This is a genomic window from Teredinibacter sp. KSP-S5-2, assembly GCF_032773895.1.
Taxonomy (GTDB): domain Bacteria; phylum Pseudomonadota; class Gammaproteobacteria; order Pseudomonadales; family Cellvibrionaceae.
The window spans coordinates 3,430,344-3,661,029 of sequence record NZ_CP120416.1 but is presented as its reverse complement, the minus strand read 5'-3'; the positions used below and the strand labels follow the sequence as shown (position 1 = coordinate 3,661,029).

The window sequence follows — 230,686 nt, the reverse complement described above, 5'->3', positions numbered from 1 at the left end:
ATTGCCATCCTCATTAAGTGGTGTGTTAAGTGACTTTATGGGATATAAGTACTTCTTTATCTGGGTAATGGTCGCAACTATTCCTTCATTTCTTATTTCGTGGTTGGTGCCCTTCCGGGATACGGCTGAAGATGAAGCGCTTGCGAACGCCTAAGCTTTTCCTCGTTTTGATTATTGACGGCCCCTTTTGGGGCCGTTTTCGTTTATTGTGACTGATTTTCTAAAAGCATCGCCTTTGCCATGTAACTTCATATCTTGATCCTCCTCGTAAGGTCTTCGTTCTATATTTTTCCCACATGGAACATGCTGAAACCCTGGACTACTATGATGATGTAGAGGGGGTAATTCGATTTGAGTGATTCCACAGTGTTTGCCAAAGGCTCTGATATCAGGAGTGTTCTGGTCGTTAGCCATAACCGTAACGTACAGGCTAAAGTGAAGGCTTGTTTGAAGGGGCAGGTGGGGGTTGACCTGTTATTCGCGGATACCGCAAAAGGCGCATTACAGACTCTACGTCACACCGATATTGATATTCTGGTTGGCGATGTTGAAACCCCGGATATTGATGGTTGGCGTCTTTCACGCCTAATTCGTTCCGGGATTTTAAAATGTCGGGACGATATCCCTATTTTGATGATATCCAGTACATGGTGTGAACGCATTGCAGAGGTCACGGCAAGGGAATACGGCATAAACGATATGATTCCCCTGGATCATATCGACAGAATTCCGGGGATTATCGAGGAGTATCGCTCCACCAAAACTCGTCAGGAAAACAAACCTCACTTGCTGGTCATTGAAGACCAACCCGACACATCAGATCTTATTGTTCGAGTGCTCCAGAGTGTGTTCGATATTGAAGTTGCCGCTGACGGTGAGGCTGGGTTGGCGGCCTGGCGACATGGCAGACATGATCTGGTGTTATTAGACCTCATGCTTCCCAAACTGTACGGTACGGACGTATTAAAAGAGATTATTCGCGAGCATCCGCGACAGGCAGTGGTGATTATGACTGCTCATGCCAATATTGATCAGGCTGAAGAACTGATGCAAATTGGTGCGGCTGACTTTTTAGCAAAGCCTTTTCGGCCAGAACAGTTACGTAAAGTGTGTAATATCGCTTCCCTGCGTGACGATTATTTGGTGAGCAATGAGCAGTTTGCCGCTCGGGTTCGTTCGATTCGTGAAAGTGAAACTGCTTTTAAAAGGCTTTATCAAACGCATCATCGTTTGTTGGATGACTTACTTTCCGTTGTCATTGAAATCGATGAAAATTTGACAATTCACTATTTAAATAAACGTTGGCAAGTTGTTACGGGTTTTGATCTGACATATTCGATCGGCAAGCCTTTGGAGAAATTTATTTCGCCGAGGGATCATGGGCTGATCCCCGTTTTAAAGAATAAACTTCAACAGGTATTGGATCACTCGTCGGAAAAGGTGGATTTCGACCTGTGTTTATTGACGCATTCCCAAAAAGAAATCTGGACGCAACTTATGGTTAGCGGTTCCACTGGCGAAGGGGATGCTCGACGATTTACAGTTTGCTTAAATGACGTTACAGAACAGCGACGAACTCGAGTAGAGCTGGAATATTTGGCAACACACGATTCCTTAACTAGCCTTTTTAACCGCCACTACTTCGAAAAATCCCTGTCAGAACTCGCTATTGATGCGCGACGTAGCCCTCATAATCATTTCCTTATATATATTGATCTGGACCACTTCAAGGTCATTAACGATTCATTTGGGCATCAGCAAGGTGATGAATTGATTCAGGAAATCGCCAAAGTTTTGCGTAAGCAGCTTAGAGAAGGCGATATGCTGGCGAGATTAGGTGGTGATGAGTTTGCGGTGTTAGTCAAAACCGCGACAGATGATGAAGCGAAACAAGTTGCCATCAAACTTAAAGACGCTATCGGGCAGTGTAAATTTCAACTCCAGGATCAAGCCATTCAGCTTGGGTCCTGTATGGGACTTGCGAGGATTGATGGCAGTGCAACCAGCCCTGAAGAATATCTAAAACAAGCCGATATTGCGCTCTATGTGGCAAAGGGGCGAGGCAGGAATCTGGTTCATCTTTATAATCCTTGTGATCAGGAAAGCGAGCTAATGCGCTCTAATATAAACTGGTCACAAAAAATACGGGAAGCCATTGCCGAAAACAGAATTATTTTATACTTCCAACCTATTTTTAATGTGAGTCAAAACAAAGTTGCCTACTACGAGGCATTGGTTCGATGTCGAGAGCGAAATGGCGATATAGCCGGACCTCACCTGTTTATTCCTGCATTGGAAAACACCGGAGAGATGAATCTTCTGGATCGTAAAATAATTGATGTGGCTATTTCAACCCTGCGTTCGGAACCAAAGTTAGGACATGTGGCAATCAACTTATCCGCTCAAGCATTTAAAGACGAAGATTTGGTACCCTATATTATTACTTGCTTAAAAGAGTATCAGGTTGACCCAAAACGAATTACCTTTGAACTCACAGAAAGTGACAGCCTATTTAATTTGAATGTTACGCGCTCTGTTATCGAACGACTTCATGAACTTGGATGTTGTTTTTCTGTTGACGATTTCGGATCGGGGTTCAGCAGCTTCTCCTACCTCAAACAACTTCCTGCCGATTACATAAAAATTGATGGTTCATTTATCCAGAACATGCATGCGGATGATGTAGATCGATCCCTGGTGAAACCTATTATTCAGGTTATTCAGGCTTTGGGTAAAAAAGCCGTCGCCGAGTTTGTTGAAAACGAAGAGATTTTTGACATTCTCAAAGAAATGGGCGTGGATTATGTTCAGGGCTACCATATTGGTAAGCCAATGCCGGTAGAAAAAATATTTGGCTAGAGCGTCAAGCACTTATGGGTGCCAGACGTTTAACCGCGGATTTTAATGCTTCTCGACCAATCGGTTTGGTCAGGTATTCGTCAGCCTGATGAGTTTTCTGTTTCTTTCTATCGTCAATAATTGAGATGATGATAATTGGAATTCCAGACAGTTTTGGATTTTTCTTTAACTTTTCAAATAGTACCCAGCCGTGTTCGTCTGGCAGCATCAGGTCGAGGGTGATGAGTTGGGGTGTTTCTTGGACTGCAGTCTTATAACCCTGTTCGGCATTGGATGCGGTAATCACTCGGTAGCCATCGCGGAGCATGGTTCTGGACATGATATCCAGGTAGGCAGGGTCATCGTCAATCATCAGGATAGTCGGCCCCTGGGGAAGTTCTTCATCGCTTAGTTGTTTCGCCGCTTGATATGCCGTAAAGGGCGCAGGCTCTTCTTCGGAATACGGAATGGGTAACGGAATGGTGACAGTAAATTCAGAGCCTTTTCCTTCTTCGCTGGTAACGCTTATTTCTCCCCCCATCAGTCTACAGAACTGTTGTGAAATACTCAGCCCTAGTCCGGTGCCTTGAAATTTTCGGGTGCTGGATGCATCGAGTTGTTTAAAAGACTCAAAGATTTTGTCCAGCTGGCCTTTGTTCATGCCAATTCCTGTGTCTTGAACTGAAATACTTATTTTCTCTTGAGAGTGTTTCGCTGTAACAGTGATCAAACCGTTGTCTGTGAATTTATTGGCATTGCTTATTAAATTGATAATGACTTGCAGCAGTTTTTCGGGGTCAATAAGTGGAAGTTCTTTGCTTTCTTCTACTTCGATTTTTATTTCGTTGTTGTTGTCTTTTAATTGTGGAGTCACATTTTGAATGGCTTCGTTGATTAAACTGCTTAATTTTACTTCAGTAAGATCCAGGCTCATTTTTCCTGCTTCGACTTTGGCAAGATCCAGAACACTGTTGATTAATTTAAGTAACCGTTCACTATTGGTGATAACGCGATTTAAATCCTCTGCATGGGTTTCATCTCCGTTTACCTTCAGCTCTTCCAATACAACATCGGTATAGCCAATAATGGCTTGCAATGGTGTCCTCAATTCGTGGCTCATCAAAGAGAGGAAGCCGCTTTTTGCTTTAGCCGCTTCCTCTGCTTTGCGTTTGGCTATGGCAAGTCTATCCCTTGCCATTTGCAGTTCCATACTTCTGGCAGCAAGTTTGCGGTTGTCTTTCAGCTTGATGAAAAATGCTATGAGAATCGTGATGACCAGAAGTGAGCCAAGAGTGACTGTAATCTTAAAGTAGCTTAAGACCATTTCCTGGCTGGTAACAACTTCATCAAGTTCTGTGATGGTTACGTTCTGTTCATCAATAGTCGTATCCTGGCTTATGATGGTTTTATTAAGTTGTTCCAACTTGTTTTCTTGAGATTCGATTTCTTTTTTGATCTGGAGAAGTTTGAGTTCCTGGCTATCCAACTCTTTCTTTAAAAGAATGTTCTCTTCCCGGTTTTTTTCAATCTCATTTTTCTGATTATTTAGAAGGATGTTTTTTTCGTATATGTCTGTATTTAAGTTGGCAAGGTCTTGATTTAAGTTAGCAAGATCTTGTTTAAGTTTTTTGTTTTGAGCTTCCTGTTGGCTAATACTATTAGAAAGAACTTTAAGTGTTTGTTCCCGCTTCATGAGTTTCTGTTGCAATTGTACAAGGGAAGCCTGACCTTCCCGAAATAGTTTGGCAACATCAATCTCGCTACCACCGTTTAATATCAGTTCTGGGAGCGGGCTTAGTCCTTGATTAATAATATTGGATTTGTTCACTTCAAAAGCGATACGTTTTTCTGGCTTATCCAATAAGTTGATCATAACCCATTGGGGTTTTTTAATATTTCGGGTGACAATTAAGACTGGCTTGTTGTTAATGAGTGAGTAGATCTTTTCCAAAGGTACAGATGTTGATTCGCCAAAATAGACCATATCCATTGGTGAGATTTGTTTGATTGTATCTATATAGTGAATCGATATAGCCTTTCCTCGTAAGGTCATGTTCTGCTCAAGATAAGACAGTGCTTGATGTAACTCGGCGTTGTTGCTTTGGTATAAAGCTAATTTAAAGCTTTCCTGCCTTTCTTCATTTGGCCAGCGAACGTTCTTGGCGAAATTGTACAGGTAGGAAGCGGTAATTTGATGTGCGCTAAGTTGCTGTTCCTGAGCTGATGTTTTGCTGACGGGCGATAGGTTTGCGATGACAAAAAAAATCACTGCAATAACTAGGCTGCGAGAAATGGGGGAGTATCGCACCATCATAGTGTTTGGAAACTTTTACTTGCGACTGTCCTTCGAGTATAGGTTCTGACACATTTTTCGGCCAACTCTGGAGCGAAATCAATGTTATTTGTGTGGACAATTCCGATAAGGGCGCTGTGAGTTTGGTCAAGTGTCTCGATTGTTTAGTTTTTGTTCTATAGCTTTGCTCTTTTGATGAGCGTCTTATTTAAGCAGTGTAGGTCGTAAGCTGTTCAGTGTGCCAATTTGTGGGGCTTGGGCAAAAAATGCCAAAAATTACATGGCGAGGAAAATGTACGGTCAGCCCATCAACTATTATCTTCTACGGCCAAAATGTTTTTTTTAACATACAAATATTATGGGTATAACCTGGCTATTGTCTGAATTTGGGCCTCATTTTTACTAATGTGCCTTCACTTGATTTAGACCATTCAGTGGTAGTGGCAATGTCCTTTACCATTGGTTTACAGGCCTTAGATGCGAGTTTTTTGCGCAGCCCGGATAGATATTTTGTAATTAAATCCGGTATTTAAGGCGAAATGAGAATTATTCGTGCTTACATGCACTAGCCAAAATAATGATGAGGATTTCTTGGTATGGGTGAACAGCGTATTTCTGGGGTACGAGATTTAACCACTCCTCCAGATCTGACCAAGAGCGATGGCACTGGCCCCTCGGCACGCAGGCAGCCGGTATATCAAAACTATATTCCACCATGCAATAACGCTTGTCCGGCAGGCGAAAATATTCAAGGTTGGTTAGATAAGGTTTACAAGCAAGAGTTTGAAGAAGCTTGGCAGGTTATTCTTGAAAACAACGCTATGCCAGCGGTACATGGGCGAGTGTGTTATCACCCCTGTGAGTCTTCATGTAACCGGGAGAACGTGGACAACGCTGTGAGTATTCACCAGGTTGAGCGCTTCCTGGGCGACCTGGCAATTGAGAAAGGCTGGAAACCCAAGTTTCAGGCAAGAGAGTCCGGCAAGCGAGTCCTTGTCGTGGGTGCTGGGCCAAGTGGTTTGTCTGCTGCTTATCATCTTCGTCGTTTGGGCCATCAGGTTGAAATTCGTGATGCTGGACCAATTGCGGGCGGCATGATGCATTTTGGTATTCCTGCTTATCGTTTACCTCGCGATATATTGGCGGCAGAAATCAAACGTATCGAAGATATGGGAGTCAAGATTACCCTTGATCATAAAGTTGATGATCTTCGTGCGGAAAAAGACAATGGTGGTTTTGACGCAGTGTTTGTTGCGGTCGGGGCACACATCAGTAAAAAAATTGATATCCCTGCTCGTGAAGCGGGCAAAATTATGGATGCAGTCGATTACCTCCGGGATGTGGGCAAAGGCAAAGATTTAAAATTGGGGCGAAAGGTTGCAGTGTACGGCGGGGGAAATACTGCGATGGATGCGGCGCGAACCGCCAAACGATTGGGCGCAGAGGAAGCGCTGATTATTTATCGTCGAGATATGGAGAACATGCCTGCCCATAAATTCGAAGCGGAAGAAGCTTTGGAAGAAGGGGTGAAAATTAACTGGCTGCGTACCATTAAAGAAATCGACGTTGACCAGATCAAAGTTGAAAAAATGGAACTGGACGAAAATGGACGCCCTCAGCCAACTGGAGAATTTGAGTTACTTGAAGCGGATGCTTTGATTCTGGCGTTGGGGCAAAACATTGACTCTGATCTTCTTAAGAGCTTTCCCGAAATTGATTTCAAAGACGATGGCACCGTCATGGTTGACCATCAGATGATGACCGCTGCTGCCGGTATTTTTGCTGGTGGAGACATGGTTCCGAGTGATCGCACTGTGACGATTGCAACAGGGCATGGCAAAAAAGCAGCTCGCCATATTCATGCGTTTTTATCCGGTTCTGTTCATCAGCCTGCGGAAAAATCTCCGGTTGTACCGTTTAATGAATTGCACCTCTGGTATCACACCGATGCCCAGGTATCGCAGCAGCCGACGTTATCGCCTGAAGAACGAAATACCTCTTTTAAAGAAGTACTGGGCAGCCTTACAGAAAAAGAAGCGGTTTATGAAGCTTCTCGCTGTTATTCCTGTGGTAACTGTTTTGAGTGTGATGGCTGTTATGGTGCGTGCCCTGAAGATGCCATTATTAAGCTCGGGCCAGGGCGGTACTATCAAGTCGACTATTCGAAATGTACCGGGTGTAGCGCGTGTACTTTGCAGTGTCCAACTGCCGCGATTCATATGGAGGAGCGAAAATAAGCAGGGTTTGGGTGAGAAAGCAATTAAGACCTTGTGAATTACGCACTACACAGAAAACGATTTTAATCAGCTAACAAGCTAATTAGAGAATTAAGCATGTCAGAGAAGATAATAGAAAAAGCAATTGATGGTGGTGAAGCTACCGCTCACGTCGCCTATAGAACCAACGAAGTCTGTGCGATTTACCCCATCACTCCATCAACGCCCATGGCGGAGCTTTCAGATCAGTGGTCAAGCGGCGGCGTTAGAAACCTATGGGACAATGTTCCTCTGGTTGCGGAAATGCAAAGTGAAGGGGGCGCTGCTGGTGCCTTGCACGGTGCATTACAAACTGGTGCCCTAACTACGACGTTTACTGCGTCGCAGGGTTTGATGTTAATGATCCCCAATATGTACAAAGTAGCGGGTGAGTTGACTCCAACCGTTTTCCATGTGGCTGCACGGTCGTTGGCCACGCAAGGCTTGTCGATTTTTGGTGACCACCAGGATGTGATGGCAGTGCGGATGACGGGTTTTGCCATGCTGGCTTCAGCCTCAGTGCAAGAATGTCATGACATGTCATTGGTTGCACAATCAGCTACCTTAAAATCCCGTGTTCCATTTATTCATTTCTTCGATGGCTTCAGAACTTCCCACGAAATCAACAAAATTAAAATTCTGTCAGACGAGCAAATTCGTGCATTGATTGACGATGAGTTGGTCTTTGCTCATCGTAATCGTGCGCTTAATCCTGACAATCCGATTATGCGTGGTACGGCTCAGAACCCGGATACTTATTTCCAATCTCGGGAGTCTGCCAGTAAGTACTATCCAAAAGCGATTCAGGATATTGAAGCAACGTTTAAAGAATTCGAACGTGAAACGGGGCGTAAATATGATTTGTTTGAATACTATGGTGACCCTAACGCTGAGCGAGTAATGATTATTATGGGCTCTGGTTCAGAAACTGCGGTCACTACTGCGGATTATCTTAACCAGCAAGGCGAAGGCGTCGGTGTTCTAAGAATTCGTTTATATCGTCCATTTAGTGCGGAGCACTTCCTGGCTGCGTTACCTAAGTCTGCGAAGAAAATTGCGGTAATGGATAGAACCAAGGAGCCTGGAAACTCCGGTGAGCCCATGTATAAAGATGTGGTGACCGAGTTGGGGCAAGCACTTGCTCGCGGTGATATCGCGCAGATGCCAACGGTTATTGGTGGCCGTTACGGTCTAAGTAGTAAAGAATTTACTCCGTCCATGGTTGCCCGCGTATTCGAAGAATTAAGCGAAGCTAAACCTAAAAATAACTTCACTATTGGTATTAATGATGATGTTTGTCATACCAGCCTGGAAGTAACCAAACGCATTGACATTGAATCTGACAATGTGGTTCGCGCGATGTTTTTTGGTTTGGGTTCTGACGGAACGGTTGGGGCAAATAAAAACAGCATCAAAATTATTGGTGATGAAGACGGCTTTTATGCTCAGGGTTATTTTGTTTATGACTCGAAAAAAGCGGGTTCGCAAACCACTTCTCACTTGCGTTTTGGCCCAGACCCAATTCGCGCACCGTATTTAATTGAGTCCGCCAACTTTATTGCCTGTCACCAATATAACTTTGTCCAATATGTTGAAATGCTGGATCGAGCCAAGCAAGGTGCGACGTTCTTATTGAATAGCCCTTATCCTGTAGACGAAATCTGGGACAAGCTTCCTGGCCATGTTCAGCAGGAAATTATCGACAAAGATATTCAGTTTTACGTAATTGACGCGGCCAAAGTAGCTCGTGCTGTTGGTATGGGGCGTCGTATTAACACCGTTATGCAAACCTGTTTCTTTGCTTTGTCTGGCGTCATGCCAAAAGATGTGGCGATTGAAAAAATTAAAGCTGCGGCGAAAAAATCCTACGCCAAAAAAGGTGAGGAAGTGGTTCGTCGTAACTATGCCGCAATTGATCAGGCATTAGAGCACCTGCACCAAGTGACTGTACCTGGCGTAGTGTCTGCAGAAAATGAAGCGACTGGCTACGGCTATTTTGATCAGGCTGATGGTTTTGCCAAAGAAGTTACGGCGAAAATGTTTGCCGGTAAGGGCGACCTTATTCCCGTTAGTGAAATTCCTGATGACGGTACTTATCCAACCGGAACCAGTCGTTGGGAAAAACGTAATATTGCGCACGAAATTCCCATCTGGGAGCCTGAGCTTTGTATTCAGTGTGGTAACTGCTCGATTGTGTGTCCTCATGCTGCTATTCGAGCTAAATTCTACGATCAGGATGCATTGGAAGGTGCGCCAGAAACGTTCCGTTCAACCAATGTAACATCCAGAGGTTTCCCTGAAACCCGTTACACCATTCAGGTGTTCCCTGAAGACTGTACTGGTTGTCAATTGTGTGTCAAAGCCTGTCCTGCTCAGGATCCAAATGATGAGCATCATTTCGCGATTAATATGGCGGAAAAAACTCAACATCTGGAGGCGGAAAAAGATAATTTAATTCACTTTGAAAAAATTCCGTATCAGGATCGTGCTCGGGTGGATTTCTCGAATGTACGTGGAGCCCAGTTCCTTGAACCTCTCTTTGAATTTTCTGGTGCCTGCTCCGGTTGTGGTGAAACCCCATACTTGAAGTTAATAAGTCAGCTATTTGGTGACCGACTCATGGTTGCGAATGCGACAGGCTGTTCTTCTATTTATGGTGGTAACTTGCCGACAACGCCCTGGACTAAAAACGCCGAAGGTCGAGGTCCGGTTTGGTGTAACTCGTTATTCGAAGATAATGCTGAATTTGGTTTTGGTTATCGTTTGACTGCTGATAAGCACTTGGATTTGGCGCAAACACGATTGCAGCAAATGGCGGATGTTGTTGGCGAAGATCTGGTGAAAGCAACCGTCAATGCGCCACAGCAATTAGAGTCCGATATTCGTAAGCAGCGTTCACGTGTTGCACAGATTAAAGCGCAGCTTGAGCAATCCAGTCATCCAAAAGCAAAAGAGCTGCTTTCTGTTGTTGATCATTTGGTTCGTCGATCAATCTGGATTGTTGGTGGGGATGGTTGGGCCTACGATATTGGTTACGGTGGTGTTGACCATGTTCTCGCTAGCGGCCGTGATGTCAATATTCTGGTCATGGATACAGAAGTTTATTCCAATACCGGTGGACAGGCTTCGAAAGCAACACCAATTGGTGCTGTAGCCAAGTTCGCGGCTGGTGGTAAAGTGGTACCGCAAAAAGATCTTGCTCTACAAGCGATTGCTTATGGCAACGTATATGTTGCAAAAATCGCAATGGGTGCCAGCCCACAACAAACACTGCAAGCTTTCCGTGAAGCTGAAGCCTATAACGGCCCAAGCTTGATCATCGCATACAGTCACTGTATTGAGCACGGCATTAATATGGAAGATGGTATGAAGCAGCAGGAGATGGCTGTGAAGTCTGGTTACTGGCCTCTTTACCGCTATAACCCTGAATTGCGTACTGCACATCGCAATCCATTTATGCTGGATTCACTACGACCAAAAGTCAGCGTGAAAGATTACGCTTATGCTGAAAACCGTTACCGAGCATTGGCGAAGTCTAATCCTGAAGAGGCAAGCCGCTTAATGGAAATGGCACAAATTGTGGTAAACCAGAAATGGTCGGTGTATGAGGAAATGGCGACGCGCGATGCCTCCGAGTTTATTCCTGATACGCGAGCATAGGTCACTAAATTACAGTTATGGACGATTAAGTTAAAAATCACAAAGGCTACAAAGATGTAGCCTTTGTCACGAATGGAGCATCGTTTAAATCGTTATCTAAACGAGCTGATTCATTGAATGCATTTAAGAGGTAAATCGAATGTCTTTCTGTATCAGCGTACAGCATAGTTCGTAACTATTGATTTCATACGCTAGTTAATAAAACGTAATGGAAGTTTTTGTTACTAGTCGTATCGGTTATTATTGTAGTGCTAGCATTAATAAGATTATTAAACGGAGTATTAATAGTATGAAATGGTTAAGTTTAGTTGTTTTTCTAGCTGTGTCACAAACGGCAGCTGCTGCAGTCGGTTGGGGAGCCGATAGACAAGTTACAAGAATTATTCATTATGATACTGGTGATGTGTTTATTGTTCTTGAACCTTTAGCTCCTGATATTACTGACAAGGCTCCGGTTTGTGGTAATAACTCTTGGCTTCTGTTAAAACGATCCCATCCAGCTTTTGAACAGATGTATTCTGCTTCCTTGGCTGCCCTTCATTCTGGGAAGAAACTATATGGCTATCTGGATCCGTGTGAAAATGTTGGTGGTACAACTTTTCGTGTGGTAAGACGTCTTGATTCAGTAATTTAAGAATGCTTTTTGTATGCTTTGAGTTATAGATCTTAGTATCCTTGGGTATGATTTTTGAACTTTTAGAATGAAAGAAATGAGGGATATAATGCGTCATAATTTAAGAAAGTTATGACGCTTTTTCGCTATGGCCATTTCTTAGTTTAACTAGACAATAATCCTTACCCGCTCATGACTGTCGCGCAAACAGATATTTGAATTTATTTTGGCAAGCTTGCTAACTAACTGATCTGTAATATTCTTATTCTGAATATTCTTCACCGAAATGCTTCCTTCCGTTTGTGCTTCCAGTAGATAGTGAATGTAGAAATGTAAGCAATGATTCGCTGTGTTTGGGAAAATAGAGTCAATAAATGATAAAGACTTATTCAAGCTTGTTGATAAACTATTTCCGCATATGCTGCTATTTAGAAACTCTGGAACGTCTCGCATTAGATTAATGACTATGTATCCTATCGTTCGACAGCATTTATCAAACTCTCTTTCGCCACTGTTGACAAAATCCTGTGATGCAAATTTGACTAGGCCACTCTTACTAATGCTTTTAATGACCTTGTCATGGGTATTTAAGTCAAAATAGCTTACCAAGCTGTCTATCAGATAATGGGCTATAGAATAAAGAAATAGACGATCCAAGGTGTGGTCTTTATTTAAGTTTGGATAAACGGATTTGGTTAAACTCCAGGGGATCTGTTCATCTCCAGAGAGATTGTGATAAGCGGTGTTATAGAGAATAAGAGCGTTTGCCAGATCCTCATCCTTAATGATCGACAGGTCTTCTCTTTTATTTCTTCTGTGTTCTTCGGCTTTTTTAAACAGTAAATAGAAACAATAGTTTGCCGACCACAGTAGAGATAAATAGTTTTTGTCCAGAGTGACGATTTTATCGCGGCTATAAATAATTGAATAACCGTCATTGCCCAGTTTTTTGATTCTGGGCTTGCCTACGATATTGACGGCTTTCTCTTTTAAAAAGCCGGGAATCGCTTTTGTAGCAAGGTGTAGATACCTGAACTCATATTCATCGATCGGTGAATCAAACATACCTGAATGCTCTTGAGTAGAATTCTTAAACCTGTAAACAAAAAAAGTTTATCGCTTCTGTATTGTTGCTAATAATCATGTGCCAGGGATGCTGGCTTATACGGGAGTAAACAGGGGGAGGCAATGGCTCCTTTTATTTGTTTGCTTTCCATATTTTTAAAGCATGACTTTTTGTTTTTAACTTTACTGTGTAAGAGTCTGTGAACCTTGTGGCTTCTTCGGTCATTTTCTTGGGATGCAAAAACCCTTTTTTAACTAAGTGTATTTGCTGAAGTCTTACTGTCAGGTTCCCTCATTGGTCACTTACCTAATAGTAAAAAACACCTACATTTTGAACTACTACAAATAAATGATGTTTCCATCATTATCAGTTGCTGGAGGTAAACCGAGTGTAAACCGCTGCTTTACATATGTAAAGTATATTGCCCTATTTTGACAAGTAACGGTTTACATTTAATCCCGCTAATGCTTTGGTGTAATTTCTGTGTAACAGGCTGGTTGGGGGGGGATTTCAGGGAAAAACGTCAATTGTCTTGTGGGATTAAAGTGTTTATGATTGCCAGCCTATGGTGAATGACAATAGTGAAACTTTCGAATTACCTCGTGAGAAAGGCTATGATCCTGAGCGAGGGAAGCGTATAAAGCATGCGCTTATTGACGCTGGGGTGTCGAACTCTGAGGTTACTTCACGCCTGGAAGTTTCGAGAACGACGTTAAATAACTGGTTAGCCGGTGCGCCGATGAATTCAGCGAACCTCTATAATTTGTGTGCGTTGTTGAACGCGGAAGTGAAATTTATATTGGAAGGAATCTCTCACTTCCCTAATGAGAGTCGTGAGCTTCATACCAAAATTGATCTTATGGATGAGGAGCAGCGCAAGCAGCTTTCAATGCTGGCAGACCTCCTTTTGTCTACTAAAGGTTGTGTCAATATCTCTGTCAATGTCGACATTCAAGACAAGAAAACAGATTAACCTTTGTTTAATTTCTTAATTACTGTAATCCGATGTGAATGTTCCTGTTGTTTCTTCGCGTATACCCAGCACGTTTAACAGTTCCTCGTAAGGATTGAAGTTGCACAGGCAGTATGTGTAATCGTGAAAGTTTGCCAGTGTATTGATGTATCTGTAGCAGACATCTGCACCTTCGGAATAGTTTCGTATCTGGCTTGCCGAAAGGGTATATAAATTTACTTGGCGAGTAATATCGTTTTCGGAAACCCCTTTTTTTAATAAAACAGACTTCAGGCGTTTATATCGGCCTATTACAAAGTCCTTCATATCCATTTCAAGTTTTCTGAACGAAAATGCGTTGGCGTAAGCCCTGGTTTCATGACGAAGTATATTGTCGAGTTCATGGGGTGAGACGCGCTTGGAATAGGCTGTGGTTTTCATGTCGTCACATAATTCTTCTGCCAGGTAGTCCGTTGGACTCGTTTTGTCATTGACGGTTTTCAGCAACTCTTCCGCAGGGTCAAAGTTTGTAAGGTAATATTCTGTATCCAGAGCATTGGCTATGGTGTTGGTATAGCGAAAGCATATTGGCTGGCCGTTAGCGAAGTTATCCAGATAAGCTCGGGAAGGTGTGTGTTTTAGCTTGTGGCTGTCTAATTGTTGCTGGCTTATCGTTCCCTTGGCAACCAGCACTTGAGCATGGTTGTATTGTTGTTCCACATAATCAACAAGGTAGGCGTGTAGTTGTCGCCTGGAACTCTGTTCATTTATTTGTTTTTGCAGTAACTTGTCCAGCTCATATGGCGTAGAGAAATCGATAGCGCTTAGCTGTTTCGCGCTTGATGATGTTGAATGTATGGCAGAAATTGTCATTTTAAATTTCTCTAAGTCGTCCTGTACAACCTGAGTTTTCTTTAATTTGTCTGAAATCAAAGAGCGAAAATAAGGTGGGTGTAAAGTACCTTGCCCAAATTTTTGAGCAAGGTTACGCAACGGGCTTTTTATTTGTCAAGAGTCTTTGTGAAAAAGAGGAATGGGGTGACATTATGGCTGTTTTTAAAGCCTAGTTGTTGTATCTCATGCCTGGGAAATTCTGCTGTTCCGAAGACGGTGTCCCACAAAAAAGGGGCGTAGTTCGCTCTGTGCTTACCATATTCATGGTGTACCAAATGCATTTCCGGTGTTTGAATAAAGAAACGTATCCAGAGTAGTTTTTCCGGTGTTTTAATATTCGAGTGGTGGAAACATTCCAAACTACCTTCAATTAACAAAACAACTCCGACGACTTCATAGGGCAAGTTAAACAGTAGTTTGCCAAATATAAATATCACAAGCGTATTGAATAGAATTTCGAACGGATGCCGATAAAAAGCAAGTTTACTGACCATATTGCTTGGGGAGTGGTGGAGCTTGTGTATCGTATTCCAAAGAAACCGGTTCGAGTGTTTTATTCTGTGAGCCCAATAATTAATAAAAGAATAAACCACGTAAAGTGCCATGCCTAATAGAGCTGGATGCCCATCTGGCCCGTATCCGATGGCGTCTATATCTATCCAGGCATAAAGTGCCAGCTGAGTCCAGAAGATGGAGAAAATATTTAATGCGGCCCACCAGTAATTGAAATGCTTTGGTGCTGGGCGATGTGTTGCGGGATAAGATATCTCTAAAAAATAGAATAAAGCAAAGATACCAATTTGGCAGCAAGCGATAGTGTAAAGCATATTTATAACCCTTTTTTCGTTAGTTTGATGTGGCGCTTAAGTGTCCTGACCGCATTTATCATCGTTATTTAGCATGCGGCGAACGAATTGTTGGCGCTCGCCTATCTTAGATCAAAGGGGCGAATATACGTTGCTCTTGTCAATAGTAGGTTGTTTTGTGGAATGTCGCCTGGCGCTGTTTTTTTTGTTTTTTATCGTGCCATTTTTTGCGTTTCGGCTTAGTAGCTTGGCGTATTGTGGTATGTGGAGGGGGAGTGATTTACGGTTTTTAAAATACCCAAATTTTTATAGGGGAATATTTGTGTTGGGGAAGTTTTTTTGTGCGTGTTGTGGTTGTTAAGCGGGTTGTGCCGAGTTCGTGTGAATGGACTTACAGATTTGTTTAACGTTCTTGATGTGTTATTTTTTTAGAATTAAAAGCTGCACTCATTCATTTGCTTTTTTTGAATACAGCTTTGCTATGAGTCGGTAGTTATCGAATTCTATCTCAGATGGTTAAAACGCATTTGCGATAAGCTCTTCTGAGCGATCCATTGTCTGTGAGTTGAATTGCTCGGCTTTACTTTCTTTTTGCGAATTTTTTGACGAATCTTCACAGGAAAAGAAAGCTATGGCTGAAATAATTAAAACGAATCTCGATAGTATATATAAATGCGACATGGGAGCATTCCCTCGTTTAGAGCGTGAGTGAAAGCGTGGAAGTAAATAGGTATTTACTAGAGATGAGTATTATATATAAACCCAAAAAATAGTATTTGATCTAGATTCGGTTAAGGCTTTGGTATTAAAGGAATAAATGAAGTTAAGGTTTTATGGTCTTATATTTGAGTGTTTTGTTGCGTCTAATGGGTGTTTTTCTGTTTTTTAATGAGAACGTTTTTCGCTTGAGGTTACGGTTTTTAGATGTTTTGTCTAAATGCCTTTTTTGGTTTTAGAAAACAAAAAAACATGGGTTTGTGCTATTCATTCAGTATCTAATACTTTTCTATTTGATGATGTTTTTCCTGTTGGCGTTCTTTGGTTTTGCTTGCCTTGGGAGAATTAAAAAGGCCGCTTTATTTTCGGCGGCCTTTTTTTTGCTGCTACGGTTGTTCTTTGTGGGATTTAACCCAGTCCCAAGTTCTAATTGCATTTGATCTGTGTTGCCAGTTAAAGAGCCTTGGTGTTGAGCTGATTTTGGCACACTTGGGGTTTACCCAGCCGTAGATGAGCTTATCAATACGGGCTTGTAACTTTTCCTTACGTTGAGCGTCATTCTCAAAGTAGTATGCGGCGGAGAGGGGCAGCACAATCTCAATGTTGTGCGTGTCTGTATACCAGGGCCACCAGTCGTCTTGTGCGCGGGCTTTTGCGTCTGCATAGGCGCTGGCAAAATAGAGCTGCTCAGAGCTTTCTTTTTCTCTGTTACAGGATTTGGTTCGATACATGCCGGTAAAAGCCGGGTCCCGGATATGTTGTTTTGTGTTGGGGTCGTAGTTGCTCGTAAAACCGTAGTTTTCAATCGCATTTCCCAATTGCCTAAGCATTTCCGGAATATCCTCTCGGCCCGTAATCCAATAGGTCTGCCATAAAAAGTCGGCGATGTTTTCGCTCATCCAGGGCGAAAAACCTTGCGCATTGGTATCACCCTTGGGCGCGGATGATGCGCGCTCGTCTCCTTCGTGGACTTCAACATCATGGGTAAATGCACCGCTTTTGGGAAGCCAGCCATAAGCTTTGTCCCATTCAAAGGTATTTTGCTGAACCATTTTCAGGTAGTGGATAATATTATTCAGCGTTTTTAGTACGCCTTTATCGCCGGTCATCTCATATACCGCAATATGGCTTAGACCGGTCAACCCACAGCTGCGCTCGGTGAAGCCAAAGCTTTCGTTGCGGATAGAATCTGCAGAGCAGGTATATTGGTTCCATCCCAGATCTGCCTGTTTGGCCATGTTCACCAGCATTTTCTCTGTCCATTGGCTGTTATCGCCAGCCAGCGCCCAGGCCAATTTGGCTTGTTGAGGGGCGATGTATTTTCCGTCTGCGCAGGCGACGCCCTTACGCTGCCAGCAGCCGTCGCCCCCTGCTTGCTTGGGGCGGGTGCCGTCATTACGTACAAACTGAAAATAATACTGCTTGGATAGAATGGCCTCTTTCAAAAATTCTACCCGGCCAGATGACATGTACAGTTTGAAGTACGAAGATGAACGATCAAATAACCAGTTGGCACTGGCGGATTCGGAAAAATTCAGGTTGCCGCTCCAGAGCTGGTGTTGGTCGAAGGCATATTGATCGTAGTCATCGCCCATGTGGGCAGCTAAATAGGGCGGCACCAAATGGCTTTCTGCCAGGTACGTTGGATTATGCAGTGCAAATATGCGAGGGTACTGCATATCGGCTTTGTCTTTTCCCGCACTAACCCAGCCGTCAAGATGCGGGCGTTTTGCCTGTTGCTCGTATAGTTTTTGCCCGGTATTGGTGATGGTCACTATCACTGGGCCTTGAGTCATATCGATTTTGTCTAGCTGAATGGTCACCGAACGGAGTGAGTTATCTGCCCAATGCCAGCGTAAGCCGGGTTCAACATAGGCGGGCATTTCTATTTCACCGTTCATTATTTGTATGTCTTGGGTGTTCCAGACCACTCCTTGTTTTAGAGGTAAACCAAAAGTAACCAGCTCTTCTTTTTGCGGGATAATGTCTTTGTCTGCAACCAGTGTTACCTGTGTAGATAGCGGCAGTTTTTCTTTGGGCGTAGTGGGGTTAAACGTTTTTTCGCCTGTTTTTGGACTATTTCCTGAATAGGCAGCGTCTCCCTGGCCGCAGGAGAACAATAGTGTGGAAAGCAGGATAACGAATAGTTTGACAGTGAGTCGTTTGCAAATCATGGGATCAAAATCCTCCGTGAGCGGCCGTAAATACGACCGATTTGTTCAAGCGCATCGATATGTGGCGTCCATTGTAACCGGGAATAACGAAAAAACGGTGACTGGATAGGGGTGACAGAAATGGTGTGCCACTTTAGCTGGCGCCATCACGTCCTTTTCGAGCCTGCCCTGGTGTTAAACCAAAAAACTGTTTGAAGGCTTTGCTGAAAGCGGCCTCCGAGCTGTAGCCCGCCAACTCGGCAATTTCGATAGTGGTAAGCAGAGTCGATGTTAGGTGGTGCTTGGCTTTCATCATTCGGTTATTGATCAGGTAGCTTTTGGGGGCGTTACCCACTAAGCGGGTAAACTTTTCTGTGAAAGAGGTGCGTGACATCGCCACGGCTTCACTGAGTTTTTCGACTGATAAATAGGCCTGCTCCTCGCCGTGAATCAGGTTGAGGGCCGCCCCGATTTGTTTATCTGCCAGGGCCATCATGTAGCAGAGTTTATCTGGAGACTGGCTAATATAGGCTCGGATCAGTTGAATAAACAGCATTTCGGTTAACCGGCTAACCATAACCGATGAGCCTGGGGACGGCGTTCGTGATTCGTATGCTAACTCCCCTATCAGGCACTTCAGCCAGTGGTGTTTATCTGTTTCTGCCGCTTTGATGTGAATAAAGCAGGGTAAATCCTTCAAAAATGGATGTTTAACCGAGGTATCGTAGTTAAAAGAACCACAGAGCAGCCGCGTTGCCGGTAAGTCGGATTCTTCATCAAAGGGCGTTTCGCCTTTTAGAACCTGTTCAACTACTTCATTGCCCGGTAAGTGCTGGCTGTCTTTCTTGTCGCTTATCCAGTGGGGGCCGCCGGTCGGAAAGGCGACAATATCGCCGGTATCGAGATGAATAAATGGATCTGACGGACTCTGTCTCAACCAGGCCTGGCCTTCTATTACTATGTGGAAAACCCCGTTATGGCTACCGGCAATTTCCATTCCCCAGGGGGGGTGAAAGTCCGTACAGAAATATGTCGTGGCATTCAGTTTGATGGTGTTCAGAACATCTGCCAAAGCATCCTGGGTGATAGATGAGTTATCGGAATGGGGCATGACTAAACCTGCTGTTGTGAAGAAGGAAACTAATTCCTTGAACAAAATGACAATAAAACCGGGTGAAATATCATTTTTTGTTCGCCAATGATCTGGATAATAGTCGCTATACGATTACTTGAATAGGTTTAGATCCATGAGCAAACACAACCCCATCACATCACTGTCTCTATACCACTACCAAGCTTGTCCCTACTGTTCTATCACTCGCAAGGCGATTCGAGAGTCTGGAGTTGCCGTTGAGCTTCGGGATATCCGTCAAACTAGCGAACACCGAGTGACCCTGATTCAGGAAGGTGGTAAGCAGCAGGTTCCTTGTTTGCGTATTGAACGTGCAAATGGACAAGCACGGTGGTTGTACGAATCCGCAGACATTATTGCCTATATCCGCCAGTTGGAATCCACCCCTGCGCAAAGCGCCTAAAGTCGAGTAAGGAGAACACCGTGAAATACGCTGACGTTGATGTCGCCATTATTGGAACAGGCACTGCTGGTATGGTTGCATACCGCGAAGTGAAAAAGCACACCAATCGCATCGCGCTGATTGAAGGTGGAAATTACGGAACGACATGCGCCAGAGTGGGGTGTATGCCCAGCAAGTTGTTGATCGCAGCTGCGGAGTCGGCACATAACGCTAACCATGCTGATGGCTTTGGTATTGCTGTCAGCGGTGTTAAGGTCAAAGGTGCAGAAATCATGGCGCGAGTACAGAGGGAGCGAGACCGCTTTGTCGGCTTCGTTTTGCAATCTGTTGAAGAGTTTGATGAGGCACACAAGATCTGGGGGATGGCAAAATTCAAAGATAACCACACCTTAATGGTTGGCGACCACACAGAAGTTAAGGCAAAACGTATTATTATCGCTACTGGTTCCCGCCCTGTTTTTCCTGCAATCCTGGCGGAAGCGGGTGAACGATTGCTAACTAATGATTCTATTTTTGAACTCCCTGACTTGCCTAAATCTATCGCGGTGTTCGGGCCGGGTGTTATCGGTTTGGAGTTGGGGCAGGCGTTAAGTCGTTTAGGTGTACAGGTTAAAGTGTTTGGCCGTAGCGGCTCATTGGCAACAATACACGACTCGGAAATTCGTGCTTACGCTGAAAAAACCTTTAATCAGGAGTTCTATCTGGATACCCAGGCACAGGTATCAGCCGTGCGCAAATTAGAGGGTGCAGTTGAAATAGCTTACAGAGGGAAACAAGGAGAGGAAAAAACAGAAATATTTGATTACCTGTTGGCCGCCACAGGAAGAAAGGCGAATGTGGATGGTCTTGGCTTGGAAAATACGGATCTCAAATGGGGTGAGCGTGGTGGTTTGGTTTATGACACAGGGACTTTGGAAACCAGCCTTCCCCACATATTTCTGGCTGGTGATGCCAATAGTGATATGACGTTGTTACATGAGGCGGCCGATGATGGCCGAATTGCCGGTCAAAATGCTGCAGCTTCGTTATCCGACCCTTCGGCTGTTGTTGCGGGTATGCGCCGGGCTCCGCTGGCGGTGGTTTTTACTGATCCTCAGATCGCTAACATTGGTTTGAGCCTGCCTGATATCGAGAAGCAATATGGTAATGGGTATGCTGTCGGTACGGTGAGTTTTGAAGGCCAGGGAAGAAGCCGGGTAATGCTAAAAAACAAGGGTATATTGAAGGTTTATGCTGAGCGTCAGTCCGGAAAGTTTTTGGGAGCCGAAATGTTCGGTCCGTCGGCTGAACATATCGCTCACCTCCTGGCTTGGTCGGTGCAATCCGGGCTCACTGTTAAAGATATGCTGGCAATGCCTTTTTACCATCCGGTTGTTGAAGAAGGCGTGCGTACAGCCTTGTCTGATTTGAATCGGAATTTACAAAACTAATGCACGTTGCGAGTATGCCCTAATGATAAGTCAATACGAGACGTTATTCGGAAGCGATGAGGCTCGATGTTTTCAGTAGGGCAGACATATTGTGTCCCGTTTGTTGTTTTTATGTATGGAAAGTATTTCTCAGTAAAAAAATTAAAGATGTGGTTCTCCCTCGTGTGTCTGCGCTGCGCCGAGGCGACAGTAAGCCCGATAAATGTGTTTTGTAAATGCTATCCTGCGTTTTACCGGTAGACCTTTGTGTAGAATCAATACTTGGACACTGGTCTACACTTTACACTGGATATCAACTTTTTCATTATTACAGGCACGTGCATGAAAAAAATAAAAAACGAAAAAGAGTTGATCAAAAAGGCAATCACGCTAGGCACAAAATATGGTGAAGTAAGAGGTGCTGTACAGTTCGAGGCAACGGATTCTGCGAGCGAAAAAATTGAGTATATCTATCGACTTCTGGTGCACGATAAGCTTATTCAACCTTTGCCAGAAGAGCAGGTCTCTCAGCAGTCAATGCGGCATAAGTTGGCAATTTGGGCCTCAAAACAACCGTAGTACAGTTACTTGCACTTAGTCTTCCTGGCTGTTTGTATAGAAATGTAAAGTCGCTCGCGAAAAGCCCCTTTGTTTTATAAGATTAAAAGACACCCTAAGCGGTTCGATGCACGGGGAGGGGGCTATGAACAAATCGCAGTTAATCAAATTTACCGATCTCATTTTATTCCTAGGCTTTTTGCTGCTTATTTCCACTGGTCTGTTAATGAAATACGTCTTGCCGCCCGGCAGTGGTCAAGACATGATATGGAGTCTAAGTCGTCACGGTTGGGGTGATGTGCACTTTTACATTGCCGCGATCTTTCTTGCGGTCTTGTGTCTCCATTTGTTTTTACACACTAAATTTATTCGCTCCGCCCTGGTTGGTAAAAATGGCGGTACTGCACGTAGAACATGGTTGTTGGCTATCGTCGCGATTATTATTCTATTGCTGGTATTTGCGCCGCTGTTTTCGGTTGTTGAATATGGTGTAGGTGGTGGCCAAGGCGGTGGGCGTGGAGGCGGGGGAGGAACGCATTGGGAACAACGCCATCATCGTTAAATGGCGTTGCTCGCTATGATTAGTGACTAGTCGTTATCACCGTCATAGTGCCAATTATGCGGCCACGCCTGGTTTGCCAGCGCATCTATGGTTGATTGGCTTAATGCTGGTTGTGCCGCGACGGCGGCATTACGTTGAACATGCTCAATTCTTCTCGCGCCAGCGATGGTGCAAGAAACTGCTGGATCTGCAAGGCAGAACTTGATGGCCAGATCCGAGAGGTTGGGCGTATCCTGATCGAGCAGTTTTTTCAGCTCCTCTATTCTCGGTGCGGCCTCTTGTAGCCTCTCTTCCGTTAACCAGTTTTTGCGCCAGTCGTTATCGGCAAATATGTGGCCGGGTAAGTAATTTCCCGTCAGCAGACCTTCGTCGAAAGGAACCCGGGTTATCAGTCCAACATTATGTTCTAGTGCTGCAGGAAATAGTTTTTCCGCTGGCCGTTGTTCGAAGATGTTGTACAGCACTTGAATGACCTCAAGCATACCGTTTGCCATACCAGCAATGCCCTGGTCAAACTCCCAGCTTTTAATCGAAACGCCTAAGTGGCGAATTTTGCCATCTTGCTTGAGTTGCTCAACCGCCGTATACCATTCATCTTGCTCGACAAAAATATCGTTCCAGGTATGGAGCATTTGCACATCAATATATTCCACTCCAAAGTTTTTTAAACTGCGTTCAGTGGCTTCAATAATCCATTTTTTGTCGTAGAAGTCGCTGACCTTGTGATGAGCTTTGACATCCCACCTGAAGTTTTTTGGCGGGATTTTACTGGTGATGATTACGTTATCTCGGTGCGGTTTTAAGGCTTTGCCTAGGGCGCGTTCGCTCTCGCCGTCCCCGTATACATAAGCGGAATCAAAAAGGTTGATGCCCGCATCAATTGCGGCTTCGACGACTTGAGTGCTGTCGTCGTGAATATTTCCCCAGTCGCCGGAAATTTGCCAACCGCCAAATCCTATTTCGCTGACCTTTAGGTTGGTTTTCCCAAGAGTTCGATAACGCATAGTTGTATCTCTTTATTGTTGTTTTGAGTCTTAGTTCAGAATGTAAGAAAACAATAAGTCTTCATGTGAGAATTATTACTAAATGGCATTTGTTCTTATTGTTTAATGAGTTTTCCTGTCCAAGTTTACCCAATTTCGGGCTAACGCTAGGTGAGAGTATGTTTGAAATGTCGTGCCACAGAAGTTTTAGTTATTTTTGAATTGTTTGAATATTGTGGCTCAATTGTAATTATTTTGGCGCACAGTTCTTTGTTTGTGATTTTAGCTCTCTTTTGCGCCGGTTTTTTTTGAATTCTTTTTTTACTTACTAGTAGTCAAGCGAATACCACCAAATGGGTATTGCAAAAAAATAGGCTGTATTTTTAAAAAAAACACTGATTTTTAAGGGATATTTTTTTGATCCAGGTCGGGAATTGAACTAGAAATTAAAATTGGTTCTGCTTTAATTCTCCAGATGTCGAAGAAGCATTTCTCTCGTTCTTCTTTCCTTGGGATAGGATGTTGCATATGAAAACAATAAAAATTTTCGTCAAGTTGTTTCTGCCTGCTCTCGCGCTGCTACTCATTTCGAACGTTGGATATAGTGAATCCAAAGCGTTGATGTTAAAACCGTTCAAAAACTTGAGTGAGCAAAGTCAGGAGTGTGCGGCTTGTCATAAGAAAGAGCACCCGAGCTTGTATAACCAATGGGGGCGCTCCAAACACTTTGGGGCTAATGTCGGTTGTTACGAGTGTCACGCTGCGGAAAAAACGGATCCTGACGCGATTCAGCATGAAGGGCATACTATTGCCGTGATCGTCTCGCCAAAAGATTGTGCGAACTGCCATAAGGCAGAGGTAGACGAATTTACCAAATCCCACCATGCAAAAGGTGGCGAGATTATCGGTTCACTGGACAATATGTTAGCTGAGGTTGTGCAGGGAGCACTTACATTGAATGGTGAATCACCTGCTGCGGTTAATGGTTGTTGGCAGTGCCACGGCTCTGAAGTCAAAGTACTTGAGAATGGTGACCTCGACCCAACTACCTGGCCGAACACCGGTATTGGGCGTATTAACCCGGATGGTTCTCGTGGTGCGTGTACTGCGTGTCACCAACGTCATGAGTTTTCTATGGTTCAGGCGCGTCGTCCTGAAGCTTGTGGTAAATGTCACCTTGGCCCTGACCATCCGCAAAAAGAAATTTATGAAGAATCCAAACACGGCATTAACTTCTACGCCAATGTAGATCGTATGAATCTGGATTCATCTAAATGGGTTGTAGGCGAGGATTATGACGAAGCGCCTACCTGCGCGACATGTCATATGTCTGCCACAGATACCTTACCGATTACTCATGATGTGGGCGACCGTATTTCCTGGACTTTGCGTCCGGCTATTTCTGAAAAAATCGATGCGAAAGCGTTGAAACAGGGCAAGAAAGTGAAAAGCTGGGAAGATCGTCGTAAGGATATGGAAGCGGTATGTCAGGCGTGCCATAGCAGCTCTATGGTTGAAAGCTTTTACATGCAGTTCGATAGCTTGGTTGAGCTTTACAACAATAAGTTTGCCAAACCTGGCAAACTGATGATGGATACGTTGAAAGCGCAGGGCTTGATGACGGATATCGCCTTTGATGAAAAAATTGAATGGACCTGGTTCTACTTGTGGCATCACGAAGGTCGTCGTGCGCGTCATGGTGCGGCGATGATGGCTCCGGATTATGTTCAGTGGCATGGTTTGTATGAAGTGGCTGAACGCTTCTACATGGAACTCATTCCTGAATATAACGAGTACATCGAGAAAGCTGAGCACAATGGTAAAACCAAAGAAGCCGAAACCTTGAAGAAAGTACTTGCGGGAATATTGGAAAGCCCAGAGCATCAGTGGTTTAGCGGGAAGGAGCCGGCAGAAGTAAAAGCCGCGCGGAAAAAAGCGCAAGCTGAGTTCCAAAAACGTTATGCCAATGAATCTAAGTAAACCTGCCATTAGGCTAAAGAGGCTGTTTATCCAGCCTCTAAGCCCCTGACAAAGAGGCTTCATATGGAAAAAGAAAAAACGTTCTGGCGAAAGCTGTGGCTTCCAAGCAAAAAGAAATGGTTGTTTGGTATTCCTTTAGGTGGCTTTTTGGCTGTTGGTGTCGGTGTTTTGGCGTTAGGCGGTTTTCAAGTCAGCATGCATGCGACGAATGCCAACGAGTTTTGTTACAGCTGTCATGTTGGTATGGACACTATTGTCGAAGAGTATCAGCAGTCAATTCACTTCAGTAATGCAACGGGTGTTCAGGCCGATTGTGCAGACTGCCATGTGCCAAAAGAATTTTTGCCAAAAATGTGGACCAAAATTCGCGCTACAAAAGATGTTTATCACATGCTTATGGGTAAAGTGAATCTGGAAAACTTTGAGGAGTTACGAGTACATCAGGCTGAGGTAACGCACGAAATCATGAAAGCGCGCGATTCGCAGGAGTGTAAGAATTGCCATAACCCAGAGGGGTGGGATACCGAGCGTCAAAGCGCCAGAGCGCGAAATCATCATGACCCTGAACAATGGAAAAAAGACGATGAAACCTGTGTCGATTGCCATATGGGGGTCGCACACAAAAAACCAGCTATTCGCTAGCGGTTACTCTCTTCTATTTTTATACACCAAAAAGCCACCTGAATAACAGGTGGCTTTTTTCTTATCTATATCTGATTTTTAAGTTTCAAGTTTGTCATTGTTGGTTCGAAGGGGAACTCTATCTAGAGTAGAACGTATGCCATTTTCGATAGGCTGATAGATTAGTAGGTCGTGAACATGCTTTCTTTGTTTATAAAGTAAGTACAATTTTTTTATCTGCTTTTTCAGCGGCTTTTCTATAACGATATAGGTTAAGACCGAAAAAACGGTAAGTAATGAGAGATATATGCTTAATCTGTAGCTGCTTAATGCTGGCCATTTTGCACAGATATATGTGCAGATGATTAAAATGGTGATCTGATTTAAGTATACAGAATATGATATTTTCCCGAGAAAATTTAATGGTTTCAGCATGGCGGAAAATAAACCACCTTCCAGCGAGAAGATAAGAATAGATAAAGCAAATATATAAGGTGAAAAGAAATCCGCCTCGTTGAGTTTGTCTTCACGATAAAAAATTACCAAAAATATTAACCCCAGACAGATTAGCTCTAATAGCGTTATCCAGAGCTTACTTTGTAGAAACCCCATTTCTTTATGTGCGCGATATATTAATATCCCAAGTAAAAACGATGCCAGGCAGCGGATAACTCCAGAATTGACGAAGGCATAAAAATTCTGTGCGTGTATGTCAAGGTGCTTGGTATGGTTATATATAACAATTAATAAAAATAGAGAGGCAAAAAAGAGATGACTGCTTTTGGTGCTCTTTTTTACGAGGATAAAAAATAATATTCCTGTCCAAAATTCAACGGAGATGGACCAGCTTGGATAATTCCAGGTTAAACCACTGGGATTGAAACCAATATTTTGAGTTAATGTGGCTTGCTGGAATAGTGTGAATAAATGGTCCTTGCCGTAAGATGGCCAGCTATCTTGAGTGATATAAATTGCCAACGCAAAAGTTATTGTCGTGAAAATATGCAATGGATACAGGCGAGCAACACGATTTACGATAAAGCCAAAAATACTATTGTCGTGACGAGTTTGATGTAAATAACTATGAGTTAAGATAAAACCACTTAACACAAAGAAGAAATCCACTGCCAGATAGCCGGCCCAGTTGGAGTTGTAATGAAAGTAGGCAACAGCAACTGCCGCAATGCCTCTGAGAGAATCAAGAACAACAAACTGAGCGCTATCTAAAGATAATTTAGAAGGCGTATTGGTATTCATTTTCGTTATTTTTATAATTAAGTTTGTCGCTATATTATTTATTTCTAATATAAAAAGCAAGCTATCAATTTATTAACGGGTAGCTTGAGGTGACAATTCCATTTTTTTTGCCAACTCGAACAAAAAGCTTATTCAATCTGTTGGGTTGTCTGGTGTATCTAATATGTGATTTATACACTCTACTAATTGGGATGGCATCTATGAGGTTGATTTGTCATATCATTTCCGTGAAATCTTCACCTATGCTTGTTGAAATTGATCTATATCCTGTTCTGGTGAGGGGCTGTATTGGCACGTTTGAGAATGTCACTGTGACCATTCTCAAAGGTCGATTAAAACGGTATTCTGTTTGAGATATTCAGCTAGGGTGTAACAGCATGCATTTTCACAGCATAAATAAGTGGCAACACAGCCATAATTTTTCTCTGTTAAATAAAGAAGGCGAAAAACGTACCTTTTGGGTGTTGTGTCTGACCGCGGTCACTATGGTTGCAGAAATTGTCGCGGGCACTGTATACGGCTCTATGGCGTTGTTGGCAGATGGCTGGCATATGGGAACCCACGTAGCGGCTTTTCTGATTGCCCTGTTTGCTTATCGCTATGCGAGAAACCATGCCAATGACCCCATGTACACCTTTGGTACCGGTAAAGTGAATATGCTGGGTGGATTTGCCAGTGCTGTGGCCTTATCCATTGTGGCGTTGATGATGTTGGTCGAGTCTATACAGCGACTGCTTTCACCGCAGGATATTCAGTTTGATCAAGCGATTGTGGTTGCGGTCGTCGGGTTAGTGATCAATCTGGTCAGCGCACTATTACTAAAAGACAGCGATCATCATGATCACGACCACGGTGACAATCATCATCACGACCATAATCTTAAAGCAGCCTACATACATGTTTTGGCCGATGCTTTGACATCCGTTCTGGCCATCGCCGCTTTGATCGTAGGGAAAATGCTGGGGTGGTTGTGGTTTGATGCGGTGATGGGGATTGTTGGTGGTTTAATTATTATCCGTTGGTCCGTCACGTTGGTGAAGCAAACCAGCCCAGTTTTACTGGATGCCAGTATCGAAAAAGAGTATGAGGCGAATATCATTAAAACGATTGAGTCTGATGAAGACAATAAAATCAGTGATATTCATGTATGGAAAGTGGGGGCGGATGATTATGCTGCCATCATCGCCGTGGTAACCCATCATCCTCATACTGCAGACCACTACAAAATGTTGCTGAGAAATTTCGCCAAGCTCTCTCATATTACAGTGGAAGTCAATGTCTGTAGCGAGCCTTAGGGAAGCTCCAGATGCAACGGGGTGTGAAAGCCGTTTTATTTTTTTTGTTTATCTGGGCTTTGCTTTCATGCTCCACTTTTTCCCCGGAATACAAAAAAAAATCTTCTCGCTATGGTTTTACTGAGCACGATGTAAATGGGGCTCAATTCGAGCACCGTATCTATCGTAATCACGTGCCAGTGGATAACTGGTTGAACGTGTATATTGAAGGTGACGGGCAACCCATCCTTCAGAAAAAATACATCGCTCATGACCCCACATCCAGAACCCTGCTGATGATGGATATGATGGCTCTGGACAAATCTGCAGCCCTATATCTTGGCCGCCCTTGTTACATGGGAAAGGCCTACGCCGAGGAATGCACCAACCAATACTGGACGATCCATCGTTACTCTCCCGCAGTCGTTGATTCAATGGTCGCTGCTGTTCGACAATTTACTACTCCCGGCTTAAAACTGAGGCTAATTGGCCATAGCGGAGGTGGTGTGCTGGCGGTGCTAATGGCTGAACAGCTTCCTGAAGTACAAGCAGTGGTGACCATTGCCGCGCCACTGGATATCGCTGCCTGGACCAGGCTCCATCACTATACGCCTCTAGTCGGTTCACTAAACCCTAGCTTACGTGAGCCATTATTATCTTCTATCACACAACTGCATTTGTCCGGCGGTATGGATAAAAATGTTCCCGCCTGGATTGTGGACTCCTTCACTCGTCGGCAAAAGAATGCGGTTCATAATTCCTACCCTGACAATAGCCACATTTGCTGCTGGGCGTCTGTTTGGCTGCAAATTCTGGATAATCTGCCACAATAACGGCACTATTACGCCAAATATCGAGAGATTAAAGGAAAGAATCTAAGCCCGAGATTAGACGAGGGGTTTATATTCTCTGGAAGGTTGCATGAGTGAACATGATAACGACGGACTAACCCGCGTACAGTCCAAGCCTATGGCCACTGATCCTGGTGAAGAGCCCACACGAATTGCGGGGCATGAGCCGAGTGTCAATGCATCGCAGGTTGAAACCTTGATGAACCCGGAGATGGCAGTAGAAACCCAGCTTTCGGTCAATGCGTTGGTTAACGAGGCGGGGCAACCTCTAGTGGTAACCGGAGAAGGCTATCAGATACTTAACCGGCGCTTTATTCTGGAGAAGCTTCTCGGCTCCGGCGGCATGGGGGAAGTCTACGCGGCCAAAGACATGCGTCGTGTTGAGATGCGGGATGAAGATGCATACATTGCCATTAAACTTCTGCGCGAAGAGTTCCGTCATCAAGAACGCTTTATGGTGGCCTTACAGCGCGAATCCAAAAAAGTGCAGCAACTTTCCCATCCGAACATTGTTACCGTTTATGACTTTGACCGGGACGGGGATTCAGCATACATCAGCATGGAGTTCCTGAAAGGGGATTCTTTAGACCGGCGTATTTTCCCCAATAGTTTTTCTGTGGAGGAAGCCACCCGCATCATCGATCGTATGGCCAGAGGTTTGGCCTACGCGCATCAGGAAGGATATGTTCACGCAGACTTCAAACCGGCAAACGTTTTTTTAACCGAAGAAAATCAGGTAAAGATTCTGGACTTTGGTATCGCGCAAGCGGTGATCAAAGATAAGCAAGGTTACCGAAATGCCGCGCATATGGATGCGCACGATCCCAACCTATATGCCTTAACACCCAACTATGCCAGCCTGGAAATGTTGCGCGGTGAAAACCCATTGCCGAGTGATGATGTTTTTTCCCTGTGCTGTGTTGCTTACGAACTGTTCACCGGTAAGCACCCTTTCCTTGATAACGATGGTAATAAAATTACTGCCGAGGAAGCATTTAATGCGGGCATGACCGTCGAACGTATTGATGGTATTCCCAAGCCGATGGAGCGGGCTATTCGGCGGGGTCTTTCTTTTGAACGGGCACAAAGGTTTGATAATGCCGGTGCTTTTATCGATGCAACCAAGCCACTCATTACCCGCAAGCAGGTTTTCCTGATCACCTTCTTCAGTTTGCTTTCGGTGTTTTCCTATTTCGCCTTCGATCAATGGCAGGCAAACAAGGTTCCTATGCTCAGCAGCTTGTCGGAATCACTGGCGCCGTCTAAATCCATGATTTTAGAGGCAGATGAACTTTTTCAAGCAGAAGATATTGATCTGGCTCACCGCTTGTATGCCCAGGCATGGGATGTGGCCAGTGACCGGAAAGATGATTCTCTCGATTTGAAAAATCTGCGACGAATCATTGATCATCGAATGAACCAAATTGCAGAGAAGCTAATCGAAGAAACCAAGGCGGATGATATTGATGAGTTTCGTATGCAGCAAATACTGATCGCGTTGGAATTTATGAAGAACGATGAGTTAGGCAGTATGGATAAAAAAATAGAATCGGTTTTAGCTGAACATAAAAAACAACAACAGCAATAAAATATCTGGAGAACGCAATAATGGAAAAGAAAATACAACTCACCTTCGCTTTGTTTGCTTTTCTGGTGTTGGCATGTTCAACAACAACTGTTGTTGCCAAAGAGAAAAAACAAAAGCTAAAAAAGGCGGAAGACCTTTATATCGTTGATTGTCTGCTGCCAGCCAAGGTACGCAAACTTGGCAAAATGACCTATTTGGGCCCCAAGCGTCCCATTAAAACCACTGCGTCTGACTGTTCTATTCGTGGTGGTGACTATGTTGCCTATGACCGTGCGGACTATCGTACAGCCTTAAATGTCTGGTTGGCCCAGGCAAAAGAGGGCGACGCGGAAGCACAGAACTACGTTGGTGAGATTTTCGAAAAAGGCTTGGGAACGGAGCCCGACTATCAGGCGGCAGTAACCTGGTATCAAAAAGCGGCGGATCAGGGGTTGGATCGGGCAATGATCAACCTGGGTTATCTTTACGAGAAAGGTTTGGGGGTAGAAAAAGATGTGGTGGTTGCACTGAATCTCTATCGCAAAGCTTCCGGTTTGGAAAGCGACTCCCTGGTGTTGGACTCACAGGCAAAAGAAGAGTTGGCGGTTGTTGAAAAACAGTTAAATAAGCAGATAAAAGCGGCGAATGTTCAGCTTAAGTTCCTTAACGCACAGCTATCAGAGCTGGAGCAAAATAAAGTAACTTTGGAAAAGACCGGCGATCAAACGGCTGAACTGGAAGAAGCGGTTCAGGAGATTGCCGCCCTACAGGATTTATACAACAAGGCGCAATTAGAGAAAAAAGAACTGTCAGAACGTTTATCGGGTGTGGACTTGGCGTATCGCAGTGTTCAGGAATCGCCATTGTTATCGCCGGAAGGCATGCAGGATATCGACGAGCGTATATATGAAGATGTTAATTTCGGTCGTTATTTTGCATTAATTATCGGCAACCAGGATTACCAATATCTGGATGACCTGCGTTCACCACTGCGCGATGCACAAAATATTAAGCAAGTGCTGGAAAACAAATATGGTTTCAGTACCTTGGTTATCCCCAATGCCGATGAAAAGATTATCTTAAACACCTTAAATGATTTAAATGAGCAGCTTACCGAAAACGATAATCTACTTGTGTACTACGCCGGTCACGGCAATATTGCAGAAAGCAATGAAAGTAGTCGTGAGCGGGGATATTGGTTGCCGGTAGACGCGAAATTAGAAAGCATCAGCCACTGGATTAATAACGCGGTAATCAGTGACCATTTGGATCGATTAAAAGCCCGTTCGGTATTGGTTGTGGCGGATTCATGTTACGCAGGGCAACTCGGTGCAGAAGCCAGCTCGTTCCTTTTTGGTAGTGGTTCAAAACCCAGTAAAAAATCCCTGGAAACAGGGTTGTCCCGTCGCTCCCGTATCGTAATTTCTTCCGGTGGTGAAAAACCTGTACTGGATGGTACAAACGAAGATAATTCTGTTTTTGCCAAATCCTTGGTTGAGGTGTTGGAATCAAACGATCAAATTTTACGGGACAGTGTAGTGTTTTCTCACTTAGCCGTGAATGTCAAAAAACGTAATGAGATGATTCGTGTTGCCTCTGTGCCCGAAATGAAACCGATTCGTTCCGCGGGACACGAAGGCGGCGTATTTTATTTTGTTCCCAAAAAATAAATAGTCGGGTTATATCATACCGTGTAGATAGTCTAGCGTTTCAGCTAGACTATCTCGTCCTTGATATTTCTTCTTCATGGTTTGACATTGGTTTGCAATCTTTTCTGAGCTAATTACCTGATGAAGCCTTTCCTGCATTTTTTCTACCGAGTCATACGGGTTTATCCCGTAGCCTAAATAGTTGTCAATGAGCTTTTGTGCAGTAAAAAACTGTTCTTGATGCATTGGCACGGCAATACAGGGAACTCCCTGGGTTATGGCATGCACAATTGTACTGTGCCCACCATTACTGATAAATAATGAAGCATTAGCCATCTCCTTTTCCAGTTGCAGAGGGTGATGGTAGATATGTAACGCGTGGTAAGCTGCAATATGGGATGTCAGGTGCTCACCACGATAAAGATAAATATGCACATCCGCCTTCATTTCATTTAGTGCTTCTAGGATGTTTTCAATATTGGGTTGGCTGCCATCGAGATAAGCAAGAATTTTATGTTTGCTCTCAGGTTTCCAGGTAATATCGACACAGAAGGGGGATGCTGGGGTTGGGATTCGTCCAAAGTAATCCGTATTTCCGCGTGAGTGTTGATAAATGTCCAGTTCTTCTATGGTCAATAAAAGGTTATTTGATTTACTGAATATTTCGCTTACGCCACTTATTTCCGGGTAACCTGCGTTGTATAAAGAACTGTTTAGCTGGGTGGTTAACGCGTGTTCTGATTGTGACAGTACCTCAAGGGTAATCTGATTCTGGTTTGGGAATGCCGGTAGAGGAGAATAAGGGGGCGGGGCAAAAAAACCATCGCCCATATTTACTGTGGCAATGCCTGCCTGTGTAGTAATCAGTTGAGTGATCGGCGCTGCATCGCATACAACCAAATCTGGAAAAAGTGTTCGGCAAAGGTTCTGTGTGTCCGAAATCTGCAATGCCAAATTTGCACTATCGACTACACCCGAAAGTAATAAAAGTTCAGAAAAGTTTGCAGGCTTTCTGGGAAAATGTTTAGGTTTTAAATCTCGTTGGGACAGAAGTTGAGTTTTATACGGGAGAGTAAACTGTTGCTGAATATGTTGCAGTGCGTACTTGTGTGGTGTGGCAATTGTGACGTTGTGGCCCAGTTGATTGAGTGCGCTGGCGAGTGTGTGCAGGCGCAAAATGTGACCGAGTTTTCCGCCCATTTCCCAGACAAATAAAACTTTAGCCATATGTGCGAGCCCTGAATTCCCGGCAAAGCAATGGCTTTGCCGGGAGATGGGTTAGAACTGCCAACGAGCACCGAGGGTGTAGTTATTGGAGCTCAAATCGTCTCGTGAAATAAACGTGTCATAAGTAATAAAGGCAGAAAATCCGTTGGGCAACGCTGCGGTGAGGCCCAGTTGACCACTGTAGTAACTGGAATCAATTTTTTGTCCGCTAAACTCGAATTCGCCCGGTGTACTGCCACCAATGAAATTACCGTTTACATCAATAGGGTCATTTTCAAACTGGTGTTCTGCTGCAATGGAAAATTGTGGAATAAATACGCCTACATCAGTATTAATATTCCAGGAAAAATCCAGGCCGATGGTTGCGATTAATGATTTCAAATCAATATCATTCACTTCAGCCGCAGAAGCGTTTCCGGTTGTGGTCTCGGTATATTTGTCGACGCCGGAATCCATGTATAAAACAGAACCCACCAAACCAATGTCCAGGCTGCTAACATTGAAGGTATAACCGCCGCCAAGCGAAACGCCTAATTCATCACCTTCGGTTTCTGCCTTGGCATTATCCTGTACAACCGTTCGACTCAAGTCATAATCACTGAGGGCGTAGGTCAGGATTAAATCCACATAATATTTGTCTTCACCGTAGTAGCTTAAGAAGCCTGAAAAACCGTTACGGGAAAACTCTGTTTCCGCATCTTTACTGCCTGACTCTGCATCTAGTTGTGTCTGACTGAAGGCTGCACCCAAAACCAGATTATTATTTACCTGATAATCGATGCCGGCGATAAGCATGGAAGCGTCATAGTCGATGTTGGATGCGTTTTTATTTTTACGCTCACCAATATCGATAGATCCACTTAAGAAAAAGCCCCATTTACCTAAATCATTCACGGCCTCGTCACCTGCTGCTCCGCCGTTCATTTGTTCTTTACCTTCCATGAGCATGGCTTGCCATGCCGCTTTGGGGATGGCTTCTCCGTTAACGCTGATTTCCAGGTCGTCAGAACGGAAACCAGTAAGGCCTTTGCGCGCTTTACGTAATTCTTTACCCAGGTTTCTATTGCGTCTGTCTGCGGTGTGTAAGGTCAAACGAGTGAAACTGTTAACTTGTGTTTCAATGGATTTCTGTTCTGTTGGCACGGTTTTGTCGACGGTTGTGGGTGGTTCTACTGGTGGCTCAACCGGCGGTTCTACTGGTGGTTCATTGAAGGTATCTAATATTGTGATGGTTGCACCATAGACAGATGCATCAAAGAAATTCACATCCTGAGTTGCATCAACCTCACCACCACATAAGGCTGAAACATTGGTTGCCCGAATGGTCACGATTTCATTTTCTTCGACTTCGTAATCTTCCAGCACCTCAAGTGAAATGGCTTGCTGAACGGGGTCGAAGGAGGACGTTTCTCCAGTTATAACTGGCGTCGTGGTCAAGCTAAAAGCTTGCTCACCAACAATGCGGTAGTCTGTACCTTCTGTCGCTGTTTGACTTTCAACCAATAGCGTTCCGGTAACCGTACAGGAGCTAAACCAGGCTTCACCTGAGGACGTCAGTATTGCACCGATATCGATTGTGCTTGGGGATGCTGGTGGTTCGCTTACTTGAGTAACCCGGTTTGCTGTTGGAGCAAGTGTTAGGGTTGCTGCGTTTGCCTGAGGAGCCAAAGCGCCAGCAAGGGTTAGCATTGCTGCCAAAGGTAAAGTGCCGGTACGTGAAAGCTTTCGGGTATGTTCAATGATACTTGATGACAGTTTGTGCTTCGCGTTTGCCGAACTTGAGGTGGATCTCCGCATGGTAACTCTCCTTAATCGTGTTTCCTGTGTATTTTTATAAAATTTGGCGCATTCTAACATAACCCATAAGCTCAACTGTGACGGAGGTTTCAGTCTATCTATCAGGCAAAATAACTCGTACCTTGGTATGGGTTAAACCGATAGGAACGAGGGTTTTAACCCTGTTTATGAAGGCTCAAAGCCATAATCCTTGTGTTTACGGATGCAGCATAAATGGCATTATTTTTTTGTCCCTGAACAACGACTGGCCGGGATTCAGTTGACTTTGTTGCAAAACACGCTAAGGTGCTCGTCGCTTGATCGAACAAGGAGCCAAAGGCTCTTTCTGGGAAGATTGGTGAAAGTCCAACGCTGCCCCCGCAACGGTAAGTAGAATCTCTACCAGCCCGATACCAGACTTCAAGCGCAATCGTTGATGGAGCGGAGGGCTACCATCCTGGATTTCCTCTACACGCGGCACTTTGTCCGTGTCTATGTTTTCCGAGAGATGCCTCCCTCAATTGCTGATATTTTGCTTTTGGGGTTTTTAATGAAAAAATCATTTATATCTATTGCACTCATCAGTGCATGTTCACCTGTTTCAATTTGTGCCGAAGAAATACTGGAAGAAGTGTTTGTGACATCTTCCAGAACTGCGATGCCTCTTCGTCAAGTCGGCACATCTGTGACTGTTATAGACGCAGAAAAAATCGCGTTACGTGGGGCTCCCCAACTAGCGGAAATCTTGCGCGCTGAGCCGGGAATCAGTGTTTCAAATTCTGGCGGTCCAGGAAAAAACACATCGTTAAGTATTCGCGGTGAAGAAGGATATCGCACCTTATTATTAATTGATGGCGTAGATGTGTCTGATCCATCTGCACCACAAGTTTCACCGCGCATTGAGCATATGACGGCTGGTGGCGAAATTGAGCGAGTGGAAATTTTACGTGGACCACAAGGTTTTGCTTACGGTGCAGATGCCGGTGGTGTGATCAACATTATTACCCGGACGGGTAAGCAAGAAGAAGCGGGTGGTTTGTTTCTTGAAAAAGGCAGCTATGGTACAACCGAGCTATCCGGTTATGCCGCTTTAGGTAATGATGAATCGGATATGTTTATTTCTGTATCCGATTTTGATACCAAAGGATTTAATGCTACGAAGAACGATCTTACGGATGAGGAAGATGGTTATGCCAATACCACGATTCATTCCCGTTTTGGTTGGCGTCTGACAGAAAATACTCGTCTGCAACTTGTTGCGCGTGATACTGAGACAAACAGTGAATACGATAATTGTGGTTCACCGACTCAGGATTGCACTTCCGATTTTGAACAAACTGTTGCCAAAGTGAGTGTGGACTATCAAGTTGAACAATATTGGTTAAGCTCGGGTTATTCCTACAGTGAGGTTGATCGTGTTATTCAAACCGATGGCAACGAAACCTATGCAACCGGTGGCAGCATTGAAAAAGCCGAGGTGCTTGGTGGTGTGAGTCTGGCAAAAAACTGGGATGTAATTTTGGGGGGAGACTATGAAACAGAAACTGTCACGCCCAATGGTTCGCCAGAGCGGGATCGCAATCAACTGGGTATTTTTTCCGAGTTGCAGACAGAAGCCGCGGAAGACTTTTTTGTCACGGCGGGCGCGCGGTTTGATGATAATGATGATTTTGGTCAGCATGTCAGCTTTCGTTTAAGCAGTGCGTATATTTTTGATGTGTCTGCTCAGTCGCAATTAAAACTCCGTGCCAGTTATGGTACAGGTTTCAGAGCGCCAAGCTTGTCGGAAATTTCATACAATGAAAGCGAAGGCTTGAATAGCAACCTGTCGGAAGAGCAGAGTGCCGGTTATGACCTAGGGGTCGATTTTACTCACAGCAGCGGAACCGAAATTAGCCTTGGCTATTTTAATCAGGAAATTACCGACGCAATCGAATACGACTTTACACTGGGCGGAAATTCGGGTTGGGGTGGCTACGGCCAATCTGAAGGGGAATCCACTTCGGAAGGGTTCGAAATGACGATAACCTATCCGATTCTGCAACAGCTTGCTGCTTCACTAAACTATACCTATAACGATGCGTTGGATGCAGATGGCAATCAGCGGATGAGAAAGCCCAGACATATGGCGAATATGGAAATAAACTGGTCGCTTGAAAAGCTCACCTTAAGTGCAAATTATCGTGTGACCAAAGACCGGGAAGATCGTGGTGGCGTGGAACTTGAAGATTATTCTGTATTGAACCTGAGTGCGCGATACCAAGTGAATGAGGCCTTGAGTCTCGTGGCGCGAGGGGAAAACATTCTGGATGAGTCCTATCAGGAAGTGCCCGGCTACAATACGCTCGAAGCTTCGGTGTACTTGGGTGTTCGCTACCAATTTTAATGGCTGAGAATCGAATTCATGACGGAAGACGAAAAGCGTAATCAAAAACATAAAGCGGCAATGGAAAAACAAAAAGCCAAAGTCGACAGTAACATTGCCAGCGCCTCTCAGGAGAGAGGCGTTGCTATTTTATTGACTGGCAACGGCAAGGGAAAATCCAGTTCCGCGTTTGGTATGGTGATGCGTGCTTTGGGTTACGGCCACAAAGTTGGTGTCGTGCAATTTATTAAAGGGCAACAGCTTTCCGGCGAGGAAATCTATTTGCGGGATAAATGCCCAGAGGTGGATTTTTATCAAATGGGCACCGGCTTTACCTGGAATACGCAAGATCGCAGCGGGGATATCGATGCAGCTGAAACAACTTGGCAAAAAGCGTTGCCAATGCTGCAAAGTGATGAATATCAGCTTGTGGTGTTGGACGAGCTCACTTACATGCTGGCCTACGATTATCTCGATCAAAACAATGTTATTCATGCTATTCAACAGCGTCCTGTGGAGCAGAGTGTCATTGTTACCGGGCGAGGCGGTGGCAGTGAGTTACGCGAAATTATGGATACGGTATCGGAAGTGAAAGACATTAAGCATGCTTTTAAAGCCGGGATAAAAGCACGTAAAGGGGTGGATTACTAAACATGAGCCCATTGTTTTTCGGGAGCGTTCGCGATAAGTGAAGACCTTTAACTTGATGGTTCAGGGAACAACCAGTGACGCAGGAAAAAGCGTGTTGGTCGCAGGCATCTGTCGGGTGCTCAGTAACCGTGGAAACAAGGTCGCACCATTTAAACCGCAGAATATGGCGTTGAACAGTGCTGTCACCGAAGGCGCAGGGGAAATTGGGCGCGCGCAATACGTGCAGGCACAGGCTTGTCGTGTTGAGGCGCATACCGATATGAACCCGGTATTAATTAAACCCTCCAGCGATGTAGGTGCGCAAATCATTATTCATGGCCGCGCATTAAAAAATATGGATGCAGTGGGCTTTCATCACTATAAAACCACGGCAATGGAAGCGGTAATGGCTTCCTATACACGATTAACGAAGCAGTTTTCCTCAGTCATTATTGAGGGAGCGGGCAGCCCGGCGGAAATTAATTTGCGTCAGGGCGATATCGCCAATATGGGGTTTGCCGAAAAAGCGGATTGCCCCGTTATTATTGTTGCCGATATTGATAAGGGTGGTGTTTTTGCTCATTTAATGGGGACATTATCGTTACTGTCTTCATCAGAGCAAAACCGTGTTCTGGGATTTGTGATCAATAAATTTCGCGGCGATATTGCTTTATTAGAACCGGGGTTAAAGTGGTTGGAAGAACGCACGGGCAAACCGGTGTTTGGCGTTCTGCCCTATCTAAAAGATTTTTATCTCGAAGCCGAAGATTCGATTGATAGTGCGCAGCATCTGGATGAAAGTAAAGCAACGATAAATGTTGTGGTGCCGGTGCTTTCCCGCATTAGTAACCACACGGATTTTGATGTACTGCGTTTACACCCTCAAGTATCCCTTACCTACATTAGCCCTAAGGCCCCACTGCAGGATTGCGATTTGGTTATTTTGCCGGGCTCGAAAAATGTTCGACAGGATTTCGAAGAATTACAGGCACATAACTGGCAGGCAAAACTTGCCCGGCACTTACGTTACGGCGGTAAGTTATTAGGGATTTGTGGTGGCTACCAAATGTTGGGTGAGGTAATGCACGACCCCCATGGTATTGAAGGTAATGTTGGCAGTACTCATGGTTTTGGCTGGTTGCCAGTAGAGAGTGAACTTGCCACAGAAAAAACCTTAACTCGTGTGCAAGGTAAGTTAACATTGGGCGAAAAAAGTGTTGTGGTCAAAGGTTATGAAATTCACAACGGAAAAAGTCAGCTTGTTTCTGCCAAAAAAAATACACAACCCGTACAGCTCGACAATGGCCAGTTGGATGGTTGTATCAGCGAAGATAATCAGGTTGTTGGAACCTATCTACACGGATTATTTGACTCACCGGAAGCTTGCGAACACCTTTTAACATGGGCTGGTTTATCCCGCCCTCAGTCAATGGATATTCATGCCTTGCGTGACGAACAAATTGAGCGTTTAGCTGTAACGATTGAACAAAATTTGGATTTGGAAGCGTTGTTTAACGCGGCATGTCAATTTTGCCAAAACAGGGAAGCGATAAATATATGAGGCTATGGCATATCGCCCCCCACTGGAATTGGTTACGCCTGGTTGTTTTACTCGGTGTGGTTCTGGTGATTCTGGTTTCGCTTTTTTTTGGTGCGGTGCCGATACGTTTAAGTGATTTGTTCTACGATCAAAGTCAGGCAAGAGTTATTATCGAAAGTTTACGTTTGCCCCGCGCAATATTGGCCGCGTTAGTGGGAGCTGTACTTGCCAGTTCTGGTGCAGTAACTCAAGGGCTTTTTCGCAACCCACTTGCCGACCCTTCTTTAATCGGTGTCACGGCGGGCGCTTCGGCAGGTGCTGGGGCTGTAATAGTACTGCTAAATTATATGGAATGGAGTTTTGCCGGTTTATCTCTGGTGACACTCGGTGCGTTTGCCGGTGGTATGGTCGCGGTATTTTTAGTGTATAAAATCGCAACCCGAACAACGGGCACTTCTGTTTCAACCATGCTGTTAGCTGGCATTGCAATTACATTTATTGCCGGCAGTATTTCCAATATTTTTGAATTTGTTGCGGACAATGAAATGCTGCGACGAATAACCCTATGGCGTATGGGCGGGCTGGATGCTGCCGATTATTCCAAGGTGACGATTACTGCAATGGTGGCGATCGCTATCTGGTGTGTTTTGCCCCGTTATTATTCCGCGTTGAATGCATTGCTGCTGGGGGAATCCGAAGCTAGGCATTTGGGGATTGATGTCGATCGAATGAAAAAGATTGTTATTGTCTGTGTTGCAGCGGGTGTCGGAACCGCTGTCGCCATGGCGGGTACGATTTCATTTATTGGTTTGGTCGTACCTCATGTAGTACGCATGATGATTGGGCCGAATCATCGCTTTTTAATTCCGTTAAGTGGTTTTTTGGGGGCAATACTGTTGGTCTGTGCCGATGCGTTTGCTCGCACAATTATTGCGCCTTCGGAAATTCCAGTCGGTTTGGTTACGTCAATAATTGGTGCACCGATATTTATATCTTTGCTGCGTAAACGCCATCACTATGGGATGCAGCCATGAGCAATGGGTTGAGTTTAAAACAGCTTTCGGTTGCCATACGCGGTGTGGATTTATTACACGATATTACTGCCGATGTGGGGCAAGGAGAAATTCTGGCGGTGGTTGGCCCCAACGGTGCAGGTAAAACGACCTTGTTTCGTGCTATCTCCGGGGATCTTCACGTTGGTGTCACACGTGGTGACATTGTTGTGGGTTCGGAGCCGTTGTTGCGCAAGCCACTATTATGGCGGGCTAAAAATATCGCAGTATTACCCCAACTGAGTTTGCTGAATTTTCCTTATTTAGTGGAAGAAGTTGTCGCTTTAGGGCGAACCCCACACAGCACCGGTATTGATCTCGACAAAGAAATTGTTGAGCAGGCCATGGCGGCAATGGATATTACCTATTTAACCGGCCGTGCCTATACCGAATTATCTGGAGGAGAAAAACAGCGTACACAGATTGCGCGAGTGATGACCCAGATATGGCGGGCTGAGGATTCAGATTGTCGTGTTTTATTATTGGACGAGCCGACAACCGCATTGGATCTCGGTCATCAACAACAGTTAATGAAAGCGATCAGCGATTTTGCTGCACAGGGGGTGGCGGTGTTGATGATCGTGCACGATATAAATCTGGCAACGAAATACGCCGATAAGATTCTGGCGTTACGTTGTGGGCGTTCGCTTGCACAGGGGGCGATTACTGATGTGGTTGATGAACAATTGTTGGAGCAATTATTTCACGCCAAAGTACAGTTGATCCGCGACCCCGAAACACAAAAAATTTCTGTGATTTCCTAGACGGTTGATCTTAATGAAGCAATTAATTCTAGGTGGTGCGCGCAGTGGTAAAAGCCGGTTTGGTGAAAGCCAGGCAACTGCGAGTGGCAAACAAAAAATATATCTGGCAACAGGCCAGGCTCGTGATGCTGAAATGAATCAACGTATTCAACAGCATCAAGCTCGTCGCGATGGCAGTTGGATATTGGTTGAAGAACCGCTCGAACTGGCGTCGACCATACTGAATCACAACCTGGATACACACTGCATTCTGGTTGATTGCTTAACTCTATGGTTAAGTAATTGTTTACATGTTGGTTGTTATCAACAACAAAAAGACAAATTACTCTCGGTACTGCCGACGCTTAGTTGTGATGTCATTTTTATTGGTAACGAAGTTGGTGCGGGTGTTGTACCACTTGGTGAACTCACTCGTGAGTTTGTTGACCAAAACGGCTGGCTACACCAGTCGTTAGCAACAGAATGTGATGCCGTTTATTTTGTAACGGCAGGTCTTCCCATGCAATTAAAGTAGAAGTAAAGCTATGTTAAGTCACTCCCTTGATTGGTTAAAACAACCTGTTCAACCTTTAAATACACAGGCAAAGGAAGCTGCAATAGCAAGGCAAAATATTTTGACCAAACCGCGCGGTTCGCTGGGCCTGCTAGAGGAGGTGGCCACCCAGTTTGCTGCCTGGCAGGGGCAGGAGTGTCCACAATTGGATCGTATTATTGTTCGAGTATTTGCCGGAGACCACGGTGTCTGCCAGCAGGGAGTTTCGGCCTTCCCTCAGATAGTGACAGTGCAGATGATCGAAAATTTTGTTCAGGGCGGTGCAGCGATCAGTGTACTGAGCCGTGATGCCAAAGCGGACTTTGCTGTGGTGAATATGGGTGTGGCCAATCCATTGCTCAATGATGCCGGTGTCATTAATACGCCGGTTGGGGATGGTACCCATGATTTTTCAGAGCAGCCAGCGATGTCGCAGGAGCAATGTGCTCAGGCAATTAATTTAGGTCGAGAGTCGTTGGGCTCGCTGGAAGGTATTACACTGTATGTGGCGGGCGAGATGGGCATTGGTAATACCACATCCGCATCGGCTATTTATGCCGCGTTACTCGGGTTGTCTGCTGAAGAGGTCAGTGGACCTGGCACGGGGGTGGACCTGCAAGGAATACAACGTAAAATCAAGGCTATTAAAACCGCATTGGATTTACACAGAGAGCAATTAACCGAACCTCTGGATATACTTCGTTGCGTGGGCGGTTTTGAAATTGCTGCTATGGTTGGCAGTTATATCGCTTGTGCTCAACAGGGCGTGCCTTCCGTGGTGGATGGCTTTATTTCTACTGCAGCGGCATTACTTGCGGTAAAAATTAACCCTGGCGTGTCGGACTGGTTACTCTTTTCGCACCAGTCGGCCGAGCCGGCTCATGTCAAAGCCCTAGAATATATGCAGGCCAAAGCACTGTTAAATTTGGGCATGCGCCTTGGGGAAGGCAGCGGCGCGGCAACAGCCATTCCACTGTTACGTACAGCATTACTACTTCATAATCAAATGGCAACGTTTGATCAGGCCGGTGTGAACAGTCCCTAATAGGGGGCACAATAAATAAAGGAAAGATGATGAACGAATTTGATTTACACACGCAAATTGATCTACTTCGCCACGGTGAATGTGAAGGCGGGCAGATTTTTCGGGGTAAAACTGATGTTCGTTTATCCGAGGTCGGCCAGGCCAAAATGCAAAAAGTGTGTTTTTCAATTGATCCGGGTTGGGATGTCATTGTGTCGTCGCCACTTAAACGTTGCGCGTTATTTGCCGAGCAAATCAGTCAGGACCTGGGTATTCCCTGTGAAGTAGATGAACGTCTGCAGGAAATTTCGTTCGGTGACTGGGACGGCCAGGAAATTGAACGAGTCATGGATCGATATCAGGAGGAATTGACCACCTGGCGTCATGATCCCACTTCGTATACACCGCCTAATGGCGAACCGATCAGGCAATTTGCATTACGTATCAGTGAAGTTTATGACCACCTACTCACGAGCCATCAAGGAAAAAAAATATTATTGATTGCTCACGGTGGAGTGATTCGAATGCTGATCTCCCAGGTGTTAGCTATGCCACTATCGACAGTCAATCGTATTGATATGCCCTATGCCGGGGTGTCGAGAGTGGCCGTTTATCACCTGGAACATGAAGACGTGACCAAACTGCTTGCACATAACTTTTTCCCGCATAGCTAATACAAAAATTAATCATGCCGAGAACTGCACCACATCAGCATTGGAATGGGTTTCTCAGCGCCATTGGCCTGTTAACCATTTTGCCAGTGCCCGCGTCTTTCTTTACTCGTGACTATGATGTTAAAACGCAATCCTTAGCGACTTTGTATTACCCGGTAGTCGGCGCAATTATTGGTGCAATTTTATTTTCTGTAGTTTGGTTAAGCTCAGATGTATTTCCTATTGCTGTGCAGGCGGCACTCGTGCTTTTTTTGTGGTCGCTATTAACCGGAGGTTTACATTTAGATGGCTTGGCGGATTCTATTGATGCTTTTTCTGCCGGGCATAAAGATAAAAGTCGCATACTCACTATTTTTAAAGACCCTCAATCCGGCCCTATGGCGGTAACCGGTTTGATTTTGGTTTTATTAATAAAGTTTACGGCGATTCAGACTTTATTACAGGGTAAACACTTTGTTTTTGTCATAGTTTTTATTCCGACTTTGGCCCGTATTCTGGCATCGTACTATATGGCTTCAACCGCCTATGTTCGAAAACAAGGAATTGCCAGTGGTATTAATAGCGAAGCGTATAAGGCCAATTTTCTTATCGCGTTAAGTCTTTGCTTTTGCGTCTGGACGATACATTTTTCCTTTGTTCATGCACTTGTATCTGCTTTTGTTTTATCTGCTGTTTATTACGCGTGGCGTCAGGTCTGGTTAACACGTATTGGTGGGTATACCGGGGACTGTGTTGGTGGCCTGATAGAAATTATTGAAGTAATAACCTGCCTGGCACTGGTAACGGTTCATTAAATGTTTGTGTTGTCGTTACTATTAGGTGTGTTATTCGATTGGTTACTCGGTGAACCCAAAAAATTTCACCCACTTGTGGGTTTTGGTCATTGGGTGAAACGTGTGGAGCGTTTTTTTGTTAAAAAACTTCCAGACTCCTCAACTAAACACATTCTGTTAGGTGGTATGGCATGGGCGATGTTAGTCATTCCTCCGGTTACCTTGGTGAGTTGCTTGGTGTGGTATATGCCGCAACAGCAGTGGTTACTGGACGCGGTGGTCGTGTACTTTGGCATTGCCTACCGCAGTTTAGCTGATCATGTTAAGCCTATTTATTCTCAACTGTGCCGGGGCAATTTAGCAAAGGCAAGAGATCTGGTGGCACGTATTGTCAGTCGAGATATGGACAATGCCGATGAACAGGGCGTAAGAAATGCAGCGATAGAATCCTGTTTGGAAAATGGTTCTGATGCGATATTTGCGCCTATCTTCTGGTTTCTTTGTCTAGGTGCTCCTGGAGTAGTTCTTTATCGGTTGGCCAATACTCTGGATGCAATGTGGGGGTACAAGCATGGCCATTATCTGTATTTTGGTCGGGTCGCGGCAAGAATTGATGATGTTCTGAATTATGTGCCTGCACGGCTTACCGCTATGAGCTATGCGCTATTAGGCAGTACTTATAACGCACTTCGTTGTTGGCGTACACAAACAAAACGTTGTGCCAGCCCTAATGCTGGGCCGGTTATGTGCAGTGGTGCTGGTGCACTTAACGTTATTCTGGGCGGCCGGGTTTGTTATCACGGAAAAGAATACGATAAACCGGTTATGGGTGCGGGGCGTCAGGCAGAGGATAACGACATTCTCCGCGCTTTGTCCCTGGTCTGGCATACACTGATTCTCTGGCTTTTTTCTGCGGCATTAATTGGATGGACGTATGTCTTTTGACTGGACGCAATTACCCGAACACGGTGGTGATACCCGTTGGGCCAGCAATTTTTTTTCGATTCCTGAAAAGGATTTATTGGATTTGTCCACGGGCATCAGTCCATGGCCCTGGCCAATACCGGATATCCCCCAAACACTTTTTACCAAGCTGTCGCGACCGGATGGACCATTACTCCTTGCTGCCGCAGCGTATTACGGTTGCAACGAAGAACAACTTATTGCGATGCCGGGGTCGCAGTATGCAATAGAAGAGTTGCCGAAATATTTTTCAGTGGGGCGAGTTGCCATTCCCAAGGTGGGCTATAGCGAGCACAAGCGGGCGTGGCTTTCTTATCGTCATGCAATCATCGAGTATGAGCGTCTTTCTGAGCTGGAATCTTTAGTGCTTGGCAATGATGTCGATTATGCCGTGGTGATAAACCCCAATAATCCAACTACAGAGCATATAAACGAACATAAATTAAATGGCTTAGTAGAGCAAAGTTCATGCGTGTTTATTGTGGATGAAGCTTTTATGGATGCCACGCCGGAGAATTCAATTATTCGTCGGGATATGCCTAGCAATATAATTGTGCTGCGTTCAATGGGAAAATTTTTTGGTCTACCCGGTTTACGTGTGGGGTTTGTTATCGCCAATGTTGAGCGATTAAAACAATTCAAAGGGTTGCGGCGATTATGGTCTCTATCGCCGGTCAGCATCTGGTTGGCAGAACAGGCCTTGGCCGATAAAAACTGGATCAATCAGCATGTTGAAAAACTAAATTATCAAAGCACCGCCTTCGCTAAATTGTTGCAAGAAAACCTGGCGCATTTTGAATTTTATTACAGTGCTTTTTTTGCCACGACTTTTGACAGTAAGCAAAATATCTTCGCACTTTTTCAGATGTTGGGCAAACAGGGGCTTTATACCCGAATTGGTTTGAGTGAACCGGATGTCGCCTGGTTGAGAATTGGGCTGCCGCACGATCTCCCAATATTTTCTGCGAGATTAATACAAAGTGAGTGAACTATGAAAAAACTATTCCTGGGCTGGCTCGTTGCCCTATGTTGCATGAATGTCTTTGCAGAAATATCCGTTACAGATTTTTCTGGTCGGGAGGTGACATTAGCCAAACCCGCACACCGGATTATTGCTTTAGCACCACATATTGTTGAAAACCTGTATTCGGCAGGTGTTGGCGACCGTATTGTCGGTGCGGTGGATTATTGCGATTACCCTGAGGCGGCAAAAGATATTCCACGAGTGGGTGCAATCAGTTCTTTTAGCCTTGAAGCAATATTGGCTTTGAAGCCGGATCTGGTTGTGGTTTGGCGATCAGGCCGTGGCGGCAAGATCATGGAAAAGCTCATTCGTATGGGGATAAATGTTTATGCCAGTGACCCGCGAAGCTTAAGTGATATCCCAAAATCTATTCGAGATTATGGCGTATTAACGGGGAATCAGTCTGTTGCAGAAGAGGCGGCAAAACAGTTTGAAGCTCAATACACCGAATTAAAACATCAATACGCTGAAAAATCTCAGGTGACCGTGTTTTATCAGGTGTGGAATGACCCGATACAAACGTTAAATGGCAAGCACATTATTAGTGATGTGATTACTCTATGCGGCGGAAAAAATGTCTTTTCTGATGAGCCCGCGTTAGCGCCGAAAGTGAGTGTTGAGTCAATTTTACAAACCGATCCCAAAGCAATTATTGCCAGCGGCATGGGCGAGGAAAGACCTGAATGGCTGGATATGTGGAAAAAATGGAAACAGTTGCAAAGCGTTCAGTGCGATAATTTATTTTATGTCCACCCGGATTTAATTCAACGCCACACTATGCGAATTTTACAGGGAGCGGAAACCATTTGCAGAAGTTTGGATATCGCGAGAAAGAGAACTGATTGTCTGTAGCAGTACACCTCAGTCAACTTTCGCCGGATTTAAAAACCCTCAATTCAAGGATGAATTGAGGAAGTTATAAACAAGTATGCATGCGTTTTTTTATGTTTGGCTCGGATCTCTACCCCACCAATCACTCAAAATAATTTGGTTCTAGAGTATTACTTCTTTAAGGGCGGCTGACTAAAATTGTCCGATTTTGCACGTAATAAATGTGCCAGCCGTTCATTGTGATTAAACGCCAGAGTGAGCTCACTCGCATCTTGTAGTGAAAACCAGCCAAGGTCATCCACTTCGTCTGGCTCGCAGTTTTGGTTCGAAAGCTCCGGTAAGGCATCTCCATCCCAGGAGAAAAACAACGCATAATGAAAACTGATGTTTTGCTTGGTGGAGCGGGGAATATCCGCGATATGCCAGGGTTGCTCGTCCTCCACCGAGTGCTCAAAGAACGCTGGGTTGTCTGAATGAACAAAATTATCATGGGTTGCCAGGTGTGGCAGATAGACACCGCATTCCTCCCATACTTCGCGCAACATGGCTTTTGCTAAGGTCTCATCCCAATCCAGATATCCGCAGGGGAAACACCAATGCCCCTGGAAGTCCGGCACGCCGCTGCCGCGTTTGCCTAATAATACATACCACGTCTGGTTCGACTGGCGGTATAGACACACTTGAGCAACGACCGCGCAGGCACGAGAAAGCCAGACCCGTCGTCCATCCTGAGTCTCAACGCACTCGTTCTGTCTATTTGCAAAAGTGATGGTCATGGATGAGTTTCCTATCGTTTGGTGGCACAAAAATGCTGCTTATGTGTTCGATCGATGGGGTAAGCGGCCTTGGATGAATAGTGGGGCATTCTATCACTGCTAACCTCCAAGGTGAGAGAATTCGCTTGTCTGGAGCATACAGGAGCCTAGTATCTGACGTTTACGGATACGTTTTTTTTATCACCCGGCCTAGATATGAGCTGCAATTTTGCCCGGAGGCCAGAAGGGGTTTTTGATCAAAAAAATTTATTGAAACTACAAAAAATCGTCATTGTACAAGGAAAACAGGCCTTACCATAATCCCAAAATTGAATATAGGTAAGTTCAATTAGGTATTTGAATCAATGACAGCAAAAGATTTTGACCAGAATGGCCGCCACTTTTGGGGAGGAAGCTACTTCCCTTACGGATTATCTCGCAGTGGCGAATTTACTTTTGAGCAAGTTCGGTTGTTGGAAAATCACTTTTACGCTTATGAAGCTTTAGCCAAAGGCGAAAGAAGTCCGGAAACCCCGGTGGAATCTGATTTCGTCAGCTTCTGTAAAGGTAATAAAGATGCCGAATCAAATCACGAGAAGGCCTGGAAGCTATTTTGCGAAAAAACTTCCAGAAGTCAGATGTCGTTTACTCTGGGGGCCCCTGCGGTGTCTTCGGACGATTCGGATGATGATTCCAGCCTTGACGATGTGAGTGACGATATAGAAGTGGACTCCAGAAAAGCGAGTTAACCGGTTAATCCGGGTACTTTTTCTGGTGATACCTTCTTTTCAATACTCTCCAGTACATACGCATTTGCGAAGTCCCTCGGAAAATTATTTTCCGAGGCGAGTTCTGTAGAATGCCCGAATCTTAAAACATCTTCACTGTTTCATTCAAAGGCACATCCTCAATGTAGATAGTTTCGTTTTGTATCCGTTCGATTCTATTCTTACATGCGCATTTTTATAGCAAAAATAAATATCCCTTGTTCTACGTCTTTGGCGCAGCATATTTTGTGCATAATATACGACACGCTATTTTTTTATGAAAAATTATATTTAAGTGTCATAGTCAATATCCTCCCGCCAAATCAGCGATTTCTTTCATTCCCTTTTAGGCCATTCCAAGAAAGATGAATTAATATGAAATGGTTTTGTCTTGTTTGATTTTCCTATATCAGGAGATCGCGATTTGACCATGCCTATGACGTACTCCCGTGAAAGTGGCCATTTAGATCAAATACATACACAGTTATTGGGTAAAGGGTATCGAGTTCTCGGTATGTTGTCGTTCGGAATTGAATGTTGTGTATATGAGGCATTGGATATTGATTCAGGAAATAAAGTCGCTATTAAAGTATGGCCCTCTGAAAAATCAATTGTTGACATCTCTTGTCCGGTTTTTCGGAGCGAGTGTGAAAAAGAGTTTGAGATAGTAAAGTCTCTAAATCATTCTAATATTGTTCGTGTGTTGCAGTCTGATATAAATGATGGAGAGTTTCGATATCTGGTATTTGAATATGTTTCTGGTGCTTCGTTAAAAGATTGGCTGTTTGAACACGGTGCGTTCTCACTTGCGGAGACTGTCCATGTTATGACTAAAGTGCTGGAAGTGCTGGTGTATCTGGAAAAAAATAATGTAATTCATAATGATTTAAAACCTGCAAATATACTGGTGTATAACAATAATAATTCATTGGGGGTTAAGTTGATTGATTTCGGTAACGCAGTAGTCGAACGTTGTCAGCAATATAATGAACAACGAAAATGCTCTCCAGCATACTGTGCACCGGAAGTGTTAAGAGGTGAAATGCCCACGATAAAATCAGATATCTATGCATGGGGTTTGATATTCATAGAATGCCTTATTGGCCGAGCTGTTGTATATGGTGAAAGTTACTCGATGATGGTGAATAGGCAGCTTGATAGTTTTTTTGTTGCGATGCCTGAATGCATAAAAAAATCTGGGTTGGATTTTATTTTGTCGAAAGCGGTGCAAAAGGAACAAGAAATGCGTTGGCAAGATGCCTTGTCTATATACCGTGAGTTACGTTGCTGGAGTAGTGTATTAGGAGAATCTGTGGTTGAATGATGAGGTATGTGATGTGTTATTCGAAAAAATAAGATCAATTCATTTTCTTTTCGCGGTAAATTTTTCGATTAAAAAACAGTTTTATCGTGGTGTTTGATATGGCTACTATTCGTCGAGAGTTGGATGGACAACAAAGATTGCTAAGGCCTTATCATTCTTTTGGTCGCAGTGTAGATACAAACCATACTCTGATAGAGGGCGTCGGGTGCTCTCGTAATCATGCTATTGTTGCCTGGGATGGTGAACACTGGAAGATAAAAGATCTCAGTACCAACGGAACTTGGCTGAATAAAAAGAAACTTGTGCCTGGTGTTTTTTCTCTATTGACCGGTGGAGATAGAATTCAATTTGGCGAAAATGGTAATCAAGAAACATGGAGAATGGTTGATCTGGATGCGCCTGTTTCCTGTCTGATGCCCGTGGTTGAAGGTTTGCCAACGATTTCACTTTTTGATGTCGAGGTACTTCCCATACAAAGCCACTCTATTGTGGTTTATTTGTCTGATAATGGGGAGTGGATGTGTGAGTCGGATGACGAAATACGGGCTCTGCGAACTGGGGATCAGGTTGGTGTTCATGATACCTTATGGGAGTTTGTCGAGGGATGCCCAAGTTCAGCGACTATCGACATGAAAACTATTCATTCAAGTAAAAACATACAATGTATTTTTGATGTTAACCGGAATGAAGAACATGTCTCTCTAACATTAATTGTTAATGGAAAACAGTTTGATATGGGAGAGCGAGCCCACCATTATCTGTTACTGCTATTGGCGCGACAGAGGCTCGATGATCGGCGTAGAGGTTTGTGTGAGTTAGATCAGGGCTGGATGAAAAAGGATATATTGATACAAAGCTTGAGAATGAAAGAGCAACATATCAATATTCATATCTATCGATTCAGAAAACAGGTTGCAGAGAAACTGCCGAAAGAAGCTTCGCTTCGTCCTCTTATTGAGCGTCGGCCTGGAGAAATACGTTTAGCGTACTCTGAACTTGTTATTCAGGGAGGATTTTCCTTTCATCAGGTTCCAGCGTAATAAATGTGAATTAAGTAATAAATTAGGTTTACGCTCTGTTCTTAATTCTGATGGTGTTGTTGTACAGATTCCATTTTGCGTTGAATATAAAGTCAAACATGAGCAACAACCTGGATCTGAATTTCGGAATAGACTGATATTCTTTTTTCGCAATTTTGCTGAGTTTGGGTAAGCGATTCCAGGGGATACCCGGGAAATCATGATGTTCGGCATGTAGACCGAAGTTGCATTCAAATAGTTTACTTAACCCGGTGTAGTTGTTCGTTTCCTGGTCTTCCTGTACGACAAAGTGTTCCTGTACCACTCGTGTACCCAGAGGATGGAGGCCAAAAGACCAGGTAATACAAAGAAACAGATAGATGAAACTCCATATTCCAAGAAAATAAATAACCGCCGCGTTAGCCAGTGTTTGAGTAAAAATATTCACTAGCATCCACTTGTCTATGCCGGATTTGGCCAGCGGATGCTTGGCTGTTCTTCGCCATTGAAATAAAGGAAAAAATGCAAGCCAAATAATTTTTCGTAAAGGATTGTTACCTACCCATTTGGCTTCCTGATGTGTCGGAACACCAACATCCTTTCTGTAGTCGTTAAAGCTCAGGTGATGTGATTTATGGAATTTAAAAAAAGGCATAGCGCCAACGGTTACCAGTGGTAAGTTGGCTAGTAGGGCGGTTATTTTGTTCGCTGTTGCTCGTTTGAAAACCAGTTTATGGCTTGCTTCGTGAATAAGGGCGTAGAGTGCAGCAGAAATGTATGCACCTATCACGTATGAAACAATAAGAATAATCAATAGAGATTGATTCTTTAACTGCCACGCGATAGTAAACTGTAATACGACTAGAAAGAAAATGAGTAAAGAGGAATAAGGGTTTGGACCAATTAATTGTTTTATTTCCGGGTATCGTTTTCTTATTGCTCTTCTACGTGCAATATGTGGGTCCTGTGCCTGGGTTAAATAAAATTCGTCTCTAATCATTGCTTTACCTACGCTAAGGCGTGTTCATTTTTTGTTTCACGATACAGAAAATGCGTTATGCTCTCGGTCAGTTTAATATCTTTTATCGCGTCTTCTGGCGGGTTTAAGCACTGTGATATTGAATGCATATCATTTTGTCGCTCGAGGCAGGACTCAACGAAAACAGCTGCCTGGCCATCAAATGCGTTGATGGCATGATCAAATGACTCCTCTCTGGAGTCCCCTTGTCCTTGATGGATGATTAATGATCCTTCGTCCAGATCACCTGGGTGAATTTCTATAATTCCCTTTGTACCAACTACGTCTAAGTGCCAACGTTTAGCCGGGAGGGCACTGACAAAACCTGCGGTCAGTGAAGCCAGTAACTCGCCGGGGAATTTTAGTTGCGTAATGCATAGGTTTTCCTTTAGCGAATCATTTCCGTAGTCTTCCAAGGCATTGGCTTGTGTAGATATATGTACACCATGACCAAATAGCCAGCGTAAGGGGTTTATGAATGCATAAGTCATGTGGGTAACTGGCATGCCGCCGCTGGTGGTTTGTTGGGTGTACCAACTATTGGGTGGTGGTTGCCAAAGGGCAATTGCGTTGACCGTTAACGGGAGGCCAATCTCTTTATCCCTGAGGTACTGTTTGACTTTTTGCCAGCAGGCTTTGTATCTCGCTTCATAACCACATTCCACAATGGAGTGGTATTTGTTCGCTAAATGAATAATTTGTTTGCCCACTGCCGAAGATGTTGCCAAACAGCCGCCGATAAGCAGGTGACATTTCTGTTGCAATGTCCAGATTGCAGCTTCGTCCTGAATTTGATGAGGTACTTCCAATAAAAAGGCGTCTGGTTTGGTATTGCTGAGTTCTTTGTAGTTATCTGTGGCAAAGGGGATGGAAAAATCCCGAGCAAATTTTTCTGCAGAAGTTTGTCGATGTGCGGCAACGCCACACAGTTCAATCTGCCCGGTTTTTAGTAGTGCCCGCGCCCGAATCCGGGCAATATTTCCTGCTCCAATAATAGCGAGTTTAAGCATTTTTATTCTTATCCTTGCGCAGGGGCATACTGATATTGCTGAAAATAAAAATGAGTACGGCAATTGTCAAAGACAGTTCTGCCCAAATGAAATTTTCTGTCGGGTAGTTGATGATTGTCATTAAGGTGGAGGCGGCCCATATTCCAGCGAGCATAATCGCATATATATTCGATTTGAACATGCGACTTAAGTAGATGACTTTTATCGGAATAAAATGGAGGGTTGATATGATAACAATAACAATACTGTTCCAAAATGAAGATAATTCCGTTATGAATAAATAAAACGCGATCAGATTCCAGAATGCAGGAAAGCCAACAAAGTATTGGTCTTTATAAACGGCTTTTAGATTGGCGTAGTGATAGCAGGATGCTAGAAAAATAAGGCAGATTAGGCCGTTTTTGTACTGCTCAGGCAAATCAATGGCAGAATAGATGAAAAACGCTGGCAGAAAGACAAAGTTAACAAAGTCGATAACGTAATCGAGCATTTTGCCGTCGATATTTGGGATACGATCTTTTACCCGAAATAGTCGAGCAAATGTTCCGTCTACGGCATCAATTATCAGGGCGAGCAATAACCAGAATAAGCTGGTCATCCATTGCGCTTGTGCAATCGCAACGCAGGCTTGAAAGCCGCACAGTATGCCCAATGCGGAAAAGAGATGAACGAACCATGCTGCAAGGTATAAACTTTTTTCTTTTATTTTTGTGCTGTTCATTTAACGTTGTGCGGCGGTGAGTTCAACAGATTGTTCAATCCATTGGCGTTTATGTTGAGGCCAAAATTCCTTGGGAGCATAACATCCGTTATTGCCATCAAAAATCCAGTTGTGGGCTTCAATTTGTTTATTTTGATTAAAATAAAAAATTGCTTCGTTTGGATCACCCGGAAAGTTTTGGACAAAAAGTTTTTTGCATTCTACCAAGTCCTGCTCTTTCGGCCAGTGATGTATTGTGGGATGTTGAATTATGGTATGTGCATTCTGCCATAATCCCCGCGCAATTTCGGCGTCACACTCTCTGTCGATATAAGACAGCTTTACCGTATTGAGTTTGATATCCAGAGCAGTGACGGCAGCATTAAAAGGTAGTTCGTCACCGATATCATTGGGCCAATATATATAGGCATCGTTTTTTAATGCATTCATGCCCCAGTTATCAATTAGGTGAATCCAGGTTTCCAGCCAACCAATGCAACTCACATCGGCCATAACCGTGCCGGTGTTATATTTAATCCAAAAATCCTGCTCAGGTTCTCTGACAGAAACCAGAGGTGCCTGCCAGTGATCCGGTATGGGTTGGACGATACGGCATTCGATATCAACAAATAGAACCGTTCCAAAGTCTTCTACGCCCTGGCGAATAATTTTAGGGTGATTGCACCAGGCTGCCGCCAGGTTGGGGAATTCTTTGTCCAGTTCATATATATGGTATGGATACCCCCACTTCTCACAATCACTGGTCAAACCTTCAGCCAGTTTCTTGTATTCGCTGGTGCACCAAGCAATGACGGTAAAAGCATTTTTGTTCATGGTTATACGGGCTCAGCTATTCGTTTTTGTCTTACGGTGTTTAAATGGTGGGCCACTATTTTATTAATGGACTCTTCTAAAGTTACCTTTGGCGACCAACCTAGGCATTGTTCAATTTCACTGACGTCGGGAATACGTTGTTGAACATCCTGATAGCCGTTGCCGTAAAACTCTTTTTCTGTGACCGCTTTAACTTGGGCTTGTTCTGCCAGTTTTGCAAAATCCGGATAGTGTTTTAGTGATTGGATAATGATGTCGGCAATTTCGCGTATGGCGTAATTATTGGTTTTGTTGCCGATATTAAAAATCTTACCGTGGGCTTTTCCGTCCTTATTTTCGATGATTTTCATCAATGCATCGATTCCGTCTTCAATGTCGGTAAAGGAGCGGCGTTGTTCTCCTCCTCCCACCAGATAAATGGGTTCGGAGCGCAGTATGTTGCCAATAAACTGAGGTAATACCCGGACATTGCCTGCCGTCTGAAAGTCAACACTGTCCTGGCTGGCGCCGATCCAGTTAAATGGACGGAAGAGCGTAAATGGTAAACCTTTATGTCCGTATGCCCAGATCACACGATCCAGTAACTGTTTTGAGCAGGAGTATATCCAGCGTTCTTTTTCTATAGGGCCGAGCACGCAATTGCTTTCCGTTTCCTTGAACTCGTCATCTGTGCACATGCCGTAGACTTCAGAGGTTGAGGGAAAAATTAAACGTTTTTTCAGTCTGGCACATTCTTTTATCAGCCAGATATTGGTTTCAAATACGCTTTGGTATACGCCGAGCGGATTTTCAACATAGCTTTTCGGTGTGGCAATTGCAGCAAGGGGAATGATGATGTCCGCTTCGGATATTTTTTGATAAACCCAGTTCTTTTCCTGGTTTATGTCGCCGAGTTTAAAGGTAAAGTTTGTGTGTTTCAGCAGCGACTCAATTTTATTTTGGTGAATATCAATGCCGCATACCCGCCAGTCTGTTGTATTGAGAATTCTGTCTGTAAGTTCGTTGCCGATAAACCCGTTAATGCCCAGTATAAATATATTCATGCTGTATACCATTTATAAAGTTGTTGCTAATCACTATTCCGCAATGTTTTTCAGTGCATTGATCACGGTGTCCTGCTCGTCTAAAGTCATGGTCGGGAATAGCGGTAGGGAAATTAAACTCGACCCGAGTTGGGTCGCATTCGGTAAGTCTTTTTCGGTATATTGATATTTTTCTCGATAGAAACGTAATAAGTGCACGGATTCAAAATGCACACCGACGCCAACGTTTTGTTTTTTTAGGGCATCGATTAGTTGATTACGAGTCAAACCAATACGTTCGATATCAATTTTTACCGGATATATATGCCAGGCATGTCTTTGATTTTCGTTATCTGCCTTTAATGGCGTGATGTAGTTAATATCAGCGAGCTTCTGGTGGTAGCGCTCAGCCAGGAGTGTCCGTTTTGATATAAACTCGGTAATTTTGGTCAGCTGATGTATACCTAATGCGGCCTGAATATCCAGCATATTAAATTTGTATCCAGGCTCATGCAGTTCGTAATGTGCTTCTTTTTGATTGATTCTTTCCCAGGCGGTTTTTCCTATCCCGTTTAAGCTTAGAGTTCTGGCCCGGTTTAATCGGTCCTGATCTTTACAAATGAGTGCGCCGCCTTCACCCGTGGTGATATTTTTGGTTGGGTGAAAGCTGAATATGGCGGCATCAGACTGACTGCCAATAAGTTGGCCTTTGTCAGTTGTACCAAGAGCGTGGGCACAGTCTTCGGCGATTAATATATTTCTGTTGCCAATAATGGTTTTGTAGCTGTCTATATCTGCTGCTGCTCCGGCATAGTGCACGGGAAGAATGGCTTTGGTGTTTGGTGTTAATAGCCGTTCAACCTCTTCAGCAAGCATGATTGCCGTGTCTGGGTCAACATCTGCAAAAACGGGTTTTGCGCCAAGTAATTCCACAACGTTTGCCATGGATGGCCAGGTGATAGAAGGAATAATGACTTCGTCTCCCGGGCCAATATCGTAGCAGTGCGCAAGCACTTGCCATGCTGCCGTACCGGAGTTGACGGTGAGACATTGCTCGACGTTAAAGTATTGACATAATTGATGTTCGAATTGCGCTACTTTCGGGCCGGTCGTGATCCAGCCAGATTTCAGAGAATCGATTACTTCGTTTATTTCTTCTTGATTTATCGTGGGGCGTGATAAGGGAATAAAGGAGTTGGTCCGCATCAAGTCTAGGGTCCTGTGTAATTATTATTGACTACTAGATGCTGCCTAGGAACGTGTTCCATTCATAGGCAGCGTAAACTTGATGTTAGCTGCAACCGTTAGGTGCCCACTTTAATTCGCCGTTACAGTTGGCGATATCGTATTTCAATTCACTTTGAATCCATGAACCATCCGCCTTTTGGCATTCAGCAGAAAGGATCAGTTCGGTTGAACCTGGCGTGCCAGTAAATTTGATATTGCGAGAAGTTTGTTCGTAAGACCCTGGAGGTATATCGGCCATGTGCTCTCTCCTATTGAGAAGGAATGTATAGGTTGTATTTTTATGTGGCCTTGTCTTGAAACTTGATTTGCAAGGCACCCAATCAGCGTAGGAGAGCTTTTATTAAATAAATATTACATATTATTACACGGCTGTTTTATCGGTATTAATGGAGATTTAGGTGTGATGATGGAATGATTGACGTCATATTTTACAGAGGTTCAGTTTGTCCTGAATGTTTCGAAATATTTTATTGAGTTATTTTTAGTGATAAGTAATCCGGTTTCTTATCTTCTATTATTCTTTCCCGTTTTATATTAAAAAATTATTTGTAATAGTACGTACATGCATTCGCCTCCATTAAATGGTTTTTTAAGAGCTCGGTTTTCTATAAATAGTTTGGTTTCATAGCTGTATGTGTTAAGCACTGTTAACCGTCTTTGGCGCCTATATATTCCTGTTGTTTTTCTGGGCTATACCTTTTTTAAGGTGTTGTGTTGGAGGCTCCGGGAATGCGGTTTTATTCTAGAATAGGTTTTCTCTCTCTTTGGTTGCTGGTTTTGCTTTCCCCTTTTGTGGTTGCCCAAACGGATAAGGCGCGAGCTGCAGTTAATGTGTGGACGCCACAGGCAATACGAGAAGCAGTCCCCCGTGACTATCTGATTGGTGATAATCATAAGGGGTATATACGTGATACTAATGGTCAACTATTTTTATTGGGCAGTAAGCCCCAAACGCTGAAAGCGGTTCCTTTAAATGCTATAAAAAAACCTTTGGCCAAGCCAATAATTTTCAGTGATTCTGAACCGCCAATTGTTAGTAACCATGATCCATCAGAAAGTATGGTAATTGGTAATAATTATATTTTTTCGGCTCAAGTAACCGATACCTCCGGTGTAAAATCGGTTGTTTTTCATATTCGTTATCCGGACAGTGTGACAGAACAAAGCTTTACCGCATCGTATATCGGCGATGATCGCTGGGCGGTAAGTTTGCAAGGGTTTTATGATGGTGACTGGCAGTGGTGGGTAATCGCAAAAGACGGGAGCGGTCGGGGAGGGAACACCACTGACGTACCTGAAGTGATTAATTTCTCTGTTGCGGTGGGCAATGTGGTCATTCCTCCTGTGACGTCAGAGGATACTGTGGTTAACGATGAATGGGATAAAGGTGGAGTGAGCCAATCTGTTCTTGGTCGCATTTATTTTCAAATGCCGAGCAATAGTAAACGCAAAGGCCCTTGGTCTGGATATGTGTGTTCCGGAAGCGTGGTAAGCGATAGCGTAACTGGCCGTTCACTGATTCTAACTGCTGCGCATTGTATCTATGATGATGTTAACAAGGCGTTTGCGCGCAATGTGTTGTTTATTCCAAACCAATCTGCAACCACCGCAAGCGGCACGGATCTGGATTGCGACAATGATCCGGTTGGCTGTTGGGTACCGGATTTTGGAGTAGTAGATCGACAATGGACATTGCGTACCTTTCCTGACAATGTTGCCTGGGACTATGGTTTTTATGTAGTCGGTGATATCGGTGCTCACATAGGGAGTACGGCCTCTTCTGAATCCTTGGATATGGCTGTTGGATCCTTGGCAATGTCTTTTCTCACTCCGTCATATGACGATGGGGATCCGGGGAAAGCCAGCCTGGATTTCACCTATGCGTTGGGTTACTCCTACGCCTATGACCCCAAATTGATGTATTGCGCTGAAGACCTGACACAAAACACCGGAGTTAATTGGTGGATCCCCTCATGCGAATTGTCTGGTGGTGCATCTGGCGGCGCATGGTTGCAACCTCTGGATGAAAACAGCGGTGGTGGAACGATTATTTCCCTTAACTCGTGGGGCTATACCTCTGCTCCGGGGATGGCAGGGCCAAGGCTTGATGTGTCTTCAGCAGCCTGCTTGTTCAGCGTTGCTCAATATACGTTCTTCAATGCAGTCAGTAATCTCGATGGTGATCAGGGGGTTGTGCAAAGCTGCCCTTAGCCTGATTTTGTTCAGTGGTTCGGTGCTCGTGCCGAACCATATTTCTCTTAACGACATTTTTTCCTGCCAATTCTTTGTCTATGGATTCGTGCCGAAACGGATTTTCTATCAGCTTAAAACCTTTATAAATGTCTGGATAAGTTGGCGAAATATCGGGCATGATCGTTAGAACTGAGTCCTGTTGCTGGCTCAAGCATAAAAAATGATATAAATTGACATAGATAGATAAAGAAAAGGTCTAATTTACTGTTTGCTACGTAACAAGGCCATGTCATTAGGAAAGAAGCATATGTTAGCCAATATCCAAAGTTCGCAACAGCAGCGTAGTGCGGTACAAAGTACGAAAGCAATCATTGAGATTACAAATTTACGGTTGCGTACTTTTATTGGCTTTAACCCGGAAGAACGTGAAAAGCAGCAGGATATTATTATTAATGCTGAAATTCATTACCAATTGTCTCCCCTATGTTTGGAAGATCAAGTAGATCAAGCCCTGAATTATAAGACGATTGCCAAATCAATTATTAAACTGGTTGAGGAAGGGCGATTTTTACTATTGGAAAAACTGGTTGCTGAAGTGTTGGATATTTGCAGTCGCGATGAAAGTGTCTTTTATGCCAAGGTTAAAATAGATAAACCTCATGCATTGCGTTTTGCAGATTCCGTTTCGTTAACGTTGGAATACGGCAACAAATAAATTTACCTCAGTATTTTAAGTATTCTTTTTAAAAGGTTTCAGTGAATGTCAAGTAAAGCGGCAGCGCTCAGTGTTGCAAGGAATAGTCATACCATTAAGCAAAATTGGTCTCAAGAGGCCCAGTTGGTTCATGAAGCACTTATTGCTCACGGCGTAGAAACACCAATAACGGAAAACGGTTTAGACGCACAGACACGTTACGACAAAATAAAGCATCACATGACGGAAATTGTGAAGTGTCTGGGGTTGGATTTGAATGACGATAGCCTGGAAGAGACTCCACATAGAATTGCCAAGATGTATGTCAAAGAAATATTCTCCGGATTGGATTACGAAAATTTTCCAAAAATTACCGTGATTGAGAATAAGATGCGTGTGGATGAAATGGTAAAGGTTCGGGATATTAGCCTTACCAGTACCTGTGAGCACCACTTTGTCACGATCGATGGTTCGGCTAAGGTTGCTTATATTCCAAAAGAGAAAATTATTGGTTTATCCAAAATAAATCGTATCGTACGTTTTTTCTCTCAACGTCCCCAGGTTCAGGAGAGATTAACACAGCAGGTTTTAGTTGCTTTGCAAACCCTATTGGAAACAAAAGATGTGGCGGTATCCATTGATGCAGTCCACTACTGTGTTAAATCCAGAGGAGTAATGGATGCCACTTCGGAAACATCGACGACATCTTTGGGCGGCGTGTTTAAGCAGGATCCTACGGCGCGGGCGGCTTTTTTTTCATGAAAAAGTTGAAGAATTGACGTCTCTTGTCAGTCAATTTTTTGTCAATCGTAATATTTTTCCCATATGTGTTTTAGGCGACATTATCTAATCTATATGCCGCCTTATGTATATCCTGCAAGGTTATGATATTTAAGTTATTTTTGCTTCCTACCATCTGCTGACGCGCACTTATATTCAGGTATTAGCCTGTTAATACCTTATTTAATGCTTTGTTACCAGGCCCTAAAAAAGTTTGTGGATGAATCCACTATTTGACAGGCGGAAGGATAATTTCCTGGCCATATCTTTTTTCAGTTTTTATACTTTAGTCTAAGTTTTTCTGTTTCTTTACAAGTTTGTGATATCTGTTTCATATAATTATTTATGCGCCACTCTTTTCGCCAGTATAGTCAGTGACATAAGGTTTAAACATTTACGCCATATATTAGCCGGATTTTTTTGTGGGTTGTAACAGCCTTAACAGAATCAGTACGGACTTTTTATTCATACGAAGTTACTCAAAACACCGGGTATTTGTGACGAAAGAAAAAATATTCATGTTATTAAAGCTTATCTATCCGTTCCTCCTAATCCTTCTAGCTTGTAGTCAGTGTTTTGGTGGAACCTTAAGATTTCAGCATATCAAGATAGAGGAAAGCTATGGTTTCGGGCCTTTTAATGGTTCTGGAATTGGTGCAACGCGCTCGATTGCCCAGGATAAAGAAGGATTTCTTTGGTTTGGTGGTGAAAATGGACTGGCAAAGTATGATGGGAGAAAATTTAAGATCTTCACTCATGATCCTGGTTCTCTTCGCAGTTTAAGTAACAACTACATCAGCGATCTTCATGTTGACTCAGATGGTGATATGTGGATCGCCACTCACTCTGGTATTAATCTGTACAACCCGGTTTTGGATGAATTTATCCGTTTTCCCGATGACCATGCTCTGGGTGTATTGAATTCCGTAAGCATTATCTGCTTCGTTGAAGATAAACAAGGGAAGCTTTTTATTGCTTCCAACGAAGGCATTAGTATTTATGACCCCGACCGGGAACTGTTAACCCATTTCTCTCCTTCCGATGAAATTGAAGAAGCGTTAAAAAATAATGGTGTCTTCACTATCTTTATTGATAGCAAGGATAATCTCTGGGTTGGTACTCAGGGGTGGGGGTTGCTGAAGTTTAATCTGCAAACCAATGAAATCGTTAAGTATGTACACCAGCCGGATGATATTACTTCCATCAGTAGTAATACGGTGACCGCGATAGAAGAGGATAGATCTGGTGCGTTATGGTTTGGCACCCAGGGCGGTGGGCTTAATCGTTTTGATCCGAAAGCCGAGTTATTTAAGCGCTATTATGGTAAATGGGATGCAAGCCTTGGGAGTTCGGGTTTATCTATTCCAAATATTTATGTCGATAGTCATGATCTTCTCTGGATTTCTATTGTCGGTGTCGGCGTAGCCTATTACAACTCGGAAACCGATGAGTTTTCTATCCAGAAGTATTCTAAGTTCGACCCTTATAGTATCGGTGGTTTTACTGTCTTAGGCATATATGAAGATGGAAACTCCGATATGTGGTTTGGTACGTTTCCCTCTGGGGTAGAGTACTGGGATCGTTCCTCTAGCCACATAGATGCTTATTATTGGAAGGCAAATAAAGATAATTGGTTAAATAACAGCGCTATTTTGGCATTTTATGATGCTGAGCCCAATAAGATCTGGGTTGGAACTGAGCAGGGGTTAAATCTATTTGATATAAAGTTGAAAAAATTCGACAACTCTCACCCGATTTTCAGTAAAGGGGATCGACTTAATCATGATCCTGTTTTAACGCTTGAAGAAGATGACCGGAATAATCTATGGATTGGTACCTGGGCTGATGGTTTATATAAATATAATAAAACATCAGGTGAGCTTTCTCATTATCACCCTGATCCGAAAGCCCCCGATAGTTTGAATAGCGAATACATCTGGAAAATATTATTTGATTCACAAAAACGTCTATGGGTGGCAACCGAGACTGGTGGATTAAGTCTCTACGATTACGATAATGACAGTTTTGTTCGTGTAAAAACCGTTGCTTCCAATAATCTAAAAAACCGGGCGGAGTTTGCCTGGCCTATTTTTGAGGATCGACATGGACGTATCTGGTTAAGCAGTGAAAGAAAAATTGAATACTTGGATAAGGACGCGACGGATTTTAAATCCTTTACGCGATTTGAAGTTGAATTGGGTGTTGATACGCGTGTTCTTAAGATATATGAAGACAGTCATGGCAATTTGTGGTTTGGTACCCATGACAATGGCATCATAGTTTTGGATGGCCTGTCCCGCAGACTTATTCAGTTGACTATGGATAATGGCCTTCCCAGTAATAGTGTTGCCAGTATTATTGAGGCGAATAATGGAAGTATCTGGGCAACAACATCCAATGGGTTTGCTCAAATTGACCATAGAAATTTCTCCATTCGATCCTATGGTAAAGATGACGGTTTTGTCGGTTCTCAATCTATAAGAGATGCGGCCTACAAAGATAGTAGCGGTCGTTTATATTTGGGAACAACAGAAGGTTTTAATGTTTTCTATCCAGACACCCTAAAATATAACTCATTTGTTCCACCCGTCGTTTTCACGGATTTTAAAATATTTAACCGATCTGTTGATATCGGTGTGAATGGCTCGCCGCTGAAAGCACATATTAATCATGTAAACAAAGTTGTTTTGAGCGATCAGCAATCCTCGTTTTCTATCGATTTTTCTGCTTTGAGTTACACTTATCCGCTTCTGAATCAGTACGCTTATATGCTTGAGGGGTTTGATAATGATTGGATCTTTACTCAAGGTGAATCTTCCGTTACCTATACCAATCTGGATCCAGGTACGTATACTTTTTATTTGAAAGGTTCCAATAATGACAGTGTTTGGAACGAAAAAATTAAGAAGTTAAAAATCGAGATCAGGCCACCCCTATGGTCTACCTGGTGGGCTTATTTAATATATTTTATCGTTATTGGCGGTTTCCTTTATGCCATACTTAATGCTCGCACAAGACGTATCGAGCTGGAACAACAGAAAAAAATTAATAATGAATTAATTCATTTTGACCAGGTTAAAGCGGATTTTATTGCCAATGCTTCCCATGAACTGAGAACCCCATTGAACGGTATTATTGGTTTAACCGAAGCTTTAACTCATGAAAATGTCAACCCTCATGCGAGTCGTGAAAAGCTGTTGTCCATATCCAAGAGTGGTAAGCGGCTGTCGAATCTTATATCCGAATTGATCGATTTTTCTGTGCTGACCATGGAAAATTCAGAACTTAATCGTGCTGCACTGGATTTGAATGATGTGATTCAAAACGTTGTGGACTCAATGCAGTTCTTGGTGGAGGGTAAGTCCGTTGTCTTGGAAAGTCGTCTGACAAAGCCTCTGCCACCGGTATACGCCGATAAAGAGCGTGTTGCAAAACTGCTCACCAGCTTAGTTGATAATTCGATAAAGTTTTCTGATCGCGGTGTTGTGACGGTTTCCTCTACCTTTGATGATGATCATGTGTCCGTTACTGTGTCGGATGATGGTCGGGGAATTTCTCGTCAACAACAAAAGACCTTATACGATCTGTTTTATCACTCTGACAACGTAAGCTTTCGTCATGAACAGGGTATAGGAATTGGTCTGGCATTGGCGGTCAAGATTGTTAAGTTACATAAGGGTGAGCTTCTTGTTGTGCCGAGAGATTCTGGCGGTACCGAGTTTACCTTTACGTTACCCGTATATAAAAATGTGAAACATGATAGCGTGAAACCTGAAACACCGAAGAAAGAAAAGAAATCGAATATTAATGCCGGGGAAGACTGTGGTGATACTCACAAGATTTTAATTGTCGATGACGATCCGGTAAATCGAATGGTTTTACGTGGATTGTTAGAAATTCGTGGCTATCTGGTGGTTGAGGCGGAAGATGGTTTTTCTGCGTTGGATGCTTTAACTAATGAAGAAGGTATCGAATTAATCATTCTCGATATTATGATGCCACAAATGAGTGGTTATGAAGTGGCCGTGCGTATTCGAGATCAGTACTCCAAAGAAGAACTGCCTATTATCTTTTTATCTGCTTTGGATCAGTCCCGCGATATTGAAGAGGGAATGAACTCCGGCGGAAATGCTTATCTCACAAAACCGTTATCAAAAGTGGAACTGTTTTCCTGCGTCGATGAGTATTTGAATGTGTAAAGCATTAAGCGAGCATGAATGTCCACAATGGCCTGGCGAGTTATCCATTTTTCTCGATAGGGCTGCGGCATAATTTTATTCTTTTTTAGCTTCTCCTCACTTTCTGGTCAGACTTGTGTCTGGCAATTTATATTGCCTTTTCGACAGTCGAGTCCATTCTCCCTGGGTAAATAGGAAGGCCTGATACTCTGTAATCAGAAGTTCTGATGAGTCCCCTTGTTCGCCAACCTGGAGTGCTTAGGGAGATATCGTTTCTATATCGTTTGATTTCGTTGGTTAGGGGAGATGACTCTGACAGGAGCATTGCCTGCGGCAATCTGCTGTACCAGTCTTATATAACGATCACAGTCTTAGCAGAGTAGCGATTTGTCTGCTTGTGTGTCGGTTTCTCTACCTCCGGCCGCAACCTGCGGTGGCCTGAGCGATATTCTGTGCCAAGTTTATAGAAATCAATGGCAATTCTACGTATAAGTTGATCGAGCCTCGCTGCCGGTTCGACGAAAGCGGCTACACTAGAGCCTGTTCTTACTCATTGAATTCTCTCTGCTGGAGGTTATCCGGCAAGGCAGAGCAGGTCGTGAGTGTCGGACATACATGAGTAGGATAGAAAGGTACGGGGCAAAAGCTCAGGCCCTGCGGGTTGTGGCATAAAATACACGATTTATCCTAACTTGCCGTTTATTTGGTTCATCAAGCTACCTAAACTAGAGCTATCTCTGTTTGAACGGTGACAGTTAAATGAGTGTAGGCCCTAATCGTATTTTGTCGGGGGGACAGTGTAATGCAGCATAAAATTGTTTTTCTGGATAGGGCCACCGTTGCCAAAGAAGTTACCTTTAATTCCCTCTCTTTTCCCCATTCCTGGCTTGAATATGCTTCTACCTCCCCTGAGCAAACCCTGGATCGCTTGTGGGGGGCAACCATATGCATCACTAATAAGGTGGTGATCGATCAACGGCTTATTGATCAGTTGCCTGATCTGCGATTGATTGTGGTCGCGGCAACCGGGACTAATGCTGTCGATTTGGAAGCCTGTAAACAAAGGGGGATAAGCGTTTGTAATGTCCGCGGTTACGCTAAAACAACGGTGTGTGAGCATGTTTTTGCCATGATTCTGGGGTTGCGAAAACAGCTAGCACTCTACCGTGATGAGCTAAATCGAGGGCGTTGGCAGGAAGAAAACCAGTTTTGCTATTTTAATCAGCCAATACATGAGTTGGCGGGAAATCAGCTTGGAATAATCGGTTCCGGTACCATTGCCCAGTCCGTTGCTCAGGTTGCAAAAGTATTTGGTATGAATGTCTGTTACCACAGTTTGAGCGGTAGAGATCAGTTGCCTTTTGCCCGGTCAGTACCTCTGGATGCCTTGCTTGCTCAGTCAGATATTGTCAGTTTGCATTGCCCGCTAACCGAGCAAACCCAGCATCTTATTCATCTCGATAATTTAAAACAAATGAAAAAAAACGCGTTATTAATTAATACCGCCCGTGGTGGTGTCGTTGATCTTGAAGCGTTAAAACAGGCTTTAGATGAGCAGTGGATAGCCGGTGCGGGGCTGGATGTGGTACCACAGGAACCACCGGAGAAAAATAGTACGGCTATGGCATTAGCGGCATATCCCAACGTCATTCTTACTCCTCACGTTGCCTGGGCAAGTCAGGAAGCAATGCAGGTTCTGGCTGATCAGGTTATGAATAATATTGAACAATTTGTTCACAATAAACCAACCAACCTTGTGGTTTAGCATGGCCATACAAAACTTTATTTCTCAACACAAATTGCCTTCGGTATTTGAGTCTGTTGCCGTACAGTTTTATTCCCGTCTGGGAGAATGGATTCGACAAAAAAAAGGTGAAGGGCCGATTGTAATAGGGGTTAACGGTGCACAGGGTTCGGGTAAATCAACACTGGCTGATTATTTAAAGCATTATTTACAGGAAAACTATCAGTGGAATACAGCAATTTTATCAATTGATGATTTATACCTTACTCAGCATGAGCGAAAAATAAAGTCGGAAAGTGTTCATCCTCTTTTTGCTACTCGAGGTGTGCCGGGAACACATGATGTTAAGCTTGGTTTGGATGTTCTTCACCGATTAAAAAAACTTGATGCTGATGAGGTGGTGGCCGTACCCAAGTTTAGCAAATTGATTGATGATCGATTGCCGGATTCGAAATGGGAAAGAGTTAAAGGTCCGGTAGACCTCATTTTGTTTGAAGGCTGGTGTGTTGGCAGTGTGCCGCAGTATCAAAGTGAATTAACTGAACCAATAAATGATTTGGAAAAAGAGAAAGATATCGATGGGCGTTGGCGGCAGACAGTAAATGATTATTTGACAGCGGAATATGCCGAGTTATTTGAGTTGCTGGATATGCTTGTTTTTATCCAGGTGCCTTGTATTCAGTCTGTATATAAATGGCGTCTTGAGCAAGAAATTAAAACGATATCAAAAGAAAAAAAACAACTGGATAAAACTGCGTATTTCTCTGCGAAAGAAAAGATTAATAATTTTGTCCCATATTTTGAACGTATTACCCAACATAATTTATCTGTTATGCCACTTCTGTGTGATGTGTATATACAGTTGGATTTAGACCATACCGTTACACAGCTTATTATCAAGGATGATAGCGGTTAATATTTTTACACAAAAATAAGCTTATATACGTTAGAAAATGTGTGCTAAATTTTTAGCATGTATATGTGTCTGTGTTTGACATCGAGATTGAATATATGAATTTTCTCGCTGTTTTTTTGCTAAAAATCAAAGGTAATAAAACCTGCACTATACATACAATATTTGTATTACATATTTATTACAGAGTAGAAAATTCTTTTTTTAATATTTGTGCAAAAAAACTGCAAAAAAGCTGTACAAGCTCGATAATTTTTCTATACTGCCCGTCGTCTGAAATTGGGAGATAATTTTCATGGCTATAATCAATCCTCTGGAGAATTTGTTCGGAAAATCTCCAATTAAACCTATGCAGGAGCACATGGTTGTTGCTACTCAGGCTGCAGCCAAACTCACGGCTTTTTTTGAAGCCACCTGTGCGAATGATTGGGACAAGGCAGAAGCCATTCAGCAGGAAATCTCAGAGCTAGAACATCAGGCAGATGTACTTAAGAAGCAATTGCGTTTGGACTTGCCCAAAAGCTTGTTTCTGCCTGTGCCTCGCACAGACCTACTTCAGCTATTGGCTGTTCAGGACAAAATTGCAAACAGAGCGAAAGATATCGCTGGCATTATGCTGGGGCGGAAGATGGTCTTCCCGGAAGTCTTGCGCGCTCCAATGAAAGAATATGTTGCCTCTGCTGTAGATACCTCTACGCACGCGCTGAAAGCGATTGAAGAATTGGATGAGCTGCTTGAAACCGGTTTCAGTGGCAAAGAACTGGATATCGTAGGTCGGCTTATTCATGAGTTGGATCTTGTTGAGCATAAAACTGACGAATTACAGATTGCTATTCGCTCAACGCTATTTGGGTTGGAGGATGAGCTTCCTCCAGTGGGTGTTATGTTTATGTACCGCGTTATTGAGTGGGTAGGTGATCTGGCCGATCGAGCTCAGCAGGTAGGTAGTCGTTTACAATTGTTGCTCGCAAAATAATGAGCTGATCTGTCATTACTAGGGTTTAACTATCATGTCTCTTATCGCAGAGAATTATCAAATCTTTCTTATACTCGCCTGTATATTTGGCGTTTTTATGGCTTGGGGGATTGGTGCTAATGACGTAGCGAACGCTATGGGCACCTCAGTAGGATCAAAAGCGCTCACTATTCGACAAGCGATCATTGTCGCCATGCTTTTTGAATTTGCCGGCGCATACCTGGCTGGTGGTGAAGTGACCTCAACAATCCGTAAAGGGATTATCGATCCCTCGTTGCTGGTTGATGCTCCTGAATATCTCATCTACGGTATGCTTTCCGCTCTGCTCGCGGCAGGTACCTGGCTGCTTATCGCCAGTATTATGGGGTGGCCGGTATCGACCACACACTCCATTGTTGGTGCGATTGTTGGTTTTGCTGCTGTTGGTATCTCCGTGGAAGCGGTGGCCTGGGCTAAAGTGGGCAAAATCGTGGCCAGTTGGGTTGTTTCCCCGCTGCTCGCCGGGTCGATATCATTCCTGCTGTTCCGTAGCGTGCAAGTCCTTATTCTTGATACCGAAAACCCCTTCCAGAGAGCGAAGCGTTATATCCCTATCTACATGTTTGCTGTCGGTTTCCTGATTACGATGGTGACTCTGATTAAGGGTCTAAAACATGTCTTTAAAGATATTGGTATTAGTTTCAGCTTTATAGAACAGGCAGGCATCGCCGTTGTTATCGGCTTATTAGTCTCAGGTATTGGTATTTTCTTCCTGGCAAAAATCAAAGAAGAATCCTTGCCGGTTAAAGAGGGTGGCCACGGTAGTCGTTTCGCCAATGTGGAAAAGGTGTTTGCCGTTCTTATGGTGTTTACCGCTTGTGCTATGGCCTTTGCTCATGGTTCGAACGATGTGGCCAATGCGGTGGGTCCATTGGCCGCGATCTACGGCGTTCTAAAAACAGAAACCATTGCTGCTAAAACAGCCATGCCAGGTTGGATTCTGCTGGTTGGTGGTGTGGGTATCATCCTTGGTCTGGCAACATACGGTTGGAAGGTGATTGCCACTATCGGTAAAAAAATCACAGAGCTTACCCCAAGCCGTGGTTTTGCCGCTGAGTTAGGTGCTGCAGGTACAGTGGTATTGGCTTCTGGCTTTGGTTTGCCGGTATCGACCACTCATACATTGGTTGGTGCGGTACTCGGAGTTGGCCTGGCTCGTGGTATTGGTGCACTTAACCTGCGTGTGATTGGAACCATTTTCCTGTCCTGGATCGTAACTCTTCCGGCAGGTGCAGGTTTGGCAATTCTGTTCTTCTTTTTCTTTAAAGGCTTATTCTCTTAAGTCCATTTAAAGTCTATATGTTTCTATGGCGGGTAAGGTAACCCGCCTTTTTTTTGCCCTGCAAAAAATATAAGCACGAAAATTCACACGTGCCTTTCTCCTATAGGCTAGCTTAATTGCCATACCCATTGAGACCATCCCTCTGGAGGTTTGGCATGAATACACGGTTAGTCACTTATTACAACAACGGCTCACAATCTCTCGATCAGGCGATATCTCTCCCATACACCGATGTGATACTCGCATTCATATTTTCTCGGCCGGAAGCACCATTAAACTGGCAGCTTGGTGGTGGGATCGCAGCCACATCGACCTCGCTTACCTCGACTACCCGGCAGGCGATACAAGAGTTACATGAAGCGGGAAAGAAAGTGTTGATTTCGTTTGGCGGCGGCGAAATGTCTTCTGCGGCATATCAGGCTCTGGTCGGGCATGAAGACGAGTTGGCCAAATCGATTGCCGACTTTGTGCAAGAGAATCAGTTGGACGGCGTTGATATCGATTGGGAGGATACCGGGGCATTCACTGGTGTCGCAGGTTACAGTGGTGTGAATTTTCTGATCAGTCTGACCAAGAATCTTCGAGAATCCCTTCCTGCCGAAAAGTTTGTGATCAGTCATGCGCCGCAGCCACCCTATTTACAGCAGGGCAGTGGTATGGATGGGTACATACAAGTGATGGCCGAAGTTGGCTTGCTGATTGATTGGTTGAATGTGCAGTTTTATAACAACCACCCTTGGAGTAGTAACCCTGAACAAATTATTGCCGCTTGTAAGGCTTTCTCGGCCTTGCCAGGTATCACCGCTGAGAAAATACTGGTTGGCTTACCAGTAACCGAGCATGATGCCGGTTCCGGGTATTTGCCCATTGCAACTATTGTGGAGCAGGTAATAACACCGCTGAAAGCTCAGGGGGATTTTGGCGGTATGATGAACTGGCAGTTTTCCAGTGATCAGCAATATTTCTGGGCCAGAGAAGTTGGTAGAGCTCTGGGGCTGAAATAACACGTCTTTACACCACTGTTTAGATTGGGCGGTGGGGCATGGCGTTGCGGGGTATACCACCCTTTGGCGCCATTCTCTTTGCGTTATTTGATCTAACAAAATGGTTTTTGCCAAGCGGTTAACTAAACTTCTAGTACTGGGATCTACTTCAAAACGAGAGGCTCAAGTCCATTTGGACGCTATGTGCCCCAAACATCGCCGAAACTGGCTCTAACAGGCGTCTGCTCGCGCGTTTTGCTACAGCAGGTGTGCTGTCTCGTCTTGAATCCGACCCCGTGAATCACGCGTCGTGGATATATCTTCGAGGTTATTGGATGAGCTATGCGCAAGTTTCGGACTTGAGAAAGTTTGTATCGCCAGAAATCGTATTCGGTGTGGGTGCGAGAAGGTCAGTCGCGAATTTTGCACGCAACTTTGGTGCCCGGCGGGTTTTTGTTGTTTCGGATCCTGGGGTTCAGGCTGCAGGTTGGCTGGAGGATGTCACGGAAAGCCTGGCTGAGGCCGGGTTGGAATGGGTCGAATTTACCGGTGTTTCGTCTAATCCACGCACCCACGAGGTGATGGCAGGCGCAGAGCTATATCGAGAATCCCAGTGCGATGTCATCGTTGCCGTTGGCGGGGGTAGCCCGATGGACTGCGCGAAGGGCATTGGCATCGTGTCCGCCAATAACAAACCCATTATCGATTTTAAAGGTGTCGATACTATTCCTGTCGCCATTCCTCCGTTGGTTTTTATTCCCACTACCGCAGGTTCATCTGCTGACGTCTCTCAGTTTGCCATTATTTCCAATCCGGAAGAACGAACCAAGTTTGCCATCATCAGCAAAACCGTGGTGCCTGATGTGGCACTCATTGACCCGGAAACGGCCACCACTATGCCCTCGTTTTTGACCGCGTGTACCGGGGTTGATGCATTAGTGCACGCCATTGAAGCCTTTGTTTCCACGGGTGCCGGGCCGTTAACTGATATGAACGCGCTGGATGCGATAAAACTGATTAATAATAGTTTGCCCAGACTCATTCAAACGCCGGACGATCTCAAGCTGCGTGAAGATATTATGCTCGGCTCATTGAAAGCGGGCTTAGCGTTTTCCAATGCTATTCTGGGTGCGGTACATGCGATGTCCCATAGCCTCGGTGGCTACTTGGATTTACCTCATGGTTTGTGTAATGCCATGTTGTTAGAGCATGTGGTTGCCTACAATTATGAGCGGGCACAAGAGCGCTTTAAAGTGATTGCCGAAACAATGGGTATTGATACCAGAGGATTAACTGCAAACGAAATCAAACCTCGCTTGCTACAACAGCTTGTGCAATTGAAAGCCGAGGTGGGAATATGCCAAACGTTATCTGTAAGCGGTGTGCATAAAGCTGATATACCTTTCCTGTCTGCGAATGCCATTTTGGACCCATGCTTAATCACGAACCCAAGGCCGTCTAACCGACGGGATATTGCAACGGTTTATGAAGAAGCACTCTAAAGACAATCAGGACGAGCTGACAAAGCTGATCGGGCTGGGCACCCTGTCCGCACGCAAGACCTATTACCCCCAGCTTATTAAAAAACTGGATGAGCTTGAAGTTGAAAAAAATCGCTACAAGTGGCTATTCGAAAATGCACTACATGGCATAGTGCACGCCGAGTTAGATGGCAAGCTGCTACAGGTAAACCCTGCATTTGCCCGCATATGTGGTTATGCTGACAAAAGTGCTGCGCTTAGCAAAGTAAAAAACATCACCACGCAACTTTTCTATTTTCCCCATGAGTACCAGGAATTCAAACAACGGCTACTCAAAGAAAAAAGAATAGAAGATTTTCAGGCCTGTTTACGTAAATTTCCCAAAGAACCCATTGTGGTGTCCATCAATGCGTTATTGAAACCCTTGGAAGGAAAAGGCTTTACCTTCGAAGCATTTTTGCAAGATATAACGCTACAAAAACGATACGAAGAAGAAGTACATCGGCTTGCTTATTTTGATTCTCTCACTGGATTACCCAATCGACGAACGCTCATAAAAAAAATCGATATCGCCATTAAGCAGGCAAAGGAAAGCGAGCTTATGGGAGCTCTGCTCTTTATTGACCTGGATAATTTTAAAAATCTGAATGATACGCGGGGGCATACAATTGGTGATGCCATGTTGAAGGAGGTGGCAAATCGATTAAGTGGTTCTGTTTTGGATTGTCAATCGGTTTATCGCATCGGTGGTGACGACTTTATAGTTATGTTGGAAGGTTTGGGAAACAATAAAAAACAGGTGCTTGATAAGGCCACCGTTGTGGCAAAAAAAATACAGTCTGCATTTGAGAAAACCTTCTCTATATGTGAAGTGAATTTTCGCTCGTCCTGTAGTATCGGTATCACACCCTTTGATGGAAATGACTTGAGTGATGATGTAATGACCCGCTCTGATATGGCAATGTATCAAGCGAAATGGTCTGGTAAAAATACGTTTAAATTCTTTGACTCTGGTGAACTTGCGCCACAGTTTAATATGGCAGAGTTGGAAGTTGAGCTGAGAAACGCGTTAACGCAGAATCAATTTCAACTTTATTATCAAGCACAGTACTGTTCTGGAAAACTGTGTGGTGCCGAAGTCCTGTTACGCTGGATGCACCCGGAACGAGGTGTTATCTCACCAATGCAGTTTATTCCCTTGGCGGAGGAAACCGGTTTAATGGCATCTATCGGACACTGGGTCATTGAGCAAGCCTGCCATCAGTTAGGGAAATGGGCGGCTGACGAAAACACTGCTGGGTTAAAGCTGGCGGTTAATGTCAGTGCGCGACAGTTCAGTGAGGTGGATTTTGTCAGTAATATTCAACATGTGTTGGATATGGAAAACGTGCCCCCCAATAAACTCAAGTTGGAAATCACGGAAAGCCTGCTATTGGTGGATATCGAATCCGCGATAGAAAAAATTGAACAGCTGCACACAATGGGAGTGCGTTTTTCCCTGGATGACTTTGGTACAGGTTACTCTTCATTAGTGAATTTAAAGCGATTACCTCTGGATCAAATAAAAATCGATCGAGCATTCGTTAAAGATATTATCAGTGACAAGAGCAACAGCAAAATTGTTCAAACTATTATTGCTCTGGCGAATAACCTCGGTCTGAATGTGATTGCAGAAGGCGTCGAAAATGAACCTCAAAGAGAGATATTGACGTCTCTGGGCTGCTCCGACTTCCAGGGTTTTTTGTTTGGTAAACCTGTGTGTTTGGATCAATTTGAACTGGAACATGTAAACAGGCAATAAGTAGCGGTTTTCTCCAGCCTCGCACAGTTTAGTGCTGGATCTTCTATCATTCCCAATTTTTATGGGCTATGCCTTTTGTGCCGGCTATCCGGTATATAAAGACATGTACCTGTAGGTATTGAATATTATAAAAAATACGTAGCGGTATTGTCGTGTTCGGTAAAGTGTGTGCGAGGTGGCGTCAATAACAGAATTTATGTTTTTGATGACGTTTTTTGGCAAAAAAAAGTTTATTTTTTATTAATCAAACAAGGTCGAAAAGCATTCTGTTTTTCCCCACTATAGCGCCTCTAAACTGATCTACCGTGATACTTTATTACAAGGATGTCGTTATGATTCGTCTACCGATCTTTATACTTATTCTTTTTGTAAGTATTGGCATTTCTGCCAACACTTATGACTTGTCTACACCAATTAATAAATCCGAACTCACTTTGGATAAAGTGCTTTACATTCTGCCGAAAGAAAGCAACGCGCATAAACGTGATTGTGTTGATCAGTCCTCCTACCACACAGGTCAACTTACTCTGGATAATACCAATGAAATTGATCAGTACCGGTGTGTTCGTTGGGTTCAATCTTCGGGACGAAATATCGGTCACTATAAATTCCGCGCGATAGATAATCGTTTCTTTCAGGTGTCTGTGCCCTATCTGACTTGGGTGTCGGGGGATTTTCATGTTATCGGGGAAGACCCATTGGATGAAGTGTATTTTCCCCGGCTTTCCTGGGTTGGTGGTGATGTGATTCTGGATATGCGTAATAACCTGGAATATGTTGATACGCCATACCTTAAAAAAGCCAAAAAGCTCAAAGTGCATTTTCGAACCAATAATGTGGATTTGAATGGGCAGAATGCATTAACTGAACTGACAACGCTAGAGTTGCAAAATGAAACTCAGGATAACAATATTTTATTAAATGGCCTGGCGAACTTGAGCTTGTTGCAAAACTACCATATCTACGGTGGTAGCGTGCAAAATACCGAATCCAATACAGATCCCTCCGATGGCGGCTTTCTGGAAAAGCTCCTAACTGTAAGTGGTAACCTGTTTATTTCTGCTTACTATATGCCAAGGTTGTATGGTTTGGGCAGTATTTCAGAAGTGGTGGGGAACTTGACTATCACTAATACCACAGCAATCAGTAGCGGATTAAATGATCTTAACGGGTTGGAAAAAATCGAACGTGTCGGTGGCGTTTTTTCGTTAAATAAGTTGGATGACTTACAAAATACATCTGGCGTGGGTAAGCCTCAGGTTGGAGGTTTAACGATTGAAGATAACCCAATGCTCACCAGTTTGCAGGGCTTGTACGATGTCTACATTGTTGGTGCTGGAAGCTTAAAAATACACAATAATGACCAGTTAAGTTGTAATGAAATAACCAGCTTTGTGCAACACATGCAGAGCAAAAACCCCAATATTGTCGTTTCTATATCCGGTTGCTAAAGGAGAAGCAAACATGAAAAAGGTATTCATACTTCTGAGTTTACTCTGTTCTATAACAACCGGTGCTTCTGCTTATAGTGAGATTGTTCAGCTAAATCCGCAGGTTATCCTGTTTCCAATACTGGACCTGGATTACCTCAAGGAATGTAATGTTCGTAGAAGCGTGCACAATGCTGTTCACACAGGTAACCTTACTTTAAATACCGCGGCGGACGTTGAAAAGTATCGATGCGTTAAAGAGGTAACGGGTAATTTGACAATTGACCTGGATAATAAAATTACGATTTTCTATTTACCCTGGTTGGAAAAAGTAGGTGGAAAACTATCATTAGAAGCCGGTGCGTATTTTAATGTCGGTAAGTTTTCCAAGTTGCATACGGTATCCGGCTCAATTGTTATCAACAATCGTCCACGTTCTGCGCATTGGTGGTTTCCTGCCCTAAAAAAACATAACGGCACTCTTGAGGTAGTCGCTGGCGTGCTGAATGATTTAACCGGTTTTGAATCGTTAGAGTACCTCGGCAAGCTGTATTTAAGAACTCATCCGAATGATATCTGGGGGCCGTTTAAATTTTTCGGCCTGGATGTGTTAACAAAAATGGGGCGCCTGGAATACAGTTTAAGGGAGGGCGAGGTAAGTGGTAGTTTTCTCAGCCAGCTCGTTCAAGTTGAAAGTAATGTCGACATTCAGTTACGGAACTCTTCCTTGTTTGGTCTGGGTAGTATTCAATCTATTGGTGGTCGTCTGAAAATAACGCAATCAGACTGGGTTTATAATCTTAATAATCTCGCAAGTTTGCAGGAAATTGGCAGCCTTTATCTGGATGATAACCCAAGCTTGAATAATGTGAATGCGTTAAATAACGTTGACTTCCCTGCGAACGGGTATCTCAAAATTACCAATAATGGTTCGCTTGCTAATTGTGATGCTAAAACACTGGTGCGTAATTTAAGGCAAAGCCCGAACTGGAATAGTTTTAACGGTAGCAATACCTATGTTTATGGTAATGGTTATCCCGACTGTAATTAGTGCCATCGGTTATCACCACCTCTAACTGAGGTGGTGATGGCAATATAAACTACACATCATCGACACGAATATATTCGTACTTCCATGTTTCGCCTGTCCATTTAACAAAAATTAAAATGGCCTGATTCACAAATGGGCCGGGAAACGTAAACTGCGGGACTAAGTCAATGAGAAATACCCGAGTGGCTGGCATAAATGGATAGTGCTTTAAAGAAATGTTCGTTGTATATGCTCGGTCCCCCTGGGTAGTGATCTCACAGATGTCATCCACCGGTGTGGCATCAGGATGCATAATCACTTCTCGTAACTTGATCTCTTTTATTCGATCTACTCCAGTTAAATAAGGTAGGAGATTCGGATGTGCCTCATTGGCAGGCTTGTCTTCAAACGATGTAATCGGAGTAGTGCCAAGTGAACAGAAATTTCGTTGATATACCCCTTGAATTTGGAAAATAATTTTATCCTTCTTGTTGTAGAGTGCTTTAATACTGTCGAATTCTTTGAGGGAGTGAATATGATCTTCTCTGCCGATGGTGGCGGTGATTTTATCTGGAACCAGATTTACGGTAGGTTCTATTGCGACTAAGTCCTCTCCAGATACCGGTTGCGAAATAGCATGAGCAGAAAAACAAAATAATATAGACGTAAATAATGTGAGTATTTTTTTGTTCATTGTCGGTTCCTTTCTTGTAGATGGTAGGTTGGCCAAGTTGATAGACAAAAGGAGTCCGCTAAACCATTTTGTGATTTAGTGTTTGTCTAAAAATAATTGGCTGAGTGCTTAACGACGTTGAATAAAAAATCTTTAAAATAAAATGACGTGGAAATCTAACTGTTTTCGTCAAAATAAAAAAATGATTAAAATCATCTAAAAATAAATATATTGGGCAAAAATGGTGCTAACAGAATTGTTCGTGTGAGTAGATCAGAACTAATCGCACACTTAGTGTGCGATAATTCTTTAAGGTTCCCAGTAGGGGGCGTCTGAAAAATACTGAGCAAGAAAATCAATAAATAAACGCACTTTGGCGGATAAGTATTGCCGATGAGCATATACGGCATACAGGTTGAGTTGCTTTGGTGAATAGTCGGTCAGTACTGCTTTTAGCTTTCCAGCTTGAATGTCTTTTCCCACAATAAATGTGGGTTGTAATATCAAGCCTCCACCGGCAACGGCGGCATGCCTCAAGGCGTCACCGTTATTTGCATTAAAATGTCCATTTACTTTGACCGTAAAGTCTTTTCCGTCTTTGGTAAACGACCACGTATTTTTCTCTTCTTGATAGGTGTAATGCAGGCAGCGATGATCCGCCAGTTCTTCTGGGCTTTGGGGCACGCCAAATTGTTCAAGGTACATGGGAGAGGCACACACCAATAAGCGAATAGGGCACAGTTTTTTGGCGACCAGATTGGAATCTTTTAATTGGGATATACGTAACGCCAGGTCGTAACCCTCAGCAACAATATCCACTTCGCGGTCATTTAAGGTTAAGTCCACGGTAATGCCCGGTTGAGCATACTGAAAGGCGGCAATCGCCGGAGTCAGGTGGGTGATGCCGAAGGACATAGGGGCATTGATTTTTAATCTCCCTTTGGCCTGTTGTGTGGCGTGACTCATGGCCGCTTCCATATCGTCAATATCCCACAAAATCTGTTGGCAGCGGTTGAAATAGGCTGCGCCGGCCTCGGTCAGGCTCAGGTTTCGTGTTGTCCGTGTGAGCAGGCGGGTATCCAGCCGTGCTTCAAGATGGGCCACATATTTACTGATCAGTTGGGGGGATTTGCCAAGTTGATCGGCGGCCAGGCTGAAAGAGCCTTGGTTTACGACGGTCACAAAAGCGCGCATGTTGTCTAACGTATCCATATTATCAACATAGCATGGATATAAATTAAATAAAAACGGTATTTAACAACATTGAGTTGATAGATAGTCTATAGCGACTGAATGATTTCACTGAGAAACAGGAGAAAGAGATGAATAAGTTCTATCAACCGGATTTAGCGGCTTTGTTGTTACGTGTGGGCTTGGGCGTTATGGCGTTGGCACATGGTTTATTAAAAGTGTTGGTCTTTACCCCGGAAGGCACCGTGGGCTTTTTTGCGTCGATGGGGTTGCCCGCGATACTGGCTTATCTCACCATTTTTATTGAGGTCGTAGGCGGTATTGCGCTGATTATTGGTGCTTGCTCCCGCTGGGTTTCTGCCAGTATGGTTCCGATTTTATTGGGTGCGACCTTCCTCGCTCACTGGCAAGCTGGCTGGCTTTTTTCCAATCAAGGTGGCGGTTGGGAATTTCCAATGTTCTGGACCCTGGCATTGGTTGTGCAGTTTTTCCTGGGCAATGGCCGGTATGCAGCTCCACTTCCCGGAAATAAATAAGGCGATGCCCATGATGAATAAGACAGCGAAGACAATGCCAGCCCTGTTTATTTCTCATGGGGCGCCGAACTTACCCACAGAGGACATCCCAGCAAAACACTTTTTGGCTGAGCTTGGTTCTACTTTGAATTCCCCTCGGGCGGTGTTGGTTGTTTCCGCCCATTTTCACTCTGAAAGAGTCTGTGTGCTGAGTTCTGAACAACCTGACACCGTGCATGATTTTTATGGTTTTGCCCCGGAATTACATGCTATGCAGTATCCGGCGCCGGGTGATAAATCGCTTGCTCTGGAAATTTATTCCCTGCTTCAGCAGGCGGGCATGGATGTGGTTTTGAATGAACGCCGGGGGCTGGATCACGGTGCCTGGGTTCCGTTATCCATCATCTACCCCAAGGCAGATATTCCTGTGGTTCAGGTATCCATCAATACGCATCTTACTCCAGAGCATCACTACCGGCTGGGGCAAATACTGAAACCCTTAAGGCAATCCGGTGTGCTTATTATCGGATCGGGTGGAGCGAGCCATAATCTGAGTGAATTGGATTTACACAGCAATACGCCACCAGTGTGGGCGCGCGAATTTATAGATTGGTTACATCACGCTATATTGGCAAAGAATATTGATGCGTTATTGGATTACCGACGGCTTGCACCGCATGCCGTTCGTAACCATCCGACAGAAGAGCATTTGTTGCCGCTATTTGCTGTGTTGGGTGCGATGGAGTTGGATGAACAGGTTGAACGCATTCATCATAGCTATATCTATGGCGCATTAAATATGGATGCGTACCGGATTAGCGCCTAATTTGATACGCAGTGCGGGAAAGCACTGCCATGCGCGAAGGTTTATGCGAACCCTTAAGATTCAGGGGGCTTACACAGCCCCGCTAAATTGGTTTTTCTACTTATTTTTCTTTGCTTCAAAAGCCTTCATTTGCTCTTCGGTCGCAGGTAGCTGATATTTATCTTTCCATTCGCTGTATGGCATACCGTAAATACGTTGCCGTGCGTCTTCATAATCCAGTTCTATTCCCCGTTCTTCCGCTGCCGCTTTGTACCATTTACCCAGACAGTTACGACAAAAGTTGGCAAGAATCATCAAGTCGATGTTTTGTACATCCTTATTCTCGTCCAGGTGTTTAAGTAGGCGGCGAAAGGTCGCGGCTTCAATTTCCGTTTGTTGTGTTTTATCCAGTTCTTGTAGTTGGCTCATTTTTTTCTCGAAATATTTTTTTGTGTTAGATAGAAAATTCGATTCTGGGTTTGGCTTTTTTGCTGCGATCAATTTCCGGTGAGCAAAGTAACAATCGACCACTGCTGATTTCGCTATTACTTAGTATGTATTGCTTAAATTTTTCCTGTCTTTGTTGGGCAAGTGTTAATACTGCACTTAAGTGTTGTTCGTCGTTCAGATCCGTTTTTTCCACTTCCGACGCAATACCCAAACCACAGACTTTAAGTTGTAGCTTGGGTTTGTCTTGCATGAGCTGAATAAATTGTTTGGCGAATATCTGCTGGGCTTCGGTTTGAATCTCTGTTTCACCCGGTGCATAGTTGAGGTCTTCCACTCTGACCTTAAGCGCATATTCGCCAGCCATTTGCACAACCGACACCACATTGGCATAGGGCACAAAGGTTTTCATTAAATAAGATTTAGAGGTAGAAAGTACTGCTTTCCTTACTGCAAGTTGGACAAAACTTCGAACCCCAAAGCTCGGGTCATCCACACTACCGGTCATGGGTACGGAAAGCTTAATATTGCCATGCTTATCTTTTAACATACCCAATGCAACGTTCAGCGGAATGGTGGTTTGGTCTTTCAAGGACGATTTCTCATACTCGTCTGCGCCACTGAAGTCTGCCCCTCTCAGGTTAAAAACCATGTTGCCTTTTATCTGGTTTTTTTCGATTTTACTGTTTACATCAATGTCCAGTTGGCCGGCCTTGATATCGATACCAAGTTGGTTGGTCATGTAAGGCGAATAAATGGGCAGCGACACCTCTTGCGTTTTCAGGTTAATGTTGCCATTTTTTTGTTCCGCAAAAAGCGTGAATTCAGATTTGCTGACCAGTTTGGTGTATTGATCTACATGGATACTGAGGTCCAGTTTGGTCAGCATATCAGTATCGCGACTGTTGACATCGTTAATGGTCAAACGGTCAATTTTGTATTGCTGTTTGAATCTGGGTTTAACGCTTCGATCTTCAACATCAAGGAAGCTATTTCCGGTAATGCGAATTTCCTTAATATGGAAGGTGGTAGCGGGCGTTTTTTCCTCATCACTATCTGTTGTGGTTTCACTGGTTTCTGATGGTTCCTTTTCCTCTCCTGTGGGGGAGTCAAAAGAAAGGTCGACCAGGTTAGCCAGTTGTTTTTGCTGGTTGATGAATAACGCATTCTCCAGAGAATCAATAACAATTGCATCGGCGGTCAGGTGGTTTTCCTGTAGCTGAACTTTTTCCAAGGCCAGGTTTTTAATTTTGGCGAGTGGTGAACCTGAGGTTTTTGTTTCACCTTCAACCAGTTTGGAAAATTGGAAGTCTGTCAGCTCTGCAGTATCAATCGATACGGCGGTGTCTTTCCAGTTGACCTGACTTTGGGGTAATTTAAGTCCCGCGAATGCAAGCACCGTATTACCCGTTGCTTTCTCCTCTATATTCAATTTTTCCAGCTGAGTCGTTATGCTGAGATTCTGGTTCGCGTTATCCAGAATAAGTTGCTCAATGGTGATTTCATCCAGAGCTAAATGGCGTTGTTTCTCGGACGCTTTTTCCCCAATTTCCAACCCTTGAATCACACTGGCGAGTGTCAGTTGTTGTTTACCTATGTCGTATGCTAACTGGTTGAGTTTAATTTCGTTTATATTCAGAAGCGGTTTGTAGCCGGTTGCTTCTTCTAAATGTAACTGGTTCAGTTGACTGGTTAAATGGATTTGCTGGTTTATGCCATCGACATGCAAGTCATTCACATCCAGCTTTTTCAATGCAAATTGTAAATTACGCTCGTCCAGTGTTTGGATCTCAAGTTCACGTAATAGGAAATCCAGGGTAAAGCTTTGGTTGCTGATATCCAGTGTGGTTTTGCTCAGGTCAAAGCGATTGAGTTTGGTTTGAACTTTTTGCCCGTCAATATTGAGTTCAACCAAACTGTTTGTGGCAACAAAATATGGAAGGCGTAGCGGGCGCATATCCCTCGGTTGATCGGAGACAGCTGGTTGCGGTTCGCTCTCTGGTAACTCAATTCCAGTTAGGGAAAACTTGCCCTGGTTAATCTCGCCATTGACATAGATGCCGTCGAGTTCAATTTTATCCACCACCAAGGTATTGCCAAAAATTGAGCGTAAGCTGAAATCCACCACAATATTTTTGGCCGCCAGTATTGGCTCTTGTTCTTCCGTCAATAATGTTACGTTTTTTAACTCGAGCTTGGCTCGGAAGGGGTTTAGCCTCAAATAGGGTTTCTCTGCAAAGGTTAGGCGGTATTGCTCAAGAATCGGCTCGGCCAGTATCGGTGCCAGGTTGGGTGATTGCCACCAGACAACAAAAGGAAAGGCGATGAGTATGGCTGCCAGAACAGCAAATAAAATTGAGAGTGCTTTCTTCATGTAACTTCTATCCAGAAATTGGACTGATGACAAATTAACCAATGTGTGGGTGCAGAATGCTGCTTTAAGCTCAGCGTGTTAAACCATGTTAGTTCGTCACGGTGTCAGTTTGCAGACATGCCTGAATACAGCCCGACAGTATATTGAATGGGGCATCGTTTGACTAACCGCAGCTTGGTGAGTCACAGAATTAAACAGTTTGTGTCCGCCTGGCCGACTGTTTATTGCATGCTGATTTTTACGAATAAATGACGTTTTAACTGACTTGTCGTGACACTTTTTTGAATGTTGTATTCATAGACAAATGGATAAAGTTCCCGCTGTTTAATTTTGAAAAGTGATTTGTCGTCATTGGGGGACGTGTATGGATATGCTTTTTGCATGGAAAAAACTGGTGTTTGTCACACTAATGACCGGGGCTTTGGCGGCCTGTGGTGGTGGAGGCGGTGGTGCCGGAGGGGGCGATCCAATGGGTTCTTCTTCATCGTCATCATCGAGCAGCTCCAGCTCTTCTGGTGGTGACTCAAACTCATCCAGCTCAAGCTCTTCCAGTAGTTCAAGTAGCAGTTCCAGTTCATCAGGAGGCGGAATTCCAGGTTCTTCAAGCTCATCCAGCTCGAGTTCTTCAAGTAGTTCCACTTCGTCCAGCAGCAGTTCCAGTTCCTCTGGTGGTGACTCTAATTCGTCCAGTTCAAGCAGCAGCTCCAGCTCATCGAGTTCAAGTTCTTCCAGCAGTTCAAGCAGCAGCTCTAGCTCGTCGAGTTCGAGTTCGTCCAGCAGTTCAAGCAGCAGCTCCAGCTCGTCGAGTTCGAGTTCGTCCAGCAGTTCAAGCAGCAGCTCCAGCTCGTCGAGTTCAAGTTCATCCAGCAGTTCAAGTAGCAGCTCCAGCTCGTCGAGTTCAAGTTCTTCCAGCAGTTCAAGTAGTAGCTCCAGTTCGTCTGGTGGCGCGGCTTTTGCGGTGGATGCCGGGGAAAACCAGCAGTACTTCGTGAATGAAAAAGTAAGTCTTTACTGCGGTCTTAACCCTAGTGATCATGCTGGTGTAACCTATGTGTGGGAGCAGACAGCAGGTGCTGAAACTGCTAGTTTGTCTGAGACCAGCACAAATAGCTGTACTTTTACGCCTCGCTTGACCGGCAATGCCGCCAGCTACACCTTTAAGGTCACAGCCACCGATGGCGTGGACACCGCCTCAGATACGGTTACCGTAACGGCGGCGGAATACGCCGGGTCAACGGTAGACGCTGCAATCGGCTCGTTCGGTAGCGCGCTGTCATTGGCGACTGTGGCGGAAGGCTATGTGATTTACGATTACATTCTCGATGGCGATCGAGCCTACGTCTTCCAGACCATGGACAGTACTGAAGAGCCTTCCATCATTCGTGGTGGCATTGTGACCTATGACGTGAGCGACCTGAGCAACCCGGTGGAGACCGGCCGGGTCTGGTTTAGCCACTTTAACCCGGCGAATAGTTCACAGTACGGTAAGTCCGTTAAGAAATATGGCAATACGCTCTATGCCGACACGGATTACTATCTGTTTGTTGTGGATGTGAGCACTGACCAACCTTCTGTGACTCATGGTATAAGCCTTAGTCGTTGGGTGGACTATGAGGTCGTGGGAACCTACATGATTGGTTACGGCTACGAAAGTGCTGCTGATCAAGCGGCGGGTATTGTGTCTGCAAGGGTCGCTAACCTGGACCCAAGTAACCTCTCCGGTACGGCTGACACTTACATGCGCAGCTTTTTAACCAGTTATACCTTTGATATCCAATTTCTAAGTGCCCCCTATGGTGTGACCAGCATGGCCATCGATGGCGACTACGTTTACTTCGGCGGTTGGAGTGGCACTAACCCCAGATTTGAAGTCTTTAAAGGTGTGACCAGTTCCCCGGAAGCGCTGCTATCCCGCGGCGCCAAAACATTGCTCGGATTCTCCACGGCAGATTACACGGTATCGCTTTTTGCCCGTAACGATTATGTCTATACCGTCAGTAGTGCAAAACGCAAAGCCTATTCATTGTGGCAAGCCAACACCAACTGGCCAACCGTTGAGGAACTTACCGGGCCGTTAAACTATATTGGTGACTTTATTGGCAGCGAAGGCGACGCGCTTTACGCCGTGCGTGGGCAAACCCTGCAAAAACTGGATTTGACCAACCCCCTGCTGCCACAGGTGTCGATGATGAATATCTGGCTGGAGGGGAACAACCTGTTACAGAAGTGCCGAGTGAACTTATCGCGCTTGTCCTGTGTTGTGGATAGTGGCCAGCGTGCGATTGTGGTGCCCAGCTTGTCATTTTCATCACCGGTGGCGGAAAGAGCATACGAGCCTGCAGTTGAAGGGCGGGCACCTATGTACGATTTCCACTTTTACACCAACGGAGCGACAGAGGTTCTTGCGGTTCTGGGTGACGTAGGGATCGAGTTTGTTAACTGGGCGGATACCAGTGAAGTTTACTACGACGGTTTTGGCGGCAGCAGAAGCAGCTATGTGTCTATGCTGGTGGACCCGGTAGATGAACTATTGTATGTCAGCAAAAGCCAGACTGGCCCAAGCGTCTTACCCAAACTTCGCCGCTATGACCTGTCCCGCAGTTTGACCGGTGGAGCAACCGATGCAACGGTCAGGGAGTTAACCGACGATTTCTATGATCTGGCCAGGGCACATTCTTCTACACCACTCAGCCACCTCTATGGCAAAGGGTTCAGCAGCACGGAATACGCTATTTTGGACACTGACCTGGCCACCTTTGGCGATGAAACCCTGATTACTGAACCGGGGTGGTCACGGGGCATGGGCGGTGTGCAAAACGAGAACCGTTTGTATCAGGCAAGAACAACCGGCCCCGGCGAATATGCTCTGTATGTACTGGATATCACCTCCCCGGAAGCGCCGCTCACCCTGAGCAGCAGCACCGTCATTCCGAGAGTGGTGGACATCAATATCGCCAATGACCGCCAGGACACCGACTATCTGGCATTGGCTGCGGCAGATGAAGGGGTGAGTATACGTACCGCTGCGGATGGCTCTGGTTACCAGCAGATCTGGCAAAATCAGGGTATAAACAGTTTTGCGGCTAAAGTGTATACCGCAGGTACCCGCCTGTATGTGGTCGATACCTATCACGGGGTTAAAGTGTTTGACACGTCCGACCCCCAGGCGACCTATTTGATTCAGTCCTATGCCACACCGGATTTCCCAAAAAGCGTGGCGTTTAACAATGGCGATGTGTACGTGAATGGCAAATTTGCCATTGAGCGTTTACCGGCAATGGAAGTCATGAGCGATCAGCAGTATGCGTCTGTGGTGAGTGGGACTGTGCTGACCTACGACCTGACCTGGGTGGGCGTGGACGCTGCTCAAGCCAAGTGTTTTGTGTCTCAGGGATCCTGCTCGGTCACCTTTAACCTGGCCAGCCAATCTGCTCAGGTTCAGTGGAACACTACCGGGTTATCGACGGCGGCGGAGATTCAGGTCATGGTGGGCAACAGTGCAGACTTTGCGGTATTCCGCGATCGTATCCACAGCTTCTAATTCAGTTCGAGCCCATTTGTATAAATGGGCTCTCTTTTCCTTTCTGTAGCCACAGAATCTAAGCAGGGATGCTTTTTTTAAGTGTTTCCGTTTTGTTTTGCCATTCATTTTTTCCATCTGGATTTTTGTCTACGTTCTATCTTTAACTGTTTAAAAATAAACAACGAAAACGTTTGATTCTACAACCGCTGAGATAAATTCAAGCAAGACGAAAACGCTGAGTTGGATAATGGAGAGCGTTTAATGGATAGAACTGAGGATAAGTTATTTTATCAATGACATCGCCCGACAACCAATGTTGCCGGGTGAGTAAAATGGGGTTACCAGTTATATGGTTTCTCTTCTATAAAATGCAGTTCAACATTTTTTACGGTTCCTTTAAAGCTATCCCTGCTATTACATTCTATGGAAAGCCAAGAAACTTTATCTGCACGGGTAAACTCAATAATTTTTTGGTCTGTTTGGTATCTTGGGCTGTGGTATCTCGTACCATAATGTGGGTTATATAGGCTTCCTCCATCAGAAGGTTCCTGTACAGAAAGGGTCGTCGGATTTATTGAGCAATCAAATTGTTCATTTGCGACATCTGGTTCGTAAGCGATAACCACTTTGTATAAATACTGAGACAAAATAGCGGGAAAGCGGCAATTGAACCGGCCATAGAGGTCGTAATTTACGCTAACATCCGCTTTGCTTTTTTGGTCGGCGCTGAAATACGAACAATAGGTTCCTGGTGGGTAAGACAATATGTCAGCAAGTGCTGAGTTTGAGGCGAAAAGAAGAAAAATAGAAGCTACAATAAATTTTTTCATATCGTTTCCTTTTGAATTAAAAAATATGGCGCATATTTCATTCTCAATATTAAAAAAAGAGAAGAAAAATGCGCGGAAACAATATCAACATCAATGGATATTGAGTTACGCAAAAACGTGGTGGAGTAGGACGGTTAAATCGTTACCTATTTTCAAATCCATAGGGTTAAATTTGCGTTGAACATGTTTCGTTTAATGTGGGGGGGTAGAGATGATCCAGTTTGGTTTATTTATACGGATTCTTTGCTGGTTTTCAGTCCTCAATTTTTTAAAAGCAAAAACGAAAACACCAGGTTAGATAAACGCTGACTTTTTAATGGGAAAGAATGACGGTGTGTTTTTGCTACAGCGGCTAGGCTGTAAGCGCATGGTGAGTGGGGTTTTTGCCCCGCTAGGCAAGGGCAGGCTTATTGTGTATCGTAGCCGGCTCTGAATACTCCAACTTCACCGGACTACTATGCTTTCCCTCGCGTTTGATAACAGCTATTGGCAAGAGCTAACGGGCTTCTATTCTGAGTGCTCGCCCGAACAGGTTCCTGATGCTCAATTGGTGTATTTCAACCATACCCTCGCCGAGGAGATCGGCGTGGACGCTGCGGACAGTGATCCCGCTGAGCTGGCGAGTATTTTTTCCGGTAATCATCTGCCCGACGGTGCGCAACCCATTGCACAGGTATACGCGGGCCATCAATTTGGCAGTTTTAACCCGCAACTGGGGGATGGTCGTGCCCACCTGTTAGGTGAAGTGCTTTCACCAACGGGCGAGCGTTGGGATATCGCGTTAAAAGGCTCAGGCAAAACCCCTTATTCCAGAGGTGGAGATGGCAAGGCGGCCATTGGCCCCATGCTGCGTGAAGTGCTTATTAGTGAGGCTATGCATTCCCTTGGTATTCCCACAACCCGTTCCCTGGCTGTGGTATTAACGGGTGAGGCCGTATATCGCGAAACCGCATTACCCGGTGCCGTATTAACTCGGGTTGCGGCCAGTCATTTACGCATTGGCACTTTTCAGTTTTACGCATCGCGCGGTCAGCAGGAGGCAGTGAAAAAACTGGCGGATTACACCATTACTCGCCATTACCCGGAAGCCAAAAATGCCACTAACCCCTATTTAGCAATGTTAAATGGCGTTGTTGAACAACAAGCGAATTTGATTGCGCAGTGGATGGGGGGGGGGTTTATTCATGGTGTGATGAATACCGACAACATGAGTCTGGCAGGAGAAACCATCGACTATGGCCCTTGTGCGTTTATGGACGCCTACTACCCCCACACGGTATTCAGCTCCATCGATCATCACGGCCGTTATGCTTATCGCAATCAACCGGCAATTGCCCAGTGGAATCTCGCGCGTTTTGCCGAAGCGCTGATTTCATTAATTGATGACGACACCGATAAAGCGATTGAATTGGCGACCGAGTCCGTGCTGCGTTTTGATACGCTTTATCAAAATAGCTGGCAGCGTGTCATGGCGACCAAGTTGGGTTTCTCGGAATCGCTGTTAACGGAGCAGCAATCGCTTATTGATGACTGGCTGGCATTGCTGAAAAATACACAAACCGATTTTACCCTGGCACATTATTATTTAATTTTTGCCGCTCAAGGTGATTCGACCCGTTTAATGGAACTGATCGGTGACCCGCAACAACTTGATGTTTGGTTGGCACAATGGCAACAGCTTCGGCAAGAAAACAATGTGGATACAACCGCAATAATTGAACGGATGCAAAAACAGAATCCGCGAATTATTCCACGTAATCACCATGTCGAATATGTGTTAAAAGAAGCCAGCGAAAATGGCAACTACCAACCCTTTAAACAATTTTTAACGGCGTTACATAACCCCTACAGTCAGGATGTTCTATTTGACGAGTGGCAACATCCTGCCGACCCGGAATTTACCCGCGACTATCAAACTTTTTGTGGTACGTGATACACCCTATATCTTTTTTCTCCCACAATGAAGCGTTAACTACATTGTGGGGTTTATTAACAACCTGCATGCGCGTGCGTGCAGGTTTTTTGAGTAATGAGTTATGTTGAGCTACCAACACCAATACCACGCAGGCAATCATGGTGATGTACTAAAACACTGGTTATTGATTGAAACCATTCTGTACATGCAGAAAAAAGAAAAACCTTTCGACTATATTGATACCCATGCCGGCGCGGGTTTTTATGCGTTGCACTCACACTTCTCACGTAAAACCGGCGAGGCGGAACAGGGCGTCTTAAAATTGGATTGGACACAGCTTCCTGGTTTAAAAAACTACTACCAACAAATACAGGTCGACCTGGGAGCTTGGAATTATCCTGGCTCGCCAGCGTTGGTGAATCAAATGTTGCGCAGGGACGATCGTTCCTGGTTGTTTGAAATGCATCCGCAAACCTTTGATGATTTGAAAAAACATTGCCAAAAACGTAAACGTACTTTTATCGAACAGCAAGATGGTTTTCAGGGCGTGATTCGTTTATTGCCTACGACATCACGTCGGGCTCTGGTATTAATGGACCCGTCCTACGAAGTGAAAACCGATTATCAAACAGTATTGGATGTGATCAATAAAGCCAGTAAAAAAATGCCGCAGACGGTTTTTTTACTGTGGTATCCGGTTGTCGATCGCAGCACCATTGATCAGATGGAAAAAAAAATCATCAATAAAACCGAACTGAGTAATGTGCATTTGTTTGAAATGGGCATTGATGACGATGAAAAACCGGGTATGACCGCTTCCGGTATCATCGCGGTGAATCCACCCTGGACACTAAAAGATACTTTCGCTGCCCAGATCGAAAACCTGTCGGCTCAGCTTGCTGTTGACGGTAAAAGTCGCTGGCGTTACCAATGCCTGGTGGAAGAAAAATAATGAACCTTACGCTGGTATGAGGGAGGAATACTTCCATTCGTATGATGCTGGTATTTTTCCGGCATCAAATGTGGTTCTTCTCTGCGTAAAGCGTCTATTGTTGTTCGCATTAAAAAAAGTATTGAGGTTTTGTTGAGGGTCTTCGTCCTTAGGAATAGCCCGGCGTGGAGGTGTGTCGCTGGAGTGCTATCTAACAATAACGAGGATCTTCAACGTGAAAAGCTCAACTCCATTACAAACCCTGAAACGGTTTGGCTTGGCCGCAGCCATTGCGGCGGTAACATGGCAGGCAAACACAGCATATTCCAGTGATGAGGTACAGGTACTGCGTAACGCTGAGTTAACAGCGCGTGCATTGACTGAAGCCACCCCGGCGGCCACAAGTGAAATTCGTTTAATCGGCCAATCAACCTATCAAATTCGTTTTGGTGAAGAAGAATTTTCCCGCGCTTTACCGCAACGCCACGAAATTAAATTGCGCCAGCAACGCTTTGATCCTTTAGAGGAAAACCTGAGCCGCAGCGAGAGCCGGTACAGTCATTTACTTAAAGCAGATAGCCAGGACAATTTGCATATTGTGCAATTGCATACCCAAGCCTTTGCTGAATACCAACAAGCAATTCGTGATGCCGGGGGCGAGATTGTTGGCCACCTTGCAGACCACGCGCTGATTGTGCGCATGTCCGAGCAAGAAAAAAACACCATCGAAAAACAACACTATGTGCGTTGGGTAGGGGTGTACCAACCGCTGTATAAAATGGCGGACTCTGTGGTTGCACAAACTGAATCCCGGTCAGCCAATACAGAAAAATATTCCGTGTTGGTCTTCCAGCCCGGCATGCAACATACCCTTGCTGAAAAATTAAAAGACTGGGGTGTGGAAATTAATTACCTTGGTGAAAGCACGCGCTTGGAAGTGTCATTAACACCAGAGCAATTAACGCAATTGGCGCAACAAAATGAAGTGTCTTTTATTGACTCCTGGACCGATTCACAAACCTACGATGATATTGCAGAGCAAAGCAGCGGCTCGGCGCATTTACAACAGGTAGCCAATTACTATGGCCAGGGTGTTCGTGGTCAGGTAATGGATGACGGAATCTATACCGCCCATGGCGATTTTCAAAAACGTCCGCCGTTGTACCAAGGTGTGTATGGTTCCGCCAGCCCGGAACGACACGGTACCGGAACCTACGGCATTGTTTTTGGTGATGGCACTGGCGACCCGAAAGCACGTTCACCGCTTTCCGAAGGCCAGGGTATTTTCGCTTCCTATCGCAGTTTGGAAGTGGCCGATCGTATGAGCCTCGCCAAAGATTTGGTTGACCCACAAAAAGGCTATCGAGGTGTATTTCAATCCAATAGCTGGGGTAAAGGCGTTATCGATACCGCGGACTACGATAGTTATGCCGCAGAATTGGATAACATTGCATTTGAAACCGGATTATTAATTTTAAATGCGGCAGGTAACCACGGTAATTTTGGCCCGGAAGGAAAAATGGAACGTTTAGCCTTTGCCAAAAATATTATTTCCGTAGGTGGCGTGCATCACTTTAATACCTTAACCCGTGCAGATGATAAATGGGCCGACGGTAATATATATCCGAGCGGTCGTTTTGCGGCAGACGGTCGTATCAAGCCGGATCTGCTCCACTTCTTCGATGAAATTAATGCACCCCATAATTCCGGCCCAGATAAATACAATAGTTTTGGTGGCACCAGTGGTGCAACACCGTTAACTGCTGGCCATGCCGGGTTGGTTTTCCAAATGTGGGCCGATGGTGTATTTGATGGCGGCCCCGGTAAAGGCCGTGATGTGTTTGATAGCCGCCCTAAAATGGCGACGGTTAAAGCGCTAATGATTAATACAGCCAACCAATATGACTTCAGTGGTTTGGATGCCGACCTGCGTCGCAGCCATCAGGGTTGGGGTATGGTGGATGTGAAAAGCTTGTACGAAGAAGCGAAAAAGAATAGCTGGTCATTACCGATTCTGGTGAACGAAACAGAAATTCTGAAACCGCTGCAAGTGCATCGCTATACTTTGCAAAGCTCCGGTACTTCGCCAATTAAAGCCACTTTAGTGTATACCGACCCAGCGGGCTTACCCAGTTCGGCGCAACACCGCATTAACGACCTTACCCTTAAAGTCACCAGTCCCAACGGCACGGTTTACTGGGGGAATAATGGCTTAAAAGAAAATATGTGGTCGGTGCCCGGTGGTAGCCCCAACATTGTCGACACAGTGGAAAATGTGTTTGTACAAAACCCACAAGCCGGTGTGTGGACATTGGAAGTGCGTGGCGATGAAATTGTGCAGGACTCCCATTTGGAAACCGCAGAATTGGATGCCGACTATGCGCTCGTCGTGAGTGCGGGCAGTGCCGGTGGTTCGTCTACCTCTTCAAGCTCCAGCTCAAGCTCAAGCAGCAGTAGCTCCTCGTCGTCTTCCAGTTCATCGTCGAGCAGCTCTTCTTCGTCCAGTTCAAGCAGCAGCTCAAGTAGCTCGTCGTCATCCAGTAGTTCGAGCAGCTCGTCCTCTTCATCCAGCTCCAGCAGCTCATCCGGTGGCAATGTGTGTACTTCACCGCAGTATGTGGCGGGTACCAGTTATAGCCAGGGTGCAAAAGTGCAAAACCTTGGGCAAGAGTTCAACTGTAAAGTAGCGGGATGGTGTTCGTCTGCGGCAGCCTGGGCTTATGAACCCGGTAAAGGTTTGTATTGGACATCTGCCTGGGACAGCGCTGGCCAGTGTGGCGGGTCGTCAAGCAGCTCATCGTCATCCAGTTCCAGCAGCAGTTCTTCTTCCAGTTCATCGTCGAGCAGTTCTTCCAGTAGTTCCAGTTCAAGCAGCAGTAGTTCGTCTTCGTCCAGTTCGTCATCCAGTAGCTCCAGCTCTTCCTCGAGCAGTAGTTCATCGGGTGGTGCGGCGTGTAATGGCATTCCTGTATGGGATACCGGCGCAACCTACGTTGGCGGTGATCAAGTGCAGTACAACAATAATAAATACGAAGCACGTTGGTGGACGCAAGGTGCCAACCCTGAGTCCAACTCCAGTGAGTGGGCTGTTTGGAAACCTCTGGGAGGTTGTTAATCTTTTTAATTCCTTAAGTCTTTCCTTCTTTGAACCCCGTTGGTGAAAATCAATGGGGTTTTTATTTCTCTCTTGAGTCTGCTAAACCCTATCTTTCCGAATTAGATATTTAAAGAGGGGTCAAGCAACCTATATGTTGTTATCAGTAAATCAAACACTACGCGCTCGACATGCCGTAAATCCATCCACGGAGGCTCGTCGACAGCCTCCATGCTGTCGACGGTCGCGCGCATAGAATCTGATTTACCTCCTCGTGTCTACAAGGGGAAAGGTTTACCGGTTCTAACTGATAGTTAATCACGACTAATTCTGTTCGATATAAATGGTCGACTTGGATGCTTTCTTTCTGTCAACATAACTTTGTTATTTCATCGCGATAATATCTAATTACAAGAAATACACTATCGTGTCATACAATATGCATATATTCAGTCATGCTTGACGGAGAACACATGGAAATAAAACATCTGGAATCTTTTACGTTAAAAGGGTTAAAAGCGAGAACACAAAATAGCAAGGAGATGGACGCCACAACGGCTAAAATTGGTGACCTATGGGCACTTTTTTATCAGGATTTAGGGCCGAAGCTGGAAGATGGTGCGAATATTTATGGTGTTTATACCAATTATCAATCTGATATGAATGGTGAATACGACATTATCGCCTGCACAAATGGATTGCCAAATTATGAATCTGCCGAACTGGTAGAAATAAAAGTCGAAACAGGAAAATATTTATTATTCAAAGGTAAAGGCGAAATGCCGGAGGCGGTCATCAGTCTGTGGGGCGAAATATGGCATTATTTTTCTTCAGAGCATTGTGTTCATACGCGAACATACACTACCGACTTTGAATACTATAAAAGCGATTCAGAAATCGAGATATATATTGCGATTCAATAGTCGCAAATCAATCTCACTCGGGCATTGCTTGGGTGAGTACTAACATCCGTAAAACGGAATTCACTGAATAGGAGAAGTAATAAATGGACGTAATCCAATACCCTGATGGAACAAAACTCATTCCGGATTTTTTATCTGCACAAGAATGTCACGCACTAATTCTTCGTGGCGAAGAAATGGGCTACGAAGAAGCGGCGATTAACACTGGTTACGGTCAGGAAATATTCAAAGATATTCGAAATAACGACAGAGTCTTTTTTGATGATGTTGATTTAGCTGAAAGGCTATTCGGTAAAATAAAACCCTACGTGCCAAAAGGTTTTAATGGGTGGAAAGTGCATGGACTTAATGAGCGTTTCCGGTTTTATCGTTATCAACCAGGCCAATACTTTAAATGGCACCGGGATGGTTCTTACCAAAGGAACTTCCGTGAAGAAAGCAAAATCACATTTATGGTGTATTTAAACGACGACTATGTTGGCGGAAAAACTGAATTTCGGCATTATCAGGTTTCCCCGAAAACTGGCGCTGCATTGGTTTTCCCTCATCCGTTAATGCATCAGGGAGCCCCGATTGAACAGGGAGAAAAATACATATTGCGCACAGATGTAATGTATCGGATTGTTTTTTGATCAGCAGGGGTATGTCGGCAAAAATTTTCTGATACAGTTCCAGTAAAAAATAAGAACAGATATTCAGGCATAGCATATGAAAAACCTAATAATATGTGTCCTACTTATTGCCGCTGGATGGTATTGGTATACAGGAAAACTACCGGGGCTACCCGGTGCCGGTGCTTATGACGAGGCCGGGAACCCAACAGTATTAATTTTTACTATTGACGATTGCAATGGCTACTGCGAGAAAGGTGTATCTGAACTGCGTAGTCGTCAGGTTCCTTTTGAGGAGCTGCGAATCAACCCGAATAACCTGGACGATAAAAATGTGAAATTGTGGCGGAAACTCGGGCGAGGCAATTTCCCTTTTTTCGCCTCGGGGGAAGACACCGTTATCGGCTATGAAAAATGGCAAATCGCCGCGATGCTGGGTAAAAATTTTGGTGATGCTTATTTAACCTCCACAGAAAAAAACTATTTTGCCAAACATTTTTATGATGATGGTACGCCACGCATTGTTATGTACGGTGCGGATTGGTGCCCTTACTGCCGTAAACTACGAAATGAAATGAATGAAGACAATGTCGATTTTCTGGAGATTGACGTTGAAAAACGTGGCGATAAACAACAGATTATCGACACCTTAGGCGTTTATGGTTATCCGGTTGTATGGGTCGGCCACAAACGCGTAAGAAAAGCCGAACTGAGCAGTATTTATGAAACCATAAGGCAATATTGACAAACAGTGCAGCCAAACAGGTTTGTTTCTAGTGTTTATTCAAAAAAACTATGACTTATTTTTGAGGAAAGAGCCCGGTTCGTATTCTTCTAGATTTCTGGTCTAGTGAAGTTGAACCGGGTATATGAAGCTAGCTACATTAGTGCAAAATACTCAATACAGGGATAAGCCAGGAAACTATGCACGATTGATCTTGTTCTCCATCTGGAAATGGATTGCTTTCACAAGGGCGGTATGGATAACTACTGGGGATTACTGGTTTCAATCCATAGCGATAAGGAACTTGAATCGCGGCAACATTCGGACCAATAAATATTCTGTTAAATACATTCTTTCTGGCTAGGTCATCTTGATACAAGCGGAACCCTTTTCCTTGTTCAAGTCTGGGCGAGTAACTCAGATTGCCCAGATGCATCGGGTCTTTTCCATCCTTTCTAATATGACGTGGTGGTTCCTCCAACCATTGGTGATCGCCATCTAACGTTCTTACACTGCCGAAGAGAATATTAAAAGGATCTGCGATTCTCTCGTTATCATTGTATGCTGCAGGATCGTAATATTCAGAGATGAAATTTAGTCCATCGCTAACCCATGAATCTTCATCATATATTTCATATGCATCAGCAATAAACTGAAGGAGTTTATCGAGATTCTTTTCATCTTTATGGATCTGATTTACGGGGCTTTGCAAATAAGCTTTGTATGCAGAATCATCAAATAGGGTCGAGCCGTATTTGCCAGAATGTCCACCGGCTATTGAGACAAGACGGTTTAATTCACTAGCATCTAAAAGAGATAGTTTAGCTAGAACTATAGCGTTATATGCAGGGGCGAATTTATTTTTATCAAAATAGCCATTTTGAACATGCATCTCCTGAATCATTCGATTGGAAAACGGATCAGTAATTTGATTAAAAGTTAAATAATTATTTTGTTGCAGGGTCGTAGAAAATTGATCGTCCATGTCAATGGTGCCATCATAGAGAGAGACTAAAACTTTAAACTCTTCGATCTCTTTGAGTTGCTGTATTGCGAAATCTTTCGCCGCGTCCTTCATTACAGTATCGATTTTGGTTTTGGTTATAACCATGTCCTCTGGAATGCCTATTGACGTTGAAAATTCCGTAGCAAATTGATCGATTTCTTCAGTCCATTTATGAATCCCTTTTTGAATATTGTCGATATTGATTTTTCCTGCACACAATAGTTCGGATGTGAATGGGGTAACCCCGGCCATTTTAACGCCTTCACATATTAGCCATTCTTCCAATATATCTGTCGCATCTTTAACCTTTCCTCCTTCCAAAAGTGCGTCTACGATTTTTCTTTGCGTTTCTACATACGCTGGTATAGCTTGATTTACTCCTCGCTGCCAATCTAATACAGCATCATATATCCATTCGGCAGCAAACCCGTCCCAGTCTTCTGTGAAATAGGCGTATAGGAACGCGACGACATAGGGGCCGCTCTCTACCGCTCCCACATTCCCAGTTTGCATAATTTCGTCTATATTTTTGCACCTGTTTGCATTGATTTTGTCTATCTCATTCATAAAATCAATGATTAGATCTCTAGAGATATTTTGATTAGCTTTGGCTCTGGCGACGATGCTATGTCCAGATACAAGCATTTGGTTAAAACTTATGGTTACGTCAATTTGGAATGCCCCCGCAATTCTGTGAACTTCAGTTGCGGCTTGTATTAAGCTTTGTTTTAGTTTAAGTAACTCAGAATCTATGTTTTGTTTTATATTTAGTAAATCCCGTTCTAAACTGGATACTTCATTTCTTAAACTGCTAACAAGCGAGTCAATCAACCTGTTGGCTCTTTTACATCCTGGATCTTCGTTACCAAAGATATCCTCAGGGCATCTGATTTTCTTTCTAAGTTCTCTTTCGATATCAAAAAATTTATTGTCAATGCTTTGTTTTGTTGAAAGCATTTGATTTTCTAGCGAATGCAACTTGTCTAAACTGGATTTGGCTACTTCAAATCCCATATTTTCGTATTTTATCGCATAGGCGTCTAAAGATGAGTTTGTGGCATTCAGGCCGTTGTCAACTCTTGTTGATGCTTGATCAATTTCGTGTGTGATATTAATTATCTGCTGGTCTAGCTTTTCTACTTCCTCTTTGTTTACGCTGATTGTTTCTGCTTGACAGCTTTCTCTTACAATATCCTTTTCCGCGTTGTGAAGTTCTTCTCGTTCGTCGTGAACACTTTGGACTAAATCGCCAAGCGCTGCTTGGTTCTGTGACCGGAACGTTTTTACTGCGGCAATGATTAAGGGTAAACCTTCTCGAAGGTAACTCGCTAATGCAAGGTGAGGGGCAACTAATGTGTACTTGTCTCTAACTCGGGGAGTATAGATGAGTTCTTCAGCTATAAAATCATACATGTTCTGAATCGAGCCTTGATGATAGGCTTTGATATCTACATAAGGCGTATGGTCACCGATGAAATCTTCTACTAGAAAGTGTCGGTATTCGCCCTCTTGTCCGTCACCGTCAAATATGTTGTAGATCGATCCTGAATAGGTGTTGACATAACTATGAGACCAAAAGTCAGAAGCCCCGTGAGCAAGGAACCCCATTGTGAAAGCGAGAGCTTCGTCGTCCATATACTTTCGTTTTCGTATAAGGTGCGCAAACCACTGATCTGAGTTCCATCCGGATGAAAGCTTTCCTTCTTGGTGTTCCGTTTTCCCCGGATGGGTTGTTAATTGGCCTGCAAGTATGTCGGGGAAAAAATCCGGGCCAACGTTTCCGTATAAGTATGCCTGTGGATTATTTTTTATTGCGCTCAGTATGTCCTGATTAACCGAAAATTCGCCAAAAGGCTCAATAGTGACTTTATCATCATATAAGTCTTCCAGAACTTCAGAGCCAACCCATACATGAGTATTGATTTTAAATGCTAATACTTTGGCAGGAATTAGGAGTGCAAGAAATAGGAATAATATTGCTCTGTACATATAAGTGTTTCCCTGTTAAAAACTTTTTTTCCAAAATACTTAAAGATCAGAAAGTTTTCTTTTTGTAATGAAGAAATGCTATATCTGGGACGTTGTACGTATTTGTAACAACTATTTTCGAACAAAGAGACAAAACCATTGTGCTGACTTGAATGGATCGAGGGAGTGTAATTTGAGAGCAGTCCCTTGTATTGAAATCTTTCTCCTGGCACAACATCCGCGTTTGAGCTCTGAATATATCTTTACTCTGGATAAAATGTCAACAGCGATAGTATGTGTGTGGTGGTCAGATTCGCTATGATTTCTTTTGGTTTGATATGAATTAAAATCCAAGGGGTTTTGATTATTCTTTCCATGCTCCTCTCGAAAGTGGGTTAGAGGGGGGGGTAAATATGAGAAAACCATTATCAACTAGGTGCTCACTGCATACACTGTAAGCCCTGGCTATTTCTCTGCCACTTCGGCCCCTTATCCCCTATAATGCGCGGTTTTGATCCAGACCATCCAACCGGGGTTGTTACCATGGCTTTTACTCGCATCATTGCTCACCAGATCCAGCGCTTATTGCCCGAGCAGGAGGCAACGCTCAAGTTGCGGCCGGAAGAGTGCGAGTTGGATGGCCGCCTGGAAGAGTGCGCACGGGAACTCAAGCTCACCTTTATCAAAAAGCAGGGCAAGATGTATGGCCGGTTTTCCAGCGATATTGCCGAACACCCCATTTCCGCTTGCCTCAAGCAATACCGTGAAGAGCGTATAAGCTTTACCACGTTCACCCACACCGCCATGAAACACTTCAAGGCCGACCTCGATAAAGTGGCTGTACCCGTTGAAGCGTATGTGTTTTTTGTTGAGGAGAAGCTGGAAAACACCGAGGTTCTATCCATTTACCTCGTGTACCACAACTCGGCGCAATACTTGAACGGTGAGTTGAAACTGGAAGACTCACTGTATTTGGATACCTCAGGCATAAAACTGGCGGCGCGGATCAACCTTACCGAATGGCAAAGCGACGATGCCATGTTGAACTACCTCAGCGTATTGCCCTGGCGAGGGGAGAAAGAACTGACGGATGTCTTCGTTCACTTTAGTGGTATTACCGACAAGCTGGATATCAAAGCCGAAACCGAAACGTTTCTGGAAATCGTCACCGACTACGCCCAAACCCAGCCGGAAGAAACCGCACGGGAAATCAAAAATACCGTGGTGGATTACTGCCTGGAACAGCACAAACAGGGTCGCCCCGTATTAATCAAAGAGCTTTCCCCGCAAATCAGCGAGGAAACCCAGGACAAGTTCGAAAAGTTCGCGCAGCAAAAACAACCCCAGTTGCGCCCGGAACTGATTCCCGACCAGAGCCAGCTTCGTCAATATATCCGCATTAGTGGCCGGGACGAGCGATTAAGCATGAGTTTTTCCGCCGAGTGCCTGGGTGAATCCATCGTCTACAATGAGGACGACGACAGCCTGGTGATAAACAATATTCCGTCTTCATTAAAAAGCCGGTTGGTTAAACACCTGAAAGGCTAGGGGCTAACCTAGAAAAATCAACGGGTTGCACGCCCGGAAATACGATTTGAAGAAAATTTAGAAAAATACCCAAGTAAACCCAGCCCCCTGTCGTCTAACCTGAAAAACACCCAAACAGGCGCCTATGGAAGAGACAGAATTAATTAAGCTCGCTCAGCACGGGGACGCCAAGGCCTTTGAGCAGCTTATTGATAATCGATACGACACCATTTATCGCTTTGCCTATAAATGGTGTGGCAATGATGTGGACGCGCAGGATATTGCGCAACAAGCCTGCGTCAAACTAGCCCGCAACCTGAAACAATTTCGTTTTGAATCGGCCTTTTCCAGTTGGTTGTATCGGCTGGTAATTAACTGCGCAAAAGATTGGCAGAAAACGCACAACAGATATCAGACACAAACCGACCACCTGCCCGAACAAGCTTCCTCCTCCAGCACACACGAGTCAGCAATTTACCTGCAACAAATTTTGGAAAAAGTCTCCCGCTTGGGTGAAGGTTTTCGCGAAACCTTATTATTGGTGATGGCCGAAGGTTTTACCCATAAAGAGGTGGCACATATTCTCGGTACGCAGGAAGGCACGGTGTCCTGGCGAATGCACGAAATTCGAAAAAGTCTCAACCTCTTGCACGAAAAGGGGGTGGAATAACATGAACGAAAATGAATTGAAGCAATTATTGAATCAAGTGGAAGATATTCAAATCGATCCGAAAGCCAAGGCCAAAGCAATGGCATTGGCCATGCAGGAGTTTGATAAAGTTCAGGAGCAAACCCAAGAAAAAAATTCCCAAGGAATAGCGCACTTTTTCCGTCTCACTTGTAACTCAGTAAAAACAAGTGGGAGAACGATAATGGAGCTACTTAATCAAAAATGGTTTCTTGGTGCGACTGCCTCCGTATGCACCGTATTTCTCGGCGTCATACTATTTATTCAGCCAAAAGACAGCATTCAGGTGGATTCGTCCAAAGTGGCTCCTTTACCTGAACTTGCTAGCCAGGCAGCACCAGAGCCTGAAAAGCTTGTGCGCTCAAAATCCGCCAAAAAAGAATTGAATACCAATGCTGCTCCAGATGTGCAGATGATGATTGAGGAAGAGGTGGTTGTTTCGGGAATTCGTGAGCAAATAATTCCGGCCGGAAAAGCTTTCTCCAGCCCGCAACCAAAACGCATGATTTCACCGGCTGCTCGCGTTGCGGCAGATTTTGCTCAGGGGTATATGCCGCAGGAAGTAAATAATAATGAGTTCGAATCCTTTGAACCGCAGGGTGTAAAATCCGTAGCGATAGAACCTGTCTCCACATTTTCTATTGATGTGGATACCACCTCATACAGCTTTGTTCGTCGACAGCTCAATATGGGTAACATGCCCGAGCGCGATGCTATTCGCCTGGAAGAAATGGTAAATTATTTTGATTACCAGTATCCAATGCCAACGAATAAAAATACTCCTTTCAAGCCCAGTATTACGGTTGTGGATTCGCCCTGGAATTCCGGCAATAAATTGGTTCACATTGGCATTAAAGGGTATGACATTCCCCTGCGTGTTCAACCCAAAGTCAATCTGGTTTTCTTGTTGGATGTCTCCGGCTCCATGAATGCACCAGACAAACTGCCACTGGTAAAAAAATCGATGGAGTTGTTACTTAGCCAGCTTTCACCAGAAGACACAGTCGCTATCGCCGTCTATGCCGGTGCGGCGGGCACAGTGCTTGAGCCAACACAGGTAAAAGAAAAACACAAAATATTGTCCGCCATGAATGGCTTGAGTGCGGGTGGTTCCACTGCCGGTGCTCTGGGAATTGAGTTGGCGTATCAGTTGGCGCAACAAAATTTTGATAAAAACGCAGTCAACCGAATAATTTTGGCAACCGATGGTGATTTTAATGTGGGTATCAGTAACCCAGAGCAATTAAAACACTACGTTGAAGAGAAACGTAAAACCGGTGTGTTTTTATCGGTGCTGGGGTTTGGTGATGGCAACTATAAAGACAGCTTGACGCAGGCTCTGGCGCAAAATGGTAACGGCGTTGCAGCGTATATTGATACCTTAAATGAAGCTCAAAAAGTATTGGTGAAAGAGGCGCGTTCATCGCTGTTCCCGATTGCGAAGGATGTCAAAATCCAAGTGGAATTTAATCCGAGTCAGGTAGCAGAATACCGATTGCTAGGTTATGAAACCCGTGCTTTGGCTAAAGAGGATTTTAATAACGATAAAGTGGATGCCGGTGAAATTGGTTCGGGCCATACGGTGACTGCGATTTATGAAATTACACCGGTTAATAGTCATTCGGCGTTGGTGGATGCTCCTCGTTACGCTAAAAATAAACCGAATGCACCAGGGCTGGATAATTCTTCTTCAGACAATATGGAATATGGTTTTATTAAAATTCGCTACAAGCTGCCATATGAAGATGTGTCGACAAAAATTGAAGCACCGATTTTGGTTAATAATCAACAGGATTCTAATTTAACAGAGGTAAATTTTTCTGTCGCCGTAGCGGGTTTTGCGGAGTTGTTGAAAGGGGGTAAATACACTCGCGATTGGACTTATGATGATGCGTTGAATCTCGCACAGAAGAATAAAGGCGAGGATTTATATGGTTACAGAGCGGAGTTGGTTCAGTTAATTCGTAACGCAAAAATTGCACACTAACCCAAATTGAAGAGCGCAGCTTTTTAGCTGCGCTCGTTTTTTATAGTATGGCGCAAAGATTAAAGAGTTGGGGTATCTGATGGAGAGGTGGTCGAATGAGCGAATGTTACCACCCATCATATACGTCTTTTAAGCGATCAATGGCTTCATCAAATTCCTCATGAGTCAACCCCTCAGTATTGTTTGGGTAATTCGAGTCAACGATACGCGACTGGAGGCCTTCTCCCATCAAGTAAATGCCTGGGTAAGCATGCTCTATTAGCGCAAGTGTATTTGATATATCAAGACTTCCCAGTTTGAATTTCTTTATAATCGTGACTAGGGCTTTAGATGGCTTTACTCCTTCGTTAATCATTTTAGAAAAAGCTTCCCTGGTCTCAATAGGAATCTTTTTTACGGGATCACTATAGTAAACTGTTAGGTGGTCTTTACCTGCCACTTAGAGCATCCTTCTTATCTTTAAAGCCAATGTACATTCACACTATTCCAAGTACTTTTTGGAAAGCCTTTGTAGTGGCATAGTGAAGCGAACCCTTTTTGATTATCCTGCTTTAATATCGCCAGCTTCTTCTGGATAAATGATTTTTTGTCCATGTCGTCCTCACAATCAGGTTTAAAGCGATTATATTTCTGGGTGGGACGGCGGGGCGCAATAGGATAGTAGTAGTGTGATATGTATCTACAAAGACGGCGCGTAAAAGCAGTCATCTTTCCGCTCCATCCAATGTTTTATAACTTTCTAAGCTGCCTGTTTGGCAGTGAACGATGGTGTTGAGCGGCTCACCGTCTTTGATTGCTTCACCGTGTTAATTTGAAAATACGAGAGAAGTTTTTTGAATTATATATTCAATCCGGCAATGCATTAAAGACACGCCGTAAACCCGTCCCTGGGGGCTCGATCGCCGCATCCCTGCGGCTCACGGTCTTTGATTGCATCACCGAATTAAATAACCAAGCTGCCTATTTTGCACATGGATGTGCTTATGCCGTGAAGGGCATGGATGCCCGAGAACGGCCCGGCAGTGAACCGCTTTTAGTTCTACTTTTCTTAACTTCATGCTTTCTAAGCTGCCTATTCGGCAGTGAACTAATTTAAATGCGTTTGGGAAGAGGTTCGACATTTCTAAGCTGCCTGCTCGGCAGTGAACTAGAGCTTTGCAGACAAGCCCTTGAGCATACCTTTCTAAGCTGCCTATTCGGCAGTGAACTAATTTAAATGCGTTTGGGAAGAGGTTCGACATTTCTAAGCTGCCTGCTCGGCAGTGAACTAGAGCTTTGCAGACAAGCCCTTGAGCATACCTTTCTAAGCTGCCTGCTTGGCAGTGAACTTCTGACCACTGAGTAAGCTCGCCCGGCTTTATTTCTAAGCTGCCTGCTCGGCAGTGAACCACCAACAGTCTGTTGGTCAGCGACAGTTTCATTTCTAAGCTGCCTATTCGGCAGTGAACGAACTTCTGCGGCACCAAAACAACTTTCAACATTTCTAAGCTGCCTATTCGGCAGTGAACTATAAGGACAATAAGAGCAATCATTTTCGAGATTTCTAAGCTGCCTATTCGGCAGTGAACCGCAGTCACAACAGCGAATGCAGCGCAGGCTCTTTCTAAGCTGCCTATTCGGCAGTGAACCAGCCAACAAGGTCACATACTTAAACCCAGACTTTCTAAGCTGCCTATTCGGCAGTGAACTTTCACTACCGATCATCCAGTACTTTACTGTTTTTCTAAGCTGCCTATTCGGCAGTGAACCCAAAACCATTAAGTGGAACTTTTTCTAGCACTTTCTAAGCTGCCTATTCGGCAGTGAACAATAACTATAAACGAAAATTCTGTTTGGTTTCAGTGTGTTGGGGTTTTTTACTGAAAAATACCAAACATTTTTTGACCAATGCTAACGCATTGAAATATATACGAATTTTTAAAGAGCAAGTAATAAAGGGTATTTGGGGCAATCGTCGGGGGTAATAATAAGTAAATTAAACGCGAAACGTGTTGTTTAAGGCGACACTTGTGCTCGAATTGTTTGGGGGGTTGCTGATGTCGTGTGAAGCGTTGTTGATGAATTTATACAAATAGGTGAGGTATTGATAACCCCGTCCAGTGAAGGGTGTGAAGGTTGTCCCACTTAGATTGTGTGGGTTTTTGAGGGTCCGCTAATGGCGGACTATACTCTTGTCTTTGACCTGTATTTTTTATTGCTCCAACGTCTTATAACAACGGAAACATAACAACAATATTGAACAGGGGTCCATCATGCGTTTCTTTCCCGTTTTTATCTTGGCCATTTTCTGTTTGACCGCTTGCAGTGAGAAGCAAGCGCCTGAGAAGAGTATTCCCGAAGTCTTTGTCGTCACCGTTCAGGAACAGCCGTATCGCCCATCGCGCGGTTTTAATGGGCGTATTCGTTCCAGCAGTGATGTGGATGTGATGGCTCAGGTTTCTGGTGAGCTGATTGCAATTCATTTTAAAGAGGGGGATCGGATTACGGCGGGTACACCGTTATTTGATATTGACCCCGCGCCCTATAAAGCACAGCTTTCCCAGGCAAATGCGGAGTTGTCCCGTGCGTTGGCCAATGAAGCGAATGCGCGTAAAAACTTTGAGAGGGGTAAAAAGCTGGTTGCTGACGGTTTTATTTCCCAATCGGAATTCGACACGTTGGAATCCCGCGCGTTGGAAGCCTTAGCGTCTATTAAAGCGGCCGAAGCGGCGGTGGAAAGTGCGCAGGTGAATTTAAATTTCACCACGATTAAAGCGTCTCAGGATGGTCGCGTGGGCCGCAGCGCACCTGCGGTGGGCGATGTGGTTGGGCCGCAGTCGGGGGTGTTGACCACGCTGGTAGGTGAAGGTGGTAAGGATGTGGTTTTCCAATTACCGGAAAAATTGTTGTTGGGGTTACGAAAAAAAGATCGATTAATTACCACGGACGATGTGTTGGTTGCGTTGGAATTACCGGACGGCAGTGAGTATTCCGAAACCGGACGCATTACTTATTTATCTAACCGCGTTGATGCAACCACCGGTACGGTGGAGACCATGGCCAGTATGCCGGACCCGGACGATATTTTACGTCCGGGAATGTTTGTTAAAGCCACGTTAAAACTGGAGCAACCATTAATGGGGTTGATGATTCCCCAGGCGTCGTTGCAGGTGGATCAGCAAGGCACTTACGTTTTAGCGGTAGACGAAAACAATATGGTGACGCGCAAAAATTTAATTGCCGGAGAGCGCGTGGGTGAAAACACCTTGGTGAATTCCGGTTTGGATGCGGGCACTCGGATTATTGTTCGTGGTGTGCAAAAAGCGCGGGTTGGCGATCAGGTCAAAGCCATTCCGTTTGAACCTGCTACTCAAGCTGCCGAAGGTGATGCCCGTGATCAGTAAAACATTTATTGAACGGCCTAAATTCGCCATCGTAGTTGCCTTGATTATCACCCTGGCGGGGTTGGTCGCCGTGCGGCTTTTGCCTGTGTCTGAATACCCGGAAATTGCACCGCCAAAAGTTTCCATCAAAGCGCGTTGGCCGGGAGCTTCTGCTGCGGTGATGGAAGAGAGTGTCGGCCAGGTGATTGAAGATGTTGTCAACGGTGTGGAAGGCATGGAATACATGAGTTCCAACTCGGGCAATGATGGCAGCTACACACTGACCGTTACCTTCGCCATTGGTGAAGATCCAGACACGGTATTAGTTCGCACCCAGAACCGAGTTTCTTTGGCGGAGCCGTCGTTGCCGTCGGAGGTGCGCTCTCAGGGCTTAACGGTCGATAAAATTTCGCCGGATATTTTATTTACGGTAAACCTTTATTCGCCGGATGGCAGTCTCGACGAATTGTTTATTGCCAACTACGGCATGATCAATATTCAAAACCGGCTTAAACGTGTACCCGGTGTTTCCGATGCTCAGGTTTTCAGCAGTGCGGATTATTCCATGCGCTTGTGGTTGAATCCCTCGCAAATGACGGCTCTGGGTATTACTCAAGATGATATTTTCAGCGCACTGCGCGAACAAAACGTGCAGGCGCCAGCAGGTAAAATTGGTGCGCCGCCGTATACCGGGCAATTAAGTACCGAGTACACCTTGCAGTTAAAAGGGCGTTTGCAAAGCGTTGAGGAATTTAAAAATATTATTCTGCGAGTAAACGACCAGGGCGCAATGGTGCGCTTATCGGATGTGGCACAAGTTGAACTTGGCCAGCTGGACTATAAAGTTTCCGGTAATTATAAAAATCGCCCGGCGACGGTGTTGGCGATTTATACTCAGCCAGGCGCGAATGCGTTGTTGACTGGTAACGCAGTTAAAGCGGAATTGGCGAAGATGCACGAAAATTTTCCGCAAGGTCTGGAATATGATGTGGGTTACGACACCACCCGCTATGTGGAAGTCTCGATTTCTCAAGTAACACAATCACTGTTAATGGCTGTTGGTTTGGTGGTGTTAATCACGTTTATTTTTCTCGGTGATTGGCGTCCGACATTGATTCCCACCGTGGCCATTCCTGTTTCGCTTATCGGTACGTTCGCCATTATGCTGGCTACCGGCATGACAATTAATAGTGTCACGTTATTCGGTTTAATTCTCGCCATTGGTATTGTGGTTGACGATGCAATCTTGGTAGTGGAAAACACAGACCGACATTTACGTACCGACGCGACCATCACACCCAAGCAAGCAGTCACCAAAACCATGGAAGAAGTGAGTGGCCCCATTGTCGCCACAACGTTGGTACTGCTCGCGGTATTTGCTCCGGTGGCGATGTTGCCGGGTATTACCGGTGTGATGTACAACCAATTCGCCGTCACCATTTGTGTTGCGGTAGTGCTTTCTTCTGTGTGCGCGTTGTCGCTTAGCCCGGCGATAGCCAGTTTGGTTTTACGACGCAGTGAAAAAGAAGCTGCATGGTTTAGCAAATTCAACCAGGTTTTTTCCTCCGTGACGCAGCGTTACAGCAGTCTGGTGGGTTTTTTACTTGCACGACGTGCGGTGGTCGCCATGATGTTTGCCGGTTTAATGGCGGTATTGTTGGTGGCGACAAAAACCATTCCAACCAGTTTTGTTCCTGTGGAAGATAAGGGCGTATTAATTCTCAATGTGCAATTGCCGGATGCTGCTTCTATTACCCGTACCCAAGCGGTATTGGCAAAACTGCAAGAGATGATCGAAGATGACCCGGCGGTAGAAAGCCTAACCATGATCGCTGGTTTTTCCGTGTTAACCGGCGCAGCCCAAAGTAATGGTGGTACTGGGTTTATTGTGCTTAAACACTGGGATGACCGACCAGACTTTCGTGACATTTCGTTTGCCGTTGCTCAGCGAATAAATGCCCAGGCGTATCGACAAATTCCAGAAGCGCTTGTGCAAACATTTCCACCTCCAGCCCTGCCAGGAATGGGCGCTGTCGGTGGTTTGGAACTCGTGGTGGAAGATACTCAAGGGCGTGCCCACGGTGAGCTTGCCGGAGCGATAAAAACCCTGGCAGCAGCAGCCAACCAGTCGCCACTTATCGCCGATGCCTACACAACGTTCAGGGCAAATGTGCCGCAATATTTAGTGAACGTGGATCGTGAAAAAGCGAAAACCCTGCATGTTCCACTCACGAATATTTTCTCCACTTTGCAAACCCAATTGGGTTCGGCCTACATCAACGATTTTTCACTTTTCGGCCAAACCTATCGGGTCATGATGCAGGCGCAACCCAGTTACCGTTCAAGCTTGCAGGATATTTCCCAACTTTATGCGCGGGCGACTACCGGCGAAATGGTACCACTCTCCACACTGGTGACTGTCGACCCGATACTCGGTGCGGATGTGGCAACACGTTACAACTTATATCGCGCTGCTATTCTGCGAGCGAGTACTGCCCCAGGTGTCGCCAGTGGGACGGCAATGGCAGAACTGGAACGTCTGGCTCGGGAAAATTTACCCAACGGTTACCAAGTAGAATGGACAGGAATGAGCTATCAGGAAGCCAAAGCAGGCAACCAGGCCATCATCGCGTTTGCCTTGGCGATGGTCTTCATTTATTTATTTTTGGTTGCCCAATATGAAAGCTGGTCCATGCCGGTGGCCATTATATTAGTAGTGCCCATTGCCGTTACCGGTTCAATACTCGGTTTATTACTGGTAAAACAAATTGGTATTCCGCAGCTGGGGGCGCTGGATTTATTTGCCCAGGTGGGGCTGGTGTTGCTTATTGGTTTGGCTGCGAAAAATGCCATTCTCATCGTTGAATTTGCCAGCGAACGACGAAGAGAAGGGCTCTCTATATTGGATGCCGCAGCCGAAGCTGCGCGAATGCGTTTTCGTGCAGTATGCATGACAGCATTATCTTTTGTGCTGGGCATTCTGCCGTTGGTATTTGCATCCGGTGCGGGCATGTTTAGCCAAATGTCATTGGGTCATACCGTTATGTGGGGAATGCTTGCGGCACTATTGGTAGGCACGCCATTTATTCCAGTATTTTTCTCCATGCTCCAAGCGTTGCGAGAAAAAATAAAAGGGCAGACATCGCAAACCGGGTAAACCTTATCAAAATATCGCATTTCAATTTGCATTTCGGCGTCTAAAGACGCCGTTTTTTTAACTGTGTTTAACGTAGGTAACGCCGTTTTACAAACACGATGCCCACCCATATTTAATTAGTGACACGTAAATCAACACGACTATACCCATAAAGTTTCTTTTCAGGTAACGTCGATTAATTAAATGAATGCGATAAATAATATCGCCACAATAAAAACTACAGGACATAGTATTGGACTCTGAGACACCGGATAACAAAATACGATTTATTGAACTGGTTGGGCTGTGGGAAGGAAAAATAAATGCTTCTCAACTACAACAACACTTTAAAATGAGTCGCCCACCATCTGCAAAAATCCTGCAAAAATACACCGCCAGGCACCCGGAGAATTTTGCCTACAACAGTTCCAAAAAAGGCTTGGTGCCAACAAAAAAATTTCAGCCGCATTATTGCAAAGGCACAATGGAAGAATATTTTGCTTTATTTGCTAAAGGTAAAAAAAGTAAAGGAAGCGATGACCTACCCTTTAGCTATATTGAAGCGCCGCTACGTAATATTTCACCGGAGTTAGTGCGGCCCATTCTGCGAGCAATACGGGAAAAACGAAGAATTTACGTGGGTTACGCTTCGGTATCCAGCCCAAACTACGAAGAACGAATAATCTCCCCCCACAGTTTAGTGTTCAATGGTGTCCGTTGGCACACCCGCGCCTACTGCGAAAAAAATCAGAATTTTCGTGATTTTGTTCTTTCCCGGTTTAATGGCATTTTTAATGATGAAGGTAAAGCCACACAATTAATTGAGCAGGACGAAAAGTGGAATACCTGGGTGGATTTAATTATTGAACCTGACCCCAGATTAAGTCCAGCCCAAAAAAACATCATCGAAATGGACTACCAAATGCAATCCGGGCAGCGAATATTAAACACCCGTGCGGCGCTACTGCTATACCTCATGCAAAAACTCCATATCGATCAATACAAGCCCTCTGCCGAAGCACAACAAATAATTGTCAATAGTCAGTGCTGGCAAAACATAAAACAATACCTGCCAACATAATTAGCATGTATGTACAGACAGTAATTGAATAACGTATTAAATGGATTTTAAATAATCGAAAAACATTAACGGAAACTGCATATGGAACAATTTTCGCCATCAGACTTAAAAGCTATTTTGCATTCCAAGCGGGCTAACCTGTACTACCTGGAACATTGCCGCGTAATGCAAAAAGATGGCAGAGTGCTGTACCTAACGGAAGAGAAAAAAGAAAACCAATATTGGAACATACCCATTGCCAATACCACGGTAATATTGCTGGGCACCGGCACCTCCATTACCCAGGCGGCTATGCGTATGCTCACCCAGGCGGGTGTGTTGGTTGGCTTTTGCGGCGGCGGCAGCACACCATTGTATGCAGGCACCGAAGTCGAATGGTTATGCCCACAAGGGGAATACCGCCCCACTCAATATTTACAAGGCTGGATGTGCTTTTGGTTTAACGATGAAAAACGCTTGCAAGCTGCGAAGCAATTCCAATTTGCCAGGTTGGGCTTTTTGGAAAACACCTGGGCCAAAAACCGCGATTTAAAAGCCGAAGGCTTCTGTATCGAAGACGATGAACTACAAGCGGCTATACGCCACTGCTATTCCCGTACGGATGCGGCAAAAAACACCTCTGAACTGTTGCTTAGCGAAGCCCAGCTCACCAAACAGCTCTACAAATACGCTGCCAACGCTACCCAGCAGGAAGACTTTGTACGTGAACACCAATCCACAGACAAAGCCAACGACTTCCTGAACCACGGCAACTACTTAGCCTACGGCTTGGCCGCAACAACCCTGTGGGTGCTCGGCATACCCCACGGCTTTGCCGTAATGCATGGCAAAACCCGCCGGGGAGCGCTGGTGTTTGACGTGGCGGATTTAATCAAAGACGCCATCGTATTGCCCTGGGCCTTTATTTGCGCCAAAGAAAAAGCCACAGAGCAGGAGTTTAGGCAGCAAGTACTGCAAGTGTTTACCGATGTAAAAGCCCTGGACTTTATGTTTAACCAAGTGAAAGACGTGGCGTTGCAGGGGGAGAAAGACATGGAAGGTGACGAACTATGATGGTCACCTTTGTCAGCCAGTGCGAAAAAAATGCACTGAAGAAAACCCGCCGCGTACTGGATGCCTTCGCGAATAGGATAGGGGATAACACCTGGCAAACGGTCATTACGGAAGATGGTTTGTTCACGGTTAAAAAAATGTTGCGTAAAACCGCGAGCAAAAGCACCGCCGTAAGTTGCCATTGGATTCGCAGTCGGTCACGCAGCCAGTTTTTATGGTGTGTGGGGAATAAAAGCAAATTTAATAGTGAAGGCGTGGTGCCGGTAAATAGCACTGAAAAGAATTTGCTTAACTCGGAATATGAAAACAACTGGTTAACGGCAGAGGATATAACGTTACTCGCCGGTATTGCTGCTCTGTTTCACGATTTTGGTAAAGCTAACGCGCTATTTCAAAAAAAGATCGATCCTTCGCAAAAGTCAAAACTAAGTGAACCGTACCGGCATGAGTGGGTGTCTCTTGTTATGTTTATTGCTTTTGTTAACGGGGAAGATGATCAGGCATGGTTGACCAAGTTGAGTGGCATTGCTCCAGCAGAGGACAAAAAACTACAGGAAAGCATTAAAAAAATAGTGTCCGAAAACCCAACTCTTGTTCCCTATCGTTATTTAATGACTCCGGTCGCACGAGCGGTTGCATGGTTGATATTAACCCATCACAAATTACCATTTTATAAAACCACCAAAGGCACGGGTATAAGTTTTAGTGAAACGCAGAATCATATAGATAAAAAGTTAGTTGCTGTATGGAATTCACCTCAGGTAGAAAGGGATGATTGGAGCAAAAGCGACTTAAAATCTGTATGGGAATTTAAGCGAGGAACCCCCTTTGTTAGTCTGCGCTGGTGTAATAAAGCGCGGGATATCGCCGAACGGGCGCTGGCAAGAAAACACTTTTTTCAATCAGATTCACAATGGTTGGACGATAAGTTTAGCCTGCATATTGCCCGGCTAACGTTGATGCTGGCGGACCACCATTACTCTTCTTTACCAGCAAATACAAAATATCAAGATAAGAGCTACCTGGCTTTTGCTAATAGCGACCGAAAAACAAAACTGCTTAAACAAAAACTGGATGAGCATCTAATTGGCGTATACCAGCACAGCGTAAAGCTCATGCGCCATTTGCCGAGTTTAAAACAATCCTTACCTGCGGTTGCCAACCTTCGGGTATTAGAAAAGCCGACGAAAGCAAAACGCTTTCTCTGGCAAAACCGGGCATACAGCTTGGCTAAAAGTGTGGGGGAACAAACGGAAAAAACCGGCTTTTTTGGTGTGAATATGGCTTCCACCGGGCATGGTAAAACCTTGGGCAATGCGCGCATTATGTATGGTTTATCAAACCCGAAAGAGGGGTGTCGTTTTAGTGTTGCTTTGGGGTTACGCACATTAACCCTGCAAACCGGGCAGGCGCTGGGTAGTAGGTTAGAGTTACCAGAAGAGGATTTAGCTGTATTAATTGGTTCGCAAGCAGTGAAAATGCTTCACGATCTGGAGCAAGATAAGCAGACTGTTGTTGAGACTGATATAGATGCATTAAAAACCGGCTCAGAATCAGAAAATGAGTTAATGGACCAAAACCAGAGCGTGAGTTATAGCGGTGCGCTTAGTGATAGTGCATTAAAAGACTGGTTAGCAAAGCAACCCAAACTCAATAAACTAGTGAATGCACCTGTATTGGTGAGTACTGTTGACCATTTGATGCCCGCAACCGAAGGCAGCCGGGGCGGGAAACAAATTGCCCCTATGTTGCGCCTGTTAACTTCTGATTTGGTTTTGGATGAACCGGACGATTTTGATATTGCTGACCTGCCAGCGTTAATACGCTTGGTAAACTGGGCTGGATTACTGGGTTCCAGAGTATTACTTTCCTCTGCAACTTTGCCGCCTGCCGCATTGGAAGCATTATTTGCCGCGTATAAAGAGGGGCGAGAACATTTTAATCGAAGCCAAAACCTGGCGCAGTACAATAAGGTTACTTGTGCATGGTTTGATGAATGCAGCGAAAAAACAGAACAGCTTGCTGATTTGCATCAGTTTGAACAGTGCCATAGCCAGTTTGTAAAGAGCAGAACTTTGGCGCTCGCGAAAAAACAGCAACTACATAAAGCGATTATTAGTGAACCCATTCGGTCGAGTATTCAACCAAGTGATATTATTGGGGCAATGGCTGAGGTCGTTCGTGTAAACCTGTACGAATTGCACCAGCGCCATAACCAAACATCCTCTGAGGGTAAAAAAATAAGTGTTGGTTTAGTGCGTATGGCCAATATTAACCCCTTAGTTGCTGTGGCCCAGCAATTGGCTTGCCAGCCGGTTGCAGAAAATACGCATATACATATTTGTGTTTACCACAGCCAATTTCCATTGGTACAACGTTCCAATATTGAAAACACATTAGATGCTGTACTGGACCGCAGTGAGTCAGAAACTATATGGCAGCAGCCAGCGATTATTAACGGTTTACATCAGTCAAAAGCAGAAAATCATATCTTCATTATCTTGGCCACCAGCGTGGCCGAAGTGGGGCGAGATTGGGACTTAGACTGGGCCATTGCTGAGCCAAGCTCCATGCGCAGCATTATTCAATTGGCTGGCCGAATTCAGCGGCACCGGCAAACAGAATCGCCCCATCATAATTTGGTTATTCTCAGCACCAATTACCGAGCATTGAAAACCCCTGGTGAGCCAGCTTTTTGTAAACCGGGTTTTGAAACAAAAGAATTTTTATTGAGCAAACATGAATTGACGGAAGTATTAACGCCCGAACAATATAAGATCATTACTGCTATTCCACGTATTCAGCTCAGAGAAGAAAAGGATTGGCGTAATAACCTGGTTGATTTGGAGCACCACCATTTGCATCAGGCCATGTTTAACAAGGCTGCCAAAGTTGGCGCTTGGAATTGGTGGGAGCAGCCCTGCCACCTTACCTATCAGTTGCAAAGCGCAACACCCTTTCGAGCTTCGTCTCCCGGGGTGGACTACTACATGAGCATACAAGAAGGTGGTGATGCGAGTGATGCACAAATCAAACGTATGTTTGATTTTAGGGGGCAAAACCAGAGTGAGGCCAAAACCGCAAAATCAGAATTTAACCAATGCCGGGAGCCGTTGGGGCAGGGGGTTAGCCTTTGGGCGAATACGTCATACCCACCGTTAGTAGCCCGCCTTGCCAGCCAGCTAGGCTGGGGCTTGGAGGAAGCTTGCATGGTATTTGGCGCGGTAAACCTAAGAGACAGCAATAAACCGTGGAGCTATTCGGATGAGTTTGGGTTCTGTCAGGCCTTGGAGTAACGGGGGGGAGAAAAGCGCCAGAAGCGCAGTGCTTCTGACGGTAAGCCGCCTGTATGGCGGTAAAAGGTTGAGATAGAACTTAAGTTAAGTACCTAATTTTCTAAGCTGCATAATTTGCAGTTAATACGCTTATCAAAGATTGGCGACTCAACGAAGATATTATTACACAGTTTACTGATTTTATCTAAGTTAAGTTAAGTAACTAATGGTTGATGTTTTAGAGGGCTGCGTCTATTATCTGGTCACTGGCAAAGTGAGGGTGGCAGATATGAAACGTCCTTGGGTAAAAAGTGAGGTTGGTCTTGAGGTGTCAATTAAGACTGAAAGCACTGAAAGTGGAAGTGTCAAGAAGTTTAGTTTCAAGTTCGTCGGCGTGGGTTTAGTGCTTTTGTTGATAGCTACGCCTAATTTTGAATCATTGAAAAGTTGGTTGATGGGGACTTTCTAGCAACGGAGATAAAACATTGGAAGAAGAACATACACTCACCGCAAAAATTCTGGCATATATCGCGGGCCGGGGGGCGGATAAGATAGATGCACTGGAAAAAAGCATCGCTAAGCTGGGAGCTTCGGCAAGTGATGCCGACCAGAAAAAGCTCGAAGCGTTACAGCAAGATTTACGAGATACCAAAGAAAAATTTGAACCGCGAAACTGGTTAACGGATGCCGCCATTCGGGCAAAGCAACTGCAGTTTGTGACCCATGCGGTTAAGTATCTGCATGGTGATGCTAAAGGTTCCAATATTTATGACCAGCAGTCAGCGGCGCCTATTGACGGAATTGTTTCAACGCAATCCATTAATAACCCTGTGTTGGATATCTGCGGCAATGCAGCGGCACTTGATGTAGGTAAGCTGCTGGCGCAAATTGAGCATGAAGGTAAAACTTTAATTGATTATGTGTTGGCTGGTGATATTGAGCCGCTTTTGCTCATTGCCCAAAATGAACAGCAAGCCCGTGAGTGGCTAACTGGCTTTGCACAAGTGTTTGAAAATAAAGAGCTGGCAAGCCACAAGTTAGCCAAGCAAGTGTATTGGCCGCTTGCTTATGGTGACAATGAAGAGGGCGAGTACCATTTATTAAGTCCATTATTTGCCAGTTCCCTGGCCCATGAAGTATTTGCAACACGGCGAACACAGCGCGAGCGGCAATACAGTAAAGAGGCGGATATTAAAGCGGATGTGGCTGAAAACGGCTACCAATTTATACCTAATTTTGCGGTGCAAACTTTTGGTGGAACCAAGCCGCAAAATATCTCTCAGCTAAATTCACAACGCGGCGGGAAAAATTATCTGTTGGATAACCGCCCGCCGATATGGCAACAACAGGACAAGCCACCTCTTAATATTCAATCGGTTTTTGATTCCCTGCTGCCCAGCAAAGTGTACCGTAAAGCCAAAGCGGCTCACCGCTTAAAGCGCTACCTTGAAAAAGTATTCAACAAAGAATCCACCTTTGATATTCGAGAGGCAAGAGCAAGGGGGATGGATGAAATAGTGGATATATTTTTGCTGTTTGCGGCCAGTATTCATAACCATCCAGCGGGTTGGTCAATGAGTGAAGATTGTCACCTTCCCTTAAATGAGCAGCTTTGGTTAGACCCTGGCCGAGTGCAAATAGACGATACGTTCCGAGAGGCCATGGACAAAAAAGACTGGCAAGAGGATATCGCCAGCAAATTTGCCTCTTGGTTAAATCGCACCTTGCAAAGCAGTACCCTGCATTTAGGAGATGTAGAGCACCGGGAATGGAAAAGCCTGGTCGCCCAGGAACTTAGATTAACCGAGCGTGCCCGCAAGGAGTTCTACTCATGAATGCTTTTTTATTATTACGCAATATTACGGTTGAAAATGCCAATGCGATTGCGGGGCAAACCTGGGGTTTTCCTGCTATTACCCATTTCTTAGGGTTTGGCCATGCTCTGCAACGAAAGTTGGCCGAGCAAGGGCAGGAAGAGTTTAAGCTTCAATTTTCTGGTTGCGCAGTGATCTGCCACCAACTGGATGTGCAGAGCCAACAGGCGAACGCTTACTCGGAGCATGTGTTTTCACTCACTCGCAACCCGCTAACAAAAGAGGAAAAATCGCCCTCTTTTGTGGAAGAAGGGCGAGCACGAATGAAAGTTAGTGTATTGCTGACCATTGAAAAACTCGATATCTACGAAGACGACATGGAAAGGTTAGAAGCATTAATTCTGAATTTGGCGCAAACCCAGCGCTTGGCGGGTGGGTTAATTACTCATATCCAAAAAGCCAGAGTTGTTGAATTGAACGATGGAACGAATGACCAGCAAGAGCAGGTGAATTTTTGGATGCGGACGTTATTGCCGGGGTATTTGTTGGTGGCTCGCCCACAATTGCTTCGTGAGCAGAGCGAACACTTTGATGGGCAAGCAAACCCGGTATTCAGTGCCTGGTTGGATAATTCCACCTTGCAACGCAATGCAGATAAAACCATTCAAGCCAAAAATTACCCCGGTTGGGTTCGCCCTATAGTGACGGGTTATCGCGCTATCTCACCTTTGTATGATCCTGGTGAAGTAGCAAAAAGTCGTGATGCAGAAACGCCAGTTCGCTTTGTTGAATATGCCTACACGCTAGGCGAATGGCTAAGCCCCCATAGAATCAACCGATTAGAGCAAGTGTTGTGGCACTACGACCACGAGCCTGGTAGCGATTGGTATGTATGTAAAAACCACTACGAACAATTTCTTACAGAATAAACCATACGTAAAATATTATTGAAGGATTAACAACATGGCTAAATTAAAAACAGCATCGGTATTGGCGTTTGAGCGTAAACTATCTAACTCGGATGCGATTATGTTTGCCGGTAATTGGGATGAGCGTGACAAAAGTGAAGCATGGCCCGGTATTGAAGTACAAGAAAAGTCTGTGCGTGGCACTATTTCCAATCGTCAAAAGAATGCGATTCAAAGCGACCCGGCAAAGCTCGACCAGGAGGTACAAAAAGCCAATTTACAAACGGTGGATAGCGCTTCCTTACCTTACGATAAGAACACACTAAAGCTGCAATTTAGTTTGCGAGTATTGGGCAATGTGCAACAGCCTTCAGTATGTAATGACCAGGAATATCAGCAAGTACTAGAAAGCACTATTCAAGGTTACATTGCCGAACATCAATTTTCTGAATTGTCTATGCGTTATGCCATGAATATTGCCAGTGGTCGTTTTTTATGGCGCAACCGAGTAGGGGCAGAAGCGGTTGAAGTTCGGGTGTCAGAACCGAGTACGGAAAAAAACTGGAAGTTTGATGGGTACTCTTTTTCATTAAATAGTTTTACGTTATCCGATGTGCAGAAAATGCAGTTGACTGAGTTGGCCGAGGTAATTGAGCAAGGGCTAAAAGGGAATGATTTCGCCTTTTTGAGCGTTGTGGCTTTTGTAAAACTCGGTGAAGGGCAAGAGGTATTCCCCTCTCAAGAATTATTGTTGGACAGCGCCAGTTCTGCAAAAGGCAGAAAAAGCAAAACGCTCTACCAAGTTGAGCAAAAAGCCGCAATGCACTCACAAAAAATTGGAAATGCATTGCGCACCGTTGACACTTGGTATCCTAATACTGAAAAAATTGTTCCAATATCTGTAGAACCATTTGGCTCTGTAACCAGCCGTGGTAAAGCCTACCGCCAGCCAAAAGAAAAAATGGATTTTTATACACTGTTGGATAATTGGGTTTTAAAAGGCGAGCAGCCACCAGTAGAGCAACAGCATTATGTAATCGCTAACCTTATTCGCGGCGGCGTATACGGTGAAAAAGCGGAGTAATGGTTATGAACTATTACCAAGATATTCGCTTGTTGCCAGATGCAGAAACTAATTTGGGCTTTCTCTGGCATAAAGTATTCCAACAAATACATATTGCGCTAGTTGAGTATAAAATTGGGGAGAATCAATCTGCCATTGGACTATCCATTCCGGGGTATAAATTGCCAGAAAAGGGAGAAAAAGAATTTCCACTGGGAGATATTATTCGGCTTTTTGCCAATACTGAAGCGGAACTGGAAACCTTAGGTTTAACCCAATGGTTAATACGATTGGAAGACTATGCCCAGATAAAAACCATTAAGCCCATACCTGAAGTGACGCAATACGCCTGTTTTACTCGCAGGCACATAAAAAGCCAAAAACAAATCGCGGCTAAAACCAAAAAAATGGCGGAATACCAAGCCATAGAAACTGGTGAGCCAATAGAAACCTGTCTGGAAAAGTTAAGCGAAAGTGCGCCCTGCGGTATTTGCAACTTACCGTTTATCCATGCAAAAAGTTTGTCTGGCAACGCAGAAACAAGCGATGGCTTCCGGTTGTTTATTGAGCAAAAACTTTTAGATGAGCCTAAATCTGGCTACTTTACTTGCTACGGCTTAAGCGACAAAAGTGAGGAAAAACAAGCAACCGTACCTTGGTTCTAATTTTCTGTCGGTTTTTTATGATGATGCACCCCAAGCCTGCTTGGGGTTTTGCCGTTATGTTTAGTTTTTATTAGACGGTATTGGTCTTTTTACCTAAAAATACCAATATTTTTTGCTCTTTAAAAATATGTAATTAAATCAATAAGTTACATCTGGTTAAAAAATGATAGGTATTTTTGCCTAAAATTGGCTAACCTCTTGATGTAGCTTATTTTTTGCGTTTATAGTTATTGTTCACTGCGACACACGCAGCTTAGAAATTTTTACTTAAAGAAGACAGGTCGTCTGGTAAGTTCACTGCGACACACGCAGCTTAGAAAAACGCCTTTGCTTTTCCTGAGTTGCTCCTTGAGTTCACTGCGACACACGCAGCTTAGAAAACTTACTCTCGTTGGTGGTGAGCTTGCAAATCGTTCACTGCGACACACGCAGCTTAGAAAGGCATTACAGTGCAAATAATTATGCTTTGGAGGTTCACTGCGACACACGCAGCTTAGAAACGCTATCCAAAACACAGTAAACCCCCACGGGAGTTCACTGCGACACACGCAGCTTAGAAAGCATATGGATTTTAAAACCAAAGTCGCCGGGGGGTCACTGCGACACACGCAGCTTAGAAACTTAAGCGATCAAACGACTGCTGCACTTCTTCGTTCACTGCGACACACGCAGCTTAGAAATTTCGTTGATAGTCAGGATTGCATCGTATGCGGTTCACTGCGACACACGCAGCTTAGAAATGGGGCGAATATTTGGCGAATGGTTATGCAACGTTCACTGCGACACACGCAGCTTAGAAACCGATGCTTATGATTGAAAACTCTCAAATGCAGTTCACTGCGACACACGCAGCTTAGAAAAAACGCATTATTCAACGACTGGAGAGCCCCGCGTTCACTGCGACACACGCAGCTTAGAAACACAAATGACGAAGAAGAACCTATGTACGTCATGTTCACTGCGACACACGCAGCTTAGAAAAATTGCTTCTGTTTGCTCGCGATGAGCATTTAGTTCACTGCGACACACGCAGCTTAGAAACGATGTGAATGGTGACGGTTGTTTAGATATGTGTTCACTGCGACACACGCAGCTTAGAAAGCCAGAAATACCCGGCCAGTGCGAAAGACGCTGTTCACTGCGACACACGCAGCTTAGAAATGCATTGCGGTAACGTTGCTGGCCAGCCCTTCGTTCACTGCGACACACGCAGCTTAGAAACTTATCTCTCCGACAATTACCCGGTCTGGCCGGTTCACTGCGACACACGCAGCTTAGAAACTTATCTCTCCGACAATTACCCGGTCTGGCCGGTTCACTGCGACACACGCAGCTTAGAAAAGAGAGTAGCAAATCTTCCTGCAAAGCTTCTAGTTCACTGCGACACACGCAGCTTAGAAATTCAGATCTAATTTCAAATACATGAAATTCTAGTTCACTGCGACACACGCAGCTTAGAAACTGAAAACGAGGATGGTCGCATGACAACCCCAGTTCACTGCGACACACGCAGCTTAGAAATGCAAATGTTTTTGCAGATCTTCTAGAGAGCCGTTCACTGCGACACACGCAGCTTAGAAATCCTACAACTGGGGCTTTTGAAGTAGTTAGCAGTTCACTGCGACACACGCAGCTTAGAAACCATCGAGAAGTTTTTTAGGCGCAACGGAAAAGTTCACTGCGACACACGCAGCTTAGAAAGTGAGAAGAATACCAACGGAAATGATCACGCCGTTCACTGCGACACACGCAGCTTAGAAAATAGGAGGTACCCGCAATCCCCCGGACCCGCGGTTCACTGCGACACACGCAGCTTAGAAAGGACAGATCCCGCGCCTTCCTCGTCTATCGTCGTTCACTGCGACACACGCAGCTTAGAAATTATTCCTACGCATAAATGCACCGCCCATCAAGTTCACTGCGACACACGCAGCTTAGAAATGTAAGCCAAGCTCCACCGGATAAGTAACGCCGTTCACTGCGACACACGCAGCTTAGAAATTGGGTTGATGCGTTTCACAAAATGGGGCGTCGTTCACTGCGACACACGCAGCTTAGAAAAAAGGCCTGTCGCGTTCCTGGCTTTTTCGAAGGTTCACTGCGACACACGCAGCTTAGAAAATTTAAGCATTCAGGCTTTTTTAAGCTTACATCGTTCACTGCGACACACGCAGCTTAGAAATTAGAGTACGGTGTACCAGCAACAGGACGAACGTTCACTGCGACACACGCAGCTTAGAAATAACTCATAAACTCCAAGCATAGAGCTGTTATGTTCACTGCGACACACGCAGCTTAGAAACCCAATTCTCCGCGCTTCTCTTGTGCGAACAGGTTCACTGCGACACACGCAGCTTAGAAAGTCTGTAACTTCCAGGAGAATAGGAGTATTCAGTTCACTGCGACACACGCAGCTTAGAAAAATCGGAGCTGGAAAACGCGCGGGCGCGGTTTGTTCACTGCGACACACGCAGCTTAGAAAATGTGCCCGGCGATGAGGCCGCGGCTAAAGCCGTTCACTGCGACACACGCAGCTTAGAAAACTATCTAACTGACACTAACGGATGGTTCATCGTTCACTGCGACACACGCAGCTTAGAAATGTTTCGATTACTGCTGGTGGAAATAATGTATGTTCACTGCGACACACGCAGCTTAGAAAGCAGATTTTTTTGCTGTAAGCAAGCACACTGTTCACTGCCGCACAGGCAGCTTAGAAAGATACACAGACATAAAACAAGGCATCAGAAAAGTTCACTGCCGCACAGGCAGCTTGGTTATTTAAATCGTGCTAATCTCGGAGGCGCCGCTCTCGGGCGTCCTGCCCTTCACGGCGTAAGCACTTCCGTGTGCAAAACTGCCGCACAGGCGGCTTAGAAAAGCGGGACATTGATAATTTTGATTATTCAAATGTTCACTGCCGGGCCGTTCTCGGGCATCCATGCCCTTCACGGCATAAGCACATCCATGTGCAAAACAGGCAGCTTAGTAATTTAAATCACGCTAACCTGAAGCTCACCGATCTGGGCGTGCGGCCCTTCTCGGTGTATGTACTTCTGTGTGCAAAATAACCGAATAGAGCGTTGTGAATTTTATAAAACGCAAAGTTTATACGAGAATTGTTTGTCGATGTGCCGCTTATTAAAGACGATCGACTTTTTTTGTAGATTTGGCTATATCAGTGCTTATCTGATATTCGAAACAAGTAAAGCTTTGGTCGCTAATATCTTGATATCTTGTCTATGCTAAAGGGTACGGTTGGCTATGGATAAAAATGTCGTCAATTATATTAATTCAGCACAATTATATAAAAGCAGGATAAATCAGGAGAACGTTTTATGTGCCCAGGTCCAGTACCGCAAAAAGAAACAAAATTAAACCCTAAAGCAAAAGCCTTTGTCCCTCGTAGTCGACAACAGGCATCTACCAGTAGCTCAACGGCCCCGTCCCCGGCCACTATACAGCCTACTCCTATGCCAACTCAGAATCAGGTGGTACGCAGTAATTGTGGTCCATCTCCGAGTATGTCTATTCCGGTGCCTGTTTCTACTTCTCCAAGTGCAGCGTCTGGCCCCACGATTACTGTTGCAATGGGCATGAGAACAGGTGACCCAGGGTATGCGCGTATCTGGACTGTGGAGAATATGGTCTTGGTGTTAGCTGGGATCTATGGCAGTGGGATCAATATTAGGATTGTAGGTAGTGTGCACCAGAATTTTGGTGATGTTTCCGGCCCGCATTTTACCTATGAAATCAACGGTATTCGGTATCATTATTACGTTAACTCTGGAATGATTAGCTGATACTATGGCTGATATTTTTATTTTTTAATATTCGCATGATGTGATTAGGTGTTAGAGAAAATATGCTGTGTTATTGTGGTTCTAAACGTGAATATGAGGAATGTTGTAAGTCTTTTGTGATGGGTGAAAAACAGGCGGAGACGCCTGAACAGCTTATGCGTTCGCGGTTTACGGCTTATTGTATTCAGGATGCTGACTATTTAGTGGATACGCAACACGAGTCTACTCGACATCCAAGTTTAAAACACAGTATTGAGGCTTCTTTTTCTTCTACAGAATGGCTTTCACTTTCTGTTGTGCATAGTGAGCAGGTTGGTGACAACGGAATTGTTGAGTTTATTGCTTTTTTTCAAGATGCCTTGTCTCAAACTGATGCCCCAAAACAGCTGCACGAGAAATCCAGTTTTGTATTTGAAAATAATCGTTGGTTTTATGTCGGTGGGGAATTCTTGCCGGATATTAAACTCGGAAGAAATGATACTTGTTGGTGTGGTAGTGGTAAAAAGCTAAAGAAGTGTCATGGATAGGCATAGAGCCCCTTCTTACTTGACGATAAATATGAAAATGTCATTCATAGTATACGTCTTTTGCGTGACTATTCTTTGTTCGTGCTCTCCATCAAAATACAATATGCATCCTTCTAAGCTAGCTGCAGATAGAAATCTAATTTGCAACGAAGTGTGGGGGAATGTTTGTTTAAACGGCATAGATTCAAATTCTAGAGACTTGATTGAAAGCATTCAAAGTTACTACCTGAATAAAATCGATAGGGTTAGAGCTCTTGGTTTTCCTCCGCTAATTATGATTGAGAAGCGTAACCGTGACACTTTTTTAATTGTTGGTGGATTTTATAACTACAATTTTAGCACTCAATATGGACATGCTCTTGAGCTTGAGATAACACTTAAAGAATCAGGTGATGGATTTATATTAGTTAATCTTGATGAGGTATATTTAAGTGATTAATGTCATGCCGAAACACTGCTCTTGAATGGTGTGTGCGTTTATGTTGCAGAGATAGTGCACTCATTTGCTTACAAACTGCATGCAGCGCTAGCTTCTAGAGGTGTAAATGTTACGGTCAAAGGGCCGAGAACATATTTATCGATGTATGCGACGAGGAGGAACGTGCTGGGAGTAAATGGGGAGGCGAAATATTACGATAAACTTATAGAGGGAACTGCTGAGTACTACAATGTCGTTAAAGTTGGTAAGGACGAGTATGTGAGGGTTAAAGATGATTGGGCGACTATAAAATGAATTTCAAAACACTCACCGTAATGTGGATATTATTTTCCCCTCTTGGTACTTACGGAGTAGGATTGATGAAAGAACTGTCATCATTGCCTATCGAAAATTTAATTGAGCGTGCTAAGGCGGGTGATGGTCAAGCTGCATTTGAACTCTACGGATACTATTTTAAAAACGGAGAAGGCGAAGAGGCGAACTACTGGTTAAAAGAGTCAGCGGAAAAATCCGGGTATGTGGGCTCCTATATTCAGTATGCCCTGGTTTTTCGAGAAATGTATCCAGAGATGTCTTCAAAACTGCTGATAGAATTTATAAGGCATGAGAGGAATTCAAGGGATGTTGGATTGGCATACTATCTTCTTTCTAATATCCCGAATGGTGAATCAAGCAAGCTATGCTTTCGAGGGAATTGCAAGTTTGAGTCGGTATTGATGGGCTATTCACCTGCGATAAATGGGTTATTACTGAGTATAGATAGTAAAGATTTCATGGCTCTATATTTAATGTCTACTATTTCTTCGACATTGACGAAGGAGGGAACAATACTGGACAACAGAGTACGAGAGAAGCAGAAAAAGTCTGGGGAGGAGCTGCCACCTGAGGTTCGTCTCGTATTAGATCAAACAGCTGAAGAGATTCAAGGGCTAATCCAGAAAAAAGTTGATATTTCAACTTCTATAGATATCTTGAAAGATGCTTTGAAGTAGCTAGAGAAATGTTCAGGGAAAAAGATGACATCAGTTTTTTTTAGAACAAAGGGAAGGCCCTTTAGTCTGTGAGAGTTAAGAAATAATCAATAAATAGGACATCCACTTTTAGCCCTAGCTACTACTAGGGCTTTTTAGTTTTTACAGTTAGGGTCGGGATCGTTGATGAGCTATGATTACAATAGAGATTAGTTTCAATTCAAGATGATCTGAGATTGTTTTTTGAAGGAGTTCTATAAGCATGAGTTTAATGAAATTAATTCAATCTGCTTTAATTTTTAGTTTGTCTAGTCTCTCTTCTTCAGCGGAACAGGGAGAGAAATATGGTGTTCAAACTGCTATTTAATTACCTGAATACAATGTTTAAAGCCTACATGTCATCTTCAGGAAAAAGCGAATATAGGTGACTTTATAAAAGTATATTTTATGCTTGATCTCACTGAATACTCCAAGTTTTTTATTAGTCTGTTCGCCATTGTGGACCCACTCAGCGCGATCCCCATTTTTATTACGCTTACTCGACAGCAGACGAAGGCGCAGCAGTTAAAAACGGCTAGGTTAACGGCGGTTGAGGGCTACTTCCACGACTGAACAGGATTTAAATTTCGGCAGTCGGGAGATTGTTCTGTATAAAAATCTGTTGGCAGAAACGCAATGGGTTCAAGTGACTACGAAACCGACTGGAATCAGGTACAGAGAGGTTTCTTCAGGTAGTTGGTACCGTTATTATCGCAGTTGCCAGTTGCCAGTTGCCAGTTGCCAGTTGCCAGTTGCCAGTTGCCAGTTGCCAGTTGCCAGTTGCCAGTTGCCAGTTGCCAGTTGGTACTGTGCTGGAACACGTATCGGTCCTCTATATACGGCTTTCTTTATGGGGATGGCTGCTGCAGTATGTGCCGCCATTAATGGCGCGAACTCGCAAGGTATTCTCAAGGCCGCCGTAATTGGTGCTGCAACGGCCTATTTAGGCGCGGTAACTGAGGGGCTTACACGCGTGGCGGTGATGGCGGTCGCAGGTGGAATCACATCCGTGATAAACGGCGGTGAATTTGGGCACGGTTTCTTATCTGCAGGGATAGGTGCGCTCGCAGGGGGGTACATGCCCGAAGGGGCGAATTACGCGCCGCTACGGGTTGGGGTTTCTGCCATGATCGGTGGTACCAGCTCCGCTGCAAGTGGTGGCAAATTTGAAAATGGTGCGGCAAGTGCTGCGTTGAGTGCGGCTTTGACAGAAGGTCTCGCTCATAGTAAGGCTTACAGTTAGCCGGAAGTATAAAGATGAGTCATATGGGGCTCCAGTGGTTGACGTTGTTATTGAAGCCGACTATTTAATCGATCTTGGGGTAGAAGTTCCAGAGCCTAGACTGATTTATGGTCGAAAAAAGAGTCCAGCCATAAAGCAGCGACAAAAGACGGTCGATAATCTATCTAAAGATATTTCGAATACTCCCGGATTACCCGATGACGTATATGAAGTCATGGATACTTACACCATTAATCATGAAGATACATCAAACTTTTCTGGAGTTTGGGAGGGCGACGAAAGCTATATTGGTATAGGAAATGGACAGCCAGGGGGGAAACTAAATTGGAGTGCTGACGGAACCGTCAATGGGGAAGAGATAGTTGATAGTATGTTTCATGAAATTCAACACGGACGAGATCCTGCGTCAGCTCAAGTGGATCACAGAACTCCAGAAGAAAAAAGAGAGTTTCAAGATGAGGTGGATAGGATGAAGGATACGTTTTATGATCGCTGGGGAGATAAGTGGCGTTAGGAGTTTTATGTCTTACTCAAGAAGAGGTTGACAATAAGTGCCAGTTTTGTATCCCAATGAATGAAAAGTGAGGAGGTTGTTTTGTGTTTAATAAACATGTGTGTATCGCTAGCTTTTTAGCTTTAGCATTTTCTGAAAATGGATTCTCTATAGAAGAAGTACAACCTGAAGGTCTTTATTCGAATGTAAAAGTGTGTTCAGTTGCTCCCACCGTTGGATATTTGTCCGATATTGATCTAGATAAAGATGATATAGAGAAAACTGTTTCCAGGGATGAAGCATTACTTGAGATAATGATTAGAGATATTGATTATCGGAGAAAAATGTATAATCAAATAAGAAAGAATAGCTTGGAAAAAGATAAGAATTTAACATTGTCTGAAAGTGTTAAGAAATATAACGGAGGGAAATGGGATGAAATAGCTAATTGTTTATCTGAGGAGTATAAAGATGGTGATAAAATATTTTTTTTTAATAAGAAGTCAATATCTCCAGATGTTTTGGCCGGGTTTGTTGTTGTGCGAAATGGAAAGGTGGTTGTGCAGGTGGTTTTAAAAAATATATATTATGATTGATAAAAATGGATATCTGTTTGCGGCGTGAATTTGTAGCCAACTTTCGATAGTGTCTTGGTTAAAGGTCATAATTTGAAAGTTTTATCTGATTTTTCAGGGTGGGGGATATCTGATAAGTTGTTTTGTAAGAGAGCGCTCTGCTTTTTTGGAAATTGTAAAAAAGATTGCTTACATTATTCGCTAAATAACGTAAGCCTGACCGACTTTATAGTGATGTATAAGTTATGTCTATGTTATAAGTTTTTAAACTACACTTAAAGCAACCCCCTGCTTTAAATGTCTTCTATGCTTGATCTCACAGAATACTCCAAGTTTTTTATCAGTCTGTTTGCGATTGTGGACCCGCTCAGCGCGATACCCATTTTTATTACGCTTACTCGGCAGCAGACGAGGGAGCAGCAGTTAAAAACGGCTAGGTTAACGGCGGTGGGGGTGTTTGCTGCGTTGCTAGTGGCGTTGTTGTTGGGGGAGTGGATTCTGTGGGGCTTGGGGATCAGTATTGATGCTTTTCGTTGCGCCGGCGGCATTGTGTTGCTGTTAATGGGCTTAGAGATGTTGACGACGCCTGGTTATAGCCCAAAGGAATTACAGGCCGCACAGGATGAGTCGGTGGCGTTGGTTCCGTTAACTATGCCGTTGTTGGCAGGGCCTGGGGCAATGAGTGCGGTGATTGTGTATGCCCATCAGTCCAACGCCTATTGGCATTATTTGGCGATTATTGTTTGCTTTTTACTGTTGAGTTTTTCGTTGTGGTTATGCTTTCGTTTTTTGCCTTGGTTTCGGCAGCATTTGAGTGAGCGTACTATTTTAATGTCGACTCGGGTAATGGGTTTGTTGTTAGTAGCCATCGCCGTGGAGTTTATTGCTTCAGGTGTGAAAGGGTTATTTTCGTTGTAATCATACTATTCAAAATATTGATCTACCAATGCCATAAGTTGGTTTTCGTTTGTACTGCGTTGATCTTTAAAGCGTATTACTTGAGTGTGAATACTCGACGAATGAATAAGTCGATTTAATTCTTTTTCCAGTTGATTGCTCTTCTTTACCCATATGGCCAGGTTTTTGGCTTCTAAACGTGCGGCGTGGTCAAACTGATCGTAATCCTGTGGAATCACAAGGCTGGGAATGCCGTGTTGTAAGCAGTAATACATAATGCCTGCACCGCCGTGGTGTATCGCATACTGGTAGTGGTGTATGTGTTCCTCATAATTAATATAGGAATAGTTTATACAGCGCTTATGGCTGGTGTGTATTTGCTTCTTGTGTGCATTACCGCAGGAAAAGTGAAACACATAATTGGGAAAGTGTTCTGCGAGTTGTTCCACTTCTTTATACAAGCTGGCCTTTCGCCAATTCAAGTGTGTACCGAGTGTCACCAGTATGTATTTTTTTCCTGCTTCAAATTTTGGCGGTGGTGTATTTAATTTTGGGCTGTAGAGCATGGGGCCGACAAATTTTGCGGCTTTGGGCCAGGGGCGATCAAATTCTAAGTGTTTGTTTCCGAGGCACAAAATGGTATCTGGCGAATAAATTTGTTCGCTACCATCTTCCCTGTGCAAGCGTGTGATACCCAGTTTGTTTATGGCGCGTTTAAAGCTTAAGAATATAAGTTGCTTAAACATGCGGGTTAATTTACGGCCTAGCCAGTTCCTTACTGAATAGAAAGTATTATTTCCTGTTTTCCAACCGCCAAGGTAGGCCGGGGCACCACCATCGCATTCGATGACGCAGGGTGACGGCATACTGGTCCACCAGGGTATGTGGTATTTTTCTGCGATGGGCCCAATTACGGCTAAGGTGAAATCGGCTATCAGTAAATCTGGTGTGTTGCTTTGGTATATGGTGTCGAGTTCGTGGTGCAGTTGCTGAAAAAAGCGAAAGACCTGTTTGAATTGTTGGGCTAATTTTATTGGGGAGCTGCCGATGGATTGGTCTGGGTTGACGCTGGCAAAGAGCGCCTGGTCGTCAATGCTCTCGAATATTACAGGAGTTAACCCCGCTGCGTGAATATCGGTTTTGGCTGCGGCTGAGGAGAGCACTCGTATCTCATATTCCTGTTGCAGAATTTTTCCGATGGCCAATATCGGGTGCAGGTGGCCTTTAAAAGGCGGCGCCAGCAGGTCTATTTTTTTTCTTGGCATCATGGTTTCGTGTGAAGCAGTTGATGGGTTTGCTGTTTTACATAGTCAATGAAGTCTTCGCATTCCAGATAATCCATATGGCCGCAGGGTACGTGTAAGTCTACCTGTTTAAAGAATATTTTTGAGATCCAGTCTCGCGTGCCTTGAATTAATTGTGTTTTGGTTGCTCCGGTTTTATGGGCAACCGGGCCATAAGCAATTATGTGTATTTTATCGAGCAGTGTTTGTGGTAACGTCAAATGGTTAAATATATGCAAGCCGCAACTGCCAGCAAGAATCAGGTATTTGTGGTGGTCTTGCAGTTGTGCAATAAGCTTGTCGCTGTGTTGTTGAGTAAAACGTTTGTTGTAACAGCTCAAAAATTGTTGTGCATTGTTGATGCTGGCTTGCACGATGTTCGCGAGTTTAAAGTCGGAGAGCTGTTGGTTGTAGGGGAAGTTTAGCTCGCTAATACTTGCCCCTTGTTGCTGAATGATGTTTGCCACTTTACTCTGTGCCGGGCTGAGCCCGCAGGATTGCCTGTGACTTTGGCCGGTGAGGAAAAGTGCTTTGACTTTTTTAACTGTCATTGCACATTCCTGAAATCACGATTGGAATGCACATGGTAATACCGGCTGCGCCAGCGGATTTTTTTGCTGATTAACGCATGTGTCATATGCAGGCTTTGTATTAACTCGGATACTAATGAAATAACACCATTAGTTTTGTTGCTGGCGTTCAGCAGAATATGGCGCAAGCTCAGTGTGCATAGGAGCGGAATGGTTGTGAATATGCTCGGTGCAACAAACCCGTTGGCGATAACAAAGAGCAACAACAAAGGCGGCAGGGCATATAACAGTAGAATCAGGGTTTGGTTTTTTATTGATTGTTTAAAAAACAGTATATTGGCAAATAAATACCACCGGTGCATTTGTTGTAAATATTCTTTTTTACCGGAAAGCGATGTGGCGATAATTTGGTTATAGGGGGTTTGGCGTATCTTGCCGTTATTGGCCAGTACCTGTTCGGCCACCGCCAGGTCGTCGGTCAGGCAGGGTAATAACGGCTCGAATCCGCCGATGGATTTAAACCATTCGCGTTCAAATGCATAACACATACCGTTGATGGTAATGGGAGGCATAAACGGCAATAAGGATAAATACGTGGTGGTGGAGTTGTTATTGACAAACGCCGCAAGCAACTTGGTGGCAAAGTTCTCGCCAGTTTGGTATCGCGGTAAACCGGTGGTCAGCTGGTAGTGTGTCAATTCCTGTATTAATACATTCAGGCTTTCTTCCGGCAGAATGGTGTCGTCATCAAGTACAACACAGTAGTCTGACTGGCAAGCCGAAAATGCTTGGGACACTTTAAACAATTTAGGATTAATGCCTTCCGGTGGTTCGGGGAAACACATTGTTATAATATTGGCGGTTGGGTGTTGTGCGATCAACGCATCGACAATATTTTGTGCTTCGTTATCTTTTTCATCCACTAACCAATAAAAGGTTGCACCATGTAACGGTGTGAGGTTGGCGGCCAGTGTTTGAGGCAATTGTGGATCACCACTGAGTATCGGTTGAAAAATACTGATTTTTTTTCGGTCGCAGTGCGCAGTATTTTTAGGAAAATTTTCTCGGTAATGCCGGGCACTTAATACTTTAAAGCCGACTATGGCGATGTAGACTAAGCTGACGATAATGCTAAGCATGGTTTTGTTGCCATTGTATAAACTGGGTTATGCCCTCTTCTATGGAAACCGAGGGCGGGCCAAAATCTCGCAGCATTTTGCTGACATCAAATGTTTTGGAGTGGGCAAGTACGCTGACACCATAGCGGGTTAATGGTGGTTCGCCGGATAATCGGAACAGGCGATAAGCCGCTTCAATAACTGTGGCAATACCCATGGCGGTTTCTATACGTAAGGTTTTTTTCGGTTTGGGTAACCCTAGCCGTTCTAATACACTCAACAGTAAGGGTTGCATGGCAATGGGTTCGGCATTGGTGAGGTTGTACTCACCTTCAATGTGTTCGTTTAATGCGGCATGTAACATGTAGTCGGTTAAGCAATCGATATAAATTAAATCCCCGATAACCGGTTCGGGTGTTTTAAATAGTGGCAGGCGTTTTTTCTGTGCCGCTTCCAATATGCGGGGAAATAATACGGTATCCCCCGGCCCAAATATTGCTCTGGGTCGAAGAATAACGTGGCGACCAGAAAACCCTTTGACTATTTGTTCCCCTGCGTATTTGGTGGCCGCGTAGTCGTTAATAAAATCCGGGCCTATGCTGGTGCTTTCCTGAATATTGAGTTGTGCTTCGTCCCGGTAGTACACAGAACTGGAAGAAAGGTAGATCAGTTTGCTTACCTGTTTTTCTTCACAAAAGTTCACGACATTTTGCGTGGCGGCAATATTTTTTGCGTGATATTGCTGTTTGCTGCCCCAGGGGGAAACATGGGCGGCGGCGTGGATCACAACATCCGGCTTAAAGTCCAGTTTGATCGTTTGGCATAAATCGATTTGGCGATAATTGGGTTGCGGTATCGGGCGTCGAGCCACGCCGAGAATGTCCAGGTCGGAGCGAGACGAGAAGCGTTGTAAGAAGTTGCCGCCAACAAAACCGGATGCGCCTGTGATCAGAATTTTCATTGTGTTGCCGCCTCTGTAAAAGGTTTTTGCTTGCAGGATATTCGGCGTCGTTTTTGTGTGATGGTGTGGGTTACGCCGTGACTAAAGTGTATGTCTGGTGCGTGTAAATGCAAGCTGGAAAAAAGCGCGGTTAAATTTGTGTGAATTTGTTGTGGTATCTTTTCTGGTTGTTGCCCATCATAGTGAATATGCAACAGGGTATTTTCCTGAGTTATGGTGTAGTCATCTATGGGGTGCTCACCGAGGTACATGGCACGCCGTATTAAATCGGGAAAAACGGATTTTAGTTTGCCTGTGTTTATACAGGTTAACCACAACATGTCATCGGTTCTGCCTTCAATTTTTTTCAGGCGAGTAAATGAGGAACCACAGACACAGGGGCGTGGGTCTTCAATTAATACATCGTCCAGGCGGTAGCGAATTATTGGCAATGTGCGTCTGTTTAAATCGGTAATGATAGGAATAAAACGACCACTTTCACGGCAAAGCCATTCTTTTTCTACGATCACGATATCTTCATTCAGGTGCAGGCTGCCATGTGTACAAGTAGAAGCCAAGTAGCCTTCGGTCGCTTGATAAATTTCGTGAACCGGTTGTTGAAAGGTGTGTTCCACCTGTTTCCGTGTGGCATCCTCCAGTACTTCGGCAACAGAAATAATTTTTATAGGGTGAATGCCGGGTTTATGTTGGGCAATCATGCCAAGAACATGGGCCGGGGCAATAAGTATATCTGGCGAGAATGCTTCCAGTTCGCTCATTAATGTTTCAAATTGAAGTGTGAGGTCAAAAAAACGGAATTGGATGAGTTTGCCATTGGACGCTTCGTAGAGATTGCTATTTGCCCGTAGGAACAAGGTGACTTTGGTTTGTTTGAAGGTAAATGGAATATTCTTGGCAATAATGTAGCCTGCCCATTGGGCTTGTTCTTCCTGAGACACCATAAAAACGCCCCGCCTTTGGCTGGTGCCGGAAGATAAACCAACGGATATGCCTTTTAGTTGGGGCGTAAAGTCTCTGCTGTGTTCTGCTGTCAATGCGTGGGTTTCGCATTGTTGGAGTGATAGGCCTAAACGGTTTATTGTTGAAAAATGATGTAGAAACTGTTTTTTATCTATTATTGGGTAGGTGTTTAACTCTTGCCCGGTGTAAGAATGATAATACGGTATCGTGTGGCTTACCCTTGCCAGCAGTTTGTTTAATTTTTTCTGTTGATAACGTTTTACTTTCGAACGGTTCGCTTTGGCGAAACGTTTCGCTGTCCAAAACCCACGTAAAAAATACACGATGCGTTCAATCAGCATGGCGAATAAATGCCTCATAGCTGTGGGTGCAGTGGGAGGGAATAATTTGAATATTCTGGTTGCCACTGTGTAGCTGAGTTAAGTTTTGCTGCGTCGCGTAATACTCGCTTGAGTTGTCCAAAATAAGCTTGCTGATGGGGTGGGGTGTATTGCCTCCTTGTAAGGTGTTTATTGACCAGCAGGCGTCACCAATTAAAAAGCAGGAGCTGTTTGGCTGATGGATAAGCAACCCATAGTGGCCGCTGGCATGACCGGGTAACGCAATGGCCAGTAAGCTGCCGTCTTGAAAAAGGTCTTTGCCGGTGGCAAAGGGTGTGAGTGTTTTGCTCAGCGAAACATTTGGACTGTCTTCAATAAATTGTGCGCGTTGCACAAAGTTATTCGGCAATAAAGCGGGCAGATGGCCATGAAGTAAATTGCCAATTCTGGAACGTTTTTGCATGTCGATGAGCGCTTGTCGGGAGCAGAAAAAACGCGCATTGGAGAAATCTTTTAACCCAGCAATGTGGTCGGCATGGAAATGGGAGATAAAAATGTAACGTACATCTCCCAGTGCAATGTTGCGTTGCGCCAGTTGATGGTGCAGGTGTTGCTGTTCGCTGAGATGCATTGGCGTGACCCAACGGTAAAGACGCTCGGGAAAAGGCTGTGTAGCGTCAGTAAAATGTGGTGCATAGCCGGTATCAAACAAAATAACACCCTGAGTGGGGTGTTGGAGCACTCCAACCACGGCGGGAAATTGCACCGGTTTCCAACTGCCACCCCGAACGGCTATCGCTTCCGGGTGGCAACAATAACCCACTTTAAGCAGTGTTAATTTCATAGCTGTAAAATGACTCCGCCCAGGCTTAAACCTGCGGATGTGCCGATGAGTAATATTTTATCTCCGGTGCGGGCTTGCTGGCTGTGCAGTAATTCATGTAAGCCGGAAGGCAGTGACACCGCAATTTGGTTGCCCCGGTCTTTGAGTAAATGAATAATTTTTTTACGATCAATGGCGAGTTTATTGATTAAATGCTCCAGAGCTAAGCCACTCGCCTGATGAGGAACAATCCAATCGATGTCTTCCAATGTTAAGTTAGCTTGTTTAAAAAGCTCGACGCAAAAACTGTCAATAACTTTACTGGTTGCTTTGAAGAGTTTTTTCCCCTGCATTTCAAAAAAACCGTAGGGCGTGTAATCGCCCTGAATTTTGCTCGGGTGGTGCAGGCTGCCGCCGCCTCGAATTTGGCAGAGGTCTTGCGTGTGGTTGTAGGTTTTAAATTGGGCAGCCAGTATTTTACTGTGCTGCTCCGCATGCGCTTGCCCCAGAATAATCGCCGCTGCGCCATCACCAAATAGTCCGGCGGTTTCCGGTTGTTGCCAGTTTAACCCTGGCGACGCAATGTCGCTGGACACGATGATGATATGTTTATGCTGGCCAGTGTGTAACATGCTGGCGGCGAGGTCCATTGCCACCAGAGCACTTAAACAGGTGGCGTTGATATCGAATGCAGTGATGGGGGTATCGCAGTCAAGTTGCGCAAGAATGTTGGCCGCATTGCAGGGAATGGCCTGCTCCATGGTGCCGGATGCAGCGATGATGCAGTCGATATCGGTAAGTTGCAGTTGCGCTTTGTGTAAGGCCTGTTGAATGGCCTTGGCCGCAAGCTCTGATGCACTTTCTTCCTGGGCATAATGACGATAGTGTACCCCGGTTTTGCTGGCCACGGTGCCATCGGGGAAACCATGTTGTTGGTCGAGTTCCGAAGACGACACTTTGTGTGGTGGCAGAAAAACGCCACTGCCGAGTATATTGAGTTTGCGGATCACTGCAGGCTCCTATGGCTGAACCTGCTGATTCTACTGGATAAAAAAAGTTTAATAAAACTCCGCTGACAGGGCCGGGGTACCCGGCCTGTCGCGATGATATTGAAGGGGGCGAATTAATTACCGTGAAAAGGGGATCAGGCGATTTTATTTTCACCCGCATTAATTGTCAGGTTATGGCTGCGTGCGCTTTGTATGGCGTAGTTTTCTGAAGCGATGGTATCGACAAATAACCATTCTGCCTGACTTTGTTGTTCGGTAAAGGTGACTAGCATCAGACCCCGGTCATACAGGTTGCTGTAGTGCAGGTCGTCAATCAGGATGTTTAAGCCTTGTTCCAGCCCCATTGCGCTTTGCGCGTCCAGCGATAGGTATTTTTCCATACCGGGGGAAGTGACTCCCGGCGTGGCCAGTTCCACTCCCACGGCATCACCATTGGCAAGGGTTAAATTATTGGCCCAGGCATTGTGGGTATCACCGGCCAGTACAATCAGGTTTTTCATTAATTGTTGGGCGTAGTTAAAAATCACTTCACGCTCGTATTGGTAACCATCCCAGGCATCCAGGTTGTAGGGCGCTGCGGTCAATACGCGGGCTTTTTCTGCGTCGGTGACAGTTGGGTCTCCGGCCAGCATTCGGCCTTTGATGGTAACCAGTTCGCTTAAGGCATTGGCCACGGCGCTTGGGTTTTGCCCCAAGGCAAGTAACACTTCCAGGGGGAGGTTCATGCGCCCCATTAATACTTGTTGGCCGAGTACCTGCCACGTGGCAGAAGAATTACTTAGTTCGGATGTTAACCAGTTAAGCTGTTGTGCGCCGAGTAGACTGTTTTGATCGGAAGTGATGGCCGCCATAAACGCTTGCGCATTAAAGCTTTGATCCGGGTTATAAAATTGCGGGTCGGTTAATGAAAGCTGTTTGGTTCTGCCGATTAAACGGGTATCCAACATTAACAGGTTAACCAGGTTGCCCCATTTAAAACTGCGATAAAGGGTTTCGTTATCACCTTGCGCTGCCGGGCGAATAGGGAGCCATTCAAAATAGGCTTGCAGGGCATTGGCTTTACGTGTGGCAAAGTCGCCTTCTTTGGCAGGGTCGTGGTTTTCTGCTCCATCTATATAGGTATCGTTGGCCACTTCGTGGTCATCGGGTACGACGATGAAGGGCACTTTTTGATGCAGTGCTTGTAATCCACGATCAGTTCGATAGAGTGCGTAGCGTTTGCGATAGTCGTCCAGTTCGATCAGTTCAACATCGTTGTCGTCGGGTAAGGCTCGACCGATTTCTGCCGCGTTTTCGGTGGCGTATTCACCCATTTTATATTCGTAGATGTAATCGCCTAAATGCAGTACTGCATCCAGATCATTTAATTTTTCCGCTTCGGTGTAGGCGTTGAAATATCCTGTGGGGTAATTGGAGCAGGAGAATACGGCAAACTTAACCTGGTTGAGAGACGCTGAGTCGCTGGGTAATGTTTTGGTTTGACCGATGGCGGATGTTTTACCGTTGGAGGTAAAGCGGTAAAAATAGTCTGTTCCGGCAGCCAGGTTTTGCACATCTATTTTTAAGATAAAATCCGTTTGCTGATTTACGGTGTGAGTTCCGTTGTTCACAATATTGCTGAAGTTTTCATCGGTGGCGACTTCGAAGCTGATTTCCAGTTCGGTGTGCGTTGTTGTGTCTTCGGGCAGGGCGCGTGTCCAGATGATTACGCTGTCGGTTAATGGGTCGCCACTGGCAATGCCATGTGTAAAGGACATTGGAATGGGCTCGGGTTGTGGTTCTGGTTGACTATTATCGTCGTCATCGCAGCCGGTGAGACCGGTTGATACCACTATGGTTCCTAACCCTAAAGCCGAGTATTTTAATAAGTTACGTCGAGTGATGTATGACACCTTGCCCCCTGAAAACTCTTTTTGGCGAAATCGGGGCATATTAATGAAAGGTTGTTACTTTTTTTTACCAGTTTTATGTCGTTTGTGTGTCATTTAGTTATTGGTGAATATGTACCCAGTTTGGGTTTGGTTTTTATCTTATGTTTAAAAAGTCAATGATGAAACTCTAATAAATTCGAAGTTTAAAAATCACTGAGTATTTAAGTTGTATTGAATTAGGAGATACAAAGAGCATTAAACACCTAATGACTGGTAATGACTGGTAATGACTGGTAATGACTGGTAATGACTGGTAATGACTGGTAATGACTGGTAATGACTGGTAATGACTGGTAATGACTGGTAATGACTGGTAATGACTGGTAATGACTGGTAATGAATGTTTTATATAGGAAAAAGATGTTTTATCACAACGTAATGTATTAATAGATATCGCAGTGAGAAGCCTGATTGGTTTTGTTTTATTCTCTCTAGAGAGGGGGAATACTGGTTTTCGCTATCAATATTTTGAGATAAACTCGAATAATCATTGTAATAATTTGAATCTTGGAGGATTAAGCTATGGATATATTCTGGATTGTTGCTGCGGTAGTGATTGTAAGCATTTACCTTTGGTATGTATCAATCGTTACTAAAAAGAATCGAGCATTGGAGGCACTTTCCGGTATTGATGTTCAGTTAAAACAGCGTAGTAACCTTATTCCTAATATTTTAACAATAGCCCAGAAGTTTATGGATCACGAGAAAGCTCTTTTGAGTGAAGTGACTCGCCTAAGAACCGCAGCGATATCTGATTACGATGTAAATGATTCTAGTTCTCTTATGGGACACCTTCAGGCTGCTGGGCAGTTAGACTCAGCTATGGGTAAGCTTATGGTGGCTGTTGAGGCCTATCCAGATCTTAAGTCCGATAGTACTATGCTTCATGCTCAGCAGACTTATAACGAGGTGGAAGCAAATATTGCTGCAGCACGTCGGTTCTACAATACCTCCGTTACTGAGTTAAATAATTCCATTCAAATTTTTCCTGGAAACTTGATTGCAGGTCTGGCTAAGGCCAGCACTATGCCATTTTATGAAGTGGATGAGGTGTCGAAAGCACCAGTTTCTGCGGGCGATTTTTTGAAGTAATTACTATGGAATTACTTCAGCTTTTGTTGAGACGAGATCGCAGAGCCTCACCTGCAACCGGTGTGTTTGAAGAGCAAGCTCCTTATGAAAAAGGGTTTGCTAACCATTATGAAACGCACATCAAACCCCTGGCAATGGAATACGAAGAGAAACGCCGAGCGGCTATTGATAAAGCTAATGTTCGTTTGAAGGTTACATTAGCAGTACTTGTTGGAGTAACTACGTTAGTTCATACCTTGCAGGAAGAAGGAAACTGGCCGATAGCAATCATTTTCTCACTGATTTTTACTTATGGTGTAATGAATCCATGGGTAGTGAGGCCTCTAAAAGAGTATAAAACATCCATTAAGGATCAAGTGTTCCCCAAGATTCTGTCTTTTCTTGGGGAATTTGAATATCGCTCTAGCTGTTCTGATACAGTAATGCAATGGTCAAATACTGGTTTAATACCGAGTTATAATAGAGAAATCAATGAGGACGCCATATATGGGTTATATAAAGGTGTGATGCTAAATCTGTTTGAATCTCATCTCAAAAATGAACGTGGCTCAGGTAAGGATCGTCGAGAAGTAACTGTTTTCAAGGGAATAGTCATAGATATTGATATGAACAAACCCTTTCAAGGAAAGACGATTTTACGAAAAGACAGAGGAAAGGTACGTAATTGGCTTAAGCGAACATTTGATAGGATGGACCGAGTCGTTTTAGAAGACCCCAAGTTTGAGTCAATATTTGAAGTCTATTCGACCGATCAAATTGAAGCCAGGTATTTATTAACGCCTGCTTTTATGGAAAGGATAAACTCCTTGGTTGAACGCATGGAGGGAGAAGGGATTCAGTGCTGTTTCTTAAGCGAAAAGCTTTTCATGATGATTCCACTAACCAAAAATATGTTTGAGCCAGGTTCCGTTTTTGAGTCAGAAGATTTTGTAGATGATGCAAAGAGTTTACTTGCTGATATGAACGATATATTTTCTATAGTCGAGATACTGAAACTCAACCAAAGCACTAGACTATAGCTATCGGACAGACTGGCATTAACCTCTTTGAGAGGTGGAAGTATTCACAGCGTGTCTGCAAAGGCGGAATGATCCGTGAGTCGGTAATGTATCTGCTATTTAAATAGGCCAAATGCAAACCAGAAGTCATTTCTCGACACGCCGTAAATCCATCCGTGGAGGCTCGTCGCCAGCTTCCTTGCTGTCGACGGTCGAGTTTAATGCTTCTGGTTTACGTTCTACTGGTCTGCGGCTTTTTTTCGGATAATAATATCGAATGGATTGAAATCTACCCTTAAATTACAGAAAGCTTTCCAGTTGCTCATTGGGTTCGTCTTCCTCTATTGCGTTTCCCAAAATCGCCATTTGTTGCTTAAAAAACTGTTTCCAGGATTGCGTGTCTTGCGTATGTAATATCACTTCTCCGTTTAAGTGCGTATTCAATAGAGTGGATAAGTACATAAATGTCGGGTGGTTTTCGTTGTGGTAGTGGTGGTTTACCACCTGAAACGTGTCTTCAAAGGCTTTTAATACATTTTTCAGTTGATTGTTTGATTGATACAGCAAGTCTGGCGTGGCTTGCAGTAGGTTGGCTGCAATATAGGAAAATGCCCGACGAGTTTGGGTAATTTTATTCGACGAGGAGTATACCAGAGAGGTAAAGATCTTCTTTTTCAGTATCAATGCTTTCGTATCTGTAATGTCTATATTAGAGAACTTACAAAGCATGTTTTTTACGTAGTCTGTCGAGAGCAAGTATTCCAGGCTATGAATAAATAGCGTGTCGGTAATGGCTTCAATAGGTAGCCCTCGGTAGTTGCTTTTTACCAAATGCCAGGGAAGCACTTCTTTCTTTTCCGGCTTGGATTTGTTGTACAGAATGATTGCATCAGCAATATATTTATTCTTGGTAATGTCGTAGTTGCGACGAGCATTTAGTCGTAAGGTATCACTGCGTTCGAAAAGAGAATAGAACGCGTAGTTTGCACACCACAGATGCTCCAACTCATGTATGTTGAGAAATATTTTTTTGCCCTGGTAGTCCATGCCCGACTTTCCGTTAGGGCTGGAATCCCAGATAATTTCCGGGCTTGAATAACAGGGGTAACGCATTTTTTTGATTAAAAAATTTGGCAAGGATTGGTGGACAAGTTTTTTAATCCTTGCTTGTAGTCGAAATATTGGTGCTGCCATGTGTTCTGCTCCAGAATGAATGTGTGTCAGCTATCCATTTGTTGTTGCCGTGTTATATTTTTTTAATTGATTTCTCAACAATCATTGGTATGGTTTCTGCAAGAATTCTTACGGCTTCTACGGGAGATATTTGAACAGCCGAGGCAAATTCCTGAATTTTTTCTTGTTCTACTAGCAGGAGTACTTCCGCTTCTGTCAGCTTATTATTAGCGCCGTGTGATACCCAGGAGCCCAGTGTGGGAATTAGGTTTTTATGTTGTCGAAAGCGGTTGATAACACTATGCAATAATGAGTCGTTGGGTGATGCGAGTAATAGCTCAGATAGTGCTTGCTTTACTGTGATGAGCGATAAGCTCAGCTGTAAGCGTGTAATCACAAAACTCGCACAGAGTGTCAACGTATCCATGATTCCTCCTTGAATGACTTAAGTATTTCTTCTCTGTTGGTACAGGTTTTTGATCTAGCTGGACCATTGGTTTAGCTCTGGCCCAGCTAGATTCTTTAAGCGGTTGTTATGCCGCTTGTTTGTCGAGATGAACGTCCATTTGCGGGAACGGAATTTCAATACCTTTCTTGTCGAAATTTGTTTTAACCGCTTCGTTAAGATAGAAATATACTGCCCAGTAATCTGGTGTATTTACCCACACGCGGAAAACAAAGTTGACTGAGGAATCGGCCAGTTCCGAAACGCCAATGGTCCAGTCTTTGTCTTTGAGTATGCGGTCATCACTTTGAGCGATGGCTTCAAGTTCAGACTTAACTAGTGCCAGGTCTGAGCTATAGCTAACGCCCACTACCAAGTCAACACGACGTGTTTTCTCCGTTGAGTAGTTGATGATGTTGCCACCCATTACGGCCGAGTTGGATGAGATAACGGTTTTATTATCTGGTGTAAGTAATATGGTAGAAAAAATGGAAATTTCTTTTACCGTACCAGATGTACCCGCTACTTCAACGTAGTCGCCAACCTTGATCGGACGAAATAGTATGAGTAACACACCCGACGCAAAGTTTGCCAACGAGCCTTGTAGTGCAAAACCAACGGCTAAACCTGCAGCACCGATGATGGCAACGAAGGAAGCTGTTTGTACGCCAAGTTGACCCAGTGCTGCAATCACAACCATGGTGTACAAGCTGTAGTAAACAATGTTTTTGGTGAACTGATTAATGGTTGGATCAATTTTTTTCAGTTCCATTGCTTTAAGGCATAGCTTGGATACCCACTTTGCAATTTTTTGTCCGATAATGAATACCGCCAAGGCGAGCAAGATCTTTACACCGTAGGTGACGCTTAGCTCTGTGACGGTTTCAATCAGATTTTGTGTATCTATATCTATGTTCATTGTTTCTCCTTATTGCGCTTTATTCTTGAACTATTATTTTTGTTGCCTTAACTACCGCATCAACGCGACGGTTTTTGGCGCGTCCTTCTGCTGTATCGTTGCTGGCAATTGGATTGGCTTCACCGTAGCCGATGGCTTGAATACGATCTGCGTTAATACCGTATTGCGTGGTTAAAATTTCAGCCACTTTGTTTGCTCGGCGTTGAGAAAGTGATTTGTTGTAGCTTTCTGCACCCATGCTGTCGGTGTAGCCATTAATCACCACATTGGTTTTCGGGTAGGTTTTCATAAATGCAGCGACGGCAGAGATTTGGTTGTTTGAACCTGCACGTACCGCATCGGAATTGTTTTCGAACGTAATGTTCAGTGAAATGCTGACGTCTTTTTCAAGCGTGGCGTAGCAGCCGTTGTCCGTCACCTTGGCGCCAGCTTTGGTGTCAGGGCAAGCATCTTGATTATTTGGAACGCCATCGTTGTCGAGGTCATTGTTAACCGCACAACCGTATTGATTAACTTGTGTTCCTGCTGGTGTACCAGGGCATTGATCTTTGCTGTCAACGACACCGTCTTTATCGCTATCTGTTTCTTTTTGCTTTGCGGGTGCTGCACTTTTCGTTGTGCTCTTGGCACCGAAAAGATAGCTGATTCCGAAATTTAGACCAATGTCTGTCGCATCCGCTTCGGTGAATTTAAATACTCGAACGTCGCTGCGCAGCGCAAGTGCATTGTTTAGCGCGTATTTAATACCAATACCGACATTTGCGAAGGTGTCGTTGTTTTCGTACCAGTTGTGGTCGACTTTTCCATCGCCAATACCAAAAATGCCGTAAGGAGTTAATTTACCGGATGACGTAAAGTCGTATAGTGCATCCAAACGGTACTGTGTATAGTCGGTAGTATTGGAAGAACCTTCGTTGTCCAGCTCTGAGGTGAGATAAGATAACTCCAAACTCCATGGGTTACTGAATTGATAACCTAAGCCTAACGTTGCTGAAATATCATCATCCAGTTGACGATCGCTGTCTGGGAAAATGCCACCAATGGATGGTGCAATGTAAAAACCAGAATTTCTTTCCTGATCTGCCCAAAGTGAAGTTGAAGCCCCTAATAGTGATCCTGCTGCCAAGCATGCAATTGTGCGTTGTAGTAAAGGTTTTTTGTTCATCCTAATTACCCTTTTGTTTTGTTCATAGCATCTAAAAATTGTCGCCGTCAGTGGTGTTCTGTCGGCATGTGAAGACGTTGTAATAGACAGTCTGCCTAAGTGTAGATTTGCTGGCTGAATTTGGCGCTAGTATCGGGTAATTTTGTAAAATTGTTTGTAAAACCCTGTAAAATCTGGGCGATTTTGTGGGGGAAAGAATGGGTAAAAATGGTTATTACGATGGGCTTGTCGCGTTACTCTTCGTCGATTGCGCCTTCGTCCATTGCGTAGAGTGGAACGGTGAAAGTGAAGGTACTTCCCGCAGAGCTTGTGTTGGTTATAGATACTTGGCCTTTGTGTTTTTCTGCGACGGTTTTGACAAAATACAGGCCAAGGCCGGCGCCATTTTGCCCCATATTATGCTTGCCACGACGAAAGCGTTGAAAGAGTTCTGTTCGGTCACTTTGGCTAATACCTTCTCCTTGATCTGTAACGTGTATCGTTGCCTGCTGGTTGTTGTTCTCCAGTTGAATCGTGACTTCGGTGTGCTCACGGCTGTATTTGATGGCATTGGAAAACAAATTTACCAGCGCTCGTTCTAATAAATCGCCGTTACCCCATACCCAGCAATCGGCGTCTTCCCGTTGTGTGTTGAAGTGAATGTGCTTTGCTTCGGCTAAGACCTGTACTTGCAGTAATGCGGCATCAAGTATCGCGTGTAGATCGCACATTTGAAATTCGGCTTCGCTGGTATTTTCCGCGCGTCCGATTTGTAACAAGCTCTCGGCGTAGTTGAGGTTAGTCTTCACATAGTTTTCGATGCTGCCCAGCATGGTGGCGAGTGCTTCTGGGTTATCTTTGCTTGTGTTGTTATGGTTTTCCAATAGCGCGAGTATTGACACCATCGGCGAACGTAAATCGTGTGAAATAAAGTTTAATGTTTCCAGTCGTGAGCGTTCGGCGTCTTTCAGGCTGGTAACATCGGTAATGGTGAAAATTAAATAGTCATTCTGTGCTTGGTGTTGATTGTTTTGAGAGAAGCCAAGGTGCTGACCTTGAACGAAGAGATCTTTATTGCCATCAATATGCGCTATTTGTACTTCAAAGCTAATAGTTCTTTTTTGAGCCAGTAGTGCTTCTATCCGTTCGTTCCAGCTTGGACCATTGTTTATGTTAATAAATTTTTCCAGTGCCATTAGGTCAGTGTGGTCGGTTTCTCCTTCCTGAGCGGAAAATTCAGGAAACAACTGATCTGCCAGCGCATTTTTTAATAGCATCTCGCCATCAAGTGAAAAAACCAAAACCGCTTCCTGTAGTTGGGATAGGCTTTGAATAACTAATTGTCGGTTTTTTTCTGCGGCCTGGTTGGCGTCTTGTATTTGGTTGATGGTACGGCTGATGATATCGCTTTGATAGCGGCTATAAGCAAGGAGTTGTTGTTCCTTCGGATTCCAGTTGGTTGGCGTTTTGGTATGAGAAGGATTATTTTGGGGGGATAAACCGGCCAAAGGCGCATTGTGTTGAATACTTTCCAGAGAGCGTTCCAGAAACTCTAATGCTAGTTCCAGTCGTAACCAACTCCAGAGTGGATAAAAACAAATGATGGCCAGTATTTCTGCCGCCGGAGGATGCCAGGTTTTAAAAAATGCCAGAAGTACATGAGCCAATGTCAGTATCGCGATGGTGGCAGCTATTGAGCTTAGAATGAGGCGCGTTGGCGATAATGATGTCAGGTAGTACAGAAAAGTAAAAGTAAAGATAACTGCCAACAGGGCTGAAAGCGCAACGCTTGCAGGTGTAATTAGTGCGTCAGAGCGCAAAGCATTGTAGATGATTGCGTTGACTTCCACCCCCGCCATGGGGCCTTTGGGCGTAGCCAAAAAGTCGTTCATACCCGCACTGGTTGCACCGACAAAAACGGTTTTATTTTTGAGTAAGCTCAGGGGAATACGCTGCTTAATGATATCGGAATAGGAAACCGTTTGTAGCTTGTCTGCCGAATAGGAGAAAGGAATCAGCTTGTTGTCTTCCCGCAGAATCATCATTGATGAAAGGTGTTTGTCGGTTTTATCTTGACTATGAGGCAAGCTTTTCCCGGATTGTTGTTGCAGTAGAGCTAGTGATAAATGTGGCCAATATGCCGAACCGATACCTTCCCACAGAAATACTGAGCGACAGATGCCGTCAATATCACATTGAATGTGAACATGCCCGGCTCCATTAGCGGCCGAAAACAATGGTTGGAAGGGGGTGATTTCAATAATCTGCCCTTTGTTGCGGATTTCTTCGAAATGAATTGGGAGGATGACATTACCGTTGGTTTGAACCGATTCGATAAAGCGTTGATCGCCTTCTGGATCACTGAAGTTTTGTTCGGCGAAGATGACATCGAAGACAACCGATCTGACTTGCGCTTCGGTTAAACGGTCGATGAGTTGTGCGTGGGTTTCTCGCGGCCAGGGCCAGCGCCCCAAGTCTGTCAGGCTTTGTTCATCAATGGCAATTAAAACAATATCGCTGGAATCATTCTCGGCGTAATTATTCAGGATATTGTCGTAGATAAGAAAATTCAGGGATTGAAACCAGCCGAATAAGTGACTGGTGCCAACGATAAGGGCGAAGACAAGTGGAAGAAAGTAATGTAGATATCGATTAATCACAATTTCGTTCCTGAGCTTCGCCGAGAGTATGGGCTACAACACGAGAATCCACAATACTATGGACAAGCCGACCAGGGGTCGCCACTCAAATCGTGAGCCCTGCCAGCGAACAGTATTACTGGCGGTGTTTTCCGTATTGTATTCGCCAATAGCGATTACTCGAAAGTAGAGTTTCTTTTTCGTTTCCGGGAAGTAGGAATATTCGGTACTTGTGGTTTCTTCCGTTGCCACAATGTCGTTGAAGCTTTTATTTCGGGAAATTTCGATGCGGTAGCGTTTAGCATTATCGACTGGCGACCAGCTAATGAGTAGGTTGTTGTTGTCCTGTTTGATGTCTTCCGACAATACAGGAGAGCCGATTGGGTTTGCCACGCAGGTTTTGGTTTCCTGAGCTAAGCCCTGCAAACCGTGTTGATCGTAGGGGCTTACGCGAAAACGGTAACAGCCATTGGCCAGTTCGGAGATGGTAACCTGCTTTTGCTCTGTGAATAGGGAGTCCACCTGCATATCGTATTCGGCGTCCTGCAAGACTTCGATGCGATATTTTTCCGCGCCTTTTACTTTTTCCCATTGCAGTTCGATTGGCAGTAGTTGTGTTGCGGGAGTTGGTTGTAGCTGAGGTGCGGGGAGTAGCGGTAACGGCTGGGAAATCTCCTTATCTTTATCTGCGCGCAAGCCAAAGCCTTTGTTGACCTTGACTTCGTTTGTATTTTGCTCGGCCCCAACGCCCACAGCACCGTCATAGACTTCGCTCAAGGTGTAGGGGGTTCCGTTGTTATTGGCACTGATTACGCGGAAATCGGTACCGCGCACTGCGGCGATGGCAGATGGCGTGGATATACGGAGTTTGGTTGGGGGTGTTTTCTTCGGTACTCTGGTTTTTGCCGCGCCTTGAAGAAGGTTTAGGCGGGTATCCACCATACCGGAGTTACCGTACCTTGATAACAAATCCAGGGTAAGGACACTATTTTCTTCCAGTGTGAGCACGCTGCCATCTGCGAACTGAATTGTGGTTGAGCTTTCGATACCGGTTTCGATTCGGCTATTAATACCCAGTAAGTCACCTTTTTGTGCCGCTCGGGAGGCTTCTTCCATTGCAATCTGTACGTCACCCAACGCAAATATTATCTCAGCTTTTGCCGGAGCGTTTTTTAACCAGTCAGCAGGAAACGCAATACGGGTGCCTGGTGCCAGTGTTTTGGGGTATTTAACTTGGTTGTAGGGGCCGATTTTTAACCAACAGTCTTTCTTTAGTGTGTATTCCAGGCATAGGTCCCACAGAGTATCCCCCTGGCGAACGGTGTACACCCAATCGTTTGCCAGAGAGAACTGGGCATGCAGTAAGAATGGCAAAACCAAAAGCAGGCGTGTGCGATAGGACATGGATGTGTTTCCTGGTTTAGACTTTTTCGAGTCGGTATCCGTGTAGATAAATCGTTTTGATCAGATATCCCATTTCGGGTGATATCTTCAGGCTTCGCCTTACTCTACTGACGTGGACATCAACTGTCCGGGTGTCGAGTTCAGTGTCTAACCCCCAAACCTGCTTGAGAAGATACTCTCGCGACAGTACTTTACCAAAGTTTGTGATCAGGCATTTGGCGACTAGAAAGTCTTTTCTGGTGAGTTTTACCGGCTCGCCGTCCAGATAAATACGTTCGTGCTCGATATCCAACTGGATTGGGCCAAGTTCAATCAATGCGCGTGAGTTTTCGATCCCCGCCCGGCGACCAAGCGCCATTAACCGGGCTAAAAGCTCGGCTTGCCTCAGGGGTTTTGTAAGAAAGTCATCGGCACCATATTTAAGCGCGTTAACGATGTCTGTTTCGGTGTTTCGTTGCGTGCAAAAAATAATAGGTACTTTGCTGTCGTACTGGGTTTTTAAGGTTTTCAATACCTCAAGCCCAGTACTGTCTGGCAATTGCCAGTCAAGAATCAAAAGATCGGGGGACTCCTTGCTGTAGAGTGTAATAAATTTGTCACAACGCTCAGCATGAACAACCGTGTGACCTTCGTCTTCTAACCAGACTTTTACTAACTCAGCTTGTGCCGGATCATCTTCCAGAATTGCGATCTTCAACGTTATCCCCCGTGGATCAAATTACATAGTGAAAACTAGAGTAAGCGCAGTGCGAGAATCTGTGTGACGCTTGTCGTCTGGCGCTTTAGAGTTGTAGTTCACTGTGTAACTGGCTTTCATTGCGAAGGATTTATTGATGTTGGCAACCAACGCTGTTTCTGAAATCACTTTCGAGTTTCTATCGGATTCGGCTGCGATATCGGTGCGCACGTCCTGAGTAAACTTGGCTGAGTCAGAGATTTGGTATAGATACGATGCCGATGCGTGTAGAACTCCGGTCGTGTACTCTTCCGATTCCTCAACTACAGCGCCAGTATCATCGTATACAATGCTGGTTTTAGTGAAAGACACACCAGGACCGACGCTGTAATCTAGGTTGGAGTTTTCGGTTTCGAATAGACGGTCTGAATAACCGGCAGCGATGGTGCTTTGGTAATCAAAGCCGCTGAAACGATCGTCTTCATAAGAAGCAAAAACGAACAGGCTGCGATGTTCACTATCGAGTTTGTAGTCGGACTGAACAGAGGCAAATGTTGAGTGTGCTGTGGTTTGTTCTTCTTTGATTTTTTCGCCAGCCACTTCAACTTCGACTTTGTCTTTTTTGTACAAGCTTCTAAGGATGTACTCGTTTTTCCAGTTTTCCAAATCCTGATTGACTTTGAGTTTGCCGTAAATGGATTCTGATTCCGTATTCCCGTTGGTGATAAGCAGGCCCAGTTCGGCTTCCGCTTTCAGCGGATCAACCGCCGTATCGTTGGCAAAAGCACAAATAGAGCTAAGAGATAGTAGGGAAGCTACTACGGTTTTCATTGTTTATCCTTATATTTGTTAGTGATTAGGCGTCTGTATGACGCTTTTGTCATTCAGGCCCGGTACGCAAGTGGAGTTTTTTTGACGCGAGTAGAACCTGAATATTTTAGGTGCATTATTGCACTTGGCGGATTTCACGTGATGTAAAATTGTGTAAAACATTATACGTTGAATTTGTGTTTATACCCATTGGTATCTACTGCAAATGAGAATTGAGCTGGCGCTATATTATTACATTCGATGTGTTAATCCGTGGACGTTGAAGACGCGATTTACCGCAATCGTTGCTGAAATATAGCTGAATTTATGCTTGGCATGTACAAAAAGTAAACTGTTTTGACACGTGAGCTTCTAGCTTGGTCGTTATTTGGCGTTGGAACAGCGTTACACGGTGCCTTCCTCCGGTTGACTTGCATGTTGTTAGTCTTGTAACTGCGGTCGTAGCGATACCGTAAATCGACTATTTGATCATGGGCTTGTGTGCGTGCCGCAGTGCAAAAATCCAGGTTTTTTTGGCGGGGTTTAGGTGGTCGATATTCAACTGGAAAGCGTTAAATACAGGGTACCTACCTCTATACTCGTAGGAATATTTTTTGGCGAAAACAATGAAAAAACAGATAACAGAAAAAATATCCATTGAGTATATTGAGGAAAAGCATGCTCAAATACTGTTTGATTTAACCGACTCAAATCGTGTCTATTTGCGTAAGTGGCTTCCGTGGGTGGATAGAGTCAACACCGTTGAAGATACTGCGACATTTATTGCGGAGGCAAAAAACAAACAGGGAAAAGAAAGTGCTGCCAGCTTCGCACTTTTCTTTAATGATTCTCTTTGTGGTGTTGTGGGATTTCACGAAATTAACACAATCACGCAAACGGGAATGATAGGCTATTGGCTGGCTGAAGCGTTTACTGGAAAGGGCATTATGACAACCGCAGTTAAAGCCGTTTCTATTATGGGCTTTAAGCAGTACGATTTGCATAAAATTATTATTCGCTGTGCGGATAAAAATAATAAAAGCCGGGCGATCCCGGAACGGCTTGGTTTTTTATGTGAAGCGGTTCTGCAAAAAAGACATCAGCTTTACGATCAGGATATTGATGTTGCAGTTTATAGTTTACAACGCGAAAAATGTGCGTGGCTGACTGAATAAGTCTTCGGTTACGGCGTTTGTTTTCTCTTCTCTGCGTTTCCTTTTTTTTAAAAATTCTGAAACATTCGTAGCCTTCAGGCAGGTCAGTCTCAGTCTGGCTTGCGCGCGCGTATGTTAAAAGACAGTCATATCTGTAGTCTTGGGTGACATTGACGTCATACTTCTAACGTTTTTGAACAACAGACGAATTTTTTATTCAAATGAGTGCATGCTGGTAGTCGCAAAAAGCTTTCATGTTCATTGCATCTGTGTGTAGTATTGGGTTGGTTTTTTTAAGCACAAGAATAAATGTTATAAGAAAGGTGCATGCTTTATGGCTAAGCCAAATAAATCAAAATTTCAAACAGAAATAAACGAAATCCCATTACTTGATCGCATAGTGTTTTATTTCACTGTATCCATTACGGGTGCAGCTGTGATGATGATTGAGCTGATGGGGACACGTATTATCGGCCCGTTTTTCGGAGTCAGCCTCGTGGTTTGGTCGTCGTTATTGTCTGTTGCGCTTTTGGCGCTCGCACTGGGTTATTTTTGGGGTGGACGGTTTGCCGATAGAATTGCGTGGTTGCGATTGTCTCATATTATTTTGGCAGCGGCGGTGTGGATTGGGGCTATTCCCTGGTTAAGTGAGCCGGTGCAATTAATGATGAATTCATTAGGTTTGCGTCTGGGTGCTCTGGGCAGCGCGTTTGTCTTATTTACTTTCCCATTGTTTATGCTGGGTATGGTCGGGCCTTACGTCATCAAAATTGCCACGCGTCGGCTGGACGTGATCGGTTCTACCGTTGGCAATGTGTATGCGATGAGTACCTTGGGAAGCGTTGTAGGAACTTTGTTGTTAGGGTTTTATTTATTACCTTTAGCCGGTGTGGAATTAATTGTTCTTTCTCTCAGTGGGACATTGATCGGATTATCTTTGCTGTTATTTCTATATGAATCAAAATACTTACCTCAGATTGAAAGTATTCCGCTAAAAGCTTCGGTGGCGTTTTTTGTCCTTGCTTTAGCTACATTATTTGCTTCTGTTTTGAAACCGGAAAAGAAATATTTGGGTTATGAGGTTCTTTTTGATAAAGAAGGTCGCTATGGCTGGGTTCGCGTAGTCGATAAAAAAGATGAAAATCTGCGTTATTTGCTTGCGGATGCCTCGACTATTGGTGCTGAAAGCCTGATAACTCGCCAGCCAATGCTGAGCTACCAGGAGATTGTGAAGTTGGTTACCGCGTTTAACCGAGAGGGGAAAGATTTGTTGTTGGTTGGCCTGGGAAGTGGCCACCTGGTCACAAGCTTGGCAGAGGAAGGTATTCGCAGCGATGCTATAGAAATCGACCCGCTGGTTGTGGAGGCCGCAGAAAATTTTTTTAATTATCAGCCCACGGGCGACACCATAGTGGGTGACGCTCGCTACCAAATAAAAAAAATTAAAAAGAAATACGATTTTATTGTTCACGATTGTTTTACCGGTGGTGCGGAACCCGTCCACTTGCTTTCACGGGAGATGATTTCTGAGCTGAAGGGTATGTTAAAGCCAGGTGGTATTCTGGCGATAAATTTTGTGGGGTTTAACAAAAAACAAAAAGATAATCCGGTTCAGTCAGTAGCCTACACAATCGATCAAGAGTTTAAACACCGTAAATCGTATGTTTCGGTACCCAATGCAGAATGGAATGATTTTATCTTCTTTGCATCTGATACTGCTTTGGAGCTCAGCCATAGCACCAAACAGGATGCTATGGCTCAGACGACGCTTCGCAAACACGAAATATACATTAATGGTTATGGTGGCAGACTGATTACTGACGACTACAATCCAATGGAAACCATGCAAATTGCTAAAGCGGAATACTACCGGGAAATATTGGTCGACCGTCTTGGGCAGGATATTCTGTTTCGTTAACGAGTAAAGCGTGTGAAATGCTTTCGAATCTGGATATAAACCTGATTAATATTGGCTATTAAATGAATTGGTTTTTTTAATGCTGGGTGTAGTATTAAACTGATAATAATATACGGTCAAAAAAATAATAATAAAAATACCGACCAGGGATTGGTTTAAGTGTTCGTTAAAAGTAAACATAGTGTATTCACAAATTCACTCGATTTTGTTATCTGCAAAGTTGAGGGGATCCCTGCCAACATAGACTCCCAGTCTGTTGTCGTTGGTATTTTTAAATACGTAGTAGATGTAATAAGTAAAAATAATTAATCCACAATTAAATGTAGGATATAACTATGAAGAATCTATGCAATACTCGATCGAGCCTGCCGAAAGGCTTGGCTTGGGTCGCCGTTCTCGGCAGCCTTTTTCTTTCTCAATTAGCGCTGGCACATGGCTATGTAAATTCTCCCGGTTCGCGGGCTTATTTATGTAGTACTGGAGCCAATACCAACTGTGGTCAGGTGCAATATGAACCTCAGAGTGTGGAAGGACCCGATGGTTTCCCCAGTGCCGGACCAATCGATGGTGAAATTGCTTCTGGTGGTGGAGCGTTTCCTCCTCTTGATGTCCAGTCCTCATCACGTTGGACTAAAAACAATATCAGCGCCGGCTCCAATGCTTTCACTTGGACCTTTACCGCAGCGCACGTTACTGCTGACTGGCGTTACTACATCACTAAATCCGGTTGGGATCAAAATTCGCCGCTTTCGCGTGCGTCCTTCGATTTAAATCCGTTCTGTGTTGTGCAAGGTAACGGTCAACCACCGTCACCCATGACGCATAACTGTAACGTACCCAGCCGCAGTGGTTACCACGTAATTCTAGCCGTTTGGGATGTGGCGGATACAGCAAACACGTTCTATAACGCTATCGATGTGAATTTTGGTGGTGGTTCCAGTTCGTCATCGTCAAGTTCAAGCAGCAGTTCTTCCAGCTCAAGCAGTAGTAGCAGTAGCTCATCGTCCAGTAGTTCTTCCAGTTCTGGTGGTGGTGGAGATTGTCCTCAATATGTATCTGGTAATACCTACAGCACTGGTGATTTGGTTTCTAATGTAGGTAATAACTATGAGTGTGCGGTAAGTGGTTGGTGTTCTGCCGGCGGATCATACGAACCAGGTGTAGGCTGGGCTTGGGAATATGCATGGAATGGCGCAGCCGCAGGTGCTTGTGGTGGATCTTCGACGTCCTCTAGTAGCTCGTCTTCTTCCAGCAGCTCATCCAGTAGTTCGTCCAGTTCATCATCAAGCAGCTCATCCAGTAGTTCATCTAGCGGCGGTGCGACTTGTAGCGGCCTGGCGGTTTGGGATAGCGCATCTGTATACACAGGTGGAAACACCGTTCAGTACAACGGTGTGCAGTACACCGCAAATTGGTGGAACCAGGGGGCAAACCCAGAGCAAAACTCAGGGCCTTGGCAAGTATGGACAAATAACGGCGCCTGTAATTAATTTACCGTTTCGTTAATTGTGTTGACTGTCTATAAGAACCACCTCTTCGGAGGTGGTTTCTTTTTTTAAACTGCACTCGCTATACAGTCGTTCTCTCTATTTTGATTGAACTGATTCCGTCAGGTTACATACTCTTACTGGAGTGCTGACAGTTAAAGTGTTATCAGCCAATTATTTCAGCTATCGCAAAAAGTTCGTACCAGAGGGCATGGCGTGACTGTTTGATAAGTCAGTGATGCCTGTTTGCTATTAGCCAAGCAGAATTTTTATTCCGATCAATATCAGAATGATGCCACCCAGTATTTCGGCTTTAGACTCCAGCCAGGTGCCGCTTTTTACACCGATAAACACTCCTAAAACGCTAAATAAAAATGTGGTGATACCGATTATTCCGCAGGCAAGTAGTGGGCTGACATCAAGCACCGTTAAAGCAAAGCCTGCAGCCAGCGCGTCGATGCTGGTTGCAATGGCCAGAGTAAGTAGCAGTCGGTGGGTTATGTTGGCGATGTCTTCTTCAATTCCCTCTGAAAATGCCTCATAAATCATTTTTCCGCCGATTAGCAGCAGCAGGAAGAAAGCCAACCAGGGGGCATAGGATTCAACCCATCCAAGCATTCCCTTGCCTCCGAGAAAACCGATGAGAGGCATCATGGCCTGGAATACACCAAAATAGACTCCAGCGATTAATCCTAGCGCCAGCGGACTTTTTTGTCGTTTTGAACCCAGACCAATGGATACGGCGAAGGCGTCCATACTGAGGGCGACAGCCAATAGTAATGCTTCTAACACGAATTTTGCCTTGTCTTACAAAAACTGGAAAAACGCGCATTATACCGTTGTGAACGCTTAATGGGAGTGTTTCAATTATTTTGTTCTTGTTTGAGAATAAGAATATTTATTGATCATTCGTGCAAAGCCTGCTTGGGTTTACATCGAGTACTCGTCTCGTGTGTAGATTGAATATTTTTTTCTGAAATCGTCAGGGGCAAGACCGTTCCACCGTTTAAAGGCTCTGCGAAAGTTCGCTGTATCGCTATATTCCAGACGGTATGCAATTTCCTTAACAGAAAAATGCGTATATTTTAAATATGACTGAGCCAGGAATTCTCTGATTTCATCCAGGCATTCTTTAAACGTTATATTGTGTTGAAGTAAATCCCGGCGCAGGGTTGATTCAGATTTGTACAGGTTTTTCGATACCGAAGTCATGTTTGAATGGACGCTGTTGGGTGGCTTGTCCGTTAACAGAATATCAAACATATAGTGATAGACTTTTTGAATGACTGAACTTTTTTCATGGCGCCCCTTTGCCAAACTATTAAAGTGCTGACAAATTTTTTTTGCTTTTATATGTTGTGTTTTATCTTTTTGTATGTTTTCTCGTTCCAGATATTGGATTGGAATGGAAAAGCCCATATTTTTCTGATCGTATTTGACCTTGCCTATATTTGTGTTTTCGTATAGATGTTTGTTTTCCGGTTTTGAATGTGTGACTGAAAAACACAAAGCTTTTTTGGAATCTACCCCTAATTGTTGAAAAATAGATGACCATTTTTTTACGAAAATACTCTCTGCTGTTTTAAGACAGTCGTTTGATTCATGCATCTTGAATGGGAAATATAATAAAAACTCGCCATTTTGCTCAGACGTTTTCATCGAAAATGGCATGTATTCAATATGTATTGCAACATCTAAGAAGCAACGTATCGCCTTTCGTATAGTGGGCGCTGAGCGAATATAGTCACCGAAAAAACCGAGTTTGGATAAATCAGTATTTCCCCAAATGGATCCCATTTCTATCGCGTCTAACCCGGCATTAGTCGCATTCATACGTATTTTTTTTATATTTAGCAAACTAATTAAGCCATATTGATCGTCTAGATCACTATCGATTAAATCAGTTGTTTGAAGTAACTGGTGACGAGAAATGATTGGATGGGCATGTTCAATACTTTTGATAAAGTTTGATACGGGTAATATTGATCGATAGTGGCGAGCAAGGAAATACTGAATTGGATTCTGCATCATTTGAAAATATTTTTTAATTATAAACAAACCTCGAACAGGATAGATCGAAAAGAATTTCATTACTATTGATTTTGAAATACTCAATGAACATGGCCTGACCAATAGAGGTAAGTAATTTGAATTGTGATCTATTTGTCGCTAAATGCATTAATTAGTCTTTTATTTTTGCATTTATATGAAAAACGAACAGAAAACTGCAACATTAACCTTATTTTTACGTGGGATTGAGAGAAAATGGATTTTGTGAGCGCAAATGACTCCCCATGCTTTAGCTAACTAACGTTAGTATTGCTTCGCTCCTTTTTTCGGGAGAGGGTCTGAATTATTAAAAAGATGGAGTGGTTTTTTCAATTAAGATGAATTATTTCAGGCAAAAATAACTTTTAATTCAGAAATGAAATATATTTATTTTGGGTGACTTAAATGAAAAAAATGATATTAAAGGCAGTACTCAGTGTTTCCATTCTTGCAGCTGTTGCACCCTCAAGTTTTGCTGACAGCGTTGATGATTGTGTTAGTAATTACTGTGCTTCTGTTAATGGCGGCTCAGCGTGTCACTCTAGCCCTGCAGTACGAAAGTATATTTGTGGCGGTTAATAAGCAATAACCATTAATAGTAAATACTATTCTCCGAAGTTTTGATTCGCTACTTGAAGCGGATATTAGTAGTATGGATGGATTCCGTATTAACTGATATTCGCTCTTTTTATTTCTAAGCGTGTGTCTTTTCTAATCCTGAGAAAAGTTAGGGAACAACAGTCCTTTTTTTCAAATATTCTCCTTTCCTTATTTGTCTTTAATCGAATATTAATTATTACCGGCCTCTCAAAAGCCTTTCTATCGGTGTGTTTATTTGGTGGCTTGCTTTTGTCAGATTTATTCTACATAGGGCGTTTGGAGGAGAGGGTGGCCCATTCCCGTGAGAATGAGAATGATTGACATTAAGATTCGTGTAATATACCTTGTGCATCCTGACGAAAACGGTGATTAGACACACACTATTGATGCATTAGGACCACATAATGAAGGCTCTTGGGGTAAACACAATTTCAATTTGCACACGCACACTTAGCCGGGGAGCAGTGTGTTTGACTTCTTTTTTCGCGATTCATGCCTATGCGGAAAGCGGTATCCAACCGCCAATGATTGAGGAGGTTCACATTTATGGTGAACCAGGCCAAACGCAAACGGCGACCAAACTTAATCTATCCATATATGAAACGCCACAAACTATTTCGGTTATTTCGCCAGCCCAGATTGAGGATTTTGCGTTAAATGATATTAATACCTTGCTGGACTATGCGCCCGGTGTGACCGTTGAGGATACGGAAACTGACCGTGTGTATTACACCGCGAGAGGGTTTGATATTGTTAATTTCCAGTATGACGGCGTGGGTGTGCCTTTCACTTTTGGTTTGGCGCACGGACATCAGGATACTGCGGTATTTGAACAGGTTGAAGTGGTAAAAGGTGCAGCAGGTTTGATCACAGGGTTGGCAAACCCTTCTGCCACAATTAATTATATTCGTAAGCGTCCCAAAGACGAGCTGCATTTATCTGCCGGTTTGAGTGTTGGTGAATGGAATCAACGGCGTATTGAGGGGGATGTTTCCACGCCTGTTGCCGAGAATTTGCGAACACGTTTTGTGGTGGCCAAGGACGATGGTGATTCCTACATCGATCGTCATGGAAAAGACAATAGCCTGGCGTACGGTATTATTGAAGCCGATTTGACGTCAAGCACGGTATTTACTTTGGGGTATAGCTGGAATGAAAGCTATACCGATGGTAGTTTCTCCGGTGCTTTGCCATTGCATTACACGGATGGCTCTGCAACCGATTACGATGTTTCCACCAGCACCGCCCCGGAATGGGCGTATCGAGAAGTTGATCGGTCACAATTATTTGCCGAGTTAAAACAAAGCTTGTCAGATAACTGGTCGCTTAATGCGGTTTACACCCAAAATAATGTTGAGCAGGACGCTGAACAAATGTACGTGTACGGCGTACCGGATAAAGAAACCGAGTTGGGATTAAACGGTTGGGCCAGTAGTTATAAAGCGGATGAAGAGCAGCGCATTGGTGATATTTACCTGGACGGGGTATTTTCGTTTGCCGGGCGTCAACATCAACTGGTTGTTGGTGTGAATTACGCGGATATTGGCACAGAAGCAGGTTCCTACTTTGATTCGGTAAATGGTTATCCGGTTCTTGGCAGCGACTGGGCAGCGGGAACAACACCTCGGCCTGATTTTTCTACTCACAACCCGGATACGGACAGTGCCGATATTGATCAGATTCAGCAGTCCGTTTATTTTGCCAGCCGTTTACATTTACTTGATCCGTTTTCCATATTGGTTGGTGCGCGACATATGAGCGTGACCCAGCATGGAATGAGTTACGGTGAAAATTCCGATACTGATGCGGATAAACTTGTCCCCTATTTGGGCTTCACCTACGAGATCGTAAATTCGCTTGCGCTCTATGGTAGCTACAGTGAAGTATTTGTTCCGCAAACCTGGGTTGACGAAAACTTTGCGCCATTTAAGCCAACGGAAGGAAACAACGCCGAACTGGGTCTTAAGCTGGAGTTGAATGATGGTTTAGCAAATGCCTCGTTTGCGCTATTTGAATCCAACCTTGAAAACCTTGGGGAATACGTTGGCCGAATTAATGGTGTTAATGTCTATGACGGTAAAGACTACAGCACTCAAGGCTTTGAACTGGATGCCACTGGTGCCGTCTCCGATAGTTTAAATGTGAGTGTTGGTTACACCTATTTAGACATTGAAAACCAGCAAGGTGATTCGGTACGCACATTTATCCCGCGTAATTTATTAAAAGTGGCTGCGGGTTATAACGTACCGGGTGTCGATGGTTTGAAACTGGGAACCAGCGTTAAATGGCAAAGTGATATTTATACCACGCCGGCAGCTGATGTCCGTGTTACTCAGGATAGTTTTGTGGTTGCCGATGTGTTTATTCACTACCAGTTTGCATCGCAGTTTTCGCTTGCACTGAATATCGACAACATAACCGATGAAAAGTATTACACCAGTTTATATTGGACGCAGAGTTACTATGCGCCCTCACGTAATGCTCAGCTTTCTTTAGGTTGGCAGTTTTAGTTAAGGTAGAGCTTTTTGCCCGGATGTATCCGGGTTTTTTTGTTTAACAGGAGTCAGGCATGCGGCACTTTTTTACTTTAGCCCATCGTTATATGGGGTTGACCACCGCGTTGTTTCTCATTATTACCGGGTTAACTGGCGCGGTAATATCCTGGGATCATGAACTGGACGAATGGCTAAATCCCCATTTGACGAAAGTCAGTAGCCAGGGGGTAAACAAAAATTTTATTGCTTTGGCGGAAAAGGTTGAACAGACATTTCCCGAAATAGAAGTCATATACTTTGAGTTGGTGGTTGAAAAAGGGCACTCGTTATCTTTTTGGGTGGAGCCGAGAGTCAATCCTGATACGGAACAGTTATTCAAGCCTGGGTTTAATCAAGTATTTATCGACCCTGTTTCAGGGGAAATTTTAGGCACGCGAGAGTGGGGGGCTATTTGGCCCATCTCAAAAGAAACATTTGTTTCCTTCCTCTATAAGTTGCATTTTTCATTACACATTCCAGAAATAAATGGCAATGACCACTGGGGGATTTGGTTGTTGGGGGTCATTGCTCTTATCTGGATTCTGGACTGTTTCATCAGTTTTTGTTTGACTTTGCCTCGGCGTCAACGACGTGTAAATAAAAAAGCGGTACCACCGGTTAAACGTGCAACGCATTATTTGCAACGCTGGAAGCCTGCATGGCTTATTCGTTGGTTCGGTGGACCGACAAAATTAAATTTCGATTTGCACCGTGCATTTGGTTTGTGGACTTGGGCGATTTTATTAACCATTGCATTTACTGCCTTTTCTCTCAATTTATATCGGGAAATATTTTATCCGGTGATGTCTCTGGTATCGGATGTGACACCTACGCCGTTGGATGAACGTCAACCTAATGATCACCATGACCCCATTACTCCGGCATTGAGTTTTGCTGATGTTCTTGGCCTGGCCGAAATTGAAGCACAAAATAAAAATTGGCAAAAACCCGTTGGTAGCCTGTGGTATGCCCGCGAGTGGGGAATCTATCGTGTGGAGTTCTTTTCAGCGGAGGAGGGGCACGGTAGCGGTGGTGTCGGACACAACGCCATTTTCTTTGATGGTCATGACGGACGTGTTCTTGGTGATTGGGTTCCTTGGCGTGGCACAGCGGCTGATCTGTTTGTTCAGGCACAGTTTCCCCTGCATTCCGGCCGAATATTGGGCTTACCTGGTCGAATTCTCATTTCCATAATGGGGGTGGTGATTGCCATGCTGAGTATCACCGGTGTGATTATTTGGTGGAAAAAATACCGAGCCAGAACCCGTGTAGAAACGCGCAAAATTATTACCGCTAATGAAGACGATGACGATAATCTTCAGGCTTCACCGGTGTAAAAAACTATACCGGTGTAAAAAACTATTTAGCAACAGACAAAAACCTTCCGGCTATGCGGAGGTTTTTGTCTGTCTTTTTCTGAGCCGCTATTCAATTCCATTCCCAGTTATTTTCTCTCTCGTTTTAGCTCGCTGCTTTTTTACGTGATGGTTTATCGTTATCAGCAAGCTAATCATGTTCTTTCATTATATTTATTGCCTCAAAACCATTTTCTATCACGGTAGTGATTGCTTGCTATGTAATTTACTTTGTTTAAACGCTCTATAAAGCGTTAACTCAAATACGACCAAGTGTTTAATTTTGCGTGTGACTAAAAATAAGGAACCGTTTTTTTGGGTAAACGCCTGTTATGTCGACGTACTTTTACTATTGGATAAGTGGGGAGGTTAACCGGGTGGGGTTGAAATAAAAATATCGCGAATAAAAAACGCCTTACACCTCACATTGGCGCAAATGGTCTCTAGCATATATTGATCCGATACTGATAATATAAATGATAATCGTTTACATTATTATTTATATTGAGTTGGATCAACACTTTCTGGGGGCAACATTGAATAACCAACCTGTTTTCGACCTTGTCGCTGTGGGTCTCGGCCCATTTAACCTGAGTTTGGCGTGTCTTGCATCACCTTTAAATCAACTACGTTGTCTTTTTCTGGATAAAAAGCCGGAATTTAACTGGCATCCAGGAATGTTGGTTGAGGGCGCTACATTACAAAACCCGTTTCTTGCTGACCTTGTGTCTATGGTCGACCCGACCAATCGCTTTAGTTATCTGAATTACTGTAAGCAACAGGGGAACTTGTACCAGTTTTACATCAGAGAAAACTATTACCTCAATCGTCAGGAATATGACCGGTATTGTCGATGGGCGGCAAATGAGCTGGATAACGTTTGCTTTGGCCATGATGTGCAATCCATTGAGTATGACGATAAAGAAGCGCTATATTGTGTTAAAGGCATGGATCTACAATCCCAATCTCCGTTTTGTTTTTTCGCTAAACATATTGTACTGGGCGTGGGCAGTGTACCGCGTTTTCCCAAGTGCTTTAAGGCCGGGAAGCAGGGAGAAAGGGTACATACTGCTCACTACTTGGAAGAAAAAGAACGTTTACAAAAAAGTCAAAATATTACCATTGTTGGTAGTGGCCAGAGTGGTGCAGAAGTCTTTTACGACCTGTTAAAGGAATCGGATAAATATCAGTATCAATTAAATTGGGTTACGCGATCACCACGCTTTTTCCAAATGGAGACCGCCAAATTAACCCTTGAATTAATTACCGCGGATTACGGTAAATACTTTTACTCTTTAAATCACGACATTAAATCGAAAATTATTACGGATCAAAAATCAATATATAACGGAATAAACCAAAGCCTGATCAATCAGATTTACCATACCCTTGATGATTTACGTCATACCTCCGCGCCCAAGCCTCAACTACTGACTAACCTGGCGTTAACCAATGGGTACTTCGATTCCGGCAGCAGTGAATACGAATTAACGTTTAAGCATCGGGAAACACAAAAACACTATCGTTATTCGACTGATGCCTTGGTTATGGCAACCGGGTATCAAGTGGTTTTACCGGATTTTATTGAGAGTATTGCTGATCGAATTCAGTGGGATAGTCAAGGTCGTTATCGTGTTAATGAAAACTGGTCTGTTGATTTCGGACAAAATGAAATTTTTGTTCAAAATCCCGGTTTTGACAGTCATGGCATTGTTAACCCGGACCTTGGTCTCGCGTGTTATCGAAATAGTCGAATATTGCACACCATTACCGGTCGAGATATCTATCCGGTGGAAGCGCGGACTGCACTACAGGATTTTTTCCCTGCAGAAAATAGCGGGTTTTATGCGTTAGATGCAAAGGAAGCAGTATGAGTTTAAGACTAGCGATTTTAATTATGTCGGCTTTAGGTGTGATCAGCGACTCCATACTCATCGCATTTTATCCGCAGTTCTTTGCAGAACGATATGGCATTACCAGTGCTGTGCATGTTGGGGCCTATATTGCAGCAATATCCATTGCGGTTATGTGTGCCTTACCGTTATGGGCAAGGTTAACCCGGCGGATTGAAACACTTCACTTACTTTGGATCACTCAGGGTATTGCCGGCACTCTGGCGGTCGCCAGTGCCTGGGCGCCAACCATTGAAGTGTATTGGTTGTTTACTATGGCCATGTTTGTCACCAAAGCCAGCTACCTATTACTTTTTCCCTATTTAATGCGTTTAGAAAAACCGGAAGACCACGGTCTGGTTATTGGTTTGCTATCGGTTGTTATTCACATCGGAGGAATCTTTGGTGCTTCGGTCGGAGGGCTGGTATTGGAGTCACTTGGTCCCAAAATGTGTATGTGGTTAGTGGGCGCCGGTGATTTCAGTCAAATGGCAATGAGTCTGTTTTTGATTTTCTCCGGGAGTATGGTGCCGGTACTTAAGCGCAATGAAACCGGTGAGGTGAAACCCATTGCCAAGCGCAGCGCAACGGCTTGGGCTGCGCTGCTGAAGTTGAGTGCGCTTATGTTGTTGTTTGATTTAAGTGCTTACCTGGTCAGGCCTTTTTTCTCCGTGTATTGGGAGCGGTTAACCGATTCCAGTCAGGCGATAACCGGATTGGTTTTTGCTATCCCCGGTGTAATTGCACTAATTGCATTGGCAATAAATAAATCAAACATAAAAGATACCTTTAAAAATCTGGATCATACACTTGGTAACTTGTTAGTGGGGGCCGTTGGTTTAGTTCTACAAGCATCATCTGCACCTGAATTGATTATTTTAGGTCGCTGTTTATTTGGTTGGAGCCTGTTTCAGGTTATCGTCAAAATGGAAGTTACGCTGTTCAGAATCAGTCAACCTGAACGTTATGATCGAGATTTTGCCGTGACGAATTTCTTCCAGAATCTCGGTGTGCTTTTATCTTCCTTTGCCGCAGGTTATATCGTCAGTTGGGTGGGTATTCCGTTGACATTTGCTTTGGCAGCGGGCGGCTTTTTGATTACAGCATTTATCGATCGACTTACTTTTAACGTAGATAGTCATCATCAGACAACGGAGGAACTCAGTCATGCTCACTGAAGCCGTGTTGAACCTTGCAAAAGAGACTGACCCATTAAACAAAAAAATACAAATACGGCCATTAAATATTGATCTGGATGTGCCCGTTATTCATCCGTGGTATCAAATGGACTATGCGTCTTTTTGGAATATGCAGCATCTTAACCTGGAGCAAACCAAACGCTTTTATGCAGAGGGTAAAAAAAGCAAAACGCTGTTTGCTTGTATTGGACTGTATGAAGGTAAACCTGCTTTCGTTATGGAGTATTACCCTCCGCAACATGAAGAGGTAGGAAAACATTATCCCGTTCAATCGGGAGACATTGGCATGCATTTTTTTGTTGGTCCCGCAGAAAAACATATTCCTAACTTCACGAGAGATGTCATCCGCAGTGTTATGGCCTACTTGTTTTTTACCCGACATGCTAAGCGTGTGGTGGTTGAGCCGGATGTAAAAAATAAAAAAGTGCATAAGTTGAACCTTAAGGTCGGGTTCAAATACGACCGAATTATTCAATTGGCAGAAAAAGAAGCCTACTTGGCTTTCTGTTCTGTACACGATTTTTTAAATACCCTTGACGGAAGGAGTACTCTGTGAACTATTCATTACCAGAAACACCCGAGAGTGTTGTCAGCCATTTGTCGCCCGAATTATGGGGAAAAGTCAATCGGCATCTTGTGCGTAAAGCGATTGCGGAGTTATCCCATGAGCAAGTATTTACCCCTGAGTTATTGAAACCGGAAGGCCAAGCCGGTTGGAATCAATATCTGATTAAGACGGATACCGATCAGTGTTATTACACCTTCAATGCCAAAACGATGTCATTGCGTCATTGGTGTATTGATCCAAATAGTATAGAACGTTATGTGGATGGCGAAACCTCGTCAATTGATGCCCTGGTCTTTTTTAATGATGTAAAAAAAATACTCGCAATTCCAGAAGAAAAACTGCCTGTATATTTGGATGAGATAAGCAGCACTTTATATGGTGCTGCCTACAAACATGAGCATGCGCGTCTGACAAGCAGTGAGCTGGTGGATGCAGATTACCAAACATTCGAGAGCGCAATGACGGAAGGTCACCCGTTATTTGTTGCAAATAATGGTCGAATAGGTTTTACCGCTCAAGATTATCATCAATATGCGCCGGAAACGGGAAGCGAGTTTTGTTTGTATTGGGTTGCCGTGCATAAGTCTTTAGCCGATTTTAGCTGCACGCCAGAATTGGAATATGAACGCTTTCTTCGAGACGAAATAGGTGATCAACAATTTCAGGCGTTTAAAAATAAGCTGACCGACAAAGAACTTGAGTATTCTCAGTATTGGTTTATGCCTGTCCATCCGTGGCAATGGCATACCAAGTTGAGCATGGCGTTTTCGGCCGATATTGCGAATAACAACATTGTTCCTCTCGGGATTGGGGAGGATAAATACTTGGCACAACAGTCCATCCGAACCTACTTTAATGCCAGTCAACATAATAAGTGTTATGTAAAAACCTCCCTGTCAATTTTAAATATGGGGTTTATGCGCGGTTTGTCTCCCTATTATATGGATGGTACGCCCGCCATTAATGACTATTTGTATGAGCTTATCAACAACGATTCGGTATTAAGTGAAATGGGGTTCTCCATTTTACGTGAGGTGGCCAGTATTGGTTTTCGTAATCGGTACTACGAAGCGGCCTTAACAAAAGACAGCCCTTACAAAAAAATGTTGTCGGCATTATGGCGAGAAAGTCCAATGCCAAGATTGAAGAAAAATGAACGCTTAATGACCATGGCGGCGTTGTTGCATGTTGATAAACATGGGAAACCACTTATATCGGAGCTTATTCGTCAATCCGGGTATACCGCTAAAGCTTGGTTGGCTCAATATCTTCGAGCCTATTTACACCCATTGTTGCATTGCTTTTATGCCTATGAGTTAGTGTTTATGCCCCACTGCGAAAATTTGATTCTGGTGTTGGATAACTATCTCCCAGTGCGATCCATCATGAAAGATATTGCCGAGGAATCTGCCATATTGGATAAGGACGTTGTGTTGCCGGAAAAAGTTGCGCGTTTGGCGGTAGAAGTACCGGAGGAATATAAAATACTGGGGATCTTTATTGACGTGTTTGATGGTGTTTTCCGGTATATGGCTGATTTTCTCGAAGCAGACAATGTCATTAGCGAGAGAGGGTTCTGGCAAATGGTGGCAAAGAGTGTTCGGGAATATCAAGCAGAGCATAGTGATTTGTCCGAAAAATTCGAACGCTACGATATTTTTGCACCGGACTTTTTACATTCCTGTTTGAACAGATTGCAACTGAAAAATAATCTGCAAATGGTGGATTTATCCGATACTGCGTCCAGTTTGATAATGATCGACCCGTTACCTAACCCTATCGCAGCTTACGCGAATGAGGATTCTGTCCAGTTTGATTCAACCCAGGCTGAAGAAATGGTGAGCTAATTTAACGTTTTGGGGCAGTCGAGATATTGTCTGCCTGTTTTAATTCTTACTAATGACTATGTGGATCCAGTTGATTACGCAAATAAGATAGGTATAACAACAAATGTATAATCCGAATCGATTCGCCGCCAGCTATAACGATATCTGGCGAGTGCCGGAAGCACAGCTGGCTCTGCCTATTGAATCCTACTGTTCAGAGGATATCTTTCGGCAGGAGCAAGAAAAAATTTTTCCCAACAGTGCTATTTATCTCGGTCACGAAGCTATGGTGCCAAATCCAGGGGATTGGTACGCATTACCGTTTGAAGAAAATGGACGTGTTCTGGTGAGAAATCAGGAGAGTGTGGAATTGGTTTCTAACGTATGTCGTCATCGTCAGGCCATTATGCTTGGGCATGACAGTACCGGGGAACAACCTATTCAGAGAGGTAACTTATCGACCACCGGCAATCGCATTCTATGTCCTGTTCACGCGTGGAATTATGATGATAAAGGCACGTTATTAAGCGCACCAAAATTTAATAAAAAACCGTGCATGAACTTACCGAGATACGCATTAAAAAACGCCGCTGGCTTTTTATTCGAAGGTAAACGTAACCCCATGGTCGATATGCAAGAGTTGTTTAATCGGCCCGAATTTGATTTTACCGACTACGCACTCGACCATGTTGAACTACACGACTGTGCCTGTAATTGGAAAACATTTATAGAAATATATAACGATGACTATCACATAGCGCCGTTTCATCCCGGCCTGCGCCGTTACGTGAATAACGATGGTCTTTATTGGGAGTATGGTGATTGGTTTAGTGTGCAATGGATTGGCGCTAATCCAGGTTTGAGGCGGGCCGGTACTGAGGCCTATAAAGCCTGGCATAGTGAATTGCTCTCATACAATCAAGGCCTGACACCGGAGTTCGGTGCAGTGTGGGCGACTTACTACCCCACTCACATGATTGAAGTTTTCCCCCATGCGTTGGTGCTTTCCACTTTGTATCCTCGCGGTGTACATGACACCTTAAACGTTGTCGAATTTTATTATCCGCAGGAACTTATCAATAATCATCGTGATTTGGTTGAGTCTCATCGACATGCGTACATGGAAACGGCCATGGAGGATGATGAGATTGCTGAACGGATCGATGCCGGTCGACGTGTCTTATATCAAAAAGGTGTGAGCGAAGTTGGTCCCTATCAAACCCCCATGGAAGACGGAATGCGTCATTTTCACGGATGGTATCGTGCCCAGATGGGATAACAAAAATATACCGTTACATCAGCCTGAATAATAAAGCGGAGTGGCTATGCGTTTACAATTTCCCATAATAATTATCGATGAGTATTTCCGTTCCGACTGTAACAGTGGCTTGGGAATTCGTTTGTTGGCCAGTGCCATTGAGCATGCCGGAGCAGATGTGGTTCGTTTAACCGGTTTGCATGATTTTGCCGAACATATACAGCAAACAACACGAACCTCCGCGTTTATTGTGTCATTAAATGACAAACAGTTCGCCGATGAGCATGTGGAACAGACTTTTTCCGCGCTTCGTGCATTTGTCCAAAGTATTCGTTCCCGAGATGCCAATGTGCCGATCTTCCTGAAAACGGAGACGCAAACGAGTGACCATGTGCCGAATGATATTCTCTGTGAGTTACACGGTTTTTTACATAAATATGAAGATACATCGGAGTTCATGGCCCGTTACGTAGTAAGGGAAGCCAAAAATTATATGGCTCAATTGGCTCCACCTTTTTTTAAAGCACTGACCCAACACACTAAAGACAGTTCCTACTCATGGCATTGTCCAGGGCATTCCGGTGGGGTCGCTTTTTTAAAAACGCCTGTTGGCCATTTGTTTCATGAGTTTTTTGGCGAAAATATGTTGCGGGCAGATGTGTGCAATGCTGTGGATGACTTGGGGCAATTACTGGATCATACGGGGCCAGTCGAAGCCAGTGAGCAAAGCGCAGCAAAAACGTTTTCGGCCGATCACTTGTTTTTCGTGACCAACGGGACTTCATCCTCCAATAAAATCGTCTGGCATTCAGTTGTGTCTCCTGGCGATGTAGTGGTGGTTGATCGAAACTGTCACAAATCGATATTGCATGCAATTATCATGACTGGCGCCATCCCAGTTTTTATTAAGCCAGTACGTAATTGCCTGGGCATTATTGGGCCTATTCCAGAAGCGCTGTTTGATAAACAAATTATCCAGGGAAAAATACGAAATCACCCTCTAATAAAAAATAAAAACGCATTTCCACGAGTGTTGGTGTTGACGCAATGTACATACGATGGCGTGTTATATAACGTTGAAAAGATAAAAAACAAATTGGATGGCTATGTGCATGGCTTGCATTTTGATGAGGCCTGGTCTCCTCATGCGGCATTTCATGAGTTTTATGAAAAGTACCATGCAATTGGTAAAGGTCGGGTTCGATGTCAGGATTCAATGGTTTTTGCAACCCAATCAACCCATAAAATGTTGGCTGGTTTATCCCAGGCGTCACAAATTCTTGTGCAGAATTCAGTAAATAAACAACTGGATACGCATCAATTTAATGAAGCGTATCTCATGCATTCTTCCACCAGTCCGCATTACCCCATTATTGCCTCCTGTGATATTACAGCAGCAATGATGGGGCAGCCAGGTGGCAGAGCCTTAGTCGATGAAGCCTTGTCAGAAGCCGTTGCGTTTCGCAATGCCATGCAAAAATATAAGCGCGCAAGCGAAGACTGGTGGTTTTCGATTTGGCAACCTGAAACAAGAGAACCCAATACTCAGGCTAAAACGGATGATTGGTTATTGCAACCAAACGAAATGTGGCACGGGTTTAATACTAATTCCTCCGCGGAATTTAATATGCTCGACCCGACCCGTGCGACATTGTTGACACCGGGGCTGAATGTACACGGTGAGTTTTCAGCCTGGGGCATACCCGCCGCCGTGCTGGCAAAATATCTCGCCGAACATGGTATTGTGGTTGAGAAAGTCAGCCTGTATTCGTTACTTATTATGTTTACCATTGGCATTACCAAAGGGCGTTGGAACACCCTGGTGACCGAACTCAAACGATTTAAGAAATTATTTGATAAAAATGAAACTGTACAGCAAATCATGCCCAAATTTTCTCAAGAGCACCCCGGGTATGCTCGAATAGGCATTCGGGATTTGTGCCAACAAATTCATCACTATTATCAGCGGCATAATATTGGTCAATTGATCATGGCTATGTATGAGCAAGAGCCCGAACCAGTGTTAACTCCCGCGGAAGCTTATAGCCAAATGACTCACGGAAAAACAACACGGGTGCCGTTACAACACTTAGTCGGAAAGACAACCGCTATGCTGGTGACGCCTTATCCGCCAGGTATTCCATTATTGGTACCTGGAGAAAAATTCACACAAACCATTGTTGATTATTTGCTGTTTGCACAGCAGTTCAACTCAGTATTTCCGGGTTTTGAAACCAGTATTCATGGTTTGGTGAGTGAGAAAGTCAATGGTGAGACTCAATATTTTATTGATTGTGTAGTTCACCTATCTCAATATGAGAGTTTATCGAATAGGCATGAAAAAGTGTGTTCAATTGAAGCTGTGAACTAATTCCATATTGTTGAATCCAAGTTATTTCGACTGCTTGGTGGCACATAAACTATTCGGAATATGTACTTTGTTTTGTCGGAATATTGATGTACTCTTGAGGCTAGCTAGGTTCAAGAGTGGTGCCTAAATTCGATTTCTGTACCTGCAGGGATATTTGGCATTCATACTAAGCCAAAATTTGTACAAGGAGCGTTAATATATGGATACAGGGTTAAATTCGCTTGTCGTCTCGGCTCGTTTTCACCAGCTACCCACCGAACCCGAACAGCTTTCCCATGAGTTTGGTCAAACAGCGTTAACCCTGATTATCGATCTGTTCTTTGTGTTTATTTTCTTCGCTGTAATGTGGTACTACAGTCAACGTTTAACTGGATTGTACTTGGCAGCATTACGTGTTGTTGTCCGTTTTTATTACTCCCCATATTGCGCCACAAGCTGGATGAAAAATTCAAGCATGGTGCGGCAAATACCGCTTTTTTAACCGATTCCATTATCGGCGCCAAAATTTGGGTAATGTGGCCAGTCAGGTGGCAGAGTTAATTAATAGGAGCAGTAAGTTGTATCTTTTGGATTTGTAAGTTAAGGAGAAAGATGTGATTATATTTTTATTATTCTTTATTCATAATTTCTTTAAAAGGTTATTTGTTAATTCTCTGGTGGTTAAAGTGCTGGTATTGGGGATGATTCTATTGACTACCTTAAATGGTAGTGCCCAAAATCTCGATTCTGACGAATCTTCCGTAAAGAACGGTTTATCCCTTACGAAGACGAAAGAAAAGGTGAATTATGTGATGTCGAAAGATCTAGGTCCATCTAGGAACTTAATGGACAACTTTTGCCAAAAACTACTAGATAGTTTTAATAGTTTTAAAGATGAACCGCCAATGGTATGTGATATGAAGTTCAACGCCGATATGGGCTTTACTGAGCCTGATTGGCAGCCTATAAAAACGGATGATATTGACTGGGAAATGATTAAGCAAATATTTTATTTACGATATGAGCGCTATAGAAGACCGGAGCAGTTGGATACGGAGTGGCTACAAGAAGAGCTAAGAGTTCGAGAAATGGCCAATAAGGAAGCAATTTTATGGCAGGCGAATATCGATATCGACAATAGTGGAGAAAGCGAGCAGGTGCTTTGGTACAAAGGGCGTAAATGCGATAGAGAACGGCATTATTTTGGCCCTGCGGGTGCAGGTTCTCTGCATGTTCTGGATAATAAAGGAAGGTTAGATATAGAAAAATACAAGCTTCTAAATAGAGGAAATAGCTTTGTGGCTTTTTACTATGAGAATGACTTACTTTTGTCTTATTGGAACGGTTCAGGAGCTAACTTCAATAAAGGTGGATATATCTATATAGGTAAGGGGGGCGCTAGAAGATTCTTTTTTACGGGAAGAGAAATTTGCGTTTTTAAACATATCCCATAAATAAAAAATAGGAAAATATATTATGCTTACGAATTTACAATTGCTTAATGCCAACGAGTATTCCGAATTTGTATATCAGCTTTTGTTGACAGTTGAATAAGGAAATCGCCCTTATTCCGGGAATGGCTGTCACCACGGAAGTGAATATTGGTCAACGACGAATAATTGAATTTGTTCTTACGCCACTAATTCGGGCGAGAAAAGAAGGATTGAGGGAGCGTTAAATAAGTGGCGTACAATCTCACGTCCGAATTAATGTGCTTTCAACTTCCTGTCTATCACGGTAAGTATATGTTTCTATTAAACAAAAAGAGATAACAATATTGGCACCGATGTCGGATGTAAGTCTACCGCTTGAGAATAAAGAGGCGTACAAAAGTTTGTTGGCATATTAGCTAATTCTCAAGCGAAGGGAGGCGACCAATATTCAAGATTTTAGCCTGCCACCGTTTCACAGTTATGTATAAATATTAAGTTATTAAGAATAAAGTAGGAGAAAAAGTCTTGAGAAGAGCTATTTTATCCATTTTCACAGTATTAATATTGATCGCCTGTGGAGCATGGTTGTATGTTCTTGATCAAGGTGCATCACAACAGTTTATGGATACATGGACCGCGTTCGGCGTCCAGCCCTATAAATTAACTTTGTTGTTGTTCGAGTATATTGAATATTGGCTATTTCTGATGTGGGTGATTGCTTTAATAAGTATTGCTCCATTGTTTTCTTCTGGTCGAGTGCAGTATTTAAGTGTTGTACTATCCAGTATGTTTCTTATTGTTCTTCTGGGGACTGTATACGTAAATATGGTGGTCGTATAATGTAATAAATCGGAGTTATCCTGCATTTTTACTTGGGTAGAATTATAGGGAAAGGATAGATCTATGGGTGTTAAAAAGTATAAGTGGTGGGTCGTTATTGCTGTGTACCTGGCTTTGTTTGGTGATCGACATATCGCATCGGCAATTTTTTACTATCAGTGTCAGAAAGGCGAACCTGTTCAAGTATTTGAAACGATTCTTCTGGAGGATGAGTTTGTTGTTCTTGTCTCAAAGGACGAAAAAGAAAAGTTTGGTTTTGATGGTCGTTTTGTGTTGGATGAAAATAGTGTAATTAATAAATCTTACTTTGAAAGTTTATACGAATTCCGGTATCGAGATGACTATAAAATATCTGATTTTGGTCCGGTTGGAATGATGGTCTCATCTATCATTCGGAAAGAAGATGGAAAAGTTATGTCAAAAGCTGAAACTATATATAAAAAATATGGATGGCTATCAAACAAAGTTTCAACTATTTTTCCTTGAAACTCTACTTCATGCCCTTCAGGAAGAGATATAGATAACTTTCCGATGGCATGGAAGCAACATTTTTATTTAATATCGAATACTTTTGTTAAGGATGAGTAATTGTCAATATGGAAGATGTTTTTCTGAACTCTTTATTAGCTTGCGCAGACAATCTATTGCCTGGTGGTTCAAGGTCTGCGCTTGAAAGTGTATTGCTTGATCCTGTAGATGGGCGTAATGAATTATCAATAACTCAAGCGGAGCTAGTGGCTAGAAATTATCGTGTAGTGAAATGGTAAGAAATCTTGAGTAAGGATCATTTTACAGTTTTGTTCTTGTGGTTGGAAAGGTGTGATAGTCGATCTGAATTTATGGTTTCTAAATGTTTGGTATGTATTGTTTATATTTTATGGATAGGATATTTCATCTTGGTTTCTGTGGTGCAGTAAAAAATTTAAGGTGAATAATAATGAAGTACGAACTTAGGAGTATTGAACCGGAAGGTGTAGATAAAATTATTTCTGATATCCCTGATAGCTCGATGCTTAAAAAACTTGGTGTGGTTCGGAGAGTACAGCGGATTTCCTAGATATTGGGCCGCGAATGAGGATAAAAGCATATTTTTAACAAGCTGGCCCAAGGTCGTTCGATCTGATGAATTGGATCGTCCGTATTTCCTATTTATGAGATGGGCGGTCTATGAGTTTTCCAGTGTTGGCGATGTTGGGGATATGTTCTGTTTCTAGAGCTGCTGATGATGTGAACAATAATACGTTATATCTTTTAGATGCTGAATTGGATGCCAAAGGTGAAGCAACTATTCTGATGCGGTGATAATGGTTTTATTGTATATGGTTGTTCGATATGGCCATCATATAGAATTAAATAAAAATTGCGTTGAATTTTGGATTTGGATGGACAAATGGAATGAAATGTGAATTAAAATAAACTACGATGTTGCTGTTGCTAAAAATAATACAGGATTCTCCTAGCCGACTAGAGTATTCAAAAATTTGCCTCTGGTTAATAGCAGCGAAGCATATTCATATTTTGGGATTATTAATTCGGATGGCTCGAGTTACTTGGTATGTATGCCGTCCCCAGCGGTATTGGAAATATTATTCCTCAAACCACTAAGGACGAGATTCAACCCGTTTTGGCCGCATCGTGGCAATAATCAGATGTTTTATTTTTAAACGTAAAAAAGATGGGAGATTTCCTCCCTGGTTTTGTTCTAAGGAGTTACGAATGAAAAAAGTATTTATTGGATTGTTTTTAAGCATTTGTTCCCTGTCATCTGTGGCAGCTGAGAAGAAAATTGACCCAGCGGTGTTGGAGTTTGCTCAGCTTTCAGGCATAGAGGGCATTCTGCAATCGACTATGACGCAAACCCGAGACTCTCTGCAGGCGACTATGATCGATATGTCAGCTGGTTTGAAAGCACAATACCCAAATCTGACAGCAGAACAGGAAAAAATGTTGGATGATATTATGGGGCAGTATGTATCATCTATCATCAATTCCATTGATGTAAAAACCGCTACCTATATTTATTCTGAAGTGGTTGCCAATGGTATGAGTAAATCCGAAGTCTCTCAGATGAATGATTTCTATAAGTCACCTGAAGGTAAGAATATGCAGAGGGTGGTTGGTGAGGCATCTCAAGAGTTAAATGAGTATATTCTGAATACGATGAGTGCATCGGTGAAAGTGGCTCAGGCGAAATTGGTTCAGGATTTGAATACGTTTAAAGCCAGCGTAACTACAGGGCAGCAATAGCCTGTATGTATCGTTATTGAGTTTTTACATCTTGTTTGATGGGTAGTGTAACTGTGAAGGTGGAACCTTCCCCTAGGGTGCTTTCGCAGGTTACGCTACCATTATGCAGCTTACTTAACTCCATCACTAATGCTAGCCCCAGCCCAGTACCATGCCCCTTGATGTTTTTACTTTTTTCGTCAAACTGGCGAAACCGGGTAAAGAGTTTCGGTATGTCGGTGGCGTGAATACCTATCCCCTGGTCAGTAATCGCAATTGCAAGCATCTCTAAACCGTTCTGCTCTGTCAACGAACAATCAATAGTGATGCATCCATCGCTTGAGTATTTAATCGCGTTACTGAGTAAATTCAGGATAATTTCTGTTAAGCGGACGGGGTCCGCATCGAAGGTTTCTAAAGGGTATTTGTCCGGTTTCTTGATGTAGATACCTTTCTCATCCGCCAGTATTGAAACGCTGTTAACGGCTTTACTGATTTGGCTTTCCAAGTCACACGGGCATATATTTAGTTCCATCTGCCCGGATTCAATTTTTTCTATATCCAATAAATCGTTCACCATTTCTAATAAATGGTGGCCACTGTTGTTGATGGCCCGAAGTGCACGATTATGTTTGTCTTCCAAGTCTGGCCCCAGGATTTTGATCAACCGGCTGGAATAGCCAATAATAGAATTTAACGGTGTTCGTAGTTCGTGGGACATGCTCGCCAAAAAGTTATTTTTAACACTGTTGGCTTTAATCAGTTCTTGTGTTTTATGTTCGATCACCTTTTTTAATTTGTAGTTAATTAAAAAGAACAGTGCGGTAAGTATGGCTATAAGGGTCAAACCCAATAAAATAATGAGCTTCAGGCGGGATTCTTGCTCGCTAGCATAGTAATGCATGTAGTGCAGTTTACTAATATTGCCATCACCGTAAACCAGACCTTTTTCTTGATAGATTTCTGCCAGTCGCTGAAAGCGGGACTCATTCATATCACCTATATGGTGTAAGCGAGGCTTTATCATGCGTCGGATGGTGAGTACTTCATAATCAAATTGCTCTCTCGATGTATAAGCGTCAGGCGCATATTTTTCGGTTAACCAGTCATACACCTCATCCGGGTGTTCTAATGCGTATTCCCAACCTTTTAACGTGGCCTCACGAAACTTCAAGGTGATATTGGGATGTTTACGAATATACGCTTCACTGGTAAACAGGTTGTCTCCGTAGAAATCAATTCCGTAGTTGGAAGGTGAGATAATATTGACTGCGATACCTTTCTTTCGATATAGAAAAGGTTGATTGCTGATATAGGCTGACATGGCGTCGGCGTAACCGGTGAGTAGAGCATCGTTGTCAAAATTATGGGGGACATGGATAAAATCCTGCTCTGACATACCCACTTCATTGAATACGGCGGTAATCAGAGCATCATCGATGTCCTTCTGATACATGACTTTTTTCCCCTTTAGATCCAGGGGCGATGTCAGGTTCTTTTCTGCCAGTGTCATTAATATCAGAGGGGAGCTTTGAAATATTACTGCGAGCATTACCACTGGGTCGCCATTCAGGCGTCGCAAAATAATACTTGAATCGGCAACGCCAAAGTCATCTCTTCCAGAAATAACATCGTCTGCGGGTGTGGTTTTGGGGTCTCGCTCTTTCAGTGTAACGTTTAGTCCGGCATCCGCATAAAACCCCTTTTCGTAGGCGGCGTAATAGCCGGCAAATTGGTAGCTATGAAACCATTTCAGGCGGACGGAAAGGTCTTGGTCGCCACGGGCGATATTCCCGGTTAGAATTAATACCGTGAATGTTAAAACTAACAATGCTTTAAATGGCATGTTACTCCCCTAAGACACATAAAAATCAGTATAGCTCCGATGGAGTCCGCCAGTGTTGAAGCCATATTTATGACAGATTTACTATTTGAGTTGGGTTATATCGGCTTATTCGTTTCAGCTTTTCTAGCGGCGACGATTTTGCCTCTTAGCTCTGAAGTCGTGCTAACCACTTTACTATTGAACGACTTTTCTCCCGCTGTATTGGTGGCTGTAGCTACGGTCGGTAACACCTTGGGGTCGTTTACCAACTATGCGTTGGGGTATTGGGCGGGGGCTGGTGTGGCGACACGTTGGCTAAAAATGTCTGAAGAGGAGTTTGTTCGCGCCGAACAACGTTTCGTTAAGTATGGGGTATTCTCCCTGTGTTTTGCATGGCTGCCTATTATTGGCGATCCGTTAACCATCGTCGCGGGTGTTTTACGCGTTCGGTTGCTATGGTTTGTACTGCTGGTTACTCTGGGGAAGTTCGTTCGTTATAGTGTGCTGAGCCTGTTAACTTTAAATATTTGGTAGTAGGGAAGGGAATGCACTACGTGGTTAACGGTTCAGGATGTTATTCTTTTCTTTTCCTCTTTATCGTGCTTTGAAAAAATCATTTTAAATAATCAAGCGATTTAAAAGCTTCGTGCGGAAAAGCGTGATGGTTTAGAACTTTACATCGCTCTCCTTGTATTTGCATTTGTAATTTCCAGGTTTGTTCTGCAACTGAATTAATAGTATGGAATTGTTTTTTACATGCTAATAAACACCATACTTTATGTAGGTGTAGTTTTTATTATCTTTTAGGCTTTTTGCTTTTTAGCCTAAGAATAAAATCCGTGAGCGTTTTATTGGATTGAAAAAACGTAACGACACGTTTGTATGCTATTGTTTTAGTCATTATGACAAACACCCGTGTGTTTGTTTTTTTATTGTGGGGTTGGATGGATATATCGCCGTTATTACTGAAAAGTATATCCTTAGTGCGATTCTATATATTGGATTTGTTCTGGTGATTGGCGGAATCAGGAAGTCTTTGTGGTGTGTCAACAGCGTCATTTTGCTGGATGGGTTGAAATATACCGGTTCTCTATCGATGTTAACAGCAAGGCATGCATAAAAAACAGGCAAATTAAGCAAAATCTCAAGTTTATTTGATCAAGCCGGGCATGGACGAGCCCGAAATCCTATACCCTCCGCGCTCGTTTTGTCATGGCTGCTGCCTGATTAAACGCCTTCCTTAAAAACTATGATATATGATGAGGTTATAGAATTGGATAACTCGAAGTTAGTATCCAGAAGTTCTGGAACAGTATTTCTCATATCCATCGTGATCGGTATTCTCAGCGGGATTTTCTCCTGGCTCTTTCGACTCTTGATTGGCTTTATTCACAATGCCGTTTTTCTTGGTCAGTTTTCAACGAATTATGATGCAAACCAACATACGCCAGAATCCTATCTGGGGTGGTTAATTATTTTTGCGCCGGTATTAGGTGGCATTCTTGTGGTGTATTTGGTTAAAAACTTTGCGCCGCAAGCCAAAGGTCACGGTGTACCGGAGGTGATGAACGCCATTTATCACAAGCGCGGTATTATTCCGGGCAGTGTCAGTATTGTTAAGGCGCTTGCTTCTGCGATCACTATTGGTACCGGTGGTTCACTTGGTCGTGAAGGTCCCATTATTCAAATATCGGCGGCGTTAAGTTCAACGTTGGGCAAGTGGACTCGTGTCAGTGTCAGTCAACGTAATTTATTTATTGCCTGTGGTGCCAGCTCGGGTATTGCTGCCACGTTTAATGCACCCTTAGGGGGGATTCTTTTTTCAATTGAGCTTTTGTTAATTACCATTAACAGCAGAACCATTTTAGCTGTGGCAGTGTCGACGGTTATTGCGGCAAATGTTGGTCATTTTTTAATTGGTAATGAACCTGCATTTTCCATCCCGGAATTATTAAAAATGCCAGAGCATGGGCCGGCGTTTATTCCTTCTCTGCTTTCCATTCCGTTAGGTGTGTTGGTGGGGTTATTTGCGATTGTCTTTGTTCGAAGTATTTACTTTTCTGAGGAAGTATTCGAAAAGATTCCGGTGAATGATTATGTCCGTCACATGATCGGTACTCTGGTATTGGGGATCATGTTTTACAGCATTCACACTTATACGGGGAATTACTATGTTCAGGGTGTGGGGTATGCCACTATTCAGGACGTATTAATGAACATGATTCAAGACCCGCTTTTTCTGGTGTTCTTGATTATTGCAAAAATATTGGCCACCGGTTTGACCATTGGCTCCGGTGGTTCGGGGGGCGTTTTTTCTCCATCATTATTTTTAGGCGCAGTCACTGGTGCGTTGTTTGGTAACCTGGTGAACATGTTATTCCCTGAATTGAATGTCAGCCCGGTGATTTTTGTGGTGGTGAGTATGGCGGCGATGGTTTCGGCAACCACCAGTGCGCCGTTAACCGCGGCCATTATTATTTATGAAATGACGCTGGATTATCAGGCAGTGCTTCCCATTATGATTGGGGTGAGTATCGCCTATGCCGTCCGTCGGCACTTTATGACCGGGGATATATATACGCTCAAATTGAATCGTCGAGGTTTTATGGTGCCGGAAGGGCTGGTTTCCGATCTGAAATCGCATATGGCAGTGGATGATGTCATGTCGAAGAGCTTCCAGGTATTGTCGGGCGAAGACCAAGCTCCTGAAGATGTGGAGTTTATCTGTGTCGAAGAAGACGGGCGGGTAAAAGGCGTGATCGACTTGAGTCATGACCATATCAGAAGTGACAGACCGCTAGATGACTTTAAGCAACGAAGCTACATTGTGTTGGAACCTGGTACTACCTTGACGGGGGCGGCCAAACGGTTCCACATGAGCCGATGTACTATTGGCTTAGTCAGTACAACGGGTGCGGCGGATGAAGAGTCCATCATTGGGGTGGTTTCCAACAGTCTGGTAGCCCATGCGATTGCGGATGTTACCGCGACCCTCAAAGGCGATTAACAAAATCCTTTTTATACCCGAAGCTGGGGCAAGTTAGCTGGCAATACTGGAGCTGCTTTCCCCACTTGCCGACGGGCTTCTTATCTTCCTTCCTTTATTACGTATACGCTCTTTGTTTGCTTACCAATCCCTTTTATAAAGGATATGCTCTGAACAATTTCTGGTTATTGGGCGAAAAAGGTGCAAAAAAAGGCAAAATTGCTCCACTTAAGATTTCTTAAGGTCCCTAAAGGTCTTCCTCAGGACATTTAAAGCAGTTCTTTCTAAAGTTGACAGCGGTGTCGAGGTTTCTCGACCCTATAACTCTTAACAATTACCTGGGAGAGAACATGGAAAAAATAACCCGTTTAGCATTGACTGCGCTTGGCGTTATTGCGCTTTTACTCACAGTATCTACCCCCTCTTTAGCAGGCAGTGGCGAACTGCTTTGGAAATATAAAGCCGATGGCGCTATTTGGGGAGACGTTGTTGTACGAGGTAAAACGGCCTACTTCGGTAGTGACGACAATCATATGTATGCCGTTGATATTGGTCGCCAGTCTTTAAAATGGAAAGCGAAAACCCGAGGAATAGTACGCTCCACCCCTGCGTTTAAGCGTGGCCATATCTACTTTACCAGTGATGATGGTTTTCTCTACGCGTTGGATAAGCGTACCGGAGCGTTGTCCTGGAGGCTGGATTTAGGGGATGGTGATTTTGTACGTAATGGGCCTTCCAATGAGCCACCCTGGGATTACGATTGGAGCAAGTCCTCCCCGGTTGTTGCTGGCCAAACATTATATGTAGGCAGTGCTACCGGTACTTTCTATGCGGTTAACCCGTACTCCGGTGAGGTGAAATGGACATATAAAGTGTCTACACCTATTCGTGCAACACCAAGCGTGTTTGGTAAGTATGTTTACTTTACCAACTTGGGAGGGGAAGTCACTGCGCTGAATCGCAAGAACGGTAGCGTATATTGGGTTTTCGCTACAGGTGGTCGGGTTGTGTCTCAACCTTCAGTGATTGATGGAAAGGTGATTGTCGGAGGACGCGATGCGCACTTGTATGGCATCAATGCGTTAACTGGTGAGTTGGATTGGAAATATTTCTATACCGACGGATCATGGGTGGAGTCTTCTGCAATACCGGGTGATGAGGAGAATACGTTTTTTATTGCCAGTTCGGATGCAAAGAAGGTTTCCAAATTTGATAGCACGACGGGGGTAGAAATTTGGAACACGCCGATGCCTGGTTGGTCCTGGGGGACGCCGAGGCTGGCAGATGATGTGTTGTACATTGGATCAACGGCGACAGATGACTATTGGCAACCGATTTCACGTGGCTTTAAAGCAATAGACGCTGAGACCGGTGACGTCCTTTGGCAATATCAACCGGCTCATGTCGAGCAAGGCTTTGTGAATGGCGGTGTACATGCTCGCCCTGCAGTGAAATTCGGTAAAGTGTTTGTTGGTGATGTGGATGGCCATTTATATGTGTTTGAAGAGTAAGTAGTTGGTCTACGCTGTTAACCTTTCCGCTTTTGCAAACGAGATAAATAAATATCCTCATGTGTTTATTTATCGGTGCATATTTGCCAGAGCTGGAAAGGCTTTTTTATTAGAGTACCCGGTGAGCTGAATAAAACTATAGATGGTGATTTTTTACGACAGTGTGAGATATCGTCACAGGTATGTCGTGTACTCTAACCCGCATATTCTGAATCGCTTTTAAAAGAGTTATTTCTTGAGAACAAATCTCAATTCCATAATCACATCGTTCTAATCCATATCCAGAATCTATTTTGCCAAAAATAATTTCTATTTTCGGGATTTATTCCACCAATAATTATTGAAGGTATGATGATTAAAAATTTCATTTTGTCACCTCAAATACCTTTTTTAGATTTTCATGAAAATTAAAGAATGAATTGGTTCACACAAATTAAATAGGGCATATAGGTGGCATAAAAGCTTATATGTAGTGTGGCATAATGCACGTTCGTGTTTTGACTATTTTCGTGGCGCATCATGCATTAACGAGAATAATTATTACTAATATATAAGGGGGCATAAAGCTCCTGTGTAGACTCCTGAATCTCTTTCTAGTACGTGAAGGCTATCTTTTTGTAAGTCCAGGTTGAAGCCTGATTTATTCACGTTGAGCCCAACTGGTCGTTTTTCAGATCTGGGTGTTGTATCAGATGTAAAACAATATATGTGTATGAAAGCATCCGCTTTCAGGCTGCTTTGTGCCTGGTAAAAATATCGCTATACATTTTTTGACAAAAATCGATAAAGTTTTCGGTGTGTGAATGATGAAAAAAGCAATTCATATGGCAACCCATAAGCGAGAAAGAAATTTTTCACTAAAGCCACTGTCGTTGGCAGTTTGTCTTGCATTGACGACGCAGTCGACGATGTCAGCGCCACAGGGCGGGAATGTTGTTGGTGGGCAGGGAAATATTCGCCAAAGCGACAACGCTACGACAATCTATCAACAATCCGAGAGGATGGCGATTAATTGGCAGTCATACAATGTGGCAGGCAATGAAAGGGTGACCTATGTTCAGCCAGATAAAAATGCCATTGCTTTAAATAATATATTAAGCAATACCGGCTCGAATATCCTTGGACGAATCGATGCCAATGGTCAGGTAATATTGGTGAATCCAAACGGTATTTTTTTTGGAGAAAATTCCGTCGTCAATGCGGGAGGCATATTGGCGTCCGGTTTGGCTATTGACCCAAAAGAATTTATGAATGGTGATATGACTTTCCGTGCATTAGAAGGAAAAAACGGTGTCGTCATTAATTCTGGGACTATTAATGCTGCAACTGGAGGATATGTTGGTTTAGTTGGGCGTCGCGTAGAAAATACAGGCTTAATCCAAGCTGAGTTGGGTTCGGTATCTCTTGTTTCAGGCAAAGAAGCCTACGTGAGTTTTGATCATTCAGGTTTGTTGGGCATTACTGTCAGTCAAGCCCAGCTTCAGGACGACATAGGTGTCGATAGCGGTGTGTTCAACTCAGGGGAAATTCGTGCATCGGGCGGCAAAGTACTGCTGAGCGCCAATGCCAGCCAAGACATATTTACCCGAGCCATGAACACGGAAAGCATTCGCCAGGCAAACAGTGTCGTGGTGAATGACGATGGCAGTTTTACCTTATCTGCGGGAGGTGATGTACACAATTCTGGAACAATCAATGTCTCTTCTGATCACTCCGGGGGGGAGATCTATGTGCTGGGAGAAAACATCACCCATTCAGGAAAAATACTCGCCGATGGTAGCCGTTATTTAGGCGGCAGAATCGAATTACATAGTTTAGATACAACCTTGTTAACGGGTGCCAGTTTTATCTCCGCGCAATCCAATCATGGTTCAGGTGGTGATATTAAATTACTTGGCCATCGCGTAGGTCTGTTAGACAGCAGCCACGTTTCCGCCGACGCATCCTGGGGGGCGGGTCAAATACTAATTGGTGGTGATAAAAAAGGGGAAAACCCATTTATTCCTAATGCCAATGCTGTGTATGCCGGCGTGAATACCACTGTGAGTAGTTCAGCATTAACGGACGGTAAAGCCGGAAAAATTATATTGTGGGGCGACGACTTGCTGCGTGCCTACGGCAATATTAATGCGGAAGGTTTTGGTTTGGCTGACGGCGGCTTTGTCGAAACATCATCTTCGGTGGTTGATTTGGATTTGACCGTGGAAGTGGGAGCGGAAAATGGGAGCGGAGGAGAGTGGCTGATTGATCCATGGAATATTACTATTGGAAACTCAAACCGTCAAAATATGCGGGATGATGAGCAAAAGCATGGTGTGAGTCGTTATTTTGAACCGAGAGATAGACAAAACCTTAACACTGTTTCGTATCTTACTATTTTTTCGATATTGACGGCTTTAAAAGAAGACGGAAATAATTCCGTATTAATCGAAACGACAAACTCAAGTTTTGTTCCCGCTACAGATCAAGTCGGAAATATCGTACTCGAATCTGATTTGGATTTTAACGGTGTCGGAAACGGATCGTTAATTCTCAGTGCTCACAACAATATCTATATGATCGCGAACATATATGATAGTGATGTTAATGAATCAACAAAAAAAGATGAAAATAATGTTGCTATTCCGGATAAATTAAATATTGCGTTAATTGCGAATAATGATGGCATTGGGGGTGGGAGTGTATTTGTTGGTGGTCGTCACAGAATTGGGGGTAGTGGTGAGACAAACTATCATTCAATAATAAACACGCAGGGTGGATTATTCTATGCAGTAGGTAGTGATGTTGAGTTAGGGTTTGCAGATTACATTGATGGCGAGGATAAGGAAATTATTAGCAAATCTAGTATTTTTACAAGCGAAGGAAATGTTTATCTTTTTGCTACCGGCGATATAACACTACATGATCCAATCAATACGGGTGGTGGAGGCCTCTTTATCGGTGGAAACCATGATGATCAGAACATAGTGGCCGAATTAATATCAGATACAGTGAGTGGTTCGATTAGTGATTTTTTCAAGCATATGTCAAGTTGGGGCTCCGTGAGCGAAAATAAAGATGTTGTCCCCTTAAAAGTTAATCTATATAGCGATATTTATACCCAGTCTGAGGGTCTCCCCGGCGCGGGAAATATAAATATTAACTTTTCAGAAAGCTTTGTGTTTAGCGGAACGATTCAATCTGGTTTGGGGGACGTACAAGTTTTTGGGGATGATAGAGCCAATATCTTTGATATAAGAAGTGAATTCTACGGATCGCTATACGGTGGTCTTGGTAAGGATGATTTTACTATTGGCGCTCGGATAGATGGGAGTGTCAATGGCGGAGGGGATGGTGATACATTTACTATTAATGGGTTGATAAAAGGAAGTGTTAATGGTGATGAAGGTGACGATACTTTTACTATCAATGCTTTGGAGAATGGGAGCGTTAATGGTGGTGTCGGAGATGATGTTTTTCACATTCTAGGTGACGTGTCGGGAAAATTGTCTGGCGGCATTGGAGCGGATGTATTTAATATTGATAAAGCTGGGTTAAATGTAGGCGGATCGAATGGTGAAAGTGGAGTTGTAGGTGGTGAACGTGATCTTTATGGAAGAGATGAAATAAAGGTTAATTTTATTCAGGACTCAAGATGGGTTGTGTATGATTCGTTTGGGGTTCTTAATGGTTCTATCGTTTTTTCTGGAATTGAAAAAATTCATGGCGGAGAAGGTGTTGATGATCTTTCTTTTAATGTCGGAAAAAATGTGTTGGTGCAAATCAGAGATAATTATTATGACGGTGGATTTCTTGTTGATGGTATAGAAAATATTTTATCAAATTCATTTGGTAGTACAATAGTTGGGCCAGTAGAAGATAATAATTGGACGTTCTTCGGTAATAATGATATCTATGATGGGAGTGTTGTATATGGCGACGGGGAAACGATAAGCTTTTCTGGCTTTTCGGTTTTTTTGGGGCGTTCAGGCGTCGATTATTTCACGTTTTTAAATGGGAGTAATGTGGACATTAGTATAGATGGAGGTGGTGAAGGCAATACGATTGATATGAGAGCTCTAAATCAAGTTGTGATTAGTCTGTCTAATTCTCAAAATTCTAGTTCCAACTTTAGCAATATTGAACATTATATTGGTAATGGTAATAACTCTTCCTTACGGGCGTGGTCCGATAGATATAATAACTGGATTATATCCGAAGAGAGCATGCAATCAACCTTAACCGAAATAAAGGAGGATGGTGAAAAGGGGGAGGTTATTACATTTTCCGGGTTTAATTCTCTTGTGGGTGGTGAGCTAAAAGATGTTTTTTCGGTTGTTGAGTTTTTTTCAGGAAATATAGAGGGAGGAAGTGGTGACGATATTTTTAATCTTAATTTTGACGTTTCGGTTGATGGGGAGATTGTCGAAGGGGAATGGGTTGACGAAATATTTTACGGCGGTATAGATGGGGGAAGTGGTAACGATAGGTTTAATCTAAATGCTTCTGTTAATGGGATTATTGACGGTGGTTCAGGGGATGATGCCTACTCGATTGTGGAACTGAATATATCAGCTAGAATTATTGATTCGGATAATAATGGAACCTTGTATGCTTTTTCTGATAGTGACAATATCTGGCAGATAAATGAAATATCGAGTGTTTCAATGCTTCAAAATAGTTCCCTGGAGAATCCCCTTACGGTTTCCTTTTCCGGTGTTCGCAACATGGTGGGCGGTAATTTTGTTGATTGGTTTTCAATCGATTCCACTAATGTTGGAACAATTCATGGTGGAAACGGGGAGGATGTTTTCTCCATTAACACTGCAAATATCGCCACATCACTTGTGGGTGGAGAGCATGTAGATGAAATAGTTCTGAATTATGCAGGCGAAACGCATTGGGTTGTGAACGGCTGGGATAGTGGCAGTTTTGGTTCTTCTGGTTCGCTTCAAAATGCTAGTTTTTCTAATGTCGAAAGACTGACCGGCGGCGACGGGCAGGATAGGTTTGAAATTGCAAATGAAGGACATGTAAGCGGTTTTATTAACGGTGGAGGAGTTGGGCAAACGCCAGAAGATATCATTACCATCAATCGTGAAACTTCATTTTCAGTAAATTTAGATGTCGATGGGTATGTCCCAGAGGCTGCGCACCTAAATATAAAAAATATCGAGTGGGTGAATATTGTAAGTTCGGCCTTAGATCAGAACTTCGTTTTAATCGGGGAGAATACGGATAATACCTGGAATATCCTGTCTTCTTTGTCAGGTACATTAAATAGTCGTGTTCACTTTTCTGGTTTTAATCGCCTACAAGGAAATAATGGTAGTGATAGATTTATCTATGAGGTTGAAGGTATTGAAAATGTAACGGTTTATGGTGATTTTACTGATGCATCTTCAATCTCTGGAGCAGAAGATGTGGTAGACCTTAGTCGCTTGTCGGTGGCCAATATTGATTTTTCTCAACCACTTCCCTTCCACTCTATAGAAAAATTCATTGGTAATGATCAGGCAACGGTTACATCCGGTGATGTAAGGACATCCTGGACTATCGATGGTTTGAATCAAATGAGCGCCGATGGATTGCAAATTGCTACAACCTATTTTGAACGTTTTAGTACTATTCAAACCGGTGGAGTCTACGACGAATTTACTGTGACAGAGATGGGTGACCTTACTGGAGGTGTCGAGTCTGGTGGTGGCGGTGATTTGTTGAATTTGCACATGGCAAGCGGTCGAAATGGCCGTTTGAATTTTAATGGTGGTGATGCTACCGCACAGCTAATGTTGTTTGGCGGTGATTCAAGTAATCGATTAGATCTAATCTACCAAGTAAGTGCGGATGGCGGATACTTGTCGATACTGGGCTATGCGGATAATTTAGTCCAGAACTATCAAGTGAATTTTTCTGATATTGGCCGCGTTGAGAGTTATTTAGATACCAACCTTTTCCGGTTTAATTATCCCAAGCACTCTATTGAAACAGAGGTGAATACGCTTTCAATTTCCAGGGAAGCGGCTACACCAAGTGGCTTTTTTGTACATATGCAGGACAGAACGCCTATCTCGGTTCGTGCAGCGCGAAGCCTTGAGGTGAATGGGCAATTGGGAGACGTTCTGAATATGCAGGATTCATTATATCTTGCTGAAAATCTTTCAATCAGTAACTTGGCAGTTAATACTGCAAACTATCAGCTTGGTGCTGGTGGTGTGTTAAGTTTAAATGGTGTAATTCATGACGGGTCCGTATCCAATCGATTTCGGATCAATACACCTAATTTATCATTATCGTCCATTGATCACCCTTTATTTATCGAGCAAGCTGGAAATGTTGGTCTAAATATCCTTGAATTAAATTTGGTTACGGGCTTGCTCGATATAGAATCGGGCGCAAATATTGCCAGTGATCAAATATTAATTTCATCTAACCCTATTCGGTTAGCAAGTAATGGGAATATTTCATTAACGAATAGCGCGAATGCGCTAACCGGTCCACTTTCTTTTTTCTCGACGGGTTTGCTTTCCTTGAATAATGGGCTGACGGAGTTAAGTGATGTTAATGTACAAAACTTCACCTTGAATTCCCTCTCAAATGTTGTATCAAATGGGGCGATTGTTGTATCTGGAAATATGATCGTGAATAGCGATCCTTCCGCTCAAGTACAGTTCAATAACCAGGGTAATAGTTTTAATAGTGTTCAAGTTAATAGTGCAGGTACATTAACCTTATCGGATGACGATGGTGGCGAGTTAAGTATTGGAGGCAACATTGCTCAAGCGTTTAATGTGATTACCAATAATCGATTATATGTGAATAGTACTCGAGCCAATTCAATAAATTTGTCTTCAACTGCCTCGTTTGTCTCAGGTGAAAGTCAGATGATTATCCAGGGAAGAGTGACAGCAGAAAATACTATCTCATTAAATGCGCAAGGGATTAATATTTTGGCCGGTGTTGTGCTTGAAGGCGGAGATTCCGGAACTGAGGCAAAGCTTGATGGAGGCTCTGGGCGCGTTCAAATATCATCGGATATCCTGGCTAACTCAACGAACGGTGCTGATATTTCTATTCGTGCAAATCAAATCGAACATCTTGCAGGACGAGTGCGTGCAAACAATTTAACGGTTGAATCCAGGGGCGGAGATATTCAACTTAATAGCACTGTCGATGTGACAGGAGAAGCCAGGTTTGAAGTAACCCAGGGTGTTTTTTCTGTTGGGCAGGATGGTGTTGTGCGAAGTGAGGGGAATGTGTTTGATCTCAGTGCCGGTTCAGTCAGTATTGATGGGCTTGTGTTGGCTAACCAGGCTGAGGGCAATATACATTCATCCGGGCAGCAAGATATTAATGGCAGTTTAACGTTTAATGAAGTGTCTCTCTCTTCTGGTGGTGCAATTATTATGGGCGAATCTGCTTCCATTACGAGCCATTCCGATGTGGGCATTGACGTTAAAGAGGATTTTCAGGTAGCAGCTATTGAGGCCGCTGAACGCATTGCTATTAGCAGCGATGGAATGGTATTGGATAATAATGGGGCCGCATTAAATCTTGTGTCGAATAGTTTATACATCCGGTCTGACTCTGGAATTGGGAGCATAACCGATAAACTAGACACCTCTTCAGGGATTCTGGATATTGTGAATCGATCAGGAAGTATTGATCTTTCCAACCAAAGAACAACCAATATTGAAGCGCTTATCACCAACGGGGATATTCGTTTTACCAATACCCTGGGGAATGTTTTCCTAACTAATCAGGCACAAAGTGATTATGACGTGTCCCTTAGTGGCACGCCTGCGGCCGGAGGTGTGTTTGATGGGAATTACAATGTGAGTTCCATGACGTTGGATGTTCTTGATGGCTTTTTGGCAGCAACTCCCGCGCGAATTCATATCAAACGACCTGAAATCATTGGCGATGTAATTCGAGTCTCAACGAGCGATGGCTTTGGTATCGACTCCAGACCGATTGTGGTTTTTGCCAGAACTTCATTACATATTAGTGGACCGGGTATTGTTCCTGCCTGGGGTTTTAGTCGCGCACCAGATAAGGGTTTTTCTACGGACAGCGATTTGAACAATCCCTCAATTGTGGGCAGTTTGGTCGACCTGTTAGTGGGGCTAGAAACTGTTGGTGAGGTTGATCCGGCTGTCTTTACCAACATATACAACTATGCCTACGAAGATATTTCTATTCGTTTACCGAAGGATCAACTCTATGAAGAAGATGAGGATGAGTTGCGTAAGCGATGGCATAACGATGAAGAATAAAAATATGTGTAGTACGATTGTTAAAACGGCGTTGCGTTGTATTTTTGCTGCCATATGCGGCATCAGTTTTATTTGTCACGCGCAGGGTTTTCTAACAATGCCAGATACAACAGAAGTACCTGAGTATGAACGCGAATCTATGCTATTGGATATGGATATTCCTCCTGTTCGTGAGCGCAACCCTGATCCGACTGAAGGCCCTAGGCTAAATATTAAAGAGTTCCGAATTCAAGGTGTTGTCGAGTTTCCTGAGCTAGGTATTACTCGTGAGGCCTTAATTAAACGAGTGGAATCTATTCGCTTTGATTTAATGAAAGAGAGTGAGTTAGGGAAGTGGGGATATACGGAAAAAGAAATCAGCGAAATCGCGGACCTTCTTGCTCAAATTGAATCTGAAACGAAAGATAGCCACGTAGAACCTGTTGATGTTCAGCGTTTGATTTTTCTCGTTCGGGATCAAAGACGTAGTCGGGGTGTTACTCTTGGCATGGTGGAAAACGTCGCCGACGTCATCACGCGTTTCTACCGAGAAAAAGGCTTTATTCTGGCTAAAGCTTTTATTCCAGAGCAAAAAGTAAGGGATGGTGTCGTTACTTTAACCTTGTTACTTGGTGAACTGGGGCAAGTGGAAGTAGTAAATAAAAAGCGTGTTTCCGAAAAGTTAATTGTAAGGGCTTTTGCTCCTCATATTAATCAACCGGTTACTAATCAGAGGCTGGAAGAGGCTTTGTATTTGGTAAATGATATTCCGGGTGTCTCTGCGCATAGTTTACTCTCTCCAGGGGATCAGGTCGGGGATACCAAGCTAAGGTTAACGGCTAAAGAGGAAGAGTGGTTCGCTGGTAATGTAAGGTTTGATAATCACGGTTCAGAGAGCACTAGCAAGAACCGGTTATATCTGGATACCTATTTTTATAACCCCTTAGGCTGGGGGGATGAAATATATTTGGCATTGCTGAAAACCTATGAGCCTGAGAAAAGTGATTATGGTGCTTTTCGCTACAACTCATTTTGGGGGTTGCCCAGACTCAGAACCAGTGTCGGTTATTCGAATAACGACTTTGTTTCCCGGGATGTTCGAAAAGAAGGCGAACCAATTTTTACTGGTGAATCTGAAGTAAAAGACATAAGCCTGGGTTATCAATTGAAAAGATTGAGGGTTAAAAATTATTTCCTGCAGCTAAAATATTCAGAAATAGATACTGAACTCAATACAGTTGCTAGTGAAACCAATGAAAAAGTTAAAAAAACCTCTCTAATTTATAATTTTGATTTACTCAATGAAGCTCGGCGACAACTGTATGTCGGAAATGTGGCAATACACCATAGTGAATCTACGGAACTTGGTGGTTTATATGGCTTCCGGGAAGATACTGCCGAATTCGTAACCTATGATTTTACTATGCTTGCGTTTATGAGGTTTCCTTTTACCCAAAAGGAAACAAGGTTGTTAGTGAAAAGCTCAGGACAATATGCCGGAACCGCTTTAACCAATATAAATCAGATGAGCCTGACCGGGCCTAATCGGGCTAGAGGGTTTGAGGTGAACGGTTTGCAAGCAGATGATGCTATCTTCCTGGGTGTAGATTGGGTTTTTGGTTTTCCCGAATTTGGCGGTTTCAGTGTGTTGGGAGAAAAGATAAGTCATGTGGTTCAGCCATACATGTTCGTGGATGGTGCATATGGACAAATTCACCCGGTCAATAATGGTGATGAGATGATAGAAGGAAAAATAAGTAATATCGGGATTGGGCTAAAATTGAACCACAAACGATTTGGAGCCAATTTTCTTGCCTCTAAAGTGATGCAGGACGATGTGAAGAAACTGCAGAATCAGACTCCAGAGGCAAAATTTTATGGTGAAGTATCCTTTAAGTTTTAGCTGAAAAAGACAATGATTATTTATTGCGCTTATTCTCTTCGGCTTTAGTTTTCTCTTCTCTAAGGCGCTGCCTATAGCGGGTTCGAGCCAGAACCTGCATATCCTCTACGGTGTCACTTTCATCGACTATCTCTCTACCCAGCATGGTTTCAATAGCGTCCTCCAGTGTAACTACGCCCGAAGTTTGGCCGAATTCGTCTTCAACCAGACAGATATGCGCTTTATTTTTGATCAACATATCGAGCAAGTGTTGAACAGGGAGCTTTTCCGATACACGATCAAGTGGCTGGATATAGTCCATGATCGATGCGTCGCCATGACCTGAGCGTTCGGCTTGATACAGGTCGGCCCGAATAATCTTCCCCTGGATATCATCGATGTCTTTACCGTAAACGGGGATCCGGGTGAAATGGGGTGTTTTGGGGTCATCCAGGGCCTGAGTGACTGTGAGTTCAGCGCTGAGCATATGTACCACTGATCTTGGAGTAAGTATTTGCTCCGTCTGTACCTCACGCATACTAAGCAGGTTATGTAGATAGCGGTTTTCCTGGGAAAACAAATTGCCATCTTTATGGCCAAGGGAGGCGAGGGCGATAATCTCTTCCCGAGTAATTTCACTTTCCTGGTTTTTGCCAAATAGCTTGGTTAAACGTGTCGACAACCAGACTAATGGGTAGGTGAACTTAACCAGCCAGGAGATGGTGTAAGCCGCAGGTACGGCGAGTTGGCGCCAGAAAGTTGCACCCAGCGTTTTGGGGATAATTTCGGAGAAATATAAAATAGCCAGCGTGAGAAGTACGGCTATGGCGGTTTCCCATTGCACACCAAATACTTGCACGGCTTGGGAGCCTACGCCAGCTGCGCCCATGGTATGAGCAAAAGTGTTCAGAATTAGAATGCTGGACAGGGATTCATCTAGCCGGGATTTGACTTTGTGTAGCTTAGCGCCTTGTCTGGGGCGGTCTGACTGTAATGTCTCGGCGAAACTGGGGGTGACTGAGAGCAATACAGCTTCCAAAATTGAACATAAAAACGAAATGCCAATAGCGATAACCAGGTAGGCAATTAACAAAGTCATTAAAGCGTACTTCCTTCCAACATGTTAGTAAGGAATATACCATTGTTGCTACGGGAAATCCTGAGATACCGAATTGAAGATGAAATGATGGGCAAATAGAGCACCATGTCATACTCGATATACCGTTAGGAGGATATGTGAAACCGGAAGATATTGGTAAAGCTTACGACCGGATTACTCATCTGTGGGAGAGCGAAGGGTTTAACCGGGAAAATGGGGTCATTCAGCATGAGCGGGCCATCGCTTTTTGCGACCAGAGAGGTATGGCGTTGGATGTCGGGTGTGGTTGTACCGGGCGTTTTATCGATCTGTTATTGAACAACGGATTTACACCCGAAGGCGTCGATGTCTCTCAGGAAATGCTGGGCTTGGCCAAGCAAAAGCATCCTGGCATTACTTTTTATCAGCAGGATATCTGCCAATGGCACCTTCCCCAAAAATACGATTTTATTTCGGCCTGGGACAGCATCTGGCATGTTCCGCTTGCCGAGCAAGAAGCGGTGATAAAAAAACTTCTTGCGGCGTTGAATCCTAAGGGAGTGTTAATATTTTCTTTCGGTGGTGTTGATCGTGAGAGTGATCACCTCGATAGCACAATGGGGCCGGAGATGTATTACGCAACCTTAGGTGTGTCCGGCTTTCTTAATGTCATCATGGCGCAGGGGTGTGTTTGTCGACATCTGGAATACGACCAATATCCGGAAATGCATACGTATTTGATTGCGCAAAAACTATAAAAGCACGCATCAAAAATTTGAAATTTTTTAAATTATTTTCAGTTTTTATTGAATGGTATTCATTTTTTAAATGAATTGACCAATATATTCTAAGTGATAATTTTTTGTTTGGTTGAAACAAAAGTTTTAAACAAACGATGGCGAGTATTAAAAATTAAGAATAAGTGTATGTTGTTTAGGGGATTGATGAATAATAAATGCCAGATTTCTACTGATTTATCGTGCAATGCATGCGCAAAAATATTGGCGGGTTGCATCGTAATTTAATTTTATGTGACCTCAAAAAGAATTCTCCGCCAAAGCAATAAATAACTCTCTCTGTATTTCTTTCATTGTTGTTTGATAAATATTGTTTTAATAGTATCGAGCCGAATGTGTTTGAGAGCTTGAGTTAGAAGTGTGGCTTTTTAACTCATTCATAAAAAACTAATAATTAACGGAAGATATTATTATGAAAATACAATTTATGGGGAAATCCCAAATTGTTATCGGTTTATTTTTGATGATAATGACGGCTCTGTCCCATGCTACAAGTGTCTCTGCAAACGGTTACGGTGGTACACAAGCTGAAGCAGAAATGGCGGCAGTTAGTGCGCTAACGTCTAACTACCCTGGTGTGACAGGTATTGCAGTGGGGAATTGCCATAGGCCATCTTACGGCCCACCCTGGCAGTGTACTGCCTATGGCACAGTAAGCAGTGGTGGTTCCAGTAGTGGCGGTAGCTGTACAGTTCATTCTGTTGTTGGATACGGCGGTACTCAATACGAAGCTCAGCAGTCTGCATACAGTTTATGGCAGAGCAGTTACCCCAATGCGCCAACACCGGGTCTTTCCTGTTCGAATCCGAGCTACGGCCCTCCCTGGCAATGTACCGCAACAGGTTGCGTATAGTCGCTAGGTATTTTTATAACCCGTTTATGAATTTCATAGGCGGGTTATCTACTTTTGTTCAGCTTTGTGTAGGCTAAGAATTATCGGAAACCGGCTTTTTAACCGCCGTAGCATGATCCAATACTACTTTCCAATCAGTGTCGAATTTTTTCAGAACGTAACTCACTTCAACCAAGTCAGAGTGAGCAACGCCTTTTTCATCTATGCTCTTGTAGATCATGTGTACACCTGCGTAACCTAACTTTTCTCCTGCCTCCCAGTGCACAATCTTATACGTCATATCAATAGGGTAGTTGGCAAACCATTCTTTATGCGGGTCGAGAAAATCATTCAGTTCCTGTACGCGTTCCCCATCTGTTTTTACCCAGTGGAGTTTTTCGTCTGTTGGTAGCGTAGAAGCCAGTTGGTCAAAATTGGCGGTTTGTATCGCTTCGATGTGAGTCGTCAGCGCTTGAATAAATGCCTGATTTTGATTGATATTGGGCTTTGAGCAGGATGTTAACAACGTAATTAAAAGAAATAGAAATAGCGGACCTCTGTTCATTTTGGTACCCCGTTGGTAAGACCGTTCTGTTTGTGTTCAGTGTGGAGAATTCAGATTTCAATTTATATTCAAGTACTCTAGCCAGAAAACATGGTGGGTTCTATGGGCCGTGTCAATCAATTGTCTTACTTGCCTTATCTATATGAGGGAGTGTCTTGCTGAACCGTCTTAAATAAGCACACCTGTAGATGCAGTGGTCACAGAACTTATGCATTTACGTCAAGGTCATTTCAGACTGAATAAATATGAATGTTCTACGCCATAGAAACTACTTAAAAGGTAGATAAAAATGAAAAAAAGAAGGCAGTTATTTAATAAGAAATTGAAAGCACTATTAGGCAGTAGTGTACTTTCCGTGTGCTTTATCATGAGTACGCCGAGTCACTCATCTGAGCAGCACACATTGGTCTTAGGTACACCAACAGAATTCCTGGAAAATATTGGGCTTAACCAGACGACTCAGGATCAAATCCAGCGTAATACTGCGCGCAGTCTGGATAGAACCAGCAGGGATCAAACGCAACTCTCATTCACTGATACTGTGGGGAATACCATACCGGTCGTGACAAAAAATCTGTCCATTGAAGGCGATGGCACACTCTCTATCAATGGTTTGGTGCAAGGTGCCGAAAGTTCAGAATTTATATTGCAGGGCAACAGTGAGCATTTGTACGGATGGGTGATTCTCAGGGATCAGGATAAAGCTTACGAATACACAACGGAGAATGGCAATTTGGTTGTGGAAGAAATTGCCGTTACCGATGTTCACCCGGTGTGTAATATCAGTGGTCATGATCATTCTTTTATCGAAGAAAATACTCGTAGCCTATTACCTGAAGCGAGTGGTGCCGCGCCACATATTGGCAGCTATTCCGGGCAGCATGTCGGACAGTTGGAAAGCCGTCCAGGTTCGCAATATGTTATTTGGTTGGATACCACACGCATTATGAGCAATGGTGAGCCGTATGATGTGTCGAAAGAGTTTATCTGGACTACATGGCAAATTGTTGCGGCCAGTTTTTCCATGTTCGATGTTAACGTGACCACCAGCCAGGATGTGTATAACCGTGCAGCGCCCAGTAAACGTGGCGGTGGTGCGATGTACCGTCAAACCGGTCGTTCATCCTGTGCCTTTGCTTTCGGTACATCCACCTTTTGTACGCTTTATAAAGAAAGCACAGCTTACGGGCAGGGGTTAACTGCTTCTCATGAGTTTGGTCATTTGCTCCACTTACGCCATGATGGTGGGCCACCCTACGGTGAATATCACAGCGGTTTTTCGGAATTTCAATGGGCACCGATTATGGGTAACTATTGGCCGGGAACCAGTTGGAATCAGGGTTTATTTCAGTGGAGCAAAGGGGAATACACCAGCGCGTCTAACACTGAAGATGATTTCAGAATATTAAGTGGTTTCATTCCATTTAAAGCAGACGATATTCCTGGCACGACGCCATTAATTATTGGTGCAAATGGTACGGTAAGCGCAACAAATAATGGCGGACAAATTGGACGTAACACCGATTCCGACAGTTTTAGTTTTTCTATTGGTTCTTCTGGCGGTAACGTGAATTTAACCATTGATCGAACCGAACATATGGGCGGTGCGATGTTGGATGTACATGCCTATATTAAAAACAGTTCGGGCACCGTTGTGGCCGAATCAAATAGAAGCGTCAACCGTTCTGCATCCTTTAATCAGAGTTTACCTGCGGGCAATTACACGCTGGAAATTAAAGGGGGTGCCGAAGGGACGCCAAGTCGCGGTTTTTCTAACTACTCGTCAGTAGGTTATTACGCGATTCAAGGTTCGATAAGTGGTGGTGGTTCCTCGTCGAGTTCTTCTTCGAGTTCGTCATCCTCAAGTTCATCGAGCAGCTCAAGTTCCAGCAGTTCTTCAAGTAGTTCAAGCAGCTCTTCCAGTTCCAGTGGTGGTCAGTGTAATGCGCCACAATATTCTGCAGGAACGAGTTATAGTACTGGGCAGCTTGTGCAAAACCTTGGTAATCAATACCGTTGTGACGTTAGCGGCTGGTGTTCTTCCAGTGCTGGTTGGGCTTACGAGCCAGGAAAAGGTTTGTATTGGGATACGGCGTGGACATATGAGGGTGTGTGTAGTGGTTCGTCTTCCAGTAGTTCATCCAGTTCTTCAAGTTCCAGTTCGTCGAGTTCAAGCTCTTCGAGCAGTTCTTCGTCTTCTAGTTCATCCAGCAGTTCTTCGTCAAGTAGTTCTGGCGGAAGTACTTGCACAGGTGTGAATGTATGGAATGCAAGCGCGGTGTATTTGACGGGTGATCGAGTACAGCATTTAGGAACTGAGTACGAGGCTAAGTGGTGGACGCAAGGTGCCAACCCTGCGGATAATTCCAGTGCCTGGGCGGTTTGGAAGGTGATTGGTGCGTGTAATTAATGTAACTTTTTGATTTTTTGTTACAAAAATTTTGAAGCCCTCAGAGTGAAAGTCTCTGGGGGCTTTTTTATTTATGGTGTTGTGTTCGTTAGTGTTGGAGAGTAAACGCATAGGTAAAGTCAGATTTGCTTTTACTCCTGAGTTAAAATCTAGGGAGTTATCACGCGCTAACCGGTAGGAAAAATTTCTTTTTATCCACCCCGTTACTACTCTCGCGACACGCCGTGAATCCATCCCTGGAGGCTCGTCGCCAGCTTCCCTGCTGTCGACGGTCGCGTTCGTAGCAACGGGTTTGCTTCGAGATTTTCTGTAAGTTGAATGTAGTGGAATCTATTCGATAACCGTTCTATCAAGGTTGAAAGGTTAGTTAGATTAAGATAAACCCTGTTATATTTTTTGTGGTTTCTCTGTTGTTCTGCATTGTATTTTTCGAAGTGTTTATAGAAAAATATTTTTGTCTCCAGCCCGTTACTACTCTCGCGACATGCCGTGAATTCATCCCTGTAGGCTCGTCGCCAGCTTCCATGCTGTCGACGGTCGCGCTCATAGTAACGGGCCTGTGTCGAATTTATATATGCTCAATTATTAATTAGGTATTATCGCCTCCAACCGCAGGGTAAAAACAAAAGCATTATCAATGCCCGGGTCAAATCCGGGGTTCACAATGTATTGTAGGTCTGGGTGAATCGTCAGCCATTTGGTTGCATTCACTTGGTAGGTTAACTCAATGGCGGTTTCGTATTTTTCGTTTTCGCGGTTTTGATTTCGATAATCACTACTCAGAAATGCAGTAGCCACACCAATGCCTAAAGTGTCTTCTGCGGCGAGTATTCCAGTTTTGGTTAAACCTAACCCCAGATACTGGTCAACAGTATTTTTACTGGATTGCGCGAAGCCTGCTTGGAAGAAACCCGAATAGCTTTGGTGTAGCGGCGTTTCGCCAATAATGTACACACCGTAGTTGCTATCCATTCTGCTATTGTCCACCGGGTTCTCGACGATCGCATTATGGTACCAGCTACCCACACCCAATTTTTTGCCGTTATCGGACCAACCCAATTCGACACCTGAAAAAACGCCATCTTCGGAATCGAAGCGGATGTGTGTTCCGTCATCGTTATTCGGATTGCCGGGAATACCATCGTATAAGGTGGCAAGAAGGTACCAATGATTTGTATTGAACTGTGCTATTGCACCAAGGCTGGTTGTGGAGAAAATGGATGGCCCAACTTGCGCAACTTCTATGCCTATGCCAAATGAAGAATTAATAAAGGCGCCGGCTGTATCCAGTACATAAAAAACAGAGTTGTAGTCATGCAAGCCCATCGTGACGGCGAACGAGTCGGAAAACTGGTGTTGGTACCAAAGCTCATAGAGTTTAGCGGTATTGTTGGTTTCGATATTGCTTGTTCCCTGAGCGTCCCCAACAATGTCAGTTGGATCACCACCCATATTTCCCAGAAAGTAAACAAAAAATTGCCCTTTATCCGACCAGCCAAATTCTTCGGTATTTACCAGGTACGTAAGGTCCAGGTTAGCCAGTTGTTTGCCCCCTTGTTCTACACCGCCATCGACATTTTCAACCAGATCAATAGTCAGGCCGCATTCATATTCGCCAGAATAAGAAAGGTCATAAACACCGAGAAAAATTACGATGAAAACGAACTGATACAACCTTCTTGTCACAGTGCAACCTCTAATAGACCACTAGTACCATATGGTTAAGTAAAGACCAGAATGATTTGTGATGCACGAGAGGTTGCGCATAAATTTTATATATAGGATTTACTGTTTGTGTTTATTTTTAATGTGATTTTGTTCTTGCGGTTTTTTGACGGTTAGATTTTTGCGGGCTGATAATCAATCTTATTTACAAAAAGATCATTATTTTTAGATTCGGGATAAATAATGAAGAGCGGCCAAGCCACTCCCGGACTTTTCGGTCCGTTTGTCGCTTGGCCGCTGCGCGTTTTGCGCCTTTGGATTTTTCATGCACGCCACCCTTGCGCATAATGGGGTGGAATGCATGGCCGTTTCGGCGCTGTTGTTTACTGGGCATATTGCCTCCTTTAATTTTACATAGGTGACTTTACCCCTTTACGCACAGTACTTGGCGCAGGGTATGTACCACCTCGACTAAATCAGATTGATTGGCCATTACGGTATCAATATTTTTATATGCAGCTGGAATTTCATCGATAACTCCTTTGTCTTTTCTGCATTCAATGCCTTTGGTTTGTTCAATTAAATCCGTTTTGCGAAACTGTTTGCGTGCGGCGGTTCGGCTCATCACTCTGCCTGCACCATGTGAGCAGGAGCAAAATGAATCCGAGTCACCTTTACCAGAAACAATATAGGATTTGGCTCCCATACTGCCCGGAATAATGCCAAGCTCACCTTGTTTCGCACTAATGGCGCCCTTGCGGGTTACCATGACTTCTTTACCAAAATGCATTTCTCTGTTCACATAATTGTGATGACAATTAATCGCGCTTCGGTCCGCAATAAAACCGGGAAGGTGAGGTTGAATGGCTCTTAGAACCAAACCCATCATTTCTTCTCGATTTATTCGGGCATATTCCTGTGCCCAATTTACTGCAGCTACATAGTCGGCATAGTGTTCACTTCCCTGCGAAAAATAGGCTAAGTCTTTATCCGGTAAATTATGGATATGCTTGCCCATATCTTTTTTTGCCAGAGAAATAAAATACCGTCCAATGGCGTTGCCGATTCCACGACTGCCCGAATGCAGCATAACCCACACATCTTTATTTTCATCAATACAGATTTCTATAAAGTGGTTGCCACTGCCCAGAGTGCCGAGTTGTTTTGTCCATGTGGCTTGCGGTTGTTTTAGCATCTTTAGTAACGTTGGATGCTTTTCAAAAAGCCAATCTGCACCTGGGGCCAAACGTTTACAGGCGCTCATGCGTACACTGACTTGTTTGTGCGCACGTAACCCCACCGGTACTGCACGCTCAATGGCGCTGCGCATTTGTGACAAGTTGTCTGGCAACTGCGCCGATTTAACTGTGATTCTTACGGCACTCATACCACAACCAATATCCACACCTACCGCAGCGGGAATAATGGCTGATAGGGTGGGTATCACTGAACCCACCGTTGCACCAACGCCCATATGTACATCTGGCATAGCCGAAATGTGTGAATGGATGATGGGTAGTTGTGCAAGGTTTTTAAGTTGTGTTAATGCACCTTGTTCAACATCCCGAGTGTAAATTTTTACCGGATGATGACCATTGCTTGCATTTTTATTTAATTCAATTTTTACAGGCATAACAAAACCGTCCTCTTAAAAATAAGAGGTTCCTTTTGGTAAAACTTCCAGGGGAGAAATAAAAAAGCCCCGATCTTTTACGATCAGGGCTTTTTGTGAACCTGACCTGGAAGAAGAAAAAGTATCCTTCCAGGCATAAATTCTGAAAGGAGTTAAATACTAAAACTGCTCAATATTGTCATGGGTTAACTCCTCGTGGGTGAATGTGTTTCGATGGGGCGAATGATACTCACAGAAAATACACTGTCAACAGGTAAGGTCGAGTTTTTTGCTGACGCTATTAGTTCAGCCTGGTGTATTCATCTGAATTCTGGTGCTTCTGAGAAGACTTGGTGTTGTAACGGAAAATCCAAAAGTAATTACCCAGGCAAAACACAGAGATAGCCAGTAATATGCTCACACCGATGGAACGCGATAAGTAAAAACCAAAAGCACCACTTAATACCATAGCAAGGTAGCATTCAAATCGTTTCCAGCGTACGTAAGAAATTTCTTCTTTTAGATTTGGGTTCACTGTATAAGTCCTGTTTATCACGTTCTGTATTAGCATTTACCGATACATCTGATAGTTATGCTCGGTCCTGTAGATGGCGCGTATTAAAATGGATGTCGTGTACTATTGATGTAGGACGTCAAAAACGTTTTTTGTGAGATATGTCTGCGGTGCGGTTGATTCGTGCAAATATTGAACAGGTTGTTTGATTAGTAGCTTTGGATCTGTATATTCTCTTTCATGCCTGGCGTCCTGCGATGACGGAAGAGAATAAATGTACAGGGCTGGGATTTCCGTTATTGCTTGTATTGAATACAAGCGTAGTATGCACATACTTGTGTAACAATGAATTAACTAAATATACGAAGTGGTTTTGATGCAGCCGTTTACTACCCAATTTGTTTTATCTAAGGAATACCTCGCTGAGTGTTTCGATCAGACACTGCCTTACGGGAAAAGTGCGAAGCCGAATTTTATGCTCCCCATTGCACTTTTTGCTGCTGGTGTGGGTGTGGTGTATATAGCGGATCAAGTGAAGGTACTTGGTTTTATGTTAATTGCCTTGGCCGTACTGGAGTTAGTTCATATTCGATATCGACGCTCCTGGTGGCTAATAAGGCAGACGTTAGGGCGAAGTTTTAATTGTGAAGTGCAACTGACTATCGATGATGGCGGTATACAAACCAAAACACCTTACACAGAAACGGTAGTGCAGTGGAAAGACCTGATAGAAGTTATCGAAACCGAGTTGGGAATTATTCTGGTTGTTAAATCTGGAGGCAGGCAGTACCTTTCCAAGTCGATACTGCCGGATGATTTAGTTGGTGTCGTGCTTGCTGGAAATAATGATTGATATATATATATATATATATATTATAAATACACGACACGCATTTTTCGAACTGTTGGGAGGCGCATAAAAAAATAGGAGTATCATTAATTTTAAAAGCTTTTGGATCTGCCCCGACCGCCTCGCGGCTGCTCAGATGCCCAGCTCTGGGTCGTTCGTGGTTCCGCTTGACTAAGGGGCACACTTACGGGTTGTGATGCCTCAACTTTATGTACCGTTCTGCGCTTCATAGGCGTATCGCCAGCATGCCACTCTGCTGAGACACCCGGAAGATGCTTCCCTCTCCTATCGATATTATCACCTCTAAACGCATCTAGTTCCTTTCGCATTGCAGGAAGGCGGGAAGGAATAATTTCATAGGTGTTGACTTGCTGCTGCTCAAAAACACTTTTATGCGCCTCCAAAACTTTCGCTGAACGCTCTGCATTTTCGTGACTCGCTTTTGTGTATATGGCTTCTTGTACTGTTGCGTGAGTTACGCCCCCTCGGGGCCCTTTTTCATCAGGCGCGTCTTTGAGGCCACCAAAATATGCTTTGGCCTGCTCCAACGACTCAAACTCTTTCGGCCCCTCACGTACACTGTCTTTTACGATGCTGGCATCCGTGAAATACACTCCGGGTCCAAAATGCGCGCTTGACTTCGAATCCGGCAACGAAGGGTACATAACTTGGTCTGTTGCAATAGCACTCGCGCCTTCATTGGTGCTGAAGTGAACCATATCCCCACTTGTTTTGCGGCGCGCAAAAACTAACGAATCACCTTCCTGACCAATTTTGTACTGGTTATCTGGCTGCGTAGCTTGCATTAGCTCAGGTGGAGGCAGCTGCCCCTTTTCAAGCGCATCCAGTTTTTTTTGTCGGCTTGCGTCCCCCATCAGGCTTTCAATCGCTTTCCGTCTCAGGAAAGGCGTGGCCTTATCCCGTAACTCATTTGTCATCTTCCTCTTACTTAGCTTCTCGTCACTCACATTTTGTCTTGCCTGTGCGAAGCTTGCTTGATGTCTTTTTTCGGGCGGAATACCAGAGTCACTCATAACAATAGCTCCTTGGGTTTTACAGCAACTATTGTTTCTTTTCGTTGCCCTGTCAATGGGACAAAAATGTCCCACCTAGTTCAACAAGTGTGAATTGCCGTTCTTTTATTGCAGAAGATCAGGCTTGTTAAAATTATACGTAAGCTCCCACAAATCATCGGAGCAAGGCGTAGGCTGAGTCCACTATTTTGTTTGCGTGATAAACCTTACTATCGAGCACCATCACGTCAGGCGAAATTGTGCAGTTTTGTGTGCCTTTCCAATTTGCTCTTGTCCAGTATTGCGGATACTTATTAATCATCTTGGTTTGGGTATTTATTAACGCAACAAGAATTGCTTCAATATAAAATGCTAGCCTTCAGAAAATTAGTTCTAAGGTATTTGTTGCTTAAGACCCAAAACTCTCAAATGTAAGGTTGAAAGGTGTGGATACTACCCGAGTTAACGGAATTGTTATTGTTATTGCGAGCGGAAAGGTATAAGCGTTTATAGTCGGGAAGGTATCTATGAGTCACCGATGAATGGTTGGGTGTGGCGGTTTCCTCCTAATACGCATCCTCCTGTGGGCTTAAAGTTGGTAAAAGAGAAACCTCATCATTATTGCATCGCGTCTGTATCAAATATGTCAGTTGAAAAATAAAAGGATTACTGGAAGAAATGGTTTTAAGAGTCACCAGAGTCTATGAGAAATAAGGTAAAGCTGTATGAACAAGTTAAGCTTGGCGTTGGTTGGGTCTGAGGCAAAGATTCTTCTTGAAGCATTAATCGAGAAAGAAAGCAAAATGGCCTCAATATGTGAAACCTCGGATGATGAAGACAAATAGCCGATGTTGGTAATGACTTGATTGAGTTACGTTTGCTGTTAAATCCTATTAAACAAAAAGCTTTAGAAATATATGGGGAGAATATCCTAAATTTCTCAAATGAGCTTCTATAGAACAAACGCAATATTTTTGAGCTGTTGATATGGTGGACACAGGAGTACAGCCTTTTTACTTCAAGGGCCGTATTCGACACTAAGCCGTCATTCAAGCTAATTATGCATTTAGGGTGTTTCTTGTGGTGGAAAGGGAGAAAAAATCGAACCCAGTAAAGATAGGTTTTTTCGGTTTTTAAACTGTAATGTCGAGTACGTAGTTCAGTTCGAATACGCTCAAAAAAGGGAGAGGGTTTCATAATCGTTTCAATCCGTTGGCCTGTATATATACAGTTGTATTGAGAAATAGACATTTTTTTAAGAATGGGGTCTAATGAGAAACGAAAATGAATTCTGTGTTTTTCCAGGCGTAAGAAAGTAAGTTGTTGAAAACCAAGGAAAAACTGTCTCCTCATTGTGTGCATAGAAGACCCGGAAAGGTCTGTTATGTACTCAGGCAGCTTTTCCCCGGCCAAGAGCCTTCCTCAACCTAGCTTTCAGCCTGTTAACTCATTGAATTTAAATAAGAAATTTTATGGGTGAGAATCGTTCTTATTCGATGTTATGAGTAATATTGTTGCCTATGTCTGATCTTAAATATTTCAAAGAAATAAATGGTAGAGGCGATTGGAACGATCGGTCCGATTGTATTTACTACTTTGAAGTACAGATGGCCGAAGAAGACCATTTGAGGAGGCTTATTAAGTACATTGAAGTTGATAGTAAGGGAAGTTCATTTAAGTGTGATGTTGGTAATGACCCAGAACATATTATGAGAGAACAAGAAGACTATAACGTCTCACATGGAGACTTTTTAAATGATGTGGAGCCAATTTCAAAGATGGAGTTTGACATTATTTGGGTGAATGTTAACTATGCGAGTTAATAATACTGAAGAAACTCATAACAAGGTGCGCAATCTGATATTTTGGACTTCGTTCCGTTTTATGTATGGCCTTTGGCCAACCTTACATAAAGCTCCACACGCCCAAAATGCAAATTCGCAAGGTGTTACATATTACGAGCATTGAAATTATATATTTAAGGAATGTAATGAAGAAATTATTTGGGGTTGTAATGTTGTCAAGTTTGTTCTTGTCAGCGCCGTCGTTTTCTGGTGTTGCTTGTGAGGGAACAATACATCAAGTATACAAGTGGAGTGATAAGGATACTCTATCCATTTTGCTCACCGGAGCTACCCATTGGATTAAAATGCCAACCAAATCCGATGAATCCCTAGCTCTACTTGCTTTCGCATCCGGAAAACCTGTGACCCTATATTGGTCAGCGCCGGATGTGACTAGCTGCACGGATGGTTGGTCTCATAATCGTGTTTTAGAAGGCTATATTCTTGTCAAAAAGTAGATGTAACAAGGGTAGCTTTGGCGATATTTTTCCGTTGCGCCTGTGGCTACACAGCAAAATTACGCAAACTACCGACGACACACGGCCTCGCTCGTTGCGCGACCTCGGCCATGTATCGGGTCGGCGCTCAATTTTTTGTCGCAGATAGTTGTCCGCGCAGTGCGATTAATTGAAAGGGAATTAATTTTAAACTAAGAAGTGGTTGGCGAGAATAGGCGAGCGCGTCCGCCTATCAATCTGCTCCAAAAATTCACCCCTGCGGGGTGACGTTGAGCACCGACCCGTTATAAGTAAGTCATGTTTGAGAAAGTTGTTAGTATTTTTAAAAATAAGAAACCTGAATGGTACGAGCCTGATGATCTGACTCCTAGAGAGCAATGTCCATGTTGTGATTATATATCGTTACCTGAGCGGGGAAATTATCTAATATGCCCAATATGTTTTTGGGAAGACGATGGCCATGATGTGGATGAGCTTGATGAAGGATCTGGCCCCAATCACGGCGTTACGCTAAGAGAAGGTCGTCATAACTTTAAAGAATTTGGAGCATGTGAGCTGGCGATGAAAAAGCATGTGCTTCCCGAAAGCGAACGAAAGAACTATGAATTTAAACCGAGAAACTTATAACAAGGCTATATTGCTCCGCCAGCAAGCTGGCTGGACAAATTTTCTGTGGTTCGTTTTGTGCTTTAACGCTACGCTAGCCCAAAACGCTCCACTCCAAATTTGCCGCAAATAGCGGCGTTACACATCAATGGAGTATCTATGAAATTTCGTTTTATCGGGGCTTTAGCAATCTGGCTAATACCTGTTATTGGCTACACATCACCAACACTGAAAGGAACTATTAATGAACTTTGGGTTGCGGATAACAACCACCCGAATACTATTTTTATCAGGGTGGGCGATACCTTTACTTCCCCTTGTAGTACTTCTCCATCACGCTATTTAATTATGGACTTAGATGAGCCAGGTATGAAAGAAGCCTATTCTATGGCAATGGCGGCTTTCTTTTCTAATATGGAGGTAAGTATTGGTGGAAAGGGTAACTGTCGAGGTTCGCTTGAAAAACTACAGTACATTAATGTAATTAAATAAATGTGTATCGCTCGCTGCGCGACCTCGGCCATGTATCGGGTCGGTGCTCAATTTTTTGTCGCAGATAGTTGTTCAAATGAGTAAGAATTAATTTTAAACTAAGAAGTGGTTGGCAAGAATAGGCGAACACGTCTGCCTATCAATCTGCTCCAAAAGTTCACCCCTGCGGGGTGACATTGAGCGCCGACCCGTTAGAGTTAATACAGTATTTTTTTTAGGAGTTCTACTTTGAAAGGTTTATTATTGGGTATATTTATTTCATTATTTTCAGTTAATGTTTTTTCTAATGCATGGTCACCTCCGTTGATAGTAGAAAGTGTGTTTACCGAAGGTTCAACAGATATTGTTTCAATAGAAACTTCTGGTGGAGCGGTTTATTCTTCCGGTTGTACAGCTAATCAGTGGATATTTGTAGCTGATAGCGAAGATCGCAGAAATAGGGCTTTTAGCTTAGCTATGGCGGCACTTGCAAGTGGTAAGAAGGTGTCATTTTGGTATAGTTCCAGTACGTGTGCTGCATGGAATTATCACCAGGGAACATCAATAAAATTAATTAAGTAAACTCTAACAAGTTATTCTTGCGGACATTTTTTATGTATCTCCTTTTGCGCTAGAAGCACAAAAGCCGCTACTCCAAAAATCCCGCAAAGCGAGGCGTTATATTTAATTTTGCCCCTGTTTTCTGACGAAAAAATAATGTGGAAGATATTTGTTCCAATTCTCCTGGTTATACTTGGTTCTGTATATTCTGAAGTTGCGGAAAACTATCTGTAGGAACTCTATTGATGGCAATTCAGGCGATCAAGAAAGAGATTAAATATCCTGAAAAAGAATTGGAGTCTGACCCTGTTGATGGGGCTGATATTCAAGACCTAATATTCGGTTATGAGATGAGGAAGCCGAGACCGAGCTAAAACGGCTTTATATTGAAAAGTAAAAGTTTGTAGTCGGTTACCCCAGATATGAAGAGATATGAAATATAGGGTAGAAAATGGTTTTCCTTTCCGTCTTTGCTGGTTGGTCTCCAAGCCGTGCAGAAACAAATAGAGTATTTTGAAGGTTTATTGCAATCTGAAACGGTTCTGTATAAGACGAATGTTCAAGAACTTTTACTCTCAATGGGTCAGGTTGTAGGGAAATTTAAGAAGGTTTATATTTTTCGTCGGGAGAGAGGGAGTAATTTTCCTGAGTATGATTTGTTGGTAAGACCACCGTTTATCGGTGGGTAGCTGATAAAAAGATCCACTCCAAAAAAAGATGGATTAGTTGATCCCGTAGTGCTGCGGGAAGATTGGTTCTCGCACATCCATGTGCTCGACCGCGTTGCAGCGACCTAAAGGTCGACCAAAATTGATCCAATCAATTTTGTGAACCCCAACTCGCAAGTTCAAGGTTCCCGAATTTCAGCCAATAAAAAACCCCACTTCTTTCGAAACGGGGTTTTTTATTGGATTGGTGGAGGCGGGGGGATTTGAACCCCCGTCCGTCAGCACTACATCGTCGGCTCTACATGTTTAGGTCCCTATATTAGTTTAACGCCACACAACCCTGGGGCAGGACGTATGACGCGAGCTCACTAAAAGTTTAGCTCTCAGGCTGCAAGCACACCTTTGAGCGATCCAGTTCTGAATGACAGTCATCAACGCGGTACTGGCACCTTGTTGAAGACCGCTAGTGGCCGTAGCCTCTAGATGGTGTTTTGCCTTACTGCTTACGCAGCTAGACGAGCACCGTAGTTGTCATCGTTTGCAACTATTAGTTTACAGCTTTTGATTAAGGTGATTCGCTGTCATCACCACATGCACCTCGGACCTCGTTACCGGCGTCGAATCCTAATCGCCCCCGGGCCCGCATCTATACTTGTATAAAAGGCGGGCTGAAACCTGCGTGATCGCAGGGCATCGACGTAGTATACGGGATTGCATTGGTTTTGAGTAGTAACCGTTACATGTTGTGGGGTATTCAGAAGTGTTTGTGTGGCGTGTCCTTCCCACGGCTCTTGGCATGGTGACAAAAGTCTGTGAATGGGTTGGCGATTGGGGTGTGATCCATTATTCTCGTCACTTTTAACCATTGAGGGTTCGGTTCTTGTTAATCAGGCTTGGAGTAGTTCTGCTGTTCTGTATTTGGGCGAAGGTCTCTGTGGCGTTGACTGCCGAGGAGATTTTTCAATTAAACCAAAATCGGCTGTTGCAAATAAAACTGGTTGAAATTGAATCAGATAGTAAATCGTCTTTGGGATCAGGTTTTGTGGTCGCTCAGGAAACCATGGTGGCGACCAATTATCATGTGGTGTCGCAGGCGGTTTCCGCACCGGATAAATACCGTATTGAATATTTGCGTGAGGATGGCTCAACAGGCGAGCTTCAGCTTTGGTATATCGATATTGTGAATGACTTGGCGTTGTTGACCAGCGAGACGCCGATCGCTGAACCGCTCAAAATTGAAGCAAACGCACCGCGAAAAGGGGCAAAGATTTTTGCTTTGGGTAACCCCATGGATTTGGGAATGACGGTGGTGCCCGGTACTTATAATGGGTTAACCGAGCACTCGTTTTACAAACGAATTCATTTCTCCGGTTCGGTTAATTCCGGTATGAGTGGTGGGCCTGTGTTGAACGAGGCCGGTAACGTGGTCGGTGTTAACGTGGCCACGGCTGGAAATCAGATGAGTTTTTTGATTCCCGCAAATAAATTAAACCCGATGATTCATACGAGCTTGATGGTTGAGAAAGAATCCTTATTGGATTATGCGGCCAAGCAGTTGGAAACAAGTCAGTCTGATTTGATGAAGGTTTTATTGGGGAATAAATGGAAGTTGGAGAAGTTGGGCGAGGTGATGGTGCCGGGTGAAGTCGGTGATGTGGTGTCTTGCTGGGGGCGTTCAACTCGCGGTGATAATAAGAAGGAAGACGCGGCAATAGTCGAAATTTCCAAAGGTTGCTCTCTACAGGACAGTATTTATATTAGTAGCCATATGACCACTGGCAGCATTGAGTACGAGTTTTATTGGTACGAAGCTGAAAACCTGGCAGATAAACGTTTTACCAAGTTTATTGAAAAAAATATGGGCGGCTACCCCGGAAATAGGGTAGGGAAAGAGGACGCGACGGAGTTTAAATGCGAGGAAGCGTTTACCACATTGCCGGGTGTTGAGGATCCATCAGCCCTAGTCAAAACGGTGTACTGTGCTCGCCGTTATAAAGAGTTTTCCGAGTTGTACGATGTGTTTTATTTGCGCTTTGCCAAACGTGGAGGTAAGGCGTTGATCAGTCACTTTACTTTGGCTGGAGTGACGCAAGCGTCGGCTAACCAGTTTACGGAACGATTTCTGGAGAGCGTAACATGGCAATAGTTATTGAGTTGTTGAGCTTCAATCGCCGTGTGCGTCATCGCCATTATTTTCAGCATGGGGAAATTGGAATTGGTCGAGGCTACGATAATGAAGTGGTGCTAGACGATATCCATGCGGATGCCTATCACGCAACATTACGTGTTACGACAGATAAGCAAATGCTGCTGGTGGATAACCATTCGGTAAATGGTATTCGGGATAAAAAGCATCGCTTACTTGGTTCCCATATTGCGCTTAAATCTGGTGACGAGTTTTTTTTAGGCAAGACTCGAATTCGTGTAGTCGACACTGAATGCGCAATGCCGGATGCGGTGACGCTCAACGCGGATAGCTGGGTAAGAAAGGTTGCTAACAGTACGCTGGTTGGTTTTGTGCTGTTGTGTTTGCTGCTGTTAGTGGATGGCTATGATTCTTATATCGCTACTACTGAAGAATTGAAATATAAGGATGTATTTAAAGCTCTGGTGATGTACGCCGGAGTGGTGGTTGGTTTGGCAACTTTTTTAAGTTTTGTCGGCAAAGTTATTCGGCGCGAGTGGCGTTTTGGTTTTCATCTGTTTTTAATTTGTTTTCTAATGAGTCTGGCCAGTATTCAGCAGTGGATAATTCACCTGTTGGCATTTAATTTCTCTATCGCTTCTTATGCTTGGTTGGTGGATGCCTTCTTTATCGGTTTGTGGGTGTACCTCTTTATGATGGGGATCAGTCAAAGTGTTTTTCTGATCAAACCTTTGCATATGCGGGCCATGACGATAGCAATAGCCGGGATTCTTGTCTTGTTGTCGGTGTCGGATAAGTTGTTTGTTAACCCGGATAAATTTGTTTCCATACCGGTATACACCAAGCTGTTCCGGCCTGAGCCCTACCGTTTACGCGAGCCGATGTCTGAAGCGGATTTTATGCAGAAAGCACAAGCGGTTTTCGATATTGACGTGGATAAATAGAGCGTAGTCGTTTTTTAATTTTTGGATTGTGCGCTAGGTTTGCATGGTTAAACCTAGCGGTTGTGGGCCTTCATTACCGCCTGTTTTTGCCTGCCCCAATCGCGTTCTTTCTCGGTTGAGCGCTTATCATGAAGCTTTTTACCTGTGGCAATGGATATTTCGCATTTCACCAAGTGTTTTTTCCAGTAGAGCGCAGTGGCGACAATGGTTTTACCTTTTTGCTCTTTGGCTTCTTGCAGTCGGCTGATTTCCTTGCGGTTTAGCAGGAGTTTGCGTGTTCGCTGTGGGTCGGTCACAAAATGGGTCGACGCTGTGGCCAGCGGTTGAATCTGGGCGCCAAACAGCCAGGCTTCTCCATCTTTCAGTAAAACGTAGCTATCGGTGAGTTGGCCTTTGCCTGCACGTAGACTTTTGACTTCCCATCCGTTCAGAGCCAAACCTGCCTCCATTTTTTCTTCCAGGAAGAAATCGTGGCGAGCCCGTTTATTCTGTGCAATGGTGTTACTTGTTGGTTTCTTTTTCGATGCTTTGCTCATAGCGCTGCATTATAGGAGCATGTTGGGTTAAAGCCTAGAGTACCTCCAGATAATTTGGGATTATTCATACACTTCCCTGAGTAATGCTATGCACTTATGTTTCCGCTACAATCCTTTTTATCGTTTAAGGCTAGGTGCTTTTGCAGCGATCGGACAATAACAAAATATAAAACCGGTATGCCGGGTTCGCGAGGGCAAGATGTTACAGAGAAAAATGCATGGGGTGTGGAAAAGTCGCTGGACGTTTGTATTGGCGGCAACAGGTTCAGCGGTAGGCTTGGGAAATATCTGGAAATTCCCATATATCACCGGGGAAAACGGTGGTGGTGCATTCGTTCTTGTATATCTTGCTTGCATCGCTGTTATTGGCCTTCCCATCATGATTGCTGAAGTGCTGATTGGCCGTCGAGGTCGGCAGAGCCCCATTAACTCGATGCGGTACGTAACAGAGGAAGCCGGTGCTCAACCTACATGGGTTGGCTTGGGCTGGATGGGTGTCGTTACTGGTTTGCTGATTTTATCTTTTTATAGTGTGGTTGCGGGTTGGGCGCTGCAATATTCCGTGTCTGCGGTGAGTAATGGGTTTGCGGGGATATCTGGGAGCCAGGCGAGTGCCCGTTTTGGTGAGTTATTGGGTAATCCTTCCAGGCTGATTTTATGGCACTCGGTGTTTATCCTGATGACAACTGCTGTAGTCGCTACGGGCGTAACCAGAGGGCTGGGCATGGTGGCGAGAGTGCTCATGCCGCTGTTGGTGGTGATGCTGATACTGTTGGTTGGGTACGGTTTGTTTCAAGGCAACTTCGCTGAAGCCTTTTCCTTTATGTTTAGTTTTAAGTATGACCATCTTTCCTGGCACGGCGTGTTAACCGCAATGGGTCATGCTTTCTTTACGTTGAGTTTGGGCATGGGGGCCATTATGGCCTATGGAGCATACATGCCAGATCATGCCAATGTTGGTCAGACGGTTATTACCGTTGGTATTCTGGATACGGTGATTGCTCTGGTTGCCGGGTTGGCGATTTTCCCAATTGTATTTGCTAACGGACTGGAGGCCAGCTCTGGTCCAGGGTTGATTTTTGAAAGTTTGCCGATTGCTTTCGGTGCCATGTCTGGCGGGCACATATTCGGTACGGTATTTTTTGTTCTGGTGGTGATTGCGGCTTGGAGTTCTGCCGTGTCGTTAATTGAACCGGGTGTCGCATGGTTAGTTGAAACTGGTAAATTTAACCGCCTGACTGCCAATGTGATTTTAGGGGGGGTGTCCTGGTTGATAGGGGTAGCTGCCGCACTCTCTTTTAATCTTTTGAGCGAGTTCAAGTGGCTCTTGGGGATGACGCCTTTTGATTTTCTGGATTTCATGACTTCTCGTGTACTCTTGCCCTTGGGCGGAATGCTGATATCTCTTTTTGTTGCCTGGTATATCAAGAAAGAAGTGATTGAAGAGGAGATGGATGCCGAGGGGCATCCCATGCTTGAGATTTGGTTGTTTTTGATTAAATGGATATCTCCAGCGTTGGTTGCCATTGTATTTGTTTGGGCGCTTTGGGGTAGTATTGCAAAACTTTTGGGGGTTGAGTGAGTCGGGTAGAACGGTCTGCTTTAGTGCAGTATTCTAATCAGCAGATGTATGATCTGGTGGCGGATTTTTATGCTTACCCCAAGTTCTTACCTGGTTGTGTGGGGTCTGAGTTGCTGGCTGAAGGTGAGGGTTGGTTGGAAGCCCGTTTGGATATCGCCAAAGCAGGGTTTACTCAGTCCTTTGTTACTCACAATGAACTAGACCCGCCTAATGGGATGACCCTGGAGTTAGTCAAGGGGCCGTTTAAATCACTGAAAGGTGCCTGGCAATTTACCGCGCTGACTGAATCGGCCTGTAAGATTAATTTTTGGCTGGAATTTGAATTTGCCAATAAAATGATTAGCTTGGCTGCGGGAAAGGTTTTTGAAAAGATCGCATCTGAGCAGGTCGATGCGATGTGTAAGCGTGCGAAAGTGCTTTATGGTTAAAAGTGTGAATACACTTTTGTTGTTAATCGAGAATACGAATGTCTGATATTGAACCGATTTTAGTAGAAGTTGCCTACGCGCTTCCTGAAAAACAGAAAATTATTGAGCTTTTGGTTGAGCCTGGCACAACAGCGCTTATGGCTGTGCGGCAGTCAAAAATTACCGATTTTTTCCCCGAGCTGGATATTGAAAATGCCAAGATGGGCATTTTTGGTCAGGCATTGGGAACTAAGGGGTTGAAGCCTGCAAAGGATCATATATTGCAAGCTGGAGATCGAGTGGAAATCTATCGTCCTTTAACTTCAGACCCGAAAGAAGTGAGACGTAAGCGAGCCGAGAAGGCGAAAGAAGAGAAAGCCAGCTAATTTGTCTGGCTTTCTTCGTTTTCTGTGTCTTTTTCGTTTGTTTCAGTTGTTTCGCTAGAGTCAGTTGATTCTTCGCTTGAATCCGCTTCCTCTTTTGATGGTTTGGCCTTGCTCTTTTTCTCTGGTTCGTAAGTGCCTTCCCAGCGGGTAAGCAGGTCATTTTCAAAATACACCGTGAAGTGCTGTTCTTTCAGGATTTTATCCCCACGCTTCACGCTATAGTAGTAATCCCAGCGGTCAGGGTTGAAGGTATCTTCAACAAGTGGTGACCCCATTACGTAGCGAACCTGTCTTTTGGTCATGCCGACTTTCAACTGATCGACCATTTCGTGCTCGATATAGTTGCCTTGAGTGACCGTTACTTTGTATGCCCATGGGAATTTTAGGGTCGAACAGGCTGCAAAACAGGCTGCAAGTGTGAGAACGAGTGTAATTTTGAAAGTTTTTTGCATTCCAGGGGTTTCCCAATCGAAATAGGCCGGGGATAATACCTGATCTTCTAGCAATGTGAGAAGCCCCGGGGGGATAAAACAAAAATGGCAGTAGAAAACCAAGAACTTCGTAAAGCCGGGCTCAAAGTAACTCTACCGAGGGTTAAGATACTTCAAATCCTAGAAAATTCCACAGATCGTCATTTGAGTGCTGAAGACGTCTATAAAGCCTTGTTGGATGCGGGTGATGACGTTGGTTTGGCCACGGTATACCGCGTGTTGACTCAGTTTGAGACAGCCGGTTTGGTAGAGCGTCATAATTTTGATGGTGGTCACTCAGTATTTGAGTTGGATCGAGGCGATCATCACGATCATATGGTTTGTGTTGAAACTGGAAAGGTTATCGAGTTCCACAGTGAGGAAATCGAAAAGCTGCAGGAACAGATTGCGGCCGACAAAGGTTACGATATTACCGGACATAGTCTGGTTCTGTACGTAAAGCCTAAACCTTGATAAGTAACCCAACATAAAAAAGCCCGCGTTTCAAACATGGGCTTTTACTTTGAGTGTTAAGCGGTTTCATTTTTCTTTACCAGCTTATCGGGTCGATAACAGGCTCTAACCTGACTTAATCATTTGTTTCGCATGAGCAAGGGATTGTTTTGAGCTGATATCGCCGCCCATCATTCGGGCAATTTCCTGAATTTTTTCTTCTCCCTCCAGGTACGTTACCTCTGAGGAGATCGACTGTTTGTCGACTTCTTTGCTGACTTTTATGTGTTGATGACCTTTGCTGGCGACCTGGGCCAAGTGGGTAACACATATAACCTGGGCGTTTTGCCCAAGTTCCCGCAGCATTCTGCCTACTACGTCTCCGGTTGGGCCACCAATTCCCACGTCGACTTCGTCAAATACTAGAGTGGGCGTAGCGGAGGTTTGAGCTGTTACCACCTGTATTGCCAAACTGATTCGGGAAAGTTCGCCGCCTGACGCAATTTTTATCAGAGGCTTGGGGGGCTGTCCCGGGTGGGTGGAGATTAAAAACTCAATTACTTCGTTGCCGTCTTTGGTCGGTTCGGCGCCGGAATCTTTTAGGTCTATCGCAAAGGTAGCGTTGGCCATAGCTAATTTGGCCAGTTGCTCGTTCACCGACTTGGTTAAGGCTTTTGCCGCGGCTTTACGTTCTTTGGTTAGTATTTGTGCATGGGATTTGTATTCGCTTAAGCTGCGCTTGACGGCCTCTTCCAGGGTTTGGATATGTTCGTCGCCACTTTGCATGCCCTGCAGCTCTTCGGCCAGAGATTGGTGTAGAGCAACCAATTCTGATGGGTGAATCTTATGTTTGCGCGAAATCTCATAAACTTGACTGAGCCGCTGTTCGACTTCGGGGAGTCGGTTCTGGTCGAGTTCCTGGTTTTCGAGTTGTCGTTCAAGTTCTGACTGCGCTTCTTGCACTTGAATAACGGCATTTTCTAGCAAGCTGTGTGCGGAGCTGAGAAAGTCAGTTTTATCTGGTAGTTCGCCAAGCAGGTGCAATGCTCGGTGGAGATTGTCCACAATACCAATATCATCTGTGCTGCAAATATCTAATACATGGCTGCAGTTTTGCTGAGTAGTTTCAAGGTTGGCGAGAATCCTTTGCTCTTTTTCCAGTGCTTCCAGTTCCTCTTCTTGCAGGTTGAGTTGGTCCAGTTCTTCAACTTGATAGCTCAACAGCTGAAAGCGGGCGTTTATTTCGTCGCTTTGGGTTTGAGCTTGTTCCAGATTCTGTGCAGCGGTATGCCAGTTGTGATAAGCCTGCCTGACTGTGCTGGCAAGGCTTTTCAGGTTGGCCGAATCGTCCAACAAGCGCTTGTGGGTTGAGGGCTTTAACAAAGATTGATGTTCGTGTTGGCTGTGAATATCGGCCAGCATGTCGCCAAGTATTCGCAACTGCTGGAGGGGGACATTACTGCCGTTAATGTAGGCCCGAGAACGACCTTCAGCTGTGATAATCCGGCGCAGGATGCAGTCGTCGTCTATGCGTAAATCTTGATCGGTCAGCCATTGCTGGGCCGCCGGTAGCTCCGCAATATCAAATGTTGCGTGTATTTCTGTTTTTTCACTGCCCAGGCGAACCTTGTCCGCATCGGTTTTGTCACCCAGTGCGAGTCCAAGTGCATCCAGCATAATGGATTTTCCTGCACCTGTTTCGCCAGTAATGGTGGTCAGCCCGGAGCTGAGTTCCAAGTCCAGGTGGTCTACCAGAGTGAAATCGTTAATTTGCAGGTGTGTGAGCATGGGTTTATCCCCACATGGCTGTTGTTGATATGGTTATTTATACAGTACTTTTTGTTGTTTAGCCAGTATTGCGAGGAATTCATTTTTTGCCCTTGAATGTAGAGGGGTTAACCCCATATTCCTACCAGCAAATTCATTCCTTTGGAGAACAGCGTGTCAGAGCAAGATCAACAAGACATTAATGAAAGTTTGGAAGAGGATCAGGTCACTCTTGATTCCACTGAGCAAGGTGCGGATTCAGAAGGTGAAGACCTGACTGTCGAAGCATTACAAGGTCAGATTCAAGCATTGAAAGATGAATTGGCTCTGGCAAAAGAACAGGCACTTCGTGCTGCAGCTGAAGCGCAGAATGCGCGTCGACGAGCTGAGCAGGATGTTGAAAAGGCCCATAAGTTTGGCCTGGAGAAATTTGTCAGCGACATGTTGGGGGTGGTGGATAACCTGGAAAGGGCAATCGATGCCTCCGCCGCTGAAAATGCCGAGCTTGCTGCGGTAACAGAAGGTGTTGAGTTAACGCTCAAATCTTTGGTCGACAGCTTGAAAAAACACAAGGTTGAAACGGTTAACCCTGAAGGCGAACCCTTCAACCCAGAGTTTCATCAGGCGATGACAATGTTGGAAAACGGCGATGTGGAACCGAATACGGTAATCAACGTTTTCCAGAAGGGTTACACCTTGCATGGCCGTTTGGTCAGACCTGCAATGGTGGTTGTGTCCAAGGCTCCCGCAGACAATAACAGTGACGCCTAAGCCTTGAAATTCGCTGGACTGAACCAATATTGGCAGTAAGTCTGGATAAATGGCAAAACCTGATCGGTTAGCCGCAATAACAAATTTGAGTTAACCAGCAAGAAGGCTTGTTAACTGCATGAATAGATAGATGAATTCGGAGACTCGTAATGGGTAAGATTATTGGAATTGACTTGGGTACAACCAACTCGTGTGTGTCTGTACTTGAAGGCGACAAATCAAAAGTGATCGAGAACGCTGAAGGCGATCGTACTACGCCTTCGATAGTTGCCTTTACTGATGACAATGAAATTCTTGTTGGTCAAAGCGCTAAGCGTCAGGCTGTTACCAATCCGCACAATACCTTGTTTGCGGTGAAGCGTTTGATTGGTCGTAAGTTCCAAGATGATGTTGTGCAAAAAGACATCTCCATGGTGCCCTATAAAATTGTTGCCGCTGATAACGGCGATGCTTGGGTTGAAGCAAAAGGCGATAAGAAAGCGCCACCGCAAATCTCAGCCGAAGTCTTGAAAAAAATGAAAAAGACCGCGGAAGATTACTTGGGTGAGCCAGTAACTGAAGCGGTTATTACCGTACCTGCATACTTCAATGACTCTCAGCGCCAGGCAACAAAAGACGCCGGTAAAATTGCGGGTCTGGAAGTTAAGCGTATTATCAATGAGCCTACTGCAGCGGCATTGGCTTACGGTATGGACAAAGCCAAAGGCGATCGCACTATTGCGGTATACGACCTGGGTGGTGGTACGTTCGATATTTCCATTATTGAGATCGCTGATGTCGACGGGGAACATCAATTTGAAGTGCTTTCAACCAACGGTGACACTTTCCTTGGTGGTGAAGACTTTGACTTGCGTTTGATCGAGTACTTGGCGGCTGAGTTCAAAAAGTCCAACGGTATTGATTTGCACAACGATCCACTCGCACTTCAACGCTTAAAAGAAGCGGCGGAAAAAGCCAAGATTGAGCTTTCTTCAAGCCAGCAAACAGAAGTTAACTTGCCGTATATCACGGCGGATGCCACTGGACCTAAGCACTTGGTGGTTAAACTAACTCGTGCGAAGCTTGAGTCTTTAGTTGAAGAGCTTGTTCAGCGTTCACTTGAGCCTTTGAAAATGGCAATTAAAGACGCTGATATCTCCGTTAGCGACATTGATGATGTCATTCTGGTAGGTGGTCAAACACGTATGCCTTTGGTTCAGCAAAAAGTTGCTGAGTTCTTTGGTAAAGAGCCTCGTAAAGACGTTAACCCTGATGAAGCAGTGGCTATGGGTGCAGCGATTCAAGGTGCAGTATTGTCCGGTGAAGTGAAAGATGTGCTTCTTCTAGACGTTACTCCGCTAACCCTAGGTATTGAAACCATGGGTGGTGTTGCTACACCGCTAATTGACAAGAACACAACGATTCCAACTAAGAAGTCACAAGTGTTCTCAACTGCAGAAGACAGCCAAACAGCAGTAACCATTCACGTTGTTCAAGGTGAGCGTAAGCAAGCGGCACAGAACAAATCTCTAGGTCGATTCGACTTGGCAGATATTCCACCTGCACCACGTGGTGTACCTCAAATTGAGGTGACTTTCGACATCGATGCCAACGGTATCTTGAATGTGTCTGCAAAAGACAAAGCGACCGGTAAAGAGCAGTCGATTGTGATTAAAGCGTCTTCCGGTTTGTCGGATGATGAAATCGATAAGATGGTACAAGATGCCGAAGCCAATGCTGAAGCAGACCGTAAGTTTGAAGAGTTGGTTTCGGCCCGCAATACCCTTGAAGGTTTGATCCACGCAACTAAGAAAACCTTGGAAGACGCGGGTGATAAAGCCACAGCGGAAGAGAAAACGGCAATTGAATCTGCGGTTAAAGAAGCAGAAGAAGCTGTGAAAGGCGACGATAAGGATGCAATCGAGGCTGCTACTAAGAAGCTGACCGATGCTTCCGGTTCTCTTGCTCAGAAGTTATATGCTGAACAAGCTGCCCAGGCGGGTGGTGCGGAACAGCAAGCTGGTGGCCAGGAACAGCCTGCGGAAGACGGCGTTGTGGACGCAGAGTTTGAAGAAGTTAAGGACGAAAACAAGTAAGTTTTTGTCTGTAGAGGTAGCGGATGTTTATTCCTACTTTCTAACTTGAAGTTATACAGCGCGGGCATGTCCCGCGTTTGTTGTGTGTGAAGACTTTAATTTGACTGATTATTTTTATGGCAAAGCGTGATTATTACGAAGTACTCGGAGTTCAGAAGGGAACCTCTGCTCAGGACCTGAAAAAAGCCTATCGTCGAGTGGCGATGAAGTTCCATCCTGACCGTAATCCAGACAACAAAGAAGCCGAAGAAAAGTTTAAGGAAGCCAGTGAGGCTTACGAAGTTTTGTCTGATGATCAGAAGCGTGCAGCCTATGACCAATATGGCCATGCCGGTGTGGAAGGCATGGGTGGTATGGGCGGTGGGGCTGGCGCCCACGGCTTTGGCAGTTTCTCCGATATTTTCGGCGATGTCTTTGGCGATATTTTTGGTGGCGGTGGCCCAGGCGGTCGTCGTTCAACCCGTGGCGCAGATTTACGCTACAACCTTGAGTTGTCGCTGGAAGATGCCGTTAAAGGAACGTCCGTAAAAATTAAAGTGCCCACTTATGTGAGTTGTAAGACTTGTAGTGGTAGTGGTGCCAAGCCCGGTACCAGTCCAACCACCTGCGCTACTTGTGGTGGTCATGGTCAGGTACGAATGCAACAAGGTTTCTTCTCTGTCCAGCAAACTTGTCCGAACTGTCGAGGTGCAGGAACGATTATTTCTGATCCATGCCGAGATTGTCATGGTCAGGGGCGTGTGGAGGAAACTAAAACGCTTTCGGTTAAAGTTCCGCCAGGTGTGGATACCGGGGATCGCATTCGTTTGGCCGGTGAAGGTGAAGCGGGTATTGATGGTGGCCCATCTGGTGATCTCTATGTTCAGGTTTCTGTTAAAGAGCATGATTTCTTCACCCGAGATGGTAAGAACCTTTATTGCGAAGTGCCGATTAGTATTTTTGAAGCGTGTTTGGGGGGCGACATAGATGTGCCGACCCTGGATGGGCGTGTGAAGTTGAAAGTGCCTGCTGAAACCCAGACTGGAAAACTTTTCCGTCTGCGTGGCAAAGGTGTTGTGCCTGTTCGTGGTGGTGCGGCAGGTGATCTGTTGTGTCGAGTGGTGGTGGAAACCCCAGTGAATTTATCCAAACGACAGAAAGAGCTGTTGGAAGAGTTAAAAAACAGCCTTCAGGGCAGTAAGCATTCCCCTAAACAGCACAGTTGGTTCGATGGAATGAAGAACCTGTTTGGCGATATGAAGCTTTAACCTGAACAACTAAGTGGCCGGCTACCAGCTTGGCCAACATATTTTCATTGAATGCAGTTTTCTATTCATTTTTCTCAAATCATGCAGCGATATTTTGAATTCAGGCATGGTTTGGGGTCGGGGTTGAAGGTTAGGCTGAACTAATAAGCTTCATCGGTTTCATAAACGAAGCGCATAGGATTACGGAGAAAACCTTATGAAAGCCTTTCGTTGGATTGCTATTTCAGTTCTACTGTTGTTGATTGTCTCTTGTACCGGACAGCGGGTATACACCGCTGACGAATGTAAAACAAAGCAAAGAAAGGCGGATGCCGAGGAGCTGGGCGAAGGTCTTGCCTGGTTGGCTAATGCGTTTCACTCCTTTGGCGGCTCATCTGTAAGTGGTTCTGTTAACGATACCGAGAAGAAAAAAGGCGTGGCCATTCTGGCTGCGTATGGGCTGGGGAAATCAGTGTATTGGCTGGAATCTGAATACGGCTGTGCCAACAGCAAATCAGCTCGTAAGTCGGTGAAACAATTTGAAGAAGAAATGAACCGCTCCGGCGCAAAGAAAATTGAAATACCAGAAGAAGATTTAAATCAGTATATAAAAGCGACTTAGTATGACTACACGTATTGCAGTGACCGGTGCTATCGGTCGTATGGGGAAAACCCTCGTTGAGGCAGTAACCAATTCCAGTGACGCTGAACTAACGGCAGCGATTGTTCTTCCTGATTCTTCATTGATTGGCGCGGATATTGGCGAAGTCGCTGGTTTGGGGAAAAACGGTGTATCGATCGTCGGTGATATCAACCAGGTATTGGACGATTTTGACGTATTGATTGATTTCACTGCTCCCGACGCAACAGTCGCCAATGCGATTGCTTGCGCTTCCAAGGGTAAGGGCATGGTAATCGGTACAACGGGTTTCAGTGATCAGCAAAAAGTGCAGTTTGAAGACGCGATAAAATCCATTCCTGTATGTATCGCTTCCAATTTCAGTACAGGGGTAAACCTGTGCTTTAAGCTTCTCGATATCGCTGCTCGCGTTATGGGCGAAGACTCGGACATCGAAATATATGAAGCCCACCATCGCCATAAAGTGGATGCTCCTTCTGGCACCGCCTTGCGGATGGGTGAAGTGGTTGCTGACGCGGTAGGGCGAAATTTGAAAGAGGTCGCGGTCTACGGTCGGGAAGGACAAACAGGCGCGAGAGACAAAAACACCATAGGCTTTGCTACCGTGCGTGGTGGTGATGTGGTGGGCGATCATACCGTTTCCTTTCTTGCCGATGGCGAACGCGTGGAAATAACGCACAAAGCTTCCAGTAGAATGTCGTTTGCGCGTGGTGCGGTGCGGGCTGCTGTTTGGATCGCAAGCCAGCAGGCCGGTAAGTACGATATGCAGGACGTGCTTGATCTAAGGTAAGGATTTTTGGGTTTCCGTTGTCGCGTAATAAATCTGAAGTAATTCTGCGTGGACAAACACTAGGGGTTTCCAGTAAAATCCCCGCTCAGTTTAGGCGTACACCGCCAGGCTCTACTAAACTTGGTTTAGTTTGAGTTTCAGGATTCGAAAAAGCGAGATGAGGGCCTACTTCATCTCGCTTTTTTTAGAACCAAATCTAACCACAATTTGATGAATTCGCGAGGCGTCAAGCTGCCTGCTGCATGGAAAGATAGCGTGTTTGCACACGTCACCAGCACGCACACTTGTACTCGGTTACAACCTGAAGGTTGCGAAGTCATAAAGTTGTTTTTAGAGCTGGTTCATAAACTACCGAAATAAAAACCTTGAGCAATGTTGGCTAATACCGGCGACCGCGCAACCGCGTGGCTCTTTCGTTCGGCCTGCAGATCGGCAACTGCCGGAACTCAAGATGGGCAATAGTGCCCAATCCAGATATCGCGGAGGACACGTAATTGGCTGACGAACAGGCTGCTATTTTTGACCAAAGTAACCGACGCAAAGCAATACTGGTGCTAGAGGATGGAAATGTTTTCCATGGTCAAGCCATTGGTATTGACGGCCATTCAGTCGGCGAGGTTGTTTTTAATACTTCCATCACTGGCTATCAAGAAATTCTTACTGACCCTTCCTACGCAAAACAAATCGTTACCCTCACTTATCCCCATATTGGCAATGTTGGTGTCAACGTTGAGGATGAAGAGTGTGGTCAGATTTGGGCTTCGGGTCTTATTATTCGTGACCTTCCTGCTATTTCGAGCAATTTCCGCTCGGAAAAGAGTTTGGACGAATACCTTCAGGAAAAGAACATACTAGGCATTGCTGACATTGATACTCGTCGTTTGACTCGAATCCTGCGGGATAAAGGTGCCCAAAACGGCTGTATCATGGCGGGCGACATCGATGAGCAGCAAGCTCTGGAGTTGGCGAAAGGTTTTGCCGGCTTGCAAGGCATGGACCTGGCAAAAGAAGTGACTACCAGTGAAGCTTTTTCATGGCAGTCTGGCTCATGGCAATTAGGAGAAGGCTTCAAGCCTTTGGCTGAAGCCAAATATAAAGTGGTCGCCTATGACTTCGGTGCTAAGCGCAACATTTTGCGTATGTTGGTGGATCGAGGTTGTGATCTAACGGTTGTGCCAGCTAAAACGCCTGTCGAAGACGTATTGGCTATGAATCCTGATGGTGTTTTCCTGTCCAACGGACCAGGGGACCCCGAGCCATGTGATTACGCGATCTCGGCGGTTAAAACGCTATTGGAAAAAGACATTCCGATTTTTGGTATTTGTTTAGGCCACCAGATTCTTGCCCTGGCAAGTGGAGCCAAAACAGTCAAAATGAAATTTGGTCATCACGGCGGCAACCACCCAGTGCAGAAACTGGAAACGGGGCAGGTGATGATTACCAGTCAGAACCACGGTTTTGCGGTGGACGAAAGCAGCTTGCCTGCCAATGTGAAGGCAACCCATAAGTCTTTGTTCGACCAGTCTTTGCAAGGTATTCACTTAACGGATAAGCCGGCATTCAGTTTTCAGGGGCACCCTGAAGCCAGTCCTGGCCCACATGACGCCGCAGACTTATTTGATCACTTTATCGAACTGATGGACGCGCAGAAATAAGTTTCTGCGAGTGTTCAAGTAAAAGCAAAGATTAAAAATTTAAATTTTCACGCATTTAGCGGAAACACATTTAAAAGGTTGTTAAATACACCATGCCAAAAAGAACTGACATCGAAAGTATCCTGATTATTGGTGCAGGTCCCATTGTTATTGGTCAAGCTTGCGAATTTGACTACTCCGGTGCGCAAGCCTGTAAGGCGCTGAGAGAAGAGGGATACCGGGTTATTCTGGTTAATTCAAACCCTGCAACCATCATGACCGACCCGGCCATGGCGGATGCAACGTATATTGAACCAATCACCTGGCAGACGGTGGCAAAAATTATTGCCAAAGAAAAGCCAGACGCGGTCTTGCCGACTATGGGTGGGCAAACTGCATTGAACTGTGCGTTGGACTTACATAAGCATGGTGTATTGCAAGAGCATGGTGTGGAGCTGATTGGTGCAACGCAAGATGCCATCGATAAAGCTGAAGACCGACACCGCTTTGACCAGGCAATGAAAAAAATTGGCCTGGAGTGTCCACGAGCTAAAATCGTTCACACCCTGGAAGAAGCCAACGAAGTACCAAAAGAGTTTGGTTTCCCGGTCATTATTCGCCCTTCATTTACCATGGGTGGTTCCGGTGGCGGTATTGCCTATAACTGGGAAGAATTTGAAGAAATTTGTAACCGCGGATTGGATCTTTCACCGACTAACGAGCTGTTAATTGATGAGTCGCTGTTGGGTTGGAAAGAGTATGAAATGGAAGTTGTCCGTGACAAAAACGACAACTGTATCATTATCTGTTCCATTGAAAACTTTGACCCTATGGGGGTGCATACTGGCGACTCGATCACCGTTGCGCCGGCGCAAACTCTAACCGATAAAGAATACCAAATCATGCGCGATGCCTCTGTGGCGGTGCTGCGTGAAATCGGTGTGGAAACCGGTGGGTCGAACGTTCAGTTTGCGGTAAACCCGGATAACGGTCGCTTGGTTGTTATCGAAATGAACCCGCGTGTATCCCGTTCTTCTGCTCTTGCTTCTAAGGCTACGGGTTTCCCAATTGCAAAAGTTGCAGCCAAATTGGCGGTAGGGTATACCCTGGATGAATTGCAGAATGAAATTACTGGTGGTGCAACCCCAGCTTCATTCGAACCGTCTATTGATTATGTTGTAACAAAAATTCCTCGCTTCACTTTTGAAAAATTCGGTGATGCGGATGCGCGCTTAACCACACAAATGAAATCCGTTGGTGAAGTAATGGCGATTGGCCGTACTTTCCAAGAATCATTGCAAAAAGCGTTGCGTGGTTTAGAAGTTGGCTCTGCTGGCTTTGAATCGAAAGTCGACTTATCTACTGAAGATACACGCGAAGAAGCCAAAGCGAAAATTCGCCGAGATTTATCCACTCCAGGTGCCGAGCGTATTTGGTATGTGGGGGATGCGTTCCGTTTGGGAATGGATTTGGAAGAGGTATTCGAGCGTTCCAAGATTGACCGTTGGTTCCTGATTCAAATTCTAGAAATTATTGAAACCGAAGCGCGTCTTGCCTCTGTTCCTTTATCTGCGATTGACAAAGATTCCATGTTCCGCCTTAAGCGCATGGGCTTTTCCGATAAGCGTCTAGCTGACTTGTTAGCAGTGAAAGAAAAATTGGTGAGAGATCACCGTATTGCTCTCGGCGTGCGTCCTGTATACAAGCGTGTTGATACCTGTGCGGCAGAATTTGCTACCGCTACGGCTTACATGTATTCAACCTATGAAGAAGAGTGTGAGTCCGAACCAAGTGATCGTGAAAAAATCATGGTGATTGGTGGTGGGCCAAACCGTATTGGTCAAGGTATTGAGTTTGACTACTGTTGTGTTCATGCTGCCTTGGCTGCACGTGAAGATGGTTACGAAACCATTATGGTTAACTGTAACCCGGAGACCGTTTCTACCGACTATGACACTTCTGATCGACTTTACTTCGAACCAGTTACTTTGGAAGATGTGTTAGAAATTGTTCACAAAGAAAAACCAAAAGGGGTCATTGTGCAGTTTGGTGGTCAAACACCACTTAAGCTTGCCCGTGCTTTGGAAGCGGAAAATGTACCGATTATTGGTACCAGCCCGGAAGCGATTGACCGCGCAGAAGATCGTGAGCAGTTCCAGCAAATGATTCACCGTCTTGGGTTGACTCAGCCGGCAAACGCCATTGTTCGTTCTACCGAAGAAGCGTTAAAAGTTGCGGCGGACGTAGGTTATCCATTGGTTGTTCGTCCATCCTATGTACTAGGTGGTCGTGCAATGGAAATCGTATACAACGAAAATGAACTGCGCACTTATATGCGCGATGCTGTGCAGGCCTCTGAAGATGCGCCTGTGTTATTGGATCACTTCCTGAATAATGCCATTGAAGTGGACATCGACGCAGTGTCTGATGGTAAAGACGTTGTCATTGGCGCGATCATGCAGCATATCGAGCAGTGTGGTGTTCACTCCGGTGACTCCGCATGTTCACTTCCACCGTATTCTTTACCTGAAGATGTACAAAACGAAATGCGTGAGCAAGTCAGAAAAATGGCTCACGAACTCGGTGTGGTTGGTCTGATGAATGTCCAGTTGGCATATCAGGATGAAACCATTTATGTCATCGAAGTGAACCCTCGCGGTTCCCGTACCGTGCCATTTGTGTCCAAGTGCATTGGTACTTCTTTAGCGAAAATTGCAGCCTTGTGTCAGGCAGGTAAGACTCTGGAAGAGCAGGGCTTTACCCAGGAAGTTATTCCAACTTACTTCAGTGTGAAAGAAGCCGTATTCCCATTCAATAAATTCCCTGCTGTGGACCCCATTCTTGGGCCGGAAATGAAATCAACCGGGGAAGTTATGGGCGTGGGCGATTGTTTCGCTGAGGCGTATTTGAAAGCTCAGGTTGCCAGTGGTTCTGCTGTTCCAACTTCGGGTACGGCGTTTATCAGTGTACGGGATGAAGATAAGCAAAAAGCCATTTTGATTGGTAAAGAGTTGTCCGACATGGGCTTCAAATTAGTTGCCACTCGCGGTACAGCGTTACCTTTGTTGGATGCAGGCATTGAAGTCGGCATCGTCAACAAAGTAGCCGAAGGTCGACCTCATATTGTGGATATGATTAAGAACCGAGAGATTCAAATCGTCATTAACACTACGGAAGGTAGAAAAGCGATTCGCGATTCCGCTTCTATTCGTCGAAGCGCTGAAAATAATCATGTTTACTACACAACGACTCTCGAAGGTGCGAAAGCGTTATGTATGGCATTAAGGTTCGGCGAAGAGAAAGAAGTTCGACGCTTACAAGATTTGCACACAAGGGTGGCAGGATAACATGCAAAAATTTCCAATGACTGTCGAAGGTGAAAAAGCGCTTCGTCAAGAACTTGAGCAGTTGAAGAAAGTGGATCGTCCTCGAATTACCGCTGCAATCGCAGAGGCGCGGGAGCATGGTGACTTAAAAGAGAATGCGGAATATCACGCTGCTCGTGAACAGCAAGGTTTTTGTGAAGGTCGTATCCAGGATATCGAAGCCAAGTTGTCCAATGCCCAGGTGATTGATGTGTGTTCGATACCGGAAGGTGAAAAGGTTATTTTTGGTGTAACGGTGAAAATCATTAACACCGAAACTGACGAAGAAATTACCTATAAAATTGTCGGTGAAGATGAAGCGAACATTAAGCAAAATAAAATATCGGTGACTTCACCTATTGCCCGCAGTTTGATCGGCAAAGAGGTTGGAGAAACTGCTGTTGTTCGCGCACCTGGCGGTGATATTGAGTATGAAATTGATGAGGTAAGACACATTTAGTGCTTTATCCTATTTATATAATGATATGAGAAGCCCGCTTATGCGGGTTTTTTTTGATTTTTGAATTATCTCTTATATCCGTGAAGATAGTTAATCAGTGCTGTGTTCAAATTGAATAATAAGGAAGGCTTGAGCTTTAATTTTTAAACACGCAGCAAATACATTGATCTGAGTTCATTGTCGGTATCCTCGATAGTTGTTCCTGAATTATTCTAATAAAGTGCATCCTCGCACCAATGTCTCCATAAGTCATAAAAGTTTTCGATATTGACTTAAAGGAGTTACATAACTAAGAGTGAAATTTTCAGTACAAAACTTAAGGTAAATCAGATGCGACGAGCCTTCAGGGCCGGGTTTATGGCGTGTCGAGGTAATGCTTTCTGGCTTGCGTAAGCCCAGGTTACTTTAATAACGGGTTGTTTAATCGCGGCTATACTTGAAGGAAATACTGGGAATTAGAAATAAAAAATGCAGGCATTAAAGCCTGCAAATACCTTTTCACTCACCGGGAGAGTAAAAGCGGAGTATGAATAATAAGAAAGCTTTGATTCCGTTGCTTTGCGTTCGAGATCCAGTATCTCTCGACAATGGGTAAGAAATGTGGAGGAAGTTTGAAAACACTTTACCAAAGTGTAAAACTGTCGGGATATCGAACCCGATCATCCCCGCTTGCGATATCGTTGCACTCGCCCCTTAGAAAAGGCTGCTTTCCATATTTGTATGCATCTCCGGCAATCTCGATTACCCAAAAACCATTACTGCAGAAATGCTCTTCCTCAACAAACTTTGCTGCTGTTGCCAGTAGTACTTTTTCAATTTTACTGATGCGAGATTCTTCGCGTGCGTGTCTAGAGCTTTGCCGGCTTTGATGGATATTTGAAGCAGATATGGTGCGTGAGGGAAGAGAAACAATAAAATGCTTTAGCCCTCCATCAGATATTCGGGTCTTTATGGTGGCGTCTTCAATGGGCTTCATCGAAGAACACGAAACAAGAAAACCTATTGAGAACCAGATAGCAACAAGCTTATAAAAAATCATTGTGCTTTATACTGGTGGTTCAAACTTGTAGCCTGCACCATATACAGAGCGGATTAAGTCAACTTCCGGTAGCGCCGATTGCAGTTTTTTCCTTAATTTCTTGATATGGCTGTCAACGGTTCTGTCGCTAACAATGCGGTAGTCTGTATAGATGTTATCAAGGATGTACTGTCTGGAATAGATTTTCCCTGGGTCAGAGTGGAGTAATTCAAATAAGCGAAATTCAATAGTGGTGAGTTCGATATGGTTGCCGTCGATGGAAACTTGCTGGCGATCCTGATCGAGAACAATGCCCTTGCTGGTTGTTGGAGCCCCGGTAGTAGACTCTGTTCGCCTTAAAACCGCTTTAACTCTCGCGATCACTTCTCTTGGGCTGTAGGGCTTGCAAATGTAGTCATCTGCACCCAGTTCCAAACCAAGCAATCGATCAATTTCTTCGACTTTGGCAGTGACCATGATAATTGGTGTGTCGGACTTTTCTCTGTATGAACGGCATAGATCCAAGCCATTTTTCCCAGGTAGCATTAAATCAAGCAGTATTAAGCTTGGTGTGTGCTCCGTTAACCACTGTTCTGCCTCCAAACCGTTATTGATAATAAACGCAGAAAAGTTTGATGCTTCCAAATACTCCTTAAGTAATTCGGCAAGCTCCGGTTCGTCTTCAACAATCAGTATGCTGTGCTGGTTTTCGATTTCGTGACTCATCAGGCTATTTTATTTTGCTGGCAGGTAAACTTACGCAGACTCTCAAACCGCCCAGGTAAGAAGACTCTGCGTGGATTTCGCCCTGGTGGGCATCGACAATATTACTACAAATACTCAGCCCAAGTCCCGCACCACCAGTTTCCCTGTTACGTGAGCCTTCTACACGGTAGAGACGATTGAATATCTCGCCCAGTTGTTCTTTGGGGACGCTGGGGGAGCTGTCTTCGACATATATAATTATCGTGCCGTTGGTACGTGAGGCAGTTAATGAAATTGTGCCGGGAGAGTCCGTATAGCGAGTGCTGTTTTCCAGCAAGTTATAGAAAAGTTGAAATATTCTTTCTCTGTCGCCAAAAATTTTATCCTTCGGGTGAAGGTTGTTTCTTACTGCAAAACTATGGCCCGCAACGGCAATTCGCTCGCTAAAATCATCGGCAATTTGGTTAATTATCTCTTGAGCAAATAACGGCTCTTTGTCATAGCTCAGAGCCCCAAGATCGGAGAGAGACAGCTCATAGAGGTCGTTGATCAGGAAGTTAAGAGAATCAATTTTCTCTTTCAGAATGCCCAGGTTTTTGTCCGAGGTTTCGCGAATACCATCCTGCATGGCTTCGATTTGTGCTTTAACAACCGCAAGAGGCGTGCGCATTTCATGGGAAATGTCAGCTACCCATTGTTTTCTCGCGGCTTCATTCGCGGATAGCGTATGTGCGAGTTCGTTAAAGTTGGTGCACAGCTCTCCGAGTTCGTCGTGGCTTTTGTTTTTAATGCGTATTGTAAAGTCACCTGAAGCGAGTTTTTTGGCGCTTTGCGACAGAATGCTTAATGGTTTGGTCAGCCAGCGAGAAACAACCAGTGCAACAATAAATGAGAAGAAGATGAGTCCGATACTGATGACGACAAATGCCCTTAGTTGTTGCTGAACAAACAGCCGATCCACTGAGCGCAAGAAATCAGTCGGTTTAACATAGCCAATGTAACCAATAATTGTTCCTTCCAGATTAAGTGGTAACCAGGAATAGTCCTGTTCTCTCACCGGGCGACCGACAATCAGATTCTTATGTGCGTCAGTCAGGATAAGCTGATCAATAAATGCTTTTTGATGGGCTTTAATTTCAGGTGGGGTGGGGTTGGCGTTGCCATTTTCTGAAAGTCGTTGCTGCGCAACATACTTGCGAAAGGTGTTGTACTTTAATTTTCTCCACAAGGGAATATTGTTTTCCAGTGGCTGAAATGAACCTTGTTTACCGTATATTTCTAAAATAGTGGTTTCCAGAGTTACCAGCTGCTCAATGGCCTGTTCTGTTACGTAATCGAGGAATCCCTTTTTAACACTGGCGTGGGTGAGCAGTAGCATGGAAAGCATGCTGAGCAACAAAGTGGTTAGAAACGTTAGCCAGAGTTTGAATTTAATCGACTTAAGCATGCTGTACTAGCAAATGGGTTCTTTTTAATTGTCGGATAGTATGTCTATGTGTTTCCCCCCAATCAATGAGAACGATCAGCTTTCTTTTTATTTGCTTAATTGTCGTGTGGGTAACTTTGTTTCGGTTTTTTCGGTGTGTATTGGCTAATTCTTCCTGGATAACTGAGTGCAGCGGGCAAAAATTATGCCTTCAAAAGTGAGAGTAATGGGAACGCTGGTTCTTAGGGGAGCATGTTTGAATATATGGAAAAGAGGGCTCAGAGAGCCCCCAGTTTATGCATTAAGTGGATTAGCCGTTCATGCCAAGTTTTTCTGCAAGTTCCATATCCCAGAACGTGGCTTCTATTTTGTGACCATCTAAGTCGCGGACAAAGCAGCCATAATAGGGTTCGCCATAATGTGGACGTGGGCCAGGGGCACCGTCATCTGTCGCGCCGGCTTCCAAAGCGGCTTCATAAAAGCTGTGAACCTGCTCTTTACTTGTGGCCATAAAACTAAAGTGGACGCCATTGCCTACCGTGGCCGCTTTGCCATCAAAAGGTGGTTGAACCCAAAATTCCGGGTAATTCTTACCATAAGCGGTGCCCTCTGGGATCGACATGATCTTTTGTGCGCCAATTGTGGCAAGGACTTTATCGTAGAATGCGATGGCCTTTTGGTAGTCATTGGTACCAATGGACATGTGGGACATGATGGATTGGGGTTCAGTACTCATTTTCGCCTCCTGGTTTAGTGTATGCAGGCATAATGACAGGAGGCTACTGACAAAAGTTGGCAGTACAGATCGCGCAACTAGCGAATATTTGAGGTTTTGATATTGGGTTTCTGTGATGCTCGATATATTAGTGCCACTTTACCAATTTCTTGGATCAGTTCAGCGTTACAACTGGTACAGATTTCCTCGATGAATTCCTTGCGAATCGCCCTATCTATGACGGATAGTTTGACCTTGATGAGTTCGTGGTCTTCCAGAGCACGATGAACTTCAGCAAGCACTGCTTCTGACAAGCCATTACCGGCGATCATTACTACTGGCTTAAGGCCGTGGCCAATTTGTCGAAAGTGTTTTTTGTTGTCGTTGGAAACTACCATTACAATACTCGCGTTATTTTTTGAACAAAACGCTATTGTAACCGCGAAGGCGGTTGAATCCCTAGAGAGTTTTAGCATATGGCTCGATCGAAAAGCAGTCATCGATGGCTTCGTGAGCACTTCAATGACCATTACGTCAAAGAATCCCAGAAGGACGGTTACCGTTCGAGGGCAAGTTATAAGCTAATAGAGCTGAATAAAAAGGACAGGCTGTTTAAGCCTGGTCAAACCGTTATTGATTTGGGGGCTGCCCCCGGTGGTTGGTCGCAAGTGGCGATTCAAGAGGTGGGTGAGAAAGGAAGGGTCGTGGCATCGGATATTTTGCCGATGGATTCCATTGCCGACGTTGACTTCGTTCAGGGGGATTTCACTGAAGAATCGGTTCTGAACGAGATATTGGCAGTTATGGATGGCGATCTGGCCGATTTGGTGATTTCAGATATGGCCCCAAATATGAGTGGCATTCAAGCTGTGGATCAGCCTAAATCCATGTATTTGGTGGAGCTGGCGATGGATTTGGCGAAACAAACCCTCAATCGAGGAGGTGTTTTTGTGTCTAAAGTGTTTCAGGGTGAAGGGTTTGATCAGTTTTTTGCTGATGCCAAAAATAGCTTTCAGACTGTTGTCACTCGTAAACCTGACGCATCTCGTGCCCGATCCAGAGAGGTCTATCTTGTCGCCAAAGGGTTCAAAGGCTAACGACTGGCGGGCGTCGGCTGGGTGAGTACGTCTATTATCAATATTTGACTTGGGAATCTCCAAATAAGCCCCATATTGATGAAAAGCGGCTTTATTTCGTCACTGTAAAAGATATTTTGCTCCTTAGTGACGATAGGAATTTAGTCAAAAAGGCTACCAATAGTGGGCGCCTTATAATGATATGTGATGACCCGAAGAAACTTGGCACGTGTATATGGCCTAAGATTGTTTAATATGCGAATTAAGTTGGGTACTTACTTCACCCGAATTATTGTACGATGCAAAGCTGACTAGGCTTAGGAGATAAATCCTTGAACGATATGGCAAAAAATCTGGTGCTGTGGCTGGTAATTGCAGCTGTCCTGTTTTCTGTTTTTCAAACTTTTCAGGCATCAGAACCAAGAGATGAATTGACCTATTCTGAATTTGTTCAGGATGTGCGTTCAGACCGTGTACGCGAAGTGGTTGTTGATGGACAAATTATTAAAGGTGTTCGCTACGATAACACCTCATTTACCGTAGTTCGCCCAGAACTTTGGGATCCCAAACTGGTTGATGACTTATTGAACCACGATGTGCAGGTAAAAGGCTCCGAGCCAGAGCAGTCCAGTATCTGGGAGCAATTATTGGTCGCCAGCTTCCCTATCCTTCTGTTTATTGCTGTTTTTGTTTTCTTTATGCGCCAAATGCAAGGTGGTAGTGGTGGTCGTGGTGGCCCCATGAGCTTTGCGAAAAGCAAGGCAAAACTGCTTGGCGAAGATCAGGTTAAAACGACATTCGCCGATGTGGCTGGTGTCGATG

185 protein-coding genes, 1 other RNA gene, 1 pseudogene, 2 CRISPR repeat arrays and 1 riboswitch (2 of these 190 only partly in view) are annotated in these 230,686 nt (G+C 44.2%); of the genes and pseudogenes, 126 read left to right on the top strand and 61 right to left on the bottom strand.

The window, feature by feature from the left end; all coding sequences use genetic code 11:
- Both P5V12_RS15640 and P5V12_RS15635 read left to right on the top strand, forming a co-directional pair.
- Positions 1-154: the final stretch of an MFS transporter gene (locus P5V12_RS15640; RefSeq protein ID WP_316954019.1), read on the top strand. 1,133 nt of this gene lie to the left of the window's left edge; 154 of the gene's 1,287 nt are visible here — the last part of the coding sequence; its start codon lies beyond the left edge, outside the window; its stop codon occupies positions 152-154.
- Between the two features lie 197 nt (positions 155-351).
- The gene (locus tag P5V12_RS15635; RefSeq protein ID WP_316954018.1) at positions 352-2,859 is read left to right on the top strand and encodes an EAL domain-containing protein; all 2,508 of its coding nucleotides are present in this window, start codon (positions 352-354) and stop codon (positions 2,857-2,859) included.
- Positions 2,860-2,863: 4 nt separating this feature from the next.
- On the opposite strand, the gene P5V12_RS15630 is transcribed toward P5V12_RS15635, so the two are convergent.
- A complete protein-coding gene (locus P5V12_RS15630) occupies positions 2,864-5,152 on the bottom strand; it encodes a YfiR/HmsC family protein (RefSeq protein WP_316954017.1) in 2,289 nt (762 codons plus the stop codon).
- Between the two features lie 575 nt (positions 5,153-5,727).
- Here P5V12_RS15630 and P5V12_RS15625 point away from each other — a divergent pair.
- The 3 genes from P5V12_RS15625 (at position 5,728) to P5V12_RS15615 (ending at position 11,680) form a co-directional block, all read left to right on the top strand.
- On the top strand, positions 5,728-7,368 hold the full coding sequence (locus tag P5V12_RS15625) for an NAD(P)-binding protein (protein WP_316954016.1): 1,641 nt from the start codon (positions 5,728-5,730) through the stop codon (positions 7,366-7,368).
- 96 nt (positions 7,369-7,464) lie between these two features.
- Complete coding sequence (gene nifJ, locus P5V12_RS15620) at positions 7,465-11,046, top strand: pyruvate:ferredoxin (flavodoxin) oxidoreductase (RefSeq protein ID WP_316954015.1); 3,582 nt, start codon at positions 7,465-7,467, stop codon at positions 11,044-11,046.
- Between the two features lie 289 nt (positions 11,047-11,335).
- A complete protein-coding gene (locus P5V12_RS15615; protein ID WP_316954014.1) occupies positions 11,336-11,680 on the top strand; it encodes a hypothetical protein in 345 nt (114 codons plus the stop codon).
- A gap of 147 nt (positions 11,681-11,827) precedes the next feature.
- Here the strand turns inward: P5V12_RS15615 and P5V12_RS15610 are convergent, their stop codons facing one another.
- The gene (locus P5V12_RS15610; protein ID WP_316954013.1) at positions 11,828-12,724 is read right to left on the bottom strand and encodes a hypothetical protein; all 897 of its coding nucleotides are present in this window, start codon (positions 12,722-12,724) and stop codon (positions 11,828-11,830) included.
- Between the two features lie 566 nt (positions 12,725-13,290).
- Between P5V12_RS15610 and P5V12_RS15605 the strand changes: the two genes are divergently transcribed.
- Entirely contained in the window at positions 13,291-13,698 is a 408-nt protein-coding gene (locus P5V12_RS15605; protein ID WP_316954012.1) for a helix-turn-helix transcriptional regulator, read from the top strand.
- Between the two features lie 15 nt (positions 13,699-13,713).
- Here the strand turns inward: P5V12_RS15605 and P5V12_RS15600 are convergent, their stop codons facing one another.
- From P5V12_RS15600 to P5V12_RS15585, 4 genes are all read right to left on the bottom strand, one after another.
- Positions 13,714-14,550 (bottom strand): hypothetical protein, encoded by an 837-nt coding sequence (locus tag P5V12_RS15600; RefSeq protein ID WP_316954011.1) that lies wholly within the window; start codon positions 14,548-14,550, stop codon positions 13,714-13,716.
- A 128-nt stretch (positions 14,551-14,678) separates the two neighbouring features.
- The gene (locus tag P5V12_RS15595) at positions 14,679-15,398 is read right to left on the bottom strand and encodes a sterol desaturase family protein (RefSeq protein WP_316954010.1); all 720 of its coding nucleotides are present in this window, start codon (positions 15,396-15,398) and stop codon (positions 14,679-14,681) included.
- A gap of 1,082 nt (positions 15,399-16,480) precedes the next feature.
- Positions 16,481-18,268 (bottom strand): hypothetical protein, encoded by a 1,788-nt coding sequence (locus tag P5V12_RS15590; protein WP_316954009.1) that lies wholly within the window; start codon positions 18,266-18,268, stop codon positions 16,481-16,483.
- A gap of 133 nt (positions 18,269-18,401) precedes the next feature.
- Complete coding sequence (locus tag P5V12_RS15585) at positions 18,402-19,358, bottom strand: AraC family transcriptional regulator (protein ID WP_316954008.1); 957 nt, start codon at positions 19,356-19,358, stop codon at positions 18,402-18,404.
- Positions 19,359-19,494: 136 nt separating this feature from the next.
- On the opposite strand from P5V12_RS15585, the gene P5V12_RS15580 reads away from it, so the two are divergent.
- The 4 genes from P5V12_RS15580 (at position 19,495) to P5V12_RS15565 (ending at position 22,311) form a co-directional block, all read left to right on the top strand.
- Positions 19,495-19,782, top strand: coding sequence for a glutaredoxin family protein (locus tag P5V12_RS15580; protein ID WP_316954007.1), 288 nt, complete (start codon positions 19,495-19,497; stop codon positions 19,780-19,782).
- Positions 19,783-19,802: 20 nt separating this feature from the next.
- The gene (locus tag P5V12_RS15575; RefSeq protein ID WP_316954006.1) at positions 19,803-21,212 is read left to right on the top strand and encodes a dihydrolipoyl dehydrogenase; all 1,410 of its coding nucleotides are present in this window, start codon (positions 19,803-19,805) and stop codon (positions 21,210-21,212) included.
- Positions 21,213-21,533: 321 nt separating this feature from the next.
- The gene (locus P5V12_RS15570; RefSeq protein ID WP_316954005.1) at positions 21,534-21,770 is read left to right on the top strand and encodes a DUF5062 family protein; all 237 of its coding nucleotides are present in this window, start codon (positions 21,534-21,536) and stop codon (positions 21,768-21,770) included.
- Positions 21,771-21,894: 124 nt separating this feature from the next.
- A complete protein-coding gene (locus P5V12_RS15565) occupies positions 21,895-22,311 on the top strand; it encodes a DUF4405 domain-containing protein (protein WP_316954004.1) in 417 nt (138 codons plus the stop codon).
- A 26-nt stretch (positions 22,312-22,337) separates the two neighbouring features.
- Here P5V12_RS15565 and P5V12_RS15560 read toward each other — a convergent pair whose 3' ends face one another.
- Complete coding sequence (locus P5V12_RS15560; protein WP_316954003.1) at positions 22,338-23,315, bottom strand: aldo/keto reductase; 978 nt, start codon at positions 23,313-23,315, stop codon at positions 22,338-22,340.
- 507 nt (positions 23,316-23,822) lie between these two features.
- Here P5V12_RS15560 and P5V12_RS15555 point away from each other — a divergent pair.
- Entirely contained in the window at positions 23,823-25,274 is a 1,452-nt protein-coding gene (locus P5V12_RS15555) for a multiheme c-type cytochrome (protein WP_316954002.1), read from the top strand.
- A 63-nt stretch (positions 25,275-25,337) separates the two neighbouring features.
- On the top strand, positions 25,338-25,916 hold the full coding sequence (locus P5V12_RS15550; RefSeq protein ID WP_316954001.1) for a NapC/NirT family cytochrome c: 579 nt from the start codon (positions 25,338-25,340) through the stop codon (positions 25,914-25,916).
- A 78-nt stretch (positions 25,917-25,994) separates the two neighbouring features.
- Here the strand turns inward: P5V12_RS15550 and P5V12_RS15545 are convergent, their stop codons facing one another.
- Positions 25,995-27,152 carry an acyltransferase gene (locus tag P5V12_RS15545; RefSeq protein ID WP_316954000.1) on the bottom strand — a complete coding sequence of 386 codons (1,158 nt, stop codon included), beginning with the start codon at positions 27,150-27,152 and terminating at the stop codon, positions 25,995-25,997.
- A gap of 377 nt (positions 27,153-27,529) precedes the next feature.
- Here P5V12_RS15545 and dmeF point away from each other — a divergent pair, with 377 nt between their 5' ends.
- The 4 genes from dmeF to P5V12_RS15525 all read left to right on the top strand — a co-directional run bounded on the left by dmeF (position 27,530) and on the right by P5V12_RS15525 (position 32,514).
- Complete coding sequence (gene dmeF / locus P5V12_RS15540) at positions 27,530-28,447, top strand: CDF family Co(II)/Ni(II) efflux transporter DmeF (protein WP_316953999.1); 918 nt, start codon at positions 27,530-27,532, stop codon at positions 28,445-28,447.
- An 11-nt stretch (positions 28,448-28,458) separates the two neighbouring features.
- On the top strand, positions 28,459-29,259 hold the full coding sequence (locus P5V12_RS15535) for a hypothetical protein (protein ID WP_316953998.1): 801 nt from the start codon (positions 28,459-28,461) through the stop codon (positions 29,257-29,259).
- Between the two features lie 88 nt (positions 29,260-29,347).
- The gene (locus P5V12_RS15530; protein ID WP_316953997.1) at positions 29,348-30,865 is read left to right on the top strand and encodes a serine/threonine-protein kinase; all 1,518 of its coding nucleotides are present in this window, start codon (positions 29,348-29,350) and stop codon (positions 30,863-30,865) included.
- Positions 30,866-30,885: 20 nt separating this feature from the next.
- Positions 30,886-32,514 (top strand): caspase family protein, encoded by a 1,629-nt coding sequence (locus P5V12_RS15525; protein WP_316953996.1) that lies wholly within the window; start codon positions 30,886-30,888, stop codon positions 32,512-32,514.
- Positions 32,515-32,523: 9 nt separating this feature from the next.
- Here P5V12_RS15525 and P5V12_RS15520 read toward each other — a convergent pair whose 3' ends face one another.
- Positions 32,524-33,720 (bottom strand): glycosyltransferase, encoded by a 1,197-nt coding sequence (locus P5V12_RS15520; protein WP_316953995.1) that lies wholly within the window; start codon positions 33,718-33,720, stop codon positions 32,524-32,526.
- A 51-nt stretch (positions 33,721-33,771) separates the two neighbouring features.
- Positions 33,772-35,517 (bottom strand): autotransporter outer membrane beta-barrel domain-containing protein, encoded by a 1,746-nt coding sequence (locus P5V12_RS15515; RefSeq protein WP_316953994.1) that lies wholly within the window; start codon positions 35,515-35,517, stop codon positions 33,772-33,774.
- A gap of 293 nt (positions 35,518-35,810) precedes the next feature.
- Positions 35,811-35,933: riboswitch (cobalamin riboswitch) on the top strand.
- Positions 35,934-36,046: 113 nt separating this feature from the next.
- Here P5V12_RS15515 and P5V12_RS15510 point away from each other — a divergent pair.
- The 12 genes from P5V12_RS15510 to P5V12_RS15455 are packed head-to-tail and all read left to right on the top strand — an operon-like array spanning position 36,047 to position 47,689.
- Positions 36,047-37,882, top strand: coding sequence for a TonB-dependent receptor plug domain-containing protein (locus P5V12_RS15510; protein WP_316953993.1), 1,836 nt, complete (start codon positions 36,047-36,049; stop codon positions 37,880-37,882).
- An 18-nt stretch (positions 37,883-37,900) separates the two neighbouring features.
- Entirely contained in the window at positions 37,901-38,512 is a 612-nt protein-coding gene (cobO, locus tag P5V12_RS15505) for a cob(I)yrinic acid a,c-diamide adenosyltransferase (protein ID WP_316953992.1), read from the top strand.
- A 55-nt stretch (positions 38,513-38,567) separates the two neighbouring features.
- Positions 38,568-40,052: a cobyric acid synthase gene (locus P5V12_RS15500; RefSeq protein WP_316957442.1), complete on the top strand. Its 1,485-nt coding sequence runs from the start codon at positions 38,568-38,570 to the stop codon at positions 40,050-40,052.
- Complete coding sequence (locus P5V12_RS15495) at positions 40,049-41,065, top strand: iron ABC transporter permease (protein WP_316953991.1); 1,017 nt, start codon at positions 40,049-40,051, stop codon at positions 41,063-41,065. Before P5V12_RS15500 ends, P5V12_RS15495 begins: the two co-directional genes overlap by 4 nt.
- Positions 41,062-41,847: a heme ABC transporter ATP-binding protein gene (locus P5V12_RS15490; protein ID WP_316953990.1), complete on the top strand. Its 786-nt coding sequence runs from the start codon at positions 41,062-41,064 to the stop codon at positions 41,845-41,847. Before P5V12_RS15495 ends, P5V12_RS15490 begins: the two co-directional genes overlap by 4 nt.
- Positions 41,848-41,860: 13 nt before the next feature.
- A complete protein-coding gene (gene cobU, locus P5V12_RS15485; protein ID WP_316953989.1) occupies positions 41,861-42,361 on the top strand; it encodes a bifunctional adenosylcobinamide kinase/adenosylcobinamide-phosphate guanylyltransferase in 501 nt (166 codons plus the stop codon).
- A 10-nt stretch (positions 42,362-42,371) separates the two neighbouring features.
- A complete protein-coding gene (cobT, locus tag P5V12_RS15480) occupies positions 42,372-43,424 on the top strand; it encodes a nicotinate-nucleotide--dimethylbenzimidazole phosphoribosyltransferase (protein WP_316953988.1) in 1,053 nt (350 codons plus the stop codon).
- Positions 43,425-43,450: 26 nt separating this feature from the next.
- The gene (locus P5V12_RS15475) at positions 43,451-44,077 is read left to right on the top strand and encodes a histidine phosphatase family protein (protein ID WP_316953987.1); all 627 of its coding nucleotides are present in this window, start codon (positions 43,451-43,453) and stop codon (positions 44,075-44,077) included.
- Between the two features lie 14 nt (positions 44,078-44,091).
- On the top strand, positions 44,092-44,871 hold the full coding sequence (locus P5V12_RS15470; protein ID WP_316953986.1) for an adenosylcobinamide-GDP ribazoletransferase: 780 nt from the start codon (positions 44,092-44,094) through the stop codon (positions 44,869-44,871).
- Positions 44,872-45,795 (top strand): adenosylcobinamide-phosphate synthase CbiB, encoded by a 924-nt coding sequence (gene cbiB, locus P5V12_RS15465; RefSeq protein ID WP_316953985.1) that lies wholly within the window; start codon positions 44,872-44,874, stop codon positions 45,793-45,795.
- Positions 45,785-46,801 (top strand): aminotransferase class I/II-fold pyridoxal phosphate-dependent enzyme, encoded by a 1,017-nt coding sequence (locus P5V12_RS15460; RefSeq protein WP_316953984.1) that lies wholly within the window; start codon positions 45,785-45,787, stop codon positions 46,799-46,801. The genes cbiB and P5V12_RS15460 overlap by 11 nt, the downstream gene beginning before the upstream one ends.
- A gap of 3 nt (positions 46,802-46,804) precedes the next feature.
- Positions 46,805-47,689: a cobalamin-binding protein gene (locus P5V12_RS15455; RefSeq protein WP_316953983.1), complete on the top strand. Its 885-nt coding sequence runs from the start codon at positions 46,805-46,807 to the stop codon at positions 47,687-47,689.
- 149 nt (positions 47,690-47,838) lie between these two features.
- Here the strand turns inward: P5V12_RS15455 and P5V12_RS15450 are convergent, their stop codons facing one another.
- On the bottom strand, positions 47,839-48,444 hold the full coding sequence (locus tag P5V12_RS15450; protein WP_316953982.1) for an NUDIX hydrolase: 606 nt from the start codon (positions 48,442-48,444) through the stop codon (positions 47,839-47,841).
- Between the two features lie 344 nt (positions 48,445-48,788).
- On the opposite strand from P5V12_RS15450, the gene maoP reads away from it, so the two are divergent.
- The 3 genes from maoP to P5V12_RS15435 all read left to right on the top strand — a co-directional run bounded on the left by maoP (position 48,789) and on the right by P5V12_RS15435 (position 51,554).
- A complete protein-coding gene (gene maoP / locus P5V12_RS15445; protein ID WP_316953981.1) occupies positions 48,789-49,172 on the top strand; it encodes a DUF413 domain-containing protein in 384 nt (127 codons plus the stop codon).
- Positions 49,173-49,620: 448 nt separating this feature from the next.
- Positions 49,621-50,514: a serine/threonine-protein kinase gene (locus P5V12_RS15440; RefSeq protein ID WP_316957441.1), complete on the top strand. Its 894-nt coding sequence runs from the start codon at positions 49,621-49,623 to the stop codon at positions 50,512-50,514.
- A 98-nt stretch (positions 50,515-50,612) separates the two neighbouring features.
- Positions 50,613-51,554 (top strand): FHA domain-containing protein, encoded by a 942-nt coding sequence (locus P5V12_RS15435; RefSeq protein ID WP_316953980.1) that lies wholly within the window; start codon positions 50,613-50,615, stop codon positions 51,552-51,554.
- A 28-nt stretch (positions 51,555-51,582) separates the two neighbouring features.
- Here P5V12_RS15435 and P5V12_RS15430 read toward each other — a convergent pair whose 3' ends face one another.
- The 7 genes from P5V12_RS15430 to P5V12_RS15400 form a co-directional block, all read right to left on the bottom strand.
- The gene (locus tag P5V12_RS15430; protein WP_316953979.1) at positions 51,583-52,533 is read right to left on the bottom strand and encodes a fatty acid desaturase; all 951 of its coding nucleotides are present in this window, start codon (positions 52,531-52,533) and stop codon (positions 51,583-51,585) included.
- 8 nt (positions 52,534-52,541) lie between these two features.
- The gene (locus P5V12_RS15425) at positions 52,542-53,561 is read right to left on the bottom strand and encodes a Gfo/Idh/MocA family oxidoreductase (protein ID WP_316953978.1); all 1,020 of its coding nucleotides are present in this window, start codon (positions 53,559-53,561) and stop codon (positions 52,542-52,544) included.
- Positions 53,554-54,282, bottom strand: coding sequence for a CDP-alcohol phosphatidyltransferase family protein (locus P5V12_RS15420; protein WP_316953977.1), 729 nt, complete (start codon positions 54,280-54,282; stop codon positions 53,554-53,556). The genes P5V12_RS15425 and P5V12_RS15420 overlap by 8 nt, the downstream gene beginning before the upstream one ends.
- Entirely contained in the window at positions 54,283-55,095 is an 813-nt protein-coding gene (locus tag P5V12_RS15415; protein ID WP_316953976.1) for a hypothetical protein, read from the bottom strand.
- Between the two features lie 2 nt (positions 55,096-55,097).
- Complete coding sequence (locus P5V12_RS15410) at positions 55,098-56,138, bottom strand: bifunctional UDP-4-keto-pentose/UDP-xylose synthase (RefSeq protein ID WP_316953975.1); 1,041 nt, start codon at positions 56,136-56,138, stop codon at positions 55,098-55,100.
- Between the two features lie 33 nt (positions 56,139-56,171).
- Positions 56,172-57,323, bottom strand: coding sequence for a DegT/DnrJ/EryC1/StrS aminotransferase family protein (locus tag P5V12_RS15405; RefSeq protein ID WP_316953974.1), 1,152 nt, complete (start codon positions 57,321-57,323; stop codon positions 56,172-56,174).
- An 85-nt stretch (positions 57,324-57,408) separates the two neighbouring features.
- Positions 57,409-57,603 carry a CVNH domain-containing protein gene (locus P5V12_RS15400; protein ID WP_316953973.1) on the bottom strand — a complete coding sequence of 65 codons (195 nt, stop codon included), beginning with the start codon at positions 57,601-57,603 and terminating at the stop codon, positions 57,409-57,411.
- Positions 57,604-58,094: 491 nt separating this feature from the next.
- Between P5V12_RS15400 and P5V12_RS15395 the strand changes: the two genes are divergently transcribed.
- The 13 genes from P5V12_RS15395 (at position 58,095) to P5V12_RS15335 (ending at position 76,910) form a co-directional block, all read left to right on the top strand.
- Positions 58,095-59,576: a hypothetical protein gene (locus P5V12_RS15395; RefSeq protein WP_316953972.1), complete on the top strand. Its 1,482-nt coding sequence runs from the start codon at positions 58,095-58,097 to the stop codon at positions 59,574-59,576.
- A 289-nt stretch (positions 59,577-59,865) separates the two neighbouring features.
- Positions 59,866-60,273 carry a dihydroneopterin triphosphate 2'-epimerase gene (gene folX, locus P5V12_RS15390; protein ID WP_316953971.1) on the top strand — a complete coding sequence of 136 codons (408 nt, stop codon included), beginning with the start codon at positions 59,866-59,868 and terminating at the stop codon, positions 60,271-60,273.
- A gap of 45 nt (positions 60,274-60,318) precedes the next feature.
- Positions 60,319-61,014, top strand: coding sequence for a GTP cyclohydrolase I FolE (gene folE / locus P5V12_RS15385; protein WP_316953970.1), 696 nt, complete (start codon positions 60,319-60,321; stop codon positions 61,012-61,014).
- Positions 61,015-61,550: 536 nt separating this feature from the next.
- Positions 61,551-65,231 (top strand): two-component regulator propeller domain-containing protein, encoded by a 3,681-nt coding sequence (locus P5V12_RS15380; protein WP_316953969.1) that lies wholly within the window; start codon positions 61,551-61,553, stop codon positions 65,229-65,231.
- Between the two features lie 781 nt (positions 65,232-66,012).
- Entirely contained in the window at positions 66,013-66,975 is a 963-nt protein-coding gene (locus P5V12_RS15375) for a D-2-hydroxyacid dehydrogenase (protein WP_316953968.1), read from the top strand.
- Between the two features lies 1 nt (position 66,976).
- The gene (locus P5V12_RS15370) at positions 66,977-67,870 is read left to right on the top strand and encodes a P-loop NTPase fold protein (protein ID WP_316953967.1); all 894 of its coding nucleotides are present in this window, start codon (positions 66,977-66,979) and stop codon (positions 67,868-67,870) included.
- Between the two features lie 292 nt (positions 67,871-68,162).
- Positions 68,163-68,843 carry a TIGR00153 family protein gene (locus tag P5V12_RS15365; RefSeq protein ID WP_316953966.1) on the top strand — a complete coding sequence of 227 codons (681 nt, stop codon included), beginning with the start codon at positions 68,163-68,165 and terminating at the stop codon, positions 68,841-68,843.
- A 34-nt stretch (positions 68,844-68,877) separates the two neighbouring features.
- Positions 68,878-70,164 carry an anion permease gene (locus P5V12_RS15360; protein ID WP_316953965.1) on the top strand — a complete coding sequence of 429 codons (1,287 nt, stop codon included), beginning with the start codon at positions 68,878-68,880 and terminating at the stop codon, positions 70,162-70,164.
- Positions 70,165-70,319: 155 nt separating this feature from the next.
- On the top strand, positions 70,320-71,168 hold the full coding sequence (locus P5V12_RS15355; RefSeq protein ID WP_316953964.1) for a glycoside hydrolase family 18 protein: 849 nt from the start codon (positions 70,320-70,322) through the stop codon (positions 71,166-71,168).
- A 314-nt stretch (positions 71,169-71,482) separates the two neighbouring features.
- Positions 71,483-72,649, top strand: a complete 1,167-nt coding sequence (ercA, locus tag P5V12_RS15350; RefSeq protein ID WP_316953963.1) for an alcohol dehydrogenase-like regulatory protein ErcA — start codon at positions 71,483-71,485, stop codon at positions 72,647-72,649.
- Positions 72,633-74,429 (top strand): EAL domain-containing protein, encoded by a 1,797-nt coding sequence (locus P5V12_RS15345; protein WP_316953962.1) that lies wholly within the window; start codon positions 72,633-72,635, stop codon positions 74,427-74,429. The genes ercA and P5V12_RS15345 overlap by 17 nt, the downstream gene beginning before the upstream one ends.
- Positions 74,430-74,761: 332 nt before the next feature.
- Positions 74,762-75,880 (top strand): hypothetical protein, encoded by a 1,119-nt coding sequence (locus P5V12_RS15340; RefSeq protein WP_316953961.1) that lies wholly within the window; start codon positions 74,762-74,764, stop codon positions 75,878-75,880.
- A gap of 13 nt (positions 75,881-75,893) precedes the next feature.
- Positions 75,894-76,910 carry a hypothetical protein gene (locus P5V12_RS15335; RefSeq protein WP_316953960.1) on the top strand — a complete coding sequence of 339 codons (1,017 nt, stop codon included), beginning with the start codon at positions 75,894-75,896 and terminating at the stop codon, positions 76,908-76,910.
- Positions 76,911-76,959: 49 nt separating this feature from the next.
- Here P5V12_RS15335 and P5V12_RS15330 read toward each other — a convergent pair whose 3' ends face one another.
- Positions 76,960-77,583, bottom strand: a complete 624-nt coding sequence (locus P5V12_RS15330) for a hypothetical protein (protein ID WP_316953959.1) — start codon at positions 77,581-77,583, stop codon at positions 76,960-76,962.
- A 288-nt stretch (positions 77,584-77,871) separates the two neighbouring features.
- A complete protein-coding gene (locus tag P5V12_RS15325) occupies positions 77,872-78,774 on the bottom strand; it encodes a LysR family transcriptional regulator (RefSeq protein ID WP_316953958.1) in 903 nt (300 codons plus the stop codon).
- A 110-nt stretch (positions 78,775-78,884) separates the two neighbouring features.
- Here P5V12_RS15325 and P5V12_RS15320 point away from each other — a divergent pair, with 110 nt between their 5' ends.
- A complete protein-coding gene (locus tag P5V12_RS15320; RefSeq protein ID WP_316953957.1) occupies positions 78,885-79,289 on the top strand; it encodes a DoxX family protein in 405 nt (134 codons plus the stop codon).
- Positions 79,290-79,299: 10 nt separating this feature from the next.
- Complete coding sequence (locus P5V12_RS15315; protein ID WP_316953956.1) at positions 79,300-80,094, top strand: class III extradiol ring-cleavage dioxygenase; 795 nt, start codon at positions 79,300-79,302, stop codon at positions 80,092-80,094.
- A 96-nt stretch (positions 80,095-80,190) separates the two neighbouring features.
- Here the strand turns inward: P5V12_RS15315 and P5V12_RS15310 are convergent, their stop codons facing one another.
- A complete protein-coding gene (locus P5V12_RS15310; RefSeq protein ID WP_316953955.1) occupies positions 80,191-80,502 on the bottom strand; it encodes a DUF1244 domain-containing protein in 312 nt (103 codons plus the stop codon).
- Positions 80,503-80,527: 25 nt separating this feature from the next.
- Entirely contained in the window at positions 80,528-82,894 is a 2,367-nt protein-coding gene (locus P5V12_RS15305) for a DUF748 domain-containing protein (RefSeq protein ID WP_316953954.1), read from the bottom strand.
- 364 nt (positions 82,895-83,258) lie between these two features.
- Here P5V12_RS15305 and P5V12_RS15300 point away from each other — a divergent pair, with 364 nt between their 5' ends.
- Entirely contained in the window at positions 83,259-86,435 is a 3,177-nt protein-coding gene (locus P5V12_RS15300) for a hypothetical protein (RefSeq protein WP_316953953.1), read from the top strand.
- Between the two features lie 320 nt (positions 86,436-86,755).
- Here the strand turns inward: P5V12_RS15300 and P5V12_RS15295 are convergent, their stop codons facing one another.
- Positions 86,756-87,247, bottom strand: a complete 492-nt coding sequence (locus P5V12_RS15295; protein ID WP_316953952.1) for a hypothetical protein — start codon at positions 87,245-87,247, stop codon at positions 86,756-86,758.
- A gap of 457 nt (positions 87,248-87,704) precedes the next feature.
- Here P5V12_RS15295 and P5V12_RS15290 point away from each other — a divergent pair, with 457 nt between their 5' ends.
- From P5V12_RS15290 to P5V12_RS15265, 6 genes are all read left to right on the top strand, one after another.
- Positions 87,705-89,180, top strand: coding sequence for a protein adenylyltransferase SelO (locus P5V12_RS15290; RefSeq protein WP_316953951.1), 1,476 nt, complete (start codon positions 87,705-87,707; stop codon positions 89,178-89,180).
- A gap of 103 nt (positions 89,181-89,283) precedes the next feature.
- Entirely contained in the window at positions 89,284-90,114 is an 831-nt protein-coding gene (locus tag P5V12_RS15285; RefSeq protein ID WP_316953950.1) for a 23S rRNA (adenine(2030)-N(6))-methyltransferase RlmJ, read from the top strand.
- A 214-nt stretch (positions 90,115-90,328) separates the two neighbouring features.
- Positions 90,329-93,208 (top strand): S8 family peptidase, encoded by a 2,880-nt coding sequence (locus P5V12_RS15280; protein WP_316953949.1) that lies wholly within the window; start codon positions 90,329-90,331, stop codon positions 93,206-93,208.
- A 452-nt stretch (positions 93,209-93,660) separates the two neighbouring features.
- Positions 93,661-94,110, top strand: coding sequence for a GyrI-like domain-containing protein (locus P5V12_RS15275; RefSeq protein ID WP_316953948.1), 450 nt, complete (start codon positions 93,661-93,663; stop codon positions 94,108-94,110).
- An 83-nt stretch (positions 94,111-94,193) separates the two neighbouring features.
- Positions 94,194-94,742, top strand: coding sequence for a 2OG-Fe(II) oxygenase (locus P5V12_RS15270; RefSeq protein WP_316953947.1), 549 nt, complete (start codon positions 94,194-94,196; stop codon positions 94,740-94,742).
- Between the two features lie 76 nt (positions 94,743-94,818).
- Positions 94,819-95,466: a glutaredoxin family protein gene (locus P5V12_RS15265; protein ID WP_316953946.1), complete on the top strand. Its 648-nt coding sequence runs from the start codon at positions 94,819-94,821 to the stop codon at positions 95,464-95,466.
- Positions 95,467-95,605: 139 nt separating this feature from the next.
- Here P5V12_RS15265 and P5V12_RS15260 read toward each other — a convergent pair whose 3' ends face one another.
- Positions 95,606-98,440, bottom strand: coding sequence for a zinc dependent phospholipase C family protein (locus P5V12_RS15260; protein WP_316953945.1), 2,835 nt, complete (start codon positions 98,438-98,440; stop codon positions 95,606-95,608).
- Between the two features lie 522 nt (positions 98,441-98,962).
- Here P5V12_RS15260 and P5V12_RS15255 point away from each other — a divergent pair.
- The 3 genes from P5V12_RS15255 to P5V12_RS15245 all read left to right on the top strand — a co-directional run bounded on the left by P5V12_RS15255 (position 98,963) and on the right by P5V12_RS15245 (position 102,621).
- The gene (locus P5V12_RS15255) at positions 98,963-99,967 is read left to right on the top strand and encodes a nucleoid-associated protein (RefSeq protein ID WP_316953944.1); all 1,005 of its coding nucleotides are present in this window, start codon (positions 98,963-98,965) and stop codon (positions 99,965-99,967) included.
- A 124-nt stretch (positions 99,968-100,091) separates the two neighbouring features.
- Positions 100,092-100,616: an RNA polymerase sigma factor gene (locus P5V12_RS15250; protein ID WP_316953943.1), complete on the top strand. Its 525-nt coding sequence runs from the start codon at positions 100,092-100,094 to the stop codon at positions 100,614-100,616.
- A gap of 1 nt (position 100,617) precedes the next feature.
- Positions 100,618-102,621 carry a VWA domain-containing protein gene (locus P5V12_RS15245; RefSeq protein ID WP_316953942.1) on the top strand — a complete coding sequence of 668 codons (2,004 nt, stop codon included), beginning with the start codon at positions 100,618-100,620 and terminating at the stop codon, positions 102,619-102,621.
- A 106-nt stretch (positions 102,622-102,727) separates the two neighbouring features.
- Here the strand turns inward: P5V12_RS15245 and P5V12_RS15240 are convergent, their stop codons facing one another.
- Complete coding sequence (locus P5V12_RS15240) at positions 102,728-103,060, bottom strand: hypothetical protein (protein ID WP_316953941.1); 333 nt, start codon at positions 103,058-103,060, stop codon at positions 102,728-102,730.
- Between the two features lie 621 nt (positions 103,061-103,681).
- Positions 103,682-104,429: direct repeats of the CRISPR family, unit length 28 nt; unit sequence TTTCTAAGCTGCCTATTCGGCAGTGAAC.
- Between the two features lie 444 nt (positions 104,430-104,873).
- On the opposite strand from P5V12_RS15240, the gene P5V12_RS15235 reads away from it, so the two are divergent.
- The 18 genes from P5V12_RS15235 to P5V12_RS15150 all read left to right on the top strand — a co-directional run bounded on the left by P5V12_RS15235 (position 104,874) and on the right by P5V12_RS15150 (position 127,986).
- The gene (locus tag P5V12_RS15235; protein ID WP_316953940.1) at positions 104,874-106,004 is read left to right on the top strand and encodes an efflux RND transporter periplasmic adaptor subunit; all 1,131 of its coding nucleotides are present in this window, start codon (positions 104,874-104,876) and stop codon (positions 106,002-106,004) included.
- Positions 105,994-109,140, top strand: coding sequence for a multidrug efflux RND transporter permease subunit (locus tag P5V12_RS15230; RefSeq protein WP_316953939.1), 3,147 nt, complete (start codon positions 105,994-105,996; stop codon positions 109,138-109,140). Before P5V12_RS15235 ends, P5V12_RS15230 begins: the two co-directional genes overlap by 11 nt.
- Positions 109,141-109,372: 232 nt before the next feature.
- Complete coding sequence (locus P5V12_RS15225; protein WP_316953938.1) at positions 109,373-110,200, top strand: WYL domain-containing protein; 828 nt, start codon at positions 109,373-109,375, stop codon at positions 110,198-110,200.
- Positions 110,201-110,281: 81 nt separating this feature from the next.
- Positions 110,282-111,253: a type I-F CRISPR-associated endonuclease Cas1f gene (cas1f, locus tag P5V12_RS15220; protein ID WP_316953937.1), complete on the top strand. Its 972-nt coding sequence runs from the start codon at positions 110,282-110,284 to the stop codon at positions 111,251-111,253.
- Positions 111,250-114,549, top strand: a complete 3,300-nt coding sequence (gene cas3f / locus P5V12_RS15215; protein WP_316953936.1) for a type I-F CRISPR-associated helicase Cas3f — start codon at positions 111,250-111,252, stop codon at positions 114,547-114,549. The genes cas1f and cas3f overlap by 4 nt, the downstream gene beginning before the upstream one ends.
- A 464-nt stretch (positions 114,550-115,013) precedes the next feature.
- Positions 115,014-116,363 (top strand): type I-F CRISPR-associated protein Csy1, encoded by a 1,350-nt coding sequence (gene csy1, locus P5V12_RS15210; protein WP_316953935.1) that lies wholly within the window; start codon positions 115,014-115,016, stop codon positions 116,361-116,363.
- On the top strand, positions 116,360-117,271 hold the full coding sequence (gene csy2 / locus P5V12_RS15205; protein ID WP_316953934.1) for a type I-F CRISPR-associated protein Csy2: 912 nt from the start codon (positions 116,360-116,362) through the stop codon (positions 117,269-117,271). The genes csy1 and csy2 overlap by 4 nt, the downstream gene beginning before the upstream one ends.
- Before the next feature lie 34 nt (positions 117,272-117,305).
- Positions 117,306-118,334: a type I-F CRISPR-associated protein Csy3 gene (gene csy3, locus P5V12_RS15200; RefSeq protein ID WP_316953933.1), complete on the top strand. Its 1,029-nt coding sequence runs from the start codon at positions 117,306-117,308 to the stop codon at positions 118,332-118,334.
- A gap of 5 nt (positions 118,335-118,339) precedes the next feature.
- Entirely contained in the window at positions 118,340-118,978 is a 639-nt protein-coding gene (gene cas6f, locus P5V12_RS15195; protein WP_316953932.1) for a type I-F CRISPR-associated endoribonuclease Cas6/Csy4, read from the top strand.
- A gap of 232 nt (positions 118,979-119,210) precedes the next feature.
- A CRISPR array of direct repeats spans positions 119,211-121,698; the repeat unit is 28 nt; unit sequence GTTCACTGCGACACACGCAGCTTAGAAA.
- A gap of 618 nt (positions 121,699-122,316) precedes the next feature.
- The gene (locus P5V12_RS15190; RefSeq protein ID WP_316953931.1) at positions 122,317-122,781 is read left to right on the top strand and encodes a PABP-interacting PAM2 motif-containing protein; all 465 of its coding nucleotides are present in this window, start codon (positions 122,317-122,319) and stop codon (positions 122,779-122,781) included.
- 119 nt (positions 122,782-122,900) lie between these two features.
- Positions 122,901-123,308 (top strand): YchJ family protein, encoded by a 408-nt coding sequence (locus tag P5V12_RS15185; protein WP_316957440.1) that lies wholly within the window; start codon positions 122,901-122,903, stop codon positions 123,306-123,308.
- A 103-nt stretch (positions 123,309-123,411) separates the two neighbouring features.
- Positions 123,412-123,747, top strand: a complete 336-nt coding sequence (locus P5V12_RS15180) for a hypothetical protein (protein ID WP_316953930.1) — start codon at positions 123,412-123,414, stop codon at positions 123,745-123,747.
- Between the two features lie 359 nt (positions 123,748-124,106).
- Positions 124,107-124,739 (top strand): hypothetical protein, encoded by a 633-nt coding sequence (locus P5V12_RS15175; RefSeq protein WP_316953929.1) that lies wholly within the window; start codon positions 124,107-124,109, stop codon positions 124,737-124,739.
- A gap of 426 nt (positions 124,740-125,165) precedes the next feature.
- The gene (locus P5V12_RS15170) at positions 125,166-125,330 is read left to right on the top strand and encodes a MarC family protein (protein WP_316953928.1); all 165 of its coding nucleotides are present in this window, start codon (positions 125,166-125,168) and stop codon (positions 125,328-125,330) included.
- A 73-nt stretch (positions 125,331-125,403) separates the two neighbouring features.
- Positions 125,404-126,000 (top strand): hypothetical protein, encoded by a 597-nt coding sequence (locus P5V12_RS15165; protein ID WP_316953927.1) that lies wholly within the window; start codon positions 125,404-125,406, stop codon positions 125,998-126,000.
- Positions 126,001-126,034: 34 nt separating this feature from the next.
- A complete protein-coding gene (locus P5V12_RS15160) occupies positions 126,035-126,514 on the top strand; it encodes a hypothetical protein (protein ID WP_316953926.1) in 480 nt (159 codons plus the stop codon).
- Positions 126,515-126,597: 83 nt separating this feature from the next.
- The gene (locus tag P5V12_RS15155; RefSeq protein ID WP_316953925.1) at positions 126,598-127,089 is read left to right on the top strand and encodes a hypothetical protein; all 492 of its coding nucleotides are present in this window, start codon (positions 126,598-126,600) and stop codon (positions 127,087-127,089) included.
- Positions 127,090-127,374: 285 nt separating this feature from the next.
- Positions 127,375-127,986 carry a MarC family protein gene (locus P5V12_RS15150; protein WP_316953924.1) on the top strand — a complete coding sequence of 204 codons (612 nt, stop codon included), beginning with the start codon at positions 127,375-127,377 and terminating at the stop codon, positions 127,984-127,986.
- Positions 127,987-127,991: 5 nt separating this feature from the next.
- Here the strand turns inward: P5V12_RS15150 and P5V12_RS15145 are convergent, their stop codons facing one another.
- From P5V12_RS15145 to P5V12_RS15110, 8 genes are all read right to left on the bottom strand, one after another.
- Positions 127,992-129,233 (bottom strand): glycosyltransferase, encoded by a 1,242-nt coding sequence (locus P5V12_RS15145; protein WP_316953923.1) that lies wholly within the window; start codon positions 129,231-129,233, stop codon positions 127,992-127,994.
- Entirely contained in the window at positions 129,230-129,799 is a 570-nt protein-coding gene (locus tag P5V12_RS15140; protein WP_316953922.1) for a hypothetical protein, read from the bottom strand. The genes P5V12_RS15145 and P5V12_RS15140 overlap by 4 nt, the downstream gene beginning before the upstream one ends.
- Positions 129,796-130,917: a glycosyltransferase family 2 protein gene (locus P5V12_RS15135; protein WP_316953921.1), complete on the bottom strand. Its 1,122-nt coding sequence runs from the start codon at positions 130,915-130,917 to the stop codon at positions 129,796-129,798. The genes P5V12_RS15140 and P5V12_RS15135 overlap by 4 nt, the downstream gene beginning before the upstream one ends.
- Complete coding sequence (locus tag P5V12_RS15130; protein WP_316953920.1) at positions 130,910-131,857, bottom strand: NAD(P)-dependent oxidoreductase; 948 nt, start codon at positions 131,855-131,857, stop codon at positions 130,910-130,912. The genes P5V12_RS15135 and P5V12_RS15130 overlap by 8 nt, the downstream gene beginning before the upstream one ends.
- The gene (locus tag P5V12_RS15125; RefSeq protein WP_316953919.1) at positions 131,854-133,176 is read right to left on the bottom strand and encodes a F390 synthetase-related protein; all 1,323 of its coding nucleotides are present in this window, start codon (positions 133,174-133,176) and stop codon (positions 131,854-131,856) included. The genes P5V12_RS15130 and P5V12_RS15125 overlap by 4 nt, the downstream gene beginning before the upstream one ends.
- On the bottom strand, positions 133,148-133,981 hold the full coding sequence (locus P5V12_RS15120; protein WP_316953918.1) for an MBL fold metallo-hydrolase: 834 nt from the start codon (positions 133,979-133,981) through the stop codon (positions 133,148-133,150). The genes P5V12_RS15125 and P5V12_RS15120 overlap by 29 nt, the downstream gene beginning before the upstream one ends.
- Positions 133,978-134,970 carry a 3-oxoacyl-[acyl-carrier-protein] synthase III C-terminal domain-containing protein gene (locus P5V12_RS15115; RefSeq protein WP_316953917.1) on the bottom strand — a complete coding sequence of 331 codons (993 nt, stop codon included), beginning with the start codon at positions 134,968-134,970 and terminating at the stop codon, positions 133,978-133,980. Before P5V12_RS15115 ends, P5V12_RS15120 begins: the two co-directional genes overlap by 4 nt.
- A gap of 134 nt (positions 134,971-135,104) precedes the next feature.
- Positions 135,105-136,862 (bottom strand): alkaline phosphatase D family protein, encoded by a 1,758-nt coding sequence (locus P5V12_RS15110; RefSeq protein ID WP_316953916.1) that lies wholly within the window; start codon positions 136,860-136,862, stop codon positions 135,105-135,107.
- A 561-nt stretch (positions 136,863-137,423) separates the two neighbouring features.
- Here P5V12_RS15110 and P5V12_RS15105 point away from each other — a divergent pair.
- A complete protein-coding gene (locus P5V12_RS15105) occupies positions 137,424-137,993 on the top strand; it encodes a LemA family protein (RefSeq protein ID WP_316953915.1) in 570 nt (189 codons plus the stop codon).
- Between the two features lie 5 nt (positions 137,994-137,998).
- Complete coding sequence (locus P5V12_RS15100; RefSeq protein ID WP_316953914.1) at positions 137,999-139,012, top strand: DUF3137 domain-containing protein; 1,014 nt, start codon at positions 137,999-138,001, stop codon at positions 139,010-139,012.
- A gap of 279 nt (positions 139,013-139,291) precedes the next feature.
- On the opposite strand, the gene P5V12_RS15095 is transcribed toward P5V12_RS15100, so the two are convergent.
- From P5V12_RS15095 to P5V12_RS15060, 8 genes are all read right to left on the bottom strand, one after another.
- Positions 139,292-140,185, bottom strand: coding sequence for a hypothetical protein (locus P5V12_RS15095; RefSeq protein WP_316953913.1), 894 nt, complete (start codon positions 140,183-140,185; stop codon positions 139,292-139,294).
- Between the two features lie 52 nt (positions 140,186-140,237).
- Positions 140,238-140,591: a YidB family protein gene (locus tag P5V12_RS15090; protein ID WP_316953912.1), complete on the bottom strand. Its 354-nt coding sequence runs from the start codon at positions 140,589-140,591 to the stop codon at positions 140,238-140,240.
- A 106-nt stretch (positions 140,592-140,697) separates the two neighbouring features.
- Positions 140,698-141,528: a mechanosensitive ion channel family protein gene (locus P5V12_RS15085; protein WP_316953911.1), complete on the bottom strand. Its 831-nt coding sequence runs from the start codon at positions 141,526-141,528 to the stop codon at positions 140,698-140,700.
- Between the two features lie 19 nt (positions 141,529-141,547).
- Complete coding sequence (locus tag P5V12_RS15080; protein ID WP_316953910.1) at positions 141,548-142,693, bottom strand: OmpA family protein; 1,146 nt, start codon at positions 142,691-142,693, stop codon at positions 141,548-141,550.
- A gap of 233 nt (positions 142,694-142,926) precedes the next feature.
- Positions 142,927-145,332 carry a CHASE2 domain-containing protein gene (locus P5V12_RS15075; protein WP_316953909.1) on the bottom strand — a complete coding sequence of 802 codons (2,406 nt, stop codon included), beginning with the start codon at positions 145,330-145,332 and terminating at the stop codon, positions 142,927-142,929.
- Between the two features lie 33 nt (positions 145,333-145,365).
- The gene (locus P5V12_RS15070) at positions 145,366-146,715 is read right to left on the bottom strand and encodes a FecR domain-containing protein (protein WP_316953908.1); all 1,350 of its coding nucleotides are present in this window, start codon (positions 146,713-146,715) and stop codon (positions 145,366-145,368) included.
- Positions 146,716-146,731: 16 nt separating this feature from the next.
- Positions 146,732-147,412 (bottom strand): response regulator transcription factor, encoded by a 681-nt coding sequence (locus P5V12_RS15065; protein ID WP_316953907.1) that lies wholly within the window; start codon positions 147,410-147,412, stop codon positions 146,732-146,734.
- 21 nt (positions 147,413-147,433) lie between these two features.
- Entirely contained in the window at positions 147,434-148,222 is a 789-nt protein-coding gene (locus P5V12_RS15060) for a DUF481 domain-containing protein (protein ID WP_316953906.1), read from the bottom strand.
- Positions 148,223-148,827: 605 nt separating this feature from the next.
- On the opposite strand from P5V12_RS15060, the gene P5V12_RS15055 reads away from it, so the two are divergent.
- The 3 genes from P5V12_RS15055 (at position 148,828) to P5V12_RS15045 (ending at position 152,763) form a co-directional block, all read left to right on the top strand.
- The gene (locus tag P5V12_RS15055) at positions 148,828-149,376 is read left to right on the top strand and encodes a GNAT family protein (RefSeq protein ID WP_316953905.1); all 549 of its coding nucleotides are present in this window, start codon (positions 148,828-148,830) and stop codon (positions 149,374-149,376) included.
- Positions 149,377-149,689: 313 nt separating this feature from the next.
- Entirely contained in the window at positions 149,690-151,273 is a 1,584-nt protein-coding gene (locus P5V12_RS15050) for a fused MFS/spermidine synthase (protein WP_316953904.1), read from the top strand.
- Between the two features lie 335 nt (positions 151,274-151,608).
- Entirely contained in the window at positions 151,609-152,763 is a 1,155-nt protein-coding gene (locus tag P5V12_RS15045) for a lytic polysaccharide monooxygenase (protein WP_316953903.1), read from the top strand.
- Between the two features lie 249 nt (positions 152,764-153,012).
- Here the strand turns inward: P5V12_RS15045 and P5V12_RS15040 are convergent, their stop codons facing one another.
- Positions 153,013-153,552: a manganese efflux pump MntP family protein gene (locus P5V12_RS15040; protein ID WP_316953902.1), complete on the bottom strand. Its 540-nt coding sequence runs from the start codon at positions 153,550-153,552 to the stop codon at positions 153,013-153,015.
- Between the two features lie 138 nt (positions 153,553-153,690).
- On the bottom strand, positions 153,691-154,791 hold the full coding sequence (locus tag P5V12_RS15035) for a helix-turn-helix transcriptional regulator (protein ID WP_316953901.1): 1,101 nt from the start codon (positions 154,789-154,791) through the stop codon (positions 153,691-153,693).
- Between the two features lie 423 nt (positions 154,792-155,214).
- Here P5V12_RS15035 and P5V12_RS15030 point away from each other — a divergent pair, with 423 nt between their 5' ends.
- From P5V12_RS15030 to P5V12_RS14950, 17 genes are all read left to right on the top strand, one after another.
- Complete coding sequence (locus P5V12_RS15030; protein ID WP_316953900.1) at positions 155,215-155,388, top strand: hypothetical protein; 174 nt, start codon at positions 155,215-155,217, stop codon at positions 155,386-155,388.
- Between the two features lie 491 nt (positions 155,389-155,879).
- A complete protein-coding gene (locus tag P5V12_RS15025) occupies positions 155,880-157,919 on the top strand; it encodes a TonB-dependent siderophore receptor (RefSeq protein WP_316953899.1) in 2,040 nt (679 codons plus the stop codon).
- A 59-nt stretch (positions 157,920-157,978) separates the two neighbouring features.
- Positions 157,979-159,280 carry a PepSY-associated TM helix domain-containing protein gene (locus P5V12_RS15020; protein ID WP_316953898.1) on the top strand — a complete coding sequence of 434 codons (1,302 nt, stop codon included), beginning with the start codon at positions 157,979-157,981 and terminating at the stop codon, positions 159,278-159,280.
- Between the two features lie 494 nt (positions 159,281-159,774).
- Positions 159,775-161,172, top strand: a complete 1,398-nt coding sequence (locus tag P5V12_RS15015) for a lysine N(6)-hydroxylase/L-ornithine N(5)-oxygenase family protein (protein WP_316953897.1) — start codon at positions 159,775-159,777, stop codon at positions 161,170-161,172.
- Complete coding sequence (locus P5V12_RS15010) at positions 161,169-162,368, top strand: MFS transporter (RefSeq protein WP_316953896.1); 1,200 nt, start codon at positions 161,169-161,171, stop codon at positions 162,366-162,368. Before P5V12_RS15015 ends, P5V12_RS15010 begins: the two co-directional genes overlap by 4 nt.
- Positions 162,358-162,945, top strand: a complete 588-nt coding sequence (locus P5V12_RS15005; protein ID WP_316953895.1) for a GNAT family N-acetyltransferase — start codon at positions 162,358-162,360, stop codon at positions 162,943-162,945. The genes P5V12_RS15010 and P5V12_RS15005 overlap by 11 nt, the downstream gene beginning before the upstream one ends.
- Positions 162,942-164,804: an IucA/IucC family siderophore biosynthesis protein gene (locus P5V12_RS15000; RefSeq protein ID WP_316953894.1), complete on the top strand. Its 1,863-nt coding sequence runs from the start codon at positions 162,942-162,944 to the stop codon at positions 164,802-164,804. The genes P5V12_RS15005 and P5V12_RS15000 overlap by 4 nt, the downstream gene beginning before the upstream one ends.
- Positions 164,805-164,907: 103 nt before the next feature.
- Positions 164,908-166,062, top strand: coding sequence for an aromatic ring-hydroxylating dioxygenase subunit alpha (locus P5V12_RS14995; protein ID WP_316953893.1), 1,155 nt, complete (start codon positions 164,908-164,910; stop codon positions 166,060-166,062).
- Positions 166,063-166,108: 46 nt separating this feature from the next.
- The gene (locus P5V12_RS14990) at positions 166,109-168,412 is read left to right on the top strand and encodes an arginine/lysine/ornithine decarboxylase (protein ID WP_316953892.1); all 2,304 of its coding nucleotides are present in this window, start codon (positions 166,109-166,111) and stop codon (positions 168,410-168,412) included.
- A gap of 199 nt (positions 168,413-168,611) precedes the next feature.
- On the top strand, positions 168,612-168,893 hold the full coding sequence (locus tag P5V12_RS14985; protein ID WP_316953891.1) for a hypothetical protein: 282 nt from the start codon (positions 168,612-168,614) through the stop codon (positions 168,891-168,893).
- 112 nt (positions 168,894-169,005) lie between these two features.
- Entirely contained in the window at positions 169,006-169,845 is an 840-nt protein-coding gene (locus tag P5V12_RS14980; protein ID WP_316953890.1) for a hypothetical protein, read from the top strand.
- A gap of 92 nt (positions 169,846-169,937) precedes the next feature.
- Complete coding sequence (locus tag P5V12_RS14975; RefSeq protein WP_316953889.1) at positions 169,938-170,069, top strand: hypothetical protein; 132 nt, start codon at positions 169,938-169,940, stop codon at positions 170,067-170,069.
- A gap of 280 nt (positions 170,070-170,349) precedes the next feature.
- Entirely contained in the window at positions 170,350-170,664 is a 315-nt protein-coding gene (locus P5V12_RS14970) for a hypothetical protein (RefSeq protein WP_316953888.1), read from the top strand.
- 63 nt (positions 170,665-170,727) lie between these two features.
- Positions 170,728-171,150 carry a hypothetical protein gene (locus P5V12_RS14965; RefSeq protein WP_316953887.1) on the top strand — a complete coding sequence of 141 codons (423 nt, stop codon included), beginning with the start codon at positions 170,728-170,730 and terminating at the stop codon, positions 171,148-171,150.
- A gap of 110 nt (positions 171,151-171,260) precedes the next feature.
- Positions 171,261-171,431 carry a hypothetical protein gene (locus P5V12_RS14960; protein ID WP_316953886.1) on the top strand — a complete coding sequence of 57 codons (171 nt, stop codon included), beginning with the start codon at positions 171,261-171,263 and terminating at the stop codon, positions 171,429-171,431.
- Positions 171,432-171,831: 400 nt separating this feature from the next.
- The gene (locus tag P5V12_RS14955; protein ID WP_316953885.1) at positions 171,832-171,966 is read left to right on the top strand and encodes a hypothetical protein; all 135 of its coding nucleotides are present in this window, start codon (positions 171,832-171,834) and stop codon (positions 171,964-171,966) included.
- A 414-nt stretch (positions 171,967-172,380) separates the two neighbouring features.
- Complete coding sequence (locus tag P5V12_RS14950; RefSeq protein WP_316953884.1) at positions 172,381-172,911, top strand: hypothetical protein; 531 nt, start codon at positions 172,381-172,383, stop codon at positions 172,909-172,911.
- A 13-nt stretch (positions 172,912-172,924) separates the two neighbouring features.
- Here the strand turns inward: P5V12_RS14950 and P5V12_RS14945 are convergent, their stop codons facing one another.
- A complete protein-coding gene (locus P5V12_RS14945; protein WP_316953883.1) occupies positions 172,925-174,736 on the bottom strand; it encodes an ABC transporter substrate-binding protein in 1,812 nt (603 codons plus the stop codon).
- Between the two features lie 69 nt (positions 174,737-174,805).
- Between P5V12_RS14945 and P5V12_RS14940 the strand changes: the two genes are divergently transcribed.
- From P5V12_RS14940 to P5V12_RS14920, 5 genes are all read left to right on the top strand, one after another.
- Positions 174,806-175,249, top strand: coding sequence for a YqaA family protein (locus tag P5V12_RS14940; RefSeq protein WP_316953882.1), 444 nt, complete (start codon positions 174,806-174,808; stop codon positions 175,247-175,249).
- 739 nt (positions 175,250-175,988) lie between these two features.
- Positions 175,989-177,722 carry a chloride channel protein gene (locus P5V12_RS14935; RefSeq protein ID WP_316953881.1) on the top strand — a complete coding sequence of 578 codons (1,734 nt, stop codon included), beginning with the start codon at positions 175,989-175,991 and terminating at the stop codon, positions 177,720-177,722.
- A 329-nt stretch (positions 177,723-178,051) separates the two neighbouring features.
- Positions 178,052-179,212, top strand: coding sequence for a PQQ-binding-like beta-propeller repeat protein (locus P5V12_RS14930; protein WP_316953880.1), 1,161 nt, complete (start codon positions 178,052-178,054; stop codon positions 179,210-179,212).
- An 803-nt stretch (positions 179,213-180,015) separates the two neighbouring features.
- A complete protein-coding gene (locus P5V12_RS14925) occupies positions 180,016-187,467 on the top strand; it encodes a filamentous hemagglutinin N-terminal domain-containing protein (RefSeq protein WP_316953879.1) in 7,452 nt (2,483 codons plus the stop codon).
- On the top strand, positions 187,415-189,349 hold the full coding sequence (locus tag P5V12_RS14920; protein ID WP_316953878.1) for a ShlB/FhaC/HecB family hemolysin secretion/activation protein: 1,935 nt from the start codon (positions 187,415-187,417) through the stop codon (positions 189,347-189,349). The genes P5V12_RS14925 and P5V12_RS14920 overlap by 53 nt, the downstream gene beginning before the upstream one ends.
- Before the next feature lie 16 nt (positions 189,350-189,365).
- Here P5V12_RS14920 and P5V12_RS14915 read toward each other — a convergent pair whose 3' ends face one another.
- Entirely contained in the window at positions 189,366-190,427 is a 1,062-nt protein-coding gene (locus P5V12_RS14915; protein ID WP_316953877.1) for a CNNM domain-containing protein, read from the bottom strand.
- Between the two features lie 137 nt (positions 190,428-190,564).
- On the opposite strand from P5V12_RS14915, the gene P5V12_RS14910 reads away from it, so the two are divergent.
- Both P5V12_RS14910 and P5V12_RS14905 read left to right on the top strand, forming a co-directional pair.
- Positions 190,565-191,164: a class I SAM-dependent methyltransferase gene (locus tag P5V12_RS14910; RefSeq protein ID WP_316953876.1), complete on the top strand. Its 600-nt coding sequence runs from the start codon at positions 190,565-190,567 to the stop codon at positions 191,162-191,164.
- A 451-nt stretch (positions 191,165-191,615) separates the two neighbouring features.
- Positions 191,616-192,056 carry a hypothetical protein gene (locus P5V12_RS14905; RefSeq protein ID WP_316953875.1) on the top strand — a complete coding sequence of 147 codons (441 nt, stop codon included), beginning with the start codon at positions 191,616-191,618 and terminating at the stop codon, positions 192,054-192,056.
- 73 nt (positions 192,057-192,129) lie between these two features.
- Here the strand turns inward: P5V12_RS14905 and P5V12_RS14900 are convergent, their stop codons facing one another.
- Positions 192,130-192,600 (bottom strand): nuclear transport factor 2 family protein, encoded by a 471-nt coding sequence (locus P5V12_RS14900; RefSeq protein WP_316953874.1) that lies wholly within the window; start codon positions 192,598-192,600, stop codon positions 192,130-192,132.
- 289 nt (positions 192,601-192,889) lie between these two features.
- Between P5V12_RS14900 and P5V12_RS14895 the strand changes: the two genes are divergently transcribed.
- Positions 192,890-195,010 (top strand): carbohydrate-binding protein, encoded by a 2,121-nt coding sequence (locus tag P5V12_RS14895; RefSeq protein ID WP_316953873.1) that lies wholly within the window; start codon positions 192,890-192,892, stop codon positions 195,008-195,010.
- Between the two features lie 585 nt (positions 195,011-195,595).
- On the opposite strand, the gene P5V12_RS14890 is transcribed toward P5V12_RS14895, so the two are convergent.
- The 4 genes from P5V12_RS14890 to P5V12_RS14875 all read right to left on the bottom strand — a co-directional run bounded on the left by P5V12_RS14890 (position 195,596) and on the right by P5V12_RS14875 (position 198,822).
- On the bottom strand, positions 195,596-196,696 hold the full coding sequence (locus P5V12_RS14890; protein ID WP_316953872.1) for a carbohydrate porin: 1,101 nt from the start codon (positions 196,694-196,696) through the stop codon (positions 195,596-195,598).
- Between the two features lie 184 nt (positions 196,697-196,880).
- On the bottom strand, positions 196,881-197,069 hold the full coding sequence (locus tag P5V12_RS14885; RefSeq protein WP_316953871.1) for a hypothetical protein: 189 nt from the start codon (positions 197,067-197,069) through the stop codon (positions 196,881-196,883).
- Between the two features lie 30 nt (positions 197,070-197,099).
- Positions 197,100-198,308, bottom strand: coding sequence for an RtcB family protein (locus tag P5V12_RS14880; protein ID WP_316953870.1), 1,209 nt, complete (start codon positions 198,306-198,308; stop codon positions 197,100-197,102).
- A gap of 280 nt (positions 198,309-198,588) precedes the next feature.
- Positions 198,589-198,822, bottom strand: coding sequence for a hypothetical protein (locus P5V12_RS14875; protein ID WP_316953869.1), 234 nt, complete (start codon positions 198,820-198,822; stop codon positions 198,589-198,591).
- 355 nt (positions 198,823-199,177) lie between these two features.
- Here P5V12_RS14875 and P5V12_RS14870 point away from each other — a divergent pair, with 355 nt between their 5' ends.
- A complete protein-coding gene (locus P5V12_RS14870; protein ID WP_316953868.1) occupies positions 199,178-199,654 on the top strand; it encodes a YcxB family protein in 477 nt (158 codons plus the stop codon).
- 89 nt (positions 199,655-199,743) lie between these two features.
- Here the strand turns inward: P5V12_RS14870 and P5V12_RS14865 are convergent, their stop codons facing one another.
- Complete coding sequence (locus tag P5V12_RS14865; RefSeq protein WP_316953867.1) at positions 199,744-200,685, bottom strand: hypothetical protein; 942 nt, start codon at positions 200,683-200,685, stop codon at positions 199,744-199,746.
- A 1,098-nt stretch (positions 200,686-201,783) separates the two neighbouring features.
- A pseudogene (locus P5V12_RS21800) lies at positions 201,784-201,861 on the bottom strand (hypothetical protein); the annotation flags it as partial.
- Positions 201,862-202,271: 410 nt separating this feature from the next.
- On the opposite strand from P5V12_RS21800, the gene P5V12_RS14860 reads away from it, so the two are divergent.
- The 5 genes from P5V12_RS14860 (at position 202,272) to P5V12_RS14840 (ending at position 204,625) form a co-directional block, all read left to right on the top strand.
- Positions 202,272-202,487 (top strand): hypothetical protein, encoded by a 216-nt coding sequence (locus P5V12_RS14860; protein WP_316953866.1) that lies wholly within the window; start codon positions 202,272-202,274, stop codon positions 202,485-202,487.
- A gap of 167 nt (positions 202,488-202,654) precedes the next feature.
- Complete coding sequence (locus tag P5V12_RS14855) at positions 202,655-202,966, top strand: hypothetical protein (protein ID WP_316953865.1); 312 nt, start codon at positions 202,655-202,657, stop codon at positions 202,964-202,966.
- A gap of 297 nt (positions 202,967-203,263) precedes the next feature.
- Positions 203,264-203,593, top strand: coding sequence for a CPCC family cysteine-rich protein (locus P5V12_RS14850; protein ID WP_316953864.1), 330 nt, complete (start codon positions 203,264-203,266; stop codon positions 203,591-203,593).
- 138 nt (positions 203,594-203,731) lie between these two features.
- The gene (locus tag P5V12_RS14845; RefSeq protein WP_316953863.1) at positions 203,732-204,064 is read left to right on the top strand and encodes a hypothetical protein; all 333 of its coding nucleotides are present in this window, start codon (positions 203,732-203,734) and stop codon (positions 204,062-204,064) included.
- A 228-nt stretch (positions 204,065-204,292) separates the two neighbouring features.
- Positions 204,293-204,625 (top strand): DUF5992 family protein, encoded by a 333-nt coding sequence (locus tag P5V12_RS14840; protein WP_316953862.1) that lies wholly within the window; start codon positions 204,293-204,295, stop codon positions 204,623-204,625.
- A gap of 892 nt (positions 204,626-205,517) precedes the next feature.
- Here P5V12_RS14840 and ssrA read toward each other — a convergent pair.
- Positions 205,518-205,908: a transfer-messenger RNA gene (gene ssrA / locus P5V12_RS14835) on the bottom strand.
- A 298-nt stretch (positions 205,909-206,206) separates the two neighbouring features.
- Here ssrA and P5V12_RS14830 point away from each other — a divergent pair.
- Both P5V12_RS14830 and P5V12_RS14825 read left to right on the top strand, forming a co-directional pair.
- Entirely contained in the window at positions 206,207-207,418 is a 1,212-nt protein-coding gene (locus tag P5V12_RS14830; RefSeq protein ID WP_316953861.1) for a serine protease, read from the top strand.
- A complete protein-coding gene (locus P5V12_RS14825; RefSeq protein WP_316953860.1) occupies positions 207,409-208,362 on the top strand; it encodes an FHA domain-containing protein in 954 nt (317 codons plus the stop codon). The genes P5V12_RS14830 and P5V12_RS14825 overlap by 10 nt, the downstream gene beginning before the upstream one ends.
- A gap of 53 nt (positions 208,363-208,415) precedes the next feature.
- On the opposite strand, the gene smpB is transcribed toward P5V12_RS14825, so the two are convergent.
- Positions 208,416-208,898, bottom strand: a complete 483-nt coding sequence (smpB, locus tag P5V12_RS14820) for an SsrA-binding protein SmpB (protein WP_316953859.1) — start codon at positions 208,896-208,898, stop codon at positions 208,416-208,418.
- A 199-nt stretch (positions 208,899-209,097) separates the two neighbouring features.
- Here smpB and P5V12_RS14815 point away from each other — a divergent pair, with 199 nt between their 5' ends.
- Genes P5V12_RS14815 through P5V12_RS14805 form a run of 3 tightly spaced genes read left to right on the top strand, consistent with a single transcriptional unit; the run spans position 209,098 to position 211,273 of the window.
- Positions 209,098-210,480 (top strand): sodium-dependent transporter, encoded by a 1,383-nt coding sequence (locus P5V12_RS14815; RefSeq protein WP_316953858.1) that lies wholly within the window; start codon positions 209,098-209,100, stop codon positions 210,478-210,480.
- The gene (locus P5V12_RS14810; RefSeq protein WP_316953857.1) at positions 210,477-210,908 is read left to right on the top strand and encodes a type II toxin-antitoxin system RatA family toxin; all 432 of its coding nucleotides are present in this window, start codon (positions 210,477-210,479) and stop codon (positions 210,906-210,908) included. The genes P5V12_RS14815 and P5V12_RS14810 overlap by 4 nt, the downstream gene beginning before the upstream one ends.
- Before the next feature lie 38 nt (positions 210,909-210,946).
- Positions 210,947-211,273 carry an RnfH family protein gene (locus tag P5V12_RS14805; RefSeq protein ID WP_316953856.1) on the top strand — a complete coding sequence of 109 codons (327 nt, stop codon included), beginning with the start codon at positions 210,947-210,949 and terminating at the stop codon, positions 211,271-211,273.
- On the opposite strand, the gene P5V12_RS14800 is transcribed toward P5V12_RS14805, so the two are convergent.
- Positions 211,270-211,725: an outer membrane protein assembly factor BamE gene (locus tag P5V12_RS14800; protein ID WP_316953855.1), complete on the bottom strand. Its 456-nt coding sequence runs from the start codon at positions 211,723-211,725 to the stop codon at positions 211,270-211,272. The genes P5V12_RS14805 and P5V12_RS14800 overlap by 4 nt on opposite strands.
- Positions 211,726-211,809: 84 nt before the next feature.
- On the opposite strand from P5V12_RS14800, the gene fur reads away from it, so the two are divergent.
- Positions 211,810-212,217, top strand: coding sequence for a ferric iron uptake transcriptional regulator (fur, locus tag P5V12_RS14795; protein WP_316953854.1), 408 nt, complete (start codon positions 211,810-211,812; stop codon positions 212,215-212,217).
- A 105-nt stretch (positions 212,218-212,322) separates the two neighbouring features.
- Here the strand turns inward: fur and recN are convergent, their stop codons facing one another.
- Positions 212,323-213,984 carry a DNA repair protein RecN gene (gene recN, locus P5V12_RS14790; protein WP_316953853.1) on the bottom strand — a complete coding sequence of 554 codons (1,662 nt, stop codon included), beginning with the start codon at positions 213,982-213,984 and terminating at the stop codon, positions 212,323-212,325.
- 153 nt (positions 213,985-214,137) lie between these two features.
- On the opposite strand from recN, the gene grpE reads away from it, so the two are divergent.
- The 8 genes from grpE to greA all read left to right on the top strand — a co-directional run bounded on the left by grpE (position 214,138) and on the right by greA (position 224,924).
- Positions 214,138-214,734: a nucleotide exchange factor GrpE gene (grpE, locus tag P5V12_RS14785; RefSeq protein ID WP_316953852.1), complete on the top strand. Its 597-nt coding sequence runs from the start codon at positions 214,138-214,140 to the stop codon at positions 214,732-214,734.
- Positions 214,735-214,883: 149 nt separating this feature from the next.
- Complete coding sequence (gene dnaK / locus P5V12_RS14780) at positions 214,884-216,809, top strand: molecular chaperone DnaK (RefSeq protein WP_316953851.1); 1,926 nt, start codon at positions 214,884-214,886, stop codon at positions 216,807-216,809.
- Positions 216,810-216,925: 116 nt separating this feature from the next.
- Entirely contained in the window at positions 216,926-218,056 is a 1,131-nt protein-coding gene (gene dnaJ, locus P5V12_RS14775) for a molecular chaperone DnaJ (RefSeq protein ID WP_316953850.1), read from the top strand.
- Positions 218,057-218,252: 196 nt separating this feature from the next.
- A complete protein-coding gene (locus tag P5V12_RS14770) occupies positions 218,253-218,657 on the top strand; it encodes a hypothetical protein (protein WP_316953849.1) in 405 nt (134 codons plus the stop codon).
- Between the two features lies 1 nt (position 218,658).
- A complete protein-coding gene (dapB, locus tag P5V12_RS14765; RefSeq protein WP_316953848.1) occupies positions 218,659-219,465 on the top strand; it encodes a 4-hydroxy-tetrahydrodipicolinate reductase in 807 nt (268 codons plus the stop codon).
- A 494-nt stretch (positions 219,466-219,959) separates the two neighbouring features.
- Positions 219,960-221,120, top strand: coding sequence for a glutamine-hydrolyzing carbamoyl-phosphate synthase small subunit (gene carA, locus P5V12_RS14760; protein ID WP_316953847.1), 1,161 nt, complete (start codon positions 219,960-219,962; stop codon positions 221,118-221,120).
- 92 nt (positions 221,121-221,212) lie between these two features.
- On the top strand, positions 221,213-224,446 hold the full coding sequence (gene carB / locus P5V12_RS14755) for a carbamoyl-phosphate synthase large subunit (protein ID WP_316953846.1): 3,234 nt from the start codon (positions 221,213-221,215) through the stop codon (positions 224,444-224,446).
- A gap of 1 nt (position 224,447) precedes the next feature.
- On the top strand, positions 224,448-224,924 hold the full coding sequence (gene greA / locus P5V12_RS14750; RefSeq protein ID WP_316953845.1) for a transcription elongation factor GreA: 477 nt from the start codon (positions 224,448-224,450) through the stop codon (positions 224,922-224,924).
- A gap of 622 nt (positions 224,925-225,546) precedes the next feature.
- Here the strand turns inward: greA and P5V12_RS14745 are convergent.
- From P5V12_RS14745 to P5V12_RS14725, 5 genes are all read right to left on the bottom strand, one after another.
- Entirely contained in the window at positions 225,547-225,900 is a 354-nt protein-coding gene (locus P5V12_RS14745; RefSeq protein ID WP_316953844.1) for a hypothetical protein, read from the bottom strand.
- A gap of 69 nt (positions 225,901-225,969) precedes the next feature.
- Positions 225,970-226,668 carry a response regulator gene (locus P5V12_RS14740; protein ID WP_316953843.1) on the bottom strand — a complete coding sequence of 233 codons (699 nt, stop codon included), beginning with the start codon at positions 226,666-226,668 and terminating at the stop codon, positions 225,970-225,972.
- A gap of 4 nt (positions 226,669-226,672) precedes the next feature.
- Positions 226,673-228,094 carry an ATP-binding protein gene (locus P5V12_RS14735; protein WP_316953842.1) on the bottom strand — a complete coding sequence of 474 codons (1,422 nt, stop codon included), beginning with the start codon at positions 228,092-228,094 and terminating at the stop codon, positions 226,673-226,675.
- A gap of 289 nt (positions 228,095-228,383) precedes the next feature.
- Complete coding sequence (locus P5V12_RS14730; protein ID WP_316953841.1) at positions 228,384-228,809, bottom strand: VOC family protein; 426 nt, start codon at positions 228,807-228,809, stop codon at positions 228,384-228,386.
- Between the two features lie 77 nt (positions 228,810-228,886).
- Positions 228,887-229,186 carry a YhbY family RNA-binding protein gene (locus P5V12_RS14725; protein ID WP_316953840.1) on the bottom strand — a complete coding sequence of 100 codons (300 nt, stop codon included), beginning with the start codon at positions 229,184-229,186 and terminating at the stop codon, positions 228,887-228,889.
- Between the two features lie 78 nt (positions 229,187-229,264).
- On the opposite strand from P5V12_RS14725, the gene rlmE reads away from it, so the two are divergent.
- Both rlmE and ftsH read left to right on the top strand, forming a co-directional pair.
- Entirely contained in the window at positions 229,265-229,885 is a 621-nt protein-coding gene (gene rlmE / locus P5V12_RS14720) for a 23S rRNA (uridine(2552)-2'-O)-methyltransferase RlmE (protein ID WP_316953839.1), read from the top strand.
- A gap of 320 nt (positions 229,886-230,205) precedes the next feature.
- On the top strand, positions 230,206-230,686 hold the beginning of the coding sequence (ftsH, locus tag P5V12_RS14715; RefSeq protein ID WP_316957439.1) for an ATP-dependent zinc metalloprotease FtsH. Its footprint extends 1,427 nt past the window's final position; the window shows 481 of its 1,908 coding nt (coding positions 1-481); its start codon is at positions 230,206-230,208; the stop codon falls past the right edge of the window.

What these genes read in the sequence shown, in the direction of transcription:
- P5V12_RS15630 (WP_316954017.1), bottom strand. Translation starts at nt 5,152, where the DNA reads ATGATGGTGCGATACTCCCCCATTTCTCGCAGCCTAGTTATTGCAGTG.
- P5V12_RS15625 (WP_316954016.1), top strand. Translation starts at nt 5,728, where the DNA reads ATGGGTGAACAGCGTATTTCTGGGGTACGAGATTTAACCACTCCTCCA.
- nifJ (WP_316954015.1), top strand. Translation starts at nt 7,465, where the DNA reads ATGTCAGAGAAGATAATAGAAAAAGCAATTGATGGTGGTGAAGCTACC.
- P5V12_RS15615 (WP_316954014.1), top strand. Translation starts at nt 11,336, where the DNA reads ATGAAATGGTTAAGTTTAGTTGTTTTTCTAGCTGTGTCACAAACGGCA.
- P5V12_RS15610 (WP_316954013.1), bottom strand. Translation starts at nt 12,724, where the DNA reads ATGTTTGATTCACCGATCGATGAATATGAGTTCAGGTATCTACACCTT.
- P5V12_RS15605 (WP_316954012.1), top strand. Translation starts at nt 13,291, where the DNA reads ATGGTGAATGACAATAGTGAAACTTTCGAATTACCTCGTGAGAAAGGC.
- P5V12_RS15600 (WP_316954011.1), bottom strand. Translation starts at nt 14,550, where the DNA reads ATGACAATTTCTGCCATACATTCAACATCATCAAGCGCGAAACAGCTA.
- P5V12_RS15595 (WP_316954010.1), bottom strand. Translation starts at nt 15,398, where the DNA reads ATGCTTTACACTATCGCTTGCTGCCAAATTGGTATCTTTGCTTTATTC.
- P5V12_RS15590 (WP_316954009.1), bottom strand. Translation starts at nt 18,268, where the DNA reads ATGATTTGCAAACGACTCACTGTCAAACTATTCGTTATCCTGCTTTCC.
- P5V12_RS15585 (WP_316954008.1), bottom strand. Translation starts at nt 19,358, where the DNA reads ATGCCCCATTCCGATAACTCATCTATCACCCAGGATGCTTTGGCAGAT.
- P5V12_RS15580 (WP_316954007.1), top strand. Translation starts at nt 19,495, where the DNA reads ATGAGCAAACACAACCCCATCACATCACTGTCTCTATACCACTACCAA.
- P5V12_RS15570 (WP_316954005.1), top strand. Translation starts at nt 21,534, where the DNA reads ATGAAAAAAATAAAAAACGAAAAAGAGTTGATCAAAAAGGCAATCACG.
- P5V12_RS15565 (WP_316954004.1), top strand. Translation starts at nt 21,895, where the DNA reads ATGAACAAATCGCAGTTAATCAAATTTACCGATCTCATTTTATTCCTA.
- P5V12_RS15560 (WP_316954003.1), bottom strand. Translation starts at nt 23,315, where the DNA reads ATGCGTTATCGAACTCTTGGGAAAACCAACCTAAAGGTCAGCGAAATA.
- P5V12_RS15555 (WP_316954002.1), top strand. Translation starts at nt 23,823, where the DNA reads ATGAAAACAATAAAAATTTTCGTCAAGTTGTTTCTGCCTGCTCTCGCG.
- P5V12_RS15550 (WP_316954001.1), top strand. Translation starts at nt 25,338, where the DNA reads ATGGAAAAAGAAAAAACGTTCTGGCGAAAGCTGTGGCTTCCAAGCAAA.
- P5V12_RS15545 (WP_316954000.1), bottom strand. Translation starts at nt 27,152, where the DNA reads ATGAATACCAATACGCCTTCTAAATTATCTTTAGATAGCGCTCAGTTT.
- dmeF (WP_316953999.1), top strand. Translation starts at nt 27,530, where the DNA reads ATGCATTTTCACAGCATAAATAAGTGGCAACACAGCCATAATTTTTCT.
- P5V12_RS15535 (WP_316953998.1), top strand. Translation starts at nt 28,459, where the DNA reads ATGCAACGGGGTGTGAAAGCCGTTTTATTTTTTTTGTTTATCTGGGCT.
- P5V12_RS15530 (WP_316953997.1), top strand. Translation starts at nt 29,348, where the DNA reads ATGAGTGAACATGATAACGACGGACTAACCCGCGTACAGTCCAAGCCT.
- P5V12_RS15525 (WP_316953996.1), top strand. Translation starts at nt 30,886, where the DNA reads ATGGAAAAGAAAATACAACTCACCTTCGCTTTGTTTGCTTTTCTGGTG.
- P5V12_RS15520 (WP_316953995.1), bottom strand. Translation starts at nt 33,720, where the DNA reads ATGGCTAAAGTTTTATTTGTCTGGGAAATGGGCGGAAAACTCGGTCAC.
- P5V12_RS15515 (WP_316953994.1), bottom strand. Translation starts at nt 35,517, where the DNA reads ATGCGGAGATCCACCTCAAGTTCGGCAAACGCGAAGCACAAACTGTCA.
- P5V12_RS15510 (WP_316953993.1), top strand. Translation starts at nt 36,047, where the DNA reads ATGAAAAAATCATTTATATCTATTGCACTCATCAGTGCATGTTCACCT.
- cobO (WP_316953992.1), top strand. Translation starts at nt 37,901, where the DNA reads ATGACGGAAGACGAAAAGCGTAATCAAAAACATAAAGCGGCAATGGAA.
- P5V12_RS15500 (WP_316957442.1), top strand. Translation starts at nt 38,568, where the DNA reads ATGGTTCAGGGAACAACCAGTGACGCAGGAAAAAGCGTGTTGGTCGCA.
- P5V12_RS15495 (WP_316953991.1), top strand. Translation starts at nt 40,049, where the DNA reads ATGAGGCTATGGCATATCGCCCCCCACTGGAATTGGTTACGCCTGGTT.
- P5V12_RS15490 (WP_316953990.1), top strand. Translation starts at nt 41,062, where the DNA reads ATGAGCAATGGGTTGAGTTTAAAACAGCTTTCGGTTGCCATACGCGGT.
- cobU (WP_316953989.1), top strand. Translation starts at nt 41,861, where the DNA reads ATGAAGCAATTAATTCTAGGTGGTGCGCGCAGTGGTAAAAGCCGGTTT.
- cobT (WP_316953988.1), top strand. Translation starts at nt 42,372, where the DNA reads ATGTTAAGTCACTCCCTTGATTGGTTAAAACAACCTGTTCAACCTTTA.
- P5V12_RS15475 (WP_316953987.1), top strand. Translation starts at nt 43,451, where the DNA reads ATGATGAACGAATTTGATTTACACACGCAAATTGATCTACTTCGCCAC.
- P5V12_RS15470 (WP_316953986.1), top strand. Translation starts at nt 44,092, where the DNA reads ATGCCGAGAACTGCACCACATCAGCATTGGAATGGGTTTCTCAGCGCC.
- cbiB (WP_316953985.1), top strand. Translation starts at nt 44,872, where the DNA reads ATGTTTGTGTTGTCGTTACTATTAGGTGTGTTATTCGATTGGTTACTC.
- P5V12_RS15460 (WP_316953984.1), top strand. Translation starts at nt 45,785, where the DNA reads ATGTCTTTTGACTGGACGCAATTACCCGAACACGGTGGTGATACCCGT.
- P5V12_RS15455 (WP_316953983.1), top strand. Translation starts at nt 46,805, where the DNA reads ATGAAAAAACTATTCCTGGGCTGGCTCGTTGCCCTATGTTGCATGAAT.
- P5V12_RS15450 (WP_316953982.1), bottom strand. Translation starts at nt 48,444, where the DNA reads ATGACCATCACTTTTGCAAATAGACAGAACGAGTGCGTTGAGACTCAG.
- maoP (WP_316953981.1), top strand. Translation starts at nt 48,789, where the DNA reads ATGACAGCAAAAGATTTTGACCAGAATGGCCGCCACTTTTGGGGAGGA.
- P5V12_RS15440 (WP_316957441.1), top strand. Translation starts at nt 49,621, where the DNA reads ATGCCTATGACGTACTCCCGTGAAAGTGGCCATTTAGATCAAATACAT.
- P5V12_RS15435 (WP_316953980.1), top strand. Translation starts at nt 50,613, where the DNA reads ATGGCTACTATTCGTCGAGAGTTGGATGGACAACAAAGATTGCTAAGG.
- P5V12_RS15430 (WP_316953979.1), bottom strand. Translation starts at nt 52,533, where the DNA reads ATGATTAGAGACGAATTTTATTTAACCCAGGCACAGGACCCACATATT.
- P5V12_RS15425 (WP_316953978.1), bottom strand. Translation starts at nt 53,561, where the DNA reads ATGCTTAAACTCGCTATTATTGGAGCAGGAAATATTGCCCGGATTCGG.
- P5V12_RS15420 (WP_316953977.1), bottom strand. Translation starts at nt 54,282, where the DNA reads ATGAACAGCACAAAAATAAAAGAAAAAAGTTTATACCTTGCAGCATGG.
- P5V12_RS15415 (WP_316953976.1), bottom strand. Translation starts at nt 55,095, where the DNA reads ATGAACAAAAATGCTTTTACCGTCATTGCTTGGTGCACCAGCGAATAC.
- P5V12_RS15410 (WP_316953975.1), bottom strand. Translation starts at nt 56,138, where the DNA reads ATGAATATATTTATACTGGGCATTAACGGGTTTATCGGCAACGAACTT.
- P5V12_RS15405 (WP_316953974.1), bottom strand. Translation starts at nt 57,323, where the DNA reads ATGCGGACCAACTCCTTTATTCCCTTATCACGCCCCACGATAAATCAA.
- P5V12_RS15400 (WP_316953973.1), bottom strand. Translation starts at nt 57,603, where the DNA reads ATGGCCGATATACCTCCAGGGTCTTACGAACAAACTTCTCGCAATATC.
- P5V12_RS15395 (WP_316953972.1), top strand. Translation starts at nt 58,095, where the DNA reads ATGCGGTTTTATTCTAGAATAGGTTTTCTCTCTCTTTGGTTGCTGGTT.
- folX (WP_316953971.1), top strand. Translation starts at nt 59,866, where the DNA reads ATGTTAGCCAATATCCAAAGTTCGCAACAGCAGCGTAGTGCGGTACAA.
- folE (WP_316953970.1), top strand. Translation starts at nt 60,319, where the DNA reads ATGTCAAGTAAAGCGGCAGCGCTCAGTGTTGCAAGGAATAGTCATACC.
- P5V12_RS15380 (WP_316953969.1), top strand. Translation starts at nt 61,551, where the DNA reads ATGTTATTAAAGCTTATCTATCCGTTCCTCCTAATCCTTCTAGCTTGT.
- P5V12_RS15375 (WP_316953968.1), top strand. Translation starts at nt 66,013, where the DNA reads ATGCAGCATAAAATTGTTTTTCTGGATAGGGCCACCGTTGCCAAAGAA.
- P5V12_RS15370 (WP_316953967.1), top strand. Translation starts at nt 66,977, where the DNA reads ATGGCCATACAAAACTTTATTTCTCAACACAAATTGCCTTCGGTATTT.
- P5V12_RS15365 (WP_316953966.1), top strand. Translation starts at nt 68,163, where the DNA reads ATGGCTATAATCAATCCTCTGGAGAATTTGTTCGGAAAATCTCCAATT.
- P5V12_RS15360 (WP_316953965.1), top strand. Translation starts at nt 68,878, where the DNA reads ATGTCTCTTATCGCAGAGAATTATCAAATCTTTCTTATACTCGCCTGT.
- P5V12_RS15355 (WP_316953964.1), top strand. Translation starts at nt 70,320, where the DNA reads ATGAATACACGGTTAGTCACTTATTACAACAACGGCTCACAATCTCTC.
- ercA (WP_316953963.1), top strand. Translation starts at nt 71,483, where the DNA reads ATGAGCTATGCGCAAGTTTCGGACTTGAGAAAGTTTGTATCGCCAGAA.
- P5V12_RS15345 (WP_316953962.1), top strand. Translation starts at nt 72,633, where the DNA reads ATGAAGAAGCACTCTAAAGACAATCAGGACGAGCTGACAAAGCTGATC.
- P5V12_RS15340 (WP_316953961.1), top strand. Translation starts at nt 74,762, where the DNA reads ATGATTCGTCTACCGATCTTTATACTTATTCTTTTTGTAAGTATTGGC.
- P5V12_RS15335 (WP_316953960.1), top strand. Translation starts at nt 75,894, where the DNA reads ATGAAAAAGGTATTCATACTTCTGAGTTTACTCTGTTCTATAACAACC.
- P5V12_RS15330 (WP_316953959.1), bottom strand. Translation starts at nt 77,583, where the DNA reads ATGAACAAAAAAATACTCACATTATTTACGTCTATATTATTTTGTTTT.
- P5V12_RS15325 (WP_316953958.1), bottom strand. Translation starts at nt 78,774, where the DNA reads ATGGATACGTTAGACAACATGCGCGCTTTTGTGACCGTCGTAAACCAA.
- P5V12_RS15320 (WP_316953957.1), top strand. Translation starts at nt 78,885, where the DNA reads ATGAATAAGTTCTATCAACCGGATTTAGCGGCTTTGTTGTTACGTGTG.
- P5V12_RS15315 (WP_316953956.1), top strand. Translation starts at nt 79,300, where the DNA reads ATGATGAATAAGACAGCGAAGACAATGCCAGCCCTGTTTATTTCTCAT.
- P5V12_RS15310 (WP_316953955.1), bottom strand. Translation starts at nt 80,502, where the DNA reads ATGAGCCAACTACAAGAACTGGATAAAACACAACAAACGGAAATTGAA.
- P5V12_RS15305 (WP_316953954.1), bottom strand. Translation starts at nt 82,894, where the DNA reads ATGAAGAAAGCACTCTCAATTTTATTTGCTGTTCTGGCAGCCATACTC.
- P5V12_RS15300 (WP_316953953.1), top strand. Translation starts at nt 83,259, where the DNA reads ATGGATATGCTTTTTGCATGGAAAAAACTGGTGTTTGTCACACTAATG.
- P5V12_RS15295 (WP_316953952.1), bottom strand. Translation starts at nt 87,247, where the DNA reads ATGAAAAAATTTATTGTAGCTTCTATTTTTCTTCTTTTCGCCTCAAAC.
- P5V12_RS15290 (WP_316953951.1), top strand. Translation starts at nt 87,705, where the DNA reads ATGCTTTCCCTCGCGTTTGATAACAGCTATTGGCAAGAGCTAACGGGC.
- P5V12_RS15285 (WP_316953950.1), top strand. Translation starts at nt 89,284, where the DNA reads ATGTTGAGCTACCAACACCAATACCACGCAGGCAATCATGGTGATGTA.
- P5V12_RS15275 (WP_316953948.1), top strand. Translation starts at nt 93,661, where the DNA reads ATGGAAATAAAACATCTGGAATCTTTTACGTTAAAAGGGTTAAAAGCG.
- P5V12_RS15270 (WP_316953947.1), top strand. Translation starts at nt 94,194, where the DNA reads ATGGACGTAATCCAATACCCTGATGGAACAAAACTCATTCCGGATTTT.
- P5V12_RS15265 (WP_316953946.1), top strand. Translation starts at nt 94,819, where the DNA reads ATGAAAAACCTAATAATATGTGTCCTACTTATTGCCGCTGGATGGTAT.
- P5V12_RS15260 (WP_316953945.1), bottom strand. Translation starts at nt 98,440, where the DNA reads ATGTACAGAGCAATATTATTCCTATTTCTTGCACTCCTAATTCCTGCC.
- P5V12_RS15255 (WP_316953944.1), top strand. Translation starts at nt 98,963, where the DNA reads ATGGCTTTTACTCGCATCATTGCTCACCAGATCCAGCGCTTATTGCCC.
- P5V12_RS15250 (WP_316953943.1), top strand. Translation starts at nt 100,092, where the DNA reads ATGGAAGAGACAGAATTAATTAAGCTCGCTCAGCACGGGGACGCCAAG.
- P5V12_RS15245 (WP_316953942.1), top strand. Translation starts at nt 100,618, where the DNA reads ATGAACGAAAATGAATTGAAGCAATTATTGAATCAAGTGGAAGATATT.
- P5V12_RS15235 (WP_316953940.1), top strand. Translation starts at nt 104,874, where the DNA reads ATGCGTTTCTTTCCCGTTTTTATCTTGGCCATTTTCTGTTTGACCGCT.
- cas1f (WP_316953937.1), top strand. Translation starts at nt 110,282, where the DNA reads ATGGAACAATTTTCGCCATCAGACTTAAAAGCTATTTTGCATTCCAAG.
- cas3f (WP_316953936.1), top strand. Translation starts at nt 111,250, where the DNA reads ATGATGGTCACCTTTGTCAGCCAGTGCGAAAAAAATGCACTGAAGAAA.
- csy2 (WP_316953934.1), top strand. Translation starts at nt 116,360, where the DNA reads ATGAATGCTTTTTTATTATTACGCAATATTACGGTTGAAAATGCCAAT.
- csy3 (WP_316953933.1), top strand. Translation starts at nt 117,306, where the DNA reads ATGGCTAAATTAAAAACAGCATCGGTATTGGCGTTTGAGCGTAAACTA.
- cas6f (WP_316953932.1), top strand. Translation starts at nt 118,340, where the DNA reads ATGAACTATTACCAAGATATTCGCTTGTTGCCAGATGCAGAAACTAAT.
- P5V12_RS15190 (WP_316953931.1), top strand. Translation starts at nt 122,317, where the DNA reads ATGTGCCCAGGTCCAGTACCGCAAAAAGAAACAAAATTAAACCCTAAA.
- P5V12_RS15185 (WP_316957440.1), top strand. Translation starts at nt 122,901, where the DNA reads ATGGGTGAAAAACAGGCGGAGACGCCTGAACAGCTTATGCGTTCGCGG.
- P5V12_RS15180 (WP_316953930.1), top strand. Translation starts at nt 123,412, where the DNA reads ATGCATCCTTCTAAGCTAGCTGCAGATAGAAATCTAATTTGCAACGAA.
- P5V12_RS15175 (WP_316953929.1), top strand. Translation starts at nt 124,107, where the DNA reads ATGAAAGAACTGTCATCATTGCCTATCGAAAATTTAATTGAGCGTGCT.
- P5V12_RS15170 (WP_316953928.1), top strand. Translation starts at nt 125,166, where the DNA reads ATGCTTGATCTCACTGAATACTCCAAGTTTTTTATTAGTCTGTTCGCC.
- P5V12_RS15150 (WP_316953924.1), top strand. Translation starts at nt 127,375, where the DNA reads ATGCTTGATCTCACAGAATACTCCAAGTTTTTTATCAGTCTGTTTGCG.
- P5V12_RS15145 (WP_316953923.1), bottom strand. Translation starts at nt 129,233, where the DNA reads ATGATGCCAAGAAAAAAAATAGACCTGCTGGCGCCGCCTTTTAAAGGC.
- P5V12_RS15140 (WP_316953922.1), bottom strand. Translation starts at nt 129,799, where the DNA reads ATGACAGTTAAAAAAGTCAAAGCACTTTTCCTCACCGGCCAAAGTCAC.
- P5V12_RS15135 (WP_316953921.1), bottom strand. Translation starts at nt 130,917, where the DNA reads ATGCTTAGCATTATCGTCAGCTTAGTCTACATCGCCATAGTCGGCTTT.
- P5V12_RS15130 (WP_316953920.1), bottom strand. Translation starts at nt 131,857, where the DNA reads ATGAAAATTCTGATCACAGGCGCATCCGGTTTTGTTGGCGGCAACTTC.
- P5V12_RS15125 (WP_316953919.1), bottom strand. Translation starts at nt 133,176, where the DNA reads ATGAGGCATTTATTCGCCATGCTGATTGAACGCATCGTGTATTTTTTA.
- P5V12_RS15120 (WP_316953918.1), bottom strand. Translation starts at nt 133,981, where the DNA reads ATGAAATTAACACTGCTTAAAGTGGGTTATTGTTGCCACCCGGAAGCG.
- P5V12_RS15105 (WP_316953915.1), top strand. Translation starts at nt 137,424, where the DNA reads ATGGATATATTCTGGATTGTTGCTGCGGTAGTGATTGTAAGCATTTAC.
- P5V12_RS15100 (WP_316953914.1), top strand. Translation starts at nt 137,999, where the DNA reads ATGGAATTACTTCAGCTTTTGTTGAGACGAGATCGCAGAGCCTCACCT.
- P5V12_RS15095 (WP_316953913.1), bottom strand. Translation starts at nt 140,185, where the DNA reads ATGGCAGCACCAATATTTCGACTACAAGCAAGGATTAAAAAACTTGTC.
- P5V12_RS15090 (WP_316953912.1), bottom strand. Translation starts at nt 140,591, where the DNA reads ATGGATACGTTGACACTCTGTGCGAGTTTTGTGATTACACGCTTACAG.
- P5V12_RS15085 (WP_316953911.1), bottom strand. Translation starts at nt 141,528, where the DNA reads ATGAACATAGATATAGATACACAAAATCTGATTGAAACCGTCACAGAG.
- P5V12_RS15080 (WP_316953910.1), bottom strand. Translation starts at nt 142,693, where the DNA reads ATGAACAAAAAACCTTTACTACAACGCACAATTGCATGCTTGGCAGCA.
- P5V12_RS15070 (WP_316953908.1), bottom strand. Translation starts at nt 146,715, where the DNA reads ATGTCCTATCGCACACGCCTGCTTTTGGTTTTGCCATTCTTACTGCAT.
- P5V12_RS15060 (WP_316953906.1), bottom strand. Translation starts at nt 148,222, where the DNA reads ATGAAAACCGTAGTAGCTTCCCTACTATCTCTTAGCTCTATTTGTGCT.
- P5V12_RS15055 (WP_316953905.1), top strand. Translation starts at nt 148,828, where the DNA reads ATGAAAAAACAGATAACAGAAAAAATATCCATTGAGTATATTGAGGAA.
- P5V12_RS15050 (WP_316953904.1), top strand. Translation starts at nt 149,690, where the DNA reads ATGGCTAAGCCAAATAAATCAAAATTTCAAACAGAAATAAACGAAATC.
- P5V12_RS15045 (WP_316953903.1), top strand. Translation starts at nt 151,609, where the DNA reads ATGAAGAATCTATGCAATACTCGATCGAGCCTGCCGAAAGGCTTGGCT.
- P5V12_RS15035 (WP_316953901.1), bottom strand. Translation starts at nt 154,791, where the DNA reads ATGATGCAGAATCCAATTCAGTATTTCCTTGCTCGCCACTATCGATCA.
- P5V12_RS15030 (WP_316953900.1), top strand. Translation starts at nt 155,215, where the DNA reads ATGAAAAAAATGATATTAAAGGCAGTACTCAGTGTTTCCATTCTTGCA.
- P5V12_RS15020 (WP_316953898.1), top strand. Translation starts at nt 157,979, where the DNA reads ATGCGGCACTTTTTTACTTTAGCCCATCGTTATATGGGGTTGACCACC.
- P5V12_RS15015 (WP_316953897.1), top strand. Translation starts at nt 159,775, where the DNA reads ATGATAATCGTTTACATTATTATTTATATTGAGTTGGATCAACACTTT.
- P5V12_RS15010 (WP_316953896.1), top strand. Translation starts at nt 161,169, where the DNA reads ATGAGTTTAAGACTAGCGATTTTAATTATGTCGGCTTTAGGTGTGATC.
- P5V12_RS15005 (WP_316953895.1), top strand. Translation starts at nt 162,358, where the DNA reads ATGCTCACTGAAGCCGTGTTGAACCTTGCAAAAGAGACTGACCCATTA.
- P5V12_RS14995 (WP_316953893.1), top strand. Translation starts at nt 164,908, where the DNA reads ATGTATAATCCGAATCGATTCGCCGCCAGCTATAACGATATCTGGCGA.
- P5V12_RS14990 (WP_316953892.1), top strand. Translation starts at nt 166,109, where the DNA reads ATGCGTTTACAATTTCCCATAATAATTATCGATGAGTATTTCCGTTCC.
- P5V12_RS14985 (WP_316953891.1), top strand. Translation starts at nt 168,612, where the DNA reads ATGGATACAGGGTTAAATTCGCTTGTCGTCTCGGCTCGTTTTCACCAG.
- P5V12_RS14965 (WP_316953887.1), top strand. Translation starts at nt 170,728, where the DNA reads ATGGGTGTTAAAAAGTATAAGTGGTGGGTCGTTATTGCTGTGTACCTG.
- P5V12_RS14960 (WP_316953886.1), top strand. Translation starts at nt 171,261, where the DNA reads ATGGAAGATGTTTTTCTGAACTCTTTATTAGCTTGCGCAGACAATCTA.
- P5V12_RS14955 (WP_316953885.1), top strand. Translation starts at nt 171,832, where the DNA reads ATGAGTTTTCCAGTGTTGGCGATGTTGGGGATATGTTCTGTTTCTAGA.
- P5V12_RS14950 (WP_316953884.1), top strand. Translation starts at nt 172,381, where the DNA reads ATGAAAAAAGTATTTATTGGATTGTTTTTAAGCATTTGTTCCCTGTCA.
- P5V12_RS14945 (WP_316953883.1), bottom strand. Translation starts at nt 174,736, where the DNA reads ATGCCATTTAAAGCATTGTTAGTTTTAACATTCACGGTATTAATTCTA.
- P5V12_RS14940 (WP_316953882.1), top strand. Translation starts at nt 174,806, where the DNA reads ATGACAGATTTACTATTTGAGTTGGGTTATATCGGCTTATTCGTTTCA.
- P5V12_RS14930 (WP_316953880.1), top strand. Translation starts at nt 178,052, where the DNA reads ATGGAAAAAATAACCCGTTTAGCATTGACTGCGCTTGGCGTTATTGCG.
- P5V12_RS14925 (WP_316953879.1), top strand. Translation starts at nt 180,016, where the DNA reads ATGATGAAAAAAGCAATTCATATGGCAACCCATAAGCGAGAAAGAAAT.
- P5V12_RS14920 (WP_316953878.1), top strand. Translation starts at nt 187,415, where the DNA reads ATGAAGAAGATGAGGATGAGTTGCGTAAGCGATGGCATAACGATGAAG.
- P5V12_RS14915 (WP_316953877.1), bottom strand. Translation starts at nt 190,427, where the DNA reads ATGACTTTGTTAATTGCCTACCTGGTTATCGCTATTGGCATTTCGTTT.
- P5V12_RS14905 (WP_316953875.1), top strand. Translation starts at nt 191,616, where the DNA reads ATGAAAATACAATTTATGGGGAAATCCCAAATTGTTATCGGTTTATTT.
- P5V12_RS14900 (WP_316953874.1), bottom strand. Translation starts at nt 192,600, where the DNA reads ATGAACAGAGGTCCGCTATTTCTATTTCTTTTAATTACGTTGTTAACA.
- P5V12_RS14895 (WP_316953873.1), top strand. Translation starts at nt 192,890, where the DNA reads ATGAAAAAAAGAAGGCAGTTATTTAATAAGAAATTGAAAGCACTATTA.
- P5V12_RS14885 (WP_316953871.1), bottom strand. Translation starts at nt 197,069, where the DNA reads ATGCCCAGTAAACAACAGCGCCGAAACGGCCATGCATTCCACCCCATT.
- P5V12_RS14880 (WP_316953870.1), bottom strand. Translation starts at nt 198,308, where the DNA reads ATGCCTGTAAAAATTGAATTAAATAAAAATGCAAGCAATGGTCATCAT.
- P5V12_RS14870 (WP_316953868.1), top strand. Translation starts at nt 199,178, where the DNA reads ATGCAGCCGTTTACTACCCAATTTGTTTTATCTAAGGAATACCTCGCT.
- P5V12_RS14865 (WP_316953867.1), bottom strand. Translation starts at nt 200,685, where the DNA reads ATGAGTGACTCTGGTATTCCGCCCGAAAAAAGACATCAAGCAAGCTTC.
- P5V12_RS14860 (WP_316953866.1), top strand. Translation starts at nt 202,272, where the DNA reads ATGGCCGAAGAAGACCATTTGAGGAGGCTTATTAAGTACATTGAAGTT.
- P5V12_RS14855 (WP_316953865.1), top strand. Translation starts at nt 202,655, where the DNA reads ATGAAGAAATTATTTGGGGTTGTAATGTTGTCAAGTTTGTTCTTGTCA.
- P5V12_RS14850 (WP_316953864.1), top strand. Translation starts at nt 203,264, where the DNA reads ATGTTTGAGAAAGTTGTTAGTATTTTTAAAAATAAGAAACCTGAATGG.
- P5V12_RS14845 (WP_316953863.1), top strand. Translation starts at nt 203,732, where the DNA reads ATGAAATTTCGTTTTATCGGGGCTTTAGCAATCTGGCTAATACCTGTT.
- P5V12_RS14825 (WP_316953860.1), top strand. Translation starts at nt 207,409, where the DNA reads ATGGCAATAGTTATTGAGTTGTTGAGCTTCAATCGCCGTGTGCGTCAT.
- smpB (WP_316953859.1), bottom strand. Translation starts at nt 208,898, where the DNA reads ATGAGCAAAGCATCGAAAAAGAAACCAACAAGTAACACCATTGCACAG.
- P5V12_RS14815 (WP_316953858.1), top strand. Translation starts at nt 209,098, where the DNA reads ATGTTACAGAGAAAAATGCATGGGGTGTGGAAAAGTCGCTGGACGTTT.
- P5V12_RS14805 (WP_316953856.1), top strand. Translation starts at nt 210,947, where the DNA reads ATGTCTGATATTGAACCGATTTTAGTAGAAGTTGCCTACGCGCTTCCT.
- P5V12_RS14800 (WP_316953855.1), bottom strand. Translation starts at nt 211,725, where the DNA reads ATGCAAAAAACTTTCAAAATTACACTCGTTCTCACACTTGCAGCCTGT.
- fur (WP_316953854.1), top strand. Translation starts at nt 211,810, where the DNA reads ATGGCAGTAGAAAACCAAGAACTTCGTAAAGCCGGGCTCAAAGTAACT.
- recN (WP_316953853.1), bottom strand. Translation starts at nt 213,984, where the DNA reads ATGCTCACACACCTGCAAATTAACGATTTCACTCTGGTAGACCACCTG.
- dnaK (WP_316953851.1), top strand. Translation starts at nt 214,884, where the DNA reads ATGGGTAAGATTATTGGAATTGACTTGGGTACAACCAACTCGTGTGTG.
- dnaJ (WP_316953850.1), top strand. Translation starts at nt 216,926, where the DNA reads ATGGCAAAGCGTGATTATTACGAAGTACTCGGAGTTCAGAAGGGAACC.
- P5V12_RS14770 (WP_316953849.1), top strand. Translation starts at nt 218,253, where the DNA reads ATGAAAGCCTTTCGTTGGATTGCTATTTCAGTTCTACTGTTGTTGATT.
- dapB (WP_316953848.1), top strand. Translation starts at nt 218,659, where the DNA reads ATGACTACACGTATTGCAGTGACCGGTGCTATCGGTCGTATGGGGAAA.
- carB (WP_316953846.1), top strand. Translation starts at nt 221,213, where the DNA reads ATGCCAAAAAGAACTGACATCGAAAGTATCCTGATTATTGGTGCAGGT.
- greA (WP_316953845.1), top strand. Translation starts at nt 224,448, where the DNA reads ATGCAAAAATTTCCAATGACTGTCGAAGGTGAAAAAGCGCTTCGTCAA.
- P5V12_RS14745 (WP_316953844.1), bottom strand. Translation starts at nt 225,900, where the DNA reads ATGAAGCCCATTGAAGACGCCACCATAAAGACCCGAATATCTGATGGA.
- P5V12_RS14740 (WP_316953843.1), bottom strand. Translation starts at nt 226,668, where the DNA reads ATGAGTCACGAAATCGAAAACCAGCACAGCATACTGATTGTTGAAGAC.
- P5V12_RS14735 (WP_316953842.1), bottom strand. Translation starts at nt 228,094, where the DNA reads ATGCTTAAGTCGATTAAATTCAAACTCTGGCTAACGTTTCTAACCACT.
- P5V12_RS14730 (WP_316953841.1), bottom strand. Translation starts at nt 228,809, where the DNA reads ATGAGTACTGAACCCCAATCCATCATGTCCCACATGTCCATTGGTACC.
- P5V12_RS14725 (WP_316953840.1), bottom strand. Translation starts at nt 229,186, where the DNA reads ATGGTAGTTTCCAACGACAACAAAAAACACTTTCGACAAATTGGCCAC.
- rlmE (WP_316953839.1), top strand. Translation starts at nt 229,265, where the DNA reads ATGGCTCGATCGAAAAGCAGTCATCGATGGCTTCGTGAGCACTTCAAT.